This window comes from Alphaproteobacteria bacterium (assembly GCA_020638555.1).
Lineage (GTDB): Bacteria > Pseudomonadota > Alphaproteobacteria > Bin95 > Bin95 > JACKII01.
This window is the reverse complement of record JACKII010000006.1, coordinates 1-230,686: the sequence shown is the minus strand read 5'-3', so window position 1 is coordinate 230,686 and position 230,686 is coordinate 1. Positions and strand designations below refer to the sequence as shown.

Genomic DNA, 230,686 nt, shown 5'->3' with positions numbered 1-230,686 from the left:
GCACCCGGCCGATGTGCTGGTAGTATTCCGGCGAATAGCTGTTCGTCCAACCGTCCGGATGGCGCCAGGCGGCGGGAATGGTGGTGCAGTTCTGGGCCTGGAGGAAGGCCACCTGGGAAATCTGGCGCATGGTCGGGTTCGTTCCTCGGACGGGCGGTGGGATCTCGTTGGCCCAAAGTCTAACCCGCAAACCGGGGGAGAGGGAAGGGCGTGTGGTTCGGCGGGGCGGCCATTATGCCGCCGCATAGCGCCCGACCGGCCTCGCGACCGGCCCCGCCGATATTGCCAAAGGCGGGTGGGCGTGGGACGATGCGCGCCAAACCCCGATCAAGCGAAATCCTCACGATTACAGGAACCGCCCCATGCCCCGCGCTCCTTCCACCCAAGGCGTCGAGATCGAATACGTCACCTACGGCCCGGACGACGGCCCGCCGCTGCTGCTGGTCGGCGGCCTGGGCGTGCAAATTCCTCCTGGTCGGAAAAGCTGGTGCAGGAACTGGCGGGCCGCGGCTTCCGCGTCATCGCCTACGACAACCGCGATTGCGGCCTCTCGACCGCGTTCGACGACTGGGGCCGGCGGATATCGGCAAGGCCTTCAAGCAGGCCCGCGCCAAGGAGACGGTGGAGGCCCCGTACAAGCTGGAGGACATGGCCGACGACGGTGCGGCGGTGCTGGATCATCTCGGCATCAAACAGGCGCATATCGTCGGCAGTTCCAACGGCGGCGCCATCGCCCAGATCTTCGCCTACCGCCATCGCGACAAGACGGCGACGCTGACCTCGATCATGGCGACCAGCGGCCGGCGCGGCCTCGCCGCGGCCGAGCGAGAAGGCGAACGAATGGCTCGGCCGGCCGAAAACCCCGCCGGCACGCGCGAAGGCGCCATGGACGACGCGATCGCGTCGGCCGAGGTGCTGGGCTCGCCCGGCTTCCCGCGCAACGAGGCAGCGCTGCGGGACAAGGCCGCGATGCTCTACGACCGCTCGTTCAACCCGGCCGGCGCCTCGCGCCACCTGCTGGCCAGCATCGCCAGCGCCGACGGCCGGGTCGAGCATCTGGACAGCATCAGCGCGCCGACCCTGGTGATCCACGGCAAGGAGGACCCTGCTGGTGCCGGTGGCCGCCGGTCAGGACCTCGCCGATACGGTCGCCGGCGCCGACATGCTGGTGATCGCCGGCATGGCCCATGACTATCCGGATGCCGCCTGCGCCCGCATCGCCAGCGCCATCGCCGCCAACGCGGCGCGGGCGGGTAGGAGCCGGTTGTCCAGGCGAGGCGCGGGCGGCGACCCTGCCTCGCCTGCCGAGACGCAACAGGAGGTGTGCCCATGACCCAACTCCCCGACACCGGCTGGGTCGCGGTCGTCAAGCGCGACTGTCCGACCTGCGAGCCTGACCGAGCCCGTGCTCGCCGCGCTCGCAAAGGCCGGCGATCTCACCGTCTTCACCCAGGACGATCCGGCCTTTCCGGCCTCCGTGCCGCACGCCTACGACTCCACCCTCGACGTCTCGCACGGGCTGAGGATCGAGATCGTGCCGACCCTGCTGCGCCGCGAGAACGGCCAGAAGTCGCCCGCACCTATGGCTGGGACAAGGCGGAGTGGCGCAGGCTCACCGGCCTGGCCGGCCTGGGCGAGGACCTGCCGGACCTCCGGCCCGGCTGCGGCGCCAAGAATATCGAGCCGGGCGTGATCGAGGACCTGCTGGTGCGCCATGGCGAGACCGGCCTCACGTCGCGCAAGGTGGAACTCGGCAGCGCCGAGGACGAGATCGAGGCCATGTTCGACCGCGGCTGGTCCGACGGCCTGCCGGTCGTGCCGCCGACGGAGCAACGGGTGCTGCGCATGCTCGCCGGCACCGCGCGCGACCCGCAGGAGGTGATCGGCAATGTGCCGCCGGACCTCGCCCGCTGCACGGTGGAGAAGGTGGCGATCAACGCCGTCATGGCCGGTTGCAAGCCCGAATACCTGCCGGTGGTCCTCGCCGCGGTCGAGGCGGTGCTGGAAGAGCCCTTCGCCATGCACGGCGTGCTGGCGACGACCATGTATGTGGGGCCGGTGGTGGTGGTGAACGGCCCGATCCGCCGCGCCATCGGCATGAATTCGAAGGGCAACGCGCTCGGCCAGGGCTTCCGCGCCAACAGCACCATCGGCCGGGCGCTGCAACTGGTGATCCGCAATGTCGGCGGCGGCCGGCCGCAGGAGGTGGACCGGGCCACCCTCGGCAATCCCGGCAAGCTCTCCTACTGCATCGCCGAGGATGAAGAAGGCTCGTGCTGGGAATCGCTGGCGGCCGAGCGCGGCGTGCCGGAGGGCAAGAGCGCCGTCACGGTGTTTGCCGGCTATGGGCTGCAAGGCATTGTCGACCAGAAATCGCGCACGCCGGAAAGCCTCGCCCAGACCTTTGCCGAATGCCTGAAGGCGTTGCAGCATCCGAAGCTTTATCCCGGCGCCGACGCGCTGCTGGTGGTCTGCCCGGAGCACGAGCGCACCTTCCGCGAGGCCGGGTGGAGCAAGCAGCGGCTCTATGACGAACTCTACCGGCGCGCGCAACGGCCGGCCGACGAGATCCGCCCCGGTGCCGGCGGCATCGCGGAGGGGACAACCGCCTTTGCCGATGGTAGCATGGCGCGCAAGATCCGCGACGGCGGCCTGATGATCGTGCGCGCCGGCGGCGGCGCCGGCATGTTCTCCGGCATTATCGGCGGCTGGTCCGCCAGCGGCGAGAAAGGGTCCTCGCCGGTGACCCGGGTGATCGGCTCCTGAGGAGCCGGCTCGAAGTGAGAGAAGGAGGTGCTTTCGTGACAACCATCCTCGACCCCACCGCCGAACGCGCGGTCGCGGCCCGTCCGCGCCTGGCGCGTCCGGCCAGCCTGGAGGGGCTGCGCGTCGGCCTGCTCGACATCGCCAAGGCCAAGGGAGACATCTTCCTCGACCGGGTGGAACAGCGCCTGACCGAGCGCGGGCTGGAGGTGAAGCGCTACGCCAAGCCGACCAACACGCGGCCCGCGCCGACGCCGCTCTACCAGCGGATCGCGACCGAGGTCGACGTCGTCATCGAAGCCCTGAGCGATTGAGGCTCCTGCACGTCGTGCTGTACGCATGACATGGCGGACCTCGAAAGCCGCGGCATTCCGGTGGTCGGCATCGCCACGACCGAGTTCATCCAGGCCAAGGAGGCCCAGGCCAAGGCATTGGGCACCGACCCGGCCTACGTCTTCGTCCCCCACCCGATCCAGGACCGCACCGACGCGGAACTGCACGCCATGGCGGACGCCTATCTGGACGAGATGCTGAAAGGGCTGGTTGCGGAAGGCGTGTAGCACCTACGGCGGTGGTGCTAGCCCCCTGTTCCTGCTTCCACCACACCCCGCCCCGTGCTTGACACGGGGGCCATGCCTGAGCGTCGCCGGTAAAGTCCGGTCTTTGTGCGGAACGCTCAGGCAAGGGTTCCCGCCTCCGCGGAAACGGTTTCTATCGGAAGGACCGCTGAGACACCGCCCGCCCATGCAGCCATCAGGGCGCAAGGTCACCTGGAATTGACAAACTTTGCCATCCGCTCCACTCTTCCCGCCATAAGGAGAGTTCGATGGCGACGATGAACGTGTCTCTGCCCGACCGGATGAAGGAATGGGTGGAAGCCCAGGCGAAGAGCGGGCGCTATAGCAACGCCAGCGACTATGTCCGTGACCTGATCCGCCGCGACCAGGAGCGGCGGCAGGCAATTGCCGAGCTTCAGCAGGCGGTCGACGAAGCCATCGCCAGCGGCGACCCGCAGCCCTTCGACTTCGATACGTTCAAGGCCCGTATGCGGGAGCGCCATGGCGCGGACTAGGCTCTCCAGCTACCGCCTGCGGCCGGCGGCGCAAGCCGATCTTGAAGGAATCTGGCGCTACACAGCCGAACAGTGGTCCGCCGATCAGGCGGACCGCTATGTCGATGGCTTGCAGGCCACAATCGCACTGCTCGTCTCCATGCCGGAGATCGCGCGGGAACGGCGAGAGTTCGTTCCGCCCGTCCGCATTCACCCCAGTGCCCGTCATCTGATCATCTATCGAATTGAAGACGATATTCTGGCGGTCCTTCGGATTGTGGCCCAGCGCCAGAACTGGCGGGCCCTGCTGGACTCGTCTGAGTGACAAGCGCCTTGCCCCTTCGGGCGTGACAGCAGGGCTTCCGCGGCGCAGACTGACGGCAAGCACCAAAGTCCAAGGTGAGGAACACGCCATGCCCCAGACCTCCGCATCCTCGGCGGCGAGCGTCCCGGCCAATGCCGCCGGACTGCCGACCGTCACGCCGTTCGCCAACGGCATCGGCGCCGAAATTGGCCGGATCGACCTCACCCGGCCGCTCACCGATGCCGCGTTCGAGCTGATCCACGACGCGTTCCTCTCCCACAAGGTGCTGGTGTTCCGCAACCAGCCCCTGGACGACGATGCGCACCAGGCCTTCGCCCTGCGCTTCGGGCCGCTGGAAGGGCATATCAACGTCTCGACCCGGCACGCGCGGCTGCCGCAGGTGCAGGTGTTCTCGAACGTGAAGGCGGACGGCAGCACCACCGGCGTGCATCCGGAAAAGGGCACGCTGGTCTGGCATACCGACAAATCCTATGTGGCCGAGCCCTCGCTCACCACCATCCTGCGCTCGCCAGCGATTGCCCGCCAGGGCGGCGACACCCTGTTCGCCGACACGGCCCGTGCCTATGCGGACCTGCCGGAAGAGACCAAACGCAAGCTGGACGGCCTGCTCTGCGTGCACGACTGGAAGCGCAGCCGCGAGAAATCGCACGAACGCCCGGCGACCGAAGACGAGAGGCGCGCCGCGCCACCGGTGGTGCACCCGCTGGTGCGCACCCATCCGGAGACGGGAGCGAAGGCGCTCTATATCGGCAACCACACGGCCTGCATTGTCGGCTGGACCTGGGCCGACAGCGACGCCTTCATCGCCGAACTGGAAGCACACGCGACCCAGCCCCGCTATGTCTATCGCCACAAATGGCAGGTGAACGACGTGCTGATGTGGGACAATCGCTGCACGCTGCACTGCGTCGAGCCCTATGATGCGGCCAGGGAAAAGCGGGCGGTGCATCGGGTGGTGGTCAAGGGCGACCGGCCCTTCTGACGCCGCGCGCCGGCAATGTCCGGCGGTCCCTTGCGCCGGCGGGCGATTGGGTGTGTCCTGCGGGGCGAACCATCCAAACCCAATCGAGGAACGCCCCCGCATGTCTGACCAACCGATCGGCTTTATCGGCCTTGGCGCCATGGGCCGCCCCATGGCCATCAACCTCGCCAATGCCGGCCAGGCGCTGGTGGTGCGTGACGTGAACCCGACCGCAACCGACATCCTGGCCCAGCGCGGCGCCGCGGTGGCCGAAAGCGTCAAGGCCGCAGCCGACCGCGCGGCGACCGTGCTGGCCTGCATGCCGTCGGTCGCCATTGCCGAGGAGGTGGTGGAGCAGGCGGCGGAGGGCTCCGCCATCAAGCATTTCGTCAATCTGGGCACCACCGGCAGCCGGTTCTCCCAGGCCGCGGCGAGCCTCATGGCCGAAAAGGGCATTGCCTATCTGGACGCGCCGATCTCCGGCGGCCCGCCGGGGGCGGAGGCGGCGACGCTCTCCATCATGTGCTCCGGCGACAAGGCCGCCTACGACGCGGCCCGCCCGGCGCTGGAAGTCATGAGCGCCAAGCTCACCTATCTGGGCGAGAAGGTGGGCGCGGCCCAGACCATGAAACTGGTCAACAATATCATGAGCTTCTGCAATCTGGTCGCCGCGTCCGAAGCCTTCACCCTCGGCGCCAAGGCCGGGCTCGACCCGGAGCAGATGCTGGAGGTGGTGAACGTCTCCAGCGGCCGCAACAGCGCCAGCATGGACAAGATCCCGAAAGCGATTCTGACCCGCAGCTTCGACTATGGCGGCGCCAACTACATCATCCTGAAAGACCTGGAACTCTGGCGCCAGGAGGCGGAGGCCTACGGCATCCCCGCCTATATGGGCAATCTGGTCCGCACCCTGTTCCGCCAGATGGTGCAGGAGGAAGGCCAGGACAAGGATTTCACGCGCATCTTTCGGTTGATGGAGCGTATGGCCGATGTGGAAATGCAGAAAACCCGGTAAATCTTCCCTGTTTGCCCGCCTCTGTCCGCACTGGCCTTGCCGCGGCGATACAAGGCGATAAAAGAGCGGAAAACTTTTCTCCCTGCCGAAAGGAAGCGTTTCATGAGTTCAGACCCGAATGTCCGCACCACCAACGGCCGCGGCCGTCTTTTCGACAGCGTGATCGATGCGGTCGGCGAGACGCCGTGCATCCGCCTGAACCATCTGGCGCCCGATGGCGTGCGCGTGTACGTCAAGGCCGAGTTCTTCAACCCCGCCTCGTCGGTCAAGGACCGGCTGGCGGTCAACATCATCGAGGCGGCCGAGCGCAGCGGCGCGCTCAAGCCCGGCCAGACCGTGGTGGAGGCGACCAGCGGCAACACCGGCATCGGCCTTGCCATGGTGTGTGCGCAGAAGGGCTATCCGCTGGTCATCACCATGGCGGAGAGCTTCTCGGTCGAGCGGCGCAAGCTGATGCGCATGCTGGGAGCCAAGGTCGTGCTGACTCCCCGGGCCGAAAAGGGCTATGGCATGTACATGAAGGCGGTGGAACTGGCGCAGAAGAACGGCTGGTTCCTGGCACGCCAGTTCGAGACCGACGCCAATGCCGACATTCACGAGGCGACCACCGGGCGCGAGATCATGGCGGATTTCGCCGGCGACCGGCTCGACTATTTCGTCAGCGGCTACGGCACCGGCGGCACGGTCACCGGCGTCGGCCGCGTGCTGCGACGCGAGCGGCCGGACACCAAGATCATCCTGAGCGAGCCGGCGAACGCCGCCATTGTCGGCAGCGGCCAGGCCCAGCAGCGGTTGGACGACCACTCGCCCGCCGTCAGCCATCCGGCGTTCGAGCCGCATCCGATCCAGGGCTGGACGCCGGACTTCATCCCCTACGTGCTCCAGGAAGCCATCGACAAAAACCTCTATGACGAGCTGATCCCGGTGGCCGGGACCGACGGCATCCAGTGGGCGCAGAAGCTGGCGCAGAAGGAAGGCATTCTGACCGGCATTTCCGGCGGCTCCACCGTCGCGGTGGCGATGCAAATCGCCCAGAAGGCGCCGGCCGGCTCGGTGATCCTGGCCATGCTGCCGGACACCGGCGAGCGCTATCTCTCGACGCCGCTGTTCGACGGCATCGAAGAGGTGATGAGCGACGAGGAAATCGCCATTTCCCACTCCACCCCGGGCTTCCAGATGGGTTGAGCCGGCGGCGAATTGCAAAAGGGGCGAGGGAAGGCGGCCTTCCCTCGTTCCCGATCTCGACTGGCCCCAGGTATTCCGACCCACGCAACCGTGCGCATTCAGCGGCGCAGGGGATGCGCTTTTGCCCAAGCCGCAATGGCCGTTTCCGTTTCGGGCGAGGCGGCGAGACCGGGCCAGAAGGAAGCGAGCCGCCCGAGGAACGCGTCAGGCTCTCCGTTCACCTCGCTCCAGACCGTTGCGACATAGTATTCGGCAATGGCGATCTGCCCGGAGCGGTCGAACCGACGGTGCTGCCATTCAGGCCGCCCGTCTTTTCTTGTCGTCGCTTCCAGATGCAGGCGCCGTAGCCCAAAGCCGCCGGCTTGGACCGCCTGGTCCTCCGGATATTGCTCGTGGATTGCCGTCAATAGCTGCTCGACGGTCAACAGCGTGACCGCTGGTCCCGAAAGCGGCGGCTCGCAGTGATCCCAGTCATAGGGCGACACGAGATGCGTGATCAGGTCCAGCAACCGGTCTTCGACCGGCTTGGAACGGCCGGGGCCGGTCCCCTGACGGCTTTGGCCCGCGGCATCGGTTGCCGTAGGCGCTTGCGATCGGTGGACGTAGAGCGTGAACGATTTGATCCGTCCACGCGGGTCCGAAGCGGCCTCCTCCTCGATACGCACGTCCGGATGCTCCCGTTGCCAGATGCGCCGTTCCCTTTCCGCCGCTTCTCGGGTGGCAAACCCGGCGATTTTCAGAATGTCGTCCGCCAAATGTCCCTCCCGGTTCATCGCCCGACGCTATGGCGAATGGTCAAATGCGCCTTCTCGGGGATAGGGCCACGGGTCTACCCGGCCCGGGGCGGGAATCCGAGGGCCCGGTCGCCCGGTCCGTCCAGCGGGGTCAGCACCACGCACTGGGACGCCGCTCCGAAGGCGCCGTGCCGGTCAAACAGTTCGGTTTCAGTGGTGCCGAGGCCGTTCTGGCGCCAGTGCTGGCGGTTGCGGAAACCGATCCAGGGGCCTTGCGGCGGCCGGGCGAGGCGCACGCCCAACTCCACGTTCGGAAACCACTTCGCCTTGGGTTCGCGCCAGCCGTCCGGGCGCCAGGTGCCGCTGGACCAGTCGGCGACGCTGGCGGCCAATGCCATCGGCGTCTCGCCCGGAAACAACGGCCGGTCGTAGCGATACCAGCAGAGGCTGTCCTCGGTGAAGCGCATCTCCGCCACATCGCCGAGCCAGGGGTGGCCGGGGGAGGTGAGGCGGCCCGGCTTTCCGGTCTCGGGGGCGAGAGGCGCGAAGTCCGGCTCCGGCATGCCCGGGGTGGGTTCGGCGCGGGCAAAGGCTGCCTGGGCACTGGCCTGCAGCTTGCCGTCGGTCCGGGCCTCCGCGCGCAGGAACAGGCCGCGGCCGCCCAGGCGCAGCACCTCGACCGTCACCTGGTTGGCCCGTCGCGGCACCGGGCGCAGCAGGAAGACGGAGACAGAGAGCGGCAGGAACGGGTTGGCCGGGTTCGGGTCCAACTCACGGGCCTTCAACTCGCAGGCGCCGGTCAGCATCGCGCCGACCGCGCCGCCGTGCATGCCGGGGCCGTTGAAGCCGCCGGCGGCGAGTTCCGGCGTCCAGATGTCGCCCTCGATGGAGAATACAGTGGTTTGGCTCACAACAAATCCCGCAGCATCGCCACCAGCGGCTTGTCGGCCGGCGGCATCGGATAATCGGTCATGCGGTTGGGCCGCACCCAGACGAGGCGCTGGCCTTCCTGCGGCGTCGGATTGCCCTTCCAGACGCGGCAGACATAAAGCGGCATCAGCAGGTGGAAGTCCGCATAGGTGTGGCTGGCAAAGGTGAAGGGCGAGAGGCAGCTTTCCGCCGTATCCACCGCCAGTTCCTCTTTCAACTCGCGGATCAGGGCGGCTTCCGGCGTTTCGCCAGGGTCGACCTTGCCGCCGGGAAACTCCCAGAGGCCGGCCAGGCTCTTGCCCTCCGGCCGCTGCGCCAGCAGCACGCGCCCGTCCCGGTCGATCAGGGCAACGGCGGTGACGAGGAGAATGGGCAGGGTCATGACCTCACACCCCCAACCGCTCGTGTTTCCCGGCCTTGTGCCGGGACCAGGCGGAGAGCCGGCCTGCCGTAGCGGCCCCGGATCGCTCTGCGAGCGTCCGGGGTGCAGGCGCTGTCGAAGCAGCCGTGGTGCGGGGCGCGCACGGGCATCCTAGCTGCGATAGTCGCCGTTGATGGTGATGTAGCCGTGGGTCAGGTCGCAGGTCCAGACCGTCGCCTGCCCTCGGCCCAGGCCGATGTCGATGGCGATGTCGATCTCCTGGCCCTTCATGTGCTGGGCCACCGGCCCCTCGTCATAGCCGGGGACGACCTTGCCCTGGTCGGTGATCTTCACGCCGCCGATATGGATTTGCAGCCGGTCGCGGTCCGCCTTCTCGCCGGACTTGCCGACGGCCATGACGATGCGGCCCCAGTTGGCGTCCTCGCCGGCAATGGCGGTCTTGACCAGGGGCGAGTTGGCGACCGAGAGGCCGATGCGCTTCGCCGCCGCGTCGCTGTCCGCGCCCGTCACCCGGATGGCGACGAACTTGGTCGCGCCCTCGCCGTCGCGGACGATCTGCTGGGCGAGGTCGAGGCAGACCGCCTCCACCGCCTCCGCGAATTCGGCCAGGCCCGGGTCGAAGGCGTGGGCCGGCGCCGGGTTGCCGGCCTTGCCCGTCGCGCAAAGAATCACCGTGTCGCTGGTGGAGGTGTCGCTGTCGACGGTGATGCAGTTGAACGAGCGCTCGACGGCCCGGCTCAGCACGCCTTGCAGCACGTCCGCCGGCACGTTCGCATCGGTGCAGAGAAAGCCCAGCATGGTCGCCATGTCCGGCGCGATCATGCCGGAGCCCTTGGCGACGCCGTTGATCCGCACCGGGACGCCGCCGATCTTCGCGGTCGCGGTCGCGCCCTTGGGGAAGGTGTCGGTGGTCATGATGGCGCCGCCGGCGAACGCCCATTGGTCCTCGGTCACCTTGGCGAACAGGTCCGGGAGCTTGGCGGGGATGTGGTCGGCCGGGATCGGCTCGCCGATGACGCCGGTGGAGGCGATGAACACTTCCGACGGCTGGCAGCCGGCCAGCTTCGCCGCGGCCTCGCCGGTGGCGCGCACGGTGTCGCGGCCGGCCTGGCCGGTGAAGGCGTTGGAGTTGCCGGAGTTCACCACGATCGCCCGGGCCGAGCCGCCCTTCAGCGCCTCCTGGCACCACTGCACCGGCGCGCCGGCGGTCAGCGACTTGGTAAAGCAGCCGGCGACGGTCGTGCCCGCATCCAGCAGCCAGAGCGCCAGGTCGTGGCGGCCCTTGTACTTGATCCCGGCCTCCATGGCGCCGAGGCGGACGCCGGCGATGGGCGGCAGAGTGGGGAAGGACGCGGGCGCGAGCGGCGATTGGGGCAGGGAGGCCATGGCACGTAAGACCGTCTTGGAGGTGATGTTGCGGGCGCGACCATGCCGCGCCCGCGCGGTTTCGGCAAGGGGTCAGGCGGCCTCGCTGTAGGGCTCCAGATAATCGTCGAGCTGCACCGCCAGCGTGTTCAGCGCGCAACTCACCATGCGGTACTGGCCGCAGATGAAGATCAGGTCCAGGATTTGTTGCAGCGAATAGGCGTCCGAGAGCCGCGCCCAGAGGGCGTCGTCGATCATGCTGGTGCGGTGCAACTGGTTCACGGCCTCGACCAGCAGTCCCTCGCGGCCGCCGAGCGTGCCGTCGGCGATGGCGGCGATCTCCGCCGCGGAGAGGCCGCGCTCCAGGGCAATGGGCCGGTGCTGCGCCCACTCGTAGCCGGAGCCGCAGAGCCGGCCGATGCGCAACATCACCGTCTCGCGCTCGCGCAGCGACAACTCGCACTTGTGCAGGCAGTGGCCGAAAAACGGCATCCAGCGGCGCAGCAGGTCCGGGTGGTGCATCATGGTCTGGATGACGTTGATCCGGTCCAGATGGCCGCGGGCCTTGTCGTAGAGTTCGCGCGACTTCTCGCCCAGCAATTCCAGCGGCTCCGGCTCCAGGCGCGGCTTGGCGCGCTTGATCGCCATGGAGGGGAGGGCGGCCGACGGCTGGGCGGAGTTGCCCGGCAGGTCCGGGTCCGGCGGCGCCCAGCCTGCGTCCAGCTGCACGCCCAGCACGTTCAGCGCCCAGGCGAGAGTCGTGTAGTTGCAGGCGGTGAACACCGCGTCCAGGATCTGGCGGGCGGAGTAGCGGTCGATCAGTTCGTTCCAGACCGCGTCGTCGACGAATTGCTTTGTGTAGAGCTGCTCGGCCATGGCCAGCAGCGCCCGCTCACCCCGGTTCCAGAGCGGGTCCGCCGAGCCCTCGGCGATGGCCTGGAACTCGACTTGCGTGAACTGGCAGTCCTTCTCGGCGATGGGGACGTGCTGGCCCCACTCATAGGCGCAACCCGCCATCCAGCCGGCGCGCATGATGACCATTTCCCGCTCGTGGGGCGGCAGGGTGGACTTGAACAGCAGGTGATTGGCGAGCGGGCTCCAGCGGCGGAGCAGTTGCGGGTGATGCGCCAGGGTCGCGAACACGTTCAGCACCTGGCCATGCTCGAACCCGCCGGGCCGCTGGAGCATTTCCTGGATCTGCGGGTCCATCTGGCCGAGCGCCAGCGGCTGCACGCGGGGGGTGGAGAGGCGGTAGGGTTGGGTCATGGGCGGGGACTTTCTGGGATCTGATTCTCGGAGTCTGGGTTCAATCTTCCCAATCTTCATCAAAATCTATCGAATGAATTTCTGGATAATCAAAGAATGCTTGTCGATGCAGATGAATATTGACGCGCGCAGCAACATTTTTTGGCGCAGTATCGATTCCGATTTCCTCGTTAATTGTTGTTTGAAATATCATTTCCTCACCCCATATATTGAGATTTCCATCCCAAATATCGTCTCTTTCAACCAGCTTTTTTGCTGCGGTTTCAAAATCCCATTCTTCATTTTTATTGCGTACAATATACCAAGCGCTAGAGGTAGGGTAATCGATCCGGTCCCAGGGCCGGTTCGCAAATCCACTATGCTCCCGAGGGCGGGTACTGCCCCAATCCCCATAAATGATAGTAGTTCGGTTAGAAGATCGAGAAATCTGCTCAACAAGTTGGCGATTATTAAAGGGGACCGGTGTGATACCTTCATACCGAGTAAAAATTTTTGGCATCGAAGTGCATGATAATATTATAGGAACGCTTGCGTCAATCGCCTGTAAACTTTCCGATAGTATCCCTTGAAACCATACAGATAAGCTTAGTGGATCAGTAGTCCAGCCACCCTCCAAAATAATGGCAAAATCCGCTGTGCCGCCTGCTGAGAATGCTGAGATAATTTCATCAATATTCCCAGGGAAGCGATCCCTAACAATCCGCATAAAGTAAGGGCGTTCCAACTCTTGGAACGCCGCAATCTGCTGCCGAAGATCGGCTTCGTTCTGGTCTCTTGTTTGAACGCAAGGCCACACCCAGACATGCTGCTCTACAAAGTCAACCCAATTGGCAAACCCGTTGGCTGGATCCATTAGGTGGGTGAGTTCTTGCTGAGGAGCGCTTTCTAGGTTGGTGAACCGATAATCCCTGTCAATGTCTAGAAAGTAGTTTCTGTTTGGGAAGGCCCGCTCGACGCGATCAATCGCGCGCTCGAGTGTGTTAGAATTGGCCCACGGCGCGAGCAATATACAGGGTGTCATCCTGTCCTTGGTTGCTCCCGGTAAAAACTCCAGCGCATTCATTTCGCTGGGACGAATAGCGAGCGTTGGAACGTATTTCCTATCCCCAAAATTCATTTCTAATCACTATGCTGCATCAGCGAAAGTGGAGAGGCGGATTTCCATTGCTGCTTTGGAAACTTGAAATCGTGCAGCAAGCCCTTCAATTGTAGCGTCCATTACAACCCCGCTAAATTCATCCCTCAGTGCTTTTTCTACAAGTTCCATCGGCATAACAATATCTGCCGCCAGTCTATTGGCTTCAAATTCAATGCGCTCGGGCGCACCTGATCGGTAAAGCACATTGTCTTTAATACCTTCTGGCGTGCTATCGATAATGTGGCGGTGTAGTAGAAAATGAGAAAGCTCGTGAGCGATAGTAAACCGTTGTCTTTCTCGGGCTCATAGCGATTGACACGAATCACATATCCGTTTCCTTCGCGTTTAATCTGACCAGAAACCCCCTGTGCAGGCTCGACACCTTCATCGACACCCCGAATTCCTTCGCGATTTGCCCAAGCTTTACAGGATACTGGAGAGGTGCCTTTCAAGAATTGCCTTTTTCGTCGGCTCGCAAGCGCTTTATTTCCGTGAAGCCATGGTGATTCTCCCATCTATCGTTCGATTGCATTATCTGGATCGTAATCTTCATCCAACTCATCAATTTTCTTTTACAGCATCTTCTTTCTGAGTGTACGATATTCGGTCCTGTTGCATATGCAACCTCGTCAATGCGAGACTTAATTTCTTATCTGACAATTTTTCTTTCAACTAGTGATCTGATTTTCTGTAAGGGCGCTGCTCGTTCTGCATGTCTCCTAATTTCTCGGAACGTATATGCTGCGACAAGTCCGACCCCTATCGCACAGCTAGCCGCCAACACAACTGTAACCGCGGTCATCATGGCGGAAACAAAGCTAAGGTACGTTGGAAGCGCAAAGACCGGCTCTTCTTGAGTTCCCGGTATTCCGTCGATCCGATCAACCACACCTAACGAAAGCAAAATGTAACAGAGGACCACTCCGCCGATTAGTCCCGCTAAGGCTGCGATGATCTTCATCTTATAAACCGGATAAGGACGTGTTGCTCATTGTACCCATATATATTCTTACTATGTTCCTTGCAAGCTACCGTCTGTACCGGATAGTCAATCAGGAGATTCGCTTGGAGGAAATGTGGGACATCCATCACGCCACCATCGCCTCAATCAGCGTCGGCCCGTCGGTCTTGGCAATCGCCTTCGCGAACGCCGCCTCGAACGCCGCGCCGTCCGAGACGCGCACGCTCTCCATGCCGTAGCCCTCGGCGATTTTGGCGGCGTCGATGCTGGGGTTGGAGAAGTTCATGCCGATATACTGCTCGTTGCCGTGGAACAGTTTCAGGCGCTGGCGGATGATGCGGTAGCCGTCGTTGTTGCAGATGACGAACACCACCGGCGCCTTCATGTTCGCCGCCGTCCAGAGCGCCTGGATCGAGTACTGGGCCGAGCCGTCGCCGATCACCGCCACCACGCGCCGCTCCGGCTGGGCCATCTGCACCCCGACCGCCGCCGCGATGCCCCAGCCGATGCCGCCGGAGACGTTGCCGAAATAGCTGTAGCGATCGACGAACGGGAAGTGCGCGTTCAAGGTCGCGGCACTGGTCACGCCCTCGTCGACCACGATCACGTCGCGGGGGGCGAGGTCGCTCATGCGCATCATCAGCCATTCGGCGTTGACCGGCTCGCCGGCACCCTTGGCCTCCGCGTCGGCGCGGCGCTTGGCGCGGACGCTGGTCCAGTTCTGAGGCTCGACCGCGGCGATGCGCTTCGCCGCCGTTGCGGCCTGGGCGGCCCCGCCCTTGGCCTTTAGCAGTGGCGTGAGGGCGGCGAGGGTCTCGCTGAGGTCGGCGCGGAGTGCCATCTCGGCCGGGTAGTTCTTGCCCATCTCCCAGTCGTTCAGGCCGATCTGGATCACCGGCAGGGCCTCCGGCAGCGGGTCGACCTCGGAATAGACCGACATGCGCAGCACGTCCGCGCCCAGGCAGACCAGCAGGTCATAGGGCTCCAGCGCCTTGCGCACGTCCGGCTGCGAGCGGCCGAGGCAGCGGATGAAGGCCGGGTGCTCGCTGGGGAAATGGGCGCCGCTCGCCACCGTCTGCTGGAACACCGGCGCGCCCAGGGCGTCGACGAAGGCCACGGCCTCGGCAAAGGCGTCGGAATTCACGATCTCGGTGCCGGCAATCACCACCGGGTTCTTCGCCGCCAGCAGCCGGTCGGCGAGGGCGTCCAGGGCGGCGTCGCTGGGGCGGACGCTCGTGTCGACGCGGGTGCGGCGGCCGAGGTCGATGGCGGCGTCGCTGTTCAGAATGTCGCCCGGCAGGGAGATGAACACCGGCCCGGTCGGCGCGGTCATCGCCACCTTGGCGGCGCGGCGCAGGACGCGGGGCAGGTCTTCGAGCTGGGTGATCTCGGTCGACCATTTGACCACCGGGGCCGCCATCTCCACCAGCGGGCCATAGAGCAGGGGCTCTTGCAGGCCGTGGCCCTGCTCCTGCTGGCCGGCGGTCAGGATCATCGGCGTGCCGGAATTGGCGGCGGTGAACAGCGTGCCCATGGCGTTGCCGAGGCCGGGTGCGACGTGGACGTTGCAGGCCACCAGCTCGCCGGAGGCGCGGGCATAGCCGTCGGCCATGGCGACGACGACGCTCTCCTGCAGCGCCATGGTGTACTGGATGTCCGGCTCGTCGGTGAGTGCGTGCATGATCGGCAGTTCGGTGGTGCCGGGATTGCCGAACATGCGCTTCACCCCCTCGTCCTTCATGACGGAGAGGAAAGCGGCGCGGCCGGTGATGGTGTTGGTGGGGGCGGACATGGGCGGGCGATCCTCGGACGGGGCAGGGGGTGCGGTCATCGTTGCCGCCCAGCATAGCCGGAGCGCGCGCGCTGGCAACTTGCGCGGTGGCGATGGCCGGGGCAGTACTACGGAAACTTTTCCCCACAGGACCGGACCGCCCCATGGATTTCACCTTCGCCCCCGAACACGTGCAATTGCGAGAGACCGTCCGCCGCTTCGCAGGGGACGAGATGATGCCGCTCGCCGCCGAATCCGACGACGCGGAACGCTTCCCGAAGCATCTGTTCCGGCGCTGGGGCGAGCTCGGCCTGCTGGGCGCGCGCTATCCGGAGGAGGACGGCGGCGTCGGCATGGACAAGGTTTCCGACTGCATCATCCGCGAGGAGCTGGCGCGCGTCAGCCAGGCCTTCTGCGCGGCCTATTCCGCCCACTCCCACCTGGGCATCTGGCCGATCTGGCGGGCCGGGACCGAGATGCAGAAGGCCCAGTATTTCCGCCCGGCGCTGGCCGGCGAGAAGGTGGCGTGCTTCGGCCTGTCGGAGCCGGACGGCGGCTCGAACATCCGGGCGATGAAGACAAGGGCGGAGAAGGTGGAGGGCGGCTATCGCGTCAACGGCGCGAAGCTCTACATCACCAACTCGCCGCTGGCGGATTTCATGCTGCTGGCCGCGCGCACGGCGCCGGACCTGAAGCCCTGGGCCATCAGCCTGTTCATCGTGCCGCTGCCGAACCCGGCCGTGCACATCAGCCACCTGAAGAAAGAGGGGCTGAAGGGCTCGGAGACCGGGCTGCTGGCGATCGAGGACCTGTTCGTGCCGGACGATCACGTTCTGGGCGAGCGCGAGGGCACCTATCCGGTCATTCTCGACTCGCTGACCGAGAACCGGGTCGGGGTCGCGGCCTCGGTGCTGGGTCTCGCCAAGGGCGCCTATGAAGAGGCGCTGGACTATGCTCGCACCCGTATCGTCGCCGGGCGGCCGATCCTGCAATACCAGGCGGTGGCCCATCGCCTCGCCGACATGGTGACGGATATCGAGGCGGCGCACTGGATGGTCTATCACGGCGCCTGGCGGGTGGATCAGGGCACGATCGACCATGCCGCGGCGGCCAAGATCAAGCTATTCGCCAGCGAGGCGGCGCTGCGCGTGACCGAGGGCGCCATGCGGGTGCTGGGCGGGGCCAGCATCATGCGCGAATATTCGGTGGGCCGGCACCATCGCGACGCGCTGGTCTATCTGTTCGGCGAGGGCACCAGCGACGTGCAGCGCAACCTGATCTCCCGCAGCATGGGGGAGTTCGACCTGCTGCCGGAGTAGGGGGTTGGGCGCCCGCCGCTTCGAGGCCCGCTGCGCTCGCACCTCAGCGTGAAGACCGGGGATCGGGAGCCACCTTAGCATTCGCTGGGACGAGATGTTCCCCTGCCGCCGCGGAGCGGGGGTCGGGCCGTCGCTCTCGCGAACACGGGCGGCAACGGTGTTCGCGCACCGAGAGCGGTCCCGGATGTCCGCTCCGCGGGCTCCGGGATACAAGCCTATCCTTCTTCATGCTTCACCCCGAGTAGCCCTGGGCGCAGTCCGGGGCGTATCGAGGGGGCAGGGTGGGCGTCCCTCGTCCCTCGATACGGCGCTTCGCACCTACTCGGGATGAAGCTTGATGGAGGGCGAGGGATGAAGCGCGAAGGCGGGGCGAAGCGGTGGCCTACCGCCGGGCAAAGCCTTTGTAGCCTTCGCGGACGACCGCGTCGCATTTGGCGATATAGGCCGGCAGGCCGCCGATATAGGGCATGAACACGCTGGGCTTGCCCTCGATATTGGCGCCGATATACCAGCTCTTCACCCGCGAACGCAGGGACTGGCCCGCAACGTCGTTGACGTGGGCCACCCACTCGGCTTCCGCCTCCGCCTCAGGCTCGATCACGTGCTTTTGGGCGTCGCGCATGGCGCCGATGGCGTCGGTGATCCATTCGACGTTCTGCTCGATGGAGGGCAGCATGTTGGTCAGCACCGAGGGGCTGCCCGGTCCCGTCACCATGAACATGTTCGGGAAGCCGGCGACCGAGACGCCCAGATAGGTGCGCGGGCCCGCATCCCAGTGGTCCTTCAACTCCAGGCCGTCGCGGCCGCGAATGTCGATGCGCAGATAGCTGCCGGTCATGGCGTCGAAGCCGGTGGCGTAGACGATGCTGTCGACCTCGTATTCCTTGCCATCGTGCAGAACGCCCTTGGCCGTGATGCGCTCGACCGGGGTTTCGCTGACATCCACCAGATGGACGTTCGGCCGGTTGTACATGGCGTAATAGTCGGTATCGACGCAGAGACGCTTGCCGCCGATGATGTTCTTGGGGCAGAGCAGTTCCGCGGTCTCCGGGTCCTTGACGATGGCGCGGATCTTGTTGCGCACGAATTCCTGCGCATATTCGTTGGCCCGCTCGTCCATCAGCATGTCGGTGAAGCCGCCGAGGAAGGTGAGGCCGCCGGTCTGCCAGCGGGTTTCCAACTCCCGCTCGACCTCCTCCTTCGGCGTTTCCACCGCCTTGCGGCTGCCGAAATCGCCCAGCAGGCCGGAGACCATGGTCTTCGCTTCCGCCCGGAACTCGCGGTATTTGGCCTTGACGCCGGAAACATAGTCCGGGTCCTGCGCGCCGTTATGGGCCGGGATCGAATAGTTCGGCGTGCGCTGGAAGATGGTGAGGTCGCTCGCCTGCCGGGCGATCACCGGGCAGGACTGGATCGACGAGGAACCGGTGCCGATCACCGCGACCCGCTGGCCGGTGAAGTCCACCGGCTCGTGCGGCCACTGGCCGGTGTGGTAGCTGTTGCCCTGGAAATCGTCGATGCCGGTGATCTTCGGCATGTTGAAGGACGAGAGGCAGCCGACCGCCAGCACGAAATACTGGGCGCGGGTGGTTTTGCCGTCGCCGGTGGTCACCAACCAGTCCTCGTTCGCGTCGTCGAAATGCGCGGCGGTCACCTTGGTGTTGAAGCGGATATCCCGGCGCAGGTCATAGCGGTCGGCCACGTGCTGCGCGTATTTCAGGATCTCCGGCTGCGGCGAGTATTTCTCCGACCACTCCCATTCCTGCTCCAGCTCCGGGTCGAACTGGTAGGAATACTGCATGCTTTCCACGTCGACGCGCGCGCCCGGGTAGCGGTTCCAGTACCAGGTGCCACCGACATCGGAGCCGGTCTCGAAAGCGATGGCGCTCAGGCCCATCTGGCGGAAACGGTGCAGCAGATACATGCCGCCGAAACCGGCACCGACAACGATCACGTCAAAGTCACGGGTGGCCATCCGGACAGGCTCCTCATTCGAAAATTCACAGGACAGGGCGGGGGAGTGGGGCCGTCAGAGCCCCAGCACCCGCTTGGCGATGATATCGCGCTGCACCTCGTTGGTGCCGCCATAGATCGTGGCGGCGCGCCGCAGCAGGTGCTCCGTCATCACGCCGCGACCATGGTCCGGGCCGATGGTCTCGACATTGGTGTCGATGCGCAGGGCTTCCAGATCATACGGTTGGGCGTAGTTGCCGAGCGCCTCCACGAAGGTCTCGTTCAGCGCCTGCTCGATCTCCGAACCGTTGATCTTCAGCAGCGAGGCCTCCGGCCCGACCGTGCCGCCGCCGGCCTCCTGCGCCAGCACGCGCAGATTGCTCATGCCGAGCGCGGCCAGCTTGGCGTTGATGGTGGCGATGCGGGCGCGGAAGGCCGGATCGTCCCAGAGCGTGCCGCCCTGGCCGTCGCTTTCCTGCTTCGCCGCCGCGATGATCGCTTCCAGCTTCTTGGCCGACTTGCCGACCTGGGCGACGCCCGTGCGCTCGTTGCCGAGCAGGAATTTGGCGTAGGTCCAGCCCTTGTTTTCCTCGCCGATACGGTTGCTGGCCGGAACCCGCACGTCGGTAAAGAACACCTCGTTCAGATAATGGCCGCCATCCATGGAGATGATCGGGCGGATTTCGATGCCGGGCGTTTTCAGGTCGATCAGCAGGAAGCTGATGCCTTCCTGCTTTTTCGGCGCGTTCGGGTCGGTGCGGACCAGGGCGAAAATCCAGTCGGCGTGATGGGCGTGGCTGGTCCAGATCTTCTGGCCGTTGACCACATAGTCGTCGCCATCGCGCACCGCGCGGGTCTTCAGGCTGGCAAGGTCCGAGCCGGAGCCGGGCTCGGAATAGCCCTGGCACCAGAAGGTGTCGCCGGAAAGGATGCCCGGCAGGTGTTGCGCCTTCTGCGCCTCGGTACCGAAGGTGTAGATCACCGGACCGACCATGGTCAGGCCGAAGGGCGAGAGGCGCGGCGCGCCGGTTGCCTGCACCTCCTCGTCGAAAATGTGCTTCTGCACGGCCGTCCAGCCGGTGCCGCCGAACTCCACCGGCCAGTTCGGCGCGATCCAGCCCTTGTTGTAGAGGATTTTGTGCCAGTCCCGCGTCATCTCCTTGGAAACATAGGAGGGCGCAAGCTGCGTCTGCCGGCGGATATGGTCCGGCATGGCGGTTTTCAGGAAGGCGCGAACCTCGTCGCGGAAGGCCAAGTCTTCGGGTTTGTAAGCGGCGTCCATGGGAATCCGAACTCTGATGGGCAATGGATGCCCCCGCGGGCTGGCGGGGGCCAAGTGAGGGGCAGTCTAGTCCAAAGACGGTTCCATCGAAACCGCCACGGCGCGGGTCACGGTGACATCGACCTTGTCGCCCTTTTTCAGGCTCGCCGCAAATTGGGCCATATCGGGGTTGACGAACACGCTGTCGGGCTTGCCGTCCGGGTTGATGTAGGTCGCGATCTGGCTGTCGGGGTCATAGTGGATGAACTCGACCACCATGTTGACCGCCTCTGCCGTGACCATGGCCGGCATCTCGCCCTTGCCGGCCCGTTCGACCACCGTGGCGCCGGCCGGCGCGTCGGCACTGCCCGCATCCGCGAGATGGGCGGCCACCGATTCGTAATAGGCGACCGTGAGGTGGTCGCCGACCTTGACCCGTTCGAAATTGCGAACATCCGGGCTGGCAACCACCGTCACGTAATTCCCGTTTTCGTCGCGCAGCACGACTTCGCGGGTCTTCTGGTCGATGGCACGGACTTCCGCGGTCATCGTCGCGGTGTGTTCGTGCGTGGCAACCGGGTTTTCGGCCGCGGCAGGACGGGTTGCCGCCGCCATCATCGCGGCGGCGACAAGAACCAAGGACAGGCGTTTCATGGGCTTGCTCCCAATGGCAGTCAGACGCTCGGTGATCGGATCGACCCCGAGGTTCGACACTATCGGGATAGCGTCCGCCTTGTCATTGCTATCCGACGCGCCTGTGCCGTATCGCCCTAGCGCCCGGTGAAGACCGGCTTGCGCTTTTCGACAAAGGCGAGGGCGGCTTCCTCATGGTCCTTGGTGGACTGGGCCAGCGCCTGGAAGCCGGCCGCCATTTCCAGCGACGTGGCGAGCGACTGGCTCTCGCTCTCTTTCAGCAGCCGCTTGGTCATGCGCAGCGCCTCCGGCGGCTTGGCGGCGATCTTCTTCGCCATGTCCATGCACGCGCCCATCAGGCCGTCATGGGGCACGACCTTGTGCACCAGGCCCACTTCCAGGCATTCGTCCGCCTTCAGCACGTCGCCGGTAAAGGCCATCTCGAACGCCTTGGCGCGGCCGACGATCCGGGGCAGATACCAGGCGCCGCCGTCGCCGGGGATGATGCCCAGATTGACGAACACCTCGCCCATCAGCGCCTTGTCGCTGGCAATGCGGATGTCGCACATCATGGCCAGGTCGCAGCCGGCGCCGATGGCCGGGCCGTTGACCGCGGCGATGATCGGGATTTCCACCTTGTCGAGGCAGAGCGGGATGCGCTGGATGCCCTCGCGGTACCAGTGGCGGGTGCCGTTGGGGAAAGCCTGGTTCTCGGCCGCCGTCTCGGCAAAGCCCTTCACGTCGCCGCCGGACGAAAACGCCGAGCCGGCGCCGGTCAGAATGATGCACGAGACCTCGTGATCCTTGGCGGCTTTCTCGAACGCCGCCTCGAACGCGTCCAGCATGTCATAGGCGGAGATGGAGTTGCGGATTTCCGGACGGTTGATCGTGATCGTGACGATCCGACCTTGCTTCTCGTAGAGCATCAGGTCTTGAGCCATGGGAGACGCCTTTGGTTGTGTTTGAGAGGGTGTTTGTTAACGGATGGCCCTACATACACAAACACCCGCCACCATTGCGAGTCCCGGGGCAGGGGCCGGGGTATCCGCAAGGGTGGCGGGTGCGGAAGGGCGCCCGTCAGGAAAGGCGCCCGTCGGGAAAGGCGCCCGTCAGGAAAGGCGCCCGTCGGGAAAGGCGCCCGTCGGGGCAGGCGGTCAGGGCAGGCGGTAGAGGCTGTCCGGACCGGGCGGGTCGTCGGGGCTGACGACGCGGCCTTCCTCCACCATGTGCAGCAGATGGCTCAGCACGCTGCGGCCGGCGGCCCGGTGCAGTTGCTCCGGCGTGTTGATGTAGATTTCCTTCACCATTTCCGGGATGTGCTGCGGGTGATGCGCCAGGCAGTCGATAATCTGCTGCTCGCGCTCGCCCCGGTGTTCGATGAAGCTCTCGACAAAGGCCTTGGGGTCGGTGATCGGCCCGCCATGGCCCGGATAATAGGTGTGCTCCGGCCGGGCCAGCATCTTGCGCAGGCTGGCCATGTAGTGGCTCATATCGCCGTCCGGCGGCGAGACGATGCTGGTGGACCAGCCCATCAGGTGGTCGCCGGTCAGGATGACGTCATCTTCCTTCACGACATAGCAGAGATGGTTGGAAATATGGCCCGGCGTGAAGATCGCCTCGACCGTCCAGCCGTCGCCCTTCAGGATTTCGCCGTCGGCGAGCCGGATGTCCGGAACGAACGAGGTGTCGCCGCCCTCCGGCCCGGCAAACGGCCAGTTGCGCCGCGCGCCGACGCCGTGCGGGCCATAGCCATAGGTGGGCGCGTCCGTCCATTCCTTCATCAGCGCCACGCCCGGCGAGTGATCGCGGTGGGTGTGCGTCACCAGGATGTGCGAGACGGTCTCGCCGTTTTCCGCCAGCACCTCGCGCAGCCGGTCGGTGTGCGCCTTCTCGGCCGGGCCGGGATCGACGATGCCCACCTTGCCGTGGCCCAGGATATAGGTGTTGGTGCCATGGAAGGTGAACGAGCTGGGGTTGGGGCAGGTGACCCGGCGGATGCGCGGGGTCAGGGTTACGACCTCCCCGGTCTCGTAGGGGAAGTCTTTGTTGAAAGGGATGACGGCCATGCGGCGTGTCTCCTGAGGATCATTCGCAATTTCATTCCAAAAAGCGGCACGGCCCGCTGCCGAAGTCAAGGCCCTCGCTCCGGGCGGACGCGACACGGGCGGGACGGCGGGGCCGACGGAGCGGGCAGGGGATTGATTTAGGTCATCGCCCTGCCGACCTTTCCGGCTAGGCTGCCCCCCGCTAGGCTGCCCCCCGCTAGGCTGCCCCCCGCTAGGCTGCCCGTCGTCCCGAACCGGGCAGGGGAGATTCCCGTTCATGTCGCAGTTCTTCGACGATTTGCACGCCAAGTGCGCCGACCTGCCACCCATGCCAACGGCTGTTGCCCATCCCTGCGACGCGGTTTCGCTGTCGGGCGCGGTCGACGCCGCAGAGGCAGGGCTGCTGCGGCCGATCCTGGTCGGCCCGGAGCACAAAATCCGCGCGGTGGCGGAGGCGGAGGGCCTCGACCTCTCGCCCTACGAACTGATCCCGACCAAGCACAGCCACGCCGCGGCGGAGAAAGCCGTCGCCCTGGTGCGGGAGGGAACGGCGAGCGTGCTGATGAAGGGCTCGCTGCACACCGACGAACTCATGCACGAGGTGACGCAAAAGGCAACCGGCCTGCGCACCGACCGGCGCCTGAGCCATGTCTATGTCATGCATGTCCCGACCTATCCGAAGCTGCTGATGGTCACGGACGCGGCGATCAACATCTACCCGACGCTGGAAGACAAGCGCGACATCTGCCAGAACGCGATCGAGCTGGCCCAGGCGCTGGGCATCGCCACGCCCAAGGTCGGCATTCTGTCCGCGGTGGAGACGGTGACCCCCAAGCTGCCATCCACCGTGGAGGCGGCGGCGCTCTGCAAGATGGCGGATCGGGGCCAGATCACCGGCGGCCTGCTGGACGGACCGTTGGCCTTCGACAATGCCATCAGCAAGGAAGCGGCGGAAATCAAGCACATCCGCTCGGAGGTTGCGGGAGACGTCGATATCCTGCTGGCCCCGGACCTGGAAGCCGGCAACATGCTGGCGAAACAATTGACCTTCCTCGCCAATGCCGACGCGGCCGGCCTGGTCGTGGGTGCGCGGGTGCCGATCATCCTGACCAGCCGGGCGGATAGCGTGCCGGCGCGGCTGGCCTCCTGCGCCGTGGCCGCGATCTTCGCTGCCGCCCGCCAGGGCCTGCGCGACGCCGCGGCGGAGGATTGAGCCATGCCTGATGATGCCATTTTGGTTTTGAATGCAGGCTCTTCCAGCATAAAGCTCGCGCTCTACCGCATATCGGGCCAGGACCTGGTTCTGGCGTGGCACGGGCTGCTGGAAGAGGTGCGGACGGCGCCGCACTTTCACGCCACCGCCCCGGACGGCAGCGCCATCGCCGACGAGCGCCCGGACATCCATCCCGACGGGGCCACCGCCTGGGTGCTGGACTGGATCGACCATCATCTGGGCAGCGCCCGCTTGCTGGCCTGCGGCCACCGCGTCGTCCATGGCGGCCCGCTCTATGCCGAGCCGGTGCGGATCGACGATGCGATGCTGGAGACGCTCGCCACCTTCATCCCGCTGGCGCCGCTGCACCAGCCGGTGAATCTGGCGCCGATCCGGGCGATCCGCGCGGCGCGCCCGAACCTGCCCCAGGTCGCCTGTTTCGACACGGCGTTCCACCGCGGCCACTCAGCGGTGGTGAACACCTTCGCCTTGCCCTACCGCTATTACGAGGCGGGCGTGCGCCGCTATGGCTTTCACGGGCTCAGCTACGACTTTATTGCGAGCCAGTTGCCGAGGCACTCGCCGCGCCTGGCCGCCGGCAAGGTGGTGGTGGCCCATCTCGGCAACGGCTCCAGCATGTGCGCGATGGACGGGTGCCGCAGCGTCGACACGACCATGGGCTTCACCGCCCTGGACGGCCTGCCCATGGGGACCCGCACCGGCCAGATCGACCCCGGCGTGCTGCTCTACCTGATGGAGCATGACGGCCTGTCCGTCCCACAGGTCACCGACCTGATTTACAAGGACAGCGGGCTGAAGGGCCTTTCCGGCGTCAGCAGCGACATGCGCACGCTGATGGAAAGCCCGGAGCCGCGGGCGAAATACGCCATCGACGTCTACATTCACCAGATCGCCAAACAGACCTGCGCGCTGGCCGGCACCCTGGGCGGGCTCGACGGCATGGTGTTCACGGCCGGCATCGGCGAGCACCAACCGGCGATCCGCGCCGGCGTTTTGGCCAAGCTCGCCTGGCTGGGCTTCTCCCTGGACGCGGCCGCGAACGCGCAGGGCGGGCCCCGATTGACGACCGCCGACAGCCGGGCCGAGGCCTTTGCCATTGCGACCGACGAGGAACGCGTGATCGCGGGACAGACGCTGGCATTGCTCTGAAGGCCCGGCATAGCTGTGGGTTGCGGCCCGGGCGCGCGGTCTATTCCAGGGATTTCAGGTAAACGATCAACCGGTCCACTTCCTCGTCGGAGAACTGGAACTCCGGCATGTCCTCGTGGCCGACCATGATGCCTTCGGACAGGGCCTCGCTGAGCTGTTCCGGCGGGTATTGTTTCACGATCTCCGCAAACGGCGGCGCCTTGCCGTGCGGGCTGACGGCGGTTTCCTTGTCCACCGCATGACAAGCGCCGCACCGTTCCCGGGCCAGCATCCGGCCGGCGCCCAGTTCCCGCGTTCCCCCGTCGTCCGCCCGGGCTTCCTCCCGGCTTTCGCAGGCGCACGTGACAAGCGCCAGCGCCAGGAGGCCGGCCTTCATGGCCGAACCGCGGCCATTCCAGATTTTGCGATTTGCGTGGGTCATCTTCTCCACCGAGAGATCGCGGTTGCGAGTGATGCGATCGGCATCGCAATTTGCCTACACGGTTCCGACACCTGCCGCCAGCGGAACCTCCCAATGGCGCAGCGTTTTGCCGTGCCAGGAACCCTCGATCCCGGGCCCCCCCGAACATCGGCCTGCCAATGGGGGGCCGATCCGATGGGAATTCTCTCTTTGACAATCGCTACCCAATTAGCGCATTCTCGATCCTGTGGCTCGAACGGACGCGGTCCGGCGGATCCCGAACGGTTGCCTGCCACCCATGACGGTCATTCCGGCCATGACACGAGGGCATTCCGATGCGGAAGACAACGGCTCCGCAACAATGCAAACCGCAATCCGGCGGCTGTTCGACAGTGGCCAGGCACGCGGTGCCGTTCGCTCTTTTGCCGCTGCTGAGCGGGTGTTCGCTCGCCCCCATCCCCTTGCTCAACCCGGTCGGCGCGGTTGGCGAGGCGGAAGCCAACCTGTTCTTCCTGTCGGTCACCGTGATGTTGATCATCATCGTACCGGTCATGATCGCAACACTGTGGTTCGCGTGGCGCTATCGCGCGGCAAACAACGGGCGCGACTACGATCCCAACTTCGTCGAACACCCGGTCATCAACAAGATCACCGTGTTTGTCCCGCTGTTCACGATTGCGATTCTGGGCGGCTTGACATGGGTTTACACCCACCGGCTCGACCCGTATCGACCCGTCGTGGCGGGAGCGCCGTACGAGATCCAGGCCATCAGCCTCGATTACAAATGGCTGTTCGTTTATCCGGACGAGGGCGTGGCAACCGTCAACGAATTGGTGGCCCCGGCGGGCCGGCCCGTGACACTGCGGATGACGGCGGACCCGATGATGACGTCGATTTTCGTCCCGGGCTTGATCAGCCAGATCTACACCATGCCCGGCATGGAATCGCGCGCGAACTTTTACTCGAAGACCGCTGCGGAATTGCAAGGCTCGAATGCGATGTATTCCGGCCCCGGGTTCGAGTATCAGCGCTTCACAACCAGAATCATGCCGGCAAATGCGTTTCGGTCCTGGATCGACGACGTCAAAAGCGGGAAGGGCGCTGCCGGCAAGAAGGAGGCGCTGCTCGACCGCGCCGCCTATGACCGCCTGGTGCAGCGGTCCACGAACAATCCCGTCACGCATTTTGCGGCCGTCCGGCCCGGATTGTTCGCGCGTGTGGTGCAAAAATACACACCGCAATACATCATGCGCGAACTGCCGACCAAGGCGCAGTTCGATGCCGGCCACCTGTCCGGCCCGGCGGCAGTGGCTGCCGACGGTGGCAGACCATCCCCGCAAGGCGGGGGGCAATGACCATGTCTCACAGGCGGATGGCAAGGAGGCGGTAAGATGTTGGGGCGATTGGATTACAACGCGCTTCCGTTTTATAGCCCGGTCGCGTTCGGCGGCGCGGCGGTAACGGTTCTGGCCGGTGCGATCGTCTTGGCGTTGATCACCTATTTCCGTCTCTGGGGTTGGCTCTGGAAGAACTACCTGACGACCGTGGATCATAAGAAAATCGGCATCATGTACGTGGTCCTGGCGATCGTGTTGCTGCTGCGCGGCTTCGCGGACGCGATCATGATGCGACTGCAACAAATGCTGTCGGTCACGGGAAACGGCTATCTGGAGGGGGACCATTTCCAGCAGGTCTTCAGCGCCCATGGCACGATCATGATTTTCTTTGTGGCCATGCCGTTCATGTCGGGCCTGGCGAATATCATTATTCCGCAGCAGATCGGCGCGCGCGACGTCGCCTTTCCCTTTTTGAACGCGCTCAGCTTTTGGCTGACCGCGGCCGGGGCAGGGCTGGTGTTGATTTCCCTGGTGCTGGGCGAATTCTCGGCGGCCGGCTGGACGGGCTACCCGCCCTTCGCCGGGATCGAACGGAGTCCGGGCACCGGCGTCGACTATTGGCTGTGGGCCGTGTTCATTTCCGGCTGGGGTTCGACCCTGACCGGCATCAACTTCCTCGTCACCATCATCCGTCGACGAGCGCCGGGCATGACATTGATGCGATTGCCGATGTTCATCTGGACCATGGCCTGCACCAGCGCCGTCATTCTGCTGTCATTTCCGCCCCTGACCGTGGTCACCGCACTGCTGATGCTCGACCGAATTTTCGGCATGCATTTCTTCACGGCGGACATGGGCGGCAATTTCATGAACTATGCCAACCTGTTGTGGATGTGGGGTCATCCAGAGGTTTATATTCTGGTCTTGCCGGCCTTCGGCATTTTCTCCGAAGTGGCGTCGACGTTTTCGCGCAAGGCGCTCTATGGCTATCGCGACATGGTCTACGCGACGGCCGTTATCACCGTGCTGTCGATGCTGGTGTGGTTGCATCACTTCTTCACCATGGGCTCAAGCGCGACGGTGAATGCGGCGTTCGGCATCGCGACCATGATCATCGGCATCCCGACCGGTTTGAAAGTCTTCAACTGGCTTTTCACCATGTACAAGGGCCGGATCGAATTCGAGGTGCCGATATACTGGTTGCTGGGATTCATGATCCTGTTTGTCATCGGCGGCGCCACCGGGGTGATGCATGCCATCGTTCCGCTGGACTACAACCTGCACAACACGACCTTTCTGGTGGCCCATTTCCACAACATGATCATTCCGGGCGTGCTGTTCGGATATCTGGCCGGCTATTACTACTGGTTCCCGAAGGCCATGGGCTTCCGGCTACATGCCGGCTGGGGCAAGGCCTCGTTCTGGGGCTGGTTCATCGGCTTCATCCTGGCCTTCATGCCGCTCTATGTGCTGGGCATGATGGGGTTGCCGCGGCGGGTCGCCAACATTCCGGATCCCCGCTTCGAGCCGTTGCTGATCGTTGCCTTCATCGGCGCATGCTGCATCGCATTCGGAATCTTCTCGATCGTGATGCAATTGCTGGTCAGCATCCGCCAGCGCGAGGCGTTGCGCGATCAAGACGGCGATCCGTGGGATGGCCGCACGCTGGAATGGTCTATCCCATCGCCGCCGCCGGAGTTCAATTTTGCCCGGATCCCGATTGTCCACTCCCTGGATGCGCTGACGCATGCCAAGGCGAATGGTGGGCTGGACTACGGCCCGGTGGAGTCCATCCAGTTGCCTCGCCAGACGCCGACCGGCCTGTTCATCGGCGGGCTGGCGTTTCTCATCGGATTCGGCGCGGTGTGGCACATGTGGTGGCTGCTCGCTCTGGGGTTTGTCGGCATCCTCGTCCTGGTCGTGCAGCGCAGTTTCATCGACCACGACGAATTCGAGGTTTCGGGGAGCGAAGTGCGCGAAATCATGAGCCGGAGCGGCCAACCGCTGCCGTCGGAGGCGGGGCCATGACGACCTACAGCGCCCAACGCGACCACCCGGTGCCGCCCGAACCGCATCGCGAGCGCGCCCTGGGGTTCTGGCTCTACCTGATCACCGATGCGGTGCTGTTCGCCGTCCTGTTTGCGAACTACGCGGTATTGCTGCCGGGAACGGCAGGCGGTCCAGCGCCCGGGGAAATTTTCACCCTGTGGCGCGTTGCGGCCGAAACCGGCTTGCTGCTCTGTTCGAGCCTCACATTCGGCTTTCTGGCCATATCGGCCTTGTCCGGAGCCCACGGGCGGGCGAATCTGTGGCTCCTGGTGACCTTCCTGCTGGGCGCCGGCTTCGTTGCGCTGGAGATCGGTGAGTTCGCGGAAATGGCCGCCAACGGCGCAACACCGCAGCGTAGCGGCTTCCTCTCCGGCTTCGTCGCCCTGGTCGGCACCCACGGCCTGCATGTAAGCTTTGGCCTGCTCATGCTTGCGGTGATGTTCGTTCAAATTCAGGTCAAGGGCCTGACCCATCCGGTTCTGTCGCGACTGTATCGGCTGGGCCTGTTCTGGCACTTCCTCGACCTGATCTGGATTGGCATCTTCTCCTTTGTTTACCTGCCGGGATTGGTCAAATGAGCGACCGCGACGAAGACCTGCCATTCTTTCTGCACAAGCCCCCAATAGCGGACTATCTCACGGGTTTCCTGTTGGCCATCGCCCTGACCGGCGTCCCGTTCTATGTCGTGGCCGCCGGCGATGTGGGCAAATCCGGCACCTTTCTCATCGTCACGGTCTTCGCGCTGGCACAGATCCTGGTGCATCTGCGGTATTTTCTGCACTATTCGACCAAGCGCGTGCCGCTGGAGGCCACGATCGCCCTGACATTGGCGGTGGTGATTGGCGCGATCATCATCGCCGGCGCGATATGGGTAATGTTCGACCTGAACTACCGGATGATGGGATAACAGCGACCGAGATTGGCGGATGGGGTGTCCGCCATCGTCGAATCCGGCGATGTTCGCGAATGTTCACAAATCCCATTGAAAATAAGCGGTTATTTGACTTCTCTTGTCCATTGTCGTCCGCTCTGATACGCTCAAATCCGCGTCATTGAGGGGGAAGAAATGGAGGAAGAATGGCCAGGGCGATGGAACGACGGGCAGCCAAGACGCTTACCGCCGCGAGGGTGAAATCCGCAGGGCCGGGGAAGCATCATGACGGCGGCGGGTTCGGCCTTTACCTGCGGGTCGAACCGAACGGCTCGCGGTTCTGGGTGCAGCGGCTCACCATTCATGGGAAGCGGCGGGAACTTGGCCTTGGCAGCCCGCCTCTGGTGTCGCTGGCCGATGCGCGCGAAGCGGCGTTCGAGAATAAGCGGATCGTTCGAGGCGGCGGAAACCCGCTGGCGGAAAAGCAGAGGCAGCGGGATGCCCTGACCTTTCAGCAGGCGGTGGAAAAGTATCTGGCCTCGAAGCTGGATGAATTCCGCAACGAGAAACACCAGAAGCAATGGCGCTCCACCTTGGACACCTACGCCCGGCCGGCGCTAGGGGAATTGCCCGTCCGGTCGATCACCATGAGCGATATTCTGCGTGTCCTTGAGCCGATCTGGTCGACCAAGACCGAGACGGCCTCGCGGCTTCGAGGGCGCATCGAGGCGGTGCTATCCTGGGCAACCGTTGCCGGCTATCGGGAGGGCGACAACCCGGCGCGATGGAAGGGCAACCTTTCGGAAGTCCTGCCCAAGCCCGCCAGGGTAGCACGAGCGGGAAACCACCCGGCCGTCGCTTTGGCCGACATGCCGCGCTGGTGGGAAGACCTACAGGGCAGGGCAGGGATGGCAGCACAGGCGCTGCAATTCCTGACGCTGACCGCATGCCGATCCGGCGAAGTGCGGGGCATGGTATGGGGTGAGGTCGATCTTGGATCGCCAGGCCCCAGCCCAAGCGCCGCAGTTTGGACCATCCCAGCGGAACGCATGAAGGCGGGCCGCGAGCATCGAGTCCCCCTGACACAAGAGGCCGTCGCATTGCTGTCCCGGCTGCCGCGACTGGAGGGTTCGGAGGTCGTGTTCTTTGCCCCGCGCGGTGGACCCCTCTCGGATATGAGCCTGTCGGCCGTCACGCGCCGCATTCACAAGGCAGAGGCCGACGCGGGGAGGGAAGGGTATCTTGACCCCCGAAGCAAACGGCCCGCTGTACCTCACGGAATACGCTCGACATTCCGCGATTGGGCGGATGAGCGGGGATACCCGCGCGACATGGCGGAAATCGCTCTCGCGCACACGGTCGGCACGGAAGTCGAAAGAGCCTACCGCCGATCTGACATGCTGGAGCGGCGGCGCGGGATGCTAGAAGCCTGGGGCCGATTCCTGGAGGGGAAGGGGGCCGAGAAACTTGTTCAACTGAGGGCCTCTATATGACTGATAAAAAACGAGAATGGATCGACAAGGGGGGCGATGAATTAACCCGCTTGGGCCATTGGCAAGAGCCCGATTGGGACGACATGCCAATTCAACAGAAGGTGGGGATCGTAAAAGAGTCGTTCGAGGCGAGAGAATTGGCCCTAGCAACAATCTGGAGCGAGATCGACGCGCTTTGGGCTGAGTGCCACTCGGTATTGAAGGCGGCGGGCCTCCCGCACGGGCAAGAGCGTGTGGTATACAAGGACCGCAACACTTGGTGGCAAACCAGCGATCCAAACTGCCCGCCCATTCAGAAGATCAAAGAAGGTGGGTTCGGTTTCGCCCATGTGACCGAATTTGCGAGGAACTTCTCGGAACCGTTCTCCGATCCGTGGTATGCGGCAAGGGCAATCGAAACAATCGAGGACCTGCGAAGGAATGCAGGGGGCGCGGGCCAGATGCATTTCGCTATTGCTTTAGGCGCTCTTACAGAGGAATGGCATTGGCGAACGAAATACAAGCCGTCAATTCTATTGGGAATGAAAAGATACGGATGGAGCGATTCCGGCAGAAGTGAAAGCGTCAGTTCACGAAGAAAACAGTCAGAAAAACGGAGAGACTATATTAAAGAAATTATGCACCAAGAAAAACATGCGACAGACAATGCTTTGCAGAAGTGGTTAGTGCTCAAAGTAACTGAATGGTACGAAAAATCAGATGCCGACAAAAAAAATCCATATCACAGAGGACGATCCGAGAAGACCTTAGGATAATTCGCGGTCGGCGCTAAATTTTCCGGAAATTTGCCTTAGTCGCTGCCATTGGTGGCTTTCTACCTTTCGCATGTCCACTAACACGCGAGAGGCATTAACAATGCACAATGAAGTTTGGCGCTTTCCCCGGGTGCTAGCCGCCATCGGCATGGGGCGCTCTTGGGTTTACGACCAAGTAAAGGCTGGGCAGTTCCCTGCGCCCATCAAGCTCGGTGCGCGCGCCATTGGGTGGCGGCGCGAAGACATTGAAGCGTGGATCGCCAGCCGCGAAGCCGACAAGGCAGCCTGATCATGGGAGGCGGACAAAGAAACGCCCCGGCCGGTGGTCAGACCGGCGCGGGGCTACGCAATCATGAGGGGGCGATTGCTGCGGAAGCCCTGAATGTAGCGGCCGTGGTGACAAATGCAAGCCACGAGACGATGGCGCTAGAGACGGGCTGCGGCACCACATCCGCGACGGATCGGGAGGGCGGCCGATGACCACCGCCATTCTCGAACGAGCCGACGCCCAATCCCTGACCAAGGCGCTGGGCGGCCGCTGGTACGGCCACTACGGCACCTGCCCTTGCCCCGTCTGCCAGCCGGAGCGGCGCCGCGATCAAAACGCCCTGACCTTGGCCGATAGCCGTGGCCGGCTGTTGTTGCACTGCAAGAAAAGCCAGTGCACCTTCCGCGATGTCCTGGCGGCGGCTGGCGTCGCGCCGGGCTCGCATGCAGCACCCGACCCGGTGGCGGTCGCCCAACTCAACGCCGAGCGCCAGGCCGTCCGGGCAGAGAGTTCACGCTTCGCCGAACGCATCTGGCGTGAGGCCAGGCCGATCCATGGCACGTTGGGCGAGCGATATCTGCGAACTCGCGGCATCGACTGCGAATTGCCCGGCACGCTTCGATACCTGTCGGCCTGCTGGCACACGCCGTCGAAAATGTGCTGGCCCGCCGTCGTCGCGCTGGTCCAGGGCGGCGATGGCTTTGCGGTCCACCGCATCTATCTGGACCGCGACGGCACCGGCAAAGCGCCTGTGGGCAGCAATGACCAGAAGCGAGCGCTTGGCCCGGTCCGCGGAGGCGCCGTGCGCCTGACCGTTGGGCGCGGACCGTTGGTCATCGCCGAAGGCATCGAAACCGCCCTGTCTGCTATTCCCGGCGGCTTCGTCGAGCCCGACGCTCGGATTTGGGCAGCGATCAGCAGCTCCAACATGAAGCAGGTGAAACTGCCGAGGACTCCTGGTCGCCTGGTCGTCGCGTTGGATCGCGATCAGGCCGGCCGGCGCGCGGCCTACGCCCTGGCGGACCGTGCGCACGGCTGGGCCTGGGAGGTGACGCTGCTGCAACCGCCTGCCGGATCGGACTTCAACGACCTGCTCCGCCGCGAGGTGGCGGCATGACGGCATCCAACGTGACCAGGATCAATTTTTCGCCACTGCCCACTGGCTTCGAGGCGCGACCGAACGGCGACATTCATCGTATCGTCGAAGATGATGAAGGCAACCGCCGCGCCCCCCTTGTTTGCTCGGAACTTCACGTTCTGGCCCTGACCCGCGACCGATCCGGCGCGGGATGGGGCCGGCTGGTGGAAGTCATCGACTCGGACGGCAATGCCCATGTTTGGGCGATCCCCGCACGCATGTTCGCGGGCGACGGCGCCGAACTGCGCGCCAAGCTGCTGGACCTTGGGCTTTACATCGCGCCTGGCCCGGCCGCCCGATATGCGCTCGCCGACCTGCTACAGCGCTGGCGGCCCAAGGACCGCGCCCTATCGGTCGACCGGCTGGGATGGTCCGACGAGACCTGCCGCAGCTTCGTTCTCGGCAGTGGCGAGGTGATCGGCGACGAGCGCGCCGTGTTTCAGGCCGAGACGATCAGCAGCGCCGCGACGGCTATGGTGGCGGCCGGTGATCTCGCGGACTGGCGCGGCCAGGTCGCGGCGCTCTGCGTCGGCAATCCGCTGATGGTCGCCGCCGTCTCGCTCGCCCTCGCCGGGCCGCTGCTCGAACCGCTTGGCCTCGATGGCGGCGGCCTGCATCTTCGCGGCGCATCGAGCAGCGGCAAGAGCACGATCCAGCGGGCGGCGGCGTCGGTCTGGGGCGGCCCCGCTTTCCTGCAAAGCTGGCGGGCGACCGCCAACGGCCTGGAGGCCCTGGCGACGGCCTGCAACGGCTCGGTGCTGGCCCTGGACGAAATGGGCGAAGTCTCCGGCCGAGAGGCGGCACAAGCGGCCTATATGATCGCCAACGGCATCGGCAAAGCGCGGGCGGATCGAACGGGCGCAGCCCGGCCGCAAAAGCGATGGCGCACGATGATCTTGTCCAGTGGCGAAATTTGTCTGGCAGACAAGATCGCGGAGGCCGGCGGCCGCACCCATGCCGGGCAGCATGTGCGCCTTCTCGATGTGTCGGCCGACGCCGGCCAACATGGCGCATTCGACCATCTGCATGGCTCGGAGAGCGCTGCAGCATTTGCCGACCGCGTTCGGGCGACAACCGCCACTGCCCACGGCACGGCCGGGCCGGCATTCGTCGCGAAATTTCTCGACGACCCCGAGGCGGCGAAAGCGACGGCCCGCGAGGCGATGGAGACGTTTCGCCGTGACGCGGTGGAATTGCATGGCGTCGAGGCAGATGGTCAGACACAGCGGGCCGCCGCTCGCCTGGGCCTGATCGCCGCCGCCGGAGAACTGGCGACCATCTTCGATCTCACGGGGTGGCCACGAGGGGCGGCGCATGACGCTGCAATGCATATTCTCGGCCTGTGGATCGACGGCCGCGGCGGTGCCGGGCCGGCCGAAGCCCGCGAGGCCATCGAGCGCGTGCGCGCGTTCCTGGTCACCCATGGCGATGCGCGCTTTGAGCGACTGGACCCCGGCGGCGACCCGCGGCCCGCGATCCCGAACCGGGCCGGGTGGCGCGAGGGAGAAACCTATTACGTCGCCGCCGACGCCTGGCGCGAGGTTCACCGCGGCGCCGATCCACAGCGGGCGGCGCGATATCTTCATGACGCCGGCTACCTCGAAGGAGGCGATGGGCGACACCTCACCCGTCGCATGAGCCTCAAGCATGGCCGGCCCCGCGCCTATGCGGTCACGGCCTCGATCATGGGTGCGGGTGATGACTGACACTGCCACCCGCGAATATCGGTGGGACAGGTGGGACAGGTGGGACCACGTTGATATTGCGTGGTTTTCTCGGTCCCACAGTGGTCCATGGCGGTGGGACATGTGGGACCACATGCCCTCGACCGGTCCCACCTGTCCCACACGGGCCGCACATAGTGGGACTGGAATCTACCAGCAAAAACAACCCGGTCCCACCTGTCCCACTGGTCCCACAGGAAATCACATGGACCAAACCCAGCCGGGCCGGCACGCGATGGCGGGCAACCCCGCGATCAAGCGGAAATGGCAGCGCTGGCGATGTGCCGGACGCCAGCCCGAGCGTCGGCGGCAGAGGCGCGCATGCACGCCGCCGGCCGACTGACCACCGATGCCGGCGCAACACACCACCACGTCATAGGAATACGAGCAAAGCTCATGTATAATGCAGATCATGAACAAATTCGGATTGCACGCGAACTTTGGGCGGATGCCGTGAAGGCAGCAGACGCAGCCGGCGGAGATGCCGAAGTCTTCGTCACCGCCTGGCTTGTCTCCGGCTTGCAGCTTTACGCGAAGGTCAAAGGCCCCGCGGCAGCCAAGGCGCTGGTGGCGATGGCCGCGGCGATCGATGAAACACCCGCCGGCCGCTGCTGACCGGCACATGGAATGCCCCTCGGGGCATAGCGTGACACCCCGACACGCCGAATTTCGGGAGGTAGGCCGAAGGCGAAAGCCGGAAGCTGATCAACTCCGAACGCCGCCAAAGGGGCGGCATGGAGCACATCACATGACCGACGAAAAAAAAATCGTCGACCATATCCAGGCGCTCGACACCGAATGCCGAGCCCTGACCGATGAAATGGGCCAGGCCGCGACGACCAAGGAACGCGCGGCCGAAATCGAGGCCCGGTTTGATGCCGCGATGGCCGAGCGCGACCGGCTCTCGGCCGATCTGTCGAAAATGCGCCGGCCGCCCTATGCCGACGTGACCGGCGGCGAGGATGACGGCGGCAGCGCCGGCGGCGGCGTGTGGGAGCGCGGTGCTGCGCCGCCCTTCGGCCTGGCGCCGGAACAGCGCATGCTCGACTGGGCGGCGAAGCACCAGCCCGACCCCTATCGCGGCCTGAGCGCCGGCGCCTATTTGCGGTCGATGATCCTCGGAGGAAAAACCGAGACCGAGCGGCGCGCGCTTGCCGAGGGCAGCGATTCCGCCGGCGGCTACAGCGTTCCGGCGGTTGTTTCGGCGGAACTGCTCGACAATCTTCGGGCGGCGAGCGTGACCGTCCAGGCCGGCGCCCGCACCGTGCCGCTGACCAGCGCCACGAACTCCATCGCGGCGGTGGCCAGCGATCCGGCGCCGGCCTGGCGCTCTGAAAATGCCGCGGTTGCGGAGAGCGACCCGACGTTTCGCGCTGTCGTCTTCACCCCGCGCAGCCTGGCGGTTCTGGTCAAGGTCAGCCGCGAGCTGATCGAGGACTCGTTGAACCTCGAAACCGCACTGCCGCAGCTTCTGGCCGCGGCCCTGGCGACGGAACTCGACCGGGTGGCGCTGCTGGGCTCCGGCACCGCGCCCGAGCCGAGAGGCATCGCCAATACCTCGGGCATCGGCACGGCGGCGCTGGGCGCCGACCTGGCCAACTATGGGCCGCTGCTGGCCGGTCGCACGGCCATCCTGACCGCGAATGCGGGACCGGTAACAGCCGCGATCCTGCACCCGCGCGATGAGGGCACCCTGGCCGGCCTCACGGACTCGACCGGCCAGCCGCTCATGGCCCCGGCAGCGCTGAGCGCGATCCCACAGTTGACCACCACGGCCGTTCCGACCGATGGCGGCACCAGCTCAGACAGATCCACGATCTTCGCCGGCAATTTCCAGCACTTGATGATCGGCATGCGGACAGGGCTTCAGGTCGAACTGTTGCGAGACCTATGCAGCCAATCATCAATACGCTTTCGTTGCGTCCCTGCGGGCCGATGTGGCCGTGGCGCATCCGGCGCGTTCTACACCGTGACCGCCGTCACGGATAACCCAGGCGAGCGGGCGGGGCTCCGGCCCCGCCAGCACGTCAAAGCAAGGCCCGCCGGTACGAAAATTGCCGGCGGGTTTTTTTGCAGCTTCGTTTTCTTACGCTTTTGCATAATGTCGGGACCCGCCGGTCCTTGAAGGGTGGTCGAGAGATCAGATACCCCCCTCCCACCGGCTCACACGGGCGCCCCGATTTCAGGCGCGTGCCCGCCAGGATCACGCCCGGCGGCGGTGGGGGGTGGTCGAAAGTCTACCGCGATCCGCGCCAGGACCGGCGGGGGGCAAAACTTTTGCGCATGCCAAAATTGGAATGGTTTTCCCGGCAGTGGTCCAAGGGTGTCGCCCGGCTCACCGCCGACGCGGCACGCCAAAGGGGAAGACCGTCGTTCAGCGCCTCAGCGCCACGCCCGGCCAAGCAGCTTGCCGAGGATGCGGCGCCAGATCCTGCGCTGGACCGCGCCGGGGCGCTTGCTGGTCAGGGCCTGCATGTCTCCGCTGTATTTCGCGATACGGTACAGCAGGCCGCGGAATTGGTTGATCGTCATCGGCTGCGGTCCTCTCTGTCGAACTGGTTGATGGTGCACCCGTCCGGGGCTGGCTCAGCGCCTCAGCGCCACGCCGGGGCCGTTCCCGTTCGCGTCCAGAAACACCACGCCGCCGGCCTCAAGCGCGGCTCGGATCGAGGCGAGGGCATGGCCTGGCGACGTGGCCTCCGTCTCGATGCGTGTCACCGTGTTCCGGTGCACCCCCGCCTTTTCGGCAAGGTCGCGGACAGTCCAGGCTAGGAGCCCGCGTGCGGCTCGAATTTGTGCACTTGTCACCATGTCTCGATTGCGGCTATTGTTCATATGTCACCTTGAGAGTGACGGAAGCATATCCATAACAGGAGTCCGAGACAATGCCCTACACAAACACCAACATGGGGACCGCATCGCAGCCCAGTGATTGGGGACCGGCCGTCGACCGCCTCAAGATACGTTCTGGCGAGGCCAGAGTAGAAGCCGCACTTGGCGTGCTCATACTGGGGCATATCATGGACGCACCCGGCCGCATCGACCGGGCGACGGACCTACAGTTGAGCGCCGCAAGCGAAGCCTTTAAGCGGATCGGGACCGAGGCCAGCAACACTCTTGCAGCCGACGCAGAGTCCAAAGCCAATGCGTTCAACCGATTGACCGAATTCGAGAACGCCATGGCGTCCATATCGGAAGACGCAGAGGTCGCAGCGGTCCTCTTGGCTCCGATGTGTGACCGCCTCAAAGGCTCCATCCGCAACGATCACTTTTTGATCCTGCGGAGCGCCGCCAATGCGGCGGTGCGGCTCCAGGCGTTGGCGGATTATTCGGCCGACGTGGCACCCGATGCAGAAGCCGCACCCAACCAAGCCGTTACCAACTAGCCGTCGCGACCGATAAGCAACGGGGCGCCTGATCGGGCGCAATTCTGGGGGAAGAAATGGCGGACAGACCTAAGCCAAATCGCGTTATTTCAATGAGATACATGCGAAATCTGGCGGATGGGGTGGGATTCGAACCCACGGTACGCTTGCACGCACGCCGGTTTTCAAGACCGGTGCAATCAACCACTCTGCCACCCATCCGTGGTACGCCGGCGGCGGGGGATTGGTACTGCCGCCGGCCGCGTCGCGTCAATCGTCTCAACCCCTAAATGTGAACAGATATATTATGGGAAATTATGTTAGAAACCGGAACAGGCTCACAGAACCGTTCTGTCGATCTTGGCAAACAGCCGGAAAAAGTTGTCCGTCGTCGTCTCGGCCATCGCGGCGGCCGTCACGCCGTGAACCTCGGCCAGGCAGGCCGCGGTGTGGATGGTAAAGGCGGGTTCGTTGGTCTTGCCGCGTTTCGGCACCGGCGCCAGGAACGGCGCGTCGGTCTCGACCAACAGACGGTCCGACGGCAGCACCTTGGCGGTCGCCCGGATGTCGTCAGCGTTCCGGAATGTCAGCATGCCCGAGAACGATACATAGAGCCCGTGCCGCACCGCGTGCTCCGCCAACGGGCGGCCGGAGCTGAAACAGTGCAACAGGCCCGGTACCGGGCCTTTGGCCATGGCCTCGTCCAGAATGGCGGCCGTGTCGGCGTCGGCGTTGCGCGTGTGGACGATGAACGGCAGCCCGGTCCGACGCGAAGCCTCGATGTGGTTGACGAAGCTCTGGCGCTGCATCTCGCGCGGGCTCTTGTCGTAATAGTAGTCGAGGCCGGTTTCGCCGATGCCCACCACCTTCGGGTGCTCGGTCCAGGAGACGATCTCATCGACAGACCGCACACCATGGCCCTCGACGCTGTGCGGGTGTATGCCAATGGCGGCATAGACCTCCGGATAGCGCTCGGCAATCGCCAGGACCGTCGGAATGGCTTCGACGCGGGTGCAGATCGTCAGCATGCAGCCGATCCCGGCATTGCGCGCCCGTGCCACCACCGCATCGAGATCGACGTGGAGTTCCGGAAAATCCAGGTGGCAGTGGCTGTCGACCAGCATCAGGCGGGCTCCTCCACATAGCGGGGAAACACGCCCTGGGGCTTCGGCAGCGCGGTTCCGGGTTGCAGGGCGCCGATCTCTCCCATGCGAGAGAAAACGCGATCCGATGCGGCAATTTCCAACTGATCCAGAATCTTATCCGAAGCTTCTGGCATATAAGGTGAGGTCGCAAGACCCAGATGCCGGAGGGTTTCCGCCAGCACGTAGAGCACCGTGGCCATCCGCGCGGGGTCGGTCTTGCGCAGAGCCCAGGGCGCCTGGTGGTCCACATAGGCGTTGGCGGCCCGCACCACCTGCCAGATCGCTTCCAGGGCTTCGTGGAAGGCCTGCCGGTCCATCAGAGGCCGCATGGTCTCGACCAGTTGTCGGGCCGGCTGCAACAGGGCGCGGTCATCGTCGGTGAAGTTGCCGGGTTCCGGCACCCGCGCATCGCAGTTCTTGTTGATCATGCTGAGCACGCGCTGGACCAGATTGCCGTAATCATTCGCCAGTTCGTGGTTCATGCGGCTGACCATGCTCGCATGGGAGAAATCGCCGTCATTGCCGAACGGCACCTCGCGCAGCAGGAAATAGCGCACCTGGTCGAGACCATATCTCTCAATCAAGTCATAGGGTTTGATCACATTCCCAAGGCTCTTGCTGATCTTCTGCCCCTCGTTGGTCCACCAACCATGGGCATAGATCCGCTGCGGCGGCGCGATGTCGGCGGCCATGAGGAAAGCCGGCCAATAGACGGCATGGAAGCGCAGAATGTCCTTCCCCACCATGTGAAGATTGCACGGCCAGAAGGTTGAAAATGCCTCGGACTTCATGTCCGGATAGCCAACGGCGGTTGCGTAGTTCGTGAGCGCGTCGAGCCACACATACATGATGTGATCGGCGTCGTTCGGCACCGGCACACCCCATTTGAACGACACGCGACTGACCGAGAGATCCTGCAAACCGCCTTTGACGAAGCTGATCACCTCGTTGCGGCGCGAGGCCGGGCCGATGCAATCCGGGTTCGCGTCGTACCAGGCCAGCAGACGGTCGCCCCAGGCGGACAGCCGGAAGAAATAGCTCGGCTCCTCGACCCACTCCACCGGCGCGCCCGACGGGGCCAGCTTTTCCCCATTGGCACCGGCGGTCAGTTCGCTTTCCGCATAAAAGGCTTCGTCGCGAACCGCGTACCAGCCGGCATAGGAACCCAGATAGATGTCACCCGCGTCCAGCAGTTTCTGCCAGAGCGCCTGGCAGGCGCGGGTGTGCCGGTCCTCGGTGGTGCGGATGAAATCGTCGTTGGAGAAGTTCATCCGTGCGGCCAGATCGCGGAAATTCTGGCTGACCCGGTCGGTGAAGGTCTGCGGGTCGACGCCGGCCGCCTCCGCCGCCTTTTCCACTTTCTGGCCGTGCTCGTCGGTACCGGTCAGGAAATGCACGCGGTAGCCGTCCATGCGCTTGAACCGGGCCAGAACATCGCAGGCCAGCGTCGTGTAGGCGTGGCCGATGTGCGGGTCGTCGTTCACGTAATAGATGGGCGTGGTGATGTAGTATGGCTCGGCCATAGCACCCTCGCATGGGCGGATTGCAGATGGTGGCGGTATAACGCCCGGAGGCGGTGGGTCCAACCCCGGACCTAGGTGCGGGCCAGCGTCTCGTGGAAGCGGAGCGGTCGGCCCTGGGGCTCGCCCAGCAAGTCGCCCTCGCGCATGACCACGCGGCCGCGGATGATGGTACCGACCGGCCAGCCCTTGCAGCGCACGCCCTCATAGGGCGACCACCCTGCCCGGCTTGCCAGCCAATCGCGGGTGATCTCGCGCTCAGCCGCAAGGTCGACCAACGTGAAGTCCGCGTCGTAACCCACGGCAATCCGGCCCTTATTCGCGATGCCGAACACCCGGTTCGGGCCGTGCGCCATCAGGTCGACCAGCCGTTGCAGGCTGAGGCGCCCCTCCGCCACATGGGTCAGCATCAGCGGCAAGGTGGTCTGCACCCCGGGCATGCCGGAGGGGCTCGCCGGATAGGCACGGGCCTTCTCCTCGGCCGTGTGTGGGGCGTGGTCGGAGCCGATAATGTCGACGGTGCCGTCGGCAACGGCCTGCCAGATGCGGGCCTTGTGCGCCGCATCGCGCACCGGCGGGTTCATCTGCGCATGCGTGCCGAGTCGGTCGTAACAGTCCGGCGCCTCCAGCGTCAGATGGTTCGGCGTCACCTCGACCGTAGCGATATCCTTGTGATCGACCAGAAAGTCCATCTCGTCGCCGGTGGAAATGTGAAGCACGTGAATGCGGCGACCGGTTTGCCGCGCCAGTTCAACGAGTTGCCGTGTGGCATTCAGAGCGGTTGTCGGGTCGCGCCAGTCCGGATGGGCCCGGGGATGCGCCGCGGCCTCGGCCACGCCCTTGCGCTCGCGCAGGCGCGCCTCGTCTTCCGCGTGCACGGCCACCCGGCGGCTGCCGTTCCGCAACACGGCCGCGATGGCGCCCGGCTCCTCGACCAGCAGCGAGCCGGTGGACGAGCCCATGAACAGCTTGACGCCGCAGGCGCCGGGCAGGCGTTCCAGTTCCGGCAGTTCGGCCAGATTGTCCGGCGTGGCCCCCACATAGAAGGCGTGCTCGCACCACATACGGCCGGCCGCGCGGGCGAGTTTGTCGGCGAGCGCTGCCGGCGTGCTGGTCGAGGGGTTGGTGTTCGGCATCTCGAACACGCCGGTGATGCCGCCCAGGACCGCGGCCTTGGAGCCGGTGGCGAGGTCTTCCTTCTGCTCACCGCCGGGCTCGCGGAAGTGCACCTGGGTGTCGATCATGCCGGGCAGCACGGTGAGGCCGGTGGCGTCGATTTCGTCCGCCCCCTGCCCCGCCGGAATGGTGCCGAGCGTCGCAATCCGCCCGCCACGCACGCCGATATCGCACGGCACCACGCCCGCTGGCAGCACCGCCATGCCGCCCCGGATCACAAGATCGTACATGAAAAACCCTCGCTAAAGCGCTTGGTTCAATACACTTTCGACGCCGCACCGGCCTGAACGGTGTTGCCGTCGCCAAACTTCTCCGCCAGCCGCTTGGCCACGCGCGGCGAGACGAAGTCGTCGATCTTGCCGCCGAGCGAGCCGATTTCCTTGACGAAGCGGCTGGAAATGAACTGGTGGCGGTCGCTCGCCATCAGGAACACGGTCTCGATGCCGGAATCTAGGGATTTGTTCAGGCTGGCCATCTGGATTTCGTATTCGAAATCGGTCACCGCCCGGAGCCCGCGGATCAACACGGTCACGTCCAGCTTGCGGGCGCTGTGCACCAGCAGGCCATCCACGACGGTGACCGAGATATTGGCCGCCAGCTTGCGGTCGGTCATGGCGTCGATCTCGTCCTGCACCATGGCGACGCGCTCGTCGACGCTGAACAACGGCCCCTTGCCCGCATTGCCGGCGACGCCGACATAGAGCTTATCCACCACCGCGGCTGCGCGCATGATGATGTCGGTGTGGCCACGGGTGGCCGGGTCGAACGTGCCTGGGTAAAGCGCGATATGCCCATCCGGCATGGAAAATCTCTCAATAGCCTCGTAGCGATGCGGTACCGGGCGGGGCGACGCCCGGCACCCTATTCCTCTGCGATCCGCGAGACCGAGACAACGCGTTCGCCCTCGCCAACCGAGAACAACCGCACGCCGCGGGTGGATCGCCTTGCTATACGGATATCCTGCACGGGCACGCGAATCAATTGCCCGCCGTTCGTCACGAGAACGAGGCCATCGCTATCGCTGACGGGGAAGGCCGCCACGACGCCCGCACCGGGCATCAGATCCATCAGGTCGATGCCCTTCCCGCCGCGCCGCGTCACCCGGTAGTCATACGCGCTGGTGCGCTTGCCATAGCCGTCGTCGGCCACCGACAGAATCAGTTCTTCCGCCGCGTGCAATTCCTCGAACCGCGCTTCGTCCAGGGCCTGCTCTTCGCCCACCTCGCCCGTGTCTTCCCGGCGGCGGGCCGCGGCCATGCGCAGATAGGCATCGCGCGTTTCCGTGTCGATTTCCGCGCCCTTCAGAATGGTCATGGAGATGACGCGGTCGCCCTCGGCGAGCGCGATGCCGCGAATGCCGGTGGATGCCCGGCCGGCGAACACGCGCACGTCTTCAACCGGGAAGCGAATCGCCTTGCCGTGCCAGGTGGCCAGCAGGAAGTGATCGGTCGGCTCCGCCAGCGCCACGCCGATCAGGCTGTCGCCCTCTTCCAGCTTCATGGCGATCTTGCCGTTGGCCATGACATTGGTGAAGTCCGACAGCTTGTTGCGGCGCACATTGCCGCTGGCGGTGGCGAAGACGATGTCCATCTCGTCCAGGCCCGGCGTATCCTCCTCCGGTAGCGGCAGGACGGTGGAGATGGTCTCGCCCTCGGAGAGCGGCAGCAGGTTCACCATGGCCTTGCCGCGAGCCTGTGGCGTGCCGATCGGCAGGCGGTAGACCTTCAGCTTGTAGACCATGCCGCGGGACGAGAAGAACAGCACCGGCGCGTGGGTGTTGGCGACGAAGACGTCGGCGACGAAATCCTCGTCGCGGGTCGACATGCCCGCCCTGCCCTTGCCGCCGCGGCGCTGCTCGCGATAGCTGGCGAGCGGCACGCGCTTGATATAGCCCTGGCGGCTGACGGTGATGACCATGTCCTCGCGCTGGATCAGGTCTTCGTCGTCCTGGTCGGCCTCCGCGTCGAGAATTTCCGTGCGCCTGGGCGTGTCGAACTTCTCGCGAACCTCGGCCAGTTCGTCGCGCATGATGGTCAGCACGCGCTCGCGATTGCCGAGAATGTCGAGATAGTCCTCGATCAGGCGCACGGTCTCGCGCAGGTCGGTGTCGATCTTTTCGCGCTCCAGCCCGGTCAGGCGGTGCAGGCGCAGGTCGAGAATGGCCTGGGCCTGAGCCTGGCTGAGCCGGTAGTTGCCGTCGCCGCGGGCGTCGGCGCCGTCGTCGACCAGGGCGATCAGCGGCGCGATGTCGCCGGCGGGCCAGGGCCGCGCCATCAACCGCTCGCGGGCGGTCGCCGGGTCCGGCGCCTCGCGGATCAGCCGGATCACGTCGTCCAGGTTGGCAACGGCAACGGCGAGCGCCAGCAAGGTGTTCGCCCGCTCGCGCGCCCGGCCGAGTTCGTAGGCGGTGCGCCGGGTGATGACCTGTTCGCGGAAACGGCAGAAGGCCTGCAACACCGCCTTCAGCGGCATCACCTGCGGCCGGCCGCCGTTCAGGGCCAGCATGTTGTAGCCGAACGAGGTCTGCATCGGCGTGAAGCGGAACAACTGGTTCAGCACCACGTCGGTGACCGCATCGCGCTTCAGTTCGATGACGACGCGGATGCCGTGGCGGTCGCTCTCGTCGCGCAGGTCGGAAATGCCCTCGATCAGCTTGAGGTTCACCACCTCCGCGATCCGCTCCACCATCTTGGCCTTGTTGCACTGGTAGGGCACGTCGGTGACGATGATCGCCTCGCGGCCGCCCGGGCGCTCCTCGATCTGGTGGCGGGCGCGCATGATGACGGAGCCCCGGCCGGTGGCGAACGCCTGGCGGATGCCGCCCCGGCCCATGACCAGCGCGCCGGTCGGGAAATCCGGCCCCGGCATGATCTCCATCAGTTCGTCGAGGCCGATTTCTGGATCATCCAGATAGGCGAGCGTCGCCGCTACCACCTCGCCCAGATTGTGGGGCGGGATGTTGGTGGCCATGCCGACGGCGATGCCCCCTGCCCCGTTGACCAGCAGGTTCGGGAAGCGGGCCGGCAGAACCGTCGGTTCGCGCTCGCTTTCATCGTAGTTGAGCTGGAAATCGACCGTGTCCTTGTCGATGTCCTCCAGCAATGGCTGGGCGGCCTGGGCCAGACGCGCCTCGGTGTAACGCATGGCCGCCGGCGGATCGGCGTCCAGCGAGCCGAAATTGCCCTGGCCGGAAATCAACGGCAGGCGCATGGAGAACCACTGCGCCATGCGCACCAGCGCATCGTAAATGGCGGAGTCGCCGTGGGGGTGGAACTGGCCCATGACGTCGCCGACGATGCGGGCCGACTTGCGATAGGGCCGCGACCAGTCATAGCCGCCGACGCGCATGGCATAGAGGATGCGGCGGTGCACCGGCTTCAGGCCGTCGCGCACGTCCGGAATGGCGCGCGACACGATCACGCTCATGGCGTAATCGAGGTACGAACGCTGCATTTCCTCTTCAATGGAGACGGGCGCAATATCGCGGCGCTCGCTCCGGATTTCGTCGACCAAGAGTCCTGTCCCTTTGCCCAAACGCAACTATGCAAGATATGGGGGTGGGGGACGGTCGCAATCCGCTATGAATAGTGGAAAAACCGCCCCGATCACCCGTGTGCAAATTAGCAGGCAAGACAGGGAAAAGCCAGAGATTAGCCCGCAAACGCAGCACCGGAAGCAAGCGTGGCAGGGTCTTCCGGGTGCGTGTGATCCCAGGCGGTTATTCGGCCGGTACGGCCGCTATACTCCGAGGCAGGTGGCCATATTTGCAATGCCCCAGTCGTCAGGGAGTGGGCATCTTGGTTCTGCTTGGATTTCCACCATAAAGCGCTGCCGGGAGCCTGTGTCAGAAAGGCGTCGCCGGCCCGACTGCAAATCCCGCCAAATTTCAGCCATGGCGGGCGGCGAAGGCGTCGAAAATCGCCAGCGATTCCGCCCGGGATTCGCGATGGGCCGGCAGGTGCCGTCGGGCATCCGCCGGCAGGCCGACCTGGTCGCGCAACTCCTCCATGGAGAAGCGACGGCGCACCGCAGGGTTCTTCCCCACAAGCTTCGCCATGAAGGCCGCACTGTCCCGGGCATCGGCCGCGTAAACCAACTGCGTAATGCCGGCGAGCAGCATGGTCGCAACACACATGGCGCAGGGCTCCGCCGTCGTGACCATGATGGCCCCGGCGAGGCTGGTGGTGCCGAGCCGCTTGCAGGCATCGCGGATCGCCTCGGTCTCGCCGTGGGAGGTCGGATCGGACAGGGCTTGCGCGCGGTTCAGCCCCTCGCCGACGATCCGGCCGTCCAGGACCACCACGGCGGCATAGGGCAGCGCGCCGGCCTGGTCGGCGGCGGTCGCCGCGATTTCGAGCGCACGGGCCATGGCAGCGGCCTGGGAGATGGATGCGTCGGCGGGCATGGCGTGTCCTTCGCGGCATGGGGCAGGCAGAAGGCAGGTCTTGCCAGCGGCTCTCCCCATCCTCCGGCGGGTTCAAGGCGCAAGAGGGGCGGTTGCGATGGCCGGCCACTCGCCACCGCCCCGGTCTTGCCGCCCGCGCTCAGTCTTCGGTCTTGGGCGCGATGTTCGGAATGCCTGCCATCAGCGAACCCGGCACGCTGTCGGCCAGTTCGTCGACGCTGAACATGCCGCCGTCCTCGAACTTGTAGAGCGCACGGGCTTCCTCGCCGTAATAATAGGTGTGGATCAGGCCTTTTTCGGCGTGGAAGATCTGGCCGTTGATGTCGGCGGCCTCTTCGGTGCAGAGATAGGCGACCATCGGGGCCACGAATTCCGGCCCCGGCATGGCCATGCGCGACTCGTACTGGGCCTGGGTCAGCAGGCCGCTGTCCAGGCGCCGCTTCCAGCCCGCAATCACCGCATCGTTGACGGTCATGCGGGTGGCGGCCATCGGGCACATGGCGTTGGCGGTGATGCCGTATCGGCCACACTCGCGGGTGATGGTGCGGGTCAGGCCGATGATCCCGGCCTTGGCCGCCGCATAGTTGCACTGGCCGACCGAGCCCTTGAATGCATCGGACGAGAAGTTGACGATCCGGCCATAGCGCTGCCCGCGCATCAGCTTGATGGCGTGGTGGCACATGTTCCAGTGCCCCTTCAGGTGCACGTTGATGACCTGGTCGAAGTCTTCTTCGGTCATGTTCCAGATCATGCGCTCGCGCAGCATGCCGGCCACGTTGACGACAAAGTCGACCTTGCCGAACGTGTCGGCGCACTCCTTCACCATGCGCCCGGCGGTGTCGTATTCCGCGACCGAGCCGTAGTTCGCGATGGCGGTGCCGCCCGCGGCCTTGATTTCGGCGACCACCTCGTCCGCCGGGCGTTCTTCCGTCGCCTCGCCGCCGCGGCCGACGCCGGGGTCATTGACGACGACGCTGGCGCCTTCCTTGGCCATCAGCAGGGCCACCGCACGGCCGATGCCGCGCCCGGAGCCGGTGACGATCCCGGCCTTGCCTTCCAATCGCATGACTTGTTTCCTCCTGTGCCCGGTTGAGTGGGCGATTAGCGAATGCAAGCATGCTAGACTCCGGCTCCGCGCCCCGGCAAGGCGAACCGCGACTGGGGAATCCATGCGCAAGAAGAAGGGGGCCGAAGCCCCCTTCCCGTCAGTTCAGCATGTAGTTCGGCAATGTCAGCGAGATTTCCGGGAAGGCGATCAGAAGCACCATGATCACCGCCTCGGCCGCCAGGAACCAGGCCAACCCCCGGAATATGGTGGTGAGCGGTATGGCGTCGCCCACCACGCTTTTCACAACATAGGCGTTGAGGCCCACGGGCGGGGTCAACAAACCGATCTCGATGTATTTGACGACGATCACGCCGACCCAGATCAGGTCCAGCTTCAGCGCCTCGAACATCGGCAGGAACACCGGCAGGGTCAGCAGCATCAGACCCAGCGGGTCCAGGAACATGCCTAGGATCAGATAGACGATGGACAGGCCGATAATCAGCAGCAACGGGTCGATGGCCCAGTCGCCGATCATCTCCGCCATCAGCATCGGCACGCCGCTGAACGCCAGCAGGCGGGTCAGCAACAGGGCGCCGATGGCGACGAAGAAGATGCCGGCGGTGCTCTCCAGCGCTTCCATCACGCTGGTCCGGAAAATCTGCCAGGTCATGCGCCCCTGGAAGAAGGCGATGATAATCGCGATCAACGCCCCCAGCGCACCCGCTTCCGTCGGCGTGGCGATGCCGCCATAGATGCTGCCGACCACGCCCAGGATCAACAACGGCACCGGCCAGATTTCGATGAGCGCGCTCCAGCGCTGGCCCCAGGTGACGGTCTCGCTCACCGCCGGCGCCAGTTCGGGGTTCAACCAGCACCGGATGATGATCATGCCGGCATAGATGAAAGCCGTCAGCAGCCCCGGCAGAATGCCGGCGATCAACAACGCGCCGATCGAGGTCTCGGTGAACCAGCCATAGAGCACGAAGGCGATGGAGGGCGGGATCAGGGCGCCGAGCGTGCCGGACGCGGCGACGACGCCGGCGGCCAGCGCCTTGTCATAGCCGAGGCGCAGCATCTCCGGGATGGCCAACCGGCCCATGGCGGCCGAGGTCGCCAGCGATGAGCCGCTGGCGGCGGCAAATCCGGCGGAGGCGAAATTGGTCGCGACCGCCAGGCCGCCCGGCAAGGCCGACAGCCACAGCCGGGCCGCATTGTAGAGGCTGGAGGTCAGCCCGGAATGATAGGCGACGGAGCCCATCAGCAGGAACATCGGCACCGCCGACAGCGACCAGCTGGCGCCGAACTCGAACGGCAGGTCGCCGAAAATGCCGAAGGCCGACTCGGTCGAGCGGGCGAACATCAGCCCGACCAGGGACACCGAGCCGAGGGCGATGCCGATGGGAACGCGCAGGCCGATCAGCACCAGCAGCGCGACGATGGCAATGATGCCGATCCAAATCGGATCCATTGCTCAGTTCTCCTCGATGATGATGCCGTCTTGGGTCTGCTTGGTCGGTTCACCGCGGCCGGTGAAGCCGTATCGCAGGTCGCGGATGGCTTGCAGGATCATGATCAACGTCATCGCCCCGACGGCGATGGGCAGGAACCAGCGCGACGGCCAGACCGGCAGGTCGAAGAAGGTCACGTCCTGCACTTCGTTCGAGGCGGTGGACGCAATCGCCTGCTCCAGGGTCAGCCAGAACAGAATGCCCACATAGACCGCCCCCAGGACGGCGATCAGGCCTTCCAGGCGCGCCATGGCCCGCGGCTCCATGGTGCGGGTGAACAATTCCACCATCAGATGCTTCTTCTGCACCTGGATATAGGCGACCGGCAGAAACACCGTCGCGACCATGTAGTACCAGGCAACGATTTCCAGGGTGGCGGTCATGGGCTGGTGAAAGATCGTCTTGCCGACCACGTCGGCGGCGACATGGATCATCATCAGCGTGATGGCGACGCCGGCGATCCAGAGAAGCCCCACGCTGAACCGCTCCAACAGGCGCTCCAAGGCAGCCATGACGGAGATCCTCACAGGTAGAAGGGAAAGGGGTGTGCGGCGCTGGCCGCAGCAACGGGGCCGGCGACGGACCAATCGCCGTCGCCGGCCGCGCGCATCAGGGATAGGACACCTTGCTGTAAATTTCGGTGTTCAGCGCTTCGGCGTATTTCGCCCACTCGGCATCGCCCCAGAAACCCGGATTGATGTCGTTCACGATCTTGGTCCACTTGGCGATGTTCTCCTTGAACTTCGCCACGATCGGTTCCGGGTCCTTCACGCCGCGCGACTTGGCCAACTCGATCACCCGAGCGGTGTCGTTCTGGCGCATGTGCTCGACCGCGTCCTCGAAGCTTTTGTCCACGGTGAGCCACTTGATGCCCTTGGCTTCCGCTTCCTTGCGGATGCTCGCGTCGTCATCCTCGTATGCCCGCGCGATGCCGACGACCGCCTGGACGAGATTGTCGACGAAGGCCTGCTTTTCCTTCTTCGACAGTTTCTGCCAGGTGTTGGTGCGCAAATTGATAAAATTGGTACCGTGATACGTGCCGAGCCCGGAGTCGGAGACCGTCGTCACCATGTCCCACAGCGCCATGGTTTTGAGCCAGGGCAACGGCCCCATGGCACAGTCCACCTGGCCGCGCTGCAACGCCTCGTAGATTTCGGCGCTGGTGACATTCACCGGCGTCGCACCCATATTCGCCGCCAACACGCCCATGGCACCGGTGCCGCGCACCTTCTTGCCCTTCCAGTCGTCGGCGGTGACGATGCTACCGCTGACGCACATCAGGTGATAGGGCGTCAGCGAGTAGGAGGCGAACGGCAGCACCTTGTCTTCCGTATAGTCCTTCTTGCAGGCGGGACAATCCAGTTGCAGCATCTGGTTGACCGCACCGGTCATCACCCGCGCATCCCGACCCAGCACCGCCAGGTCGCTGATCAGGGCGCTGGTCGGCAATTCGTTCGGCGTATAGACGTCGGCCAGCAGGCCCATGTCGGCGGTGCCGTTGCGGATGGCGTTCAACGTGGTCTTGCCGCTGGCGAGCGAGCCGCCGGCAAACAGCTTGATGGTCAGCTTGCCGTCGGTCGCCTTGGACAGACGCTCGCCGAACGGCTCGACGCCGTGGGTGTGGACCGGGTGCTTCGCCGGAACGGAACTGGCATAGACCAATTCCCTGGCCTGTCCGGCGCCGGCTGCCAAGACCAGACCGACGGCCGCCATACCGGCCAAGATTGCTCGTTTCATGAGGCTTCCTCGTTTCTTCCTGTAGACCACGCGGGATACACTCCCGTCATCAAGAGTGAGGAAACGATGGCAGTTTGCCGAACGCTCCGCAAGGGTCGAGCAGACCTAGCCGGCGATTGGTCCACCTCCGACATCTGCGCATGCAGGGATGGCTCCGGCCGGACACCCCCTTATACTGAAGCGCCCATCGCCCCGAAGCCCGCAGAGGAACCGCGCGCATGAAATTCAGCATCTGCGTCATGGCGAATATCGACGAAATCGGCTTTTTCAATCATGTAGAAGCGCTCGGCTATCACGCGGTCTGGGTGACCGACAGCCAGATGCTGTTTTCGGACTGCTATGCCGTCCTCGCCCTGGCGGCACGGCAGACCTCGCGCCTGCAACTCGGCACCGGCACGGCCATCACCGGCACCCGTATTGCGCCCGTGCATGCCGCCGCCGCGGCGACACTCAACCGCATCGCGCCGGGCCGCATCCATATCGGCATCGGCACCGGCAACACCGCCATGCGCACCATGGGCCAGCGCCCCATGCGGATTGCCGCCTATCGCGAGTATCTGCGTGCGCTCTCGGGCCTGCTGCGGGGCGAGACGCTGGACTACACCCACAATGGCGTCACCAAGCCGGTGAAACTGCTGATGCACGACGAGACCGGCTTTATGAATCTGGAGCCGAAAATCCCGCTCTATGTCTCGGGCTTCGGGCCGCGGGCCATGGGGCTGGCGGGCGAGTTCGGCGACGGTCTGGTCTTCGCCATTCCGCCCCGCGGCGTCGCCGTGCCGGAAGCGCTGGGCCATGTGCGGCAGGGGGCGGCCAGCGTCGGCCGCAGCATCGGCGCGGACTTCCGCAACTGCGCCCTCACCAACATCGCTTTGCTACAGCCCGGCGAGGCCGTGGACAGCGACCGCATCAAGGCGCTGATCGGCCCGAACGTGATGGCCAGCGTCTATTATTTCTATGACGAGGTGCACGAGCGCGGCGTCGAGGTGCTGGATTTCCTGAAGCCGATCTGGAAGCCCTATTGCGCCCTGGTCGAGGACACCGCCCCGGAACTGCGTCATCTGCGCACGCACGAATTCCACTACACCTATCTGCATCCCGGCGAGGCGGAGTTGATCACCGCCGACCTGATCCGCGCCACCTGCCTGGTCGGCGTGGCCGATGACCTGGTGGAGCAGGTGCAGGACTTGGAGCGCCAGGGCCTGCAGGAGATCATGTGGGCCGCCGGCACCCAAGGCAAGTGGCGCTTCGCCGAGGATTTCGCCCGCCAGGTGATGAGCCGGGTCTGAGGCCGCCGGGCTTCGGCCTCTGCCCTCTCCCTTTTCCCGCGAAGGCGGGAGGCCGCGGAGCGTTGTTGGCCCTCCGCCATCTCGTCACCCCCTTCTCCCGCGAAGGCGGGAGGCCATGCCTGAGCGCATCCCGCAGAGCCGGGAGTTTGTGAGGGATTCTCAGGCATGGACCCTGTGTCAAGCACGGGGCGGGGTGGAACGGGTGGCGCGGGCGGCGCCTGGACCGCTGGCGCCGCGGGTCCAAGGCCCTCCGCCCTCTACCCCAGGCGATAGGCGCGCGTTGCGGCGCCGGCGAACAGGTCGGCCTTTTCGGCGGCAGAGGCATCGGCCGCCATGCGCTTGAAGGCATTCCAGGTGGTCTGGTAGCTGGACCAGCGCTTCTGCACTGGGAAATTGCTCTCGAACATGCAACGGGCCGGGCCGAAGGCGTCGATGCAGGCGCGCATCCACGGCCCCCACGCCGCCGCAATCTCCTCCGATCCCGGCGGCAAAGAGCGATCAGCGGTCGAGCCGGGCATGCGGATCGGCAGCGCCCCCAGCTTGCAATAGACGTTCGCCCTCTGGCCCAGATCGGCAATGCCCTGCTGCCAGTCGCGAAACACTTCCTCGCCCTTGTCGCGATAGGGGCCGCCCAGGATCGGGCTGCCGACATGGTTCAGCACGATGGCGAGATTGGGCAGCTTGTCCGCCAGGGCCGCGACATCCGCCAATTGCGGATGATAGAGCCAGACATCCAGGGTAAGGTTCATGTCCGCCAGCACACCGGCCGCCTCCACCACCGCCGGGTCGATCAGCATGTGCCGGGCCGGGGCGACATTGGGGATGCGCTCGTTCGCATCCCAGCCGGTGGAATAGCGCACGCCCTTGAACCGGCCGGCGGAGCGTTCGAGGTGGCGCTCCAGCAGCGGCCGCACCGCGGCGCCCAGGGTCATCTCCACCCGGCCGAACATGGCGGCACAGGCGCGTGCCGGACCGAAGGCGCCACTGGCCGCCATCGCCGCACAACCGACGATGAACTCGGTCTCGCCCAGCGGCCTTTCCGCCTCCGGCCCGTCCGGCCGGTACATGGAATGGCACTCGGCGAACACGGTCGAGACGATGTTGTGGCCGCTGGCGGCGTCCTCCATGAATTCGGGGATCAGGTAGCGGTAGCCGTTGCGCATCCACAAATGGTGGTGCGGGTCGATGATCGGCAGGTCGGGCTCCAGAATATCTTCCTGAAGCTTGGCAAGCCAGGCATCGTCCGGTGCGGTGTGGCCCATATTGGCGCCGGATGTCTTCTCGGCCATGGCGGGGCGGCTCCTCATATGTCGGTTTGGTCGCATGATGTGCGCCGCCACACCGGACGGCAAGACCCACCGTTCGGCGTCGCATTCCACGCTGCATTCCGCGACCGCCGCGATTTCCCGCCGCAGCGGGCCGACCGGCATGGAATCCCCTCGGATTTAATCCATATGTTACATTCCACTTTAACAACGCAAGCTGCCCGCCATTCCCAGACCCATCGGAGGAACGAGCGATGTCCGAAACCCGATTGGCAGACGCCATTTCCCAGTATGGCCGCGAGGCCTATCTGCTGACCGTCAGCGAAACCGGCCCGCACACCAGCAGCGTCCGCGTCGACCTGGACGGCGAGACCGTCACCTGCGTGCTGGGGCGGAGCGCCGGCCGGAATATCGCGACCCAGCCCAATGTCTCGCTGTTCTGGCCGCCGCGGGAGCCGGGCGGCTATGCGCTGATCCTCAATGGCACGGCCCGGCCGGCGCCGCCGCGGGGCGATGATGCGATGGCGCAAATCACCCTGACCAAGTCGGTGTTCCACCGCGCCGGCCCGCGGGACGAGGAGCGGGAAGGCCCCTGCACCGCCGATTGCAAGCCGATCCGCCGCGCCGGCTGACGAGCCGACCGGGCGAGCAGCCCGGGCGAGACGCGTGCGCGGTGCGGGCGCGGCTGCTAGGGTGACGGGGTCTCAGCCAAGGAGGCCCCGATGACCCAGGAAACCGCCCGCTCCCGCGCCGCCCTGCAACGCCCCCGCCGCCTGCATCATGCGGCCTGGGTGACCAAGGACCAGGAAGCCACCCGTCAGTTTTACGAGGAAATCATCGGCCTGCCGATGACCGCCTGCTGGAAGGAAAAATCGCCCGACGGCCGCGAATACTGCCACACCTTCTTCGAAATCGGCGATGGCGGTGCCGTCGTCTTTTTCCAGTGGGACGACCAGGACGAACACCCGCCGGAGCTGAAATCGCCCGGCCATCTGGCGCTGGAATGCGATGCGGAGACCCAGGCCGCGATCAAGGCCCGGCTGGACGCCGCCGGCTATGCGACCCGGCTGACCGACCACGGCTATTGCGTCTCGCTCTATTGCAACGACCCGAACAATCTGCGCCTGGAATTCACGGTCGATCACCCGGATTTCCAGCGCATCTATGCGGAGCACTCGCCCAACGCCCATCGCTATCTGCGCGAATGGCTGTCGGGCGAGCGCAGCGTCAACAACGATATCCGACCGCACTGAGTGGCCCTTCCCTGCCCTCTTCCGGGCGTCGCCATCGGCGTGATACGCTTTGGCGACAAAGCACGGTGCAGGGATGTCAGCCACTTATGACCGAATTCGACTATGTCATTGTCGGCGGCGGGTCCGCCGGCTCGGTGCTCGCGCATCGGCTGTCGGCCAAAGGCGCCAACAAGGTGCTGCTGCTGGAAGCCGGGATCGATACGCCGCACGGCAACATCCCGCCGGAGGTGCACAACAGCTATCCCGGCACGGTTTATTTCGACCCGCGCTTTCACTGGAACCAGTTGCAGGTCACCACCCGCGCCCGCGAGCACAACCGGCCGGAGGCGCCGCGGCCGCCGCTGCGCAAATACGAGCAGGCGCGCGTCATGGGCGGCGGTTCCTCGATCAACGGCCAGTTGCTGAACCGCGGCTCGCCGAACGACTATGACGACTGGGGCCGCCAGGGCGCCGCGGGCTGGAGTTGGGAGCGATGCTTCCCTTACTTCAAGAAGCTGGAACGCGACATGGATTTCGGCGGCGAGTATCACGGCCAGACCGGCCGCATCCCCGTCCGCCGGCTGTTCCAGGAGGACTGGCCCGGCCACGCGCACGCGGTTGCCGAGGCCTTCAAGCAACTGGGGTTCGAATACCGCGCCGACCAGAACGGCGAATGGAAAGACGGCTATTTCCCCATCACCATCTCCAACATCTATGACCGTCGCGTCTCTGCCGCCATCGGCTATCTGGACCCGGCGACGCGGCAGCGCCCGAACCTGACCATCCAGTCGGAGACCATGGTCGCGGAAATCCTGTTCGACGGCCTGAAGGCCACCGGCGTGCGGGCCGTGCACAAGGGCCAGAGCCAGACCTTCAACGCCAGAGAGGTCATTCTCTGCTGCGGCGCCATCCATTCCCCCGCCCACCTGATGCGGAACGGCATCGGGCCGGAGGGCCATCTGCGCGAGATGGGCATTGCGGTGCGCCATGCCCTGCCGGGCGTCGGCCAGCACCTGATGGAACACCCGGCCCTCGGCCTGGCCGGCTTCCTGCACGACCGGTACCGGCAGCCGGAACGGATCAAGCGTCACATTCATGTCGGCTTGCGCTATTCCTCCGGCATCGGCGAGGCGCCGCCCGGCGACATGTTCCTGATCCAGATCGCCAAGAGCACCTGGCACCAGGTCGGCTGGCGCCTCGGCTCGCTGCTGATGAGCGTCTACAAGTCCTATTCCACCGGCGAGGTGAAACTGGCGACCCGCGACTATCGCGACGAGCCGGTCGTCGACTTCGACCTGTGCAGCGACCGCCGCGACCTCGAGCGGATGATGGACGCCTACCGAAGAGCCATCACCATCTATCGCCATCCGGCATTGCACGGCGTGATCGAAACCCCGTTTCCGGCCGCCTATTCCGACCGTGTGCGCGCCTTCGCCCAGGTGACGACCAAAAACAAGGTGCTCACCCGGATGGCCGGTTGGGCCATGGACTCGAACAAGAGCGTGCGCGACTACCTGATCCGGAACGTGATTGCCGAAGGACCGACCGTCGACGACCTGATGAACAGCGAGGATGTGCTGGAAGGGTTCATTCGCGACAACGTCCACGGCATCTGGCACGCCTCCTGCACCAACCGGATGGGCGCCGACGACGACCCGATGGCGGTGACCACCGGCACCGGCCGGGTGCGGGGCGTGGCCGGCCTCAGGGTCTGCGACGCCTCGATCATGCCGAGCGTGCCCTGCGCCAACACCAACGGCCCCACACTGATGACCGCCGAGAAAATCGCCGATCACATCCTGGCGGGCGAGTGAACCGGCACCGCGGCGACGCTACCCGTCCGGGAAGGCCGATGCAGAAGTCCTTTGCGGCCGGGCCGATTGCGATCATCCTGGGGAACCCTATCTGAGGGGCAGTCCATCGCCTTGACCCAGCCGAAGGAAACCACGCGATGTCCATCGCCATCAAAGGCCTGCACCACAACGCCTATCGTTGCCGGGATTCCGAGGAAACCCGCCGCTTCTACGAGGATTTCCTTGGCCTGAAACTGGCGGAGGCACTGCCGATCAGGACCACCCAGACCGGCCGCAAGACCGACGTGCTGCACACTTTCTACGAGATGGGCGACGGCTCGTTCCTGGCCTTTTTCGAAGCGCCGGACCGGCCGTTCGAGTTCAGGCAGCAGCACGATTTCGACCTGCACATCGCCCTGGAGGTGGAGCCCGATCACCTGAAGGCCATGTTCGAAAAGGGCAAGGCCGCCGGCATCGAAACGCGCGGCATCTCCGACCATCACTTCATCGACTCGATCTATTTTCGCGACCCGAACGGCTATGTCATCGAGCTGTCGGCCAAGAAGGGCGAGAGCCCGCGCGACTACGCCCGTGCCCATGACATTCTGAAGGACTGGCAGGCTGCCAAATCCGCCTGATTCCGCGCCCATGCCGCGGCCGATCGCTCCCCTGTTTCCGATTGAGGATGGGCCGTGGCGCATGGCCATGGCCCTGCGTCCGCTCGATCCTGCCGACTGGATCGCGCCGGACGACGACCTGGAGGCCCATCTGGCCGAAAAGGAACGCCTGCTGGCGGAGCGCCGGGACGAGGTATTTGCCGCCCTGCCCGGCAGCGAAGCGGCGCAGGCGGAGGTGCTGGCCCGCCTGGTCGAGCACCTGCCCCGCCGGTTTCCCGCCCTCTATGGCCGCGATGGCGACTCGCTGCGCATCGGCCCCGACCGCAGCGTCCGCCTGGATGGCGACGCCCCGCCCCTGCTGACCGCCGGCCGGCTGGTGCAGGAGGATTTGTGCCTGATGCAATCGCCGGCGCCGGGCGAGCCCTATTGTCTGACGGCCGCCAGCCTCTGCTTTCCCAGCCGCTGGCGTCTGGCCGACAAGCTGGGCCGGCCCATGGCGGCGATCCACGCGCCGGTGCCGCTCTATGCCGAGCGCATGGCGCGGCAGGTCGATCGCTTTCTCCAGCATTTAAAAGCCGACAAGCCGGTCTGGCGGATCAACTGGTCGCTGCTGGACGACGGCGCGCTGTTCCAACCCACCGGTCATGGCCGCACCGAATCCGATCCGCGGTTCACCGTCGAAAACCTGCCGCAGAGCGTCTGGTTCCGCTCCGAGCGTCAGACCCTGGTGCGCCTGCCGGAGAGCCAGGCAATCTGTTTCGGCATCCGGATCTACCAGGCGCCGCTCGGCACCCTTGCCGCCGACCCGGTACGTGCCCGGCGCCTGCTGACGGCGATCCAGACCATGGCGCCGGAGATGGACGCTTACAAATCCTTCGCCGTTTTCCGCCGGCCGCTGGTCGCGTATCTGTGTACGCGTGCATCTTAATATAGTATCGACAATTTATGCTATATGTGTAAAATTCTCCTTTTACAGTGTCAGCTTTCTTTACACTATCACTCCATAAAACATTAATATAATACATTTTTTAGCAGGATATGTTGGTATTTGATCTGGCATAGGCAATGCATACAAATCGGTGGTGTTATATATTGGAGGCATCACCATGAAACTCATCCTTGCCCCTCTGGCGGCCATCGCCCTCATGGCGGTTCCCGTCGCGGCCAGTGCCGTTGCCCTCACCAGCATCGGCGGGCCGAACGATTACAGCATGGTCGACGTCAGCACCAATGCGGCTCCGGTGGCGTTGCCGGCGTTCGCCTCTTGGTCCGCCGCGCCGACCATCCGCTCGGGCAATATTTCGGGCATTGCCCGCTCGCCGTTCGACGAGACGGTGAGCGATACGTTCACCAGCTCCCTGGCCGGCGCCATAGATCTCATGTATTTCGCCGTTGGCCCGGACAATCCGGCCAATCCGGCCATCCTGAGCTTCTCGCGCCAAATGTCCTCCCTCAGCTTCCTCTGGGGGTCGCCGGACGACTATAACGGCCTGACCTTTTACCTGAACGGCATGCAGGTCGGTGGCCCGTTCGATCAGACGGACGTCAACCCGCCGCTGGCGCCGACGAACCCGCCGACCTCGAACGTCTATGTCACGTTCACGGGTCCGTTCGACGAGGTGCGCTTCGCTTCTTCCTCGAACGCGTTCGAGTTCACCGGCCTCTCCGCACGGGTCCCGGCTCCGGCCACGCTCGCCCTGCTGGGCGGCGGCCTGGTCGTGCTCGGTCTGGTGCGTCGCCAGCGCTGAGCCGAACAGCCAAATCAACGCACGAGGCGGCTTCTTCGGGAGCCGCCTTTTTTGCGTCCGGTATGCCCGGCATTATCGAAGGGAGAGTGGGCCTGCGTCGTGATCGCGTCGGTGACTAGGGGCTAGGCGCGCCCGCTTCGGTCGGCCTAGACTGCGGCCTTAGTCTTATGCACCGCCTTCCCGACCGACCTGGAGCCCTGCGCCCATGCCAGCCATCGCCACCACCGCCACCCCGGAATCCGTCGGCCTTTCGACCGACCGGCTCGCCCGCGTCGACGCCTGGCGCGAGAAATGGGTCAATTCCGGCAAACTGCCCTGCGCCCTGACCGCGGTCCTGCGCCGGGGCGAGATCGTCCATGCCGGCGTCACCGGCCAGGCGGATATCGAGCGCAGCAAGCCGGCCGCGCTCGACACGATTTTCCGTATCTATTCGATGACCAAGCCGCTGACCTCGACGGCGATCATGATGCTGTACGAGGACGGCCACTTCCAGCTGGACGACCCGATCAGCCATTATGCGCCGGGCTTCAAACACATGCGGGTGATGACCGGCGGCAGCCGCGGCACCATCGCGACCGAGCCCGCGCACCGCGAAATCACCTATCGCGACCTGCTCTCGCACACCTCCGGCCTGACCTATGGCTTCATGGAGTCGAACCCGGTCGATGCGCTCTACCGGTCGAACGGCATCGACTTCAACTGGGGCGAGAACAAGTCGCTGGACGAGGTGATCGACAAGCTGGTGCAGGCGCCGCTGATCGCCCAGCCCGGCACGGAATGGAACTATTCGGTCGCCACCGACGTGCTCGGCTATCTGGTGCAGCAAATCAGCGGCCAGCCGTTCGACGTGTTCCTGCGCGAAAGGGTGATCCGGCCCCTGGGCATGGTCGATACCGATTTCTGGGTGCCGGCCGACAAGCTGGACCGGTTTGCCGGCAACTACACCCGCAAGCCGGATGGCGGCCTGGCCCTGATCGACGATCCCCAGGACAGCCCGCGCTACAACGCCATGCCGCCGGTGGCGAGCGGCGGCGGCGGTCTGGTCTCGACCGCCCACGACTATCTGCGCTTCTGCCAGTTCCTGCTGAACAAGGGCGAGTTGGAGGGCGTGCGCCTGCTGGGCCGCAAGACCGTGGAGCTGATGACCAGCAACCATCTGGGCGGCGACATGGCGGAGATGGGTCAGCCGACTTTCTCCGAAAGCCCGTATTATGGCATCGGCTTCGGCCTGGGATTCTCGGTCATGCTGGACCCGGCCAAGGCGCACATTCTGGGCACCCCCGGCGAATATGCCTGGGGCGGCGCCGCCAGCACCGCCTTCTGGTGCGATCCGGCCGAGGACATGGCCGTGGTCTTCCTGACCCAGTTGATGCCGAGCAGCACCTATCCGGTGCGCCGCGAATTGCGGGTACTGACCTACCAGGCCATCGTCGACTGAGACGCACGCCACCCCGAACTTTCCCGGACGGCGCAAAGCGGCGATCCGGGACCTCCGGCCGGGCCTGCCTCCCGCATGAGGTCCCGGCTCTCGCCTGGGGCTCGGCCGGGAAAGCCGCCCGGTGACGCATTCCCCCTATCGCCAGGCCCATTTCGGCTGTTCCAGGTGGGCGACCGGCGTGTGCCGGCCGGCGAGCGCCACCTCGCGGAACTGGTAAATCAAGGCCGCGGTCGGCGCGTGAACATGGCTTTCGGCGATGTGCACGCGGACCAGCGGGTGCTCGCTGTCGGGGATGGGTGCCAGTTCCACCACATCGTCCGGCGCCAGATGCGCCAGCGGGATGCGGTGCAGGCGGGCCACCTCGTCCGGATTCGGCACGGCCTCGACGCCGGGACCGGCCCAGACCACCACCGGCGTGATGCAATAGCCGGAGCGGGTCGGGTAGTCGTCCAACAGGCCCAGCACGGCCGAAGCCTCGAGCCGCACGCCGATTTCCTCGTCCATTTCGCGCAAGGCCGCCGTGATCGCATCCTCGCCCGGGTCGAGGCGGCCGCCCGGCAGCGCCCACTGCCCGGAATGGCGATTCAGGCGCGGCGCCCGCTTCGTCAGAAAGAAGGCGGGCGCCCCCGTCTCGTCGGCCGTCACGGTGATGGCGACGGCGGCCCGTTTCAGCCCGTCAGCCGTTGCCGCCGACGGCGTGAAACCGCGCATATTGCGGTCGATCCCGGCCCGCAGCCGGTCGAAATCCGTTTCGTGAAACACCGGAAGCTCTCAATCCTTCAGTCGTGGCCCAAGACTATATCCCGCGCCCTTCAAACCGGCGACCCTTTGGCGTGGATAAAAATTTCTGGCGTCCGACCTCTGGCTTGTGTCTTAATCCCGCGTGTCAAACTGTCCAACGGCGCCAAACGTTACGCGGCAGTGGCACTGGAGGAAATTGCGCCATGACTGCGGACGCTTACCGCCATAACCGTGTGTATCCCAAGAACCCGCGTATCGGGACAATGGCCGAGAGTATCGACGGCTTCCAACCGCCAACACCGGCGCTCGCGCGGCGTTGCCGAGGGCAGCATGCGCCGGAAGCCGCCCGCCCCCCATCGCCCTGACGGCCGAATAGCCGTCGGCTACCCGCCAAGCCAACCAAAACCGAAGAACAGGGAGTTCCCCACCCATGCCCCTTTCCCGCCGGGATTTTCTCCGCATCACCAAGGACTACGGCACCAAGACGGCAATGTTTGCCGCGATCACCGGCACCACCGCCGGCACGGTGCTGGGCCAGTTCGCCGCCAGGGACGCGCACGCCGCCAAAAGGGCGAAATACAAATTCCGGTACGGGCCGTCGGTGATGACGCCCAAAAGCGACGGCTATCTGCAAATCCGGGTCTACGACTTCGCCAACTGGATCGAGGAACTGTCCGATGGCGAGATCGCCGTGCAGATCATCGACAAGGGCCAGGCCTGCGCCGAAAACCAGTGCGTTGAGCGGGTCGGCGCCGGCGTGCTCGACATTGGCGGTTCGTCGGCGCAGAACGCCGCCGCCGTCGTCTATCACGCCCAGGCATTGGACTGGCCGTTTCTGTGGCGCGACCGCACCTCGCTGGTGAACCTCCTGCACGATCCCAGCATGAACGCGGTCTACCGCGATGTCTGGAAGAAGAAATACGGCATCGAATTCCTGTACTGCTCGAACGAGATGCGCGACGTGTTCATGGGGCTGAAATACAGCGACCTGCCAGAGGTGCGGCACCCGGACCAACTCAAGGGCCGCAAGCTGCGCATCACCAATTCCGCCATGATCCAGAATTTCGCCGCCTCGCTCGGCATGAGCCCGGTGCCGCTGGCCTGGACCGAGACGCTGGAGGGCATGAAATCCGGCGTGGTCGACGGCATGGAGACCTGGGGCTCCAGCGCCGCCGGTTTCGGCATGACGCGGGTGACCGCCCAGGCGGTGGAGCTGGACTTCTGCCCCGGCATGGGCTCGACCTTCATCAACAGCCGCAGCATGGAACGCCTGCCGGAACGGTTGCAGGAGGTGGTGCGCGAGGCGGCGCGGCGCGCCAGCGAGTTGTCGGAAGAGAAGGTCGGGTGGGGGCTGGACGCCATCACCGGCTGCGGCCCGAACCCGGCGCCCGACAGCGATTATGTGAAGATGAGCGCCACCATGCGCCATGTCCGCCTCACCGAAGACGAGATGGACACGTTCCGCGAGCGCGGCTCCGTCGAGCGCAACGGCCAAATCTATAGCGAAATCCGCAAGGAACTGGATGCCTTGGCCGGTCTCGACGTGTTTGGCGCGGTCTCGGAATACGAGAAGAAAGTGCGCGGCAAGCCGCTGAATGCCCAGAAATGGTGGGCCTGACCCGATTGCTTTCCCCCGGACGGCATTCGTAACCGGCCGGGATTCCCCCTTTGATTCGTATGAACGCAAGCTCCCTGGCCGCGGCAGCACCCCGGTCGGGGATGGGAGTGACTGCGCATGGGTCGGTTCCTGGACGATCTGATATCCGGCATTGAAAAGGCGGTCATGCTCGCCGCCTATCTCACCATCATTCTGGTGGTCGGGCTGGAGACCATCCGACGGATGATCACCGGCGAGCAGGCGGCCTGGGGGCCGGAGATCGCCATGGGGGCGTTCGTCTGGCTCTCCTGGTTCGCCATGGCGAGCGGTGTCCGCACCGGCGCCCACCTCTCCTTCACCACCCTGCGCGACCGGATGGGCCCGCGCCTGCGCCAGGGCATGGAAGTGTTCGACTGCCTGCTGTGGTTCGCCCTCGGCCTGATCGTGATTGCGGTTTCCTGGGACGTGGTCGAGTTGAACGAGCGCTTCAACCAGAAGATTTTCGGCACCGACATCCCCATGGCGGCCATCTCCATCGCCGTGCCGCTGGGCTGGGCCTTCACCATGATGCGCGTCGCCCAGCAACTGGTCCGGGTGCTGCGGGGCGAGACCGGCCCCCATGTTACCGCGGAGGACATCCGATGAGCGGGGACGATCTCACCACGCTGCAAATGCTGGTGGACTGGCTGCGCGACGTGCTGGACGTCTGGACCATCACCGGCATTTCGGTCGCGCTGTTCTTCCTGGGAACGCCGGTGGTCCTGGTGCTGGCGACCTGGGTGATGGCCTCGTCCTATTTCATCGTCGACTTTCCGCTGATGAATGTGGGCATTGCCGCGAACGACTCAATCAAGAGCTTCATCTTCCTGGCCGTGCCGCTGTTCGTCATCACCGGCGACTTCCTGACAGAGGGCGGCATCAGCCGCAAGCTGATCGCGTTCTCGCGCTCGTGCGTCGGCTTCATGGCGGGAGCAACGGCAGCGACGGCCATGTTCTCGTGCGGCCTGTTCGCGGCGATTTCGGGCTCGAACGCGGCGACGGCGGCGACCATGGGCCGGTTGCTGGGGCCGGAGATGATCGAACGCGGCGTCAAGCCGGGGCTGGCGGGCGCGATCATCGCCGCTGGCGGCACGGTCGGCGTCATCATCCCGCCCAGCGTCATCTTCCTGATCTACGGCGTCACCATGGAAGTGCCGAGCGTCGACCTGTTCGTCGGCGGCATGATTCCGGGCGTCCTGATGGTCCTCGCCCTGATGGGCGCGGCGGTCTGGCTCACCGGCAAGATCGAGCCGGGCACGGGTATTCGCGCGTTTCGGCCACGGCAGATCCTGTGCACCGGCGCCCATGCCTGGGCCGGCTTCATCGCCATCGGCGTGATCTTTCTCGGCATCTACTGGGGCTATTTCAGCCCGACCGAGGCCGCGGGCGTCGTCGCCATCTATTGCTTCATCGTCGGCACGGTGCCGTTCCTCGGCGGTCAGTTGAAGCTGCGACAAGTGCCGGGAATCCTGCTGAACAGCGCCCGCCTCGCCGGCCTGCTGGTGCCGCTGGTGGTATTTTCGATCCAGTTCCAGCAGGTTTCCAGCGTTATGGGCTTGCCCGAAGCGATCCAGGATTTTCTGGGTGAGCTGGGCGCTCATTACGGTTACGCCGTGCTGGTCATCGTCATGATGCTGCTGATCCTCGCCGTCGGTGCCATCACCGAGTCGGTGGCCGTGGTGCTGATCCTGGGGCCGATCCTGGGGCCGGTCGCAGAGAGTATCGGCATCGATCCCGTGCACTGGGGCGTGGTGTTCGTCGTCGGCACCACCATCGGCTTCATCACCCCGCCCTATGGCCTGAACCTGTTCGTGGTCTCGGGCGTGCTGGGCATCAACTACGACCAGATCATCCGCCATGTGTTCAAGCTGCTGCTGCCGCTGATGGTGGTCTGGGGCCTGGTCACGGCCTTCCCCTGGCTGAGCATGGTCCTGTTGGCAAAATAGCGACCGCCGCGCCGCCCTCCCACGCAAGAAGGCCCCCGGTGACGCAACCGGGGGCCTTTGCATTGGGGACGCGGTGTCGGCGACCGGCGATCAGTCGAGCCGCACGAGATCGTTGGTGGGCTTGCCCTCCGGCCCGATGGCACGGACCTCGACAATGCGGCCGGCGTCGTCACGCCGGCCGACAATGGCGAGGCCGTCGTCCCAGTGCACCGGGCGCAACATGCGCACATGCACCTTGAACGCGTCCAGCAACCCGTCCGTCTGCGCCACCTGAACCAGGTTCTGCACCATGGCATTGCCGGCGAAAATCGGCATGCGATAGCCGAAATTCTGCGCATAGGCCGGGTCGGTGTGGATGATGTTGCGGGTGTTGCCGCTGTAGCCGAGGCATTTGGCCGGCGTCACCTGCCGGTTGCACAGCAACTCCCAGCCCGGCTCCAGATCCACGGGCGGCGGCGGGCGCAGGGCGGTGGAATAGCCATCCTCCGCCGCCACTGCCGGCCGTGGCCGCATCTTGGTCTGGTCGGCCATCAGCGCCTTCGGCTTGACTTCCAGCAAAAGCCGGCCGTCCGGGCCGTGATAGGTGAAGGCACCGTGCATCATCCAGCCGCGCGGGTGGTCGTCCACCGCCGTGAATCGCCCGGCAAAGGCGATCGGCGCTTCCAGCGGGATCGGCGCGAATTGCTCGATCGTGCTTTCGGTGTGGACATAGCCGCGGTCGTCGTAATTGGCGAACAGCGCCTCGCCGATCACCTTGATCGGCCGGGTGGCCAGGATGGTCGGGTCGGCGCGGTCGCCATAAAAGCCGTGCGGGATGTCGCAGCAGGCATGGCGCCAGCGCTGCTCGCCCTCGGTCACGGTCAGGATTTCGCTCGGAAACTCATAGCCCGCTTCGACGCGGTAGGCGATGGCGTCCATCGTCTCTGCCCTCCCCGGTTCAGGCGGCCTGTTCGGCGGCAGCGTCGTAGTTCAGCTCGATCAGCAGCCCGTTCGGGTCGCGCACGAAAATCTGCCAGAGCTTGCCGCCCGGCACGATGCGCGCCTCGTATTCGTAGCCGGTCGACTCCAGATGCGTTTTCATCGCCTCGAAGCCATTGCTGACAAAGGCGATATGATCGATGCAGCCGGTACCGTCCTTCTGCCCTTCGCCGCTGCCGGAAATGTCGATCAGATGCAGCACCGGGCGGCCTTCGCTGTAGAGCCAGGCGCCGGGGAAGGCAAAATTCGGCCGGTCGCCGTCCTTCAGGCCCAGGACCTTCTCATAAAAGCCCACCGTTTCGGCCAGTTTGGCCGTGCGAATATTGTAGTGGTCGAGCAAGCCGACGGACATGGCGTCCTCCCGCGTTTTGGCGTGTGTGGTCGCCCGGATACTACCGCCGCGGGGCACCTCGTGTGAAGTCGCTCATAGCCGGGGCCACCGACACGGGTTAGGCTTTCCCGCGGTGGGGCGCCAGCGCAGGATCGAAAGGAAGCCGGCAATGCAGACGGGTTATGACCAGATCCAGATGGAACGCGCGGCCGAACGCTACCGCAAGGCCCGAGCCGCGATCGCCGCGGTCCAGCAAGCCCTGAAGGACGGCAAGACGCCCCTGGAACTGGACCGGCACGAGCGGGTCGGCAAGCGCCTGCGCCGGCTGGGCTTCCGCGAGCTGGCGGCCGAACTGAAGCCCGAAGAGGCGATGCAGCCCGCGCGCGCCGCCATTGCCCTGGCGGACCACGACGAAACCGCCCGCGTCGGGCTGGAGCGGGTGCTGGGCCAGAACAATCTGACCGGCGTCCGCTATCTCTCGCACGGCAACCGGGCCTCGCGGGCGGTGGGGCGTATCCGCATTCGCGACGCCTCCCAACGCATTGTCGGCTACGGCACCGGCTTCCTCGTCTCGCCGCAACTGGTGCTGACGAACCATCACGTGCTGCAAACCGCCATCGACGCGCAGAACAGCCAGCTTGAAATGGACTATGAGGAAGGCCCGCTGGGGGCGATGCGGCAGAGCGTGCTGTTCCCGCTGGAGCCTTCGCGCTTTTTCGTGTCCGATTTCAACCTGGACTTTGCGCTGGTCGCCGTCGGGCGGACCGCTGGCGGAACCGAGCCGCGGTCCTATGGCTGGCACAGGCTGATCGGCGAAGAGGGCAAGGTGCTGGTCGGCGAACCGCTCAACATCATCCAGCACCCGAATGGCGGCCCGAAGCAGATCGCGTTCCGCGACAACCGGCTGTTGCACCTGACCGACGACCCGGACCTGTTCCTGCACTACTCCACCGACACCGAGCCCGGCTCCAGCGGCTCGCCGGTGTTCAACGACGCCTGGGAGGTGGTGGCCCTGCACCATTCCGGCGTTCCGGAGACCGATGCCAGCGGGCAGATCGTGCGCCCGATCAAATGGGTCGCGAACGAGGGCGTCCGCGCATCGCGCATCGTCCGCCATTTGCGCTCGCTGACCCTGGCACCCGACCGCCAGCGGCTGATCGACGAGGCGCTGACCCTGCATCCGCGGCGGCTGGAGACCGACACGCCGACCGCGAGCGGTTCGACCGGCGCCGCCACCGTGGGCGGTCAGGTCGCCTTCACCTTGCCGCTCCAGGTCAGTTTCGGCGCGAATGGGGCCAAGATCGACGTCGGCGCGCCGACGGTTCGGGTCGGCCCCGCCCCGCCGGAGACGGGCACGGGTACCGGAACGGGAGTCGGTACGCCGCCAACCCCGGTGCCACCAACCCCGGTACCGCCCACCCCGCCGGAGCCGCCATTGCCCGGTGTCGATACCGAATATTATGACGCAGCGGCGGATCGGGAAGCCGCGCGCCGGTATTACGCGGACATCGACGACACCGCGGACCCGGCCGGGCTCTATCAGCAATTGTCGGACCTGTTGCGCCAAAGCCACGAGCGCGTGTTCAGCTACTCCGAAGCGCGGCTCGATCACCTCTATCCCGTCATCGACCGCTATCCGGACGGCCTGCTGCGCAGCGTCTATTCCGGCGAGGCGTTTCCGGCAGAAATGATCATCGCCCAGGAGCGCGCGCTGGAGGCCCTGCTCGACCAACGCCGCACGGAATTGCTGGCCATCGAGTCCACTCGCAGCGACGAGGACATCGCCGACGAACTGGCCGAGTTCGAGGCCGCCCTGCCCTTCAATTGCGAGCACGTGGTGCCGCAATCCTGGTTCGACAAGAAGAACCCGATGCGGACCGACCTGCACCACCTGTTCACCTGCGAATCGCGCTGCAACAGCTTCCGCTCGAACCACCCCTACACCGACTTCCCGGATTTCGGCGAGGCCGTCCGCGGCGATTGCGGCAAGATCGACGGCCACAATTTCGAGCCGGGCTTCAACAAAGGGGCGGTGGCGCGCGCCACCCTGTATTTCCTGCTGCGCTATCCCGGCTTCGTCAACGACACCAGCAACGAGTTCAGCGCCGACCGCATCCCCATCCTCCTGGACTGGCACCGGCAATCGCCGCCCGCCGACTCTCCCTGGGAGTTGCATCGCAACGCAACGGTTGCGACCGCGCAGGGCAACCGCAATCCCCTGATCGACCGCCCGGACTGGGCCGACACGATCGCCTTCGCTCGCGGCCTCGGCTGAGGGATTTCAGGCGGGTGTGTCCCGGCCGCCGCGGAGCGGTGCGCCGGGACCGGTCGCTCTCGCGAACACCCGCGGCGGCGGTGTTCGAAGGATGACGCCGGCCCCGGATGGCGGCTCAGCCACCTCCGGGGAACAGGGAGTCCCGGCCGCCCCGGAGCGGCGCTCCGCCACCTCCGGGGCACGCCGGTGGCCGGCGCTTTTCGCCGGATTACCCTACCAGATACGCCTCCGAGGCCTTTTTGGCGGCCAGGTTTTCCTGGATCGCCGCGGCGCGCATCGCCCGTTGCAGCTTCTCGAACGCCCGCACCTCGATCTGGCGCACGCGCTCGCGGCTGATGCCGTATTCGTGACTCAGATCTTCCAGGGTCGCCGGATCGTCCTTCAGGCGCCGCTCGGTCAGGATGTGCCGCTCGCGCGCGTTCAGGCACTCCATCGCCTCGCCCAGCATGCGGCGACGATGGTCGAGTTCCTCCTCCTCGCCGATCAGCACTTCCTGGCTGTCGGACTCGTCCTCCAGCCAATCCTGCCATTCGCCGTCGCCATCGATGCGCAGCGGCGCGTTCAGCGACTGGTCGCCGCCGGACAGGCGCCGGTTCATCGAGATCACGTCGTCCTGGCTCACCTGGAGCCGGGTCGCGATCTTCTCGACGTTTTCCGGGCTGAGGTCGCCGTCGTCCAGCGCCTTCAACTGGCCCTTGATCTTGCGCAGGTTGAAAAACAGCTTCTTTTGCGCCGCCGTGGTGCCCATTTTCACCAGCGACCAGGAATGCAGAATGTATTCCTGGATCGAGGCGCGGATCCACCACATGGCATAGGTCGCCAGACGGAAGCCACGGTCGGGGTCGAAGCGTTTCACCGCCTGCATCATCCCGACATTGCCTTCCGAGATCAGCTCGCCAACCGGCAGGCCGTAGCCGCGATAGCCCATGGCAATCTTCGCCACCAGCCGCAAATGGCTGGTCACCATTTTGTGGACGGCTTCCACGTCCTCGTGCTCCTGCCAGCGCTTGGCCAGCATGAATTCCTCGTCGGGATCCAACATCGGGAATTTGCGGATTTCCTGCAGATACCGGGTCAGGTTCCCCTCGGCGGAAATTGCAGGAATCGTTGCCGGAACAGCCATAGTCACATCCCTCTCTACTCGTAATGGCCCGTCACGGAGCCATTCACCGGACCATATGTAAGGCCGCCTCGCCGCTATGCGAAATACACAATTCGCACAGGCAGCAAATTGGCGCTTTTAGGGGCCGGGTGCTTGATATGGTTCTAACACTGATACGGATTAAGCGTAGGATTGGATCAAACATTTTTGCAGTGAACGCAAATCTGAGGGCAGATCGCTCTCGAAACGGACGGTTTCACCGCTTAATGGATGGGCAAAGCCCAGAACCGCCGCATGCAGCGCCTGCCGCCCTAGGGATTTGAGCGTAGCCTCCACCGGCTTCAGGGCGGCACGGCGCGCGCTCGACATATTGAGGTAGACCGGATCCCCCAGCACCGGCAGGCCGGAATGCGACAGGTGCACCCGGATCTGATGGGTGCGCCCGGTCTCCAGCCGGCAGCGCACCTGCGCCGCCACCTGTCCGAAATAGCGTTCGACCGTATAATGGGTCCGGGCGGGCCGGCCGCGGGCGACGACGCTCATGCGCTTGCGGTCGCCCGGATGGCGGCCGATGGGCAGGTCGATCAGGGCCTGCGGCGGATTGGGCGTTCCGGAAACGAAGGCGATGTAGGCGCGTTCGATCGAATGCACCTGGAATTGCGCCACCAGGTTCGCATGCGCGGCCTGGCTCTTGGCGACCACCATGACGCCGCTGGTGTCCTTGTCGAGACGGTGGACAATCCCGGGGCGCCGCTCGCCGCCGACACCCGCCAGGCTGTCGCCGCAATGGGCCAGAACGGCGTTGACCAGGGTTCCGTCCGGGTGCCCGGGCGCCGGATGCACCACCAGGCCCGGCGGCTTGTCGATCACCAGCACGGCCTCGTCTTCATAGAGAATCGCAAGCGGAATGGCCTGCGGTTCCAACCGCGACGCCACGGGCGGCGGCAGGCGCAGGCTCAGCGCCTCTCCTTCCCGCACCGTCGCCGACGGGGAAAGCGCCCGGTCCGTCCGCAGGTCGCCGCTCTCGATCAGGACGCGCAGCCGCGTGCGCGACAAATCGGGCCACAACGCTGCCGCGGCACGGTCCAGCCGTTCGCCGGCCAGTGCTGGCGGAATCGTCGCATGGCGGAGTTCGTCGTCGTCGCGCATGCCCTCTTCCTACAATGTTCCAAGCGCAAAGGAAGTCAAATCGATGGGCGCGATCAAGGCGGTGGTCATCGGGATGGGGGTGCTGATCCTGGTCGGGTTCGTCGTGGTGGCGGTGACGCTGGTGATGCGGACGCAAGACATGGGGACGCCGACCGCCGCCTTCCAGGGGCTGGTGACGCTTCCGCCCGGCACCCGCATCGCCGAGACCCGGGTGGGCGATGGCCGCATCGTCCTGCGCCTGGACGGGGCCGATGGCAGCCAATCCCTGCTCATCCTGAACGCCACCGACGGCAGCGAGCAGGGTCGTGTCAACCTGGCGGTGACGCCCCATTGAGCGCCATGGTCGCGGGTTGGGAAAACAGCAAAATCTCCGCTTGATCTGACCGGTCGCCGATGGCATATACCGGCTTCTTCTCTGTGTGGCCCCTTCGTCTAGCGGTTAGGACGTCAGCCTCTCACGTTGAAAACAGGGGTTCGATTCCCCTAGGGGTCACCACTCTTCATTACCGCGCGCAATCAACGGCTTACGGTCGCATTCCGGCCCGGGCTGACCACGCTATTCCGACCATATGAACCGGGCGCTTGAAGCCCGGTCACGTTGCCTCCCGATCAATGCGGACGCGGCCGGCTCGGAAGTTTCCATTCACCACAGACAGAATTTCGAAGCGCAGCACGGCGTTCCGCCTGGCCCGGTCGCGCCGCATGGCCGGTTCGGTCGACCATTGGCCGTATGGTTGGCGCATACCATCTTCCGCTCGAACCATCCGTGCGGGTACATCGTTGGCGATTCCGCGGTCCGGAACCGGATCGCCCCGGGCGCGGACAGGCCTTAGCGCAAAACTTTTGAACTATACCAATTATCATCTGGGCCTTTCAGTAACAAGGGGATAGCCGATAGACAACCGGGATATCTGGGTATTATCCCTTTATCTCTAAAGAAAATCACTTTGCCTATACGTAAAATTATCCATATCATTATATGCATTCAACTATGCAGACAACTCTGCGCATTCGTTGCGTTAGTATACGGACCAATGGTCCGACGCCCACGCTTTCGCCCAATGCGCTGTATGTAGTGGGAAACCCGATATGGCCGACAACACCCAAGAGCTTTCGAGCACTTCCGCCTCCTCCCTCGGTGTGATCCAGGGGCGCCTGTTTTTGGATCTCGACGGCAGCAACGGCGAATGGAACGCAGACCTGGGCCGTTGGGACTCCGGGATTTCCGGCCAGCTCGTGCAATTGCTGGACGAGTGGGGCAATGTTGTCGCCGAGACCTATACCACGGCCGGTGGCACTTACCGTTTTGAAATGCCGCCCGGCGACTATTTCGTCCGGTTCGCCGAAATCGACACCTATACCTTCTCCGAGAAGGATAGCGTTGCGAACCTCCTGGTGGATTCCGACGCGTATTCGAGCGGCCTGACCGACGTCATTCACCTGGAAGCCGGCCAGGTCTACGGCCATATCGACGTCGGCTATGTGCCAACGGCCGAGGTCGGGGCGATTTCCGGCCGGTTCTTCTATGACGCCAATGGCAACGCCCGCGACGACGGCGATGCCGGGGTCGCCGGCGCCACCGTCCAGGCCTACGCGAATTTCGGGTCCGGCTGGGTGGTCGCCGCGGAGACAATCACCGACGCCGACGGCAACTACACGCTGGAAGGTCTGGTCGCGCATCAGGACTACCGCGTGCGTTTTCACAACCAAACCGGCGAGACGTTCGTGGCGACGAGTGTCGGTGACGACCTCAACGACAGCGATGTCAACCAGACGTTCGGCGAATTCGGCCAAGTGAACTCTATCAGCCTGGGGGCCGGCGAACATGTCACCAATGTCGATGCGGGCGTAAACTCGGCCCTCCACGGCACGATCCAGGGTCGCGTCTTCGTCGACGCCGACGGCAACAATATCGACAACGGCGACGCCGGAATCGCCGGAGCCACCGTGCAACTCTACGCCTATTCCGCCGGCTACTGGTTCGTGCTTCGGGAAACGACGACGGATGCGGACGGCGGCTACCGGTTCGGCGGCCTGCACGCCAGCAACGATTACCGGGTGCGGGTCACGGATCACACTGGCGAGGGCTTCGTCGCCGCCAATGTCGGCGGCAACGACGCCATCGACAGCGATGCGGCCCAGCTCTTCGGCCGCTTCGGGCAGAGCGGTGCGGTGGCCGTCGGCACGGGCCAGACCGTCAGCGATGTCGATTTCGGCCTGCGGGCCAATGCCGACGGCTTCGAATACCGGGTGTTGCAGGCCGGCGACCATGTCGACCAGGAGGTCCGCAGCCTCGGCGGCGAATTGATCGTCAATGGCGGCTTTGAAAACCATGCCCATGCCGGCGCGATCGGCTGGTGGAATTATGGCGGCGTGACCGGCACGGCGCTGCCGGGCTGGCAAGTCGCCAACGACGCCAAATGGATCGAGTTGCAAACCGGCAACTACAACACCGGCAATACGGTCGGCAACGCGATCGTCGAGCTGGATGCGACCTCTGGTGCCGTGGAAGGCATTCAGCAAACCTTCATGGTCGTCGAGACCGGCACCTATCAGGTCGCCTACGACTACGGGGTTCGCGCCTACAATTCCGTCGACGAGCCCTGGTGGCTCGATGCCGAGAGCAATTCCTTCCTGGTTTACGTCGACGACGAGATCGTGCAGGTCACCGGCACCGGTACCGACAGCAATTTCGACCGCGGCTTCCAGCATCGCAGTTTCGACCTTCACCTGACCGCCGGCACCCACACGATCCGCTTCACCGAAAGCGGCTATGACTCCGGCAAGTCCGACAACGGCCTCGGCGCCATGCTGGACAATGTGTCCGTGCGCCAGGTCAACATGACCTATGACACCGGCGTTCTGACCGGCACCTATTATTACGATGGCGACCAGGATGGGCAGCGGGACGACGGCGAGGCCGGCCTGGGCGGTCGCACCGTTTCCTTGCTGCACGCCGACAACAGCCAGGTGCTCGACGCCGACGGCCACGCCGTCACCGCAACCACTCGCGCCGATGGCGGCTATTCGTTCCACGACCTGGCTGCCGGCGATTATCGCGTTGCCTCGGATGGCGGCCTCAGCGCCACCGCCCGGGTGACGGCCGGGGTGGAAACCTCGGGCGTGGATACCGGCACGATCGGCGCGACGACCGATGTGACGATCACGGTCTGCGAAAACGAAACCTTCGTGCGGGATTTCGACACCAACTGCGAGTTGGTCAGCGAAGACGTCTATTTCATGGTCGACCAGCCGATCTGCGCCCGGGTGGGCCAGACCGGCTTCGACGAAGACCAAGTGAACCACTGGAACAATGCGACGACGACCGCCGTTCCCTATTACGTTTTTCTGGAACAACCCGCCGAGACCGATCTGACATTCACGGTCCGCCTGACCGTCGATCCGAACGACCTGCCCAGCGGCCCCACCACCTATGACGGCGCGGCCTATCTGACCGACCAGGCGAACGAAATCAATGCGCCTCGCTATGAGGAGATGCAAGTCACGGTAAAGGCCGGGCAAACCCAGTCCGACGCCTTCTTCATCGGCACCGAGTCTTCGGCCCTGAACTTCGTGTTCGGGGTGGTGATCGACGAGATCTACAATCACGATCTGGACCAGGCTTGCGAGCGCGTCAGCGTGGTCGCGACGACGCCGGTGGCAATCGATCTGAACCATGACGGCCAGATCGGCGTGACCGGCGCGACGTCATCGGCCGACAAGACCGGCCTGACCATCGGCCAGACCGTTCTGTTCGACATGAACGCCGACGGCGTGGCCGAGCGGATCGAATGGTTCGACGGCTCCGGCGACGGCATCCTGATCGACAACCGCGACGGCAACGCGCTTGCCCACATGGACGGCTCGCGCCTGTTCGGCGACGACAACGGCGCCTACACGGACGGCTATGCCAAGCTCCGGGCCCAGTTCGACGCCAATCATGACGGCGTGGTCTCCGGGGCGGAACTGAACGGGCTGGCGCTCTGGGTCGACGATGGCGACGCGGTGGTCGAGGTCGGCGAACTGCAAAGCCTGCAATCCTACAGAATTACCGAGATTTCCGGCCAGGTCAGCTACGAGACCGACGCGGGCGGACGCGAGATCGTGCGCTCCACCGTCTCCCAGGATTTCGAGGCGACCGGCAGCGTGACCTACCAGCTGGAAGGCCCGGATGCGGCGCTGTTCACGGTCGACGAAAACGGCGTGGTGAATTTCAAGACCGCGCCGGACTACGAGAATCCGCAGGATCAGGGCAAGGACAATGTCTACGAGGTCACGCTGGTCCGCCTGACCGACGATCCAACCTGCGAACCCGCCCGGGAAAACCTGCGGATCGAGATCTGCGACAAGCCCTCGCTGGGCGACACGGTCTGGTACGATACCAATCAGAACGGCCTGCAGGACATCGGCGAGCACGGCGCCGCCGGCGTGACCGTCAAGCTGCTGGACGCGGCTTCGGGTGCGGTCTTGGCGACCAAGGTGACGGACGCGAACGGCCATTACCTGTTCGAGGATCTGGACCCCGGCGCCTATAAGGTGATGTTCGTTGCGCCCGGCGGCTATGCGTTCACCACCAAGGCGCCGTACGGACCGGAACTCGCGAACACCGACTCGGATGCTCATGCGAACGGCATGACCGACACGATTTACCTGACCGAAGGCGAGGTCCAACTGAACATCGACGCGGGCCTGGTCGATCCGGGCACGGCCTCGCTGGGCGATACCGTCTGGTACGACACGAACAAGGATGGCCTGCTGAACAATGGCGAACAGGGCGCCGGGGGCGTCACCGTCGAACTGATCAACTCGGCGAACGGTTCGCTGGTCGCGACGACGATCACCGACGCCGCCGGCCATTATCTGTTCGATAACCTCAAAGCCGGCATCTATCAGGTCGAATTCGTCACTCCCAACGGCTATGCGTTGACGACGCAGAGCCCCCTGGCGCCGGATGCCGCCAACAACGACAGCGACGCGGCCGCCAGCAACCTGACCGGCGTGGTGTCCCTGTCGATCGGCGAGGCCCAACGCAATATCGACGCGGGCCTGGTCGACACCGGCACGGCCTCGCTGGGCGACACGGTCTGGTTCGATGCCAACAAGGACGGCGTGCGGAACGCTGGCGAGCAAGGCGCCGCCGGCCTGACCGTCAGCCTGATCGATGCGGGCACCGGCGCGGCGCTGGCGACGACCGTCACCAACGCCAACGGCCAGTATCTGTTCGACCATCTCGACGCCGGCAACTACCAGGTGCGGTTCACGACGGCGGACGGTTATGCCTTCACGACGGCGAGCGCGACGGCGCCGGATGCGGTCAACAATGACAGCGACGCCCGCGCGGGCGGCCTGACCGGCGTGATCAGTCTCGCCGCAGGCGAGGCCGAACGCGATGTGGATGCGGGCCTGGTCGACACCGGCACGGCCTCGCTGGGCGACACGGTCTGGTTCGACGCCAACAAGGACGGCGTGCGGAACGCTGGCGAGCAAGGCGCCGCGGGCCTGACCGTCAGCCTGATCGACGCGGGCACCGGCGCGGTGCTGGCGTCGACCGCCACCGACGCCGCCGGCCAGTATCTGTTCGACCATCTCGACGCCGGCAACTACCAGGTGCGGTTCACGACGGCGGACGGTTATGCCTTCACGACGGCGAGCGCGGCGGCGCCGGATGCGGTCAACAATGACAGCGACGCCCGCGCGGCGGCGGATGCTCGCCGCAGGCAGCTGCGATGGCGACGCACGGCCTCGCTGGGCGACACGGTCTGCCTGCCACCAACGAGCGCCGGCCTGACCGATCGGCGCGTGCTGCGGACCGTCAAACGCCGGCCAGTATCGCGACCATCTCGACGCCGGCAACTACGCGCGGCCTGGTCCTTCACGACGGCGAGGCGGCGCCGGATGCGGTCAACAATGACAGCGACGCCTGCGCGGGGCGGCCTGACTGGCGTGATCAGTCTCGGCCGAACGCGATGTGGATGCCACCGGCACGCCTCGCTGGGCGACACGGTCTGGTTCGACGCCAACAAGGACGGCGTGCGGAACGCTGGCGAGCAAGGCGCCGCGGGCCTGACCGTCAGCCTGATCGACGCGGGCACCGGCGCGGTGCTGGCGTCGACCGCCACCGACGCCGCCGGCCAGTATCTGTTCGACCATCTCGACGCCGGCAACTACCAGGTGCGGTTCACGACGGCGGACGGTTATGCCTTCACGACGGCGAGCGCGGCGGCGCCGGATGCGGTCAACAATGACAGCGACGCCCGCGCGGGCGGCCTGACCGGCGTGATCAGTCTCGCCGCAGGCCAGGCCGAGCGCGATGTGGATGCGGGCCTGGTGCAGTTGAATGCCGCGCCGGTCGCGATGGACGATGCGGACCAGACCTGCGCGGACACCCCTGTGACGGTCGACGTGCTGGCCAACGACACGGATGCCGATGGGAACAGCCTGACCATCACCTCGGTCGACGGCCAGTCGATTGCCGATGGGCAGACCGTCACCGCGTCGGACGGCGTGCAAATCACCTTGTCCGGCGGAGAGTTGGTTTTCGATGCGACCGGCACGGCCTATGAGGACGCGCTGGTCGGGACCGACACGGGCGCCAGCTATGCCTATACCGTCAGCGACGGCCTTGGCGGCGTCGACAGCGCCACTGTCGACATCACCTTCCACGGCACCACCAACACACTGGGGACCATCGAAACCAGCCTGCCGACCAGCGGCACGCTGGTCCTGAGCGAGGACAGGACCTATGGCGGCAGTCTGTTCGACGTGACGCTGTCGAACACCGGCGACGCCCGTTTCGACGGCGTCACCTTCGAAAGCGCCGACTGCCTCGCCTTGTTCGAGCCGATCGATGTCGGGGTCGACGTCCCCTACGACTTCTACCTCGCTGCCGAGGGTTCGGTCCCGACGGGTATTCTCGGGCATCCCGAGAATCTGGATCTGATCAACTGGATCCTGAATCAGGATTTCGCCTCGATGGACAACGGCGACGGCACCGGCCAGACCTATACCGAGGCCGAGGTACAAGGCGCGATCTGGGGCCTGACCGACGACTTCGTGTTTGTCAGCAGCGGCCTGGGCACCCAAGCCAACGCGCAGGAGATCCACGACCTGGCCGTGGCGAACGGCGAAGGCTACGCAGCCGGTGCCGGCGATCTTGTCGGACTGGTGCTCGACCCGACCCCGGAGGCCGAAGCCAATGGCAATGTCCAACCCTTGATCATCGGCGTACCCTTCGACGATCTGGCGCAGGACTGCCATACCGTATAGGCCCAATGCCGTGCCTCCGGGAAACCGGGTGGCGCGGCCAAGCTTCAGAAAATTGCCCGGCGTTTCGTATCTTGGGCTAGGTTGGCCGCGAGGCAGCCTGTCCTTGCGCGCGAGGCTGGCCGCCCGGCAGCTCGGTCAGAAGACCCGGCGACGGAGTCTTCGGGTCAGCGGCGGGTCACCACGTATAGCCGGCGCCCACGCCGAAAATGAACTGGTTGGCATCGCCGCGGTCGTCCACCACCGGGCTGTCGGCGGCGTCGCCCAGAAAGCGCGAATACATCGCACCGGCGCCGACGATCCACGATTGCGAAATCGGTTGGACATAAAGGGCCGTCAACCGCGCGTCGCGCATGCCGCCATCGGCCTGGAACATGTGCAGGCCGCTGGCCGCCGCGCCGCGGCTCGTCACCGAAAAATACTTGTCGGTATAGTCGTCGGACCCGTAGGAGGTGGCGAGGCCAATCCCCAATGCCCCGGTCGAGCCGATGGCAAACCACTTGCGCAGCGACGCGCTGACGACGAAGCCGTTATGCACGCCGCCGACATCGTGCAGGAAGTCGGCTCCGATCCGCCAGCGATTGCGGGAATCGTCCTCGTCCCACCACTCATAGCCGACGAATGCGCCCAACTCGACGGTGTTGTCGATGTCCGGCAGCTTGTCCACCAACCGGTCGTCCACATTGTCCCGCCCGAAGCGATACAGCCCGGACGGCCCGGCCTGGAAGTGCGGATCGTTGATCAGATTCACACTCAGATAGTTCGCCTCCAGGCTCACATAGCGGTGCTCGCCAATCGCCACCCGACCGGCGGGAGCGCCGCCGGCCATGTAGTTGTCTGAGCCCAGATAGTCCGGTGCGGCGCCAATGCCGATGGCGAAAAAATTGGGGATATTCCCCGGCGCAATGGTGATGAAACCATCGGCCGCCACGGCCGCCCCGCCCATTGCACAGGCGATGGCCGAAAACACAGCGGAAATAGCGGTTGTACGCATTGCTTGGACCTGCCTTCTCAGAGCGGAAGCACATATGCATCTCCGCGAACAGGGTACCACATACAACTGCCACCGCAATTGCAATCCGCAACAACCGGATAGGACCAAGGTGCCGGTTCAGCCGGCCGAACGCGCGGCCTGGATCGCCCGCCACACGGCTTCCGGCGTTGCCGGCATGTCCAGGTCCCGCACACCGAGCGGGCGCAGCGCATCCATCACCGCCAGCATGAAGCTGGGCAGTGCTCCGACCGTACCCGCCTCCCCGGCCCCCTTTGCGCCCAGCAGGTTGCGGGCGGTGGGAATCGGGTTGCTCTCGACCGCGACCGAGGACAGGTCGCCGGCCCGCGGCATGGCGTAGTCCATGAAGCTGGCGCTCAGCAACTGGCCGCTGTCGGGGTCGTAGACCACGCGCTCCATCAGCGCCTGGCCGATGCCCTGGGCGATGCCGCCGTGGATCTGGCCTTTCAACGTCAGCGGATTGATGACCGTGCCCACATCGTCCACCACCCAATAGCCCAGCGCCTGGGTGCGGCCGGTTTCCGGGTCCACCTCCACCTCGCAGACATGGCAGCTGTTCGGATAGGTCGGCTCGCTCGCGCTGAAGGTGGCGTTCTCATAGAAGCCCGGCTCCATCCCTTGCGGCAGACGCGCCGGCTGGAAGGCCGCACGGGCGACGTCCTTCAGGGCGAGCTTTCGGTCCGTGCCGACGACGCTGAACGCGCCGTCCGCGAATTCCACGTCGCCTTCCCCCGCCTCCAGCAGGTGCGCGGCCAGCCGTTTGCCCTTGGCGATGATCTTGTCCGCCGCCAGCACCAGCGCCGACCCGCCAATGGCCATGGACCGCGATCCGTTCGAGCCCATGCCGAAGGCGACGCGGTCGGTGTCGCCGTCGATAAAGCGCACGTCCGCCGGGTCGATGCCCAGCTTTTCGTGCAGGATTTGCTTGAACACCGTCTCGTGGCCCTGGCCGTGGCTCTTGGTGCCCAGCATCAGCAGTGCCGTGCCGGAAGGGTTGAAGCGCACCTCCGCATATTCCGGCTGCGGGCCGGCCGCCTGCTCGATGGCGTTGGCGATGCCGAGCCCGCGCAGCTTGCCGCGCGCCGCCGATTCGGCCCGGCGCGCGGCAAAACCGGCGACATCGGCGAGCGTCAAAGCCCGGTCCAGATTGTCGGGAAAGGCGCCCACATCATAGTGCGGCCCCAACGGCGTCTTGTAGGGTAGTTGCGCGGGCTGGATCATGTTGCGCCGGCGCAATTCCAGCCGGTCGATGCCCAGTTCGTCGGCGGCGGCATCCATCGCGCGCTCGATCAGATAGATGGCTTCCGGCCGGCCGGCGCCGCGATAGGGGGCGGTCGGGTTGGTGTTGGTCAGCACCGCGTCGATGCAGACATAGGCCGCCGGAATGTCATAGACGCCGGTCACGGTGCCGATCTGGCCGAAGGGCGTCAGCAATTGCCGGTCGCTGGCGACATAGGCGCCGATATTGGCGATCATGTCGAGGTGCAGGCCCAGGAGTTTGCCCCCGGCATCGAAGGCCAGGGAAATCTCGCCGATATTGTCGCGCCCGTGCTCGTCAGCCATGACGGCCTCCGAGCGCTCGCAGGTCCAGCGCACCGGCCGGCCGAGCTTCCGGGCCGCCCACAGCACCAGCCGGTGGTCGACATACTGCCAGCCCTTGGTGCCGAAGCCGCCGCCCACATCCTGCACCACGACGCGGACCGCGCTTTCCGGCACGCGAAACACCTGGTTGGCCAGCATGTTGCGCACCCGGTGCGGGTAGTTCACGTCGGCATAGAGCACATAGCGCTCGTCGCCCGCATCCCAGACCCCCAGCGAGCCGCGCGGCTCCATATACTGGGCGTGGACGCGGGTGATGACATAGCGGCGCTTGACGATGTGGGCCGCCCCGGCGAAAGCCGCCTCGGTCTTGGCCCTGTCGCCGCGCTCGTGGCGGTGCGAGATGTTGTCGGGGTTGCCCTCCCAGATCGGCGGCGAGGCCGGATCGGCGGCGAAGGCCGTGTCGGTGACCGACGGCAGCGGTTCGTAGTCGACGTCCACCAGTTCGGCGGCGTCCTTGGCCTGGTTCAGGGTCTCGGCGATGACCATGGCCACGGTGTCGCCGACATAGCGCACCCGGTCGACCATCATGGCCGGGCGCTGCGGCGCGAACATGGGCGAGCCGTCGGCGCGCTTGCGCGGCTGCGTCGCCTTCGGCATGCCGAGGCCGTCGGCGGCATAGTCCGCCCCGGTATAGACCGCCAGCACGCCCGGCGCGGCCCTGGCAGCGGCGGTCGCGACGCCGTTGATCTTCGCATGGGCGTGGGGCGAGCGGACGAACACCGTATAGACCTGACCCGGCAGTTGCCGGTCGTCCTGGAAATGGCCCTGGCCCTGGACCAGACGAATATCCTCCAGCCGGGTGGCCGGCTGGCCGACACCGAATTTCATGTCAAATGCTCTCCATTCCGGTCGGGACGTCAGTCCAGCACCGCCACGAACTCGCACGAGACCAGACCGGGACCGCTGCCGGGCACGGCGATGGTGTGCCGGGCGGGGCGGGACTCGGGGTCTGGGAACATCTTCTCCCACTCGCCGTTCAGCGCTGCCCGGCCCTCCGCCGCATCCCGCACATAAAACGTGATGCGCAGGATATTGTCCGGCGAGCCGCCCGCCGCCGCCATGGCGCTGCGGATATGGGTGAAGACGTTGGCGATCTGCCCGCCAAGATCCGGCGGCATGGTGCTTGCGCCCGGGTCCCGGCCGCCGATGACGCTCGACATCATCAGATTGCCGATGCGGCTCGCGCCCGGAATCGGGTTGGCGTGGCTGAAGCCGGGGATTTCGATGCTCTGGCGCTTGGGCATGGACGCCTCGTCAGGCCTTGCCGAACACGGGCAGGTCGTCGGTCGCGTCTTCGAGCGCCTCCTTGCCCTCGGTCGGCAGGGCGCGGGCCCAGTTCAGGGCGCCGTCGATATCGCCGCCCCAGACATCCCGCGGCAGCTCGTAGAGCAGTTCGACGCCATAGCCGTTGGGGTCGTTGATATACAAGCTGTGGGTCATGCCATGATCGACGCGACGGTTGAATTTCACCCCTTTTTCCTGAAGATATTCCAGGTGCTTCATCCAAGACTCGCGGTCGGGAAAGGTGATGGCGATGTGGTTGACCGCCGACGGCATGCCGAACATGCTCCATTCTTCCGGCGGTTCCGGCAGGTTCGGATTCTCGACCAGCGCGAGATCGTGGTGGTTCTCCCGGCCCTGACGCAGGCCGCTATAGAAGCGCATGTTCGGCGGATTGGGGCGGTCCGGGCGCGGCTTCAACTGGCCCACCTGGTGCATGCCGACCACTTCGGTCCAAAAGCGGTGCGACTCTTCCATGTTCCGCACGTTGAGAACCACGTGGTTGATCCCCACCGGCGTCGCCTTGGATGCTCGTGACATGGCTGTTTCCTCCGTTATTCGGGGAAATCTTACGCCGAGCGGACCGAGATACGCCAGCGACAATTGCCCCGGCACCCGCGCCCCTCCCCACAGACCTGCCGGCGCGTGGCATATAGACAAATTTGATCAGCACTGCCGACAAAACCCCGGTCGCATCCCGCTTCGGTGTCGATGGTGTTTAGAAGACTTTCACCAATGGTTGCTCACCGTCACCGTTGCTACTATACTGCCGCAAAAGACAAAGTGCGACAACGTGTTATTGTTGTGCACATACCCGAGTCCGGGTAATAGGGAAGCTCGCTGATTTGGGTAAGCAGTTTCGCTGACGCTACCGCACCGTTTTACCGATATGGCAAACCGAGGAAGTTTGGTTCATGGAGAGAGCGAGAATGCGCTTTGCCGTCCCGGCAGTTTTGATGTTACTCGCCGCAGGGTTGCTCTCGGGCTGCGATGAGAAGCAGGCGCAGAGTCAGACAGCGCCGCCGCCTCCGCCGTCGGTGGTCGTGGCGCCGGCCGAATTGAAGGACCTGACCAACACCCGCACATTCTCCGGTCGCGTCGAAGCCATCGACAAGGTGGAAGTCCGGGCGCGCGTGCAAGGGTTCTTGAAGGCGCGGCTGTTCGAGGAAGGCGCGGACGTCAAAAAAGACGAATTGCTGTACCAAATCGAACCCGACACGTTTCAACTGGCGGAGCAACAGGCCGAAGCCAATGTCGTCAGCGCCGAAGCCGCGGTGACACTGGCCAACCAAACCTTCGACCGGATGAGAGCGCTGGCGAGCCGCAACAACGTCGCCCGGGCCAGCCTGGACGAAGCCGCCGCGAACCTGGCGCAATCGCAGGCGAACCTTCAGGCCCGCAAGGCGGACCTGGGCACTGCGCGCCTGAATCTCAGTTACACCAAGATCAGCGCGCCCATGGACGGCCGCATCGGCCGTTCGGCCTATTCCGTGGGCAATCTGGTGGGGCCGTCCAGCGGACCCCTGGTGATGCTGGTGGCGCAAGACCCGATCTTCGTACGCTTCCCGGTGCCGCAATGGCTGCTGTTGCAGGTGCAGAAAATCGGCGAGGGTGCCGACAGCGTCTATGTGCAACTCCATCTGGGGGATGGCTCGCTCTACCCCCACAAGGGCCATATCCAGTTCGCGGATGTCCAGGCGTCGGCGGCCACCGACTCGGTCGAGGTCCGCGCCAGCATCCCCAATCCGGACCAGTTGCTGGTCGACCAGCAACTGGTCAATGTCGAGGTTGTCCGCAAGGCGCCGGAGGAGAAACTGGTGATGCAACAGGCCGGCCTGTTGCTGGACCAGCAGGGCGCCTATGCGCTGGTCGTCGACAAGGATGACACGGTGCGCATCAAACGCCTGATCGTGGGCGAGCAACGCGGATCGGTGATCGTCGTCAAATCCGGCCTCGAAAAGGGTGATCGCGTGATCGTCAGCGGCCACCAGAATGCCCGTCCCGGCGGCAAGGTTGCGCCGCAAATGGCGACGGACCCTGACGGCAATCCCTCTAAAGACGGCTAGGTCCGACCCCCATGATTTCGGATACCTTTATCAAACGTCCGCGCATGGCGATGGTCGTGTCGCTGGTCATCACCCTGGCCGGCGCCATCGCGATCGCCGTCATGCCGACCGCGCAATACCCGGATATCGCCCCGCCAACGGTACAGGTGACGGCCACCTATTCCGGCGCCGATGCGCCAACGGTGGAAGAAAGCGTGGCACAGCAGCTCGAAAACGCGATCAACGGCGTTTCGGGCATGCGGTATATGAAGTCGACGTCGGGAAGCGACGGCTCCTACCGCCTGAATGTCAGTTTCGACCTGAGCCAGGACCCGGACATCGCCACCGTCAACGTGCAAAACCGGGCCAGCCTGGTTGAAACCAAGTTGCCGGAAGAAGTTCGATCAACAGGTTTGTCGATCAAAAAGGTTTCGACCAGCCTGTTGCAGGTGTTCATGTTCTATTCGAACAACCCCGAGCACGATAACCTGTTTCTTTCCAACTTCGTCACCATCTCGATCCTGGACGAGTTGAAGCGCGTTCCCGGCGTTGGCGATGTTACCATTTTTGGCGCGCAGGATTATTCCATGCGCATTTGGCTCGATCCGCAAAAGCTCGCCAATTATGAGCTCTCCAGTGCGGAAATCATCGCCGCGATCAAGTCTCAGAACCTCCAGGCCGCGGCCGGCCGGATCGGTGCGGCGCCGCTCAGCAAGGACCAGCGGCTGCAGTTGACGGTCACCACCAAGGGCCGCCTGACCTCCGCCGAGGAATTCGAGAACATCGTGCTTCGCAGCGACAGCAACGGCGCGCTGGTCCGGATCAAAGACATCGGGCGCGTCGAGTTGGACGCGGCCAACTACGATACCACGGCCCGGTTCGAGGGCCGCCCCGTCGCCGCCATCGGCATCTATCTGTCGCCTGGCGCCAATGCGGTTGCGGTCGCCAAAGCGGTGGCCCAGCGCCTGGAGGATCTGAAACCCCGCTTCCCCGAAGGCGTAACCTACGCCTATATCTACAACACGGCCGAGTTCGTCTCGGCGATGATGGACAAGGTCGTTCACACCCTGGTGGAAGCGTTCATCCTGGTCGCCATCGTCGTGTTTGTCTTCCTCGGCCGCCTGCGCCCGACCGTGATTCCGCTGCTGGCGGTGCCGGTTGCCGTGATCGGCACCTTTGCGGTGCTGCTGGCGTTTGGCTACTCGGCCAACACCATATCCCTCCTCGCCTTGGTCCTGGCCATCGGCATCGTCGTCGACGACGCCATCATCGTGGTCGAGAATGTCGAACGGGTGATGGAGGAAGAACCGCACCTTTCGCCCGCCGAAGCGACCCACAAGGCCATGGCCGAAATCACCGGCCCGGTGATCGCCATCACCTTGGTGTTGCTGTCGGTGTTCGTGCCGATCGCCTTCCTGCCCGGCTCCAGCGGCGTGTTGTTCCGCCAGTTCGCCATCACGATTTCTGCGGCGATGGTGATTTCGGCCATCAACGCGCTGACGCTATCCCCTGCCCTCTGCACCCTCATCCTGCGGCCTGGCCATCCTGGCCGCATCATGCGCGTCGTCACCAACGGCATCAATCGGGTCGGCGACGGCTATGGCTGGGTCGTGGCCCGCCTGGTGCGCGTCGCCGTGATGAGCATCGTGCTGGTCGCTGCCCTGGCAGGCGGCACCTTGTATATGTTCTCCACGACGCCGTCCGGCTTCCTGCCGGAAGAAGACCAGGGCTATATCATGGCGGTGTTCGGGCTGACGCCCGGCGCGTCGCTCAACCGGACGGAAGCCGCAGCAGCAAAGGCGCAGAAAATCGTCAGCGCCGATCCGGCAGTGCAGACCGTGGTCTCGGTGGCCGGCTTCGATTTCCTGGGCGGCGGCGCATCGTCAAGTTCCGGCATCCTGTTCATCCGGTTGAAGCCCTATGAGGAGCGGGTCACGCCGGACCTGCACGCCACGGCCGTGGTGAACCGCCTGACCCGGTCTCTCGCCCCCCTGACGGAAGGCTATTTCCTGCCGCTGAACCCACCTGCCATCTCCGGCATCGGCCAGACCGGCGGGTTCGAGTACATCCTCGAAGGGTTGACCGGCCAATCGCCCAGCGAAATGGCGGCGACCATGCGCAACATCATCGTTCAGGCGAACCAACGGCCGGAACTGCAACGGGTGTTCTCCACCTTCGACGCGTCGACCCCCCAGGTCCGGCTGGATATCGACCGGGACAAGGTGCAGGTGCTGGGCCTGAAGCTGTCCGATGTGTTCCAGGCGCTGCAAACCACGCTGGGCGGGTTCTACGTCAACGACTTCAACCTGTTCGGCAGAACCTGGACCGTGCGGCTGCTGGGCGAGAAGCAGTTCCGCAACACCATCGACTCGATCTACGACATCAAGGTCAAGAGCAACACCGGCGCCATGGTCCCCATGTCGGCGGTGGCGCGGGCCACGTTGGAGGTCGGCGCCCGGTCGATCGTGCGCTACAACAACTATCGTGCGATCTCCATCAATGGCAGTGCCGGCCCCGGCTATGGCGACGGCGATGCCATCGCGGCGATGGAGGACCTGTCGAATAAGGACCTTCCGCGCGGCTATGCCTACGAATGGACCGGCCAGGCCCTGGAGCAGGTCGAGTCGGCGGGGCAAACGCCGATCGTGATCGGGTTTGCGATCGTGTTCGCCTTCCTCTTTCTGGTGGCGCTGTACGAAAGCTGGAACGTGCCGATCCCGGTGCTGCTATCGGTCGTGGTCGCGGTGCTGGGGGCGATGATCGGCGTTCAGTTGGCCGATATGAGCTTCGTGCTCTACGCCCAGATCGGCATCGTCGTGCTGATCGCCCTGGCCGCCAAGAACTCGATCCTGATGACCGAGTTCTCGCTGGCGCGACGGGCCGAAGGACAAAGCATCCAGCAATCCGCGGTCACCGGCGCCCACCAGCGCTTCCGCCCGGTGATGATGACCAGCTTCGCCTTCATCGCCGGCCTGATCCCGTTGGTGGTCGCACAAGGCCCCGGTGCGGACAGCATGTTCGCCGTGGGCATGCCGGTGTTGTTCGGCATGTTGGCCTCGGCGATGTTCGGCATCTTCATGATCCCGATGCTCTATGCGGTGTTCGAATGGATTCGGGAGCGGAAAATCTTCGGCGGCCACAAGCTCTTCCCGAACGCCGACCAGGACGGGGAGCCGGGGCCGCGCTCCGGGACCGAGCCTTCTCACGGCGCGGGAGGGACCGCCACTTAGGCGCCCTCTCCCACCGTCTTGCCGGGCCGTGAGCGGCCCTGCAAACCGAAAACGCCAGCCCCGAAGGGCTGGCGTTTTTTGTTGGCGGCAGGCCGATCCGGAACCGGCATGCGGCCCGAGCGGCTTTGCTCAGCCGCCGAAGGACACCGTCATCTCGGCACACAAATGCCCGTGCCGGTCGGCGATCCAGCAAGCCTCGTTGGTCCCCTCGTGCCGGCCGAGAATGGTCACGGTATCGCCGACATTGATCGGCTTGGTCAGGCGGGCGTCGAGACCGTCGATCACGCCGCCATTGTGCCGGCACGCCGCATCGGTGACCGTCTGCATGGTGAGGCCGCCATTCTGCACCGTGTGCGGATAGCCCTCCACGTCGCGGGTATAGTCCGCGTCATAGTGAATGCGATGGGCGTTCCACGTCACCGCGGAATAGCGGAAGTTCAGCGCTTCGCTGAAATGGTGCGTTTCCTGCCAATCGCTCTCGGTGGGCGCCTCGCGGAACGCCGTCGTGGACGATTTTTGCCCTGGCGGCACCGCCTCGCGATAAATGGCATCGAATTCGTCGACGGCGATGGTCTTGCCGCCGCTCTCGAAGGTCAGCTTCATGGTCAGGATGACGATATTGCCGGACCGGCCACTTTTCGGGATGATCGCCGCCACCTCGGCAATCTTGCGCGCCGGTTGCCCGACCACGAGATTGCCCATGATCCTGACCCGGCGCCCGGCGCCCATGCGGCGCGGCAACGGAATCGGCGGCAGGAAGACGCCTTTGTTCGGGTGGCCGTCCGGGCCGATATCGTCCTGGCGGCAGATATCCGGAAAGAACATGTTGAACCATTGCCGGGGCACCGCATCCCCATTCCGGAAGCTGCCGGGATCGACATTCATGGTCGCGGCCGCGCGTTGCACCGATGTCAGTCCCATCTCGTCCTCGACGATGCGCTGACGTCCGACCCATTTTTCCAGTTCCGGCATGGCGGCTTGAACGTCGGGATTCATTGGCTCTGTATCTCCTTGTGCGTGGGGGTGGGGATTATCGGTGAATCCCAGAGCGATGGAAAGCGCCGCCCATGCGGGCAGGACGCGAGGCATCGACGGCACCGGGATCAATCTTGCCAACCCAAAGATTGATTCAGATCAAAGTATAAACATAATGTATTATGGATATAATCGTCATATCTGTAATATATTATTGCCGCCTTTTGAATTATCCCAATTTGTCGCATGTGAATATTACTGCATCATTTTCGCCATTTGTTGCCGTCAAACGGGCCGAAAGTTTGACATGCCTGGCGATGTGCGTTTTCCGTTTGTCCCAAAAATACTCCTCGATTGACATAAAAATAACGTAATATGTATACCAATATATGTGTAAGTTTGTGAAAATTATCTTGAAAGTATTAGGGTAATCTAAGTAAATTCTTTATCTGAATCCTTTGCGTTTTACAAAGACCCATGCCATATCGCTAAAAGCCAACAAACAAGAAAATCTTGGCAGGAGTATCATGGGTCAAATCATTACAGTTTCGTCGTACGACGAATTGCGCAGTGCTGCCCTGAACGCAGTGGATGGCGACACGATCGTCATCGCCGAGGGCAACTACACCCCCGACCGCGGCTATTACCTGGATCCGGTCACTGGGGAGCCAACCAGCCGGATACCGGTGGATATCAGGATCTCCGCGAGCATCACCATCAAGGGCGATGGCGCCGGCGCGGTCTTCGATACCGGTCTGGAACGCAATGCCGACGGCACAGTATCCGGTCAGACGAGTGTCTCGAAAGGTCTGTTCGTTATTTCCGGCGATGCGTCCCAGTCGGTCACGATCGAGAATATCACCTTCCGCAACTTCCATTCGACCAGTCGCAATGGCGCCGGCGTCCGGATCGAAAGCGGCGATGTCACCGTCGTCAACTCCGTCTTCGAGGGCAATGACGACGGCGTGCTCGGAACCCAGGTCGAAGGCCGGGAGGGCACCGTTCGCATCATCGGGTCGGAGTTTTCGGAAAACGGCTATATCAACGGCAAATCGCACGCCATCTACGTCCACGCCAATGCCCTCTTCGTCGAGAATTCCACCATTCACGACACGGTCGGCGGGCACGCCGTCAAAAGCACGGCCTACTACACCGAAGTCACCGGCTCCAACATCTCCGACGGAACCAATAGCACTGGCCTGGAGCCCGGAAATCTTTTGATCGACATCACCGCCGGCGGCGATGTTCTGATCGCGAACAACACCATCACCCGCGAACAGTCCGGCATCGGCCCGGGGATCATCAACTACACGGCGGCTCGCTACGGTAACGAGCCCGGCGATTCCGTCGTGATCCGCGATAATGTGCTGGTCAACAACCGGTTGGACCTCGATCCGACCGACAATGCCGACAATGCGCCGTACATCATCATGAACCGGACGGATACGTTGGCTGTTGTCGAGAACAATACGATCTCCGGGTTCAACAATACTCACCTGATATTCGGCCTCGCCCAATTGTCCGGCAATACGGAACTGGTCGATGGCGCAACCGGCACACTCCCCATCGCCGATTTCCGGTTCGGCCAGGATGCCGTGTTGGGAACCAGCGCCGACGACACCTACGAGTTGCCAGTCAGCTACCTGGAGGAAACCACCCCCTATAACGGTATGGGCGGCGACGACACGATTACCGGTCAGAACGGCCGCGACACCATTTTCGGCGGCGACGGCAACGACACCATCCGCGGGGGCTTCGGCTCGGATTTTCTGTTCGGTGACGCCGGCGACGACTGGATCGAACCCGGCAGGGCGCAGAGTGGTGGCACCGATTATGCGTTCGGCGGCGACGGCAACGACGTGATTATCGGAGACTGGGTCGGCCTCATGTTCGCGCTGGGCGGCACCGGCAATGACATTCTGATCAGCGGAAGCTATCGGGATATGCTGGGTGGGAATGCCGGCGACGACGTCCTGATCGGCAACAGCGGCACCGACCGCCTGTCCGGCGGCGCTGGCAACGACATCCTCTATGGCGGTGGCGGCAACGACGAGTTGCAGGGCGGAGACGGGATCGATGTCTCGATCTACGCGTCCGTGGCCGCCGACTATCAGATCGGGCAATATGGCTGGGGCACCTACTACGTCAACGCCCCCGACAGCGGCGAGGCCGGAAACGAGCAGGTTCACAACGTTGAAATCCTCCAGTTCGCCGACTCGTATTATTCGATCGAAGACGGACAGTACCACGACGGTTTCTACCAAGCGGCGCTCTCGGCCTTCTACGGGCCGGACGCGGTCAATCTCGCCACCGACACCATCACCCCAGAGGACGTGGCCCGCCTGCGCGCCATTGTCGGCTACGACACCGTCACCACGGGCGATCCCCTGATCACCCCCACGATCGCCCCACCCGAATTGACCGACGCCTTGCCGAGATGGACTGCGATCGGCGGTACGATGCGCGCGGACGAGCTGGTCGGCACGGATGAAAACAATATTTTCCGCCACGCCCAGCATCTCAACGAAACCAAGCAGGACATCCTCTCGGGCGGCAACGGTCACGACATCTATCTGACCGGAGAAAACGACACGGTCATCGAACAGGGCGACGCCGGTGTCGACACGATTATCAGCGATGTCTCGGTCACCATGGCCGAGAACACCGAAATTCTGATTCTCACCGACAGGTATACCAAGGCTCCGGTATCCCAGGGGGACGGCAATGCCGCCGACAACCTGATGCTGGGCAGTGACGTCTTCGACATCATCAATGGCAATGACGGAAACGACGTCCTGTACGGTGCAAGCGGAGACGACTGGCTCGATGGCGGCAACGGACACGATACGGCGATGTTCGGCGGGGCATTCGCAACCTATGCCATCATGCCGACGGACCAGGCATCCGCGGTCCAGGTCACGGATCTGTTCGGCTCCGACGGGATGGACCAGGTCAGCAATGTCGAGACCCTGAAGTTCAGCGACGGTGCCTTCGATGTCGCGACGGGCACGTTTACGGCGCTGGCGATGGAGCAAGCCAGCCACGTCGACATGACCAACGGTGCGGCCGACAATCAGGCGCTGGATGTGCTGGAGCAGCTCGATTTCAGCGCGGCCTCGATCACGATGATCACCGGCGATATCGGCGACACGCTCACCCTGAACATGGTGCCGTTGGTGGAGATGAACGACACCTACACCGACGCGGACGCAACCTACGCGCATTACAGCTATGGTCTGGCGGACGTGTTTGTCGACACCGATATCGCGGTGGAGGCTCAGTCGATCTGGTATCTGTCTTGATAGACCCTCTATGACCGGCTGCCATCCGCGCCTCTGCGCGGCGGCCGCCGGTCACCGTGGTACCGACCCGGCGCGGCACAGCCTCCGCGCCGGGTTTGCGTGTGGGGCAAACGCGCTTGTCCCTCGGCACGAGCCCTGTCCCCGTCTCGCCGCCGGCCTGCGTCCCGCTCTTGGCAAATGCCGTCGGCTGCCGGACTCCGACCGTGTTGCAGGGAGCCTTTGACAGTTGCCGGCAGAATGCTAGAAGAGCGCCAACTGTGACACGAAGGTGCTATTCGCCTTCGAGGGAGGAAATTCGCATGGCAGACGCAGCCCCCCCGCCGGGGTTAAGTGAACGCGACCGGGTGCACGGCTGGGTCCGCACGCTCACGATCATCATGGGCGTGATCGGCATCTACCTGGCAATGAACCAAGTGTTCAACTGGCAGTTCTTCGGACTGCTGTTGATCATCGACACCTCGTTCTTCTATGTCATGCTCGGCATCTTCATGAGCATGGTCTATCTCGTCTATGGCTTCAAGGGCGAGACAACAGGACGAATATCCATCATCGATTGGATACTCTTCGCCCTGACGCTCTTCTGTGCGGGCTTCATGGCCTACAATGGCGAGCGGATCATCCAGGAAGGCTGGGACCTGTTGGCCCCGCCCGACGCGACGATCATTGCCGGCGTGATCTGCGTCCTGGCGCTGGAGGCGGTGCGGCGCGCCGGCGGCTGGATCCTGTTCGGCGTCTGCCTGTTCTTCTTCCTCTACCCTCTGTTCGCCGAATACATGCCGGGCTTCCTCTGGGGACCGGAAAGCGCGGTCGAGGAATTCGTGCGCCAGCACGCGCTCGGCACCGAGTCAATCATCGGCCTTCCCATGCGCGTGGTCACCAACCTGCTGATCGGCTTCCTGATCTTCGGTTCGGCCCTGGTCGTGACCGGCGGCGGCGAGTTCTTCATGGCCTTTGCCACGGCTTTGCTGGGCAAAAGCCGTGGCGGCCCGGCCAAGGTGGCCATTCTGTCGTCCGGCTTCTTTGGCTCGCTGTCGGGCTCGGTGATCTCCAACGTGGTCACCACCGGCCAGATCACCATCCCGACCATGAAGCGCATCGGCTATCCCGCCACCTATGCGGGCGCGGTCGAGGCCTGCGCCTCGACCGGTGGTGCGCTGATGCCGCCGGTGATGGGCGCCGTCGCCTTCATCATGGCGGAGTTCCTGAACGTCTCGTACTCGACAGTGGTCATTGCGGCCCTGGTGCCGGCGGTGCTGTTCTATCTGGCGCTGCTGTTGCAGGCCGACAACTATGCCGCCCGCAACGGCCTGAAGGGCCAGCCGGCCGAGGAGATTCCGCGCCTGCGGGACGTCGTCAAGGACGGCTGGTACTATCTCTTCAGCCTGATCATGCTGGTCTACATGCTGATTTTCATGCGGATCGAGGCGTTCGCCCCGTATTTCGCGACCGGCGTGCTGATCGTCACCTGCGCGATCTTCAAGAAGGGCGAGCACCGCTTCGGCTTCCGTCACCTGATCGAACTGGTCCTCGACGCCACCAAGAACATCGTCAACATCGTTGGCATCCTGGTCGGCATCGGCATGATCGTCGGCTCGCTCAGCTATACCGGCGTCGGCCCGGCCTTCTCGGGCGAGTTGCTGCAATTCGCCGGCGACAATGTCATCCTGCTGCTGGTGCTGGGCGCGATCACCAGCTTCATCCTGGGCATGGGCATGACCGTCAGCGCCTGCTACATCTTCCTCGCCCTGGTCATGGGCCAGGCCGTGGTGGATGCGGGCCTCGACCGGGTGGCCGGCCACCTGTTCATCCTCTACTGGGGCATGATGAGCTATATCACGCCGCCGGTGGCGGTGGCGGCCGTGGCGGCCTCGACCATTGCCGGCTCGCACCCGATGAAAACCGGCGTGATGGCGATGCGCCTGGGCATCATCCTGTTCATCCTGCCCTTCCTGTTCGTGCTGAACCCGACGCTGATCCTGCACGGCGAGACCCTGGCCATCATCCACGACGTGACGACGGCGGTGATCGCGGTCTGGCTGATTTCGTCCGCCCTGGAAGGCTGGCTGTACTGGGTCGGTCGGATCGATTGGCTGGTACGGGCACCGCTGTTGGTCGCCGGCGCGGTCCTGCTCTATCCGGGCACGTACAGCGACCTGATCGGGGCGGCCATCCTCGCGGCCATCTACGCCTATGGCCTGATGATCGTGAAGCCCAGGGCCAAGGCCGAGGCCGCGTGATCCTGGCAATGCCCGTGGGGGGCTGGTAGGTTGGGTCCGAACCCTTTCGTTCGGGAAACGTCCATGCCTACCAGAACCCTTGCGGGCTTGTTGGCCGCCGCGGCGGAGAGCGCGCCCGCCGTTCCGGCACTGATCGAGGCGGGCCGCACCACCTCCTACGCGGCGCTGGACGACCTGAGCCGGCGCTTCGCCACCGGCCTCTCCGCCCTGGGCCTGGGCCAGGGCGACCGCATCGCCCTCTGGCTGCCGAATACGCCCGCGCACTATGCCCTCACCTTCGCCGTCTGGCGGATGGGCGCGACCGTGGTCGGCGTCAACACCCGCTTCCGGGCCAAGGAGGTGGAGGACATTGTCGGCCGCACCGGTGCCCGCGCGCTGGTGTTCTGGCCCGGCTTCAAGGACATCGACTTCGAGGCCATCCTGGCCGCCATCGACCCGGCCGCCCTTCGCGGCCTGGAAATGGTCATCGCCCATGATGTCGACGGCGCGCCGAACGTACCGGCGAGCGTGCTGGGGCGTCCGGTGCATCGCCTCTCCGCCCTGGCGGACGCGGCCCCCATGGCCGAAGACCATGGCGGCCCGGACGTGCCCGCCCAGATCTTCACCACCTCCGGCACCACGTCGGCGCCGAAATTCGTCCTGCACGCCCATGCCTCGCTGGAAGAGCATGCGCAGCGTGTCTCGGCCCACTGGCGGATGCAGGCGCCGGACGCGGTGTTCTTCCAGACCGCGCCGCTGTGCGGCACCGTCGGCCTGGTCAACCTGACCCTCTCCGCCGCGGCCCGAACGCCCCAGGTCATCCAGGCCCTGTTCGATCCGGCCGAGGCAGGGGAGTTGATCAAACGCCACAAGGTCACCCATCTCGTCATCACCGACGAGGTGCTGGTGCGTATGCTGGAAGGCGAGGCGGAACAACGCCCCTACCCGTCCCTGCGCCTCGTCATCGCCTTCGGCGTGAACCCGCCGCTGCCATCGCACCGGGAGGCGTTCGAGCGCGCCGGCATCTATGCCAATAACGCCTTCGGCATGAGCGAGTGCCTGGCCTATATGGCGCTTCGCCCGCGCGACGTGCCGCTGGCCGAAGCGATGTTCGGCGGCGGCTTTCCGGTGAACCCGGCGAGCGGCATCCGCGTGCGCGACCAGGAAACCGGCGACCTCTGCCCGCCCGGCGTTCCGGGGGAGATCGAGGTGTCGGGCCCGACCCTGATGCTGGAGTATGCGGACAATCCGGAGGCCAACGCCAGGGCCTGGACCGAGGATGGCTGGCTGCGCACCGGCGATCTCGGCCAGATGCGCGAGGACGGATGCCTGGTTTATCTCAGCCGCATCAACGACATGCTGCGCCTCTCCGGTTTTCTGGTCAGCCCGGCGGAAATCGAAGCGGAGCTGGAAAAGGAGCCGGGCATCGCCAAGGCGCAGGTGATCTCCATCAACACCGCGCGGGGTGTGCGTGCCTTCGGCTTCGTCGAACTGAAACCGGACGCCGACTTCGACGAACAGGCGCTGATCGCCCGTTGCCGCCGCAATCTCGCCAATTACAAATGCCCGGTGCGGGTTGTCGCCGTGGAGGAATGGCCGCTCGCGATCAGCCCGAACACCATCAAGATCCAGCGGGTCAAGCTGCGTGAGTGGGCGGAAGCGCACCAGGCCAGCGCCCACGAAACCGCCGCCGAATAGGCGCAGTCCAAACCGCCGCTCCGGCGGGAACCGAGGAACCCTGTCATGATCCAAGGCCAGCATCGCTTCACCCGCATGGACAATGTCTGGTTCGGCACTCCGGCCGCCGAGGCGATTGCCAAGGAATCCGCCAGCCGCGGCGCGAAGCGGGTGTTCATCGTCGGCTCCCGCTCCCTCTATGAGCGCACCGAGGAGATCGCTCGCGCGGAATTCGATCTCGGCAACCGCCACGCCGGCACATTCGTCGGCATCCCGGCACACTCGCCGCGCGACGCCGTGATCGAGTGCGCGAAACAGGCCGAGGCCGCCGGCGCCGACCTGCTGGTCACCTTCGGCGGCGGCAGCGTCACCGACGCGACCAAGGTCGTGCAGATCTGCCTGAAGCACAAAGTGTTCACCGTGGAGGGCCTGGACGACTACCACGTGCGCACCTCCACCGACGGCAAGAACATCGCCCCGGAGTTCGACGGCCCGGACGTCCGCCAGATCAGCGTGCCGACCACGCTATCGGGAGGCGAATTCAACCCGCTGGGCGGCTGCACCGACCAGCGCACCAAGGTGAAGCAGGGCTATACCCACCCGGATCTGGTCCCGGTCTCGGTGATCCTCGACCCGGCGCCGACGGTTCACACGCCGGAATGGCTCTGGCTCTCCACCGGCGTCCGCGCCGTCGACCATTGCGTCGAGGGACTGTGCTCGCCCTTCCTGAACCCCTATGCCGAGGGCGCCTTGCTGCATGGCCTGCGGCTGCTGGCGAACGGCCTGCCGGCGGTGAAGGCGGACGCCAGCAATCTCGACGCCCGGCTGCAATGCCTGATGGGGGCCTGGATGTCGATGACCGGTAACATTCCCAAGGGCATCAGCCACGCCATCGGCCATATCCTGGGCGGAACCTGCGACGTGCCGCACGGCTACACCTCGTGTGTGATGCTGCCGGCCGCCCTGAAATGGAACGAGGGCGTGACCGCGCCCCGCCAGGCGCTGGTCAGCGAGGCCATGGGCCGTCCGGGCGAGCCGGCGTCGGAGGTGGTCGGCGACTTCATCGCCGGCCTGGGCATGCCCCGCTCGCTGTCGGCCGTGGACGTCTCGCCGGAGCAATACGACCTGATCGCCCAGAACACCATGCACGACCGCTGGACCCACACCAACCCGCGCCGGGTCCATGGCGAGGCCGACATTCTCGAAGTCCTGCGCCTCGCGGAGTGAGGGCGCGGAGCCGCGCTTCCCGGCGCGCTCCGGCCTTCCCTGTGCGCGGCTTCTTCTTCTCCCGCCTGCGCGGAAGAGGCGGGAGAAGAAAAAGCCCGGCCGCGTATCCCTCCCGGCACGGGGTCCCGGGTCAGGCCCGGGAAAGCGGTGTGCGAGAGCCGCCCCGGCGGCCCTAGCGGCCCTACTCCGCCGCCTTGAGCCCATCCTCGTGCACACGGCCGAGCGGGTCCTGGAAGCGCTCCATCATCACGTCTTCCACGGTCTTGTTCGCATCGGTGAGCCAGCTTCCGGGCCGCGCGCGATAGGCCTGGTGCAGGGTCGGCGCCACGGGCTCCTGCCCGTCCAGCAATTCCCGCGCGCCGCGCAGCATCTTGGTGCGGAAGCGCACCACGGCGGAATCCGTGCCGGTCAGGATCTCCCTGGTGCGGTCGACGATCGGTCCCTGGCTGTGCTGGATCATCGAGTCCTGCTCCGCCAGACCCTTCACGCCGGTATAGGTGCGGTGCTTCTGCTCGTCCCGGTCGATCATGAAGTCGTTGTGGACATTGCGCACCGGCACGTAATTCTCGTCCTTCTCGCACACCAGCGCCCAGCCGGCGGCCAGCTTGGTGCGTTCCTCGTTGGTCAGCGGACGGTCCGGATTCCAGGCATAGGCATAAGCCCAGCAGGCCGTGTCCGAGATCGGCACCACCGTAAAGCCGTGATAGGTCTCGCCCGGCAGGGTCGAGGGGCCGGTGCCGTGGGTCGGCAGCAGGAACTGGGTCATGCGCCAGTATTTCTTGTCGTCGGCCTTGCGCGCGCCGGCGACGACGAAGCCGCATTCGTGCTCCAGCACGTCGAACTGCGGCATCGGATCGTCGCGCATCCAGCGCAGCCGCTTCTCGTCCGCCTGGCTGTGCGCGTGGGTGGTCTCGGCCACCGTCGGCGCCGGCATGTGCAGGAAGCTGAAATGCGCCGTATCCAGGTCGCCTTCCATGATCTGCGCCCAGTTGCACTCGAACAACTGCTTGGTCACATAGCGCTGCGACGGCGGCAGCATGGCAAATTCCAGGAGCGGCAATTCCGGCAACTGCCCGCCGGGCAGCTTGCCGGCCGCCGGCCCCAGATAGGCCCAAACGATCTCGCCGAATTCCCGCACCGGATAGGCCTTGGTGCGCACGGTCTTGTGCAGGTTGCTGTCGGCCGGCACGTTCGGCAGGTCCATGGCCTTGCCGTGGCGGTCGAACTTCCAACCGTGATAAACGCAGCGCAGGCCGCATTCCTCGTTGCGCCCGAAGAACATGTGGGCGCCGCGGTGCGGGCAGCGGGCGTCGATCAACCCCAGTTCGCCCTCGCTGTCGCGGAAGGCGACCAGTTCCTCGCCCATGATATTGACGCGGACCGGCGGGCCATCGGCCTCCCGCACTTCCTCGACCAGCGCCACCGGCAACCAGAACCGCCGGAAATACTCGCCCATCGGCGTGCCGGGGTCGGTCTGGGTCAGCATGTCGTTCTGTTCGCGACTGAGCATGGGCGGCGGTCCTCCAGGGCGGGTTTTTTCGATTGGCCCGAGTATACCCACCTCACACACGGGTTTGGAGTCGGGATTGCGCCGGATCCGCCGCCGGTTAGTGCGGGCGATGCGACGGTCGATGTTCCCTGGCACGTCCGTTAAACAAATCGATATAGACATCCACGGCGGCCGAAATCCGTTGCCGGGCGGCCGAGACCGCCTGCCCGTCGGCCGGGAATCCGAGATTCGGATCGGCACCGCCGAGCAACAGCGCCTTGACCGACCCGGTCCGACCGCTGGCGGCGGCAAGATGGAGCGGCGTCACCCCGCGGGCATCGCGGGCGTTCGGGTCCGCGCCGGCGCCGATCAGAAGGGGAATGGCATCCGCCTTGCCCAGCGCAGCGGCGTAATGAAGCGGCGTCAGGCCGGCGATATCCGCCGTGTCCGCCCGCGCCCCCGCGCGCAACAGCATGCGGACCATGTCCGCATCGCCGGCGATCACCGCGTCGTGCAACGGCTCCGCCCGCACCGGCCACGCCGGGACGGCCACGGTTAGCAGCACTGCCAGGGCGAGTCCGAAGCGGCGGGAGAGACCAAAGGGCATGGCGGGCGGGCCTCCCGGAACGGCGGGCAAAGCGCGATCCTACCGCCCGGGCCTTGCCGGCCCGTAAATGTCCACCATAAAAACCCCGGCGTGCGGGTCGCGCGCCGGGGGTATGGAAACCCACGCGGGAGGTCCCGGATCGGCGCTGACGCGCCGTCCGGGAAAGCTTTGCGGATGAAGTGGTTAGCCCGCTTTCATCATGTTGCGCAGCACATACTGCAAAATGCCGCCATTCTTGTAATAGTCGACCTCGTCCAGCGTATCGATCCGGCAAAGCAGCTTGATCTGCTCGCTGGAGCCGTCGGCGCGGTGGATGGTGCAGTCCATTTCCATGCGCGGCTTCAACTCGGTCACGCCCGAAATGTCGAACGTCTCGGAGCCGTCCAGCTTCAGGCTTTCGCGGCTCTGGCCGTTCTGGAACACCAGCGGCAGCACGCCCATGCCCACCAGGTTCGAGCGGTGAATGCGCTCGAAGCTCTCCGTGATCACCGCGCGGATGCCCAGCAGGTAGGTGCCCTTCGCCGCCCAGTCGCGGCTGGAGCCGGTGCCGTACTCCTTGCCGCCGATGACGACCAGCGGCACGCCTTCCGCCTGATAGCGCTGCGAGGCGTCGTACATGCTCATCACCTCGCCCGACGGCAGGTGCTTGGTCACGCCGCCTTCGGTGCCCGGCGCCATCTGGTTGCGGATGCGGATATTGGCAAAGGTGCCGCGCATCATCACCTGGTGGTTGCCGCGGCGCGCACCGTAACTGTTGAAGTCGACCGGACGCACCTGATGCTCGGTCAGATACTCACCGGCCGGGCCGTTGCGGGCAATGGAGCCGGCGGGCGAGATGTGATCGGTGGTGATCGAGTCGCCCAGCACCGCCAGCGGCCGCGCGCCAACGATGTTGGACACCGCGCCCGGCTCCGCCGTCATGCCCTCGAAATAGGGTGGGTTCTGGACATAGGTGGAGCCGCTGTTCCACTGATAGGTCTCGCCACCGGACACCTTGATCGCCTGCCATTCCTTCGGGCCCTGCAGCACGTTGGCATAGCGCTCCTCGAACATCTGCTGGGTCAGGTGCTCGCGCAGCGCCGCCTGCACCTCCGCATTGGAGGGCCAGATGTCCTTCAGATAAACGTCGTTGCCGTCCTGGTCCTTGCCCAGCGAATCCGTCGCCACGTTGACCTTGAGCGAGCCGGCGATGGCATAGGCGACCACCAGCGGCGGGCTCGCCAGATAGTTCGCCTTCACCTGCGGGTGCACGCGGCCTTCGAAATTGCGGTTGCCGGACAGCACCGAACCGACGGTGATGTTGCCCTTGTCGATGGCCTCGGCGATCGGCTCCAGCAGCGGGCCGGAATTGCCGATGCAGGTGGTGCAGCCAAAGGCGACGATGTTGAAGCCGAGGGCATCCAGATCGTCCTGCAGGCCGGAATGCTCCAGATAGTCCTGGACCACCTGCGATCCGGGCGCGAGCGAGGTCTTGACCCACGGCTTGACGGTCAGCCCCTTCGCCCGCGCCTTGCGCGCCACCAGGCCGGCGGCCATCAGCACCGACGGGTTCGAGGTGTTGGTGCACGACGTGATCGCCGCAATCACCACATCGCCGGGGTCGATCTGGTAGTCGCTGCCCTCGACCGGGGTCGAGTTGCCGGTGCCCAGTTCTTCCATGGCCTTGACGATGGAGGCCGGAATGTCCGGCAGGTCGACACGGTCCTGGGGCCGCTTCGGCCCGGCCAGCGCCGGCACCACCTCGGAGAGGTTCAGGGACAGCGTGTCGGTGAACACCGGCTCGGCGGCACCGGCGGTGCGCCACATGCCCTGCGCCTTGGCATAGGCCTCGACCAGCGCGCACTGCTCGGCCGAACGGCCGGTGAAGCGCAGATAGTTGATGGTCTCGCCGTCGATCGGGAAGAAGCCGCAGGTGGCACCGTATTCCGGCGCCATGTTGGCGATGGTGGCCCGGTCGGCGAGGCTCAGATGGTCCAGGCCCTCGCCATAGAATTCGACGAACTTGCCGACCACGCCCTTGGCCCGCAGCATCTGCACGATGCGCAGCACCAGATCGGTGGCGGTGATGCCCTCGGCCATTTCACCGGTCAGCTTGAAGCCGATGACCTCCGGGATCAGCATGGAGACCGGCTGGCCCAGCATGGCCGCCTCGGCCTCGATGCCGCCGACGCCCCAGCCCAGAACGGCCAGGCCGTTCACCATGGTGGTGTGGCTGTCGGTGCCGACCAGCGTGTCCGGATAGGCGACGGTCTTGCCGTCGTCGTCCTCGGCGGTCCAGACCGTCTGGGCCAGGTATTCCAGGTTCACCTGGTGGCAGATGCCGGTGCCCGGCGGCACGACGCGGAAATTGCGGAAGGCGCTGGCGCCCCAGCGCAGGAACTCATAGCGCTCGCGGTTGCGCTCGAACTCCAGGTCGACATTCTGCTTGAACGAGTTCGCGCTGCCGTAGGAATCGATCATCACCGAGTGGTCGATGACCAGGTCAACCGGCGACAGCGGGTTGATCTTCTGCGCGTCGCCACCCAGCGAGGTGATCGCGTCGCGCATCGCCGCCAGATCGACCACCGCCGGCACGCCGGTGAAATCCTGCATCAGCACGCGCGCCGGCCGATAGGCAATTTCCGCCGTGGACTTGCGGGTGTTCAGCCAGGCCGCAAACTGCTTCACGTCGTCGACGCTGACGCTGCGGCCGTCCTCGTAGCGCAGCAGGTTTTCCGCCAGGATCTTCAGCGAGACCGGCAGACGCGACAGGTCGCCGACCTTGGCCGACGCCGCCTCCAGCGAGAAGTAGTCATACGTCTTGCCGCCAGCGTTCAACTGGCGGCGGGTGCCGAGCGTGTCTTGGCCGGTGATCGCCATCGGGCGTGTCTCCTATGGGAAATAAGGACAATTCGTCAGCGGGGGTTTTACCCTGCTTGCCGCGCACGCGCTAGCGATGCAATCGTATCAGGTCCGTGGAGGCGACGCGCCGTCGCAGCGGCGACAGGCATCGCTCCGCCAATCGGACCAGCCATCCGAACCCGCGCCGCCAGAGGGCCACTTGGCGCTCGGTGCCATAGCTGATCGCCACCACCGCGGCCAGCAAGCCGACCAGCAACAGCAGCGCATGGCCGACACTGTCACCGGTCTTGCCGAAATGGATGCCGAACAGGGTCAGAATCGGGCCGTGCGCCAGATACAGCGTGAAGGTGCAACCCGCCAGCCAGCGGATCGCCGGCGCGCTCCATCGCGGCAAGCCGACTTCCGCGTATCGGAACGCGTAGAGATGCGCCACCGCCAGCACCGCCACCGCATAGTCCGACGCGAAAAACCGGGCATCGCCCAGCGGAGACGCCGCCAAGCCGCCGAACGGCGCGCTGGATACCGCCCAAAGCCAGTGGTCCGCGCCGGTCACCTCCATGGCCGCATAGACGATGACGGTCAGCGCCATCACCGCCCGCGCCACGCCCCGAGGCATCGGCCATCGGTCCCGATAGCGGTAGAGCCAGACCCCCGCCAGCCAGACCGGCCAGAGCAGCCACAATTTGAAGCCGACAATCGCAAGCGCTGCCAGGAACAGCACCGCCCGCCAGACGCCTCGCAAATAGACGAGGAGCCCGAACAAAATATAGTACCACACCTCGAAATTCAACGACCAATAGGGAATGATGCCGAACGGCGGTTCCTGCAAAAACCAGGCATTGCCGAGGAATGCAAAATACAATCCCAAATAGCCAACAATCTGGCCCGACTGATAAAATCGCGCATAGCCCACCGTGCCGGCATGGACGTCCGCCAGCGCAATGCCCGTGGTCGCCAGCACCACCGGCAAGGCGACCGAATAGATGCGCGCCGCGCGGTCGACCAGATAGGTGCGTCCGTCCTTGCGCTCGCAGGTGTAGGCAATGACAAAGCCCGACAGCACGAAAAACAGCACCACGGCGTCCCGTCCGCTTTCGGGAAGCCAGGCCCCCAGCGACGCCGGCGCGAACCCCCATGCGTGGAAATGCGCCAGGACGACCCAGAGCGCCGCCAGGAAACGCATCGCATCCAGATAAAGAGACAACCGCGGCGTCAATCGTCCGACCTTACGCGTTCAGCACCGCCCCTGCCATGCACGCATCATGCCAAGGGCCGAAGTCTTTCCGAACAGACATTTGCCGCCCACCACACTCTATGGAACTGTAAATGCTGATTTACACCCCGACCGATTGTGTCAACAATTGACCGGCTGCTGGTGGCGAGTCTGGCCGCGAGCCTCACACCGGCTCGGCCACCACATACCAATGCCAGGTGCCCGGGCCTTTCTGTTCCCGGTCCTCCAGGGCCAGCACCTCGAACCCCTCGAACAGGGCGACCAGTTCGGCGGCATTGCAGTAAAAGTGCGGATGGTCCTTGTCGCCGCCCGCGCCCTGGCGGATGTAGGTGTCGGGCGCGATCTCCGTTCCCTCGCCATAGCGAGCATTGCGCTTCGAGAGCATGGTGCCCTGATAGACGCCGCCGGGTTTCAGCACCCGCCGCACCTCTTGCAGCGTCTTGCGCACCACGTCGGCATCGCCGTGATAGATCACGTTCAGCGCCAGCACATAATCGAAGCTGGCGTCCGGGAAGGGCAGCGCCGTCATCTCACCCCGTTCGAAGATGATGGCCAGCCCCTCCTCTTCCGCCGCCTCGCGCGCATATTCCAGGCCGGCCAGACTGGCGTCGAAGGCGGTGGTGACGAAGCCCAGGCGCGCCAGCGCCAGGCTGTGCCGGCCGATGCCGCAGCCCAGGTCCAGCGCGGTCTCGGCCCCGTCCTCGCGCCGGGCCTGGCCCCAATGCAGCACGACCGGGTCCGGGTTGAGCCATTCCTCGCGGCCTTCGCCGCTTCTCCAGCGTTCGTCCCAGGAATGGTGAGCGGTGGCGGTGTCGTGCATGGTCTTTGTCCTCGCATCCCCGCGGCCGGCCGCAGCCCTTGCCGTTTCTTTGGGCAAGCTTAGCCCTTCCCGCACCGCCGCGCCATCACCACCGGACAACGGGTGGAGGGGAGTTGCGCGGCTAGACCCATCCGGCCAGTTCGCGCCGCACCAGATCGGCCAGCAGGTCCAGATGCGCCGGCGCATCGTTCAGGCCGGGCACAAAGGTGAACCGTTCACCGCCCGCCGCCCTGAATTGCTCGGCGCCGGTCATGGCGATCTCCTCCAGCGTCTCCAGGCAATCGGCGCTGAAGCCGGGGGTCACCACGGCCAGCCGCTTCACCCCCTCACGGCCGAGGCGCGCGAATTCCTGGTCGGTGTAGGGTTGCAGCCATTCCTCGCGGCCGAACCGGGACTGGAAGCTGAGCACGAAGCGGTCTTCCGGCCAGTCGAGCGCCTCGCGCAGCAGGCGGGCGGTCTTGGCGCAGTGGCAATGATAGGGGTCGCCCAGGTCCAGATAGCGTTTCGGCACGCCGTGGAACGAGGCCAGCAGCACCTCCGGCTCCCAGTCCAGCCCCGCCAGATGCCGACGGATCGAGCCGGCCAGCGCCGCAATATAGGCCGGATCGTCGTGCCAGGGCGGCGCGGTGCGGAAGGCCGGCTGCCAGCGCATCCGCATCAGCGCGGCGAACGCCGCGTCGCAGGCGGTGGCGGTGGTGGCGGCGGCGTATTGGGGATAGAGCGGCACCAGCAGCACGCGCGTGCAGCCGGCCTGCTGCATCGCCTCCAGCCGCGAGGCGATCGAGGGGTTGCCATAGCGCATGCCCCAATCGACCAGGACCCGCCCCCCCAGATCGCCGAGGCGCGCCGCCACGCCTTCGGCCTGGGCGCGGGTGATGGTGCGCAGCGGCGACTCGTCCCGCTCCTCGTTCCAGATCCTGGCATAGGCCTCGCCCGATTTCTTGGGGCGGGTGTTCAGGATGATGCCGTTCAGGATCGCCCACCACAGCACGCGGTTGACGTCAATCACTCGCCGGTCCGAGAGGAATTCCTTCAGATAGCGCCGCATCGAGGCCGGGTCGTGCCCGTCCGGCGTGCCGAGCGCCGTCAGCAGCACGCCGACCTTCGGCTGCGGCAGCGGCGGATGGTCGGGCGGCAGGCGATAGGCGGTCATCCGTCGGGCTCTCTCTCGCGGTGGGGCTCAACCGGGCGATATGGTGGCCGGCTCTTAGAAAGGCCAGGGGTGCCGACGACGCGGCCGTCGCCAGAGCAACGCCCCGGGAATGCCCCGGGGCGTCTCAAACCGTAGCGATAGCGGCCGCACGCATCCGGACGCATCCGCGCCGTCAGTCGATGCGCTTGCCCTTGGCCACCATCCGCCGCCAGTTCTCCTGGTAATGAAAGGCGGTGCGGTTGATGCCGGCGATCTGCTCCGGTCCCAGCTGGCGTACCACCTTGCCGGGAATGCCCAGCACCATGGAGCCCTCGGCCACCTCCATCCCCTCGCGGACAAAGGCCTTGGCGCCGACCAGGCAGTTCTTGCCGATCTTCGCCCCGTTCAGCACCACGGCGCCAATGCCCACCAGCGAGCCCTCGCCGACGGTGCAACCGTGCAGCATGGCCATGTGGCCGACGCTGGAGTTTTTCTCCAGCGTCAGCGGGAAGCCGGGGTCGGTGTGCAGCACGCTGCCGTCCTGCACCTGCGCCCCCTCGCCGATGGTGATCAGCTCGTTGTCGCCGCGGATGGTGCAGCCCCACCAGACCGAGGCACCCTTGCAGATGCGCACATTGCCGATCACCGTGGCCGTCGGCGCGATCCAGCAATCGTCCGGATCGTCCAGAACGGGGCGCATGCCGTCCAGTTCGTAGAGCGGCATCAACGCGGCCCCATGCGGATGGCGCCGTCGACGCGGATGGTCTCGCCGTTCATATAGTCGTTGCGGATCAGCTCCATGGCCATGCTGGCATATTCGTGGTCATGGCCGGTGCGCTTCGGGAACGGCACCTGCTTGCCCAGCATGTCCAACGTCTCGTCCGGCAGGCCCTTCAGCAGCGGCGTCAGCATGATGCCCGGCGCAATGGTGTTGACGCGAATGCCATAGCTGGAGAGATCGCGCGCCGCGCAGATGGTCAGGCCGATCACGCCGCCCTTCGACGAGGCATAGGCCGACTGGCCGATCTGCCCTTCATAGCCGGCGACCGAGGCGGTGTTGACGATGGCGCCGCGGGCGCCCTCTTCGTTCAGCGGCTCTTCCGCCGCCATCTGCGCGGCGGCGAGGCGGAGCGTGTTGAACGTGCCGATCAGGTTGACCTCGATGATGCGGCGATAATGGTCCAGCTCCATCGGCTTGCCCTGGCGGTCGACGATCCGGACCGAGCCGCCGATGCCGGCGCAGTTGACGCAGACGCGGGTCGGGCCGTTCTTGGCCTTGGCCTCGGCAAACGCGGCCTCGGCGCTTTCGGCGTTGGACACGTCCACCTCGACCGCGATGGTGCTGCCGCCCAGTTCCGCCGCCGTCTGGCGGGCCAGTTCGATATTGCGGTCGAACAGCGCCACCTTGGCGCCCGCCTCCACCAGCTTCGTCGCGGTGGCCCGGCCAAGCCCGGATGCGCCACCGGTCACGACGGCCGCAAGCCCTTTCACATCCATCTCTGGATCTCCTCGTCAACGTCCATTGATCGCCTCCGGTGGTAGCACCGCGCTGCACCGGACGCCAGTGCCTAGGCGGTCGGCGAGGAGGTCGCAGGCGCGTGCAACGGCAAGGCAATGGCGAAGGTCGATCCGCGCTCGGACGAGCGCAACAGCTCCAGCCGCCCGTCGAACTGCTTCATGATTTCCCAGCTGATCGCCAGCCCCAGGCCGGCCCCGGCGCGGCCCTGCTCCACCCGCTGCCAGCCGCGGGCGAATTTGGTGAACAGTTTCGGCCGGTCGGCCTCGGCGATACCCGGGCCGTTGTCCTCCACCAGCACCCGGTATTCCGTCCCTTCGATCTGGCTGGAGACGACCACCAGCGGGTTCGGGTTGGTGTTGTACTTGATGGCATTGGCGATCAGGTTGACCAGAACCTGTTCCAGCCGGTCGATATGGGCGCGCACCTGGACGTCGCCCGCCCCCGGCAGATGGTCGACATTCACGCGCAACTGCCGTGCCAGGCCCTCGCAGGCGGCAAGCGCCCGGCCCACCGCATCCTCCGGGTTCAGCGCCTCCAGTTCCAGCGCGCGCTCGCCCTTCTCCAGGTGGCTGAGGTCCAGGATTTCGTCCAGCAGCCGCGTCAGCCGCAGGCTTTCCTCCTGGATGATGGTCAGAAAGCGCTTGGCCTGGGCGGGCGGGATATCGTCCGCGTTGATCAGCACGTCGCTGAACGACCGGATCGAGGTCATGGGCGTGCGCAATTCGTGGCTGACCTGGCTCAGAAAGTCGTCCTTCTCGTGGTCGAGCTGGCGCAACCGCAGATTGGCGGCGCGCAGTTGCGCCGCGGTCCGCTCCAACTCGCGCGATTTCACTTCCAGCTCGTGGCTGTATTCGATCACCTGCTGGGTTTCGTCGATCATGCGCACGATCTCGTTCATGCTGATGGTCTCGCCCGAGGCCACCTGCCCGATCATCACCCGCGCCGACGCGGCACCGATGGAGCCCGCCAGCTGCCGCTCCAGCGCCCCGATGAAGGCCGCATCCGGCCGCGGCAGGTTGCCGGGCACGCCCTGGCGCCGCGCCGCCGCCTGGAACAGCCGCAACGCCTCGTCGGCCCCCAGAATGCGCTGGGTCAGCACGAACAGGTCGTCGATGGCGGCGGTCCGCACCAGTGCCCGGCTTTCGTGCTGGGCCGGATTGCGGAACACGTCGACGAACAGCGCGCTCTGCAACCGCTCCAGCGGCGCGCGCTGGGAAAACAGCGAGACGCCGACCAGCAGGGCGACATTGGCCGACAGGCTCCAATAGACCGCATGCACCAGCGGATCGAGATGGCTGAGGCCCAGCAACGCATTCGGCCGCAACCAGACCAGACCGAACGGCCCGTCGGCGACGAGGTCGGCGACCCAGTTGCCGTGAACCGCGAAATTCGGCAGCAGCAGGGTATAGGCCCAGACCAGAAACCCGGCGGAGAGGCCGGCGACCGCGCCCTTTGCCGTCGCCCCCCGCCAATAAAGGCCGATGACGATGGCCGGCAGGAACTGCGCCACCCCCGCGAATGCGATCAGGCCCATCGCCGCCAGCGCCGGCTGGTTCGCCGTGACCTGGTAGTACAGAAAGCCCAGCAGCATGACCATGCCGATGGCGACCCGCCGCGCGTTCAGCAACAGGCTGCGCACGTCGCCGCTTTCGTCGACCCGGTGACGGGGCAAGCGCAGCGCCAGCGGCATGACGATATGATTGGAAATCATGATCGAAAGCGCGATGGAGGCGACGATCACCATGCTGGTCGCCGACGAAAACCCGCCGATAAAGGTCAGCAGCGCCAGCCAGTCCGCCCCCGCCGCCATGGGCAGGGTGAGGACGAACATGTCCGGGTTGGCGCCGTCCGGCAGATGGCCCAGGCCGACAATGGCGATCGGCAGGGTGAACAGGCACATCAGCACCAGATAGGCCGGAAACAGCCAGGAGGCGGTCGCCAGATGCCGCTCGTTCGCGTTTTCCACCACGGTGATCTGGAACTGGCGCGGCAGGCAGATGATGGCTGCGGCGGCCAGAAAGGTCAGTGTCAGCCAGCGGCTGCCGAACGGGTCCTCCCGCGCCAGCACCGCCCGCGCCTCCGGGCTGGAAAAGACCTCGGGCAGGCCGCCGCCAATGGCAAACACGACGAACACGCCAACGGCCAGCAGCGCCACCAGCTTCACCAGCGCCTCGAACGCGATGGCCGCGACCACGCCCGGATGGCGCTCGTTCGCGTCGATATTGCGGGTGCCGAACAGGATGGTGAACACCGCCAGCCCGACCGCCAGCCAGAAGGCCGGCACCGCCTCCCCCTCTCCGGCGGAAATGCCCAGCAGCGCCTCGGGATGGGCGTTGGAGACGATCTGGAAACTGCTGGTCACCGCCTTCAGTTGCAGGGCGATATAGGGGGTGGTGCCCAGCACGGCCAGCAAGGTCACGAGCACGGCCAGCGTGTTGCTTTTGCCGAAGCGCGACGAAATCAGGTCGGCAATCGAGGAAATGCGGTGCGTCCGGCCGATCCGCACCATTTTGCGCAGCAGATACCACCAGCCGATGAAGACCAGGGTCGGCCCCAGATAGATCGTCACGAACTCCAGGCCGCCGCGCGCGGCCGAGCCGACGGCGCCATAGAAGGTCCACGACGTGCAATAGACCGAAATCGACAGCGTGTAGATCACCGGCCCCTGCACCAGGCCCAGCCGCCCGGCCTTCGCCAGCCGATCCGCCAGAAACGCCAGGCCGAACAGCAATGCCACATAGGCCAGCGCGAAGATCAGGACGCGGTCGGCACTCAGCATCGCCGGTGGGTCCTCACGGCCCCGGCTCGTCGGCGGGCGGTGCGTCCAGCGGCTCGGCGCGGATCAGGGCACGGGCCAGCAAAAACGCCAGCACGATCAGGCCGATCCAGGTGCCGAACACATAAAGCATCGCCCGAGCGCCGCCATCGGCCTCGGCCCCGCTCTCGACCAGGCGGATGATCGGCGACAGCAGCAGGAACACGCCCAGCAGCGGCAACACCAGGGCGGCGGCGTGCAGTTTCTGGCGGTTCATGGCCTCGCATTCTCCTTTGCCGCGACGGGCGGCCGCGCTAGCCCCGGCCGCGATAGGGCGCCACGCCCTGATCCGGCAGCCACAGGCCGGCCGGCGGCTCGCCGGTCTGCCAGAACACGTCGATGGGCATGCCGCCGCGCGGATACCAATAGCCGCCGATCCGCAGCCAGCGCGGCGCCAGCGTCGCCACCAGCTTCTTGCCGATATCCAGCGTGCAGGCCTCGTGAAAGGCGCCGTGATTGCGAAACGCGCCCAGATAGAGCTTCAGCGACTTGCTCTCCACCAACCAGCCGTCCGGCGCGTAGTCCAGCACCAGATGCGCAAAATCCGGCTGGCCGGTCACCGGGCAGAGCGATGTGAATTCCGGCTGCACGAAGCGAACCGTGTAGAGCGTGTCCGGGTGCGGGTTGGGAATTCGCTCCAAAACCGCCGTCTCGGGGCTTGCCGGCGTTTCGGTCTGGCGACCCAGTTGGGTCAGGTGCTCGGTGGGCATGGGCCTACACCTCTCCGGTGGCCAGTTCCGCCACCCGCGACAAGACGTCGATATTCGAGAAGGGCTTGGTGATGAAGGCGTTGGCGCCCAGTTCCTGCGCCAGCCGCCGGTCCTTTTCCTGGCCTTTCGCGGTCAGCATCAGCACGGGCAATCCGGCAATGGCCGGGTCCGCCCGCACCGCCTTCAACACCTCATAGCCCGAAAGGGTCGGCAACATCACATCCAGCACCAGCACATCCGGCCGATAGCTGCGCGCCGTCGTCACCGCCGCTTGCCCATCGGCGACCCAGCGGGTCTCGTGGCCGGCGCGCTCCAGCAGGAATCGCAGCAATTCGGCGATATTCGCCTCATCCTCTGCGATCAGAACTTTCGTGGTCAACGGGCTATCCTCCAACGCGCCGACCCAAGGCCAACGCTAGACGGGAACGATAGCAGCTTCGGCGCGATGCAGGCAGTCCTTGCGTGGACACATGCGGCAGGTGGGCCCAACCGGCGTCTCGATCCCACGGGCCGACAGGTTCAGACCGTCGGCATAAACGGTGCGGTCGGCGTGGATGGTATCACAGGCGAGCATGACGGCACGCAAAAACGGCGGTTCCGGAAAGCGCGCCGGGTCCTTGGCGACCGTGCGGGCGATGAACAGGAAGCGGGCGCGGTTCGGAAACTGCACCACCTGGCGCACGATCCGGTCCGGCGCCTGGAACGCCCGGTAGATCGCCCAGAGCGGACACCCGGTCCCGCTGCGCGGAATCCCCAGGCCCGGCAGCGGAAACCGTTTGGAGAGGCTGCCGGCCGGATCGGCCCGCAGGAAGCCGAACGGCACCCCTTCGGCCCCCGGTCGCCGCAACGTCACCAGACGGTGCGCCACCTGCTCGAAGCTGGCGGCATAGCGCTGGCGCAGCAATTCGATGTCATAGCGCAACCGTTCGGCCTGCTCCAGGAACGGCTCATAGGGAAACAGGCAGGCACCGGCCACATAGGCCCCCAGCGCCCGTGCCGCCCGGCGCCGTGCGGCGGCGCTGCTCACCGCCGCCCCGGCAAGCTCGACCGCGACCGCATCGGCCGCAAACAGGTCGGCCGCCATGTGCGCCATGTGAAAGCGGCGCGTCGAGGGGCTGGCATTGTCGAGGAAGACCAGTTCCTGCCCCTCCGCGTTCACGCGGGCCTGATTGTGAAACTGGGCCAGATCGGCCTCGGTCGGGGCCACGGAGCGGACGGAAATTCCCCGGCGCCGTTCCAGATAATCGATCAGGGCCGCGTCCATGGTGCTGCCATGGGCGGCCAGAGCCCGGCGCATGGCGTCCGCAGCCTGCTCCAGCCGGGGAAAATGGTTGCCGTGGGATATGAAGTGATCGTCCACCTCCTCGTGCGGAATGCCGCTGCCGCCGCTGGCCGTCGGCCGGTCGAAATACCGGACGATTGCCTGGGCCGCCGCCGCCAGGTTGGCGCTCTCCTCGCCGACGATGGCATCGAAGCGCGCACGCGTTTCCGGCGGCAACGCCTCGCCGCCCTCGATGATTTCGGCGGTGGCGCGGATCGCGGTCACATGCGAGATCACCTGGTGCAGCGCATCGGCCAGCACCGGGTCCTGCGCCAGCCGGTCCGACAGCGCCGCAACCGTCAGTTCCTGGGCGCGGGTGTAGCGCAGGGCCGCCAGCAAGGCCGCGGCCCAGGTCGGATGCCGGCCGACGAAATCCGCGACGCTGGCCGGGTCGACACCGGCTTGCCGCACCACCGGCGCGCCGGCGGCTTCGGTCAGGTCGGCGATCAGGCGCCGCTCGGTCTCGCCGGTCAGTTGGTCCAGGTCGAGGTCCAGATGGCGGGCGATCTGTTGCAGCAGGCGGCCGCCGATCGTGCGCTTGTTCGCTTCGATCAGGTTCAGATAGCTCGCGGAAATGCCGAGCGATTTCGCCAATCCGACCTGGGTCATCCCCAAGGCGCGGCGACGCTCGCGAATGCGGAACCCGATAGGGGCGGCAGCAACCATGGTCTGGCTCCCGGATGCGCGCGTCAGTCACAAATTGACACTGCGCTGCACATAATCGTGCGCATTTTGACAAATTTTTTCTTATAATTCAATGTGATATTGCATTGCATTTCGCCGCCTCTTTACACTGTCCCCCTGCAAATGGCGCCAGGCGCCATCCGGCGGGCCACGTCGGCCCGGCCTGATTTCGTCCACGGGAGGACATACCAGATGGTTGATTTCACCAAAGGATTTGGGCGCCGCAGCGTGCTGAAAGGCCTGGGCGCCAGCAGCGTCGCCCTGGCCACCCCGGCCTTCTTCACCCGCCATGCCTTCGGCGCGGAATTCCGCAACAATCCCGGCAATGCCGCCAACGTGATGTTCGGTTTCAACGTGCCGCAGACCGGCGCCTATGCCGACGAGGGTGCGGACGAGTTGCGCGCCTACCAGCTCGCCGTGAAGCACATCAATGGCGAGGGCGATGGCGGCATGCTCAACACCATGCAGCCGCTGGCGCTGAAGGGCGACGGCGTCAACGGCAAGAAGGTGACCTATGTCACCGGCGACACCCAGACCAAGTCCGACGCCGCCCGCGCCAGCGCCAAGCGCATGATCGAGAAGGACGGTGTCATCATGTTCTCCGGCGGCTCGTCCTCCGGCGTCGCCGTCGCGGTGCAATCGCTGGCGCAGGAGATGGGCGTGGTCTTCATGGCCGGCCTGACCCACTCCAACGACACCACGGGCAAGGACAAGCGTCGGTACGGCTTCCGGCATTTCTTCAACGCCTACATGACCGGTCGGGCATTGGGTCCGATCCTGCAAAAGGAGATGGGCAGCGACCGCCGCGCCTATCACCTGACCGCCGACTATACCTGGGGCTGGACCCAGGAAGAGTCGATCAAGAACACCACCGAGGAACTCGGCTGGCAGACCGTCGCCGCCGTGCGCACGCCGCTCGGCGCCGGCGATTTCAGCCAGTATATCACGCCGGTGCTGAATTCCGGCGCCGACGTTCTGATCCTGAACCACTACGGCAAGGACATGATCAATTCCTTGACCCAGGCGGTGCAGTTCGGCCTGCGGGACAAAATGGTTAACGGCAAGAAGTTCGAGATCGTGGTGCCGCTGTTCTCGCGCCTGATGGCCCGCGGCGCCGGCGATGCGATCAAGGGCATTCTGGGTACCACCAACTGGAACTGGAAGCTTCAGGACGCGGCCAGCCAGGCCTTCGTCAAATCCTTCGGCCAGGAATACGGCTTCCCGCCGTCGCAGGCGGCGCAGACCTGTTACGTCCAGGCCATCCTTTATGCCGATGCCTGCCAGCGCGCCGGCACCTTCTATCCGCCGGAGGTCATCAAGGCCCTGGAAGGCTTCAAGTTCGACGGCATGGGCAATGGCCCGACCGAGTATCGCGCCGCCGACCACCAGTGCTTCAAGGACGTGCTGGTCGTGCGCGGCAACGAGAACCCGACCAGCCAGTTCGACCTGCTGAACGTCGTGGAAATCGTGCCCCGCAAGCAGGTGGAGTACGACCCGGCAATCTTCGGCGGCGAACTCGGGCCCTACGAAGTCAAGATGTAAGCGTCTGCCCACCGGGAAGGGTGCCCGCACCCTTCCCGCCATGGCGTCGGCAGCGGCCTGCAAGGAGAACACGGTGGACGCCGTCATTCTGCAAATTCTGAACGGGCTCGACAAAGGCGGCGCCTATGCGTTGATCGCCTTGGGGCTCACCCTGATCTTCGGCACGCTCGGCGTGGTCAACTTCGCCCACGGCGCGCTGTTCATGCTGGGCGCATTCTGCGCGGTCACCTTCAACAAGCTGCTGACGCTCCAGCAAGTCACCCTCGACCCGACCCAGAAAACGCCCTGGGGCACCGCGCTGGAAGTGCACACGCCCTATGCGCAACTCTGGTTCGGCGATTTCGGCTCGTTCCTGATCGACTATTCGGTGCCGTTTTCCATTCTGTTGGCCATCCCGGTCATGATGGTGATCGGGTTGGTGATGGAACGGGGCCTGATCCGCTTTTTCTACAACCGTCCCCACGCCGAACAGATCCTGGTGACGTTCGGGCTCGCCATCGTGTTGCAGGAAATCGTCAAGAGCTTCTTCGGCGCCAACCCCCTGCCCCAGCCCGCGCCGGACATCGTCTCCGGCAGCGCCGATCTCGGCGCCTGGCTCGGGCTTGCCGGCTCGATCGTCTATCCGTGGTGGCGCATCGTCTATCTGCTGTTTTCGCTGGCAATCGTCGGCGCGGTGTTCGCCTTCCTGAACCTGACCACCTACGGCATGGTCGTGCGTGCCGGCATGGCGGACCGCGAGACCGTCGGTCTGCTGGGCATCCCGATCCAGCGGCGCTTCACCGTCGTCTTCGCCATCGCCGCCGTGGTCGCGGGGCTGGCGGGCGTGATGTACACGCCGATCCTGCCGCCGGACTACCATATGGGCATGGATTTCCTGGTCCTGTCCTTCGTCGTGGTCGTGGTCGGCGGCATGGGCTCGCTGCCAGGCGCGGTGGCGGCCGGCTTCCTGCTCGGCATCCTGCAAAGCTTCGCCTCCATGACCGAGGTGAAGGCGCTGCTGCCCGGCATCGACCAGATCATCATCTATCTGGTGGCCGTGATCATTCTGCTGATCCGCCCGCGCGGGCTGATGGGCCGCAAGGGTGTGATGGAGAGCTAAATTGATATTCCGAGACCTCTCCCGCAACGATCTGCTGCTGCTCGCCGGCTTCGCCGCCGTCGTGCTGACCATGCCGCTCTGGCTGGCACCGCTCGGCGCCGGCTATCCGGACCTGATGCAGAAATTCGCGATCTACGGCATATTCGCCATCGGCTTCAACATCCTGTTCGGCATGACCGGCTATCTCTCGTTCGGCCACGCCGCCTTTCTGGGCGTCGGCAGCTATGCCGCGGTCTGGGTGTTCAAGGGGCTGACCATGAACGTGGTCCCCGCCATCGCCTTCGCCGTGCTGATCGCCGCCGCCTTTGCCTGGCTGATCGGCTATGTCAGCCTGCGCCGCACCGGCATCTATTTCTCGATCCTGACGCTGGCCTTCGCGCAGATGAGCTACAACCTGGCCTATTCCGTGCTGACGCCGATCACCAATGGCGAGACCGGCCTGCAACTGGCCCGCACCGACCCGCGCATTCTCGACAACCTGTTCTTCCAGCAGGGCGACGGCCTGCCGCTCACCAACCTGTTCGGGATCTCGATGCTGGGCTATTCCGGCTTCTATGTCTGTGCCGTGCTGTTGATCGTCTGCTTCCTGATCGCCATGCGCATCAACCGCTCGCCCTTCGGCATGATGCTCCGGGCGATCAAGTCGAACCAGAACCGCATGGGCTATACCGGCTTCAACACCCGCCCCTACACGCTGAGCGCCTTCGTCATTTCCGGTGCCTATGCCGGCCTTGCCGGCGCGCTGCTCGCCTGCACCGACCCGCTGGCCGGCGCCGAGCGCATGCAGTGGACCGCCTCCGGCGAGGTGGTGCTGATGACCATTCTCGGCGGCGCCGGCACCTTGGTCGGCCCGGTGCTGGGCGCGGGCCTGATCAAGTATTTCGAGAACATTTTCTCCGCCATCAACGAGGGCGTGCTGCACCGCACCTTCGACGCCCTGCCCGGCCCGCTGGCCGACGCGGTCACCTGGCTCGTCAACCCGTTCGTCGGCGAGGGCTGGCACCTGATGCTGGGCGTCGCCTTCATGCTGGTGGTGATCTTCCTGCCCGGCGGCGTGATGGAGGGCTTCCGCCGTTTGGCCCGATTGTTCCGGCGCTCCGGCGGCGACGGCGGCGCCAAGGCGCCCGCCCGCCCGCTCGCGCAGCCGGCCGAATAAGGGAGGTCCGAACCCATGACCGCCATTCTCGACGTCCAGGGCGTCAACAAGACCTTCGGCGGCCTGAAGGCGCTGGACAATGTCAACCTTCAGGTGGAGGAAGGCAGCGTCCACGCCATCATCGGCCCGAACGGCGCCGGCAAGTCGACCCTGCTCAACTGCTTCATCGGCCGCCTGCGTCCGGACACCGGCACGGTGCTGTTCTCCGGCCAGTCGCTGCTGGGCCTGCAACCGCACGAGATCAACCAGGCCGGCGTCTCGCGCGTGTTCCAGACGCCGGAGATTTTCGCCGACCTCTCGCTGCACGAGAACGTGATGATCCCGTCCTTCGCCAAGTCGGACGGCGCCTTCCGCATCAATGCGTGGGAGGCCGTGGGCTCGCGCCGGGCGGTGATCGCCAGGGCCGACGACATGCTGCGGGAGGTCGGGCTCTGGGAGAAGCGCGACGTCATCGCCGGCTCGCTCAGCCGCGGCGACAAGCGCCGGCTGGAACTGGCCATGTGCCTGGTGCAGGACCCGAAACTGCTGCTGCTGGACGAGCCAACCGCCGGCATGAGCCGGGCCGACACCAACAACACCATCGACCTGCTGAAGAAGATCGGCGAGCGCGGCATCACCAAGATCATCATCGAGCACGACATGCACGTGGTGTTTTCGCTGGCGCACAAGATCAGCGTGCTGGCCCGCGGCCACGTCATCGCCGAGGGCTCGCCCGACCAGATCAAGGGTGACCCGCGGGTCCAGGAAGCCTATCTGGGAGGGGCCCACGTATGACCGTGCAAACCGCCACCGCCCCCGTCATTCGGAACAGCGACGCCATGAGCCCAGCCGCGCCCTTCCTCGCCGTCCGCGACGTGCATGCCTATTATGGTGAGAGCTATATCGTGCAGGGCGTGTCGTTCGACCTTGCGGAGAAGCAAATCCTGGCGCTGCTGGGCCGCAACGGCGCCGGCAAGACCTCGACGCTTCGCACCATCGCCCGCACGGAAACCCCGGCGCTGCGCCGAGGCGAGATCACGCTCGGCAGCGACAAACTGCACCGCATGCAGGCCTATCAGGCGGCGCAGAAGGGCGTGCAGCTCGTGCCCGAAGACCGCCGCATCATCCCCGGCCTGACGGTGGAGGAAAACCTGACGCTCGCCCAGGTCGCGGAGCCGAAGGGCTGGGAGCTGGAGCGGATTTACGATCATTTTCCGCGCCTTGCCGAACGCCGCCGCCAGGAGGCGATCACCATGTCCGGCGGCGAGCAGCAAATGCTGGCCGTCGCGCGCGCACTCGCCCGCGACATCCGGCTGTTGCTTCTCGACGAACCCTATGAAGGGCTGGCGCCGACCATCGTGCGGGAAATCGAAAGCATATTGATCGAAATCAAGGAAATCGGAATCACAACGATTATTGTCGAACAGAACGCGGTGGCCGCCCTTCAGCTTGCAGATCGGGCGGTTATCCTCGAAATGGGCGAAGTGGTCTATGACGGCACCGCACGCGAAGTGCTTGATAACGAAGACCTCCGCCATGAATACCTTGCCATTTGAGGCACGGAGGGCGGGGCGTCGGTCGTAGGGCACGCGACCGACGCCATTCCAGACCCGGGCAGCAGGTCCCGGCGAGCCAACGGTTGGCCGGGACCTGTCGTTGCCGACGGCCTCCGGGGTCTTTCCCCACGGCGCGAACCCTACGGCGCGTTGCCGATTGCCGCCTCGCGCCCGGCGTGCTTTCCTGTCGGACGATAACCAAAGCACGTTAGTCCCGGAGGACGCCTGTCCATGGCGCAAGAAACCGTCGACGTACTCATCATCGGTGCCGGGGCCTCCGGCGCGGCCATGGCCTGGAGTCTGGCCGAGACCAAGATGCACATCGTCTGTCTGGAACAGGGCGGACTGATGAACCCGCTCGCCTATCCCTCGACCGGGCGGGATTGGGAGGCGCGGGCGCTCAGCGACTTCGCCACCAACCCGAATGTGCGCGGCCTGGTGACCGACTATCCGATCAACGAGGCGGACTCGCCGATCAAGGTGGCCAATTTCAACGGCGTCGGCGGCGGCACCGTGCTCTATGCCGGCCACTTTCCCCGCTTCCACCCGAGCGATTTCCGGGTCAAGAGCCTGGACGGCGTCGCCGACGACTGGCCGATCGACTACAACCAGCTTGCCCCTTATTACGCCGAGAACGAGAAAATGACCGGCGTCGCCGGCATGAACGGCGACCCTGCATATCCCTCCGACAACGCGCAACGCCTGCCGCCGCTGCCGCTGGGCGAGTCGGGCAAGGTGTTGGCCAAGGGCTTCAACAATCTGGGCTGGCACTGGTGGCCGAGCGACACCGCCATCATCACCGAGGACTATGACGGCCGCGCCGGCTGCATCAATCTGGGCGCGTGCGGCGCCGGCTGCGCTCAGGGCGCCAAGGGCTCGGCCGACGTCACCTACTGGCCGCACGCCCAGCGCGCCGGTGTCGAACTGCGCACCCGCTGCCGCGTGCGCGAGATCACGGTCGGGCCGGACGGCATGGCCACCGGTGCGCGCTATGTCACCGGCCAGGGCGAGGAGCGGGAAATCAACGCCCACGTGGTCGTGGTCGCCTGCAACGGCATCGGCACGCCGCGCCTGCTGCTGAACTCCAAGTCGCCGCAGCACCCGGATGGCCTCGCGAACTCTTCGGGCCTGGTGGGCAAGAACCTGATGTTCCACCCCTATGCCTGGATCCAGGGCATGTTCGATGAGCCGACCGACGGCTTTGCCGGCCCGCATAAGCTGATGCGCAGCCAGGAATTCTACGAGACCGACGCGGATCGCGGCTATGTGCGCGGCTACACGCTGGAAATCCAGCGCGGCATGCCGCCGGTGCGCACCGCCCACACCGGCCTGCGCCACGGCCGCATCCCCTGGGGCGAGGGCCATCACGACGCCTTCCGCACGATGTTCGGCCACTGCACCGGCATGGTTGCGGTCTGCGAGGACCTGCCGGAGGAGCACAACACCGTCACCATCGACCCCGACCTGACCGACTCCGACGGCATCCCGGCGCCGAAGATCAGCTACACGCTGTCGGAAAACTCCAAGCGCATGCTGCAACACGGCGTCGACCGGGCCACCGACATTCTGAAGGCGGGCGGCGCGTTCGATGTCTATTCCGAATGGCCGATCCCCTATGGCGGCTGGCACCTGATGGGCACGGCGCGCATGGGCAAGGACCCGGCGCGCTCGGTGGTGAACGAGTGGGGCCGGGCGCACGACTGCAAGAACCTGTTCGTCATCGACGGCAGCATTTTCGTGACATCGGCCGGCGTGAACCCGACCAACACCATCCAGGCGCTGGCGCTTTATGTGGCGGACCAGATGAAGCAGCGCCTCGCCAGCGCCACCCTGTTCGACTGAGGGCTTTCGACCATGACCCGAGAAACACCGCCGGACGGCCATCTGCTGAACGAGACCGAGTGGCTGACGCTCCGGGCGCTGGCCGACGTGATCGTCCCTCCCAGCGAGAAATACGGCGTGCCGGGCGCCGGCGACGAGGCGATTGCGAAGACCATCGTCAAGGATGCCAACTACGGCGACAAGCTCGCCCGGCTGATCGCCGCGCTCGATACCCTGAATACGATGGCCCAGGCCGCACACCGCGCCGACTTCGTGCTGCTGCATCCGGGCCAGCGCGAGGCGGTGGCCCAGGCTTTCCGCGAGGAAGAACCGGCCGCCGCAACCCTGGCGGAGCAGTTGGTGACGCAGTGCTATTACCGCGACGACCGCGTGGTGGCATCGCTCGGCCTGGAACTGCGCCCGCCCATGCCGGAGGGCTACAAGGTGGAGCAAGGCGACTGGTCGCTGCTGGACAAGGTCCGCCAGCGCCAACCCTTCCACCGACCGGCGGGCTGATCTTCTCCGCCCCTCCCGGAGGTCCCGGATCGCCGCGCCGCGCCGTCCGGGAAAGCTCGGTGGCGAGCGGTCAGACCTGCCTTCTGAGCTTTCCCCGCCCCCTTTCCGAGCTTTCCCGGCCGCGCCAAAGGCGCGAGCCGGGACCTCGGGCCGTTTGAATCTCCCCCAAAGTCGGAGCCAGCTTCCGGAGGTCCCGGATCAACGCTCCGCGCCGTCCGGGAAAGCTCGGTGGCGGGCGTGGGGCGGCGATCCTTCCCTCCAAACGCCCGCCCCCTTGCGTCCCGCCGGTGGCCGCGCAACACTCCCCTTCAAACTCAGAGCAAAATCCCGGAGGAAACGCGCCCATGGAATTCGGCGTCACCATGTTCCCCACCGATTTCTCGATGGGACCGGCGGACCTCGCCATGGCGGTGGAGGAGCGGGGCCTTGACGCCCTGTTCATCCCCGACCACACCCACATCCCGGCCGGCAGCGACGAGGCGTTCCGCATCGCCGACAAGATGCCGCCGGACTACTCGCACAATATCGACATGTTCATCGGCCTCGCCGCCGCGGCCGCGGTCACCAAGCGTATCCGCCTCGGCACGGGCATCTGCCTGGTGGTGGAGCGCGACCCGATCATCACCGCCAAGGAAGTGGCGAGCATCGACCATATTTCCGGCGGGCGCGTCGATTTCGGCGTCGGCGGCGGCTGGAACCAGCCGGAAATGGAGAACCATGGCGGCCAATGGGCCAAGCGCTTCAAGCTCATGCGCGAGCGCTGCGAGGCCATGCGCGCGATCTGGACCCAGGAAAAAGCCAGCTATCACGGCGAGTTCGTCCATTTCGACGACATCTGGTCCTGGCCGAAGCCGGCACAGCAACCGCACCCGCGCATCTTCGTCGGCGGCGACGCGCCCCGCACGCTCGACCGGGTGATGCGCTATGGCGACGGCTGGATTCCGATGCTGGCGGATCATCCCGACCACGACCGCTGGGACGAACGCCTCGCCATGATGCGCGAGTTGCGCCGCCGCACCGACGCCGCCGGCCGCGCGCCGATGCCGATCACCACCTTCGGCACCCCGCGCGACCCGGGCCGGGTGGAGCAACTGCGCGAGGCCGGCGTCACCCGCTGCATTTTCGGCCTCAAATCGGCCCCGGCCGACGACGTGCTGCGCCGGCTCGACCGGCTCGTGCAATTCCTGGAGAGTGTGCGATGATCGAAGCGATTTTCGACCTGCCAACCCCGGACGGCGGCATGGAGACCTTCCTCTGTCGTCCGGAACGCGGCGAGCCTGCCCCCGCCGTGCTCATGCTGATGGATGCTCCCGGCATCCGCGAGGAACTCTATGGCATGGCCCGGCGGCTGGCGACCGTCGGCTATGCGGTGCTGCTGCCGAACCTCTATTACCGTGCCGGCCGCGACACCAAATACGACCCGGCGACCGTGCTGGAGAAGGGCCATCCGGAGCAGGCTCGCATGCGCGCCGTCCGCACCAAGATGACCATTCCGCCGGTGATGCGCGATGTCGGCGCCATGCTGGACTGGATCGACGCCCAACCGGAAATCTCCAGCGGCCCGGTCGGCACCCACGGCTATTGCATGAGCGGCCCCTATGCGCTCGCCGCCGCCGCACGCTATCCCGACCGCATCGCCGCCGCGGCCAGCTTCTACGGCACCTGGCTGGTGAACGAAGAGGCCGAGGAAAGCCCGCACCGGACGTTGGGACAGGCCAAGGGCGAACTCTACATCTCCTGCGCCGAGCACGACGACCTGGCGCCGCTCGACATGGTGGCGAAGCTGAAAGAGTTGTTCGACGCGTCCGGCAATCCGGGCGAGTTGGAAATCCACCCGGGCGTGCATCACGGCTTCGCCTTCCCCGGCCGCTGGTGCTACGACGTCCCCGCCGCCGAACGCCATTGGGAACGCCTGATTTCCCTCTATCGGCGCCGGCTGGGCTAGATCTCCCAGCTTTCCCGGAAGCGGCAGAGCCTCTCGCGCTTTCCCGGAAGCGGCGGAGCCGCTATCCGGGACCTCCCGCCGCCGGCGCCCCACCCGGCCAGAGATCCCGGCCCTCCGTTCGCTGCGCTCGCTTCGGCCGGGACAGCGCGCGGATTGCGCCCGCTACGCTCGGGCGCTCGGCAACGCACCGGTTTGCCGGCGCCGAAAACTGTGCTTCACTCCTCCGGTCGACCAGAGGAGCCCAGCCCATGCAGCACCCCACCTCCCCCCTGAACGGCGATTTCGGCGTGATGATCGAGGGCGTGACCCGCCGCGACCTGCTCGACCCCACCTTCCAGCAAGAGGCCTTCGCCCTCTGGACGAAACACGGCGGCCTGCTGGCGCTGCGCGGCTCCGACCTCGCCGACACGACGCCGGACGAGCTGATGGCCTGGACGGAGGTGTTCGGTGCCGTGGAATACGGCAACTTCGTCGCCCGCGAAGACAAGATGGTGCAGGGCTTTCCCATCCTGCGCATCGGCAATATCCGCGACGAGGCCGGCAAGCTGAAAGCCTCGCTGGCGCGGGTGCCGCAATTGCGGTCCGACGCGGATATCCGCTACGATCCCGCGACGCGTCGGCCGGTCTGGCACACGGATTCGACCTTCCGGCAGAGCCCGCCCATCGGCTCCGTCTTTCATTGCAAGATCGCGCCGGAGTCCGGAGGCGAGACCCTGTTCGCCGACATGCGCGCCGCCTATGCCGACCTCGATGCCGAGACGAAAGCCCGGCTGGACGGGCTGGAGGCGGTCTGCTCGCTGGCCCACCACGACAAGAAGATCAACAAATACTCGCCGGACTACCCGATCCTGACGCCGGAACAACGCGCCGCCAACCCGCCAAACCGGGTGCCCGTCGTGCTGAACCACCCGGTCAGCGGCGAGCCGGCGCTCTATGGCCTGAACAGTTCCACCTGCGCCATCCTGCCGAAGGGTGAGCCGATCGCGCCGGACGTGCTCGATGTCTGCGACCTGGAGGGGGAGGAGCATGAGAGCGTGCAGATTCTGCGCGGCCTGCTGCCGACCATCACCGGGCCGGCCTACACGGTGAAATGGGCCTGGCAGCCGGGCGACATCGTCACCTGGGACAATCGCTGCACCATCCACTCCGCCACCGGCTATGACTACGAGCGCTACAGCCGCGAAATGTGGCGCCTGACCCTGCTGGTGCCCGAGCGCAAGGCCCTGGCCGCAGAATAGCCCGGCTCCGGGCACTGCCGTAATGTTTCCCGGAGCCTGCCGGGCAGGCATCCAGGATCTCCTGCCGGCCGATCCTCCCCAGAGATCCCGGATCGCCGCTCCGCGCCGTCCGGGAAAGCCGGGATTTGGGGCACACGCCGCCGCGCTTCCCGCCATTTCCCAGCTCTCCCGGCCAAGCCGAAGGCGCGAGCCGCGATCTCCACCCGTCTGAACCTCCGCCACTGGGAACACACCAGTCTCTATGCAGGGCCGCCACTGCCGCCTAGGCTAGGTGCAAACGCCAAACGTCCCCAAGCTTTCGAGACTGTCCCCCATGCCCATCGCCCGCCTGCTCATCGCCAACCGCGGCGAGATCGCCATCCGCATTGCCCGCGCCGCCACCGACCTCGGCATCGGCACCGTGGCCGTTTACGCCGGCGACGACGCTGCCAGCCTGCACACCCGCGTTGCCGACGAGGCCGTCGCCCTGCCCGGCAATGGCGCCGCCGCCTATCTCGACATCGAGGCGGTCATCGCCGCCGCCAGGGAAGCCGGCTGCGACGCCATCCACCCCGGCTATGGCTTCCTGGCCGAGCGCGCGGATTTCGCCCGCGCCTGCACCAAGGCCGGCCTGACCTTTGTCGGCCCCTCCACCGATCATCTCGCCCTGTTCGGCGACAAGGCCCGCGCCCGCGAGGCGGCAATCGCCGCCGACGTGCCGGTGACCAAGGGCCTCGACCATGCCGTGACCCTGGCGGAGGCCAAGGCGTTTTTCGCGACCCTCGGCGCCGACGGCGCCATGATCATCAAGGCGGTGGCCGGCGGCGGCGGCCGCGGCACGCGGGCGGTGCTGGCGGCGGCAGACATCGAAGAGGCCTTCGCCCGCTGCCAGTCCGAAGCCAAGGCCGCGTTCGGCAATCCCGATGTCTATGTCGAGGAATTCATCCCCCGCGCCCGCCATGTGGAGGTGCAGATCCTGGGCGACCGCACCGGCCAGGTCGCGCATCTGGGCGAGCGCGAATGCAGCGTGCAGCGCCGCTATCAGAAAGTGGTGGAGATCGCCCCCGCCCCGGCCCTGCACGAGGAAGTCCGCCAGGCGGTGATCGCCGCCGCCGTGCGCTTCGCCCGTTCGGTCGGCTACGGCAATCTGGGCACGTTCGAGTTCCTGGTGGACACGACGGGCCGGCCCGATGCCCCGCCCTTCGTCTTCATCGAGGCCAACGCCCGCCTTCAGGTCGAGCACACCGTGACCGAGCAGGTGACCGGCGTCGATATCGTCCAATCCCAGCTCCGCCTCGCCGCGGGCGAGACCCTCGCCGATCTGGGCCTGGACGATCCGGCGCTGGCCCGGCCCCGCGGCTATGCCATCCAGTGCCGGGTCAACATGGAAACGATCCAGCCCGACGGCACGGTCAAGCCCGGCGGCGGCACACTCGCCGTCTACGAACCGCCGAGCGGTCCGGGCGTGCGCGTCGACGGCTTCGGCTATGCCGGCTACCAAACCAGCGGCCTTTACGACTCGTTGCTGGCCAAGGTCATCTGCCACTCGCCGTCGCCCCGGTTCGCCGACGCCATCGCCCGCACCAGCCGCGCCTTGTCGGAGTTCCGCCTGGAGGGTGTCACCACCAATACTCCGTTCTTGAAGAATGTCTTGAACGCGGAAGCATTTGCATCGGGTGAAGTGCATACCCGCTGGGTCGACGACCATTTGGGCGCGCTCGCCCAGCCGCCGGCCGACACCCGGCTGCGCTATGTGGCCAACGAACCGAAAGCCACGGCCGATGCCGCCGACGGCTTTGCCGGCGCGCGGGTGAAGAGCAGCGACCCCCTCGCCCTGTTCGCACACGACCAGGCGGTGAAATCGCAACAGGCCGCCCAGCAACAGGCGCAGTCCCCCGCCCTGCCCGCCGGTCCGGACGGCTCCATCGGCATGGTTGCGCCGATCCAGGGCACCATTGTCTCGATCGGCGTCGCCGAGGGCGATACCGTGCTCAAGGGCCAGCCGGTCGCCGTCATCGAAGCCATGAAAATGGAGCACGACGTCAAGGCCGACCGCTCCGGCCGCGTCCGCCAGGTGACCATGACCGCCGGCGACGTGGTGCGCGAAGGCTATCCGCTGGTGTTCATCGAGGAAGCGCACGTGGATGGCGCCTATGCCGGCGGCGATACCGGGCTCAACCCGGATCACATCCGCGGCGACCTACAGGAGGTGATCGACCGCCACGCCCTGACCCTGGACGAAAATCGGCCCGGTCCCACCAGCAAGCGGCACAATATGGGCTATCGCATGCCGCGGGAGAATATCGCCGAACTGGTCGACGAGGGCTCGTTCGAGGAATACTGGCCGCTGGCCGTCACCAAGCAGCACCAGCGCTACGACCTGCCGACCCTGCGCGAGAAATACCCCGGCGACGGCGTTGTGGCGGGCACGGCCAGCATCAACGGCGACCTGTTCTCGCCGGAGAAGTCGCGGGCGGCCATCGTGCACTACGACTACACCGTGCTGGCCGGAACCCAGGGGCGGCGGAACCACTACAAGCAGGACCGCATGTTCCATCTTTGCGAGCGGTTCAAGCTGCCGATCATCATGTTTTCCGAAGGCGGCGGCGGCCGCCCCGGCGAGGATGACGACGGCCCCCGCGTTGCGTTCGACACGCCGACTTTTACCCAATTTTCAAAGCTTTCGGGCCTGGTCCCGATGGTGGGTGTGAACAACGGGCGCTGCTTTGCCGGCAACACCGCCCTGCTGGCGTGCTGCGACGTGATCATCGCCACCGAACGCTCGACCATCGCCATGGGCGGGCCGGCGATGATCGAGGGCGGCGGCCTCGGCATCTATACGCCGGAGGAAGTCGGCCCGATGTCGTTCCAGGTGCCGAACGGCGTCGTCGACATCCTGGTGAAGGACGAGTCGGAAGCCGTTGCAACGGCAAAGAAATATCTTTCCTACTTCCAGGGCCCGATCGCCGATTGGGAGGCCAGCGACCAGCGCACCCTGCGCCATGTCGTGCCGGAAAGCCGGGTGCGCCTCTACGATATGCGGGATGTATTGCACACCTTAGCCGACAAGGGCAGTGTGTTGGAATTGCGGGAGAAATTCGGCATTGGTATCATCACGGCCTTCATCCGCATCGAGGGCCGTCCGATGGGTGTCATCGCCAACAACCCGCACCATCTGGCCGGTGCCATCGATAGCGACGGTTCGGACAAGGCCGCCCGCTTCCTGCAACTCTGCGACGCCTTCGATATTCCGGTCCTCAGCCTGATCGACTGCCCCGGCATCATGGTCGGCCCGGAGCATGAAAAGACCGCTCTGGTAAGGCATTGTACACGGTTGTTCAACACGGGCGCGAATATGACGACGCCGCTGTTCACCGTGGTCGTGCGCAAGTCCTACGGGCTGGGCGCGCAGGCCATGTGCGGCGGCAGCGCCCTGGTCGGCTTCATGACCGTCGCCTGGCCGACGGCCGAGTTCGCCGGCATGAATATCGAGGGCGCGGTGAAACTCGGCTTCCGCCCGGTGCTCGCCGCCATGGAAGACCCGGAGGAGCGGCTGGCCGAATTCACCCGTCGTGTCGACGCGGCTTACGAGACCGCCCGTGCCGTCAATGCGGGCAGCGGTGGCGGCATCGACGACGTCATCGACCCGGCCGACACCCGCCGCTGGATCGCCAACACCCTGAAACGCCTGCCGCCGCAGCCGCCGCGCGAGGGCAAGAAATACCCTTATATCGACACCTGGTGAGCGATCTTCCTCCACACGAAAGCTGTGTTCCCCGGAGGTGGCGGAGCCACCATCCGGGGCCGGTGTCCTTCATCGAACACGGGCCCCGTCGGTGTTCGCACGCACAAAGCGATCCCGGATCGGCGCTCCGCACCGTCCGGGACACAGGGGACGTTGGTGTTTTGAACAGACTGCGGCGGCGGCGCGATCGCGCTCAGTCGCGCTTGCCATACCCGCCGGCGCCGGGGCTCTCGACAATGGCGGCCTGATCCTCGCAGAGGGTGCGGTTGCCGGTCTTGGGCGGCAGCGGCTCCTCGCCGCCATCGCCGAGCCTGAACGCGAACCGTCCGGGCTTGCCGGCCTCGCCGCCGAACACCCCCCACGGCGGCAAAAGGAACCGCTCGCCGACGCCGTTGAAGACGCAGGTGTGCCCCACGGGCCGCACCACCCGGCGAATGCCGCGGCCACCGGAAAACCGCCCGGCCCCGCCGGACTCCGGCACCAAACCGTATTCCTCCACCAGCAGCGGGTATTCTTGCTCGATCGCCTCCACCGGCAGGTTCGAGGTGTTGGTGATGCCGGTCTGCACCCCGTCCTTGCCGGCCTTGGTCGCCCGCGCGCCGCCGCCGCCGCCCACGGTCTCCAGGTAGACATAGCCCTGGCCGGTGCGCGGGTCGGTGCCGCTGAACACGGCCATGGTGTTGGCCCCGTTCGGCGCCGCCGTCACCTGCTCCGGCAGGGCCGGGGCGAGCGCGCCCATGACCACGTCGATGATGCGCTGGCAGGTGTGCGCCCGGCCCGCCACGGGCGCCGGGAAGACGCAGTTGATCAGGCAGCCCTCCGGTGCGTCGACCCGAACCGATTCGATCACCGCCTGGGTGTTCGGCGCTTCCGGGTCCAGCAGCGCCTTGATGGCATAGGTGACGCTCGCCACCGTCGCATTGTGGGTGCAATTGACATTGCCGGGCGTCTGCGGGCACGTGCCGGCGAAGTCGAAACGCACGTCACCGGCCCGGGCCGTCACCGTCACGGCGATGGTCAGGTCCTCGTTGCCGACGCCGTCGTCGTCCATGGCGTCTTCGAAGCGATAAACGCCGTCGGGGATGCGCGCCAGCGCCTGCCGCATGCGCTCGGCCGAGCGCTCGATGATCTGGTCCATGCCGGCGGCGGTGGCGGCGGCCCCATAGCGCCGGATCACCTCGCCCAGCCGGCGCTCGCCCAGGCGGCAGGCGGCGATCTGGGCGTAATAGTCGCCGCGCCGCTCCACCGGCAGGCGCACGTTCAGCAGGATGAAGTCCAGCAGTTCCTGGTTCAGCCGGCCGCGCTCGAACAGGCGCATGACCGGAATGCGCAGCCCTTCCTGATAGATCTCGGTCATGCCGCCGCTCATGGAGCCGGGCGCCATGCCGCCGACATCGGCGTGGTGGGCGATGTTGGCGACGAAGCCCACCAGCCGCCCCTCGGCGAACACCGGCACCGCCAGGTTGATGTCCGGCAGGTGGGTGCCGCCGGCGGTGTGCGGGTCGTTCGCCAGGAACAGGTCGCCCGCATGGATGTCGTCGCCGTATTTCGCCAGCAGCGAGCGCATCAGCCCTTCCATGCTGGCGACATGGATCGGCAACGAATGCTCCGCCTGCGCCACCAGCCGGCCCCGCGCGTCCATGATCGCGGTGGAGTGGTCGTGCCGCTCCTTGATGTTGGTGGAATAGGACGACTTCATCAGCGCGATAAAGGTCTCGTCCGTGATCGAGCGCAGCGCGTTGGAGAAGATCTCCAGCGTGATCGGGTCGAGGCGTGGGGTCATCGGAAGTCTCTCATTTTCGCGTTTCCCCTGGCGTCATTGCGAGGTGGCGGAGCCGCCGCGGCAATCCAGGAACGACACCGGCAGGAGGCGGCAAACTGGATTGCTTCGTCGCCTACGGCTTCTCGCAATGACGCCAGGATGAAAGCACGGTGGCCAGGATCACACGTCATCGAAACGCTCCTCCCAGGGTCACGATCAGACTGCCGTCGGCGGCCACAATGGCGCTGTCGGCCGGGTCGAGCGGTGTGGTCGCATCCAGTTGCTCCACCATGGCCGGCCCCGCGAGGCGCATGCCGGGGAGAAGCTCGGCCCGGTCGTAGACCGGCGTCGCCAGTGCCGCCTCGGGTTGAGAGTCGAACCAGACCGGCCGGCGCTCGCGTGGCTGCGGCAGCGGCGGCGGCTTGGCCGGAAGCGGCGGCAATACCGCCTCCCGGTGCATGGGCGCGCGGGCGGTCAGGCGGAAAGCCACCGCCTCCACCGTGTCGTGCGGGTTGTGGAAGCCATAGGCCTGGTCGTGCGCGGCAAAGAAGGCACGGCGGATGCTCGCGGCGTCCGGCAGAGCCACCGCCTCGCCCGCCGCGGCATCGGCCAGCGGCACGGTCAGCTCGAAATTCTGGCCCTGATAGCGCATGTCCGCCGCCAGGTTGAGCCGCCCCGCCCCGGCCTGCTGCCCGGCGAGCCAATCCGCCGCCTGCTCCGCCAGCCCGGCCACCAGCGCCGCCGCGCCGGCAAGGCCGGCCTCGTCCACGCTCAGGCGTTCGGCGGCGACGAAGTCCTCCTTCAGGTCGGCGACGATCAACCCTTCGGCGCAGAGAATTCCCGGCGCGGGCGGCACCACCATGCGGGTGATGCCCAGGTCCACGGCGACCGCGCGGGCGTGCAAGGCGCCGGCGCCACCGAACGGCATCAGCGCGAAGTCGCGCGGGTCATGCCCCTTCTCGACCGAAATCGTGCGGATCGAGCGCACCATGGTCGCCACCGCAATGTCGAGCACGCCCAGCGCCACCCGTTCCAACCCCAGGCCCAGCCGCTCGGCCACGGGGGCCAGGGCGGCGCGGGCCAGGGCCGGGTCCAATGCCATCTCGCCGTTCAACAGGCCGCGCGGCGACAACCGGCCGAGGATCAGGTTGGCGTCGGTTACGGTGGGCTCCGTTCCGCCCAGACCATAACAGGCCGGGCCCGGCACGGCGCCCGCGCTCTGCGGGCCAACCTTCATCAACCCATCCCGGTCGAACCAGGCGATGGAGCCGCCGCCGGCGCCAACCGTATCGATATCCACCATGGGCAGCCGGATCGGGAAGTCCGCCACCGTGCGCTGATAGGCGAGCGCCGGCTCCGCGTTGCGGATCAGGGCCACGTCAGCGCTGGTGCCGCCCATGTCCAGCGTGATCACGTCCGGAATACCGACCCGCCGCGCCACCGCCACCGCGCCCATGGCCCCCGCGGCCGGGCCGGAGAGTGCGGTGCGCACCGGCAGGTCGCGCGCGGTTGCGGGCGTCATCAGCCCACCCGACGACTGGTTGATGCCCAGCACCGCCCTGGGCGCGAGCCGGGCGATGCCGTCCGCCAGCCGCTCGACATAGCCGGCCATGACCGGTTGCAGATAGGCGTTGATGACCGTGGTCGAAAAGCGCTCGAACTCGCGGAATTCCGGCTGCACCGCGCTGGAGAGCGACAGGTGCAGGTCCGGCATCGCCTCGGCGAGGGCCTGGCCCAGCGCCTGTTCGTGCTGCGGCGACTCGAAGGCAAACAGCAGGCAAACCGCGCAGGCGTCGGCGTCCGTCGCCCGCACCGCCTCGACAACACGGGCGATTTCGTACGGCTCCAGCGGCTGCACCACCCGGCCGCCGGCGGAGATGCGCTCGGCCACTTCCAGCCGCCGTTCCTCGGGCACCAGCGGCGCGGGGGCATCCCGTTGCAGGTCGTACATGTGTGGCCGCACCTGGCGGCCGATCTCCAGCAGGTCGCGGAACCCCTTGGTCGTCACCAGCGCGACCTTGCCGCCCTTGCGCTGGATCAGCGCGTTGGTGGCGACCGTGGTGCCGTGCGCCACCCGTTCGGCCCCGGCAAGGTCGAGCGCCGTCGCCGCGGCCATCTCCTCCAGGCCTGCCAGGATGGCCCGACCGGGATCGTCCGGCGTGGAGGGGCGTTTGAACAAGGCCTGTCCGCCTGTCTCGGGATCGACCGCAAAAAAATCCGTGAAGGTGCCGCCGACATCGACACCGACCACCCAAACCATCGGGTTACCTCTCCTGTTTCTTCTGGGTTGGTTGTGCGTCTCAGGCCGCCGAGGCCCGGGCGCTTTCCTCAATTTCCAGTTGCAGAACGTCATTGAAGCGGTTGAAGGCACCGCAAAGCGCAATCCGCCAGGTGAGTTCGACGATCTGGGCGTCGGAAAAATGCCGGCGCAGCCGCGCGAAGATTTCGTCGCGGGTGCGGTTTGGCTCCAGCGTCACCTGATGGGCATACGCGACCACCAGCTTGTCGACATCGTCCAGTTCCGGGTGGGTCTCATAGGCCAGCAGACCCTGCACGCCTTCCGGCGAGACCCCTTCCACAGAGAGCATCGGGCCGTGATGGGCAACGCAATAATCGCACTGGTTCAGCAGCGAGACCGCCACCAGCGCCAGTTCCAGATAGCGCCGCGGCAGCACGCCCTCCTCGCGCAATTCCGCCAGCATGCGCGCGGTGTTGCGCAGAATGGGCGCGCGGTGGCCCATGGCGCCGGCCAGGTGCGCGAACGGACCATAGCCGGTGAGCGCGTCGAACTCGGCCAGGGCGTCCGGCGCGACGGCCTCACGGGTGATATAGGGAATGCGGGCCATGGGCGCGCTCCTCTGCCGGTGGGCGGATCGGAAGCGCCCCATTCTCGCCAAGTTTGCGGCCAAGTCCAGAGAACCGAGACGGACCGCAGCGGTCTCCGGCTAGGAGCGAACCTCCAGGCGGCGCCAGTGCCGGCTGTCGCCGGGCACCTGCCGCGCAATCCAGTGCAGTGCGGCCTGATGCCAGAGCAGGACCCGGTCCAACCGGTTGTCCAGCACGAGATCGCCCCGGTCGGTACGCAGCACCAGAACCACATGGGCGGTGCCTTCCCCGTCGCGTCCGATCGCCAGCCACAGCGCCGCCGCCGGCCAGCCGCCGGCCACCAGCGCCGCCCGTTTGGCCAGCGCGATATCTTCACAATCTCCGGTTGTGGCCGCCGCCACCCAGTAATCGCTCTGTCCATAGGCCTGCCCGTCCGGCCGGTAGCGAATTCGTGAATTCCACTTTTGATTGTATTTCTCAAGCTGGCGGATAGCGGCATCGCTCATGCGCACCACACCCGGCGAACCGGTCGGATCGGCACAGGCCGCCGGCGTTCGCCGGCAATAGCTTTGAAAGCCGGAAGGGGCCGGAACCAGCCCGCTTTCCCCCAACCATTGCGGCAGCGCAAGCGCCCGCTCGCCGGGCCACAGCCCGATGAGAATCGCACCGATCAGCAACAAAACCCGCATGGAGCCAGCATCTCCGCCCGCCATTGCCAAAGCCTTAAAACATCTTATGGTTGTTTTCTGTCTGGCGGTCAACGGGATTTTCAGGTTCCGTTCTCAAAAACCCCCATATCAGGGGACGGAGCGGCAAGCCTGCCCTTGCAAAACACAATCCGTGATGAAAGATTGCGGTCCATGTTTACCGAAATTTGGCGAGAGTGCGTGATGCGTCGGGTATTGATTCTGGGCACGGTCATCCTGCTGACCGTAACGTCGGCCTTCGCCAAGGCCACGAATCCCTCCGATCTGATCAAGGGGGTCACCGAACAGGCGATCACCATCCTCCAGAACACGCAGCCGTATTCGGACGAGCGGAAACAGCAACTGCAACAGTTGTTCCGCACGTCCATGGACCTGCCGTTCGTCGGCCGCTTCGTCATGGGCCGCTACTGGCGCACCATGAGCCCGGAGCAGAAAGCGGCCTACACAGAGGCGTTCGACCGCTATGTGCTGACCGTCTATGCCGGGCGGCTGAACGAGTATTCGGGCGAGTCGATCCAGGTCACCGAAAGCCGCAAGGTGGACGAGCAGGACACCATTGTCGGCTCGCAACTGATGCGCCAGAACAAGGCGCCCGTCAGCCTGGAATGGCGCGTGCGCCAGAATGGCGGCGAGGCCAAGGTGATCGACGTGGCGGTCGAGGGCGTGAGCATGGCGCTGACCCAGCGCCAGGAATTCGCCTCGATCCTTCAGCGTGAGGGCGTGGACGGGCTGATCAAACAGCTCAAGAATCCCAACCCGCCCCGTTAAGCCGCCGTCCGCCGGCTCCCCGGGAGGCTTCGCGATAAACACCTGTTAAGGTTGATGCATTCCAGGCGTCAGCGCCCTGAAATCGTGAGCCATATCTGGCCAAACCCTTAACAATTCCGGCCTTCCGGCGGGATTGCGCGCCACCGCCATCGCCCGTCCGCCGGGCTTGTCACCGGCGGCGGCAGCGGCCATCCTGGCCTGGCGATTCCCCCTCTCCAGCAACGAGGCCCCATCCATGCCAGAGCTTGGCGACACCGCCCCGGATTTTACCCTGCCCACCGACAATGGCGGCAGTTTCACGCTCTCCGGCCAGAAGGGCTCGCCCGTGGTCGTCTATTTCTACCCGAAGGACGACACCAGCGGCTGCACCAAGGAGGCCATCGCCTTCACCGAGGCGTTGCCGGCCTTCGAGGCCGCGGGAGCCAGGATCATCGGCATTTCGCCGGACAGCCCGACCAAGCACGACAAGTTCATCGCCAAGCACGAGCTGAAAATCACCCTCGGCGCCGACGAGGACAAGGCCGTCTGCACCGCCTATGGCGTCTGGGTCGAGAAGTCGATGTACGGGCGCAAATACATGGGCGTCGAGCGCTCCACCTTCCTGGTCGACTCCGACGGCAGGATCGCGCAGGTCTGGCGCAAGGTGAAGGTTCCGGGCCACGCCGAAAAGGTGCTCGACGCGGTCAAGGCGCTCTAGCCGCCATGACCGCCGCGTTCGGCTCCAGCGACCGGGAATTGCTCGCCTATCCGACGGTCTATCGCCCGGACCTGTTCGCCGGTCAGGTGGTGCTGGTCTCCGGCGGCGGCAGCGGCCTCGGCAAGACCGCAGCGACGTTGTTCGGCCGGCTCGGCGCCACCGTCGCCATTTGCGGCCGCGACGCGGCCAAGCTGGAGGCCGCGGAGGCCTTTTTCGCCTCGGCCGGCATCAAGAGCTGGTCCCGCGCCATGACCATCCGCGATCCGCAAGCGGTGGAGGCGCTGTTCGACGCCCTCTGGCGCGATCTCGGCCGGCTCGACGTGGTGGTGAACAATGCCGGCGGTCAGTTCCCGCAAGCCGCCCTGGAGATGTCGCCCAAGGGCTGGAACGCGGTCGTCGACACCAACCTGAACGGCACCTGGTACATGATGCAGGCGGCGGCCCGTCGCTGGCGCGAGCGCGGGGCAGCCGGCAATATCGTCAACATCGTCGCCGACATCTGGCGCGGCCTGCCGCAGATGGCGCACACCACCGCGGCGCGGGCCGGCGTGATCTATGCCAGCAAGACCGTGGCGGTGGAGTGGGCGCCCCACGGCATCCGCGTCAATTGCATGGCGCCCGGTTGCTGCGAATCCAGCGCCTTCGGCCGCTACCCGCCCGCAGGCGCCGAGACCTTCACCCAATCCAACCCGATGATGCGCGCCGGCGACGAGTTCGACGTGGCCGAGGCGGTGCTCTATCTCGCCTCGCCCGCCGCCAAATTCGTCACTGGCGAGGTGCTGACGGTGGATGGCGGCCAGCAGATGTGGGGTGACCCCTGGCCCAATGGCCGGCCCGGCGCCTTCGAGATCGACTACAGCAAGGGCCGCCTGCCCCAGGAGGACTGACCCCATGACCCGCCGCCTGATCTCGTCCGGCTCCGCCCTGGAACGGACCGCCGGTTATTCCCGCGCCGTCGTCGACGGCGACCTGGTGTTCGTCGCCGGCTGCACCGGCCTCGACTACGCCACCAATACCCTGGCCGAAGACGCCGAGGCGCAGACCCGCCAGGCCTTCCGCAACATAGAATGGGCGCTGCAACAGGCGCGCTGCTCGCTCAGCCAGGTGGTGCGGGCCACCTACTATGTCACGGACCGCGCCGACGTCCCCGCCATCCTCAAGGTCTGCGGCGAGCATTTCCGCGACATCCGCCCGGCTAGTACCTTGCTGGTCTGCGGCTTGGTGCGCCCGGAAATGAAGATTGAGATCGAAGTCACGGCCCGTATCCCCAGCACCGATGAGGATCGCAACTAGCCGGCCTCACTGTCCCATTCGGAGCCCCCATGCCCACGATCCTGATTACCGGCGCCAATCGCGGCATCGGCCTGAACCTGGCGCGCCTCTATGCCGCCGAAGGCTGGCGGGTCATCGCCACCGCACGCAACCCGGAAAAGGCCCATGACCTGGCCGCGCTGCCCGGCACTGTCGCCGTCGAGCCGCTGGAGGTGACCGACCACGCCGCGGTGGAGGCGCTGGCCGCGAAGTACCGGGGCCAGCCGGTCGACATTCTCTGGAACAATGCCGGCGTCATCGGCAGCGGGGCCGCCGCGCTCGGCTCCATCGACGCGGAGGAACTGCGGCGGACGCTGCTGATCAACACCTATGCGCCGATCCTGATCGCCGACGCCTTCCTGCCGCACGTGCTGGCGAGCGACCGCAAGGTCATGGCCTTCACCTCCTCCCGGCTGGGCTCGATCGCGGAGGCGGGTGGCGGGCGCTATGGCTACGGCCCGTCCAAGGCCGGCCTCAACATGGCCTGCAAGGCGCTGGCGGGCGATCTGCGCGGCCGCGGCGTCATCGTCCTGCCGCTGCATCCCGGCCATGTGGCCACCGACATGGGCGGCGCCGGTGCGCCGGTCTCACCGGACCAGAGCGCCCGCGGCCTGAAGGCCATCGCCGACCGCGCCACCCTCGCGGACAGCGGCAAGTTCGTGGATTATCGCGGCCAGCCGATTCCCGGGTAGGCGCGCTTCCGGGGGCGCCTTGCGCTTCCGCGCAAACCCCGCCAAGAATGCATCTGTCGTTAGTGGAGGTTTCGCCAATCATGCCAGTGATCGAGAGCGGCCTGCGTCCGCGCTCCAAAGAGTTTCGCGCCAACGCCGCCGCCATGCGCGCGCTGGTGGATGATTTGCAGGCCAAGGTCGGGCAGGTGAAGCTCGGCGGCGGCGAGCGGGCGCGGGCGCGCCATCTGGAGCGGGGCAAGCTGCTGCCGCGCGACCGGGTGCACGGCCTGATCGACCCCGGCGCGCCCTTTCTGGAATTCTCGCAACTGGCCGCCTTCGGCATGTATGGCGACGAGGCGCCGGGCGCCGGTATCGTCACCGGCATCGGCCGCGTTTCCGGCGTCGAATGCGTCATCGTCGCCAACGACGCGACGGTGAAGGGCGGCACCTATTACGCCATGACGGTGAAAAAGCATCTGCGGGCGCAGGAAATCGCCATGCAGAACCGTCTGCCCTGCATCTATCTGGTCGATTCCGGCGGCGCCAACCTGCCGGAGCAGGACGAGGTGTTCCCCGACCGCGACCATTTCGGCCGCATCTTCAACAACCAGGCCAATATGAGCGCGGCCCGCATCCCGCAGATCGCCGCCGTGCTGGGCTCCTGCACCGCCGGCGGCGCCTATGTGCCGGCCATGTCGGACGAAGCGGTGATCGTGAAGGGCCAGGGCACGATTTTCCTCGGCGGGCCGCCGCTGGTGAAGGCCGCGACCGGCGAGGAGGTCTCGGCCGAGGATCTGGGCGGCGCCGACGTGCACAGCCGCATTTCCGGCGTGACCGACCATTATGCCCTGAACGATGCGCACGCGCTGGCCATCGTCCGCCGGATCGTCGCCAACCTGAACTGGCAGAAAGCGCCCGGCGTCTCCATCGAGCCGCCGCGGGCGCCGATCTACGACCCGGAGGAACTCTACGGCGTCGTCCCCGCCGACCTGAAACAACCCTATGACGTGCGCGAGTTGATCGCCCGCGTCGTCGACGGCTCGGAGCTGGACGAGTTCAAGCAGCTTTACGGCACCACCCTGGTCTGCGGCTTCGCCCGGCTGTTCGGCTATCCGGTCGGCGTGATCGCCAACAACGGCATCCTGTTCTCGGAGAGCGCGCAGAAGGGCGCGCACTTCATCGAGCTTTGCGCCCAGCGCAGCATCCCGCTGATCTTCCTCCAGAACATCACCGGCTTCATGGTCGGCCGCAAATACGAGGCGGGCGGCATCGCCAAGGACGGCGCCAAGATGGTGATGGCCGTCGCCAATGCGCGCGTGCCAAAGCTGACGGTGATCGTCGGCGGCTCGTTCGGGGCCGGCAATTATGCCATGTGCGGCCGGGCTTACGCGCCGCGCTTCCTCTGGATGTGGCCGAACGCCCGCATCAGCGTGATGGGCGGCGAACAGGCCGCCAACGTGCTGGCCACCGTGCGCGACGATGTGATGAAGCGTGCCGGTAAGACCTGGGGGCCGAACGAGCGCGAGACCTTCATGCAGCCGATCCGGGAGCAGTACGAACACCAGGGCCACCCCTATTACGCCTCGGCCCGGCTCTGGGACGACGGCATCATCGACCCCGCGGAAACCCGCATGGTGCTGGGCCTCTCGCTCTCCGCCGCCCTGAACGCCCCGGTCGAGAGCACGCCCTTCGGCGTGTTCCGGATGTAGGAGGAAGCCCCGATGTTCCGCACCCTCCTCATCGCCAATCGCGGCGAGATCGCCTGCCGCATCGCCCGCACCGCCCATCGCCTGGGCATGCGCACCATCGCCGTCTATTCCGAGGCCGACCGCGACGCGCTGCACGTGCAGTCCTGCGACGAGGCCATCTGCATCGGCCCGGCGAGCGTCCGCGACAGCTATCTCAACATCAAGGCCATCATCGCCGCTGCCCAGCGCACCGGCGCCGAGGCGATCCACCCCGGCTACGGCTTTCTCTCGGAGAACGCCGCCTTCGCCCAGGCCGTGCTGGACGCCGGCCTGATCTGGGTCGGGCCGCCGCCGGAAGCCATCGCCGCCATGGGCTCGAAGAGCGGCGCCAAGGCGCTGCTGGAGCCGGCGGGCGTGCCGATGGTGCCCGGTTATCACGGCGACAACCAGGACCCGGACTTCCTGCTGGCCAAGGCCGAGGAGATCGGCTTCCCGGTCCTGATCAAGGCCGTGTCGGGTGGCGGCGGCCGCGGCATGCGCATCGTCGAGAAAGCCGACGACTTCACCAAACTGCTGGAAACCGCGCAGCGCGAGGCGCTCGGCGCGTTCGGCGACCCCTCGGTGCTGCTGGAGAAATACCTGCAACGCCCGCGCCATATCGAGGTGCAGGTGTTTGCGGACCGGCACGGCCAGGTCGTCCACCTGTTCGAGCGCGATTGCTCGATCCAGCGCCGCCACCAGAAAGTGGTGGAGGAAGCCCCCGCCCCCGGCATCAGCAGCGCGACCTCGGCCGCGCTGGGGCAGGCAGCGGTCAACGCGGCCAGCGCCATCGACTATGAGGGCGCCGGCACCTGCGAATTCCTGATGGATGCGGACGAGTCGTTCTACTTCATCGAGATGAACACCCGCCTGCAGGTGGAACATCCCGTCACCGAGTGGATCACCGATACGGACCTGGTCGAATGGCAGTTGCGCGTCGCCGCCGGCGAGCCGCTGCCGCTCAGCCAGGACGATATCCGGGTCCAGGGCCACGCCATCGAGGTGCGCCTCTATGCGGAAGACCCGGCGCGGGGCTTCCTGCCCCAGACCGGCACGCTGGAAGTGCTGAAATTCCCGGTGCATGACGGCTTTGTCCGCGTCGACAGCGGCGTGGCCGAAGGCGACCAGGTCTCGCCCCACTACGACCCGATGATCGCCAAGCTGATCGTGCGCGGCGAGAATCGAGCCCGGGCGGTGGCGCGGCTGCGCTCGGCCCTGGCGGACACCCAGATTGCCGGCGTCACCACCAACCGCGCCTTTCTGCACGCCATCGCCCGGCATCCGGCCTTCGCCGACGGCGACGTGCACACCCATTTCATCGACCAGCATGGCGAGGAACTGCACGTCACTCCGCCGCCGCCCACGGACGAGGTGGTGGCCGCGGCCGTGCTCACCCTGCTGGACCGGCGTCGGGCCGCGGCGGAGTCCCGCGCCGACGCCACCGCCGACCCGCACTCGCCCTGGAACTCCACCCATGGCTGGCGCCTGAACGAGCAGATCCACGAGACCGTGGAACTCGATTGGGAGGAAGAGCGTTACGCCATCGACGTGGCCTATGTCGGCAGCGAATACCACATGACCCTGCCCCACTCCCCCGCCCACACCCGCGTCGTCCACCGCGCGGCCGGACGCCTGGGGGTGGAGATCGCCGGGCGCCGCTTCAATGTCGGCGTCCATGCGGAGGGCGGCCATGTGACGGTCATGGCGCGCCGCGCCACCTACCAGTTCGCGGTGCACGATCCCGGCACGGCCGCGCTCGGCCAGGACACCAGCGGCGGCCGCCTGACCGCGCCGATGCCGGGCAAGGTGACGAAGGTGCACGTGCAGGCCGGCGCCACGGTCAAGAAGGGCGCCCCGCTGCTGACCCTGGAAGCCATGAAGATGGAACACACGCTCTCGGCCCCCGCCGACGGCACCGTCACCGCCATGCGCTGCGGCGAGGGCGACCAGGTCGACGAGGGCGTGGAACTGGTGGCGTTCGAGGCGGGTTAGCGGCTCGCCCCGCCCGCCCGCCGGCCCTGGCGCGCCTGTACCGCATCCGCTAAACCGGCGGCCAACGCCGATCAACGCGTGAGAGTTGCATGAAGACCGCCCTCGTCACCGGCGCCGCCCGCGGCATTGGCCTCGCCACCGCGAAGACCCTGATCGGCCAGGGCTGGCGCGTCGCCATGCTCGACGTCGATGGCGAGGAGTTGGAACGCGCCGCCGGCGGGTTGAACAGCGCCGTGCCGCTGCATGGCGACGTCTCCGACCCGGCCTCGGTCGAGCGGGTGCGGGCGGAACTGGCGCACACGTTCGAGGGTCGGCTGAATGCCCTGGTCAACAACGCGGGCGTCGCCGATTTTGGCCCGATCCGCGAGGCCACGTATGAGCGCTGGCGCACGGTCATGGCCACCAATCTGGACGGCCCGTTCCTGATGACCCAGGCCTTCACCGCCATGCTGGCCGCCGCCCACGGCAGCGTCGTCAACATCACCTCGATTTCCGGCCAGCGGGCCAGCACGCTGCGGGTCGCCTATGGCACGTCCAAGGCCGCGCTGGCGCATCTGACCCTGCAACAGGCGGTGGAACTGGGCGAGTTGGGCATTCGCGTCAACGCCGTCGCGCCCGGCCCGGTCAACACCAAGCTGGCGCTGGCGGTGCACACGCCGGAAATCCGCGCCGCCTATCACGACGCCATCCCGCTGAACCGCTATGGCCGCGAGGAGGAAATCGCCGGCGCCATCGCGTTTCTGGTGAGCGACGCCGCCAGCTATGTCACCGGCCAGATCCTGGCCGCGGACGGCGGTTTCAGCGCCGCGGGCGTCGGCCTGCCGGCCTTGCGCGCCGCCCCGCCAACCGACGCGACCGACTGACACCGGCAGCCCTGGCATTTGCCCCGCTCCGTGGCCCGAAACATCCGCCTCTACCCCTGGTTCCAGGCCTGCAAGAGCCTGCTGTTCTGGCAGGCGATCTGGTTCCTCTACTTCCAGACCGAACTCTCGGCGGCGGAGGCGGTGCTGCTGGCCGCGGTCTACGACCTCAGCACCACCGCGCTGGAGGTGCCGTCCGGCTATCTGGCCGACCGGGTGGGGCGGCGGGCGACGCTGATCGCCGCGAGCCTGGCCACGGCCTGCGGCTGCCTCGTGCTGGGCGTCGGGGGGGCGTTCTGGGTGTTTGCGCTGGGGCAGGTGCTGCTCGGCACCGGCTCCGCCTTTGTCTCCGGCGCGGACAGCGCGCTGCTTTACGACTCGCTGAAGGCCACGGGCCGCGAGGAGGAGGTCGCCGCCCAGGAGGTGAGGGCCTGGCGGTTCGGTTTCGGCGGTCTGGCGGTTTCGGCGGTCACCGGCGGGCTGATCGCGCTGCATGCGCCCGCCCTCACCTATTTCGGCGCGGCCGGCGGCATGATGGGCGCGCTCTGGATCGCGACCCGCTTCCGCGAGCCCCCGGTTTCGCCGGGCGAGACCGCCGGCCTTTCCGTCGGTGGGCAGTCCCGCGTGGTCCTGGCGCGGCTCAGCGAGCATTCGCTGGCCTGGTTCTTTGCCGTGGCCGTGGCGATGTACGTGTTCTCGCACGTGCCGTTCGTCTTCGGCCAACCCTTCATCGAACAGGCGCTGGCCCGGTTCGGCCTCTCGGCCGATGCGCCGGCGGTGAGCGGCGCCATCGTCTCGGCCATGATGCTGGTATCGGTGGCGTCAAGCTGGTTTGCGCTGCCATTGACCCGGGCGCTGGGCGCGCGCCATGTGATCCTCTGCGCGCTGGGCCTCCAGGTGGCTCTGGTCGCCATGCTGGCCGCGACGGCGCATGTTGCCGCCGTGGCCGTGCTGCTGCTGCGCATGGTCCCCAACGCCTTTGCCCGTCCGCTGATCCTGGCGGGCGTGCAACCGCAATTGGAGCGCGCCTATCGCGCCACATTCCTGTCGCTGCAAAGCCTGCTGGGGCGAGTGATCCTGGCGGGAACCCTGCTGCTGGTCTCGGAAACCCTGCCGAGCGAGGGTGTGCTCACGCATGCGGCCCTGCGCCAGGTGCTGCCCTGGTATGTGGCGGTGGGCGCGGCCGTCCTGGCCGTGCTGGCCTGGCTGGGCCGTCGCGCCAAGCCGCCGGCGCACTGACACGCCGCCAGCGGACTGACACGCGACGCTTAAGGTGCCAGCCGCAGCAGGCGGATGGAAACGCGCTTGCCCTTGGAATAGTTGAGGCCGTCGATGGTCGCGAGCGTCTCCAGCGCGACCGCCTGGGTCTGCTCCTGGAAGGCCGGCCACCGCCGCTCCTCGACCGCGACGAGCGTGCAGTCGGGATTGGCGATCAGCAGAGGCAATGCCTCCTCGGTCCGCACCAGGGCCGTGTCGGTGCCGGCCAGGAAGACCAGGCTCGGCTCGCCATAGCCGACCGACACCAGACGCGCCGGCTTCCCGCACGCAGCCGGCGTGTGATCGGCCACCGCCGCCGCCAGCCGCGACGACACCCAAAGCTGGGATAACCCCGGAATGACCTGACTGTAGGACGACCAGTAGGCCAGGCCGGCCGCCAGCACGACCACGCCCAGCGGGAACGGCGCCGCATAGGCGCGCCGCGCAAAGCGGTAAAGCGCATAGGCGAGGATGCCGAACCCGGCCGCTGCCGCGATGCTCGCCAGGTTGAAATCGCCGCCGATGAAGGGCGGCCCGGCGAACATGGCGATGCCCAGCCCGGCCGCAACGGCGACGGCAATCCAGACCGGCGCCCGCACCAGCTCCGCCACCCAGCGCCGCTTGGGTTTCTGCCCGGCCCGCACCAGCATATAGCCCGCCAGCAAGGCCAGCGCCGGGTAGAGCGGCAGCACATAATGGGGCAGCTTGGTCGCCACCGCCTCGAACACCAGCCAGCTTGGCACGATCCAGGCGAGGCAGAAGCGCACCGCCGGCGCCATCCGCCCGCGCCAGGCGCCGAGCCCGGCAAAGCCCAGCAGCGCCGCGGCCGGCCAGAACGTCACCCAAACCAGCAGCAGATACAGCCCCGGCGGGCCGCCATGCCGTTCCTGCCCCGCGTCGATCTTGGCGAGAAAGTCGCGCCCGACCGCCTCGTCCCAGAAGGCGCCGTGGGTGGCGAAGTGAATGGCGACGAACCAGGGCACGATCACCGCCAGCGCCAGCGGCAGGCCCCAGAGCGGCCGCAGCGCCTTCAGCCAGGCGAAGCGCCAGTGCCAGAGCGCCAGGGTCAGGGCCGTCAGCCCGGCAATCATCACCACCACCGGCCCCTTGACCAGCACGCCGGCGCCGATGGCCAACCAGAAGGCCGCCGCGGTCCACGGGCCGGTGGTCACCGGCCCTCGCGCCGTCGCCGGATGGTCCGCCATCCAGGCTTTCGCCAACCCCCATTGCGCCGCCAGAATGCAGGCGAGCAAGACCGCGTCGGTCTTGGCCAGATGCGCCTCCACCCCCGGCAGGATGGCGAGGGAGAAAAGGGCGGCGCCGATGGCGCCCACCGGCCCCTTGAACAGGGTTCGGCCGATGCCGGCGGTCAGCAGCACGCTCAGCACCACGCCGATCAGGCTCGGCAGGCGGTAGGCCCAGAGCGCCGTCGGCTCGTTCGGCGCCAGCAGGCCGGCGGAGGCGGCTTGCAGCCAGTAGATGCCGATGGGCTTTTTCAGCCGCGGCTCGTCCTGGAAGGCGATCTGGACGAAATCGCCGGTCTCCAGCATCTGCTTGGAGGCCTGGGCGAAGCGCGGCTCGTCGCGGTCGAGCGGCGGCACCTGCATCTGGCCGGGCCAGTACAGCAGCACCGCCAGCACGGCCAGCAGCGGATAGAAGGCGAGCGGACGCTCCGCCAGCCAGACCGCCCAGGCCGGCACCCAGGACGGGGCCGGCGCGGCGCCGGTCGGCTCAGGGCTTGCCGGCGTCGGCGCGTCCGGCAAGCTTTTCGTGCCAGATGAAATAGATGTTCCGGGCATAGATGATCAGACCCAGCGCCTGGCCGGCGATGAACACCGGGTCGGCGCGATGAATGGCGTAGGCCAGCAGGGTAACCCCGCCGAGAATGCTAAAATACCAGAAAACCTCCGGCACGATGGAACGGCGCGCCCGCTCGGAATAGATCCACTGCATGATGAAGCGCATCATGAACAGGAACTGCGCCACGAATCCCAGCACGATCCAGAACAGTTCATAGCCCGACAGCGAGTCGTACCAGGCTTGGAAAGCGGCGATGGTGGAGTCCAGCATCTCAGGAATCGTCCGCCTCATAGGGGAAAGGCGCCGCCGCGCGGGCGCGCAGCCAGAGCACGCCCAGCAGGTCGCGCAGCGACACCAGCGCCCGACCCCAGTTGGTGTATTTCGAGACCCCGGCGGCCCGCGCCCGGTGGTTCACGTCGACGAAGCGGGTGGCATAGCCATAAGCCGGCGCCAGCGCGGGCAGATAGCGGTGCAGGCCGCGGAAATTCGGCAGGTCGATCAGCAATTCCCGCCGGATCGCCTTCAGCGAGCAGCCGGTGTCGCGGCAATTGTCCTGCAACACCGCCTGGCGGATGGCGTTGGCGGTGCGCGAAACCAGCCGGCGCGCGAACACGTCCTGGCGCTTCAGCCGCAACCCGCCCAGCAGGCCCAGCGGCGGCTCGGCCGGGGCACCCTCCAGCAGGGCAAACAGTTTCGGGATGTCGGCCGGGTCGTTCTGCCCGTCCCCATCCATGGTCACGACCCAGTCGTAGAGCGCCACCTTGGCGCCATTGCGGATCGCGGCGGACTGGCCGGCATTGCGGCGATGGCGCACCAGACGGACGCGCGGATCTTCCGCCCGCATCGCCAGAACGGCGTCGGCGGTGCCGTCCGTACTGGCGTCGTCGATGAAAATCACCTCGAACACCGCATCGGCGGGCAGGACGCTCAGAATCTCCCGCGCCAGCGGGCCGACATTCTCGGACTCGTTGTAGGCGGGGATGACGATGGAAAAGGGCGGCAGCAAAGGCGGCACGGGCTCCGGGCGGCTGGCAGAGCATGGCCGTAGCCCAGCAAAGGGTGCGGGTCAACTGCGGCGCGGCCGCCCGGTGCGGGTCGTGCGGGGTTGGCGGCGGCGGTCATGGGCGCTACATGCGGGTTCGACCCTACGATCCGAGCCTGGACCGCATGAACCTGAAATTCTGGAAACGGACGCCGCGCGTGCCTCTGGTGCGGCTCAGCGGCATGATTTCTCCCGATGGCAATGCGCTGCGTCGCGGCCTGAGCCTGGAGGCGGTGGCGCCGCTGTTGCACCAGGCGTTTTCCATGCCGCGGGCGAAGGCGGTGGCGCTGGCGATCAATTCGCCCGGCGGTTCGCCGGTGCAGTCGGCGCTGATCGCCGCGCGGATTCGGGCGCTGGCGAACGAAAAATCGCTGCCGGTGCTGGGCTTCGTCGAGGACATGGCGGCATCCGGCGGCTATTGGCTGGCCACCGCCGCAGACGAGATTTTCGCCGACGAGGCCAGCGTGGTCGGCTCCATCGGCGTGATCTCCGCCGGCTTCGGCTTTGCCGACGCCATCGCCAAGCTGGGCATCGAGCGCCGCGTGCACACCGCCGGCGAAAACAAGAGCATTCTCGATCCCTTCCGGCCGGAAAAGGCCGAGGACGTGGCCCGGCTCGACGCCATCCTGGAGGATTTGCACGGGGTTTTTCGCAAGCAGGTGGAGAGCCGGCGCGGCGCCAGGCTGAAGACCGACGACCCGGAGATTTTCTCCGGCGCCTTCTGGACCGCCCAGGGTGCGTTGGAGCGGGGACTGATCGACGGCATCGGCCATTTCCGTCCGGTGCTGCGCGAGCGCTTTGGCGAGAAGGTGGAGATCGTGCCGATCAAGGCGAAACAACCGCTGATCCGGCGCCTGACCGGCGGCGGCTTGGGCGCGGACGGGCTGAGCGCGGACCTGGCCGCCCTGGTGGACGAGCGCCTCGCGCGGCAGCGGTACGGAGGCTAGCGCATGTTCGGACTGAGCCTGACCAAGCTGATCGTCCTGGGGCTGGCGATTTACGGCGCCTGGCAGCTGTTCCGCTGGATCGAGAACCGCGGCTCGGGCACGCCCCCTGCCCCGCCCCCGCAGCAGCAGCCGGACGCCCGGTCCGACGACGGCGCGGTCGAGATGGAGCAGGACCCGAAAACCGGCGTCTGGCGCCCCAGAGACCGCGGCTGAGGGGTTGGTCGGGCCGGTCGGTCCCTTAACCCAGCGAAAATATGCTCCCCGGAGGCGGCGGAGCTGCGCTTGTTCCCCGGAGGTGGCGGAGCCGCCATCCGGGGCCGGTCGATCTCGCGAACACGGGCAGCGGCGGTGTTCGCACGCCCAAAGCGATCCCGGCCCGCCGCTCCGCAACGGCCGGGAAACACCAGACCCGACACGCAGCCATGGGCCCCGGAGGTCGCGGAGCCGCCCTTGATTCCCCGGGGGCGGCGGAGCGCCGGTCTACCCCGGGGGCGGCGGAACTGCACTTGTTCCCCGGAGGCGGCGGAACTGCCCTTGTTCCCCGGAGGTGGCGGAGCCGCCATCCGGGGCCGGTCGATCTCGCGAACAGAGGCAGCGGCGGTGTTCGCACGCCCAAAGCGATCCCGGCCCGCCGCTCCGCAACGGCCGGGACGCAGATCCCTAGCGCGCCAGCACCTTCTCCAGCCACGCGGCGTGGGCCAGCGCCTCGTGGGCACGGCCGGAGGCGCCGACGCATTGCAGGCCGACCGGCATGCCCTCCGGCCCTTTCAGTCCAGGCAGGGTCACGCACGGCACACCCAGCATGGTCCAGATGCGGTTGAAATTCGGCGAGCCGGTGAAGGCCAGATTCTTCGGCGCCTCGCCCGGCGCCGCCGGCGTCAACACGGCACCGAAGCGCTGGAACACCTGCCAGAACATCGCCTTGCACGTCGCCTGGACATTGCGCGCCCAGTCGTAATGCTCGCGCGTGTGGGTGCCGCCGTCGGCGATATAGTCCTTCAGCGCCACCGACAGCTTGTTGCCATGCACGCAGCGCTCATAGGCCAGGCCGCGCCAGGCCTCGTAGGTCATGATCACCTCCTGCGCCTCCAGCGCGTCCTTGAACGCGTGCGGCAGTTCGATCTCGACGACCGTACCGCCGGCGGCCACGACGCGGTCGATTGCGGCCTTCATCGCATCGCGAGTGCCGCGCTCGGCATCGCCCCAAGCGGGGGACTTGGTGAAGGCGAAGGACGGCGTCGGCCCGACATCCGCCAACACCTGGATCGGCGACGCCTCCATGATCGAGGCAAAGGCATTGGCGTCGGCCACGGACCGGGCCATACAGCCTATCGTATCAAGGCTTTCCGCCAGAACCTTCATGCCGTTTCGCATGATCCGACCATGGGTGGGCTTGTAGCCAACGACGCCGCAATAACTCGCCGGCCGGATGATCGAGCCGGCGGTCTGGGTGCCGATGCCGAGCGGGACCTGAAAATCCCCGACCCCCGCGGCCGAGCCGCTGGACGACCCGCCCGGCGTGCGGCCCGGATCGTGCGGGTTGCGGGTCGGCCCCGGATTGCGCATGGCGAATTCGGTGGTCACCGTCTTGCCCATCACCACCATGCCGGCATCGCGCAGCAGCGCGACACAGGCCGCGTCGTGGGCCGGTCGGTTGTCCGGATAGATCGGCGAGCCGTGCGTGGTCGGCATGTCGTGGGTGTCGAGAATGTCCTTCACCCCCACCGGCACCCCGTGCAACGGCGAGCGCGGCCGCTCGCCGTCGCGGGCGCGCGCCTCGGCCAGCGCCTGTTCCGGGTCGAGATGGGCCCAGGCCCTGACGGCGTCGTCGCGCGCCTCGATCCGTTCCAGACAGGCCCGAACCAGGTCCTCCGACGTCAGGCGCCCGTTGGCGATGTCGCGGGCGGCTTCGAGGGCGGTCAGTTCGGTTGGATGCGGCATCGGCGGCGCTCTCATGCTTGGCGGCGGGCTTTGGCTGGGCCATAGTCTGCGGCCAGACGGGTCCGACCGCCAAGCCGTTTCCCTGCGACCGAGAGTGCCACCATGTCCGACGCCACCGCCATCCGCCACATTCCCGGCGACGCCATTCGCGACCAGATTGAGGCGGTGCTGACGGCCTGGGGCGTGGCGGCGGAGCCCGCGGCCACCGCGGCGGAAGCGCTGGCGGATGCGGACTTGCACGGCGTCGACTCCCATGGCGTCGGCCTGGTGCCGATGTACGACCAGCGCCGCGGCCAGGGCCGGATCAATGTCAGCGCCCAACCGAAAGTTGTGCGAGAGAAAGCCGCAGTCGCCCTGATCGACGCCGACCGGTCGCTGGGCCATCCGGTCTCGGTCCAGGCCATGCAACTGGCCTGCGACAAGGCACGGGACGCGGGCGTCGGGCTGGTGGGCGTGCGCAATTCCAACCATTTCGGCGCCGCCGGCTATTACTCGCGGCAGGCGGCAAAGGCGGGCATGATCGGCCTCGCCATGACCCATGCGCCCGGTTCCGCCATCGTGCCGACCTTCGGCCGCGATGCGGCGCTCGGCACCAATCCGATTGCGTTCGCCGCCCCGGCCAGGGCGAACCCGCCGTTCGCGCTCGACATGGCGACATCGACCGTGGCGCTGAACAAGGTCCGCAACTATTACCGCCGCGGCAACGAAATCCCGCTCGGCTGGGCCATGGACGCGGAGGGCCGGCCGACGACCGATCCCAAGGTCGGCTACGAGGCGCGCCGGGTCGCGCCGGTCGGCGGCACTCGCGATCTCGGCAGCCACAAGGGCTATGGCCTGGCGATGATGGTGGAAATCCTCTGCGCCGTGCTGACCGGCGCCTGGGCCGAGCCGGGCGAAAGCGATGCGGAGGGCCGTCCGGTGAAGAGCGCCACCCAGACCGGCCACTTTTTCCTGGCCATCGACCCCAACCGCCTGCGCGGCGGCGAAGCGTTCGGCGAGGATCTGGACCGGATGATCGACATGCTGCACGCCACGCCGCCGGTCGACCCGGCCCGGCCGGTGCTGGTCGCGGGCGATCCCGAATACGCCACCTATGCCGAACGCTCCGCGACCGGGGTGCCGCTGCCGGAGACCCTGCTCGGCGAGTTGCGGGACGTGGTGAGCCGCTGCAACGCGCCCTGGTTGCTGGGCTGACGTCCCCTGCGCCTCAGCGCTTCCGGGCTGCCTGCTCGCTCATCTGCTGGTGCCGACGCCGGATTTCGAGCGGCCAGGTGCTCTTGATATAGGCGAGCGACGCCGCGATCTCACGATCGCTGAGGGTGCCTTCGAAGGCCGGCATATCGGTTGTGACCGGCCGGCCGGCGACCGCGGAAAGCCCGTACTTGGTCAGCGCGAACAGCACAGAGTCGGGATGGTGCCAGGTGTGGCCGGTCTCGTTGTGCGGCGGTGCCGGCAGGCGCCCGTTCGGCTTGCGCTGCTGCCAGTTCGGCTCGCCGCGCATATCCAGGCCGTGACAGGACGCACACTGCGCCCGGTACACGTCGCGACCGAGCGCGACCAGTTCCGCATCGTTGGCATCGATTGCCGGAACGGCGGCGGCGGACGGTTGCGTCGATTGCCAGTACCGCCAGCCTCCCACGCCAACCACAGCCACGATCACCACGGCCAGAGCCCAAACCACCGGCTTTTTCATCTCGCACCAATCCCAACGGCACTACCCGGAACACGGTCCGGCCATCAGGGCCGCGACGCCCTTTGCTTGCCCCAATTCCGGATTGGTTTCAACCGCATGGCCAGCGGCGCTGAAGCAGCCGAAACACGGCATAGCTCGCCGCCGTCAGGACATAGAGCGCGATGGCAACCGCCAGGGGCGCCTCCACGGCACCGATGCGGTCGTACAACCAGCCGCCCAGAATGGGCGCCGCGGCGGTGATCGGATACATGGCGCTGTAGAACACCGCCATCCCGAACGCGCGGCGCTCCGGCGCCATGGCCTGGCCGGTCAGCGCCATGATGACGCCGGCGGGCGCCATGGCGATCAGGCCGTAGACGACGATGGCCGGCAGGGTCCAGCCCGGCTCCGGAAAGGCGAGCAATGCGCCGATGCCGGCCGCCATGCCCAGATAGAGCACCGTGTCCGGACGGCCCGTGCGGTCGGCCAGGATGCCGCCGAAGGGCAGGCTCAACACCATCAGCCAGCTGACAAGGCTCACCTGCGCCGTCGCCGCGACCGGGTCGGCCCCCTCGACGATCAGCACCTGCGCGCCGAAACTCAGATAGACCGCATAGGCCGCGTTGAAGCCGGACCACGCCAGGGCCGCCGCGCCCGTCAGCCACCATTCGCGCCGGGTGAGCCGCATCTGGCCGCGCATGGCCCTGCCGTGGATCTCGCCATAGGGCGAGCGGTAGGTGAGCCAGACCAACAGGGTCGCCACAACCCCATAGACCGTGGCGGACCCGATGGCGGCCTGCCAGCCGAATGTCTGGCCGACCCATCCATGGGTCAGCTGGCTAAGCGCGATGCCGGCCGGCCAGCTCATGGTGAGGATGCCCATGGCGGCGGCGATCTCGCGCCCGGCAAACCAGTCCGCGACCATCTTGGTGAAATACAGCGAGCAGACGACGAAGCCGACGCCGGTCAGCAGGCGGCCCGCGGCGATGCCGTCGAAGCCGCTGGCCTGGCTCGCCACCGCCCCGCCGGCGGCCACGAAGGCCAGCCCCAGGCTGAGGGCGGCGCGGTCGCTCATCCAGCGGGCCAGCAGGCCGGTCGGGAAGGCCAGCGCCACGCCCGGCAGAAACATGAAGCCGATCAGCGTGCCGAGTTGGGCGTAGGAGAGCGACAGTTCCGTCGTCACCTGCTCGCCCACGGACACGAGCGACTGAAACTGCACGCCCAACGCCGTGCGCCCCAGGAACAGGCACAGCAGGATCGTCCAGCGGCGGGGCATGGCAGACACCACGGGTTTCTCGGAGAATGGCAGGCCGGACGCAAGACAAGCCGGCAAGAGGAAGCTAAACTCTGGCGCAAATCCCGCCTCGGAGCCAGTCCCTTGCCGCAGATTGCCGTCGACACCATCAAAGCCCAGATCGCGAGCGTGCTGACCGCCTGGGGCATGCCGGCCGGGCATGTCGCCACCACCGCCGACCTGATGGTCGAGGCCGACATTCGCGGCATCGACAGCCACGGCATCGGCATGCTGCCGCAATACCACGACCGGCGCAAAGACGGCCGCATCATCGTGCCGGGCGACATTCGCGTGGTCGAGGACCTGCCGGCCATGACCTTCATCGACGCCGGCCACGCCCTGGGCCATGTGCCGGCGAAAATGGCAATGCAGAGCGCGATCGCGAAGGCCAAGGACATGGGGGTCGCCGTCGCCGTGGTGCGGAACTCGAACCATTTCGGTGCGGCCGGCGTTTATTCCACCATGGCGCTGGACGCGGGCCTGATCGGCATCTGCATGACCGGCACCAGCCAGCGCTCCATCGTGCCGCCCAGGGCGCGGGAGCCGATGTTCTCGACCAACCCGATCGCCATGGCGGCACCGGCCCAGCGCAACCCGGCCTTCAGCCTCGACATGGCGACCAGCACGGTGGCGGTGGGCAAGCTCAACATCTACCGCCGCGCCGGCAAGGCCATGCCGGTCGGCTGGGCGCTGAAAGAGGACGGCTCGTCGGAGACCGACGGGGAGGCCGCGTTCTACGCCACGCCGAAGCGGATGACGCCGCTCGGCGGCACCGAGGACGGCGGCAGCCACAAGGGCTATGGCCTGGCCATCATGGTCGACATTCTCTGCAGCGTGCTCTCGGGCTCGTATTTCGGCGGGCGCGACCTGGCCACCGGCGAGCCGGGAGACTTCATCAATGTCGGCAGCTTCTTCCTGGCCATCGACCCGATGTTCTTCCGCGGCGAGCCGGGGGCGTTCGAGGCCGACATGGACGCACTGATCGACCAGATGCACGGCATCGCCCCGCTCGACCCGGCCCAGCCCGTGCTGGTGGCGGGCGAGCCGGAGGAAGCCGCCCGCGCCCTGCGCCTGGCCGAGGGCGTGCCGATGACCGACACACTCTATGGCGAGGTCCGGCGCGTGGCGGAGGAAAGCGGGGTGCCGTTCCTGTTCGGCTAGACCAATTTCAAGCACAATGGAATCACTGTGCGGCTCGGATAATTGCGTAAAATCCAACGACTATATCGAGTTCTTTCCCTTTTGGCTCACCACCGCATCTCCCCTGTCCCCGCTTCCGCGGGAGATGGGGCAGGAGAGTGGGTCAACCAGTGCCGAAACCGCTCCGGGCGGCTGGGTTACGGCCACGACAGGACTTCGCCCCGGCGTCATTGCGAGGCTGAGCCGAAGCAATCCAGGGCAGCGTCGTGCCGCGTCGGGGCAGTGCCTGGATTGCTTCGTCGCCTCCGGCTTCTCGCAATGACGGCAGGGGTGTGGTTCTTCGCAATGACGCCGAGCGGGCACCGGCGCACCCGCCCGCCTCAACGGTACTTGTACGTCCCCTGCCCCGAGGCCAGCACCGCGCCGGTCTCCGGGTCGATGACCTTGGCGTCGGCGAAATACAGCGAGCGGCCGGCGCGGGTGAGTTCGCCCACGGCCTCCACCGCTGCGCCCTTGGTCGCGCCGATATACTGGCAGGCGGTGGAGACGGTCACCGCCGCCTTGCCGCGGCCGGTGTCGGCGTCATAGGTGCCGGCGAACATGCCGGCGGAATCCAGCAACGCCCCGATCACGCCGCCATGAATAAAACCCTGGCGGTTGCGGTGCTGCGGACCGAGGGCAACACGAATGCGCACAAAGCCCTCGCGCCATTCCACCCGCTCGAACGCCATAAAGCTCTCGAAATGCTGGCCGTCCTCGCCTTCCGGCATAAAGGCTTGGGTCATGGGCGCGCCATCGCCTCCAGCAGCGCCTGCACCGGCGTCTCGCCCGGACCGTCCAGCACCAGGGCTTTCAACCGCTGGCCGCGCTCGCCCAGCAGCGCGTCGTACTTGGCGAGCAGCCCTGCGGTATAGTCCGGCGAATCGTGTGCGCCCGAAGGATTGTCGCGATCCTCCCGCACCACTCCATCGGCGGTGTGAACCTCGACCCAGCCCGGATATTGCGCCGGATAGAGCGCGTCCAGACGCTCGTCGCCGACGATCTCGATGCGTTGGGCCAGGTCCACCACGTCCGGCGAGCGCATGCGCTCGTCCGTGAACTGGTCGGGCAGGACAGCGCCGTCCAGCAAGGCGACGGCGATGCAATACCGCGCCGACATCTGCGCGAACAGCGCCGTGCCGGGCGCGTAAGGGTAGCCGCACTGCACATCCACCACCTTCGGCAGGCCGGTCACCACCCGCTCGCCCGGCAGCGGCGCGCGACCCAGCCGGTTGCGGATGGCAATGGCGCAGTCGTTGTAGGCATGCACCGAGCCGCAGCAGGAATAGGGCTTGAAATTGTTGGTCAGCAACTCCCAGCGCTGGCCGAGGCCGTCCAGCAGCCGCGAACCGTCGGCATGGTCGCTGAACGCGGTCAGGAACGAGCCATCGTCGGTCTCCAGCACCTTGGTCGGGCCGGAGAAGCCGCGGGCGGCCAGTTCCGCCGCCATGACGCCGCTCTGCGCCGCGCGGCCGGGATGGAAGCGCTTGCTCATGGCGCCGTCGGCGTTGAACGCGAACAGGCCCGAACCCTGGGTGGCGCCGAGGCCGATGGCCCAGGCAGTCTCCTCGCCGCCGAGCCAAAGCAGCCAGCTTGCCGCCGCCGCGGCACCCACCGGGCCGCAGACGCCGGTCAGGTGCCAGCCGCGCAGGCGGGCCTGGTTCGGGTCCAGCGCCATGGACAGCCGGATCATGGTCTCATAGCCGACGGCGATGCCGCCCAGAAGCTGGCCAAGATTGCAGGTGTTCGCCTGCGCCACCGCCATGGCGGCCGGGATCACCACGGCGCCGGGGTGCAGCTTCTGGCAGAAATCGTCGAGTTCGAACGCGTGGGCGGCGATGCCGTTGACGAAAGCGGCATCGGAGGTGCGCAGCAACGCCTCCTCCTCGCCCCAGATGGTGGCGGCATCGTCGCTGTCGGGCGCCGTGGCGCCATAGGCCCATTCGCGCGCGATCCCGGCCCATTCCTCGCCCTGGCCGTGCAGGCCGACGCCGAGCGTATCGAGCAGCGCCCGGCGCATGGCGCCCTGCACCGCGGCCGGCAGTTCGCCGCGGTCGAAGCCGCTGATCCAGCCGGCCAGGTCGCGGGTCAGATTGGCCGGCAATTTGCCGGTGCTGGCGAGAGAGTCGGGCATGGCATCGTGCTTCTGTCGAGACGGCGGATATGGAAGAGAAAGGCGCGTATACAGGCAGCACAGACCTGTATACGCGCATCCCGCGACGCGGCGAAAGCAAATTCCGCCGCGCATTTAGTGGCCAGCGGCACCAATCGCTAGGACGGAAGCACTTTGCGGCGGCACACGATCACACCGAGCCCGGCAAAGCCTGCCGCCATCATCGGCAGCACTGCCGGCGCGGAAACCGTGGGTCCCGGTACGGCGATGGACAGGGAATAGTCGAGATCTTGCGAGGGCACCATTTGACCGAAGTCGTTCATGACCTCCGAAATGGTCGAGGCCGCGTGCAAGTTCATCGTGCCGGCAACGGTGTCGAAAAAGCCGGCCGCATCCGAGACGGCAATATCGAAAAGCATATCGAGCGTCGTCGCCCCGTTGCTCATGCCGAACGTGACATCGGTCGTCTCGGTAATCGTGAAAACGAACCCGCCGGTTTCCGTCCCGGGCGCGCTGGCCGGATCCGTCACCACGGACCGGTCATAGGCCTGCTGGAAAAACTGGCCGTTGTTGGCGCTGCCGGTGGACATGACCAGTTCCAGGACAACCCCCGTTATCTGCTGAAAGAGAATGCCCGCCAGTTCCTGGGTTGCGGATGTCCCGATCGGAACGAACACGCCCCCTTCATAGGCAGCCACCCGCAGCGACCCGCCCGATACAAGGGGCTGAACCGACGGTCCCGAAACCATCGCGGTCGGATCATACCCCTTCACATCGAAGAAGCCGTAGTCGACCGTTGCGCTGGTGTTCGGGTCGGCGTACGGCGCCGCGTGCACAGCCGTCGCCCAAACCCCAACCGCGAGACCGACGGCACAACCAAAACGCTGTAATATTGAAATGCTCATCTAGTCACCCCTCATTTTCCGATAAATTTCAGAAATTTGGTCAGAAACAAGGGGAAACTATACAATCACTCCTTACCCCCAATATTTCCAACCACAGGAAGCTTAGGAGGCCGTATCACTTTGGTCAATTGCCGCCCGACCGAAATTTTTCCTTACGAATGATCCGGACTTATTCCGCGGCTCGCGCGGCGGACACGGTGCGCAGCCCCGGAGTCTTTGCGGCCGAGACATAGACAAAGCCGTCCATCAGCCGGCGCTGGGTGCGGAGGACGCTGGCGGTTTCCGCGTGCCACGCGCCGTCGGCCTGGCGCTGCACGTCGGCGTCGACCACCGTGGTGCCCGAGGCCTGGCCCACGCGCACGAGCTTGCCGGGGCGCGTCACCTCGTGCACCAGCGTGCCCTCGATCTTGGCGGCGCAGGCGGTGCAGAGCGCGCCCGTCAGCGGGATCGCCCGGTGCGGTGCGCCGACCGAGATCATGCGGGCCAGCAGGTCGACCTCGCCCGCCGCCATGGTCTTGCCGTCCAGCGTCGTCGAGTCCAGCGGCGGCGCGACGAACGCCACTTTCGGGGCCGCGGGCATCCGTTCCGCCTCCGCCAGGCTGCCGCCGATGCCCATGGCGACGCTGGCCGCCTGGCGGATCGCCTCCAGTTTGGCGAGCAGCGCGGCGTCATTGTCCATGGCCAGCGGCGACTCGTTGCCGAGCGCGCCGACATCGCCCGCGCGGACGAAGACGCAGGGGTTCGCCGCGTCGACCATGGAGGCCTCGATGGTCGAGCCGTCCGCCAGGGTCAGCCAATCGCGGACGTTTCCGGTCGGCAGGATTTTGCCGGTACGGGCGCCGCCGGGGCGGAGGAAGTCCAGCGACACCGGCGAACCCAGGCCGGCCACGCCCGGCAGTTCGAAATCGCCGTCCACCGCGGCCCTGCCGTCGTCCATGGCGAAGCGGCTGATGATGATCTTGTCGGTGTTGGTGTTATAGATGCGCACCCGCGCCGCCTCGCCCGTGACGGCCACCAACCCCTCGTCCACCGCGAACGGCCCCATGGCGCTCGACATGTTGCCGCAATTCGAACTCTCGTCGACCGTATCGGCGGTGGGGGACAGTTGGAAAAAGCTGTAGTCGATATCGGCGTCCGCACGGGCGCTGGGCGCGATCACGCAGACCTTGCTCAGCGAGGAAATGCCGCCGCCCATACCGTCGAGTTGGCGGCCATAGGGATCGTTGGCGCCGATGGCGGCGCGGAAGATGTCCGGCCAGAGCGTGCGGTCCGCCGGCAGGTCGCGGGCGTGGAACACCAGGGCCTTGCTGGTGCCGCCGCGCATGAAGGTGGCGGGGATCCGGAATTGACGCATGAAGGGCTTCCCTTGCGGCCATGTTGGCGTCACTGTCGCGCCAAACGCTGTCAAACGCAACGGAGCCCCTTCGCCCCATGACCTGGCTTGAAGCATCCGACTGGCCGACCGAGGCCCCCGGCGACCGCTTTGCCGCCCTCGTCGCCCGCCCCGGCATCCTGCGCATTCCGGGCGCCCACAACGCCATGGCCGGCCTGCTGGCAAAGAAGCAGGGCTTCGAGGCGCTCTATGTCAGCGGCGCGGCGGTGACCGCCTCGCTCGGCATACCGGACGTGGGCATTCTGAGCCTGGAGGAACTCTGCTTCTTCACCCGCAGCATTTATCGCGCGACGCGGCTGCCGCTGCTGGTGGATGCCGACACGGGCTATGGCGAGGTGATGAACGTCATGCGCACCGTGCGCGAACTGGAGGCCGCCGGCGCCGCCGCCATGCAGATGGAGGACCAGGTGCTGCCGAAGAAATGCGGCCACCTGAACGGCAAGCAACTCGTGACCACCGCGGAGATGTGCGAGAAGATCGCCGCCGCGCGCAAGGCCCGCACCCATCTGCGCATCGTCGCCCGCACCGACTCGGTCGCGAACGAGGGCCTGGACGGCGGCATCGCCCGCGCCAGGGCCTATGTCGCGGCGGGCGCCGACTATGCCTTTGCCGACGGTGTCACCGACGCGGAGGGCTTCCGCCGGTTTGCGAACGAATGCGGCGCGCCGTTCATGGCCAACATGACCGAATTCGGCAAGACTCCGTACTTCACCGCCAGCGAGTTCGAGGAAATGGGCTGCAAGCTGGTGATCTGGCCGGTCTCCTCCATGCGGGTTGCGGCCAAGGCGATGGAGCGCTGCTACGCCGAACTGGCCGCGAAGGACACGCTGTTCGACCATCTGGACCAGATGCAGACGCGGGCCGAGTTGTACGACACCATCGGCTACCACGACTTCGAGGCGCTGGATGCCTCCGTTGCCAAGACCGTGGTGCCGGAAGACCGGCGCAAGCGGAGTTAAGCCCCGCCCCTCTCCCCGGTGGGAGCATTGCAGGCCTTCTCCCCCGCGTCATTGCTTCGGCTCCGCCTCGCAATGACGCCGGGCGAAAGGGAGAAAGCCCCCACCCTCACTCCCAGCGCCGCGGCGGGCCCATGAGCAGCACCAGTACGGTCGCGACCAGGCCGCTCGCCGCGCCGATCAGGATCGGCAGGTCGTAGCTCTGATAGAGGTCGAAGGCGCGCCCGGCCAACGGCGGGCCGGCGAGCGTGCCGAAGGCGACGCTCGTATAGAGCCAGCCGATAATGCTGGAGAGCTTCTTCACCCCGAAATAGTCGGCGCTGACCGCCGGCGCCGTGCCGACAAAGCCGCCATAGCAAAGCCCATAGACCACAGCGAACACGTATAGCGCCCAGATATTGCCGCCCCAGTACCAGACCAGGTCCATGGCGCCGACGCCGGCATACATCAGCGCCAGCGCGTTGCGGCGCCCGATGCTGTCGGCCAGGCTCGCCAGCACGAACCGACCGAGCGTCGAGCCGACGCCGATCAGCATCAGCAGAAACACGCCGGTCCCCTCGCCCAGCCCCTTGTCGATGGCATAGGGCTCCAGGTGGACGAACGGCACGAACAGGCCCAGCGACAGCGCCAGCGACGAGAGATACAGCAGGATGAAGCCGCGCGAGGCCAGCGCCTGCCGCACGCTCGCCCCCGTCAGGCCGGTGCCGGAGCGGCGGGCGGCGCGATGCACCGGCGGGTCGTCGATCTGAAGCGCCGCCAGAAAGCCCAGCACCAACACGCAAATGCCGATCACGCCATAGGCATAGCGCCAGCCGCCGGGCCGGTCGATCAGCAGTTCGGCAATGCCCGGCATCAGCATGGTGCCCGCGCCGATGCCGGCAGCCGCAAAGCCGGCCGCCATGGCCCGGCGCACCGTAAACCAGCGCTGCACCGCGCCGATGGCCGGGACGTAGAAAAAGCCGATGCCGACGCCGATGCCGAGCCCAAAGGCCCAATAGGCTTCCCAAAGGCTCTGGGCGAACGCGCCCCAGACAATGCCGCCACCGCACAGCACCACGCCCAGCAGCACCACCGGCCTGGTGCCGATCGCGTCGGCTATGGCACCGCTCAGCGCGCCCAACATGAAGTAGAGAAAGCCCGAAATGCCGAAGATCAGGGCCACGTCCTGGCGGCTCGCCTGGAATTCGACTTCCAGCGAAGGGAAGAAGGCCGTGAACGCATAGGCGGCGCCAAACCCTAGAAACAACAGGAAAAAGACTGCGGCCACCATCGACCAGCCGCGCGCGCTGTCTATCATTGCCGGGAGGCTCCTGCACTCGGTTCGTGGGCGAGCATAGCCGGCGGCAGACGCACCCGCTATAACGGGATCGCTCGTCCCTCCCCCGGATCATCGTCGGAAACCATGGCCCATGCTCCCGCAAACGGCACGCTGTTCCTGGTCGTCGGGCCGAGCGGCGCGGGCAAGGACACGCTGATCGACGGCGCCCGCGCGGCCCTGGCGGATCATCCGGGCTACCGCTTCGCCCGCCGCACCATCACCCGGCCGGCCGACGCCGGCGGTGAGGCCCATCGCGCCGCGACTCCGGCGGCGTTCGAGGCCATGACGGCTGCGGAGGCGTTTGCGCTCGCATGGGGCGCACACGACCTGCGCTATGGCATCCCGCATGCGGAACTGGCTCCCCGCAACGAGGGCGTTCACGTGATTGCCAATGTCTCGCGCGGCATTCTGGACGCGGCCCGCGCCACGCTCCAACCGGTGCGCGTGGTCTCGGTCATCGTGCCGCCGGCGGTCTTGCGGGCGCGGCTGCTGGCCCGCGGCCGCGAGACGGAGGCCGATGTCGAGCGCCGTCTCGCGCGCGCCGCCGCGTTGGAGGTCGCTGGCCCGGATGTCCGCCCTGTGGTCAACGACCGTTCGGTGGCCGAGGGCGTGGCCCTGTTCCTGGACGCCATCGGGGCCGGCGCGCCATAATCCCCCGAACCGTCACCCAACCGCATTTGCGAGGATCGCGCCCATGTCCTGGTTTCCCCCGCCCGAAGTCATCACCGCCGAAGTGTTCTGCGAAGTGCCGGAAGCCTATCGCCGGCATGGCCAGCGCTCGGTCTGGGCGGATATCAACCGCCAGGGCCTGCCCAAGGACTGTTTCGTCGAGGGGCCGAGCTTCGACCGCGCCGGCAATCTCTATTTCGTCGACATCCCCTGGGGCCGGATTTTCCGCGCCAAGCCGGACGGCACGGTCGATCTGGTGGCCGAATACGACGGCGAACCGAACGGCCTGCGCATTCACAAGGACGGCCGCATTTTCATCGCCGATTACAAGAACGGCATCATGGAGCTGAACCCCGACACCGGCGCCGTCACCGAGCATTGCACCCGCTTCCGGCTGGAAGCGTTCAAGGGCTGCAACGACCTCGCCTTTGCCAGCGACGGCACGCTCGCCTGGACCGACCAGGGCCAGACCGGCCTGCAGGACCCGACCGGCCGGGTGTTCCGCCTGACCCCGGACGGCAGGCTCGACTGCCTGCTATCCGGCATTCCAAGCCCGAACGGGCTGGTCTGGAGCCTGGACGACAAGATTCTCTACGTGGCGGTGACGCGGGCGAACGCGGTCTGGCGCGTGCCGATCATGCTGGACGGCGCGGCCAGCAAGGTCGGCAATTTCATTCAGATGTCGGGCGGCACCGGGCCGGACGGGATTTCGATCACCGCTGACGGCGGGCTGGTGATTTCCCATGTGGGTCTGGGCGCCATCTGGGTGCTCGACAAGCTGGGCCAGCCGATCTATCGGGTGAACTCGCCGAAGGGCCGCTCCACCACCAATGTCGCGTTCGGCGGGCCGGAGAACAAAGACCTCTACATCACCGAGAGCGACACCGGCACCATCCTGAAAGCCACCCTGCCCGTAGCCGGCGCCACGCTCTACTCGCACCAGTAGGCAGAAGGCCAATCGTCTTGTTGGGGGACAATGGCGAGCCCCTTCCCGCCTCCCGGCGTCATTGCGAGCCGAAGGCGAAGCAATCCAGAAACGCCCCGTTGCCAAGCCGTGACTTTCCTGGATTGCCGCGCCCGCCTTGCGGGCTCGCAATGACGCCGAGGGATGGTGAGTGGTAAGAAGCGGGCCGGACGTCAGCCCCAGTAACGGCCGCTGGCGCCAATGACGACGGTGACAAGGCCCAGCAGCAGATTGATGGCGACGATCCAGCGGATCTGGCCGATCTGCTTGGCCGCGGTCGGCGTGTCGCCGGCGGCCACCGCGGCTTTCAGCCGGCGGAAGGGCGCAAAATAGAGGTGGGCGAACAGGGCCATCATGATCAGGCCCAGCAGCATCATATAATGAGCGTGCTTGCCGGCCGAGGCAAACCCGCCCCACCCCACCAGGATGATCCAGAAACCGCTCGCCAGCAGCACGGCAACGGCGACCCAAACCCACGGAAAAAAGCGCCCGAACACGCGCGCCCACAATGCCACGCGCTCCGGCGGCGCCAGCGGGCCGACGCTCGGCCGCAACGCCATATAGGCAAAGAACATGCCGCCGACCCAAATGACGGCGGCCAGCGCATGCAGCGCTGTCATGACGGCAATCATCGCGATCTATCCTTGTTTCGCGGAGTTCGGGCGGCGCTCAGGCCGTGATCACGCGGACCGGCTCGCCCTTCAACCAGGCGAGGATGTTTTCCACGGTCTCGCCATAGAAGATCTCGTAGGTGTCCTCGGTGACATAGCCCAGATGCGGGGTCAGCACCGTGTTCGGCAGGTCGAGGAACGGGCAATCCTTCGGCACCGGCTCGACGCCATAGGTATCGAGCCCCGCGCCGGCAATCCGGCGCTGCTGCAAGGCCTCGGCCAGGGCGGCCTCGTCGATGATCGGCCCGCGGGAGGTGTTGACGATATAGGCCGTAGGCTTCATCAGCCCCAGTTCGCGCGCACCGACCAGGCCGCGCGAGCGCTCGCTCAGCACCAGATGCACCGAGAGGAAATCGGACTGCCGGAACAACTCGTCCTTTTCCACCCGCTGCACGCCCTTGGCCGCAGCGGCCTCCGCGGTCAGGTTCTGGCTCCAGGCGATGAGGTTCATTTCGAACGCCTGCGCGTATTGCGCCACCCGGCTGCCGAGCTTGCCCAGCCCCAAAAGGCCGAGCGTCCGGCCTTTCAGGCCAAGACCAACCTTGGTCTGCCAGTGGCCGTGGCGCATGGCGGCGTTTTCGTTCGGAATGTTGCGGGCGAGGCTGAGGATCAGGCCGAAGGCCAGCTCCGGCGTCGGATGACCGCTGCCGGACGTGCCGCAAACCGTCACGCCGTGATCGGCAGCCGCCTGCATATCCACCGACGCGTTGCGCATGCCCGTGGTGATCAGCAGTTTCAGGTCCGGCAGTTTCGTGAAGACCTCGCGCGTGAACGGCGTGCGCTCGCGCATGATGCACACGATCTCGTATCCGCTGAGGCGCTCGGCCAGCACATCCGGAGCCGGTTGGTGGTCGGTGAAGCAGGTCACGATCACGTCGCCCGGCAACTGCGTCCAGTCGGCCATGGTCATCGCCACATGCTGATAATCGTCCAGGACGGCGACACGCATCGCTTGGGTCTCCCTTGATCGCGGTCTGGTAGTTTTGCGTACTATCCCCTATCGTGTCCCGGTAACGATGAACAGGGATAATGCGATGCATCGCAAGCGGATTTGGAGAGCGTTGGCCGCCATCGGGCTGGCCCTGACCGTCGCGGCCTGCGGTGGCGTGGCCGTTCAGTCACCGCGCGCCCCCGCGACATCCTCCACGGCCAGCCGCCCGCCGCCGCCGACGACCGGTCCCATGCGCGTGGCGGTGCTGGCGCCATTGACCGGCGACTATGCGCCCATCGGTCAACAACTCGTGAACGCGGCGGCCATCGCTCTTTTCGAAGGCCAGCAGGCCGCGTTCGAACTGGTGCCGATGGATACGGGCGGCACGGTTTCCGGCGCCGCCGCCGCCGCCGCCAACGCGCAGCAACAACGGGTGGACATGGTCATCGGCCCGCTGTTCAGCCAGAACGTGCCGCCGGTCCGGAACGCGCTGGCCGCCTCCAATACGGCGATCCTGACCTTCACCAACGACACGGCCATGGCCGGCGGCAACGTGTTTGTCATGGGCGTCAGCGTCGATAGCCAGGTCGAAGCGCTGGCGCAATCGCTGGGCCAAACCGGCAAACGGCGGCTGCTGATTTTCGGGCCGGATAACGAGTACACCCACCGCACCATCAATGCGGTGCAGCGACTGGCGGTGCTGGGGCAGGTCACGCTGGTCCGGTCGGCGGTGTTCGATCCGAACGCGGATTTCAACACCATCTCGCAGCAAGTGAAGCAAGTGACGGACTATGACCGCCGTCGCGGCGACTGGCGGGCCTACGAATCGCGCCTGGTGCCGCAGGTGCGCCGGTCGGACAACCCGGCCGCCCTGTTGCGCTCGGAAGCCAGCCGGTTCCCCGACGGCAGCATTCGCCAGCGCATGCTGCTGGGCATGGCGTCGGTCTACAACCAGCACATCAGCCGCGGCCGCAACCAGGCGATATCCGAGGTGGTCGGACGGATCGAGGGCGTGGACGCAATGCCCGCCGACGACTTCGACGCGGTGCTGTTGCCCTTCGGCGACAACAATCTGGTCGCGGTCGGCTCGATGCTCGATCTCTACAATGCCGGCCTGCCCTTCGCCCAACTGGTGGGAACCAATGTCTGGGAGCAGGACGCGCTGGCCCGCGAGCCATCCTTCCACAACGCCTGGTACACGGCCATGGACCGCCAGGCGTTGGAACCGTTCCTGCTGTCCTATCGCTCCCACTACCAGGAGGACCCGGACCCGATTGCCGTGCTGGGCTACTACGCCGCCCGCGTCGCCGCCACGGCGGCAAGCAATGGGGTTCGCCCGGTTGACGGGCGGTTCGTGCAGTCGCCGCAAGGCTTTACCGGCCTCGGTGGAACCGTGCGGTTCGGCACGGACAACCGCATGCAGGCGCCCCTCACCATCTATCAGATCACGCCGGAAGGGGCGAAGCCGTTGACGGGCCCGGCGACCCTGCCCGCCTCGTAACCGCGAGGGCGCGAGCGCCGTCTCAGGCGGACGGCCTTCGATCCCCGGAGGTGGCGGAGCCGCCATCCGGGGCCGGTCTCAGCGTGCGAACACCGGCGCGGGCGGTGTTCGCGAGAGCGACGGATCCCGGCTCGCCGCTCCGCGACGGCCGGGGCACGCCGACGTCCGGCGTCAGGCCGACTCCTCCAGCGAGCGCAGGCCGGGGCGCTTTGCCTGCACCAGCACGGCCATATTGCCCGGCTTGTGCTTGTTCTGCAGCATCTGCATGTGCGCGCGCGGGATGTCGTCCCAGCCGAACACCTCGCTCATGCAAGGGTCGAGACGGCCTTCGACCATCAGCCGGTTCGCCTCACTCGCCTGCTTCAGGTTGGCGAAGTGGCTGCCCTGAATGCGCTTCTGGCGCATCCAGACAAAGCGTGCGTCGAAGGTCAGGTTGTAGCCGGTGGTGCCGGCACAGAACACGACCATGCCGCCGCGCTTCACCACGAAGCACGAGACCGGGAAAGTCTGCTCGCCCGGGTGTTCGAACACGAAGTCGACGTCGACACCGCCGGTGACGTCCCAGATCGCCCGGCCGAAGGCGCGGACCTTTTTGGCATAGGCGGCATAGGTCTCCGCATCGTCGACGTCGGGCAACTGGCCCCAGCAGTCGAAGTCGTTGCGGTTGACGACGCCCTTGGCGCCCAGGCTCATGACGAAATTGCGCTTGGATGGGTCGCTGATCACGCCGATGGCGTTGGCGCCCGCCGTCGCGATCAACTGCACCGCCATGGAGCCAATGCCGCCGGCGGCACCCCAGACCAGCACATTGTCGCCCGGCCGCAGAATGTGCGGACGGTGGCCGAACAACATGCGATAGCTGGTGGCGAGCGTCAGCGTGTAGCAGCCGCTTTCCTCCCAGGTCAGGTGCTTCGGCCGCGGCATGAGCTGGCGCGCCTGCACGCAGCAGAACTGGGCAAAGCTGCCGTCCGGCGTCTCATAACCCCAGATGCGCTGCGAGGGCGACAGCATCGGGTCGCCGCCATTGCATTCCTCGTCGTCGCCATCGTCCTGGTTGCAGTGGATCACGACCTCGTCGCCCACCTTCCAACGCGACACGCGCGCACCGACGGCCCAGACCACGCCGGCCGCGTCGGAACCGGCAATGTGATACGGCGCCTTGTGGATCGCGAACGGCGTGATCGGCTTGCCGAGCGCGGCCCAGATGCCGTTGTAGTTCACGCCGGCGGCCATCACCATGACCAGCACTTCGTCATCGCGGATCGACGGGGTCTCGACGACCTCCTGCTGCATGGCCGTATCCGGCGGGCCGTGGCGGTCCTGTCGGATGGCCCACGCATACATCTGGCGCGGCACGTGGCCCAGCGGAGGAATTTCCCCGACTTCGTAAAGATCCTTGCGGGGAGCGTTCCCTTCCGGATGCAGCGGAACGACGGTGGCGGGTTCGGCCATAGCGGTCCGGTCTCCTGCGACTGCTCAGTACGGTTGTTGCGATGCATATACCCAGCCACCCTAACCGGCGCAATCCATTTTTGAAAGAAAATTTCGAAAAATTTTTCTTGAGAGTAATTTTCCAACTGTGTTATCCGCCCTCTCGCAATGAAATTGAATTGACGGTATTATCCGTCCGTGCGCCGCCATGATGCATAAGGAGCGACATTTTGCACCGCGAAAGCCAAACCCGCGATAAGCCCTGGCTGTTCCGCACCTATGCCGGCCATTCCACGGCCACGGCCAGCAATGCGCTCTACAAGACCAATCTGGCCAAGGGGCAGACCGGCCTCTCGGTCGCCTTCGACCTGCCGACGCAGACGGGCTATGACGCCGACCATCTGATGGCGCGCGGCGAGGTCGGCAAGCTGGGCGTGCCGGTCGGGCATCTGGGCGACATGCGCACCCTGTTCGACGGCATCCCGCTGGCCGAGATGAACACGTCGATGACCATCAACGCCACCGCCGCCTGGCTGCTGGCGCTGTATGTGGTCGCGGCGGAGGAACAGGGCGCGGACCGGGCCAGGCTCAACGGCACCACCCAGAACGACATCGTCAAAGAGTATCTCTCGCGCGGCACGTATATCTTCCCGCCCGGCGCCTCGCTGCAACTGACCACCGACACGATCGTCTGGTGCGCGAACGAGGTGCCGCGCTGGAACCCGCTGAACATTTGCAGCTACCATCTCCAGGAAGCCGGCGCGACACCGGTGCAGGAACTGGCATTCGCGCTCGCCAATGCCTGCGCCGTGCTGGACGGGGTCAAGGCCAGCGGCCAGGTGCCGCCAGCCGACTTCCCCCGCATTGTCGGCCGCATCAGCTTTTTCGTGAACGCCGGCATCCGTTTCCTGACGGAAATCTGCAAGATGCGGGCGTTTACGGAGATGTGGGATGAGATCTGCCGCAGCCGTTATGGCGTCGAAGACCCGAAAATGCGCCGGTTCCGCTATGGCGTGCAGGTCAACTCGCTCGGCCTGACCGAAAGCCAGCCGGAAAACAACGTCTATCGCATCCTGCTGGAGACGCTCGCCGTCACGCTGTCGAAGGACGCCCGCGCCCGCGCGGTGCAGTTGCCGGCCTGGAACGAGGCCATGGGCCTGCCGCGTCCCTGGGACCAGCAATGGAGCCTGCGCCTGCAACAGGTGCTGGCCTTCGAGACCGACCTGCTGGAGTTCCGCGACATTTTCGCGGGCAACCCCGCCATCGACGCCAAGGTGCGCGAACTGACCGCGGCGGCGAACGCGGAAATCGCCCTTGTGGCTGCCGAAGGCGGCGTCGTCGCCGCGCTCGAGTCCGGCTATCTGAAGCGCGAACTGGTGGCGGCCCATGCCGCACGCCGCCGCGCCATCGAGGCCGGCGACCTGACCGTGGTCGGCGTCAACCGCTATACCGAAACCGCGGAGTCGCCGCTCACCTCCGGCGAGGACGGCGCGGTGCTGAGCGTCGATCCCGCGGTCGAGGCCGAGGAAATCGCCAAGATGCGGGCCTGGAAGGCCGCCCGCGACGGCGCCTCGGTGACCGCCGCGCTGGCCGATCTGGACAGCGCCGCCCGCGAGCGCCGCAACATCATGCCGGCATCCGTGGCGGCCGCCCGCGCCGGTGTCACCACCGGCGAATGGGGCGAGGCGCTGCGCCAGGTGTTCGGCCAGTACCGACCGCCGACGGGCATCGGCAGCAGCGACCTGGTGCAGCCGGAAGGCCCCCTCGCCGCCCGTGTCGCCGCACTGGCCGAGGTGCTGGGGCACACGCCCCGCTTCCTGGTCGGCAAGCCCGGCCTGGACGGCCACTCGAACGGTGCCGAGCAGATTGCGCTACGCGCTCAGAGCGCCGGGTTCGCCATCATTTACAAGGGTATCCGCCAGACTCCGGACGAGATCGCCGAACTGGCCCTGTCGGAAGGCGCGGACCTGATCGGCCTTTCCATCCTCTCCGGCAGCCACATGGTGCTGGCCGAGGCGGTGCGCGATGCGCTGGCGGAGCGCGGCCTGGGCCATTTGCCCATCATCATCGGCGGCATCGTCCCGCCGAAGGACGCCGCGACATTAGAGGCCAACGGCATTGCCGCGGTGTTCACGCCGAAAGACTTCGACATCGCCGCCATTCTCGACGACGTCACCGGCATCGCCGAGGCCCGCTACCTCCGCCGCAACACCTCCGCCGCGGAGTAACCCCCTTCCGCTTCCCGCCGGAGCTTTCCCGGACGCGCGTCCGCGCGATCCGGGATCTCCGGCCGGGGCAGGGCTCCGGCAGCGGCGCTTCGCACGGCAAGGGATCCCGGCTCTTCCCCGCCCAAGGGCGGGCGCGGCCGGGAAAGCTTAGGAGCGGGTTGCGACGCCTCCCTGACGAACTTTCCCGGACGCGTGATCCGGGACCTCGGACCGGGGCGAGCGTCCGGCAGCGGCGCTTCGCACGGACAGGGGTCCCGGCTCTCTCCCGCCCAAGGGCGGGCGGCGGCCGGGAAAGCCGGGGCGGTCGGTTGCGGCGGCTTATTCCGCCGCTTGCGCGTGTCCCCGCGTTGCGTCGATGGCGGCGGCGCCTTCGCGGATGCGGGGGATCAGTTCGCGGCCGAACTCCAGCGCATCGGCGAGCGGGTCGAAGCCGCGGAGCAGAATGCCGTCAATCCCCAGCTTGTAGTATTCCAGGACGCCCTCGGCCACCTGCTCCGGCGTGCCGACCAGGCAGGCGGTGTTGCCGCGCGCACCCATGGCCTCGGCAATGCCCATGAACAGGCGCTCGTCGTGCACCTCGCCCTGGGCGGCGATGGCGAGCATGCGCTCGGCAGAGGCGCTCTCGGCCGGCAGGTTGCGGCCGCCCAACTGCTCGCGCACGCCGGTCAGGATGCGATGGGCCTTGTCCCAGGCCTCGCCCTCCGTCTCGGCAATGATTGGGCGGAGCGACATGTTGAAGCCCGGCTCCTTGCCGAACGGGCGGTCGTATTTGGCAGAGCGGGCACGGAAGTCGGCCATGCGCTCGGCCGCCTGGGCGCGGGGCTCGCCGAAAATCGCGAAGATATCGCAATGCTCCGCCCCCATCTCCAACGCCTCCTCGGAGGAGCCGCCGAACAGCACCGGCGGCGCCGGGCGCTGATGCGGCAGCACGTCGGAACCGCCGTCGCGAACCTGGTAGAACTCGCCGTCGAAGTCGAACGGCCCGCCGGCCCACTCGTTACGCATGATCGCCACATACTCGCCGGAGCGGCGGTAGCGCGTCGCCTTGTCGGACCAGTCGCCGTCGCGCGCCATCTCCGCATCGGCGGCGCCGGTGATGATGTGCAAGCCCATGCGCGGCAGACCGTCGTCGGTCGCCCAGAGCGTGTCGAAGGTCGCGAACTTGCGCGCCGCCAGCGTCGGCGCGACAAAGCCCGGCCGGTGCGCGATCAGATACCCCAGGCGCTCGGTGTGTGCCGCGCAGAAATGCGCCACGCCGAAGCCATCGGCCGAGCGCGAGGAATAGCCGACCAGGGTCCAGTCGAACCCGGCGGTGTCGTGGGCGCGGGCGAAATCGCGGGTGTAGTCGCGGCTGATACCGCCGGTGATAATATGAACGGTGTTCTCGTCCGACGGCGGTGCAACGCCGATCATGCCGGTGAGGCGGATGGGCATGGGCTGGTCCTCCAGAGTGTTCGTGCTAGGATGGCGCAAATGCCGCCCGAAGCGCAATGGAAACGCCCCATGACCCCGGAAGACATCCTTTCCCACGCGCCGCTTGCCCTCACCCCGGCCCAGCGCGAGGCCTATTTCCGCGACGGCTTCGTCGCCGTTCCCGGCGCGGTGCCGCCCGACCTGCTGGCCGCCATTCGCGCCAAATCCGATGAGTTCCTGGACAAGAGCCGCAGCGTCAGCGGGCCGAACGAGTTTTTCGACCTGGGGGCCAACCACTCGCCGGAGCAGCCGCATGTGCGCCGGCTGCGCAAGCCCGTCGACGCCGACCCGCTGTTCTGGGACGTCGCCGCCGGCGATGTCATGACCCGCATTGCCGCCGATCTCGTCGGCCCGGACGTGACGTTCCACAGCTGCAAGCTGAACTACAAATGGCCGGGAACGGGCGAGCTGGTGAAATGGCACCAGGACATCAACGCCTGGCCGCACACCAATTACAGCCCCGTTACGCTCGGCATTCATTTGGACGATGTCGGCGAGGACGAAGGCCCGCTCGCCTGCGTGCCGGGCAGCCATGACGGGCCGCTCTACACCCAGTTCGGCCCGGATGGCCGGTGGACCGGCCACCTCTCCGCCGCGGACGAGGCGCAGGCGCATCTGGAGACAGCGGTGAACCTGACCGGGCCGGCCGGCACCGTGATCGCGATCAACTGCCGGACCATCCACGCCTCGTTCGCGAACAAGACCGCGCGCGTGCGGCCGCTGCTGCTGAATGTCTACAGTTCGGCCGATGCCTTCCCCTGGACCGTCTCGCCGACGCCGACGAGCCGGTCCGGCGAGATCGTCCGCGGCCAGCGCGCCCGCTTCGTCCACCTGGACCCGCGCCCGTGCGAGGTGCCGCCGGAATGGGACAAGATCGGCTACACCTCGATCTTTGCCGCGCAGAAAACCGCCGCGGAGTGAGGCCGGCGCGGACGCGCGCTATTTTCCGTCCATAAGCTTCAAGCCGACGGTGCCGACGGCGATCATGGCCAGGAAGACCAGTTTCAGCGCCGTCATCGGCTCGCGGAACCAGAACACGCCGATCAGCACGATCAGCGCCATGCCGGCGCCGGCCCAGATCGCATAGGCGATGGTGAACGGAATGGTGCGGAAGGCCAGCGACAGCGCCCAGAAGCAAATGCCGTAGCTGAGCATCGAGCCCGCGAACACCAGCGGCCGTTCGGACGGGCCGCCGGAGAGTTTGAGCAGGGTGGTGGCGAGCACTTCCAGCGCCACGGTGACGGCGAGCAGCAGCCAGGCCACGCCGCCCCCTTACCAGCGCAGCCCGAACAGGCGTCGCTTGCGGGGCGCGGGCTTTTCCTCCGCTTCCGGCTCGGGCGCCTCGGATTCAAGCGCGGGTTCAGGCTCGGGTTCGGGTTCCGTGGCTTCCACCGTCAGGTCGAGGATTTCCGGTTCGGGTTCCTCGGCGTCCGGCTCCAGGACGAGCGCTTCCGGTTCGGATTCCTCGGCCTCCGGCCCCAGGACGAGCGCTTCCGGCTCGGGTTCCTCGGCGTCCGGCTCCAGGGCGAGCGCTTCCGGTTCGGGTTCCTCGGCCTCGGGTTCCGGATCGGCAAGCTCCGGCTCCAGCTCAGGCGCGGCCACCGGTTCGGCGAACTCCGCCACCGGCTCCATGATCGGCGCGGCCTCATCGCGGTTCAGGCCCATGAGGGAGCGGGCATAATCCTCGGGCCGGAAGGGGCGCATGTCTTCGGCGCTCTCGCCGACGCCGATGGCGTGCACGGGCAGGCCGAACTTGTCGGCCAGCGCCACCAGCACGCCGCCGCGGGCGGTGCCGTCCAGCTTGGTCACGATCAGGCCGGAAATGTTGACCATGGCCTGGAAGGTCTCGACCTGGGAGTGGGCGTTCTGGCCGGTGGTGGCGTCCAGGATCAGCACGGTGTCGTGCGGCGCCTCCGGATCGAGTTTCTTGATGACGCGGGCGATTTTCTGCAACTCGGCCATCAGGTTGTCTTTGTTGTGCAGCCGGCCGGCGGTATCGATCAGCAGCACGTCGGCCCCCGCCGCCTGCGCCTGCTCCAGCGCGCCGAACGCCAGGCCTGCGGCATCCGCCCCGTGCTTGCCGGAGACGAATTGGGCCCCGGTGCGGTCCGCCCAGATCTGCAATTGCTCGACCGCGGCGGCGCGGAAGGTGTCGCCTGCGGCCATGAACACGCTCTTGCCCTCGGCCCGGAACTGCTGCGCCAGCTTGCCGATGGTCGTGGTCTTGCCGACGCCGTTGACGCCGACCACCAGCACCACGTGCGGCTTGCGCGCCGGGTCGATTTCCAGCGGATGGGCCACCGGCTCCAGCAGGCCCGCAATGTCCTCGGCAAAGGCCTCGCGCACCTCCTGGTCGGTCACCTCCTTGTCGAACTTCTCGCGCGCCAGATTGGCGGTCAGCTTGGCGGCGGTGGCGGGGCCGAGGTCCGCCATGATCAGGACCTCTTCCAACTCCTCCAGCGCCTCGTCGTCCAGGCGGCGTTTGGCGGAGAAAATGCCGCCGATGCCACCGGTCAGCCGCTCGGTCGAGCGGGCAAGGCCGGCGCGGAGGCGGCCGAAAAAGCCGCGGCGTTTCGATTCGTCAGCCATTGCAAAGGGCCTTTGGATGGAGTCGTGCGCAAGAGGCCACCGAGACGGAGAGGCCCACCCCCGGCTTCATCCCGAGTAGCCGCGGACGCAGTCCGAGGCGTATCGAGGGGGCGTGACGGCGTCCCTCGATACGGCGCTTTGCGCCTACTCGGGATGAAGCGCCGTAGGGCGTATGCTGCCCTGCCCAAGAAGAAACGGCGCGGAGAATGGAATGGCGAGGCATGGACCGGATTATGCGGCGTCGGCCAGCAAATGGCCATCGGCAACGCCGGTGATGGTGCGGGCGACGATGGCGCCTTCCGGCAGGGCGGGGTCGAGCCGAACCTCGGCAAAGCCCTCGGTGCGGCCACGACCCGGCGTCTCGATCAGCACGCGCTCCTCGCGGCCGATGCGCGAGGCGAGATAGGCGGCCACGGCCCGGTCGCCCGCGGTGCGCAGGCGGGCGGCGCGCTCCTTGCGCACCGGCCCCGGCAGTTGGGGCATGCGCGCGGCGGGCGTGCCCTGGCGCGCGGAATAGGGGAAGACGTGCAGCCAGGTCAGGCCGCATTCCTCCACCAAGTCGAGGCTTTGGCGGAAATGCGCGTCGGTTTCGGTCGGGAAGCCGGCGATCAGGTCGGCGCCGAAGGTCAGGTCCGGGCGCAGTGCGCGCGCCTCGCGGCAGAAGGCGATGGCCTGGTCACGCAAATGGCGGCGCTTCATGCGCTTCAGGATCAGGTCGGCGCCCGCTTGCAGCGAGAGATGCAGGTGCGGCATCAGCCGCTCTTCCTCGGCGATCAGGCGCCAGAGATCCGCATCGACCTCGGCCACGTCCAGGGAGGACAGGCGCAGGCGCGGCAGTTCCGGCACGCAGGCCAGCAGGCGGCGGATCATCTGGCCGAGGCGCGGCGCACCCGGCAGGTCCGCGCCATAGGCGGTGACGTCGACGCCGGTCAGCACGATTTCCCGGAACCCCTTGGCCACAAGGCCGCGCACCTGCTCCACCAGCACGCCGAGCGGCACGGATCGGTTCGGGCCACGGCCATAGGGGATGATGCAGAAGGTGCAGCGATGGTCGCAGCCTTGCTGCACCTCGACAAAGGCGCGGGTGCGGCCGTCGAAGCCGTCGATCAGGTGGGCCGCGGTCTCACGCGCCATCTGGATGTCGTTGACCTGGAGGGCAGCGCCCTCGGGCTTCAGGGCTTCCTTCAGGGCGCCGGCGTCGAGCTTTTCCTGGTTGCCCAGGACGGAGTCGACCTCCGGCATGTTCAGCCAGTTTGCCGGCGCGATCTGGGCGGCGCAGCCGGTCACGACGATCCGGGCCGAGGGGTGTTCGCGCCGGGCGCGGCGGATGGCCTGGCGGGCCTGCCGTTCCGCTTCCGACGTGACGGCGCAGGTGTTGACGATGATGGCGCCGCTCGCGTCCGGCGCCAGGGTGCGCATCACCTCCGCCTCATAGGCGTTGAGACGGCAGCCGAAATTCAGCACCTCCGGCCCGCTCACGGCGCCGGCTCCGCCAGCAGCGAGGGCAGGATCACCCCTTCATAGACCTCGCTCGCGCCGCCGGTCATCAACACATGGCCGTTGTCGAGCCATTCCAGGAACAGCGGGCCGCCATCCATGTCGATGCGGATGCGCCGGCCGGTCAGGCCGCGGCGGGCGCTGGCCACCACGGCGGCGCAGGCGGCCGAGCCGCAGGCGAGCGTGATGCCGACGCCCCGCTCCCAGACCCGCAGCCGCAGCGTGTCCGGCGCGGTGAGGCTGGCAAAGCCGATATTGGCGCGGGCCGGAAACATCGGATGATGCTCCAGACCGCGGCCGATGGCGGCGAGGTCCACCGCCTCCGCATCCTCCACAAAGAAGGTGGCGTGCGGATTGCCGATATTGGTGGCGACCGGCGCCGGCACATCTTCCCGGTCGAGCGGCACATGCAGCGTGTCGCACTCGCGCGCCAGCGGGATGTCGCGCCAGCCGGTGCGCGCCTCGCCCATGTCGACGGTGTAGCCGCGGCCGGTCTTCGTACCGAGCAGCAGGCCGGCGACGGTCTCGATGGTGACGCGGTCGCGCCCGGTCTCCGCCGTCAGCAGCTTGGCGATGCAGCGGGTGGCGTTGCCGCAGGCCTCGACCTCGGCGCCGTCGGCGTTGCGGATTTCCATGAAGGCATCGGCCGCGGCGGCCTTCGGCGGGCGGACAATGATGAACTGGTCGCAGCCGACGCCGGTGTGCCGGTCGGAGATGCGGCGCACCTGGGCCTCGCTCAGGTCGAGCGCACGGCCGCGCGCATCCAGCACGACAAAGTCGTTGCCGAGACCGTGCATCTTGCGGAAAGGGAGAGGCGCCATCGTCATGACGGTGGGATATAGGCGCGAGGCGGCGGAATGTCTATCGCCAGCGCCACCGCTAGGCGCGGTGATGCCGGGCCAGTTCCATCAACTCGTCCAGCACCAGATCGACCATGCGCCGGTGATCGGCGAGCGGTTCGGACCGGCCTTTGCCGGCGGCGGAAACGCCCATCTCCTCCAGGTCGAGCCATTTCGACCGCAGCTCGTACTTATAGGGCGCATCCGCGTCGATGCGGAGCGTGCAGGCGTCCAGGTCGCTCACCAGGGCGGTGAACGATCCCTTGCCGTTGCGATAGCGCAGAATGCTGAATTCGATCTTGGCCAGGATGGCCGGGTCGGACGCCACCGGTTCGCCTCTCAGGCTTGGCGCTTGGCGACCAGGAGTGTCACCCCGTCCGGGCCGACATTTTCCGCGTGCACGGTGCCCTGTGGCACCTCGCAGCTATCGCCGGCCTGAAAGGTCGTGGTCGCCCCGTTCATGGTCAGCGTGATCGAGCCGCCGGTGACCAGCAGGCGCGCGTCGAAGTCGTGGGTGTGCGGCTCCGGACCCAGCGCCTGGGTCAGATCGCGCTCGTAAAACTCGGTGTAGCCAGCGGCCTTGGCGTCGGCCATGAAGGCATCGGTGTTCATGGCAAATCTCCTTCAGTCACTCGGCGGCCACGGCTTCGGCGCCGTGGCGACGATAGGGCAGAATGGCCGCCGCGACCAGGACCACCGCCGCGCACCCGGTCAGCATCAGGAACAGGTCGTGGAAGCCGCCGGCCTGTTCGTGCATGTACCAGATGCTGGGCACCGCCAGCGAGCCGACGCCCAGGTTCAGAATATACTTGATCGAGAACACCCGCCCGCGCACCGCATCCGGCGTGTAGCGGGTGATGAGCGCGTCGGTGATCGGGATCTGCCCGAACACCGCCAGCATCATGACGAAACTGGCAGCGAACAGCGGCCAGTCCGTCTGGGTGGCGACGATGGGCATCATGATGACTTGCAGGGCCACGGTGGTCAGCAGCACCGGCTTGACCGCATAACGGTCGATGGCCATGCCGCTGGCGAGCTGCGCGAAGCTGGCGCCGGCATAGACCACGGCCGCCATGGCAGTGAAGCCCACCAGATTGTCGGCAATGCCCGAGAGGCGCTCGTCGAACAGCTTCGGCAAGGCGACGGTGGTGGAGTTGAACACCAGGCCGCCCACCAGCGTCATCACCGCGACCACGGCCAGCACGCGCTGCCAGCCAAAGGTGAAGCCCACCGGCTCCTTGCGGGTCTTGCCGCCGGTCGGGACGACGGCATAGCCCTGCCCCGCAAACCACCAGAAGGCGAGCCCCAGGCCGATGGCGACCACGCCCGGAACGATAAAGGCCATGCGCCAGTCGAACGCCGCCACCAGGGCGCCGGTGACGAGTGGGGCGAAGGCAACTCCCATATTGCCGAAAATGCCGTTCACCCCCAGGCGCAGGCCCAGCTTCGGCGCGCCCTGCACCAGCATGGCGATGCCGACCGGGTGGTAGATCGCCGCGAACAGGCCCAGCAGGGCCAAACCGATACCGATCTGGGTGACGCTGTTCGCCATACCGACGACGACGGCCGCAAAGCCGGTGCCGCAAAAGAACACCACCAGCATATGACTGCGGCTCCAGCGGTCGCCGAGCCAGCCGGCGCCCAGCGCGGCGGCGCCGAACAGCACGAATCCCGGCGTCGCGACGGCCAGAAGCGCGCCATAGCTCATATGGAATTCGCCGGCCATGGTGATGACGGCGGTGGCGAAGATCAGCATGCAGAAATGATCGGTGAAATGACCGAGGTTCAAAAACAGCACGCGCAGGCGTTCGGTGCTCATGGGGCGCCATCCTCGTACGATGTTCCGTCCGATTGTGGCTGGAGTTCGCCCGACTGTCACGCCAAACTGTGAGCGGATTCGTCTTCCTGCGGGTGGTGCCCCATGTTTTGCCGACTGTTCGGTCCCCTGATGATTGTTCCCCTGACAATTGTTCTGGCATTCACGCTCGCTTCCGCCGGTGCGTCGGCGGGGCGGTTCATGATCGTGACCGCGCACCCGCTGGCGAGCGAGGCCGGCTATGAGGTGCTGAAGGCCGGCGGCAGCGCAGTCGATGCGGCGGTGGCCGCGCAGATGGTGCTGACCCTGGTCGAGCCCCAATCCTCCGGTATCGGCGGCGGCGCGTTCCTGGTCCATTATCGCGCCGGCGACGCCGGGCCGGTCGCCTATGACGGCCGCGAGACCGCGCCGGCGGCGGCGACGCCGGACCTGTTCCTCGCAGCCGACGGTCAGCCGATGAAGTGGTCGGTGGCTCGCATCGGCGGCCGCCCGGTCGGCGTGCCGGGCACGGTGCGCATGCTGGCGCTCGCCCATCGCGACCACGGGAAACTGCCCTGGGCCGAGTTGTTCCGGCCGGCGATCCGCCTGGCGCGGGAGGGCTTTGCCGTGACGCCGCGCTTTCACGAGTCGGTGGCGAGCCAGAAGGGCTGGGACAAGACGCCGGCCGCGGCCGCCTATTTTCTGGACTCCGACGGCGAGCCCTGGCCGGTGGGTCATGTTCTGAAAAACCCCGCCCTGGCGGAGACGCTGGCGGCGCTGGCTGCGAACCCGGACGCGCTCTACACCGGCCCGATCGCGGCGGACATCGTCGCGGCGATTCAGGGCTATGCGGCCAATCCGGGCGGCATGGCTCTGGCGGATCTGGCCGGCTATGCGGCGAAGCGGCGGCCGGCGGTGTGCGGCGCCTTCCTCGCCTATCGGGTTTGCGGCATGCCGCCCCCCTCCTCCGGCCCGCTGACAGTGCTGATGATCCTGGGCTTTGCCGAGCGCCTGGGCCTGCCGGCGCTGGACCCGGACTCGGTGGAGTGGGCGCACGGTTTCGCCGAGGCGAGCAGGGTCGCCTTCGCCGACCGCAACCGCTACATGGCCGACCCGGATTTCGTGCCGCAACCGACCGCCGGTCTGCTCGACCCCGGCTATCTGGATCGCCGCGCCGCCCTGATCGCGCCGGACCATACCTTGACTGACGTCGCCGCCGGCGAACCGCCGGCATCCCAGGGCCTGCTCGACGCCGCACCGCATCCGGGCCTGAAGGAGGCAGGCACCTCGCACCTTTCGGTGGTGGATGGCGAGGGCAATGTCGTCTCGATGACGACGACGGTCGAGGCCGCCTATGGCTCGCACCTGATGGTGCGGGGCTTTCTGCTGAACAACGAGCTGACCGATTTTGCGTTCGCGCCGGAGAAAGACAGCCTGCCGGTCGCCAACCGGGTCGAGCCCGGCAAGCGGCCGCGTTCCTCCATGGCACCGGTGATCGCATTCGACGACGAGGGCCGGCCGGTTCTGGCCGCGGGCTCACCGGGCGGCAGCCGGATCATTGGCTACACCGCCGGGGCGGTGTTGCGCGTTCTGGGGCATGGCCAGCACCCGCAACAGGCGGTGGAGGCCGGCCATGTGATCGACCGCAACAGCGGCGTCACCGAACTGGAGGCGGACACGACCGCCGCCGAACTGGCACCGGGCTTGGAAGCGCTGGGCCACACGGTTAAGCTCCGCGAGTTGACCAGCGGCCTGCACCTGATCCTGTTGACGCCGAATGGCCTGGTCGCCGGCGTCGATCCGCGCCGGGAAGGCGTCGCGCTCGGAGACTGATTTCCCATGAAATTCGGCTGGCTCACCCTGTCGCTCTCGCCCTCGCCGGAGGAAGACGCGCAGCGCATCGACGACCAGATCGCCCAGGTGCAGGCGGCGGAGGCCCTCGGCTTTCACGACGTCTGGCTGACCGAGCACTATTTCACCGGCGAGAGCGTCTACAACGACGCCATCCTGTTCGCGAGCGCGCTCGCCATGAAGACCGAGCGCATCCGCATCGGCTTTGCGGTGGTGCAGATGCCGTTTCACCACCCGGTGCGTCTGGCGACGCAACTGGCGCTGCTGGACAACCTCTCCAAGGGTCGGATCGATGTCGGCATCGGCAAGGGCACGGTCTACAACGAGTACGAGTTCGTCGGCCACGGCCTGCGCTCCGACGACAGCCGCGAGCGCATGACCGAAGGCCTGGACCTGATGCAACGGGCCTGGCGCGAGGCGCCGTTGTCGTTTCAGGGCCGGTTCTACCAGGTCGAGGTGCCGGAAATCCGGCCGAAGCCGGTGCAACAGCCGCACCCGCCGCTCTGGCGCAGCGTGATTTCGCCCGGCTCGTTCGTGGAGTGCGGGCGCCTGGGCGTGCCGGTGCTGACCGCCCGCCTGCCGGTCGACAAGATTGCCGAGCGCTGGGCGCTCTACGACCGGGGGCTGGAGGAAGGCGGCCACGCCGCCGCCACGCGCGAGCGCCTCAGGGCGCAGAACGCGCTCTGGCGCAACGTCTATGTGGCGGAAAGCGATGCCCAGGCGGAGGACGAACTCTCGGCGCTGCTGGCGGAAACGCGCCATCACATGATGCACGTGCGCGACGCCTTCAACCCTGCGGACTTCCAGCCGGCGCCGGAGACCATGAACGCCTGGGCCGACCCGCATATAGGCGACGCGGCGGCGATTCCCTATGTGCTGGAGACCGGCTCCATCTACGGTTCACCGAAACGGGTGCGCGAACAGGTGGCGGAACTGAGGGAAGCCGGCGTGCGGCACCTGCTTTGCCAGACCGGCTTCGGCGCCATGAGCCAGGAGCAGAACCTGGCCAGCATGCGCCGCTTCGGCGAGGAGGTCATGCCGGCCTTCCGGTAAGGCGCCTCGGAGCCTGGCATGCGTGAACATTGCCGACCGAATATGCGCGTCGTCGGAATCCCTTTCAGCCCGCCATGATGTAGGGTAGTGTTCAAAAATACCCTTTGATTTGAACAGTTACCGGACTGCGGCTCGACAAGCGGTCGCACCCGACGCGCTGGCGGCCGCCGGGACGCGGGTCTAGGGTGCCGGCTGCGGGACTTATCGCATGTCAGTCTGAAAGGATGTTCCTGTGAAGCTCTACATGCATCCTGTTTCCACGGTCTCCCGTCCGGTGACGCTGTTTGCCGCCGACGAAGGAATCGACCTCGAACCTGTCTTGGTCGACATTTTCACCGGCGCGCAATACGGCGAGGATTTTCTGAAGATCAATCCTTCGCACGCCGTTCCCGTCCTGGAAGACGGCGACCTCTGCATTGGCGAGTCCTCGGCCATTCTGAAATATCTGGCCGACAAGACCGGATCGGCGGCCTACCCAAAGGATTTGAAGCAGCGGGCGCGGGTGAATGCGCTCATGGACTGGTTCAACACCGGCTTCTATCGCTCCTTCGGCTACAATCTCTGCTATTCGCAATTGCTGGACCATTGCAAGCTGCCGGACGAGAATGCGCAGCGTCTGGTGGCGGCGGCCGGCGAGACCGAGGCGCGGCAGTTTCTCGACATTCTCGACCGACACACGCTGGGCCGGGGCAACCCGTACCTTGCGGGGAACGACATCACGATTGCGGACTATTTCGCTTCCGGCATCGTCTCGCTGGGCGACGTGATCGGCTGCACTTTCGCCGACTGGCCGAACGTGCAGCGCTGGTACCGGGCCATGCAGGCCCGGCCGAACTGGGAGGCCGCAAACGGTGCGCTCGCCCAGTGGGCCGATATGGCCAAGGGGCCGGACTTCGTGCGGGTTTAGGGGGCACTCCGCGTCCCTCGATACGCCCCGGACTGCGTCCGCGGCTACTCGGAATGAGGCCCCGGTTTAGGCAAGGACATGGCTCCTAGGTTCACCGCCATTCCATTCCTCCCCGCCGCCAAGGGTCCATTGCAAGCCGAGGATAAAGCCCCCACTTTCATCCCGAGTAGACGGCGAAGCCGGCGTATCGAGGGGCGTGGGCCTTACCCCTCAAGAGTCGACTGCGTGGGATGAAACCGGAAGAGAGCGTAAACCTCCCTCCCCGCGTCACCCCGGCAGGCGCGTCGACTGCCAGCAATAGAGCTGCCAGCGCCCGTCGCGGCGAACATAGGTGGCGGTGAAGCGCACGGCGAATTCCTCACGGCGGCTGTTGGCGAAGATCGCGATGGCGGTCTTCCCTGTCAGCAGCACCCAGTCGCCCATGTCCCGCGCCTCCACCTCCGACGGCTCGATCTCGCGGTAGAGCAGCGCGCCGGACAGCAGGGCCGAAAGATAGCTCTGCCTGTTGTCCTTGGCCGACGAGGAGTGAATGTAGATCAGGTCGTCCGCCAGCAGCGGCAGCAGCGCATCGGCGTCCTGGTTCAGCATGGCGCGGATGCGGCGGCGGTCGGCTTCCAGCACTTCGGCTACGGCGTCCATGGGCTTGGCCCCCTCTCCCCTTGTCACGCTTCGGCGACTGGCAGCAGGCGGCGCACCACGGCCTCCGGGTCGCCGTCCAGGCGGTCGCCGGCGGCGATCGCACCGCGCAGGGCCGCCATCAGGTCCTGGTAGAATTGCAGATTGTGCCAGGTCAGCAACATCATGCCGAGGATTTCCTCCGCCTTCACCAGATGGCGCAGATAGGCGCGGGAATAGCCGGTGCAGGCCGGGCAGGAACAGCCGGCATCCAGCGGCGCCGGGTCATCGGCAAACCGGGCATTGCGCAGATTCATCTCCCCCGCCCGCGTGAACGCCTGGGCGGTGCGGCCGGAGCGGGTGGGCATGACGCAGTCGAACATGTCGACGCCGCGCGCCACCGCGCCGACGATATCCGCCGGCCGGCCGACGCCCATCAGATAGCGCGGTTTTTCCGCCGGCAGGTGGTGGGTGGTGAAGTCCAGGGTGGCGAACATCTGCTCCCGCCCCTCGCCCACCGCGAGGCCGCCAATGGCATAACCCTCGAAGCCGATCTCCTGCAGGGCCGCCGCCGACTCCGCCCGCAGGTCCTCGAACACGCTGCCCTGGACGATGCCGAACAGGCCATAGCCCTGCCGCGCCCCAAACGCGTCGCGCGACCGCTTCGCCCAGCGCATCGAGAGGCGCATGCTGTCCGCCGCCTGTTCGTGGGTCGCCGGGTAGGGCGTGCATTCGTCGAAGGCCATGGTAATGGTCGCGTCCAGCAAGTGCTGGATTTCGATGGAGCGCTCCGGCGTCAGCATGTGATAGCTGCCGTCGATATGGGAGCGGAAGCGCACCCCGTCCTCGCTCATCTTGCGCAGGCCTGCCAGGCTCATGACCTGGAAGCCGCCGGAATCGGTCAGGATCGGCCCCGGCCAGTTCATGAACCGGTGCAGCCCGCCATGGCGCGCGATCAGTTCCGCCGTCGGCCGCAGCATCAGGTGATAGGTGTTGCCGAGAATGATGTCGGCGCCGGTCGCGCGCACATCCTCGGGCCGCATCGCCTTGACCGTGGCCGCGGTGCCGACCGGCATGAAGGCCGGGGTCTCGATCGGCCCGTGCGCGGTGTCGATGCGCCCGCGCCGCGCGTCGCCGGCCGTCGCGAGAAGGGTGAAGGACAGGGTCATGATTGCCTGCGGGCCATCTCAACCAGACGTGCGCCGCACCGCCAGCCCGCTTCATTCCGAGTAGCCGCGCCAGCGGCATATCGAGGGGCGTTTTCTGCGGCCCTTCGCGTCGCCCCTCGATACGCGCCTCTGGCGCTACTCGGGATGAAGCGGAGTTGGGTGGGCGCGAAGTGGTGGTGGCCATTCATGCAGTTATAAGGGAGGAAACTTCCCGAACTCATTCTACCCGCTCCAGAAAGCTGGCATCGCCATAGGAAAAAAACCGATATTCTGCCGCAATGGCGTGGTCGTAGGCCGCGCGCATCCGCTCCACCCCGGCAAAGGCGCTCACCAGCATGAACAGGGTGGAGCACGGCAGGTGAAAGTTGGTGAGCAGCGCATCCACCAGCTTGAAGCGGTAGCCGGGCAGGATGAACAGGTCGGTGTCGCCGGCCCAGGCAGCCAGCCGACCGTCCGCGGCCGCGGCACTTTCCAGCAGGCGCAGCGCCGTCGTGCCCGCCGCCACCACCCGGCCGCGGCGGCCATTGATCCGCGCGGCCGCCTCGGCGCTGACCTGGCCCCATTCGGCGTGCATGACGTGCCGGGACAGGTCCTCGACCTTCACCGGCAGAAAGGTGCCGGCGCCCACATGCAGCGTGACGGTCACGATTTCCACGCCCCGCTCCTGGATCGCCTGCACCAGCCGTGGCGTGAAATGCAGCGAGGCGGTGGGGGCCGCCACGGCCCCCTCGCGCGCGGCGAACACGGTCTGGTAGCTGTCGCGGTCCTCCGTCGCGCCTTCCGCCGGGCGCTTGATATAGGGCGGCAGCGGCATGACCCCATGGCGCTCCAGGCCCGCGGCCAGATCGGCGTCGTCGCCGGCAAAGCGGAGCACCACCTCGCCGCCGTCACGGGCCTCCACCGTGGCGGCGAAATCGTCGGCGAAGCGCACCTCGTCGCCGGGCCGCAGCCGGCGCGCCGGACGGGCGAAGGCGGCCCAGCGGCTTGGCCCCAGATGCTTGTGCAGCGTCACCTCGATCCTGGCCTCGCCGCGCCGGCCGGTGAGGCGGGCCGGGATCACGCGGGTGTCGTTCACCACCAGCACGTCGCCCCGCTCCAGCAACGCCGGCAGGTCGCACACGCCCCGGTCGGCGAACGGCCCCTGTTTCGGCACGTGCAGCAGCCGCGCCGCATCGCGCGGGCTGACGGGATGCTGGGCGATCAGACGCTCGGGCAGGGCGAAATCGAAATCGGAGAGCTTCATTGTTCCCGCTGTTTGCGGCAGACTGGCCGCAATCGCAAGTCCGCAGGAGTGCCGCACCATGGCCGCTTCCACCCTCCGCCCCGAAATCCATGCGAGCCGCCATGCGGTCTCGGCCGGGCACTATCTCGCCAGTGCGGCGGCGCTGGCGGTGTTGGAGGCGGGCGGCAACGCCATCGATGCGGGCGTTTGCGGCGGCATTGCCCTCGGCGTGTTGCAAAGCGACCTGGTCGGCGTCGCCGGCGTCGCCCCCATCATGGTCTGGCTGGAGGCGGAACAGCGCGTCGTCACCGTCTCGGGTCTCGGCTGGTGGCCGAAAGCGGCCTCGTCCGCCTGGTTCCGCGAGCACCATGGCGGCAAGCAGCCGAAAGGCGTCATGTCCATGGTGGTGCCGGCCGCACCCGATGCCTGGATCACCGCGCTGGAGCTGTGGGGCACGATGAGTTTCGGCCAGTGCGCCGAGGCCGCCATCCGCTTCGCGCGCGAGGGCTTTGCCATGAACACGCTGCTGCACCAGACCATCGCCAACAATGTCGAGACCTATCGCAGCTTCCCGGCCTCCGCCGCCATCTATCTGCGGGATGGCGAGGCACCGGCGGTCGGCGCCCGCTTCGTGCAGGAGGATCTGGGCCGCACCCTGCAACACATGGCCGACGAGGAACGGGGTGCCGCGGCCAAGGGCGGCCGGGCCGCCGGGCTGAAGGCGGCGCGGGACGCGTTCTACAAGGGCGACATCGCCCGCACCATGGTCGATTTCGTGCAGGCCCAAGGCGGCTGGATGACCATGGACGACATGGCCGGCTTCCGCGTCGGCATCGAGCCCGCCTGCTCCACCCGCTTCGGCGATACCGAGGTCTTCACCTGCGGGCCGTGGTGCCAGGGGCCGGCGCTGCTGGAAATCGTCAACATCGTCGAGCGCTTCGACCTCTCGACCCTGGACCACAACAGCCCGCGCTACCTGCATCTGCTGACCGAGGCGACCAAGCTGGCCATGGCCGACCGCGAGGCCTGGATCGGCGATCCGCGCCATTTCGATGTGCCGATCCAGGCCCTCACCTCCAAGGACTTCGCCGCCCGGCGCGCGACCCGGTTCGAGTGGGACAAGGCCTGGCCCGGACGCCCGCCCGCGGCCTCCGGCAAGGACCTGGGCGTCGATGGCGACGCGCCGCGTCTGAAACAGCCGCCGCCGGCCCTGCCGGACGAGGTCGAGACGCTGTCGAGCCTGGACACGTCTTATCTCTGCGTCGTGGACCGGCACGGCAACGTGTTTTCGGCGACGCCCAGCGACGGCTCCTATCACGGCCCGGTCGTGCCGGGGCTGGGTTTCGTGCCGTCCTGCCGCGGCGTGCAGAACTGGGCCGAGGCCGGCCATGCCTCCGAGATCGGCCCGTATCGTCGCCCGCGCCTGACGCCGAACCCGGCCATGGCCATCCGCGGCCGCCAGTTCATCCCGTTCGGCACGCCCGGCGGCGACGTCCAGACCCAGGCCATGCTGCAAACGCTGCTGAACCTGGTGGTCTGGGAGAAAGGCGCGCAGGAAGCCGTGGAGGCGCCGCGCTTTGCCAGCTACAGCTTCCCCTCCAGCTTCGAGCCGCACGCCGAGCATCCGGGCCTGTTGCGCCTGGAAGGCCGGGTGGAGCGCGCCACCGGCGACGCGCTGGCGGGCCTCGGCCACAAGGTGGAGTGGTGGCCGGACATGACCTGGCTTGCCGGCTCCATGGGCCTGATCGTCGACGACCGCGACACCGGCTTCAAGACCGCCGCCGCCGACCCGCGCCGCATGGCCTTTGCGGTCGGCGTGTAGTAGGACGGCGCCCCAACCCCTTTACCCGCAAGGCGCACCGCCCATGACCGATAGCCCCAAAACCCCCGGCATGCGCCAGGGCCTCGCGCAATACGGCGACAACGCATTCTCGCTGTTCATGCGCAAGGCCTTCATCAAGGCCATGGGCTATACCGACGATGCGCTGGAGCGGCCGATTGTCGGCATCACCAACACGTTCAGCGGCTATAACGCCTGCCACCGCTCCGTTCCGGACCTGGTGGAGGCGATCAAGCGCGGCGTCATGCTGGCGGGCGGCCTGCCGGTGGAATTTCCGACCATCAGCGTGCACGAAAGCTTCTCACACCCGACCTCGATGTTTCTGCGCAATCTGATGAGCATGGACGCGGAGGAGATGATCCGCGCCCAGCCCATGGACTCGGTGGTGCTGATCGGCGGCTGCGACAAGACCGTTCCGGCCCTGCTGATGGGGGCGGCCAGCGCCGGCAAGCCGGCGATCCTGGAAGTCACCGGCCCGATGATGACAGGGCATTTCCGCGGCGAGCGCCTGGGCGCCTGCACCGACTGCCGGCGGCTCTGGGGCCTGCACCGGGCGGGGGAGATCTCGGCGGAGGATATCGACGCGGTCGGCAACCGGCTGATGCCGACCGCCGGCACCTGCATGGTCATGGGCACGGCCTCCACCATGGCGCTGATGGCCGAGGCGCTGGGCATGATGCTGCCGGGCGGTGCCGCCATTCCCGCCGTCATGGCCGACCGCCTGCGCCATGCCGAGGACACCGGCGCCCGCGCCGTCGGTCTGGCGCTGGAGGGCACCAAGCCCTCGCAGATCATGACGAAGGAGGCGTTCGACAACGCGCTCCGCACCCTGCTGGCGGTGGGCGGCTCCACCAACGGTCTGGTGCATATCGCGGCGGTGGCCGGCCGGCTCGGCATCGACATCGACCTGGAGGCGTTCGACGCCATGGGCGCGGAGACGCCGGTGCTGGTCGACCTCAAGCCCTCGGGCCAGCACTATATGGAGGACCTGTACCGCGCCGGCGGGCTGGCGCCGATCCTGCGCGAGTTGGGCGAGAGCCTGAACCTCGATTGCCTGACCGTCTCCGGCCGGACGCTCGGCGAGGATATCGCCGCGGCCGAGCCGGACTGGGGCCAGCAGGTGGTCAAGACCAAGGCCGACCCGGTCTACAAGGAAGGCGGCATCGCCGTGCTGCGCGGCAATCTCGCGCCCGGCGGCGCCATCATCAAACAGTCCGCCGCCGCCATCCTGCAACACGAGGGCCGGGCCGTCGTGTTCTCCTCGCTGGAGGATATGGCCGAGCGGCTGGATTCTCCCGATCTCGACGTGCAGGCCGACGACGTGCTGGTGCTGCAAAACGCCGGGCCGAAGGGCGCGCCGGGCATGCCGGAGTCGGGCTATATCCCGATCCCGAAAAAGCTGGCCGCCGCCGGCGTCAAGGACATGGTCCGCATCTCGGATGCGCGCATGAGCGGCACGGCCTTCGGCTCCATCGTGCTGCACTGCACGCCGGAAGCGGCGGTGGGTGGGCCGCTGGGCCTGGTGCGTACCGGCGACCGCATCCGCCTGGACGTGCCGGCGCGCACCCTGGAACTGCTGGTGGACGCGGCCGAGTTGGAGCAGCGCAAGGCGGACTTCCGCGCGCCCTATCACGAGGGCCAGGAGCGCGGCTATCTCAAGCTCTATCTGGACGAGGTCACCCAGGCCGACACCGGCGCCGACTTCGAGTTCCTGCGCGGCGTGAAGGAAGGGTAGCGAACCGCCCTGCCCGCCCCCTCGATACGCCGCTGCGCGGCTACTCGGGATAAAGCCGGTGGAGCGGGTGACACGGTCCCAACCGCCGCCCGTCTCCCCTCGATACGCCGGCAGCGCCGGCCACTCGGGATGAAGCGGGGGAGAGGGTGACACGGCCCCAACCGTCGCCCGTCGCCCCTCGATACGCCGGCAGCGCCGGCCACTCGGGATGAAGCGGGGGCGAGGGCGACACGGTCCCAACCGTCTCCGTCTCCCCTCGATACGCCGGCAGCGCCGGCCACTCGGGATGAAGCGGGGGAGAGGCCGACACGGTCCCAACCGTCGCCCGTTGTCCGTCGCTTCATCCCGAGTAGGGCCGCAGGCCCGTATCGAGGGACGCACCCGACTCGGGCGATAAAAGGCCGAGGGCCCTATTCGGAATGACGCGACCGGCGTTATCCTGCTCGGGACGAAGCGACGAACGTTACAAGGAGGCGCACCATGCCCGCTCCCAGCACACCCGTCCGCACCCCGCCCTTCCGCGCCGACCATGTCGGCAGCCTGCTGCGTCCCGCCGGCGTCGCCGCCGCGCGCAAGGCGCATTTCGAGGATAAGACCCTCGATGCCGCCGGCCTGAAAGCCGCCGAGGATGCGGCCATCCCGGACCTGATCCGCATGCAGGAAGACGTGGGCCTGCCGGTCGTCACCGACGGCGAGGCGCGACGGTCCTGGTGGCATTACGACTTCATGGGCATGCTGGACGGCCTCGACCTGGTGGAGCGCGGCGAGGGCGTGCAGTTCGCCGGCACGCAATTGCGCCCGATCTTTCCCGTCGTCACCGCGCCGCTGGATTTCCCCGACGATCATCCGATGCTGGCGCATTTCCGGTTCCTGGCGGCCAACACCAGGGTTTGCCCGAAAATCTCTATTCCCGGCCCCAGCTGCTGCGATTTCCGCATCGGCTCCGATGACCTGGGCGTGCCGGAATACAAGGAAGACCGCCGCGCCTTCTTCGCCGCCATCGCCCGCACCTACAAGAAGGCCGTGCACGCCTTCTACGATGCCGGCTGCCGCTATCTGCAGATGGACGATATTTTCTTCGCCTATCTCTGCGACCCCAAGCACCGGGCGGCGAAAGTGGCGGAGGGCCGCGACCCGGACGAACTGATCGGTCATTATGCGTGGATGATGCACGAGGCGATCAAGGACCGGCCGGCCGACATGACCATCGGCATGCATATGTGCCGCGGCAACTACAAGAGCACCTATGCCGCCGAAGGCGCCTACGACCCCGCCGCGGACGCGGTGTTCAACCGGACCGGCGTCGACATCTTCTTCATGGAATACGACACCGAGCGCGCCGGCGGCCTGGAGCCGCTGCGCCTGCTGGCGAAGGGCAAGCAACGGGTCATGCCCGGCTTCATCACCACGAAGGTCGGCGCCATGGAAAGCGTGGACAACCTGCGCCGCAAGTTCGACGAGGCCGCCCAATACGCCGACCTCGACCAGTTGGGCATCGCGCCGCAATGCGGCTTCGCCTCCACCGAGGAAGGCAACGCCATCACCGCCGACGACCAGCGCCGCAAGCTGGAACGGGTGGTGGAGACGGCCGAAGCGATCTGGGGCTCGGTCTGAGCCACAGCCCATGACAGCATTCCCCCTATCCCCTGCCTGAAAGACCACCATGCGCGCTTACGAAATCGTTTCCGACGGCGGCATCGACGCCCTGGCCCTCGCCGACCGGCCGACCCCCGCCCCCGGTCACGGCGAGGTGCTGGTGAAAATGCACGCCTCGTCGCTGAACTATCGCGACCTCCTGACCGTGCTGGACCCGCGCGGCCGCAACCTGCCCTATCCCCGCATCCCCAACTCCGACGGCGCGGGCGAGGTGCTGGCGGTCGGCGAAGGCGTGCGGCGCTTCAAGCCCGGCGACCGCGTCGCCGGCTGCTTTTTCCAGCGCTGGGAGGATGGCGACATCACCGCCGACGGCATGGCCAGCGCCCTGGGCGGCACCATGGATGGCGTGCTGGCGGAAGAGGTGGTGCTGAGCGAGCGTGGCCTGGTGCGGATTCCGGCGCATCTGTCCTATGCCGAGGCCGCCACCCTGCCCTGCGCCGCGCTGACCGCCTGGAATGCGCTCGTCGAGAAAGGCCGCCTGATGGCGGGAGAGACCGTGCTGCTGATCGGCACCGGCGGCGTCTCGATTTTCGGCCTCCAGATCGCGGCCATGCATGGCGCACGCAGCGTCATCATCTCCTCCAGCGACGAGAAGCTGGAGCGGGCCAGGGCGATGGGTGCCTGGGGCACGGTGAACTATCGCGCGACGCCGGACTGGCAGCATGCCGTGCTCGACCTGACGGACGGGCGCGGCGTCGACCATGTGCTGGAGGTGGGCGGCGCCGGCACGCTGCCCCGCTCGATCGCCAGCACCCGGGTCGCCGGGCATATCGCCCTGATCGGCGTCCTCACCGGCGGCGAAATCAATCCGGCGCTGATCTTTCGGAACTCGCTCCGGGTCAGCGGCATTTATGTCGGCAGCCGCGCCATGTTCGAACGCATGAACCGGGCCTTCGAGGCCGCGGAGTTGCGTCCGGTCTTGGACCGGACCTTCGCGTTCGAGGACGCCCGCGCGGCGTTCCACCACCTGCAGGCGGCCGGGCATTTCGGCAAGGTTGTCATTGCCGGCTAGAACGCCCGCCCCACCTGGACCCGGCGCAATCTGCGTCTATACTCGCAGCCGGCCATTCCATTCCGAGCCCTGAAGGATCGTTTCCCATGCGTATGAAAGCCGCCGTGCTGCGCCAGTTCAATGCACCGCAGCCCTTTGCCCAGTCCCAGCCCCTGTCCATCGAGGAGGTCGAACTGCTGCCGCCGCAGCATGGCGAGGTGCTGGTGAAGATGGGCGGCGGCGGCATCTGCCATTCCGACCTCTCGGTCATCAATGCCGACCGCCCGCGCGAAACCCCGGTGGTCATGGGCCATGAGGGCGCCGGCGAGATCGTCGAATGCGGCCCCGGCATCACCGACCTGAAGCCGGGCGACCATGTGGTGTTCCAGTTCTCGCCCTCCTGCGGCCGTTGCCGCCGCTGCCTGGAAGGCCGGCCGCAGGTCTGCGAACTGGGCGCTGCGACCAAGGCGCAGGGCCATCTGATGGGCGGCGGCTCGCGCCTGCGCGACCTGGACGGCAACGAGCTGGCGCACCACACGGGCGTCTCCTGCTTTGCGGAATACGGCGTGCTCGACCGCGGTTCGGTCGTGAAGGTGGACAACGACCTGCCCCTGCACGAGGCGGCGCTGTTCGGCTGCGCGGTCATGACCGGCGCCGGCGCGGTCATCAACACCGCGCGCATCCGCTCCGGCGACGCGGTTGCCATTGTCGGCCTGGGCGGCGTCGGCCTCTCCGGCCTGCTGGGCGCGGTGGTCGGCGGCGCCGACAAGATCGTCGCCATCGACCTGTCGGACGAGAAGCTGGGCCTCGCGCGCCAGCTGGGCGCAACCCACACGGTCAACGCCACCGACCCGAACCATGTGGAGCAGGTGCGCGACATCACCAATGGCGGCGTCGACTTCGCCTTCGACCTGGCCGGCACGATCAAGGCGATGGAGACGGCGTATAACGTCACCCGCTATGGCGGCAGCGTCGTCACCGCCGGCCTCTCGCCGTCGGCCGCGAATTTCTCGTTCAACCAGAGCAATCTGGTGAGCCAGGAGAAGTCGATCCGCGGTTCCTACATGGGCAGTTGCGTGCCGGTGCGCGACATCCCACGCTTCATCAGCCTCTATCGCCAGGGCCGCCTGCCGGTGGACCGGCTGGTCGACCGCACCATCGGCTTCGAGGAGCTGAATCTGGCCTTCGACAAGCTTCAGGCCAACGCCACCGTGCGCCAGGTGCTGACGCCGCACGGGGTGGCCTGACGCCATCCCCTGCCCGTCCCGGGCGGGCCGCGACGGCCCCTCGGGATGCGGCGGGTTTTTGGGTCTACAGGTTTTTGGGCCTACAAGGCGGAACACCCGTCATGACTGACACGCTGGAAGCCGGTTACGAAATCCGCTGGGCGGCCGAGCAGTTCCGCGACCGCCCGGCCGTGGTCTTCCGCCAGCGCACCTACACATTCCGCGAGGTGAACGCGCGCGCCAACCGGCTGGCCAACGGCCTGCGCTCGCTGGGGCTGGAGACGGGCGACCGGGTCGGCGTGCTGGTCAACAACTCGATCCACTCGGTCGATGCGGTGTTCGGCCTGCTGAAGGGCGCGTTTTGCATCGTCGCGCTGAACAGCCGCCATGCCGGGCCGGAGCATCTGGGCATCCTGACCGATGCCGGCTGCCGCGCGGTGATCGTCGCCGGTTTCTATCGCGACATCATCGAGCCGGTGCTCGCCCATGCGCCGGACCTGAAGCACGTCATCGGCATCGACTGGCAGCCGCCACAGGGGCTGGCCTATGACGCCTTCCTCGAAGGCGCGTCCGACGCCGAGCCCCGGCTGGAAGTGCCGGCCGACACGATCTGCCGCCTGACCTACACCAGCGGCTCGACCGGCAAGCCCAAGGGCGTGGTCGGCACCCACCGCCGCCATCTGGCCCGCCTCGCCAATTTCTTCCAGTCCTGCGAGTACGCGCTGGGGCCGGACCAGACCATGGGCCAGGTCGGCCCGCTGAGCCATGTCGCCGGCAACTATCTGCAACCCTGTTTCGTGCGCGGCGCCAAGACCATCATTTTCGAGCGCTTCGACCCGCTGGAACTGCAATCCGCGATCGAACGGCACCGCATCAACCATCTGCTGCTGGTGCCGACCATGATCGTCCGCTTCGTGGCGGCGCTGGAGCCGGAAACCTATAACCTGTCGTCGCTCACCCGCATCAACTACGGCACGGCGCCGATCCCGGTGGACGTGCTGCGCCGCGGGCTGGAGGTGCTGGGGCCGGTGTTCCGCCAGCACTACGGCATGAGCGAGGCGAACTCTCCGCTGACCCTGCTCTATCCGGGCGAGCATGTGACGAACGGATCGGAAGCCGAAGCCGCCCGCCTCGCCTCCTGCGGCCGGCCGATCCTGGCCCATCGCATCGTCGTGCGCTCGGCGGACGGCGCGGACCTGCCGGCCGGCGAGGTCGGCGAGATCTGCATCCGGGCGGAGGGCGCGGCCAGCTTCGAATACTGGCAGCGGCCCGACCTGACCGCGGCGGCGATCCGCGACGGCTGGTTCCACACCGGCGATCTGGGCCGGTTCGACGCCGACGGCTATCTGTTCATCGTCGGCCGCACCAAGGACATGATCATCACCGGCGGCTTCAACGTCTATGCCCGCGAGGTGGAGGACGCCCTGTTCGCCCACCCGGACGTGCTGGAAGCCGCCGTAGTCGGCCTGCCCGACCCGGACCTGGGCGAGCGGATCGCCGCCATGGTGGTGCCGAAGCCCGGCCAGACCCTGGACGAGGCCGCGCTGACCGCCCACTGCCGCCGCCTGATCGCCGGCTACAAGGTGCCGAGGCACTGGGCGTTCGCCGACGAACTGCCGAAAACCGCCAGCGCCAAGGTCGCCAAGCAGACGATCCGCGACGACCTGCTGGCGCGTTTCGGGGCGGAAGGTGCCGTGACCGGCGTGCAGGCCAGCTACGACTGATCCCAGCAGCGCAGAAAGCCGGTGTTTCCCGGACGGTGCGGAGCGCCGATCCGGGACCGGTGTCTACATCCGAACATCGCCACCGTCCGTGTTCGCGAGTGAGCGGTCCCGGATCGGCGCTCCGCACCGTCCGGAGAAACGGGCGCGGCTCGCGCTGGACGCCCTCGCCGAAATGGCGCAAGCTGCCCGCAAACTCAAGATTGCGAGGAGACCCCGCCATGCCAACCGTCACCCCTCTGGACTCCAGCTTCGGCGCCGTCATCACCGATATCAAGCTCGGTGCCATGTCCGACGCGGACTGGAAGGTGGTGGAAGACGCGTTCCACGAATACGCCGCCCTGGTCTTTCCCGGCCAGCACCTGACCAACGAGGAACACGTCGCCTTCGGCGAACGGTTCGGCGCCATCGAGATCCTGCGCAATGACGGCAACAAGTTCGCCATGATCTCGAACAAGGCCGCCGACGGTCATGTGCTGACGGCGGAAGAGAAGCGGTTTCAGACGCTGCGCGGCAATGAGGGCTGGCACACGGATTCCAGCTATATGCCGCTGGCGGCCAAGGCCTCGATCCTGACCGCGATCACCGTGCCCAAGGCCGGCGGCCAGACCGAACTGGCCGACATGCGCGACGCCTATGACAAGCTCTCGGACGCCATGAAGGCGAAGATCGAGAACCTGGTCGCCTATCACTCGCTCTATGCCAGCCAGGCCAAGGCCGGCTATGTCTTCAAGACCGGCGAGAGCTATGGTTTCCACAATCACGGTGCGCCGATCCGGCCGCTGGTGAAGGTGCATCCGGTGACCGGGCGCAAGTCGCTGTTCATCGGCCGCCACGCCTACCGCATCCCCGGCATGGACGACGCCGCGGCGCAGAAACTTCTGGACGAGTTGCTGGCATTCGCGGTGCAGCCGTCGCGCACCTACTCGCACCAATGGCAGCCGGGCGACGTGATGATGTGGGACAATCGCTGCGTCCTGCACCGGGCCTGTCCCTATGACTACAGCGAACCGCGCGTCATGCGCCATGTCCGCATCGCCGGCGAACCGGTGCACGACCGGGTCGAGACCGCTCCCGACGAACGCGCCGACGCGTTCGAGCCGGTGGCCGCGGAATAGCCGGCCTCGCCCCTCTATCCGGCGAACAGGCGCTCGTCCCACCAGACGGGCGTCTCCAGGCCCGGAATCACCGCAGAAAATTCCGGGTGGCCAGCGTGGAACAGGATATTCTGTTCCATGCGCGCGACCACCGACGGCACGATGAGAAGGGCGGACCGCCGTTCCGCATACCACGCGGCCCCGAAGCGCCGCGCCGCCTCGCACGACGGGTGTGCCCACCCATCCAGCCGATCGGGGTTGACGACCTCGTAGGACGTGCCGGCCGGAATGGTGATGGCGATGAAATGCTGGTTGGGTGGCAGCGCGCCCTGATAATGGACCAGCTTTTCCAGCATCGCCGTGGAATAGTGACGCGAGGCGTAGATCACGCCGGCTCCGGCTTCGTGCCAGCGACCGGATGCCTGGCGGGCGCCGCCCGCATCCCAGATCGGAAACTCACCCGCCGGATCGCCGATGCGATAGACGGTCCATTGCTCCGGCAATGTCCGGTGCGTCATACGGCGAAGCCGTATTCGGCCCGGCGCAACAGTTTCAGCACCGCCTCGGTCCCGGCGGAACTCAGCCGCGCCATCTCCAGCGGCGTCCGGCCGCCCAGCAGTGCGTGCGGTTGGTGCAGGAACCGGGAAATCGCCACCTTGTCGCCGTGATAGGCCCGGCTGACCGCATCGACGACCCGGCCGACCTCGTACAGGCGTTCGCTCATCTCGCGCGACAACGCCCGGCGGTTCTTGCGCGCCCGGCGCAACGTCGCCTCGGGAATGATCTTGTCGATCACGGTCGAACGGCCCAGCACCCGGACCAGCGCCATGGCCGCCGCCGGGGCCAGCCCCTCGGCGATCCGTTCGGCCAGTCCGACATCGTCGACCGTGCGTCCCTGCTCCAGCCCCAACAGCAGGCCGATGCGCCCGGCCTCCGACCGTGGCAGCGCATCCGGCTCGGCATAGGCTTCGAGGGTTGTCATGATGGCCTCCGCGCTTGGCGTTGTATGACGAAATATAGTCGTCACCTGACGGAACCGCAACCGGGATCCGGCAGTGGCGGACGCCGGGCAAATGCGTTAGACTAAAGGCCAACTCTCCCCGGGGAGACACTGCCCTCAGGCGCAAGGAGACACGCTCATGCCGCCGAAACCGAACCTTCCCCTGCTCGACCTGCCGCCCGTCGATTACGGCGATCAGGAAGACGCCATGCGCCAGTATCGCGCCGAAGGCACCGCCCGCGCGCTGGCCATGGACAATCGGGGGCCGTTCAAGTTCACCGCCGACGGCAAGCTCGATCCGGCCATCCTGGAAGCCTATGACCGCGAAGGCTTTTATGTGTTCGAGAACTTCGTCGGCGCCGACGAACTGGCCGAGCTCGAACGCGACCTGGCCGGCCTGCTGGACCGGGCGCCGGTCGGCAAGGATGAGACACTCGACAAGCACGGCAACCCCGCCTTCTGCGCCAACCAGACCTCGCGCTCGATCTCCTGGGTGCGGCCGCTGAGCGATCCGCTGGGCGGCACCGATGCCAGCTATGGCCGCCACCCCTCGAAAATGTACGAGCCGAAGGCCGGGGCCGAGGCGCCGGAATGGGTGTTGCAACTCATCCACGGCTCGCTGATGCATTCGGAGGCCGCACTGCGCCTCTATGGCCACCCGCACCTGCTGAAATTCGCGGAGGCGGTGAACGGGGCGGACTTCACGCCGTTCAACGAGGCGATCTGGATCAAGCAGCCGCGGCTCGGCGGCTCGGTCGCGTGGCACCAGGACGGCTGGACCCACTGGAACAGCCCGGACCTGGACGGCGACACCCACGGCTTCAACACCATGATGCAGCTTTATGGCTGCGACGCGGCCAACGGCCTTTGGGTCGTGCCAGGCTCGCACAAGGGCGGCAAGAAGGACATCAAGGCGATGGTCGCCGCCGCCGGCTCCGACCGGCTGCCGGAAGCGGTGCCGCTGATCTGCGGCCCCGGCGACCTGGCGGTGACCAACCGGCAGGCCATTCACGGCTCGTTCGCCAACACCAGCCAGAACATCCGCGTTACCTACAATATGGGCTTCCACCGGCGCAAAAGCGTGCTGGGCGTGAAGAGCGGCGGCGTGCACAACCCCGTCAGCGAATATACGCCGGAGTATATCCGCAACCGCTCGCGCCTGATCATGCTGGCCATCGACGCGCGCCGCCAACGCCATCCCGGCGAGGAATCCTACGTCTACACGCCACTGGCGGCCGAAGCGGACCGCTACCGCTGGAGCCCGGACAAAAAGGCGGAGATCTGGGACTACAACCTGCAGGATATCGGCATCTAGCGGCGTGTTCCTTTCCCGCAGGCTCACCACGCCATCTTCCCTGTCCTCGCGGAAGCGGGGACCATGCCTGAGAGGCAAATACAGAGGCCGTGTCCTGTGAGAAGCTCTCAGGCATGGGCTCCCGCTTGCGCGGGAGAGGGAGCTGGAGTGTGAGTCAACCAGGATCGAAAACGCTCTGGCGGCGGAGACCTCCCCGTCGCCCTGGCGATGCCCCTGGTGATGCCCCGCGGTCTCAGTGCACCGCCAGGATCATATTGCGGACGACGGGGTAGATTTCGTTCTGCCAGCGCTTGCCGTTGAACACGCCGTAATGGCCGACATTCGCCTGAAGATGATGGCGCTTCAGGTGCGGGCGTAGCGACGAGCACAGATCGTGCGCCGCCGCGGTCTGCCCCAGGGCGCAGATATCGTCGCGCCCGCCCTCGACGGTCAGCAATGCCGTGCGCCGAATGGCGGACGGCTCGACCAGCCGGCCGCGGTGCCGGTAGGTGCCGCAGGCCAACTCCGCCTTCTGGAAGATGCGGTCGACGGTTTCGAGATAGAATTCCTCCGGCAGGTCGAGCACGGCGAAATATTCGTCGTAGAAATCCTTGATCCGCTGGGCCTCTGCCGTCTCTCCGTTGATCAGATGCTCGTGCATCTTGCGGTGCGCCTCCTGATGGCGCTCCATGTTCATGGTCATGAACGCGACCAGTTGCACGAACCCCGGATAGACCCGGCGCCACCGCCCCGGATAGCGGAACGGCACGATGCCGATCAGCGCGTTCTTGAACCAATCCAGCGGCTTGTCGCTTGCCAGATCGTTAACGACGGTCGGGCTTTCGCGCGTATCGATCGGGCCGGCCATCAGGGTCATGGACAGCGGCGTGGCCGGATTCCGGTCTTGCGACATCAGCGACACGGCCACCAGCGCCTGCACGCAAGGCTGGCAGACGGACAGGATGTGCCCGCCCGGTCCGATCTCCTCCATGAAGCGGATCAGATAGTCCACATAGTCGTCGACGCCGAACACGCCGGCACTGAGCGGAACCTGTCGCGCATTGGCCCAATCGGTCAGATAGACGTCATGGTCGGACAGCATGGTCTCGACCGTGCCGCGGAGCAGGGTCGAGAAATGGCCGGACAACGGCGCCACGATCAGCACCTTGGGCTGCTCGACATCCGTGTCCTTGGCGAAATGCAACAGATTGCCGAACGGCAGGTCCAGGGCCACCTCCTCGCGAACCGCGACGTCACGATGGCCGACCGTGACGGTCGGAATGTTGAAGTCCGGCCGGCTGTGGGTCAGGCGAAAGCGCGAGATCATCTCCAAGGCGGCCGCCGACCGCTTGCGGAGCGGATTGGGCAAGCCCCAGCCGAACCTTCCAAACTGATCGCGGGAAAGCGCGGCGACCGATCGCATCGGGGCGAGCAGATCGTCCTGTAGCTGATAGCTTTGGTAAAGCAATGCGATGGGCCTCCGGGTGGCGGGTTGAAGAAAGTTGGTGCATTTCATGCTGCACTGCGAGATAGTTATTGTGCACCGCACTTGTTCCCACGCAAGAGAAAGATCGCCCATGGCACCGGCAGAGTTGACCCTTTCGTCGAAAAACTACTCGTCCTGGTCGTTGCGCGGCTGGTTGCTGTGCCGCATGGCCGGGCTTTCCTTTGCGGAAACGATCGTCGCCATCGATTCGCCGGAGATGCGGCGGGAATTGCTGCTGCTGTCGCCCTCCGTTCGGGTGCCCAGGCTGACGCACGGCGAGGTGGTTGTCTGGGACACGCTGGCCATCGCCGAGTATCTGGCGGAAACCTTCCCGGACGCCGGCCTGTTGCCGACCGCGCCGGCGCCGCGGGCGCACTGCCGTGCCATTTCCGGCGAAATGCATTCCGGCTTCTATAACCTGCGCTCGGCCCTGCCGATGAACATCAAGGCGCGGCACAAGGCGTTCAAAATCTTCTCCGGCGCCCGTCCGGATGTCGAGCGCATCCGCACCATCTGGACCGAATGCCTGGACCGGTATGGCGGACCCTTCCTGTTCGGCGACCATCCCACCCTCGCCGACGCCATGTTCGCACCGGTCTGCACCCGCTTCCGCACCTATGCCGTGGACCTCTCGCCGGCATTGCAGGCGTATAGCGAGCACATTTTCGCCTGGCAGCCGATGGCCGAATGGTGCGATGCCGCATTGGCCGAGCCGGACGAGATCATCGAACTGGAAGTGGAGTTCTAGGGGCCGGGCCCCCTACTCCCCCCAGCGCGGTTTGCGCTTTTCCAGGAAGGCCTGCAATCCTTCGCGCCCGTCGGCGGTGTTGAAGATATTGCAGAGCGTCTCGATCTGATTTTCGACATTGCGGCGATAGTCCAGGTCGTTCGCCCGCATGAAGGACTGGCGGCCCAGCGCCATGATCGTCGGCGACTTTTCCGCAAACATCCGGGCCATGGCAAAGGCCCGGTCCATCAGGTCCGTCCGCGGCACGGCGTGGTTGACGATGCCGAGCGAAACCGCCTCCGCCGCCGGGATCGGTTGGCCGCCGAACAGCAGTTCGAACGCCTTGTGGCGGCTGATCTGGCGCGGCAGGTGGACATAGTGGATGGCCGGGATCACGCCCACGTCGATTTCCGGATAGCCAAGATCAATGTCATCGGCGGCCAGGACCACATCGCTGGTGATCGCGAGCGTCATGCCCGTGCCTCGCGCCGGGCCGTTGACCGCAACCACGGTCGGCTTGGTCATCTCGTATTGGATGTTCATGGTGCCGATATAGAATTTGGTCACGAACCGCCGCAGGTCGAGCGCATCGCCCGCCGCCACCATTTTCAGGTCCATGCCACCGCAGAACATGCCGTCCAGCGCGCTGGTCAGGATGACGGCGCGGACATCCCGGTCCGCTTCCGCCCGGCGCATGGCAGCGTGAATGGCGTCGATCATGGCGTGGTCAATGGCGTTGACCGGCGCCCGGTTCATCGCAATCGTCGCGACCCGGTCCCGCACGTCATAGAGGATGCGGTCACTGACAGGCATGGCAGAAACTCCGAAATGCGTGGGCACCGCAAAGGCTACCGGATCGTTGCGGGCCGGGGAAGTTGGCGTGTTCTCTCACGAGAGCGTGCGGCGCACCGCGTCCCGCCAGCCGGCATAGCGGCGGTCGCGCTCGGCTGCGGCCATGGCCGGCGCGAACCGGCGCTCCAACGCCCAGGCCCGCGCAAAGGCATCGGGCGGCGGGTAGAAGCCCACCTGCAGCCCGGCCAGATAGGCCGCGCCCAACGCCGTCGTCTCCAGCACCTGCGGCCGGTCGATGGGGGCGCCCAGCAGGTCGGCGAGGCGCTGCATGGTCCAGTCGCTGGCGACCATGCCGCCGTCGACCCGCAGCACCGTCTCCCCCGCCCGGCCCCAGTCGGCCTGCATCGCCTCCAGCAGGTCGCGGGTCTGGAAACAGACGCTTTCCAGGGCGGCACGGGCCAGTTCCTTCGGGCCGGTGGAGCGGGTCAGGCCATAGAGGGCGCCGCGGCAGTCCGAATCCCAGTAGGGCGCGCCCAGGCCGACAAAGGCCGGCACCAGATACACCGCCTGCTCCGGGTCGGCGGCATCGGCGAGCGGCCCGGATTCGCATGCCTCCCGGATCAGGCCCAGCCCGTCGCGCAGCCACTGCACCGCGGCGCCGGCGACGAAAATCGAGCCCTCCAGGGCATAGGTGGGCCGGCCCTCCAAGCGATAGGCGATGGTGGTCAACAGGCGATTCTGCGAGGCGACCGGCATGGCGCCGGTGTTCAGCAGGGCAAAACAACCGGTGCCATAGGTGCTTTTCAGCATGCCGGGCGCGAAACACGCCTGGCCGACGGTCGCGGCCTGCTGGTCGCCGGCCATTCCGGTGACAGGGATCGCGGCCCCGAACAGCGACGGCTCGGTTGCGCCGAACGCCGCCGCGCTGTCCCGGACTTCCGGCAACAGCGCGCGGGGCACGCCGAACAGCGCCAGCAATTCGTCCGACCAGGCGCCGCGGTGGATGTCGTAGAGCAGGGTGCGGCTGGCATTGGTCGCATCGGTCGCGTGCACCCGGCCGCCGGTCAGGCGCCAGAGCAGATAGGTGTCGACCGTGCCGAAGGCGAGCCGGCCCGCCTCCGCCCGGGCACGCGCGTCCGGCACGTGATCCAGCAGCCACGCGATCTTCGTGGCGCTGAAATACGGGTCGAGCAGCAGGCCGGTGCGGGCGTTGACCATGGCCTCGTGCCCCCCGGCCTTGAGGGCGGCACAGGCATCGGCGGTGCGGCGGTCCTGCCAGACAATGGCGTTGTGGATCGGCTCGCCCGTGGCGCGGTCCCAGATCAGGGCGGTTTCGCGCTGGTTGGCGATGCCGATGGCGACGATCGCACCCGCCTGGGCCCCGGCTTGGGCCATGGCGGCGCGGGCGGAGGCGAGCACGGTCCGCCACAGATCCTCGGGCGCATGCTCGACCCAGCCGGAGCGCGGATAATGCTGGGCAAATTCCCCTTGCGCTTGCCCGGCCACCCGGCAATTGCGGTCGAACAAAATGGCGCGGCTCGACGTGGTGCCCTGGTCGATGGCGAGGACATACTGGCTCACGGGGCGGCGGGTTCCTGGCGGACGGGAAAGACACAGTGCAGAAGCTAGAGCGCCCGGCCGTTGGCGTCAAAGCGCGGATACCCGGCGGTTCCGCCGCAGCCTTGCGTTCTTGTAATTCTTCGCCAAATCCTTTTATAAGCCGGAGTTCTCCGCGCGTAGACCGTGACGCTGATATTTGCAAGAGCCGCTGCCGAACCCGGCCCATGGCTCAAATGCATTTCAAGACCGCGCATCGGATCCACGGACGACCCCGGGTGCCGGGCTACGCAAGCACCCGATTCCAAGACCAGGGCCCGCCGTCCATTTCGACCGGCCGCCCCTCGAAAGACTGATTTTTGACCACTTTTGACGATCTCGGCCTTGCCGAGCCGATCCTTCGTGCGGTTGCTGCCGAAGGCTATTCCCACCCGACTCCGATCCAGGCCCAGGGCATTCCGGCGGTTCTCACCGGCCGCGACCTCGTGGGCATCGCCCAGACCGGCACCGGCAAGACCGCGGCCTTTGTGCTGCCGATCCTGCATCGCCTCGCCGAAGAAAACCGGCGCCCGGCGGAAAAGACCGCCCACGCCCTCATCGTCGTGCCCACCCGCGAACTGGCGGAGCAGATCGGCGACAGCATTCGCAACTACAGCCGCCATATGCGCGTGACCCATGCGGTGGTGATCGGCGGCGCCAACCCGCGCACCCAGGCGGCGAAGCTCGCCCGCGGCGTCGACATCATCGTCGCCACGCCGGGCCGGCTGCTGGACCACATGAACGCCCGCGTCGTCAGCCTGACCATGGTACGCCAGGTGGTGCTGGACGAGGCCGACCAGATGCTGGACATGGGCTTCATCCCCGCCATCCGTCAGATCATGGCCAAGGTAAGCGCCGAGCGGCAGACGCTGCTGTTCTCCGCCACCATGCCCAAGGAAATCCGCACGCTCGCCAACGACTTCATGCGCGATCCGCTGGAAGTCTCGGTCGCCCCGGCCTCGAAGCCGATCGACACCATCGACCAGCGGGTGATGCACCTGGACGGCGGCGCCAAGCGCGGCGTGCTGGTCAGCCTGCTGCGCGAGGGCGACGTGGAACGCGCCATCGTCTTCACCCGCACCAAGCGGGGCGCGGACCGGGTGGCCAAGACCGTCGCCGGCGCCGGCATCTCCGCGGATGCGCTGCACGGCAACAAGAGCCAGGGCCAGCGCCAGCGCACGCTCGACGCCTTCCGCAAGGGCAGGACCCAGGTGCTGATCGCGACCGACATCGCCGCCCGCGGCATCGATATCGACGACATCTCGCATGTGGTGAATTTCGACCTGCCGATGGTGCCGGAAGCCTATGTGCACCGCATCGGCCGCACCGCGCGCGCCGGCAAGAGCGGCCAGGCGATCTCGCTCTGCGCCCATGACGAGCGCCGCCTGCTGCGCGATATCGAGAAGCTGACCGGCAAGAGTCTCCGGGTCGTCGACGCCCCGGAGGCGGCGGACGTGCCCGACCAGCCGAAGCGGTTCGAGCCGGCCAATGCGGAGGCAAACACCACCCGCCGCTTTGCCGACGACGATGGCGAGGCCCGGCGTGCGCCGCGGCGCCCCCGGCGCAAGCCAAATGGCGCGGCCAAGCCGTCGGCCAAACCGGCCGGACGGCCGGGCAAGGCGGCCGCATCCGAACGGCCCGAGGGCCAGGCGGACGGCCGCAAGCCCAAGCGCTTTTCGGGTGAAAATGCCGGCCAGCGCCCGCGCTCCGGCAAGCCCGGCGGCAAGCCCAACGGCAAGCCGGGCGGACGGAAGCAGCGCAGCGGCGACCGCCGGCAGGACCAGGACCGCAGCGGCCTGACGCGCATGCTGGGCGGCTCGAACGCCGCCTGATCGGCGCGACGTTCGGCGGGCGGTCCCGAATGGGCCGCCTCCACCGTCCTCTGCCTCACAGCACAAAAAAACCCCGGGAGTTCGAACTCCCGGGGTTTTGTTTTCGGCGGGCCGCCAGCCCTAATGGCCGAACACGTTCTGAACCGCCAGATCGGGCAGCCAGAGCGCCAGATCCGGGTAGAACAGGATCAGGATCAGCACGAAACCGTCCGTGATCAGGAACGGAATCGCGCCCTTCATCACCTGTGTGAGCGGAACGCCGGTCGTGCCGCTGACCGCAAACAGGTTCAGACCCACCGGCGGGATCACGCCCCCCATCTCCACCGCCAGCGCGAACAGAATGCCGAGGTGGATCGGATCGATCCCCAGCGACAGCGCGATTGGCAGGATGATCGGCACGGTCAGCACCAGCATGGCCACACCGGTCAGGAACATGGACAGGAACAGCAGCACCGCCAGCAGCAGCACCAGGAACATGAACGGCGACAGGCCGAAACTGCCGACCCAGGCGGCCATATCCTGCGGCCAGCCCTTGTTCGCCAGCAGGAATTGGAACACGCCGACGCAGCCGACCAGGAAGAACACGACCGCGGTCAGGTTCACCGCCCGTTGCGTGCAGGGCAACAGCTCCTTCAGGAAGGCGCCGCGCTTGGCGATCAGGCCATAGAGCAGGGCATAGCCGCAGGCCGCCGCACCGGCCTCGGTCGGCGTGAAGACGCCGCCATAGAGACCGCCGAGGATCACCACCGGCATCATCAGGGCCGGCCAGGCGCCCCAGGCCGCGCGCACCAACTCCCGAACGCTGAACGTGCCCGACGGCAGTTTCAGATACCAGGCCACGCCGACGATGATGATCGCGTCGCTGATCGCCAGCATGATCCCGGGTGTCACGCCCGCGAAGAACAGGGCGACGATGTTCTCCTCGGTCAGGACGCCATAGAGGATCAGCGTGATCGATGGGGGAATCAGCAACGCGATACCGCCGCCGCAGGCGATAACGCCGGCCGACATCCATTTCGGATAGCCGCGGCGGATCATCTCCGGATAGGCGATCACGCCCATGGCCGCCGACATGGCGGTGGACGAGCCGCTGATGGCGCCGAACAGCACCGCCGCCAGCAGCGTGGCATAGGCAAAGCCGCCCGGCAGCCAGCCCACCGCCGCATCGGCAAAGCGGAACAGGCCGGAAATCAGGCCGGTCTTCTCCATCAGGAAGCCGGCATAGATGAAAAACGGGATCGCCATCAGCGTATAGCTGTTGGTGAAGTCGAAAAAGGCGCGGAACACCGTGCCCATCGACATCATCTGATCGTTCATGATGACCAGCACGGCCGCGCCCATCAGGGCGACGCCGATCGGCGCGCCCAGCGCCAGCAATGCGGTCATCGAAAGCCCAAGGAAGCCCATAGTGCGCTCGATCCTTCCGGAAATGGGGCCCGCGTGCGGGCCGTCCGCCGCAGCGGATTAGATTTCAAGGCCTTCTTCGGCCGGGGCCCAGGCAAAGACCGTCTTGCCGCGCACCGCTTGCAGGTCCTGGTAGAACTGGAACAGGCAGGTGACCGCCAGCAACACGAAGCCGGCGATCAGGATCGCCTGGAACGGCCAGATCTGCAGCACCATGCTTTGGGTCGTGCGCTCCAGCATCATGTTGCGGCCGACGGTCGACCAGCCCCAATAAAAGATGGCGGTGTACAGCGTCATCGAGGCCGTGGTCACGAACAGCCGCACCCACAGCACCACGGTCTGCAACCCCTTGGTCTTGCAGACATCCATGAGCGCACTGACGGCCAGATGCGACCGCCGGGCCTGGGTGACCGCGAAGTACAGATAGATGGACCCGACCGTGAAATAGGTCACGGCATCCTGTCCCCAATCGAACACCATTCCGAAAATGTATCGCCGGATGATCTCGAAAATCGCCAGCAGAACGCTGGCCAGCATAATGATGGCCGCGCCGTATCCGACGAAATTGTCGAGAAAGAAGCGATAGACGCGATAGGTGCGGTCTAGAGCCGTCTCCATAGCCGATCACGCTTATCCAATATAGCCGCGCGCAGCCCTTGCGGTAGACAAGGACTGCGGCAGACGTTGATGGGAAAATGCCAAAAGGGCCAGCGCCCCGAAAGGCACTGGCCGGTAAGCCCGATGAAACCGGGTGCTTACTTCTTCTTGGTGTACTTGTCGAACCACGGCTGCAACTCGGCGCAGTCCGTTTTTTCCAGCCAGTCCGAGCCCATCGGGTTGGCCTTGGTCAGGGCCTTGGCTTCCCGGACGAACGTGTCGACCCACTCGTGCGCACCCGACGGCGTGTTCGACTTGATCCACTTCTGCGTGGCGTCGCCCAGCTTGTCGGCCAGAACCGCGGACTCTTCCGCCTTCATGACATAGATGCCGGGCTTGGACGGATCGTCGGTGCCGTACTGGTCAAGCAGCAGCTTGTCGTTGCACCAGTTGGCCTTGCGCTGGAACGGCAGCACCTCGTCGACGATGATCTTTTGCAGCATATCGCGCTGATCCTGGTTCAGCGACTTCCACCAGATCTCGGACGCGCCGATCCAGTAATAGTCGCCGACAATGCCGTTGATGCCGGCCACCGTGAAATACGGCGCCTGATCGCGGGTGGAGCGGAAACCGCCCAGGCTGGTCAGCAGGCCGTCGATGACGCCGGTTTGCAGCGCCGGCGGCACGTCGCCGAACGCCATCGTCGTCGGGCTCGCGCCCCAGGCCGACAGGGCCGCGTTCTCGGCCGGGCCCATGGACCGGATCTTCTTGCCGGCGAAGTCGGCCGGCTTCAGCAGACGCGAGCCGGAGCCGGCGCCCATATAATAGCTGAGGTCACCGGAACCGAAAATCTTCACGCCGTGCAGCTTCTCGAACCGGCCTTGAAGCATTTTGAAGGTTTCGGTCGTGTCGAACTTGCCGATCGCACCGGGGGTGGTCAGCAGCATCGGGCCGACGACGACGCTCATATAGGGGTCGACCTGGGCGGTCTTGCCGAACTGACCCCAGGTCATTTCCAGGTCGCCATTGGTCATAGCTTCGACGGCCGCCGGCACCTTGTACAGCGACGAGGCGAAATAGAGGCGCACGGTGCTGCCCGGAATCGCTTCCTCGACCCGCTGCTTGAAGAATTCCTCGGCCAGGGCGGCCGGGTGCGGCGGGCCGTTATGGTCGGACGCCAGGCGAATATTCACCGGGTCGACCGCGTTGGCCGGTTGCACCGCAAAGGCGGATAATGCTGCAAAGCCCGCAGCCGCCATCAGGCGGGCGGAGCGTGCGAAAACGTCTCGCATAGTCACATCTCCCAAGTTTCTCGTTACAGATGCTTCCGCGTCGAGGCGGAGGCAGGCCGTACCGCGCGCTATCAACGACAGACGCCGCCGGATGTCAAACGGGATGACGTTCCACGAGGCGGAAAAGGCCGACCGGAACTCGCCGCATTCTCGTCACAACCCCGCCATAGCCAAACGGTCGCAGGCCCCGTATCGTACCGGTGTGGACTGGGACGACGCATCAATCATCAAAACATTTTGGAGGAACCCCATGAAATCCTTGCAACTTGCCAAATGGGCGGCGATTGCCGCCACCGGCGCGTTTCTGACGGCCCTGCCGGCGCACGCAGACAAATGCATGCATTCTCCCTATGGGGCCGACGACGAAATCGGCGCCGCCAATCTGATCACGCCCGAGCGGGTGCTGGCCGCCAGCAGGCTGGTCAAGGAGGGCAAGACCCATCCGCTCGGCATCGTCATCGACCCGAACATGCCCGCCTTTCCGCCGCGCGGGATGATGCTGCAAGTGGTGCAGCCCGGCCAACAGTTCGGCCGCGAACTGACCAAGGATTTCGGCTGGAATTCGAGCTACAACGACGACCTGGTGGAAGCCTGGCTCGGCATCGGTCCGCAGATTGACGGTCTGGGCCATCTGGGCGAAGCCGGCATGTTCTACAATTGCAATTCCGGCAAGGATATTTCCGCCATCACCGGGCTGAAAAAGCTGGGCATTCATACGGTCCCGCCAATCGTCGGCCGCGGCGTGCTGGTCGACATGGCCAAGCATTTCAGCGTCGACACGCTCAAATCCGGCCAGCCGATCGAGGCCGAGGACATCGAGGCCGCCGCCAAGGAGCAGGGCGTCGCATTCCACGAGGGCGACATTATCCTGCTGCACACCGGCTGGACCGACGCCAAGCTGAACGCCGAACCGAAGGCGTGGGCGTCGGGCGAGCCCGGTCTCAGCAATGCCGCCGCGGCCTATCTCGCCAAGTTCAAGCCGGTCGCGGTCGGTGCGGACACCTGGGGTGTCGAAGCCGTTCCGCCGAAAGAGGGCGACAAGATCTTCTATGGCCACGTCACCTTCCTGAAGGAAAACGGCATCTTCATCCTGGAGACGATGAACACCGGCCCGCTCGCGAAAATGGGCGTGAACGAGTTCATGTTCGTCCTGGGCCAGGCCCGGCTGAAAGGGGCCGTGCAGATGCTCATCAACCCGGTCGCCATGTGGTAACCATTCCAACGGTATGCTACGGACTTCGGGGAGCGGTTCGCCGCTCCCCTTTTGCGTTCTCCCCCTCCATTGCTGGAGTTCCGCGTGAGCAACTGGCCACCGGTCCTGCGCGTCGGCTTCTGGATGACCGTCACCGCCATCGGCTTTGCGGTGATGCTGAACACGGTTCGCCACCTCTCCGACCAGGGCATGGACGTGTTCGTCATAGCGTTCTGGCGCAATGCCATGACCGTCCTGATCTTCGTGCCGCTGATCCCCCGCTATTGGCGCACACGCCTGGGCGCGGCGCGCTGGCGCGCCTACAGCCTGCGCGCCGTGATCATGGCCCTGTCGTCGGTCACCCTGTTTGCCGGCGCCATCCTGCTGCCGGTGGCCGAGGCGACCGCGCTCAGCTTCACGACGCCGCTGTTCACGACCGTGGGCGCCATCCTGTTCCTGGGCGAAACGGTCGGCTGGCGCCGTTGGAGCGCGATCGTCATCGGGTTCTGCGGCACCCTCATCATGCTGCGCCCCGGCGAGGACGCCTTCCAGTTGGGCGCCCTGGTGGTGCTGGTGGCGGCCATCACCTTCGCCGCCGTCACGTTGATGGGCAAGGTATTGGTCCGGCACGATTCGCCCGGGCTGGTGACCCTGAACCTGTCGCTCTACTCCCTGCCCTTCTCGCTGGTCCCGGCCCTGTTCTTCTGGCAATGGCCCAGTGGCGAGCAATGGCTGTGGCTGGCGCTGCTGGGGGTGTCGGCCATCGCCAACATTTTCGGCATCACCCAGGCGCTCAAGGCCGGCGACGCCTCGCTGTTGCAGCCCTTCGATTTTCTGCGCCTTCCCTTCACCGCGTTCGGCGCCTATCTACTGTTTGCGCAGGTTCCGACCGTCTGGGTGTGGGTCGGCGCCGGGATCATCGCGGGTAGCAGCGTCTACATCGCCCATCGGGAAGCAAGGCTGCATTGAGAATGACCGCCCGAGCCTATGGCCTGCTCGCATTGGCCGTAACCGCCGTCGCGCTGACGGCGCCGTCCGCGTCGCGCGCCGGCTCCGGGGATTCGGTCCATTGCTACGATCCGGCCCGCCAGATGGTGCGCCCAACCGCGGCCGCGGACTGCCGGGGCCGGGTTGTCGGCCCGGCCGAAGCCGCAGCATTGCGCGCGCAGCGGGCGCGCTATGTCCGCCGTGCGGTCACGGCGCCGCCGCAACCGCACCCCGCCATTATCGGTTCCGGCATCTTCGTTTCGGACCGGGGCGACGTGCTCACCAATCGCCATGTGATCGATTCGTGTCGGGCGATTTCGGTGCTGCAACCGGATGGACGCACCGTGCCCGCCCGAGTGATCGCCCGGTCCCGGATGTACGATCTGGGGCTGCTGCGCACCGGCAAGCGGCCGACGGAAACCGCCGCCTTCGCGCCCCAGGGGCTGACGAACGGCCATCCGGTCGCCATCACCGGCTTTCCGGTTTACCGGCTGCCGCCGGTCCGCCCCCAAACCATCGAGGGCCGCTATCTCAACCAACGCCAGGGCGGAACGGACGGGATCATGGTGCTTGCGGCCGCGGTCATGCCCGGCGCGAGCGGCAGCCCGGTGGTGAACCGCTCCGGCGCTGTTGCCGGCCTGGTGTTTGCGCGCAACGACACGACCCGTATGCCAACGGCGTTCGGGAACGGCTCCCACGATACGCCACCCGACCGAACCTATGCGATCCCGACAAGCGCGCTGCAACGCTTTCTCTCCGCACACGGCGTCCCGTTTCGCATGGCCAAGGCCGATGACGCCGAGGCCCGGTCCTATACCGTTCGCGTCAATTGCTACCGCAACAGCCCCCGGTCGCAATGACCCGACAGAGCTTCCCGACGGAGCCCCCATGCGCATCGCCCAAATCGAACGTCTGATCCGAGAAGCGCTGGCGCCCGATTCGGTCTCGGTCACCGACCTCAGCCATCTGCACAAGGGCCATGCCGGCGACCGGCCCTATGGCCAGAGCCACTACCACGCCGTCATCACCGCCGCCGCCTTCGCCGGGCAAAACCGGGTCGCGCGGCAGCGTCTGGTGTTCGCCGCGCTCGGCACCATGGTCGGGAACGAGGTGCACGCCCTCAGCCTCGACCTGCGCGCACCGGGCGAGACGCGGTAGCGCCGCCGCAGCGTTACGCGCCCGCCGGCGCCTTGGCCACCGCCACCATGGCCGGGCGCAACAGGCGCTCGTGCAGGGTGTAGCCGATCTGGAGCACCTGGGCGACATGCCCCGCCGGCACCTCGTCGGACTCGATTTCGACCACGGCCTGGTGGACATTGTGGTCAAACGGCTCGCCCACGCCCGCGACTAGGCGCACATGGTGCTTTTCCAGCGCGCCGACGAGGTCTTTTTCCACCATCGCCACGCCGTCGATCAGTGCCTTGGTCGCATCGTCCGCCCCGGCCTCCGGCGCCGCCGCCAGCGCCCGGCCCAGATTGTCGGCCACGCTCAGCAGGTCGCGCGCCAGGCTGACGGCACCGTATTTCAACGCCTCCTCGCGCTCGCGCTGTGCGCGCCGACGCATATTCTCCACCTCGGCCAGCGCCCGCAATTGCTGGTCCTTGGCATTGGCCAGTTCGGCTTCGAGTTCGGCAATGCGCTGGTCGCGCGGGTCCAGGCCCTCGGCCTCGTCCGCCGGCGCCGCGTTGTTCTCCGCCTCCGGCAGCTTCGCTTCGTCGCTTGCCGGTTGGGTCTTGTCGTTGTCTTGCATGGGATCAGCCTAAAATGCGTCGGATGACTTGAGCGGTATAATCTACCATCGGAACGATGCGAGCGTAGTTGAGGCGCATTGGCCCAATCACGCCAACGGCACCCAGAACCCGCTCCTCGCCCTTGGCGTCCTTCTTGGTGCCGAAGGGGGCCAGCACCATCGACCAGCCGGCCAGGGCGAACAGGTCGTGCTCGGCGCCGATGAAGATCTGGACGCCTTCGCCGCGCTGCGTCGCTTCCAGCAACTGCAACAGGGCTTCCTTGCGCTCCAGAATTTCGAAAATCGCCTGCAACCGCTCCAGATCCTCGACCCCGCCGACGGAGTTGACCAGTTGCGAATGCCCCTTGACCACGAAGGTCGCGGGCGCCGGATCGTCGAGCCGCACCGCCAGCCCCGACTTCACCACCCGCTGGGTGAGGTCGTCCAGCTCGTTGCGGTGCAGTTCCAACTCGTCCAGGATCACCGCCCGCTCCTCCTGGATCGTGCGGCCCTGCAAACGGTTCTGCAGATAGTTGCTGGCCTGGATCAGGGCCGAGACCGGCATGCCCGGCGGCACCTCGATGATCCGGTTTTCCACCTGGCCGCGGTCGTCGACGATCACCACCAGCGCCCGCGCCTCCGACAGGCGCACGAATTCGATATGGGCGATGGAGCGCTCGTGCTTCGGTGCGATGACGAAGCTGGCATGGGTCGAGAGGCCGGAAAGCAGCGTGCTCGCCTGCTCCATCATCGCCGGCACGTGATGGCCGACGGCGGCGCAGCGCGCCTCGATGTCGGCGCGCTCTTCCTCGGTCAGGTTGCCGGCTTCCAGCAGGCCGGAGACGAACAGTTTCAGCCCGGCCCCCGTCGGCAGACGCCCGGCCGAGGTGTGCGGCGAGTACAGCAGCCCCAGATCCTGCAAATCCGCCATGACATTGCGGATCGTGGCCGGAGACAATTGCTGCTCCAGCCGGCGCGCAAGCGTGCGCGAGCCGACGGGACCGCCGGTCTCGACATAGCTGTCAACGATCAGGCGCAGAATTTCGCGAGACCGCTCGTTCAGATCCGCGAGTGTGGGGCCAGCCATGGCTTGACTTCGTTACCTGCGTTTCCAGATAGGCAAATAGGATGTCTGGCTAGGTAGGTATAGTGCGCCTCGCCGTCAACCTGCCTGGACTTTACCGGCTCATGCGGCTAGCGTCCGCCCCCATTTCAGAACCAAGAAAGGTCTCCCATGAGCGCGCGCCCCTCCGGCAGAGCCGCCGATCAATTGCGCCCGGTTTCGCTGGAGCCCGGCTTCAGCCTGCATGCCGAGGGCTCGTGCCTGGTGCGCTTCGGCAACACCCATGTGCTTTGCACCGCGTCCGTCGAGGACCGGGTGCCGCCCTTCATGCGGGGCCAGGGCCGCGGCTGGGTGACGGCGGAATACGGCATGCTGCCCCGCTCCACCCACACCCGCACCGACCGCGAGGCCTCCCGCGGCAAGCAGTCGGGCCGCACCCAGGAAATCCAGCGCCTGATCGGCCGCTCGCTGCGCTCGGTGGTCGACCTTCAGGCGCTGGGCGAGCGCCAGGTCAAGATCGACTGCGACGTGATCCAGGCCGATGGCGGCACCCGCACGGCGTCCATCACCGGCGCCTATGTCGCGCTCTATCAGGCATTCAGCCTGATGCAGAGCCGCAAGATGATCAAGCAGGTACCCCTTTCCAGCGAGGTCGTGGCGGTGTCCTGTGGCGTCTACAAGGATCAGCCGGTGCTGGACCTGGACTATGCCGAGGACAGCAGCGCCCAGGCGGACTCGAACTTCGTCATGACCGGCCGCGGCGAGATCATCGAAATCCAGGCGACCGGCGAGGACGCGCCGCTTTCCAAGGACCGCTTCAACGCGCTCATGACCCTGGCGGAAAAGGGCTGTTCCGAACTGGTGCGCCTGCAACGCAAGGCGATCATGGGCATGTCCGGGCTGGGCCGCTGACATGACCTCGCCGCGCCGGTTCACGGAGCCCAAGCTGGTGCTCGCCAGCCACAACAAGGGCAAGCTGGTGGAATTCCAGCGCCTGTTCGCACCGTTCGGCGTGGCATTGATCGGCGCCGGCGACCTCGGCCTGGCAGAGCCGGCGGAAACCGGCACAACCTTTATCGAAAACGCCCTGATCAAGGCGCGCGCGGCCGTCGCCGCCAGCGGTCTGCCGGCCCTGGCGGACGATTCCGGCCTTGCGGTGACGGCGCTCGGCGGCGCGCCCGGCGTCTATTCCGCCGACTGGGCCGGCCCCGGCAAGGACTTTGCGGCGGCGATGCAGCGGGTGCAGGATGAACTGGGCAGCGCCGCCGACCGTTCCGCAGCCTTTGTCGCCGTGCTGGTGCTGGCCTGGCCGGACGGGCATTACGAGACGGCGGAAGGCCAGGTGCCCGGCCGCATCGTCTGGCCGCCACGCGGCAGCGGCGGCTTCGGCTACGACCCGATGTTCCAGCCGGACGGCGAGGCCGAGACCTTCGGCGAAATGGCCGTCGGCGAGGCCGGGTTGGCCCGCAAGGCGGCGCTCAGCCATCGCGGCCGCGCCTTCCGCGCCCTTGCCGCCCGTTGCTTCGGAGGAGAGCCTGTTCGGGAATGAGCCCTCTCGCCCCGCTCTCGCTCTATCTGCACTGGCCGTTCTGCGGCTCGAAATGCCCCTATTGCGACTTCAACAGCCATGTGCGCCCCAGCGTCGAAGAAAACCGCTGGGTGGAGGCGTTGCTCCGCAACCTGAGCCTCTGGCGCGAGCGCGAGCCGGACCGACGCATCGCCACCATTTTCTGGGGTGGCGGCACCCCGTCCCTGGTCTCCCCGGCCGCCGTGGAACGGGTTCTGGCGCATATCCAAGGCCTCTGGCCGCTCGCCGATGACTGCGAGATCACGCTGGAGGCCAACCCGACCACGCACGAGACCGACCGGTTCGCCGCTCTGCGCGCGGCCGGCGTCAACCGCCTGTCGCTGGGCGTGCAGTCGTTCGAACAGGCCGACCTGGACTATCTGGGCCGCACCTACACGGTGGCGGAGGCGGAGCGCGCGCTGGCGCACATCGCCGAAACCTTCCCCCGCTTCACGTTCGACATGATCTACGCCCTGCCGGATCACAGCCTGGCGCGGTGGCAAGAGCAGTTGGAGCGGGCGCTGGCCCATGCCGGCGCACACCTGTCCCTGTACCAACTGACCTTCGAGCCGGGCACGCGCTTCTATCAGGCGCTCCAAACCGGGCGCATGCGGCCGCTGGACGACGACATTGCCGCCGACCTCTATGCCTGGACCGTGGAGCGGATGGCGGCGGCCGGCCTGCCGCAATACGAAATCTCCAACTACGCGCGGCCCGGCGAGGAGTCCCGCCACAACCTGGTCTACTGGCACGGCGGCGAGTGGATCGGCGTCGGACCCGGCGCCCATGGCCGCCTCGGCCGCGGCCCGGATCGCCGGGCACTGGCCAATATCCGCTCGCCGGAAAAATGGCGCGACGACATCGAGGCGGGACGGCAGGGGCTCACCGACGACGAGCCGGTCGCCGGTGCCGAAGTGGGGGAAGAACTGGTGATGACCGGCCTGCGCCTTGCCAGCGGCATCGACCGTCGGCGATTCGCAAATATCGCGGGCTACCCGCTGGAACGGACCGTCCCCCTCCCCAAACAGGAGCGGTTGGTGGCGGAAAAGCTCGCCTGGTCCGATCCATCGGGCTTCGGTCTGACGGTCGGGGGGCGCATGCTGCTGGATTCCGCGATCCGCTTTTTGCTGGCGGACCGCACCGACGGGTAAGCGGCGCATCGATCACTGTGATTTGTCTATCAAATATTAGACATTAACGCCATGTGACATGCTATTTTATGCAAATGTGGCTGATGACTTGCATATATACGTTTTATTCTACGATTTTATCTCTATTTTTGGCTTGTCATAACGGCAGGGGTGTATAGCATTGAAGTGCGCACTCCAACAGGGTTTGCCCCCAAGGTCGAAGGCGCCAATCAGAGACAAAAGCCAAGCGCGGCGTTGTCCCGTCCTCCCACAGTTTCAACTTACGCAACCTCCCTCAGGGAGGTTTTTTCTTGGGCCGGCTCCGGCATTTGTCGCGGCGCGATGGTGGCGCCATGCCATGTCAGCGCCTCGCCACGCACCCGGCTCAGACGGCCCAGCCGGTCCACCGCGAACTTGCGGAGGACAACGGCGGTCTTGATTCCCACCTTCATGATCTCGGACGCCGATTGCGGCCGTGTCAGGTAAAGCTGGCACTGGTAGGTGTCGAAAGAGCGGATGAAGCCGGCCTTGGTGACCCCGCTGCGGTTGACGATCTCGACATAGCTGCCGCGGTACAGGCTGAACCGGAACACGTTGTCGGCCGCAATCGACACCCAGTCCCGCCGCAGGGCGGCCGGCACAATCGCGCGGCGGGGCGGATCGGCACGGAGCGCCAACTCGCTCCGATTGACGGGAACGGGCAGATAACCGTTCGGGCCATGATAGATATCGATCCGCGCAATTTCGCCGAACGCGGCCACGCCGCCGCTCACGGCCAGGCCCTCGCGAGGGATGCCGTTGGAGCCGATGACCAGCAGGCGCACCCGCCGGATCGGCGCACCCGACGGCGCGATGGGCGGTCGGTCGGCGGGGCGGCCGTCCGCGATCCACGCCCGCAACGCGGCGATCAGGCCCTGGTTCATTTGCGGGTCCGGGATGCGGTCCAAATCGCCCGGGCGCAGCTTCCAGACCGGCCGGCGTTCGAACACCCGCTGTTCGCCATTCGCGCCGGCTCTGACCCGCCGCACCGTCATTCCATGCCCCTGGCCGCGACCGCGGCGCAGTTCGGAGCGGCTGGGCATGACATTCGCCAATGCCGCCAATGCATCGGTGGCAAAGTCCGGCCAGGGCAAGGCTGCCGCTGTCTCTTCCCTGTCGGCCAGCCGGCCATTGGCCGCGGTCAGGGCCGCCATCGCCTTGGGACCGGCCGCGGCCACGACCAGCGCGTCCAGCGCATGATGGCGCGGGTCGTCCCGGTCCTTGGTCAACCCCCAGGCCCCGCGCAACGCCGCCGTTGCCCGACCCGGGCGGGCGAACAGATGGCGCTGATGCTGTCCGCCGGGATAGAGCGCCTGCAACGCCTTCAGAACGCAGCGGGCCGCGTAGCGGGTATCGTTCAGATTGCGCCGCAACACGCGGGCTTCGCGCTCGGCAAAATAGCGTTGCAACAGGTTGCCCTGCTTCCGGGCCGACAGGCGCGATGCCCGGACCCGTGCCTCGAAGGCCTCCCAAAGGGCCGTGTTGCCGCCAAACCACTCCCAAGGCGTGCGCTCGCCCTTGTCCTGGTTCCGGTCGGCGAAGCAGACAACGCGGTTGTGGCGGGAATTGTCGCCGCTGCGCGCGCGCGGCAGGATATGATCCACCTGCACCGCCGAGCGATCCAGCAATTGCCGCATCGTCATCGGCTGGCCGGAATAGAGGCATGTCCCGCCCTGTTCCTGCCAAAGCAGGTATCGCTCGACCAGCGCGTCGGTGATCGTGCTGACGGGGATCAACCCCGCCAGGGCGACACGGGCGCTCTCGCGCAGACGTCGCGTCGCGGTGCGACCGGCCGCCATCTGCACGCGCCCGGCCCGGCCCATCGCCACATCCTCCGCCACCTCGACATGCAGCCTGGCCGGGCGGTAGCCCACTTCCCGCAACAGCGCCTGCACCTGGCGCAGGGTTTCCAGAACCGCCCGCTGGACACCGGGATTCTGGATCGTGCGCAGAATGGCCCGTTCCCTGGCGAGCGGGTCCAGCCCCGCAGCCAGCGCCGCATCGTGGAACAGGTCGCCGCGGGCCAGATGCGGCACCATCCTTGCCGCCGCGGCGGCCGAAAGCCCACCGGCACCGCGCATGATCGCGAGAACGCCATCGTAGCGGGCCGCGACAAGCCGCTCGATCATCCCGGGATCCAGGTTCAGATCCTGCAAGCCTTCGCGCCAGCGCGCCTCCGTATTGCGGAAGGTCAGGACCGCGGCCACCGCATCCGACAAACCGGGCACCGTCGCCATCGCGGCGAAGCCCTGCTCCCCCAGCACGCTCCAAAGCGCAAAGGTGCCGGCCGCCGCGCCCGCCGGGGTCACCAGGTCCGCATGATCGTTCGCCCCGCTGACAGCGCAAACGGCCGCGGGCCACCCGCACCAGGCCCGCAGATTCGCAAAAGTGACCCGTGGCGCCCGTCCGAACCGTTCGGCCGACCGGGCCAGTTCCGCTGGCGTCAGCCGGCGAATTTCCGTGCCATCGTCAATCCGCAGCTTGGTCAGGGTGTCCAGGAACAGGTACCGCTCCAGCGAAGGCGCATGGCGCGCCCCGCGGCGGCGCGCCGGCAAGAAAGGGCATGGGCCCACCCTTCCTTCGCCGTCTTCCGGGCCGCGCACCGCGAAGGCCAGGGCGAGAAATTCGGCCTCGAAGCATTCGGCAACAGCGGGGTTGCCGTGTCTGCGCTGTGCCGCAAACAGACACTCAACCTCCGCTTGCAGAAGCGAGGTGGAAAACACCGTGTGATACGATCCGGCCCGGTTGCGTTTCGATCGGGCATAGCGCGGGTCTTTGGCCAGATATTCCCCGACGCTGCGGTAGTCGGCAGCGCGGGCGCTGTTGGCCTGCAACTCGGCCGCAAAGGTTGCGTCGTCCGGATCCTCGTCCGCCCCGCCGCCAAGGCTCGGAAAACCGCGTCGCTTGGCGATGTGATAAAGGGCTGCGCTCCATTCCACGGGGTCGAGCCGGCGGTCCAGCCCCTCGGCCCGGCAGGTATAGGGATCGGCCTCGCCGGCGTGTGCGACCGGGTCCGGCAGGCCCACCGCCGCCATCAGCCGGCGGAGCGCCTGCCGCCGCTTGCGATGGCGGCGCAGGCGCACGCGGGTTGCCCGTGCGTCGCGGCGCACTTTCTGTTTGGATTCCCCTTTGGGATTGCGCCCGGCCGCTTCGAACAGGCGAACCCCGCACAGCGCGACCCGCCCATCCTCCAACAGCGCATAGCCGCACGATCCCGCGCCGATGTCGAGCCCAAGGACGCTGCGCTTGCGGATCGGCAGGTCCGCCACCGCGGCCGCCAGGCGCTGCACCATTGCCTCGACCGGACCCGGGTACGATTTTGAGTTGACGTACTCGGGTGTTTTATTCAACTTAAAATCGTGGAAATGACGGGAGGACGCCTCGTCAAGAAGGTTTCCTTCGAAGGGTAACCCCTCCGCTTCGGCATCGGAACGGGGGGGGATCCCTCCTTCCGGCCGGCGCTGCGGAGACAGTGTGTCCCCCGCCCTCTCATCGTCCAAGCGGTCTCGAAGGACACTCCCGGCAGCCGAATTCTCCACAGGCTTGTTCCATTCCGTAACGAATCCGAAATACAATTTATAGTTTTCTTAAATTCATAAACAAGACCAAAACTTGTCGTAATTGCCCCATTTTCGCCCTTATCGCCCCGGCATCGGGTTGGGCCACCACCCTGGCGTCAACCGCCCCGCCAAAGAAAAGCGCCCCGGAACCGAAGTTCCGGAGCGCGCTCGCCCATTCGAAAAAGGGGCGAAGCCGTTCTATGCAATCGCCTTTTGCGAGCGCAGCCGGGCAAGCACGGATGCACCGGACGAGGCCCCCTCGGTGATGCCGGCGGCCTGCAATCGCGATTTCAGATCGCCGCTCGGCCCCTGCTCCAGTTCCTTGGCCGCCTCGAAGCGCGCCGCCTGCTCGGTCTGGCGCGCCTTGATCCGCTCCAATGAGCTCAGCGCGGTGTTCATTTTCGACTCGGCGCCGGAATGGCGTTCGGCAATGGTGGCCTGGGCGCGCTGCACCCGGTCCGTCACCTTCACGGTATCGACCTGTTGCTTCAGGCGGCGCAGATTGCCCTCGGCGGCCTGGATGGCCCGCTTGGCCTGGGTTTCCGACGCCGCGTATTGCTGCACCAGCTCCTTTTCGCCGGCCAGTTCCGACTCGATTTCGGCCACCTTGTTGGCGATGTCCATCGCCAGCGCCTCGTCATTCTTGTTGAGCGCCTGCAAGGCATAGCCCTCGTACTCGTTCTTCTGGCGCTCGAGTGCCGTGACCTTCTGGTCAAGCACCTTCTTCTTTGCCATCAGGTCGACCAGCGCGTTCTTGGACTGCACCAGTTCGCTGTCGGCATCGCGGATTTCCTGGTCGAGGATGCGCAGCGCCTGGCTGTCGACGATCGCTTCGCCCATTTCGGTGGCGCCACCGCGTACGGCCGTGACGAGTTTGCTCAGAATGCCCATGGGGTAGGTCCTTCGGTTGGGGCGCGCTTAGCGGCGGTAATCGGCATAGGCCTCGACGGCCTCGATGGCGTTGGCGGCCAGGGTCTCCAGTTCCAGGACGACATTTTCCAGTTTGGAACTGGCGGACAGAGCCCCAAACAACTCGTAATAGTCGTGGCCGTCCGGGCCCTTGGTGATGCCGAAGGTCGAAAGCGGCATCAGCTTGTGCGTCCGCAGCGCCGCAATGGCAAAGGCGGCCGGATCCTTCAGATCGCTGATCTTCCACAACAGCACCTGGGCCAGGATCTGCTCGGCACCGGTGCTCATGACGACGGCGAGATCGCCGAAATCCGCCATGGTTGCGGCAATGCTGTCTTCGGAACCGCTGATCAACTCCAGCCGGATCGCCCCCTGTTTGGCGGCATCGGTGGTCTGAAGAGCCTGAAACAAACTCTCCGTCGTCCAGATATCACTGGGCATGACAATCTCCGGTTGTCTGGGCGGGAGCGGATGCTTCCGGCCCGCGGGCTGGCCACCCCACCCGTGGGCGGCCCTTCACAAAAGCGACAATTGCTGCAACGAATGCAAGCTGGCATTAGATGATAGCATCTTTTGCTATTCGCAACTCTTATGATACCGCCCGACAGAAGGTTGAGTATGGCCGCACACCCGACTTCCTCCTGGAGCGGCGCCGCATCCCGGTATGTCACCGTTCTGGGGCGGGTGCTTTATCGGCACATTGCCGAGCTCACCTGGCCGGCCATCGGCGTTATCGCCTTGGTTCACTACACGACATCGTGGGCGTTGATGTCCCTGACCGAGGCGGATGATATCGCAGCGCCTTCGGTGTATTGGTATTTCTACATCGTGACATCGACCACGGTCGGCTATGGCGATCTTTCGCCGGCGACGACATTCGGCCGGCTGGTGGCCGTGTTCTGGGTGATGCCGGGCGGGATCGCCCTTTTCACCAGTGTCATCGCAAAAGTGGTGCAATCGGCCTCGGGCTATTGGAGACGGCGCATGCGTGGGCTCGGCGATTATCGGGACCTGATGAACCACACCCTGATTCTGGGATGGGCGGGCGACGCCACCCGGCGCATGGTCAGCTATATGCGCGGCGATTCCCGCGACCGGGAAATCGTGCTGGTGGCGGACCAGGCCATGGAAAACCCCATGCCCGACCAGGTCCATTTCGTGCGGGGCCAGACCATGACCCACGCGGAGGTGCTGGACCGCGCCGGCATCGTCACGGCCGGGCGGGCCATTATCCTGGGCCGCGACGACAACGAGACCCTGGCCGCCGGCCTTGCCGTGGCGGCCCGCAACCCCAATCTGCACATTGCCGCCTTCTTCCATGACGAGGTGGTGGCCGACCTGCTGAAATCCCACTGTCCCCGGGCCGAATGCCTGTTGCCCATGTCGATCGAACTGCTGGTGCGGACCGCGGACGACCCCGGGTCCTCCCGCGTGCCGAAAACCATGCTCTCGACCCTGGTCGATCCGACGCTCTACAGCATGCCGGTGCCGGAGAGCTGCAACGACTTGCGCTTCGGCGCTGTCTTCCGGTCCATGAAGGAACGCCATCACGCCACGGTTCTGGGGGTTGCGGAGGACCGCACCAACGAGTCGCTGGCGCTCAACCCGCCGGATGACCGGGTCGTCAAAGGGGGGCATACGATCTATTATATTGCCGCAAGGCGGCTGGACCCGGCGTCCCTGGACTGGGCCTCGATGCAGAAAGAAAGCGGCGGATGATTCTCAACCTGTTGAAGAGCCTGTTCGGCACCAGCGAGCCGGCAGCCCCTCAGACCGGCCCGCTGGGGCTGCGCATCGGCGCGGCGGTGGAGGTCGACACGCTGCGCTTCCGCATGATGGCCGACCAGTTGAAATTCGAACTGCCGGGCGACACCCTGTTCATCAGCGCCAAGGGCCGGGTCGACCTGGGCGACGGCTCTTTCGTGCACCGCTACTACACCGACGCCAACACCATGTTCCAGATCCTGTGCGTGGGCGGCGAGAGCGATACGCATGTCAAGGAAGTGACGCTGTACGTCCCCTACACCTCCTATTACCCGGAAGGCGGGGCCTGGCAGGAGTGGGAGGGGCGCGGCGGGCGCCTGGGCCTGCCTTCGTTCAAGGCGGACGACGACGGCACCTTCTACGAACGCATCTGGTTTGCCGAGGAGCCGGGATGGACCGCGCCGGTGCGCTTTCAGGAACGGGTGCTGGACGGCGACGGCAGCGTGACCGTCATCGGCCAGGACGTCATGCTCTACGGCCGCCAGATCCCCAACGGCCCCGGCTTCGGCGAGTATCTGCTGCTGGCCATCGAAGAGCGTGACGACGGCCGCAGCGTCGAAGTCATGCTGGGGGTCGACCTGGACCCCGGCATGTTCAAGATCATCTGACCCGCGTTTTCCCCAAGCCGGTTGCCGGCCATCCGAACCGCAAGGCAAAGGAGCCTTTCCGATGCATTTTTCCATAGCCGCTTCGATCGGCGGTTTGCCGAACTTCCTGATGTATCTGGGCGCCGCCCTGATCCTCACGCTGATCTATGCGGTGATCTACAGCTTCGTGACGGCCCATAACGAGTTGCGGTTGATCCGTGCCGACAATCCGGCCGCCGCCATCGCCTTCAGCGGCAGCCTTTTGGGCTTTGTCATTCCGTTGGCCAGCGCCATCACCAATTCGGTGAGCCTGGGCGATTGCGTCATCTGGGGCCTGGTCGCGCTGGTGGTGCAGGTGCTGGCCTATTTCGTGCTGCGCTTGGGCGTGGACCGGCTGTCGGCCCGCATCGCCGGCGGCGAGGTCAGCGCCGGTGTCTGGCTCGGCGCCGGTTCGCTGGCCGCGGGCGTGCTGAACGCCGCCTGCATGACGTATTGATGCCCCGTTGATATCCCTGTTGATGCCCCGGTTCCCGGCTCGTCTGTCAGCCCATAAGGAGGGCTTCCGCCGATGAAACGCTCGAAAGCCGTTGCGCTCAGCCTGATGGGCGCCAGCGCCCTGTTGTTGCAAGCGTGCGATGACCCGGAGGTCGAAGCGAAGGTCTATCGCGACGTCAAGAACTGCATCGACACCGGCGACCTGACGCCCGAACAGTGCATCGATATGCACAAGGAGGCGCTGAAGGAGCATCTGCAGAATGCACCGCGGTTCGCCTCGCGCGACGACTGTTACGCCCAGTTCGGCGCCAATGACTGCCAGGGCTACAGCAACTCGTCCGGTGGCAGCGTTTGGTTGCCGCTGATGATGGGCTTTCTCGCCTCGCGCGCATTGGACAGCTACAGCCAGGGCAGCGCGCCGCTCTACCGCACGCGCCAGGCGCCGGGCTCGCTGACCACCGGTACCGGCTATTCGGTCGGCGACCGCTATGGCTCCACGGCGCGGCTGCCGGAATGGGCGACGCAGCCCACCCGTTCGCGTACCCAGACCATCAGCCGCGGCGGGTTCGGCGCCCGGTCCTCGGGCTGGGGCGGCTAGGAGCCCCCCTTCCCGCCCGTTACGGTTTCCGCCTGCCATCGCCCATCGGCCTGCGCTATAACGGTCGCCGATTTCCGATACCCGTTTGCGCGAGGAACACCCCCATGGATGGCGGACAGGCCCTGGTCCGGACTTTGATCGAATACGGTGTCGACACGGCGTTTTCCGTGCCCGGCGAGAGCTATCTGCCGATCCTCCGCGCGATCCAGAATTCCGGCAACGCGATCAAGCTGGTCACGCCGCGGCACGAGTCCGGCGTGACCTTCGCGGCCGAGGCGTTCGGCAAGCTTGCCGGCCGGCCGGCGGCGGGCTTTGTCAGCCGCGGACCGGGGGCGACCAACGCCTCCATCGGCGTGCACACCGCCTCGCAGGATTCGACGCCGCTGTTGCTGTTCGTCGGCCATGTCCCCACCGCCACCAAGGGGCGGGAGGCGTTTCAGGAAATCGACTACCACCAGATGTTCGGCAAGATCGCCAAGGCGGTGCTGGAGCCCGAAACCAGCGCCCAGATACCGGAGGTCGTCGCCCGCGCCGTCACCCTCACCACCGCCGGCCGGCCCGGTCCGGTGATCGTGGTCATGCCCAAGGACATCACCGAGGGCGATGCCGGCGACACCCTGCCGCCGACGCTCCGTCCGCGTGCGCGCGCCGGCATGGCGCCGGACGATGTGACCGCGGCCGCGGCGCTCATCAACCAGGCGAGGAAGCCGGTCCTGATCGCCGGCGAGATGATCTCGATCGACGATGCCACCCCGGCCCTGGTCGCATTCGCCGAGGCGAGCGGCGTCGCCGTGGCCGCTGCCTATCGCCGGCAGGATACCTTCCCCAACGAGCACGCGGCCTATTTCGGCCATCTGGAGATCAACCGCGTTGCGTTCCAGCGCGAGGCGTTCGAGGACGCCGACCTGATCATCGCCATGGGCTGCCGGCTCGACGGCATCTCCACCCAGGAATTCACCATTCCGCGCGCCGACCAGACGCTGATCCATGTCTTCCCCGACCGTGAGGTGCTGGCCCGCGGCGCGGCAGAGGTTGCGGCCGCCGCCGACGTGATCCCGGCGCTACAGGCGCTGACGGAGGCGGTCGCCGCTCCCTCGCCCGAGCGGCTGGCCTGGCGCAATGGCTTGCACGCGGCGTTCGATGCGTTCGCGCGGCCCGGCACGATCCACATTCACGGCCAGGTCGACCTGGCCGCCTGTGTCGCCGAGATGCAGAGCCAGGTTCCGGACGATGCGGTGATCCTGACCGATTCCGGCACCTTTGCCCGCTGGGTCCACCGCTATTACCGCTTCAACCGCCCCCACACCCAGGCCGGGCCGATGTCCGGCGCCATGGGCTATGCCACGCCGGGCGGCATCGGCGCCGCCCTGGCCAAGCCGAACGCGCCGGCGGTGGCCTTTGTCGGCGACGGCGGCTTCCTCATGAGCGGCCAGGAACTGGTGGCGGCGGTGCAACACCGCCTCAAGCTGATCTGCATCCTCTGCGACAACGGCGCCTGGGGCTCGATCATGGTTTCGCAGCAGCGCCGCTATGGCGAGGAAGGCGTGCACGGCACCCGCCTGCAAAGCCCGGACTTCGCCAAGGTGGCCGAGGGCTATGGCATGCCGTCGTTCCGCGTCGAGCGCACCCGGGATTTTGCGCCGGCCTTCGCCAAGGCCCTGGCCACCGAAGGGCCGGCCCTGCTGCACCTATTGCTGGACGAGCGCGACATCAGCCCGTTCACCGACGAGGTGAGCGTCTGAGCCGGACCGGCAGGCCGCGCCGAGGCCGCGGGGTCAGCGGGGTTGCGGGTAGCAGGAGTAGCGCCAGCCGAGCCAGGCGGGCAACTCCCTGCTCCGGCAGGCGCCATAGACATGAAAGCCGCTCAGGCCGCTGACCATGGCAAAGCCGCCGGGTACCAGTTCGGTCTCGCATCCCTCGGTGCAATTGCTGCGATTGCGCCAGACAAAGCGCAAAAATTCATCACAGCGATTGTAGACAATCGTGCCGGAAGCATTCAGCTCCAGGCACGCAACCGGGTTGGAAACGATCTTTACCTCGCCCTCGCGCGGCGCCGCCATGACGGCATTCAGCCAGACCAGAGCCGCCACGCCCCCCAGGACCCATGCTTTTCCAACCATGTCAGCCGCCCTTTCCCAAGGCAAAGGGGCCAGCCGACCTCCTCCGCCCGCCAACATGACGGGCGTCGGTTAAGATCCGTTTAGCGTCGCGGAGCCCCCACCCGGTCCTCGGCTGGGGTCGGTCAGTCGTCGGTGACCACAACCGCCCGATAGGCGTGCCAGGTGGCGTGGCCGATCAGGGGAAAGGCAATGATGAAGCCGACGAACACGGTCGCCATGCCGAGAACCATCAGGGCCGCGATCAGGCCGGCCCAAAGCAGCAGGGCGCGCGGGTTCACGGTCAGGGCCTTGATGCTGGTGGCGATCGCGGTGAAAAAGTCGGTCCGCTTGTGCATCAGCAGCGGCACGCTCATGGCCGACAGCGCAAACGCGGCGACCGCGAGAGCCGCCCCCAGCGCCGTGCCGACCACCAGCAAGCCGACGCCATCGACCGTCAGCAACAGCATCGCCGGCAACTGCGTCAGCGGCGGAAACGCCTGCTGGCCCAGGAACAGGGCGAACAGCAGCATGGCGAACTTCACCCAGAACAGAAACAACAGGGTCAGAACCACGCCCAGATAGGCCAACTGCAAGGGCGAGGCCGTGCGCACGAAGGCGACGGCGCCAAACGTCACCGGTTCGTTCGCCAGCAACCGCCGGCTGGCCTCATAGAGGCCGACCGCCAGAATCGGACCCAGCAGGAGAAATCCCGCCGCCAACGCCACGATCACCGCCTGGCCGTCCTGGACGAACAATCCGACCAGCAGGGCCAGCGCGACCACGGCGAACACGGCCCCATAGGCCAGCGATATCGGCCAGACCCGCCAAAGGTCTCGCCAGCCCGCCCCCAGCCATTCCCAGGGGGCATCGAAGGAAACATTCCGCACCGGATATCCGGCGCTCCCGGCTGCGGGGGTCGACATGGGCGCTTGGACTCGTTCTTGCATGGCGTTGCCTCCTGGCATGGCGGCTGATCCCCGCCTAGACTAACACCATAGCGAGCAGGAGACACTGATGATTGACAAGGATCAAATGAAAGCCTGGCTGGTGGATGGCCAAGGCTATCCGGGCGGGGCGGAAAGTGCGGACCGTGCCGTCCGCATGCTGGAGCGGGCGAAAGCCAGTTTCGAACGCCTGGCACCCGGCTCGATGTTCGACACCGAGCCGTCGCAAGTGCTCGTGGTGATGGAAGCCGAAAGCCATGACTAAAGCCATGACCAAGGCCAGCGATCCCACCCTCTGGAGCCTGACCCAGGCCGCCGACGCCATCGCCGCGGGCGAGATCTCGTCCCACGAGCTGACCCGGGCCTGCCTGGACCGAATCGCTCTCTGGCAGTCGGTCACCAACGCCTTCATCCACCTGGAGGCCGACCTGGCCCTGGACATGGCCGACGCGACGGACGCCGCCCGCGCCCGCGGCGAGACGCTGGGGCCGCTGGCCGGCGTGCCGCTGGCGCACAAGGACATGTTTTACCGCGCCGGCATGCTGGCCACCTGCGGCTCGAAGATTCGCAAGGATTTCCGCCCGGACATCACCGCCACGGTGATGCAGCGCCTGGACTCCGCCGGCGCGGTCTATCTGGGCGGGCTCAACATGTCGGAGTTCGCGCTGGGACCGACCGGCCATAACGAGCACTGGGGCCATTGCCGCAACCCCTGGAACCCGGACCACATCACCGGCGGCTCGTCCAGCGGCTCCGGCTCGGCGACCGGCGCGCGCATGGCCTTCGGCGCGCTCGGCTCCGACACCGGCGGCAGCGTGCGCCTGCCGGCCGGCGCCAACGGCGTGGTCGGGATCAAGCCGACCAGCGGCCGGGTCAGCCGCTATGGCGCGATGGGCCTGTCCTTCACCCATGACACCATCGGCCCGCTCACCCGCACCGTCCGCGACAACGCCCGCATGTTTGCCGTGGTCGCCGGCGCGGACCCGAACGACGCCACCTGCAGCACCCGCCCCCTGCCCGACTACGAGGCCGCCTGCCGCAACCCGGAGGTCAAGGGGCTGCGCATCGGCGTGCCGGATACCTATTACCGCGCCTCGCTCGACCCGTCGGTCGCGGAGGCCATGGAGCGGTCGCTGGCGGTCTTCGCCGATCTGGGCGCCGTGATCGTGCCCGTGGACATCCCGAGCCCGGAGCCCAACACCGACCTCGCCAACCTGATCACCGGCAGCGAAAGCGCCACCCTGCACGCCCACTGGCTGCGCACCCGCCCGCAGGACTACAGCCCCCAGCCTCGCGCCCGTCTGGAGTCCGGCTTTGCGGTCAGCGCCACCGACTACCTGACCGCCCTGCAAGTGCGCCCCCGTATCGTGCGGGAATTCTGCGAGGCGGCATTCGCGGATTGCGACGTGCTGCACGTGCCCACGTTCGACATGGAAATCCCCACGATCATGGAGACCAATATGGGCGACCGGCAGGGCTTTGCCGCCGTGATCGCCCGCATCAGCCGCTGCACACGGCCGTTCAACTATCTCTCCCTGCCGGGGTTGAGCGTGCCGGCGGGCTTCACCGCCAACGGCCTGCCGGCCTCGTTCCAACTGGTGGGCCGTCCGTATGCGGAGGCGACGCTCTACCGCGCCGCCGCCGCCTATGAGGACGCCACCGACTTTGCCGCCAAAGCACCGGAGTTGCCCGCATGAGCGATGCCGTCCGGGTGGAGATGCAGGGCGATATCGCCCTGCTGATCTTCAACCGTCCCGCCAGCCTGAACGCCCTGAACACGCCGCTCGCCCGCGGCATTGCCGAAACGCTGGTCGAACTGGATGCCGACCCATCCGTGAAAGGCATCGTGCTGACCGGCGCCGGTGACCGGGCCTTCTGCGCCGGGGCCGATCTGGTCGAGGCGCGGGGCGTGCAGGTGCACCAGATCGAGGAGTGGTTCGGCACCGTCTGCAACGTCTACAGGCAGATCGTGATGACCGAAAAGCCGGTGATCGCCGCCTTGAACGGCATTGCCAGCGGCGGCGGCTTCCAGATCGCACTGGTCAGCGACCTGCGCGTCGGCCATCCCGGCACCAGGCTCGGCCAGCCGGAGGTCAATGCCGGCATTCCGAGCGTGATGGGCAGCTATTGGATCAGCCTGAACCTGCCCTGGTCGCTGAACCAGGAACTCTCCATGACCGGGCGCATGATGGAAGCGGACGAGGCGCAGCGCTTCGGCCTGCTGAACCGGGTGGTCGCCAGGGAGCAGGTGATCCCGACTGCCTGCGAGCTGGCCGAACTGCTGGCCGGCAAGTTGCCCACCGCCTTCGCCCGCACCAAGAAGCGCTTCCGCGAGGTGGCGCTCCGCGGCTTCGAGGAGGCGTTCCGCGCCGGCGTTCTGGGCCAGCAGGAGGCCTTCGCCAGGGGCGAGCCGCAGCGCTTCATCGACGACTTCCTGGCGAAGAAAAAAGGGTAAGGCCGGGCGCGCGGTCGCTCGGTGGCGGCCCCTCTCCCGTCATCGCGAGCGGCAAAGCCGCGTGGCGATCCAGGGCAGCGGCACGAGCCATACAGAGGTTGGACCTGGATTGCCACGCCCACTTCGCGGGCTCGCAATGACGGCGGGAGGCAATTGCGAGGCTGCGGCTCCCCCTACTCCAGCCCCAGCAGCCCCGCCGCATTCCCCCAGAGGATCGCCCGCTTGTCGGCATCGGAGAGGTCCGGCGTCTCCAGGATCAGGTCGACCGCGGTTTCGGTCCAGGGATAGGGGTAGTCGGTGCCGACCATCAACTGGCTCACCCCCACCTCCGCCGCCAGATGGCGTACGCCTTCGGGCCGGAACAGCATGGTGTCGTAGTAGATTTGTTTCAGATAGTCGCTCGGCGCCTTCTCGATGCAGCCGTGCTCGCCGCCGGGGCAGAGGTCGGGCCGGGTCGGGCAGCCACGGTCGAAGCGCCCGGCATAGCTGGGCAGGAAACCGCCCGCATGGGCCGCGCAGAGTTTCAGGCCGGGGAAGCGATCCAGCGTGCCCTCGAAAATCAGATGGGCCAGCGCAATCGTCGTCTCCAGCGGGTTGCCGATGACGTTGGAAAGATAGCCGTTGCCCCCGAAGCGGTGGCCGAGCTGCGTCGGCGCGCCGTCCGCCTGCGGGTGGATGAACACCAGCACGCCCAGCTCCTCCGCCTTCTGCCAGAAGGGGTGAAATTTCGGATCGGCCAGTTCCGCGCCGACGACATTGCCGCCCACCGCCGCGCCTTTCAGCCCGTATTTCCGCACCCCCTCTTCCAGTTGCGCCGCGGCCAGGTCCGGGAATTGCAGGGCGACGGAGGCAAACGCCACGAACCGGTCCGGCGTGGTGGCGCAGGCCTCGGCCAAGGCCTCGTTCTGGACGCGGATCACTTGGGCAGCCAAATCCCGGTCGTCGATGCGATACCAGTTCGGATTGATGCTGAGCGCCTCGATGTCGATGCCCTGCCGGTCCATGACCGAGAGGCGCAGGTCAAGCGCCGCCTTCATGTCCAGATCCTCGCGCAGGCCGGGCCCGCCGAGCGGCTTCAGCCCCATCAGCGCCAAGGCTGCCGGCACGGCGCAATGGGCGTGAATGTCGATGGTCCGCACCTTCGCGCCGCCGACGATCACCTCCCGCCGTTTCGGATGCGCGTGGGTGTGAGCGCGTCCGCCGCCGCTGCCGGTTTCCACTCCGCAAGCGACGGGGATCAGGCCGCCGCGGGCCGGCTTGGTGGTGCTGGACATGGCGCATAGTCCTCCCGTGATCGGTTCCGGCGCCAGTATCCGCCAGCCTAGCAACGGCGGCAATCCCGCCACTCTCCCAGCCCGTGGCACCGGACGGCGGCACCGGGCGGCGGCACCGGGCGGCGGACGGTCAGTCCCTCAACACCCAGTCGCCGCGCCGGGCCTGGGTCGGGAAGCGTCGCTCCAGACCCAGGTCCGCAATCCGCCGCACCGAGGCCTCGAACAGCGGGCGGGCGACCGGCACGCTCTCGGGTTCAAAGGCGACGGCGCGCAGCCCGGCCTCCTGGTCGCCATAGGCCGCGAGCAGGTCCCGGAGCGCCGCCACCGCCTCCCCGGCCCGGTCGACCCGCAGATTGCAACGGTCCATCCCATCCGGTCCGGAGACCACCAGCGCCGCCGAGCGCAGCGGCTCCAGCACCTCGCCGCCGGCGTCGCGGCCCGCCTCCATGGCACGGACCAGACGCCATTCCAGCGGTTCCGCCGCCGCGCCCGCAAACGCCGCAACCATCGCGTCGGTGATGCGCTCGTTAGCCAGGATATTGCCGATGGCCACGCAGCGCTCACCGACGGCATGGGTGGTGATCGAGTAAATCCGGTCGCCATGATGCACGGCGATCCCGCCGGCCGCATCCAGCGCCGCCAGCTGGCGCCAGCCAATGTCAGGCGCCCGCCTCACCTCCGCCATGGCCGCCGCCGCGCTGTGCCCGCCCGCCAGCAAGGCCGCGCCCCGCTCGCCCAGCCGCGGATCGGTGCGGTGCTGGCTGAGAAAGGCGCCGGCGCCATGGCGCACATGCAGGCAGCGATTGCCCACCGCCAGCGAAGACGTCCCCACCGCCCCGCCAAAGGCGCCGGTGTGCGGGCATTGGGCGATGATGGAAAAGGTCATGGCGGGCCTCCCCGTCTGGCGGTGTTGCCCGCCAGCCTACCGGGAGGCATTCAAGGGGCCAATGTCAAACCCGACGGGTGTTACGCCTCGTCGTCGGCCATCACGTCGGCGGCCCGGCGGCCCTCCCCGCCCAACCGCGTGGCGATCCCGCCGATGATCGCCCCGACGATGGCCCCTTCCAGCGCAAACCAGAACGGCGACAGGCCGATCCCCAACATGGCGACAATGGCGGCTTTCATCTGGTCGTAGGCGAAGAAGGTCAGCACGAAATTCATCCACGCGCCGATAATCGGCGCCCGCACCCACCAGGGCATGGGCAGCCGCAGCACCGGGTTGTAGCTCAGCACCCCGAACACGCCGACGACCGCACCCAGCGTCGCATACCAGAGCAGGATACCCCAACGCAGCAGCGGGTCCGCATCCGGCCACAACCAAGGCAAGACAATGAACCCGGCAAGGCCGATCAGAAACCCGACCCCCTTGCCGACCGCAATCCGCGTCAGGATTGACGGCTTATCGTAAGCCGTTCGGTCCATACCGCCGCTCTCCTCAGCCCGTATCGTCACCCTATTCCCGGTTCCGCTCGCCCCCGTTTCGGCGTTAGTATGCCGACAGGCAACCCAGCGAACCGTTCAGAGGATACGCCATGCTATACGAATTGCGCACATATTATACCCATCCCGGCCGCATGCCCAACCTGCTCGCCCGCTTCCGCGACCACACCTGCACCCTGTTCGAGAAGAACGGCATCGGCAATGTCGGCTATTGGGTGGCCGAAAATGACCCGAATTGCCTTATTTATATCGTTCGCCACCCGGATGCCGCGGCGATGAAGGCCAACTGGGACAAGTTCCGCAACGATCCCGCCTGGGTGAAAGCCAAGGGCGACAGCGAGGCCGACGCGCCGATTGTCGAGCGGCTGACGAGCGTCACCATGACGCCCACCGACTTCACCATGCCCGGCACGGACTGACGCCCGATGCGCGCTGCCTGGTACGAGCGCCTGGGTCCCGCGGCCCGGGTGTTGCAGGTGGGCGAGCAGCCCACGCCCACCGCCGGCCCGGGAGAGGTGCGGGTCAGGCTCGCCGCCTCCGGCGTCAACCCGGCCGACGTGAAACGCCGGCTGGGGCAAGGCCGCTACACCGCCATGGACGGGCCGCTGGTCATTCCGAACAGCGACGGCGCCGGCGTGGTCGACCAGGTCGGCGCCGGCGTCGGCGAGCACTGGCTCGGCCGGCGCGTCTGGCTCTACAACGGCCAGCGCGGCGGCCGCACCCATGGCACCGCGGCGGAGTATATCGCCCTGGATGTCGGGCTGGTGACGCCGCTGGCGGACGAGGTCAGCTTTGCCGCCGGTGCCTGCCTCGGCATTCCGTGCATGACCGCCCACTATGGCGTGTTCTCGGATGGGCCAGTGCGGGGCAAGACCGTGCTGGTCACGGGCGGTGCCGGCGCGGTCGGCCATTACGCGGTGCAACTGGCGGCCTGGGGTGGCGCGCGCGTGATCGCCACCGTCAGCGGCCCGGAAAAGGCCGCCGAGGCGGAGGCCGGCGGTGCGGATGCCACGGTCAACTACCGCGTGCAGGATGTGGGCCGGGCCGTGCTCGACCTCACCGATGGCGAGGGCGTGGACCGGGTGGTCGACGTGGATTTCGGCGGCAACCTGCCAGCGACGCTCGCCTGCCTGAAGCTGAACGGCGTGGTGACCGCCTATGCCTCCGACGGCAACCTCAACCCGGAAATCCCGTTCGGCCTGCTGATGGGCCGGAACGCGACGCTGCGGCCGTTCGTGCTGAACGTGCTGCCGCTGGCCGCGCGCCAGGCGGCCCAGCGCGACATCACCCGCTGGCTGGCCGAGGGCGAGCGCATCCATCGCGTCGCCGACGCCTTCCCGCTCGACCGGATCGTGGCGGCGCACGAGGCGGTGGAGGCCGGCACCAAGCTCGGCACGGTCATCGTCGAACCGGAGCGCAAGGCCTAGGACGCGCTTTCCAACGCGTGCAGGCGGCGGCTCGCCAGTGCGGCGAAGGTGATGAGCAGGGCTTTGCGCCGCGCCGCCGAGAGCTTGTGCACCGGTGCCGGTCGGATCAACGCGCCGCCATAGGGGTCCACCACGAACAGGCCGCTATCGGCGGGCAACAGGTCCTGCGGGAAGTCGGTCGGGACGGCGAAAAAAAAGCGGTCGCAGAAGTCGCGGTATTCGTGCCATTTGCCATCCGACTGGAAGTCGGCGACCGACGATTTCACCTCGACCACGGTGATCTCGCCCTTGCCGTCGATGGCCATGGCGTCGACCCGGCGGCCGGTGGCCAGCGTCACCTCGCTGATCGCGGCCCAGCCCTGCTGGTGCAGGGCGCGGAGCAGGCCGCGGGTCAGGATCTGTCCGGGGCGGGGATCGGCCATGGTTGCGCACATTTGTTCCCTGTTCGTTTCAATTCGCACCTTGCCGCCCGCCGCTGGCGCTGTCAACCGGCGCTGTCCGGCTCGGGGCCAAGGCCGCTGGACGGATCGGAGCCTCGGGCGTTAGGCTGATTTCGGGATTTGTCCACCCGACCGAAAAGGAAACCCCCGACATGGCCAATCAACCCAGCCCGCGCGACGCGGTCCGCAATTTCACGCCCAAGCTGATCGAACTCACCGAAGACGTGCTGTTCGGCGACGTCTGGGAACGGCCGCAGCTCTCGAAGCGCGACCGCTCGCTGATCGTCGTCGCCACGCTGATCGCCCTTGGCAAGGAGCGGCAGATGGTCGGCCACCTGAACCGCGCCCTCGACAACGGCCTGACCGTGGACGAGATCAAGGAGGTCATCACCCATCTCGCCTTCTATAGCGGCTGGCCGACGGCGATGACGGCGGCGACGATCTTCAAAGAGGTTCTGGAAAAGCGCGAAGCCGGCTGACCGCCGGGGCATTCGCCCTCTCCATCCGGCACCCGCCGCCCCGCAACCGCCCGGCGGCGGGTGGTCCGTTTCAAGGACAGGGCGCCCTCACGCCGGCAGCCGCTGCCCCGCCTGCTCCATCAGCGGCAGCACCCGGTCGATCCACTGGCGGCATTCGCCCAGATAATCCAGCCACGAGATCAGCAGCCCGTCCACGCCCATGGCCGACAGGCGCTCGATCCGGTCGACGATCTGTTCCGGCGTGCCGACCAGCGGATAGCCGCCAAGGCCGGCCTTGAAATGGAATTGAAACGCCTCCATCACCGCCGGCTCCAATGTCTCCGACTCCATGCCGAAGGTGGAAAGCATGTTCGCCACCGCCACATTGTCTCCATAGTCGATGACATAGCGGTGCAGCGCCTCCCGCGCCTCCGTCTCGGTCTCGCGGCAGACGACATAGACATGGATCCAGCATTGCGAGGCGCGGCCGTTCTCCGCCGCCATGCCCTTCAGGTGGGCGATCTGGGCGCGGTCGCTCGCCTCGTCCTTCTGGCGCAGCATGACGAAATTCATATCGCAATGGGTGGCGGAAAACCGCTGGCCGACGGGCGAGGAGCCGGCATTCATTACCACGGGGCCGCCCGTTTGCACCGGCTTCGGCTCGCTCCAGAGGCCCTTGCCCTGGAAGAATTCCCCCTGCCAGTCGAACTCCTCCGTCGCGGTCCAGAGCTTGCGGCAAAGGGCGAGCCATTCGGCGGCATACTCATAGCGCCGGTCGTGCTCGCGCCATTCGGCCCCGAACATCTCGAACTCGTCGCGGAACCAACCGCAGACGATGTTGAGGACGAAGCGACCATTGGTGATGTGGTCGATGGTGGCCGCCTGCTTGGCCACCGCCACCGGGTGCATCAGCGGCACGTGCACGGTGGACAACACCGCGATCCGCTCGGTCACCGCGCCCAGGCCCGCCGCCCAGGTCAGGGTTTCGAACGTGCGGTGGTTGAAATTGCTGTCGCCGCCATAGCCCTTCCACCGGCCGACCGGGAACAGCGCCTCGAAGGCCGCCCGGTCGCACAATTGCGCGAGCGCGACATTGTCCTTCCAGGTCATCGGCCAGGCTTCCGGCGCGGTCGTGACAGTGGAACCGCCGGAGCAATTAAAGGCCATCACGCCGAGCTTTACTCGGTTAGCACTAAAAAGCG

Annotated in this window: 201 protein-coding genes, 2 tRNA genes and 4 pseudogenes (1 of these 207 cut by a window edge); 106 read left to right on the top strand and 101 right to left on the bottom strand. The window is 66.4% G+C overall.

From position 1 onward, the window contains the following. A pseudogene (locus tag H6844_18845) lies at window positions 1-130 on the bottom strand (LLM class flavin-dependent oxidoreductase) (it extends 1,228 nt beyond the left edge of the window). A 410-nt stretch (window positions 131-540) separates the two neighbouring features. On the opposite strand from H6844_18845, the gene H6844_18840 reads away from it, so the two are divergent. From H6844_18840 to cysK, 9 genes and pseudogenes are all read left to right on the top strand, one after another. Further along, entirely contained in the window at window positions 541-1,191 is a 651-nt protein-coding gene (locus H6844_18840) for an alpha/beta fold hydrolase (protein ID MCB9931464.1), read from the top strand. A 138-nt stretch (window positions 1,192-1,329) separates the two neighbouring features. Beyond that, window positions 1,330-2,766, top strand: a pseudogene (locus H6844_18835) (thioredoxin). Window positions 2,767-2,801: 35 nt separating this feature from the next. Beyond that, window positions 2,802-3,077: a hypothetical protein gene (locus H6844_18830; GenBank protein ID MCB9931463.1), complete on the top strand. Its 276-nt coding sequence runs from the start codon at window positions 2,802-2,804 to the stop codon at window positions 3,075-3,077. 30 nt (window positions 3,078-3,107) lie between these two features. Next, entirely contained in the window at window positions 3,108-3,323 is a 216-nt protein-coding gene (locus H6844_18825; GenBank protein MCB9931462.1) for a hypothetical protein, read from the top strand. Window positions 3,324-3,589: 266 nt separating this feature from the next. Further along, a complete protein-coding gene (locus H6844_18820) occupies window positions 3,590-3,835 on the top strand; it encodes a type II toxin-antitoxin system ParD family antitoxin (GenBank protein ID MCB9931461.1) in 246 nt (81 codons plus the stop codon). Beyond that, on the top strand, window positions 3,822-4,139 hold the full coding sequence (locus H6844_18815) for a type II toxin-antitoxin system RelE/ParE family toxin (protein MCB9931460.1): 318 nt from the start codon (window positions 3,822-3,824) through the stop codon (window positions 4,137-4,139). The genes H6844_18820 and H6844_18815 overlap by 14 nt, the downstream gene beginning before the upstream one ends. Window positions 4,140-4,227: 88 nt before the next feature. Then, the gene (locus H6844_18810; protein ID MCB9931459.1) at window positions 4,228-5,121 is read left to right on the top strand and encodes a TauD/TfdA family dioxygenase; all 894 of its coding nucleotides are present in this window, start codon (window positions 4,228-4,230) and stop codon (window positions 5,119-5,121) included. Window positions 5,122-5,221: 100 nt separating this feature from the next. After that, window positions 5,222-6,115, top strand: a complete 894-nt coding sequence (locus H6844_18805; GenBank protein ID MCB9931458.1) for an NAD(P)-dependent oxidoreductase — start codon at window positions 5,222-5,224, stop codon at window positions 6,113-6,115. Between the two features lie 102 nt (window positions 6,116-6,217). Then, window positions 6,218-7,300, top strand: a complete 1,083-nt coding sequence (cysK, locus tag H6844_18800; protein ID MCB9931457.1) for a cysteine synthase A — start codon at window positions 6,218-6,220, stop codon at window positions 7,298-7,300. Between the two features lie 98 nt (window positions 7,301-7,398). Here the strand turns inward: cysK and H6844_18795 are convergent, their stop codons facing one another. From H6844_18795 to H6844_18760, 8 genes and pseudogenes are all read right to left on the bottom strand, one after another. Continuing rightward, the gene (locus H6844_18795; protein ID MCB9931456.1) at window positions 7,399-8,055 is read right to left on the bottom strand and encodes a hypothetical protein; all 657 of its coding nucleotides are present in this window, start codon (window positions 8,053-8,055) and stop codon (window positions 7,399-7,401) included. 74 nt (window positions 8,056-8,129) lie between these two features. Further along, entirely contained in the window at window positions 8,130-8,945 is an 816-nt protein-coding gene (locus H6844_18790; GenBank protein ID MCB9931455.1) for a thioesterase family protein, read from the bottom strand. Continuing rightward, window positions 8,942-9,346 (bottom strand): (deoxy)nucleoside triphosphate pyrophosphohydrolase, encoded by a 405-nt coding sequence (locus tag H6844_18785; protein MCB9931454.1) that lies wholly within the window; start codon window positions 9,344-9,346, stop codon window positions 8,942-8,944. Before H6844_18785 ends, H6844_18790 begins: the two co-directional genes overlap by 4 nt. A gap of 150 nt (window positions 9,347-9,496) precedes the next feature. Beyond that, complete coding sequence (gene argJ, locus H6844_18780) at window positions 9,497-10,732, bottom strand: bifunctional glutamate N-acetyltransferase/amino-acid acetyltransferase ArgJ (GenBank protein ID MCB9931453.1); 1,236 nt, start codon at window positions 10,730-10,732, stop codon at window positions 9,497-9,499. Between the two features lie 72 nt (window positions 10,733-10,804). Continuing rightward, window positions 10,805-11,977 carry a carboxymuconolactone decarboxylase family protein gene (locus H6844_18775; protein MCB9931452.1) on the bottom strand — a complete coding sequence of 391 codons (1,173 nt, stop codon included), beginning with the start codon at window positions 11,975-11,977 and terminating at the stop codon, window positions 10,805-10,807. Window positions 11,978-12,017: 40 nt separating this feature from the next. Then, window positions 12,018-13,094, bottom strand: a complete 1,077-nt coding sequence (locus H6844_18770; GenBank protein MCB9931451.1) for a beta family protein — start codon at window positions 13,092-13,094, stop codon at window positions 12,018-12,020. Between the two features lie 9 nt (window positions 13,095-13,103). Next, window positions 13,104-13,630, bottom strand: a pseudogene (locus H6844_18765) (ImmA/IrrE family metallo-endopeptidase). Between the two features lie 573 nt (window positions 13,631-14,203). After that, entirely contained in the window at window positions 14,204-15,868 is a 1,665-nt protein-coding gene (locus tag H6844_18760) for a thiamine pyrophosphate-binding protein (GenBank protein MCB9931450.1), read from the bottom strand. Between the two features lie 143 nt (window positions 15,869-16,011). Here H6844_18760 and H6844_18755 point away from each other — a divergent pair, with 143 nt between their 5' ends. After that, a complete protein-coding gene (locus H6844_18755) occupies window positions 16,012-17,166 on the top strand; it encodes an acyl-CoA dehydrogenase family protein (GenBank protein MCB9931449.1) in 1,155 nt (384 codons plus the stop codon). Between the two features lie 382 nt (window positions 17,167-17,548). On the opposite strand, the gene H6844_18750 is transcribed toward H6844_18755, so the two are convergent. From H6844_18750 to H6844_18730, 5 genes are all read right to left on the bottom strand, one after another. Further along, window positions 17,549-19,141 (bottom strand): NAD(P)/FAD-dependent oxidoreductase, encoded by a 1,593-nt coding sequence (locus tag H6844_18750; protein ID MCB9931448.1) that lies wholly within the window; start codon window positions 19,139-19,141, stop codon window positions 17,549-17,551. Window positions 19,142-19,195: 54 nt separating this feature from the next. After that, window positions 19,196-20,401, bottom strand: a complete 1,206-nt coding sequence (locus H6844_18745) for an acyl-CoA dehydrogenase family protein (GenBank protein MCB9931447.1) — start codon at window positions 20,399-20,401, stop codon at window positions 19,196-19,198. Window positions 20,402-20,467: 66 nt separating this feature from the next. Then, on the bottom strand, window positions 20,468-21,034 hold the full coding sequence (locus H6844_18740; protein ID MCB9931446.1) for a hypothetical protein: 567 nt from the start codon (window positions 21,032-21,034) through the stop codon (window positions 20,468-20,470). 116 nt (window positions 21,035-21,150) lie between these two features. Further along, window positions 21,151-21,954, bottom strand: coding sequence for a crotonase/enoyl-CoA hydratase family protein (locus H6844_18735; GenBank protein ID MCB9931445.1), 804 nt, complete (start codon window positions 21,952-21,954; stop codon window positions 21,151-21,153). A gap of 213 nt (window positions 21,955-22,167) precedes the next feature. Continuing rightward, window positions 22,168-23,079, bottom strand: a complete 912-nt coding sequence (locus H6844_18730; protein MCB9931444.1) for an MBL fold metallo-hydrolase — start codon at window positions 23,077-23,079, stop codon at window positions 22,168-22,170. A gap of 256 nt (window positions 23,080-23,335) precedes the next feature. Here H6844_18730 and H6844_18725 point away from each other — a divergent pair, with 256 nt between their 5' ends. Together H6844_18725 and H6844_18720 are read left to right on the top strand one after the other, a co-directional pair. Next, on the top strand, window positions 23,336-24,271 hold the full coding sequence (locus H6844_18725) for a bifunctional enoyl-CoA hydratase/phosphate acetyltransferase (GenBank protein ID MCB9931443.1): 936 nt from the start codon (window positions 23,336-23,338) through the stop codon (window positions 24,269-24,271). Between the two features lie 3 nt (window positions 24,272-24,274). Next, window positions 24,275-25,441, top strand: a complete 1,167-nt coding sequence (locus H6844_18720) for an acetate/propionate family kinase (protein MCB9931442.1) — start codon at window positions 24,275-24,277, stop codon at window positions 25,439-25,441. Window positions 25,442-25,481: 40 nt separating this feature from the next. Here the strand turns inward: H6844_18720 and H6844_18715 are convergent, their stop codons facing one another. Beyond that, a complete protein-coding gene (locus tag H6844_18715) occupies window positions 25,482-25,862 on the bottom strand; it encodes a cytochrome c (GenBank protein MCB9931441.1) in 381 nt (126 codons plus the stop codon). A 314-nt stretch (window positions 25,863-26,176) separates the two neighbouring features. Here H6844_18715 and H6844_18710 point away from each other — a divergent pair, with 314 nt between their 5' ends. The 11 genes from H6844_18710 to H6844_18660 all read left to right on the top strand — a co-directional run bounded on the left by H6844_18710 (window position 26,177) and on the right by H6844_18660 (window position 37,601). Next, window positions 26,177-27,196, top strand: coding sequence for a COX aromatic rich motif-containing protein (locus H6844_18710; protein ID MCB9931440.1), 1,020 nt, complete (start codon window positions 26,177-26,179; stop codon window positions 27,194-27,196). A 36-nt stretch (window positions 27,197-27,232) separates the two neighbouring features. Next, window positions 27,233-29,206, top strand: coding sequence for a cbb3-type cytochrome c oxidase subunit I (locus H6844_18705; GenBank protein MCB9931439.1), 1,974 nt, complete (start codon window positions 27,233-27,235; stop codon window positions 29,204-29,206). After that, window positions 29,203-29,805: a cytochrome c oxidase subunit 3 gene (locus H6844_18700; protein MCB9931438.1), complete on the top strand. Its 603-nt coding sequence runs from the start codon at window positions 29,203-29,205 to the stop codon at window positions 29,803-29,805. The genes H6844_18705 and H6844_18700 overlap by 4 nt, the downstream gene beginning before the upstream one ends. Further along, window positions 29,802-30,134, top strand: coding sequence for a cytochrome o ubiquinol oxidase subunit IV (cyoD, locus tag H6844_18695; GenBank protein MCB9931437.1), 333 nt, complete (start codon window positions 29,802-29,804; stop codon window positions 30,132-30,134). Before H6844_18700 ends, cyoD begins: the two co-directional genes overlap by 4 nt. Window positions 30,135-30,316: 182 nt before the next feature. Next, a complete protein-coding gene (locus tag H6844_18690; protein MCB9931436.1) occupies window positions 30,317-31,591 on the top strand; it encodes an integrase arm-type DNA-binding domain-containing protein in 1,275 nt (424 codons plus the stop codon). Then, window positions 31,588-32,346, top strand: coding sequence for a hypothetical protein (locus H6844_18685; GenBank protein ID MCB9931435.1), 759 nt, complete (start codon window positions 31,588-31,590; stop codon window positions 32,344-32,346). The genes H6844_18690 and H6844_18685 overlap by 4 nt, the downstream gene beginning before the upstream one ends. Before the next feature lie 70 nt (window positions 32,347-32,416). After that, window positions 32,417-32,635: an AlpA family phage regulatory protein gene (locus H6844_18680; protein ID MCB9931434.1), complete on the top strand. Its 219-nt coding sequence runs from the start codon at window positions 32,417-32,419 to the stop codon at window positions 32,633-32,635. Window positions 32,636-32,822: 187 nt separating this feature from the next. Next, on the top strand, window positions 32,823-33,731 hold the full coding sequence (locus H6844_18675) for a toprim domain-containing protein (protein MCB9931433.1): 909 nt from the start codon (window positions 32,823-32,825) through the stop codon (window positions 33,729-33,731). Then, a complete protein-coding gene (locus H6844_18670) occupies window positions 33,728-35,458 on the top strand; it encodes a DUF927 domain-containing protein (GenBank protein ID MCB9931432.1) in 1,731 nt (576 codons plus the stop codon). The genes H6844_18675 and H6844_18670 overlap by 4 nt, the downstream gene beginning before the upstream one ends. A gap of 339 nt (window positions 35,459-35,797) precedes the next feature. Next, complete coding sequence (locus H6844_18665) at window positions 35,798-36,091, top strand: hypothetical protein (protein ID MCB9931431.1); 294 nt, start codon at window positions 35,798-35,800, stop codon at window positions 36,089-36,091. After that, on the top strand, window positions 36,066-37,601 hold the full coding sequence (locus H6844_18660) for a phage major capsid protein (protein ID MCB9931430.1): 1,536 nt from the start codon (window positions 36,066-36,068) through the stop codon (window positions 37,599-37,601). Before H6844_18665 ends, H6844_18660 begins: the two co-directional genes overlap by 26 nt. A 257-nt stretch (window positions 37,602-37,858) precedes the next feature. Here the strand turns inward: H6844_18660 and H6844_18655 are convergent, their stop codons facing one another. Next, window positions 37,859-38,008, bottom strand: a complete 150-nt coding sequence (locus H6844_18655; protein MCB9931429.1) for a hypothetical protein — start codon at window positions 38,006-38,008, stop codon at window positions 37,859-37,861. A 54-nt stretch (window positions 38,009-38,062) separates the two neighbouring features. Beyond that, the gene (locus H6844_18650) at window positions 38,063-38,287 is read right to left on the bottom strand and encodes a helix-turn-helix transcriptional regulator (protein ID MCB9931428.1); all 225 of its coding nucleotides are present in this window, start codon (window positions 38,285-38,287) and stop codon (window positions 38,063-38,065) included. Between the two features lie 74 nt (window positions 38,288-38,361). Here H6844_18650 and H6844_18645 point away from each other — a divergent pair, with 74 nt between their 5' ends. Beyond that, a complete protein-coding gene (locus H6844_18645; GenBank protein MCB9931427.1) occupies window positions 38,362-38,862 on the top strand; it encodes a hypothetical protein in 501 nt (166 codons plus the stop codon). 111 nt (window positions 38,863-38,973) lie between these two features. On the opposite strand, the gene H6844_18640 is transcribed toward H6844_18645, so the two are convergent. The 11 genes from H6844_18640 to H6844_18590 form a co-directional block, all read right to left on the bottom strand. Continuing rightward, a tRNA-Ser gene (locus tag H6844_18640) sits at window positions 38,974-39,063 on the bottom strand. 116 nt (window positions 39,064-39,179) lie between these two features. Beyond that, complete coding sequence (locus tag H6844_18635; protein ID MCB9931426.1) at window positions 39,180-39,965, bottom strand: TatD family hydrolase; 786 nt, start codon at window positions 39,963-39,965, stop codon at window positions 39,180-39,182. After that, window positions 39,965-41,509, bottom strand: coding sequence for a methionine--tRNA ligase (locus H6844_18630; GenBank protein ID MCB9931425.1), 1,545 nt, complete (start codon window positions 41,507-41,509; stop codon window positions 39,965-39,967). Before H6844_18630 ends, H6844_18635 begins: the two co-directional genes overlap by 1 nt. A 71-nt stretch (window positions 41,510-41,580) precedes the next feature. After that, the gene (locus tag H6844_18625) at window positions 41,581-42,912 is read right to left on the bottom strand and encodes a dihydroorotase (GenBank protein ID MCB9931424.1); all 1,332 of its coding nucleotides are present in this window, start codon (window positions 42,910-42,912) and stop codon (window positions 41,581-41,583) included. A gap of 26 nt (window positions 42,913-42,938) precedes the next feature. Then, on the bottom strand, window positions 42,939-43,484 hold the full coding sequence (gene coaD / locus H6844_18620; protein MCB9931423.1) for a pantetheine-phosphate adenylyltransferase: 546 nt from the start codon (window positions 43,482-43,484) through the stop codon (window positions 42,939-42,941). Between the two features lie 59 nt (window positions 43,485-43,543). Beyond that, window positions 43,544-46,135, bottom strand: coding sequence for a DNA gyrase subunit A (gyrA, locus tag H6844_18615; GenBank protein MCB9931422.1), 2,592 nt, complete (start codon window positions 46,133-46,135; stop codon window positions 43,544-43,546). 433 nt (window positions 46,136-46,568) lie between these two features. After that, window positions 46,569-47,087 (bottom strand): nucleoside deaminase, encoded by a 519-nt coding sequence (locus tag H6844_18610; protein MCB9931421.1) that lies wholly within the window; start codon window positions 47,085-47,087, stop codon window positions 46,569-46,571. A gap of 139 nt (window positions 47,088-47,226) precedes the next feature. Next, window positions 47,227-48,153: an SDR family oxidoreductase gene (locus H6844_18605; protein ID MCB9931420.1), complete on the bottom strand. Its 927-nt coding sequence runs from the start codon at window positions 48,151-48,153 to the stop codon at window positions 47,227-47,229. 139 nt (window positions 48,154-48,292) lie between these two features. Further along, on the bottom strand, window positions 48,293-49,603 hold the full coding sequence (locus H6844_18600) for a TRAP transporter large permease subunit (GenBank protein MCB9931419.1): 1,311 nt from the start codon (window positions 49,601-49,603) through the stop codon (window positions 48,293-48,295). A gap of 3 nt (window positions 49,604-49,606) precedes the next feature. Next, entirely contained in the window at window positions 49,607-50,155 is a 549-nt protein-coding gene (locus H6844_18595) for a TRAP transporter small permease (protein ID MCB9931418.1), read from the bottom strand. 97 nt (window positions 50,156-50,252) lie between these two features. Then, window positions 50,253-51,380, bottom strand: a complete 1,128-nt coding sequence (locus tag H6844_18590; protein MCB9931417.1) for a C4-dicarboxylate TRAP transporter substrate-binding protein — start codon at window positions 51,378-51,380, stop codon at window positions 50,253-50,255. A gap of 218 nt (window positions 51,381-51,598) precedes the next feature. Here H6844_18590 and H6844_18585 point away from each other — a divergent pair, with 218 nt between their 5' ends. Then, window positions 51,599-52,669 carry an LLM class flavin-dependent oxidoreductase gene (locus H6844_18585; protein MCB9931416.1) on the top strand — a complete coding sequence of 357 codons (1,071 nt, stop codon included), beginning with the start codon at window positions 51,599-51,601 and terminating at the stop codon, window positions 52,667-52,669. Window positions 52,670-52,926: 257 nt separating this feature from the next. Here H6844_18585 and H6844_18580 read toward each other — a convergent pair whose 3' ends face one another. Then, complete coding sequence (locus tag H6844_18580; GenBank protein MCB9931415.1) at window positions 52,927-53,958, bottom strand: amidohydrolase family protein; 1,032 nt, start codon at window positions 53,956-53,958, stop codon at window positions 52,927-52,929. 230 nt (window positions 53,959-54,188) lie between these two features. Here H6844_18580 and H6844_18575 point away from each other — a divergent pair, with 230 nt between their 5' ends. The 7 genes from H6844_18575 to H6844_18545 all read left to right on the top strand — a co-directional run bounded on the left by H6844_18575 (window position 54,189) and on the right by H6844_18545 (window position 60,762). After that, window positions 54,189-54,566 carry a pyridoxamine 5'-phosphate oxidase family protein gene (locus H6844_18575; protein MCB9931414.1) on the top strand — a complete coding sequence of 126 codons (378 nt, stop codon included), beginning with the start codon at window positions 54,189-54,191 and terminating at the stop codon, window positions 54,564-54,566. Window positions 54,567-54,656: 90 nt separating this feature from the next. Further along, window positions 54,657-55,187, top strand: coding sequence for a VOC family protein (locus tag H6844_18570; GenBank protein MCB9931413.1), 531 nt, complete (start codon window positions 54,657-54,659; stop codon window positions 55,185-55,187). Window positions 55,188-55,273: 86 nt separating this feature from the next. Continuing rightward, window positions 55,274-56,980 (top strand): GMC family oxidoreductase N-terminal domain-containing protein, encoded by a 1,707-nt coding sequence (locus H6844_18565; GenBank protein MCB9931412.1) that lies wholly within the window; start codon window positions 55,274-55,276, stop codon window positions 56,978-56,980. 137 nt (window positions 56,981-57,117) lie between these two features. Continuing rightward, window positions 57,118-57,597, top strand: coding sequence for a VOC family protein (locus H6844_18560; GenBank protein ID MCB9931411.1), 480 nt, complete (start codon window positions 57,118-57,120; stop codon window positions 57,595-57,597). 61 nt (window positions 57,598-57,658) lie between these two features. Then, a complete protein-coding gene (locus H6844_18555) occupies window positions 57,659-58,504 on the top strand; it encodes a DUF3445 domain-containing protein (protein MCB9931410.1) in 846 nt (281 codons plus the stop codon). Window positions 58,505-58,682: 178 nt separating this feature from the next. Then, window positions 58,683-59,324 carry a PEP-CTERM sorting domain-containing protein gene (locus tag H6844_18550; GenBank protein MCB9931409.1) on the top strand — a complete coding sequence of 214 codons (642 nt, stop codon included), beginning with the start codon at window positions 58,683-58,685 and terminating at the stop codon, window positions 59,322-59,324. Window positions 59,325-59,529: 205 nt separating this feature from the next. Continuing rightward, complete coding sequence (locus tag H6844_18545) at window positions 59,530-60,762, top strand: beta-lactamase family protein (GenBank protein MCB9931408.1); 1,233 nt, start codon at window positions 59,530-59,532, stop codon at window positions 60,760-60,762. Window positions 60,763-60,897: 135 nt separating this feature from the next. Here the strand turns inward: H6844_18545 and H6844_18540 are convergent, their stop codons facing one another. Next, complete coding sequence (locus H6844_18540) at window positions 60,898-61,473, bottom strand: CoA pyrophosphatase (protein ID MCB9931407.1); 576 nt, start codon at window positions 61,471-61,473, stop codon at window positions 60,898-60,900. Between the two features lie 460 nt (window positions 61,474-61,933). Between H6844_18540 and H6844_18535 the strand changes: the two genes are divergently transcribed. The 3 genes from H6844_18535 (at window position 61,934) to H6844_18525 (ending at window position 65,085) form a co-directional block, all read left to right on the top strand. After that, complete coding sequence (locus H6844_18535; GenBank protein MCB9931406.1) at window positions 61,934-63,121, top strand: TRAP transporter substrate-binding protein; 1,188 nt, start codon at window positions 61,934-61,936, stop codon at window positions 63,119-63,121. A gap of 117 nt (window positions 63,122-63,238) precedes the next feature. Then, window positions 63,239-63,745 carry a TRAP transporter small permease subunit gene (locus H6844_18530; GenBank protein ID MCB9931405.1) on the top strand — a complete coding sequence of 169 codons (507 nt, stop codon included), beginning with the start codon at window positions 63,239-63,241 and terminating at the stop codon, window positions 63,743-63,745. Between the two features lie 53 nt (window positions 63,746-63,798). Further along, complete coding sequence (locus H6844_18525; GenBank protein MCB9931404.1) at window positions 63,799-65,085, top strand: TRAP transporter large permease; 1,287 nt, start codon at window positions 63,799-63,801, stop codon at window positions 65,083-65,085. A gap of 90 nt (window positions 65,086-65,175) precedes the next feature. Here the strand turns inward: H6844_18525 and H6844_18520 are convergent, their stop codons facing one another. Together H6844_18520 and H6844_18515 are read right to left on the bottom strand one after the other, a co-directional pair. Then, complete coding sequence (locus H6844_18520) at window positions 65,176-66,003, bottom strand: hypothetical protein (GenBank protein MCB9931403.1); 828 nt, start codon at window positions 66,001-66,003, stop codon at window positions 65,176-65,178. 19 nt (window positions 66,004-66,022) lie between these two features. Further along, entirely contained in the window at window positions 66,023-66,415 is a 393-nt protein-coding gene (locus H6844_18515) for a VOC family protein (GenBank protein ID MCB9931402.1), read from the bottom strand. Window positions 66,416-66,563: 148 nt separating this feature from the next. On the opposite strand from H6844_18515, the gene H6844_18510 reads away from it, so the two are divergent. Next, entirely contained in the window at window positions 66,564-68,669 is a 2,106-nt protein-coding gene (locus H6844_18510; protein MCB9931401.1) for an endonuclease, read from the top strand. Between the two features lie 208 nt (window positions 68,670-68,877). Here the strand turns inward: H6844_18510 and rpoH are convergent, their stop codons facing one another. Both rpoH and H6844_18500 read right to left on the bottom strand, forming a co-directional pair. Next, window positions 68,878-69,792 (bottom strand): RNA polymerase sigma factor RpoH, encoded by a 915-nt coding sequence (gene rpoH / locus H6844_18505; GenBank protein ID MCB9931400.1) that lies wholly within the window; start codon window positions 69,790-69,792, stop codon window positions 68,878-68,880. Window positions 69,793-69,951: 159 nt separating this feature from the next. Beyond that, complete coding sequence (locus H6844_18500) at window positions 69,952-70,920, bottom strand: RluA family pseudouridine synthase (GenBank protein ID MCB9931399.1); 969 nt, start codon at window positions 70,918-70,920, stop codon at window positions 69,952-69,954. Window positions 70,921-70,963: 43 nt separating this feature from the next. Here H6844_18500 and H6844_18495 point away from each other — a divergent pair, with 43 nt between their 5' ends. The 3 genes from H6844_18495 to H6844_18485 all read left to right on the top strand — a co-directional run bounded on the left by H6844_18495 (window position 70,964) and on the right by H6844_18485 (window position 78,186). Further along, window positions 70,964-71,254: a hypothetical protein gene (locus tag H6844_18495; GenBank protein ID MCB9931398.1), complete on the top strand. Its 291-nt coding sequence runs from the start codon at window positions 70,964-70,966 to the stop codon at window positions 71,252-71,254. Between the two features lie 87 nt (window positions 71,255-71,341). Continuing rightward, window positions 71,342-71,416, top strand: a tRNA-Glu gene (locus H6844_18490). A 593-nt stretch (window positions 71,417-72,009) separates the two neighbouring features. Continuing rightward, window positions 72,010-78,186 carry a carboxypeptidase regulatory-like domain-containing protein gene (locus H6844_18485; GenBank protein ID MCB9931397.1) on the top strand — a complete coding sequence of 2,059 codons (6,177 nt, stop codon included), beginning with the start codon at window positions 72,010-72,012 and terminating at the stop codon, window positions 78,184-78,186. A gap of 175 nt (window positions 78,187-78,361) precedes the next feature. Here H6844_18485 and H6844_18480 read toward each other — a convergent pair whose 3' ends face one another. The 4 genes from H6844_18480 to H6844_18465 form a co-directional block, all read right to left on the bottom strand. Continuing rightward, window positions 78,362-79,177 carry a MipA/OmpV family protein gene (locus H6844_18480; protein MCB9931396.1) on the bottom strand — a complete coding sequence of 272 codons (816 nt, stop codon included), beginning with the start codon at window positions 79,175-79,177 and terminating at the stop codon, window positions 78,362-78,364. Window positions 79,178-79,294: 117 nt separating this feature from the next. After that, window positions 79,295-81,625, bottom strand: coding sequence for a xanthine dehydrogenase family protein molybdopterin-binding subunit (locus tag H6844_18475; protein MCB9931395.1), 2,331 nt, complete (start codon window positions 81,623-81,625; stop codon window positions 79,295-79,297). Window positions 81,626-81,654: 29 nt separating this feature from the next. Beyond that, window positions 81,655-82,041 carry a RidA family protein gene (locus tag H6844_18470; protein ID MCB9931394.1) on the bottom strand — a complete coding sequence of 129 codons (387 nt, stop codon included), beginning with the start codon at window positions 82,039-82,041 and terminating at the stop codon, window positions 81,655-81,657. Between the two features lie 10 nt (window positions 82,042-82,051). Next, on the bottom strand, window positions 82,052-82,618 hold the full coding sequence (locus tag H6844_18465) for a VOC family protein (protein ID MCB9931393.1): 567 nt from the start codon (window positions 82,616-82,618) through the stop codon (window positions 82,052-82,054). 503 nt (window positions 82,619-83,121) lie between these two features. On the opposite strand from H6844_18465, the gene H6844_18460 reads away from it, so the two are divergent. Together H6844_18460 and H6844_18455 are read left to right on the top strand one after the other, a co-directional pair. Continuing rightward, window positions 83,122-84,144 carry an efflux RND transporter periplasmic adaptor subunit gene (locus H6844_18460; protein MCB9931392.1) on the top strand — a complete coding sequence of 341 codons (1,023 nt, stop codon included), beginning with the start codon at window positions 83,122-83,124 and terminating at the stop codon, window positions 84,142-84,144. An 11-nt stretch (window positions 84,145-84,155) separates the two neighbouring features. After that, window positions 84,156-87,353, top strand: coding sequence for an efflux RND transporter permease subunit (locus H6844_18455; GenBank protein ID MCB9931391.1), 3,198 nt, complete (start codon window positions 84,156-84,158; stop codon window positions 87,351-87,353). A gap of 129 nt (window positions 87,354-87,482) precedes the next feature. Here H6844_18455 and H6844_18450 read toward each other — a convergent pair whose 3' ends face one another. Beyond that, a complete protein-coding gene (locus H6844_18450) occupies window positions 87,483-88,349 on the bottom strand; it encodes a hypothetical protein (protein ID MCB9931390.1) in 867 nt (288 codons plus the stop codon). 506 nt (window positions 88,350-88,855) lie between these two features. On the opposite strand from H6844_18450, the gene H6844_18445 reads away from it, so the two are divergent. From H6844_18445 to H6844_18430, 4 genes are all read left to right on the top strand, one after another. Beyond that, window positions 88,856-91,630, top strand: a complete 2,775-nt coding sequence (locus H6844_18445; GenBank protein MCB9931389.1) for a hypothetical protein — start codon at window positions 88,856-88,858, stop codon at window positions 91,628-91,630. 371 nt (window positions 91,631-92,001) lie between these two features. Then, on the top strand, window positions 92,002-93,867 hold the full coding sequence (locus H6844_18440) for a TRAP transporter fused permease subunit (GenBank protein ID MCB9931388.1): 1,866 nt from the start codon (window positions 92,002-92,004) through the stop codon (window positions 93,865-93,867). 63 nt (window positions 93,868-93,930) lie between these two features. After that, the gene (locus tag H6844_18435; GenBank protein MCB9931387.1) at window positions 93,931-95,544 is read left to right on the top strand and encodes an AMP-binding protein; all 1,614 of its coding nucleotides are present in this window, start codon (window positions 93,931-93,933) and stop codon (window positions 95,542-95,544) included. A 45-nt stretch (window positions 95,545-95,589) separates the two neighbouring features. Beyond that, window positions 95,590-96,750: an iron-containing alcohol dehydrogenase gene (locus tag H6844_18430; protein ID MCB9931386.1), complete on the top strand. Its 1,161-nt coding sequence runs from the start codon at window positions 95,590-95,592 to the stop codon at window positions 96,748-96,750. Between the two features lie 181 nt (window positions 96,751-96,931). Here the strand turns inward: H6844_18430 and H6844_18425 are convergent, their stop codons facing one another. From H6844_18425 to H6844_18365, 13 genes are all read right to left on the bottom strand, one after another. Further along, window positions 96,932-98,260: a Rieske 2Fe-2S domain-containing protein gene (locus H6844_18425; protein MCB9931385.1), complete on the bottom strand. Its 1,329-nt coding sequence runs from the start codon at window positions 98,258-98,260 to the stop codon at window positions 96,932-96,934. 97 nt (window positions 98,261-98,357) lie between these two features. Beyond that, the gene (locus H6844_18420) at window positions 98,358-98,846 is read right to left on the bottom strand and encodes an ankyrin repeat domain-containing protein (protein ID MCB9931384.1); all 489 of its coding nucleotides are present in this window, start codon (window positions 98,844-98,846) and stop codon (window positions 98,358-98,360) included. 183 nt (window positions 98,847-99,029) lie between these two features. Continuing rightward, complete coding sequence (gene acnA, locus H6844_18415; protein ID MCB9931383.1) at window positions 99,030-101,705, bottom strand: aconitate hydratase AcnA; 2,676 nt, start codon at window positions 101,703-101,705, stop codon at window positions 99,030-99,032. 70 nt (window positions 101,706-101,775) lie between these two features. Then, window positions 101,776-102,891 (bottom strand): acyltransferase, encoded by a 1,116-nt coding sequence (locus H6844_18410; GenBank protein MCB9931382.1) that lies wholly within the window; start codon window positions 102,889-102,891, stop codon window positions 101,776-101,778. Window positions 102,892-103,084: 193 nt separating this feature from the next. Next, window positions 103,085-103,741: a class I SAM-dependent methyltransferase gene (locus H6844_18405; GenBank protein ID MCB9931381.1), complete on the bottom strand. Its 657-nt coding sequence runs from the start codon at window positions 103,739-103,741 to the stop codon at window positions 103,085-103,087. A gap of 121 nt (window positions 103,742-103,862) precedes the next feature. After that, window positions 103,863-104,894 (bottom strand): ferrochelatase, encoded by a 1,032-nt coding sequence (locus H6844_18400; protein ID MCB9931380.1) that lies wholly within the window; start codon window positions 104,892-104,894, stop codon window positions 103,863-103,865. Window positions 104,895-105,066: 172 nt separating this feature from the next. Beyond that, complete coding sequence (locus tag H6844_18395) at window positions 105,067-105,597, bottom strand: gamma carbonic anhydrase family protein (GenBank protein ID MCB9931379.1); 531 nt, start codon at window positions 105,595-105,597, stop codon at window positions 105,067-105,069. Further along, window positions 105,597-106,370 (bottom strand): SDR family NAD(P)-dependent oxidoreductase, encoded by a 774-nt coding sequence (locus tag H6844_18390; protein MCB9931378.1) that lies wholly within the window; start codon window positions 106,368-106,370, stop codon window positions 105,597-105,599. The genes H6844_18395 and H6844_18390 overlap by 1 nt, the downstream gene beginning before the upstream one ends. Window positions 106,371-106,441: 71 nt before the next feature. Further along, on the bottom strand, window positions 106,442-109,171 hold the full coding sequence (locus tag H6844_18385; GenBank protein ID MCB9931377.1) for a sodium:solute symporter: 2,730 nt from the start codon (window positions 109,169-109,171) through the stop codon (window positions 106,442-106,444). A gap of 13 nt (window positions 109,172-109,184) precedes the next feature. Further along, window positions 109,185-109,424, bottom strand: a complete 240-nt coding sequence (locus H6844_18380; GenBank protein MCB9931376.1) for a hypothetical protein — start codon at window positions 109,422-109,424, stop codon at window positions 109,185-109,187. A 37-nt stretch (window positions 109,425-109,461) separates the two neighbouring features. Continuing rightward, window positions 109,462-109,917, bottom strand: coding sequence for an NADPH-dependent 7-cyano-7-deazaguanine reductase QueF (gene queF, locus H6844_18375; GenBank protein ID MCB9931375.1), 456 nt, complete (start codon window positions 109,915-109,917; stop codon window positions 109,462-109,464). Window positions 109,918-109,921: 4 nt separating this feature from the next. Next, on the bottom strand, window positions 109,922-110,296 hold the full coding sequence (locus H6844_18370; protein MCB9931374.1) for a response regulator: 375 nt from the start codon (window positions 110,294-110,296) through the stop codon (window positions 109,922-109,924). 36 nt (window positions 110,297-110,332) lie between these two features. Further along, window positions 110,333-111,904: a DUF2083 domain-containing protein gene (locus H6844_18365; protein MCB9931373.1), complete on the bottom strand. Its 1,572-nt coding sequence runs from the start codon at window positions 111,902-111,904 to the stop codon at window positions 110,333-110,335. A gap of 210 nt (window positions 111,905-112,114) precedes the next feature. On the opposite strand from H6844_18365, the gene H6844_18360 reads away from it, so the two are divergent. The 11 genes from H6844_18360 (at window position 112,115) to H6844_18310 (ending at window position 126,498) form a co-directional block, all read left to right on the top strand. Next, a complete protein-coding gene (locus H6844_18360; GenBank protein MCB9931372.1) occupies window positions 112,115-113,464 on the top strand; it encodes a substrate-binding protein in 1,350 nt (449 codons plus the stop codon). Window positions 113,465-113,537: 73 nt separating this feature from the next. Next, window positions 113,538-114,563 (top strand): branched-chain amino acid ABC transporter permease, encoded by a 1,026-nt coding sequence (locus H6844_18355; protein MCB9931371.1) that lies wholly within the window; start codon window positions 113,538-113,540, stop codon window positions 114,561-114,563. 70 nt (window positions 114,564-114,633) lie between these two features. Then, window positions 114,634-115,719 carry a branched-chain amino acid ABC transporter permease gene (locus H6844_18350; GenBank protein MCB9931370.1) on the top strand — a complete coding sequence of 362 codons (1,086 nt, stop codon included), beginning with the start codon at window positions 114,634-114,636 and terminating at the stop codon, window positions 115,717-115,719. A 15-nt stretch (window positions 115,720-115,734) separates the two neighbouring features. Next, on the top strand, window positions 115,735-116,493 hold the full coding sequence (locus H6844_18345) for an ABC transporter ATP-binding protein (GenBank protein ID MCB9931369.1): 759 nt from the start codon (window positions 115,735-115,737) through the stop codon (window positions 116,491-116,493). After that, complete coding sequence (locus H6844_18340) at window positions 116,490-117,254, top strand: ABC transporter ATP-binding protein (GenBank protein MCB9931368.1); 765 nt, start codon at window positions 116,490-116,492, stop codon at window positions 117,252-117,254. The genes H6844_18345 and H6844_18340 overlap by 4 nt, the downstream gene beginning before the upstream one ends. A 231-nt stretch (window positions 117,255-117,485) precedes the next feature. Continuing rightward, entirely contained in the window at window positions 117,486-119,096 is a 1,611-nt protein-coding gene (locus tag H6844_18335; GenBank protein MCB9931367.1) for a GMC family oxidoreductase, read from the top strand. Window positions 119,097-119,108: 12 nt separating this feature from the next. Then, window positions 119,109-119,591, top strand: a complete 483-nt coding sequence (locus H6844_18330) for a gluconate 2-dehydrogenase subunit 3 family protein (GenBank protein MCB9931366.1) — start codon at window positions 119,109-119,111, stop codon at window positions 119,589-119,591. Window positions 119,592-119,935: 344 nt separating this feature from the next. Continuing rightward, window positions 119,936-120,793 carry an LLM class F420-dependent oxidoreductase gene (locus H6844_18325; GenBank protein MCB9931365.1) on the top strand — a complete coding sequence of 286 codons (858 nt, stop codon included), beginning with the start codon at window positions 119,936-119,938 and terminating at the stop codon, window positions 120,791-120,793. Next, the gene (locus H6844_18320; protein MCB9931364.1) at window positions 120,790-121,536 is read left to right on the top strand and encodes a dienelactone hydrolase family protein; all 747 of its coding nucleotides are present in this window, start codon (window positions 120,790-120,792) and stop codon (window positions 121,534-121,536) included. Before H6844_18325 ends, H6844_18320 begins: the two co-directional genes overlap by 4 nt. Before the next feature lie 248 nt (window positions 121,537-121,784). Beyond that, window positions 121,785-122,774: a TauD/TfdA family dioxygenase gene (locus H6844_18315; protein ID MCB9931363.1), complete on the top strand. Its 990-nt coding sequence runs from the start codon at window positions 121,785-121,787 to the stop codon at window positions 122,772-122,774. A 313-nt stretch (window positions 122,775-123,087) separates the two neighbouring features. Continuing rightward, window positions 123,088-126,498, top strand: coding sequence for an ATP-grasp domain-containing protein (locus H6844_18310; protein ID MCB9931362.1), 3,411 nt, complete (start codon window positions 123,088-123,090; stop codon window positions 126,496-126,498). Window positions 126,499-126,691: 193 nt separating this feature from the next. Here the strand turns inward: H6844_18310 and H6844_18305 are convergent, their stop codons facing one another. The 4 genes from H6844_18305 to H6844_18290 all read right to left on the bottom strand — a co-directional run bounded on the left by H6844_18305 (window position 126,692) and on the right by H6844_18290 (window position 131,775). Beyond that, complete coding sequence (locus H6844_18305) at window positions 126,692-128,281, bottom strand: hydantoinase B/oxoprolinase family protein (protein MCB9931361.1); 1,590 nt, start codon at window positions 128,279-128,281, stop codon at window positions 126,692-126,694. Window positions 128,282-128,447: 166 nt separating this feature from the next. After that, on the bottom strand, window positions 128,448-130,520 hold the full coding sequence (locus tag H6844_18300; protein ID MCB9931360.1) for a hydantoinase/oxoprolinase family protein: 2,073 nt from the start codon (window positions 130,518-130,520) through the stop codon (window positions 128,448-128,450). A gap of 40 nt (window positions 130,521-130,560) precedes the next feature. Beyond that, complete coding sequence (locus tag H6844_18295; GenBank protein MCB9931359.1) at window positions 130,561-131,106, bottom strand: carboxymuconolactone decarboxylase family protein; 546 nt, start codon at window positions 131,104-131,106, stop codon at window positions 130,561-130,563. 99 nt (window positions 131,107-131,205) lie between these two features. Continuing rightward, complete coding sequence (locus H6844_18290) at window positions 131,206-131,775, bottom strand: transglutaminase-like cysteine peptidase (protein ID MCB9931358.1); 570 nt, start codon at window positions 131,773-131,775, stop codon at window positions 131,206-131,208. 201 nt (window positions 131,776-131,976) lie between these two features. Here H6844_18290 and H6844_18285 point away from each other — a divergent pair, with 201 nt between their 5' ends. From H6844_18285 to H6844_18245, 9 genes are all read left to right on the top strand, one after another. Then, on the top strand, window positions 131,977-132,561 hold the full coding sequence (locus tag H6844_18285) for an ABC transporter substrate-binding protein (protein ID MCB9931357.1): 585 nt from the start codon (window positions 131,977-131,979) through the stop codon (window positions 132,559-132,561). A gap of 235 nt (window positions 132,562-132,796) precedes the next feature. Next, the gene (gene bcp, locus H6844_18280) at window positions 132,797-133,258 is read left to right on the top strand and encodes a thioredoxin-dependent thiol peroxidase (GenBank protein ID MCB9931356.1); all 462 of its coding nucleotides are present in this window, start codon (window positions 132,797-132,799) and stop codon (window positions 133,256-133,258) included. Window positions 133,259-133,263: 5 nt separating this feature from the next. Next, window positions 133,264-134,145, top strand: coding sequence for an SDR family oxidoreductase (locus H6844_18275; GenBank protein MCB9931355.1), 882 nt, complete (start codon window positions 133,264-133,266; stop codon window positions 134,143-134,145). Between the two features lie 4 nt (window positions 134,146-134,149). Then, on the top strand, window positions 134,150-134,551 hold the full coding sequence (locus tag H6844_18270; protein ID MCB9931354.1) for a RidA family protein: 402 nt from the start codon (window positions 134,150-134,152) through the stop codon (window positions 134,549-134,551). Between the two features lie 29 nt (window positions 134,552-134,580). Next, on the top strand, window positions 134,581-135,261 hold the full coding sequence (locus tag H6844_18265; GenBank protein MCB9931353.1) for an SDR family oxidoreductase: 681 nt from the start codon (window positions 134,581-134,583) through the stop codon (window positions 135,259-135,261). An 80-nt stretch (window positions 135,262-135,341) separates the two neighbouring features. After that, complete coding sequence (locus H6844_18260) at window positions 135,342-136,949, top strand: methylcrotonoyl-CoA carboxylase (GenBank protein MCB9931352.1); 1,608 nt, start codon at window positions 135,342-135,344, stop codon at window positions 136,947-136,949. Window positions 136,950-136,961: 12 nt separating this feature from the next. Further along, on the top strand, window positions 136,962-138,959 hold the full coding sequence (locus H6844_18255; protein MCB9931351.1) for an acetyl/propionyl/methylcrotonyl-CoA carboxylase subunit alpha: 1,998 nt from the start codon (window positions 136,962-136,964) through the stop codon (window positions 138,957-138,959). Between the two features lie 89 nt (window positions 138,960-139,048). Continuing rightward, the gene (locus tag H6844_18250) at window positions 139,049-139,822 is read left to right on the top strand and encodes an SDR family oxidoreductase (GenBank protein MCB9931350.1); all 774 of its coding nucleotides are present in this window, start codon (window positions 139,049-139,051) and stop codon (window positions 139,820-139,822) included. A gap of 30 nt (window positions 139,823-139,852) precedes the next feature. Continuing rightward, a complete protein-coding gene (locus H6844_18245) occupies window positions 139,853-141,058 on the top strand; it encodes an MFS transporter (GenBank protein MCB9931349.1) in 1,206 nt (401 codons plus the stop codon). Between the two features lie 29 nt (window positions 141,059-141,087). Here the strand turns inward: H6844_18245 and H6844_18240 are convergent, their stop codons facing one another. The 3 genes from H6844_18240 to H6844_18230 form a co-directional block, all read right to left on the bottom strand. Beyond that, the gene (locus H6844_18240; protein MCB9931348.1) at window positions 141,088-142,683 is read right to left on the bottom strand and encodes a glycosyltransferase family 39 protein; all 1,596 of its coding nucleotides are present in this window, start codon (window positions 142,681-142,683) and stop codon (window positions 141,088-141,090) included. A 124-nt stretch (window positions 142,684-142,807) separates the two neighbouring features. Then, a complete protein-coding gene (locus tag H6844_18235; GenBank protein MCB9931347.1) occupies window positions 142,808-143,146 on the bottom strand; it encodes a lipid-A-disaccharide synthase N-terminal domain-containing protein in 339 nt (112 codons plus the stop codon). Window position 143,147: 1 nt separating this feature from the next. Beyond that, window positions 143,148-143,879: a glycosyltransferase family 2 protein gene (locus tag H6844_18230; protein MCB9931346.1), complete on the bottom strand. Its 732-nt coding sequence runs from the start codon at window positions 143,877-143,879 to the stop codon at window positions 143,148-143,150. 128 nt (window positions 143,880-144,007) lie between these two features. Between H6844_18230 and H6844_18225 the strand changes: the two genes are divergently transcribed. After that, window positions 144,008-144,865, top strand: a complete 858-nt coding sequence (locus H6844_18225; GenBank protein ID MCB9931345.1) for a S49 family peptidase — start codon at window positions 144,008-144,010, stop codon at window positions 144,863-144,865. Between the two features lie 3 nt (window positions 144,866-144,868). After that, entirely contained in the window at window positions 144,869-145,078 is a 210-nt protein-coding gene (locus tag H6844_18220) for a hypothetical protein (GenBank protein ID MCB9931344.1), read from the top strand. 447 nt (window positions 145,079-145,525) lie between these two features. On the opposite strand, the gene H6844_18215 is transcribed toward H6844_18220, so the two are convergent. Then, a complete protein-coding gene (locus tag H6844_18215; protein MCB9931343.1) occupies window positions 145,526-146,806 on the bottom strand; it encodes an amidase in 1,281 nt (426 codons plus the stop codon). A gap of 102 nt (window positions 146,807-146,908) precedes the next feature. Between H6844_18215 and H6844_18210 the strand changes: the two genes are divergently transcribed. Then, window positions 146,909-148,000: an Ldh family oxidoreductase gene (locus H6844_18210; protein ID MCB9931342.1), complete on the top strand. Its 1,092-nt coding sequence runs from the start codon at window positions 146,909-146,911 to the stop codon at window positions 147,998-148,000. A 13-nt stretch (window positions 148,001-148,013) separates the two neighbouring features. Here the strand turns inward: H6844_18210 and H6844_18205 are convergent, their stop codons facing one another. Further along, window positions 148,014-148,499, bottom strand: a complete 486-nt coding sequence (locus H6844_18205; protein ID MCB9931341.1) for a cytochrome c — start codon at window positions 148,497-148,499, stop codon at window positions 148,014-148,016. Window positions 148,500-148,587: 88 nt separating this feature from the next. After that, window positions 148,588-149,763: an MFS transporter gene (locus H6844_18200; protein MCB9931340.1), complete on the bottom strand. Its 1,176-nt coding sequence runs from the start codon at window positions 149,761-149,763 to the stop codon at window positions 148,588-148,590. A gap of 93 nt (window positions 149,764-149,856) precedes the next feature. Between H6844_18200 and H6844_18195 the strand changes: the two genes are divergently transcribed. Next, on the top strand, window positions 149,857-150,933 hold the full coding sequence (locus H6844_18195; GenBank protein ID MCB9931339.1) for an Ldh family oxidoreductase: 1,077 nt from the start codon (window positions 149,857-149,859) through the stop codon (window positions 150,931-150,933). A 359-nt stretch (window positions 150,934-151,292) separates the two neighbouring features. On the opposite strand, the gene H6844_18190 is transcribed toward H6844_18195, so the two are convergent. The 4 genes from H6844_18190 to H6844_18175 all read right to left on the bottom strand — a co-directional run bounded on the left by H6844_18190 (window position 151,293) and on the right by H6844_18175 (window position 155,323). Continuing rightward, complete coding sequence (locus H6844_18190; GenBank protein MCB9931338.1) at window positions 151,293-151,697, bottom strand: PaaI family thioesterase; 405 nt, start codon at window positions 151,695-151,697, stop codon at window positions 151,293-151,295. Beyond that, window positions 151,694-153,085 (bottom strand): MmgE/PrpD family protein, encoded by a 1,392-nt coding sequence (locus H6844_18185; GenBank protein MCB9931337.1) that lies wholly within the window; start codon window positions 153,083-153,085, stop codon window positions 151,694-151,696. The genes H6844_18190 and H6844_18185 overlap by 4 nt, the downstream gene beginning before the upstream one ends. 137 nt (window positions 153,086-153,222) lie before the next feature. Next, on the bottom strand, window positions 153,223-153,969 hold the full coding sequence (locus H6844_18180) for a hypothetical protein (protein ID MCB9931336.1): 747 nt from the start codon (window positions 153,967-153,969) through the stop codon (window positions 153,223-153,225). 169 nt (window positions 153,970-154,138) lie between these two features. After that, on the bottom strand, window positions 154,139-155,323 hold the full coding sequence (locus tag H6844_18175; GenBank protein MCB9931335.1) for a PrpF family protein: 1,185 nt from the start codon (window positions 155,321-155,323) through the stop codon (window positions 154,139-154,141). 77 nt (window positions 155,324-155,400) lie between these two features. On the opposite strand from H6844_18175, the gene prpB reads away from it, so the two are divergent. Further along, window positions 155,401-156,321, top strand: a complete 921-nt coding sequence (gene prpB, locus H6844_18170) for a methylisocitrate lyase (GenBank protein MCB9931334.1) — start codon at window positions 155,401-155,403, stop codon at window positions 156,319-156,321. 106 nt (window positions 156,322-156,427) lie between these two features. On the opposite strand, the gene H6844_18165 is transcribed toward prpB, so the two are convergent. Beyond that, window positions 156,428-157,615 (bottom strand): MFS transporter, encoded by a 1,188-nt coding sequence (locus H6844_18165; GenBank protein ID MCB9931333.1) that lies wholly within the window; start codon window positions 157,613-157,615, stop codon window positions 156,428-156,430. A gap of 105 nt (window positions 157,616-157,720) precedes the next feature. Here H6844_18165 and phnN point away from each other — a divergent pair, with 105 nt between their 5' ends. Both phnN and H6844_18155 read left to right on the top strand, forming a co-directional pair. Continuing rightward, window positions 157,721-158,287, top strand: coding sequence for a phosphonate metabolism protein/1,5-bisphosphokinase (PRPP-forming) PhnN (gene phnN, locus H6844_18160; GenBank protein ID MCB9931332.1), 567 nt, complete (start codon window positions 157,721-157,723; stop codon window positions 158,285-158,287). Between the two features lie 43 nt (window positions 158,288-158,330). Next, complete coding sequence (locus tag H6844_18155; protein MCB9931331.1) at window positions 158,331-159,251, top strand: SMP-30/gluconolactonase/LRE family protein; 921 nt, start codon at window positions 158,331-158,333, stop codon at window positions 159,249-159,251. Window positions 159,252-159,442: 191 nt separating this feature from the next. Here H6844_18155 and H6844_18150 read toward each other — a convergent pair whose 3' ends face one another. Together H6844_18150 and H6844_18145 are read right to left on the bottom strand one after the other, a co-directional pair. Beyond that, on the bottom strand, window positions 159,443-159,898 hold the full coding sequence (locus H6844_18150) for a CopD family protein (GenBank protein ID MCB9931330.1): 456 nt from the start codon (window positions 159,896-159,898) through the stop codon (window positions 159,443-159,445). 40 nt (window positions 159,899-159,938) lie between these two features. Continuing rightward, window positions 159,939-160,889: a D-2-hydroxyacid dehydrogenase family protein gene (locus H6844_18145; protein MCB9931329.1), complete on the bottom strand. Its 951-nt coding sequence runs from the start codon at window positions 160,887-160,889 to the stop codon at window positions 159,939-159,941. A gap of 232 nt (window positions 160,890-161,121) precedes the next feature. Between H6844_18145 and H6844_18140 the strand changes: the two genes are divergently transcribed. Continuing rightward, window positions 161,122-162,372 carry a penicillin-binding protein activator gene (locus H6844_18140; protein ID MCB9931328.1) on the top strand — a complete coding sequence of 417 codons (1,251 nt, stop codon included), beginning with the start codon at window positions 161,122-161,124 and terminating at the stop codon, window positions 162,370-162,372. Window positions 162,373-162,543: 171 nt separating this feature from the next. Here H6844_18140 and ccrA read toward each other — a convergent pair whose 3' ends face one another. Next, on the bottom strand, window positions 162,544-163,824 hold the full coding sequence (gene ccrA, locus H6844_18135; protein ID MCB9931327.1) for a crotonyl-CoA carboxylase/reductase: 1,281 nt from the start codon (window positions 163,822-163,824) through the stop codon (window positions 162,544-162,546). 209 nt (window positions 163,825-164,033) lie between these two features. On the opposite strand from ccrA, the gene H6844_18130 reads away from it, so the two are divergent. Further along, window positions 164,034-166,031 carry a protein meaA gene (locus H6844_18130; protein MCB9931326.1) on the top strand — a complete coding sequence of 666 codons (1,998 nt, stop codon included), beginning with the start codon at window positions 164,034-164,036 and terminating at the stop codon, window positions 166,029-166,031. 318 nt (window positions 166,032-166,349) lie between these two features. On the opposite strand, the gene H6844_18125 is transcribed toward H6844_18130, so the two are convergent. Beyond that, complete coding sequence (locus H6844_18125) at window positions 166,350-167,465, bottom strand: LLM class flavin-dependent oxidoreductase (GenBank protein ID MCB9931325.1); 1,116 nt, start codon at window positions 167,463-167,465, stop codon at window positions 166,350-166,352. A 69-nt stretch (window positions 167,466-167,534) separates the two neighbouring features. Between H6844_18125 and H6844_18120 the strand changes: the two genes are divergently transcribed. Further along, window positions 167,535-168,425, top strand: coding sequence for a phytanoyl-CoA dioxygenase family protein (locus tag H6844_18120; protein MCB9931324.1), 891 nt, complete (start codon window positions 167,535-167,537; stop codon window positions 168,423-168,425). Between the two features lie 18 nt (window positions 168,426-168,443). Here H6844_18120 and H6844_18115 read toward each other — a convergent pair whose 3' ends face one another. The 7 genes and pseudogenes from H6844_18115 to H6844_18085 all read right to left on the bottom strand — a co-directional run bounded on the left by H6844_18115 (window position 168,444) and on the right by H6844_18085 (window position 174,248). Then, window positions 168,444-168,767, bottom strand: coding sequence for a multidrug efflux SMR transporter (locus H6844_18115; GenBank protein MCB9931323.1), 324 nt, complete (start codon window positions 168,765-168,767; stop codon window positions 168,444-168,446). A 390-nt stretch (window positions 168,768-169,157) separates the two neighbouring features. After that, a pseudogene (ftsY, locus tag H6844_18110) lies at window positions 169,158-170,093 on the bottom strand (signal recognition particle-docking protein FtsY). A 231-nt stretch (window positions 170,094-170,324) separates the two neighbouring features. After that, on the bottom strand, window positions 170,325-171,572 hold the full coding sequence (gene mtaB / locus H6844_18105; protein MCB9931322.1) for a tRNA (N(6)-L-threonylcarbamoyladenosine(37)-C(2))-methylthiotransferase MtaB: 1,248 nt from the start codon (window positions 171,570-171,572) through the stop codon (window positions 170,325-170,327). After that, the gene (locus H6844_18100) at window positions 171,569-172,411 is read right to left on the bottom strand and encodes a diaminopimelate epimerase (GenBank protein ID MCB9931321.1); all 843 of its coding nucleotides are present in this window, start codon (window positions 172,409-172,411) and stop codon (window positions 171,569-171,571) included. The genes mtaB and H6844_18100 overlap by 4 nt, the downstream gene beginning before the upstream one ends. A 58-nt stretch (window positions 172,412-172,469) precedes the next feature. Beyond that, the gene (locus tag H6844_18095) at window positions 172,470-172,757 is read right to left on the bottom strand and encodes a hypothetical protein (protein MCB9931320.1); all 288 of its coding nucleotides are present in this window, start codon (window positions 172,755-172,757) and stop codon (window positions 172,470-172,472) included. 11 nt (window positions 172,758-172,768) lie between these two features. Further along, window positions 172,769-173,041 carry a cupin domain-containing protein gene (locus H6844_18090; protein ID MCB9931319.1) on the bottom strand — a complete coding sequence of 91 codons (273 nt, stop codon included), beginning with the start codon at window positions 173,039-173,041 and terminating at the stop codon, window positions 172,769-172,771. Window positions 173,042-173,057: 16 nt separating this feature from the next. After that, on the bottom strand, window positions 173,058-174,248 hold the full coding sequence (locus tag H6844_18085) for an MFS transporter (GenBank protein MCB9931318.1): 1,191 nt from the start codon (window positions 174,246-174,248) through the stop codon (window positions 173,058-173,060). 198 nt (window positions 174,249-174,446) lie between these two features. On the opposite strand from H6844_18085, the gene H6844_18080 reads away from it, so the two are divergent. From H6844_18080 to H6844_18070, 3 genes are all read left to right on the top strand, one after another. After that, complete coding sequence (locus H6844_18080; GenBank protein ID MCB9931317.1) at window positions 174,447-176,057, top strand: gamma-glutamyltransferase family protein; 1,611 nt, start codon at window positions 174,447-174,449, stop codon at window positions 176,055-176,057. 6 nt (window positions 176,058-176,063) lie between these two features. Further along, entirely contained in the window at window positions 176,064-177,128 is a 1,065-nt protein-coding gene (locus tag H6844_18075) for an LLM class flavin-dependent oxidoreductase (protein ID MCB9931316.1), read from the top strand. 232 nt (window positions 177,129-177,360) lie between these two features. Then, window positions 177,361-178,035, top strand: coding sequence for a glutathione S-transferase family protein (locus tag H6844_18070; protein MCB9931315.1), 675 nt, complete (start codon window positions 177,361-177,363; stop codon window positions 178,033-178,035). 267 nt (window positions 178,036-178,302) lie between these two features. On the opposite strand, the gene H6844_18065 is transcribed toward H6844_18070, so the two are convergent. The 3 genes from H6844_18065 to queA all read right to left on the bottom strand — a co-directional run bounded on the left by H6844_18065 (window position 178,303) and on the right by queA (window position 181,062). Then, a complete protein-coding gene (locus H6844_18065) occupies window positions 178,303-178,674 on the bottom strand; it encodes a nuclear transport factor 2 family protein (GenBank protein ID MCB9931314.1) in 372 nt (123 codons plus the stop codon). 23 nt (window positions 178,675-178,697) lie between these two features. Beyond that, window positions 178,698-179,822: a tRNA guanosine(34) transglycosylase Tgt gene (gene tgt / locus H6844_18060; protein MCB9931313.1), complete on the bottom strand. Its 1,125-nt coding sequence runs from the start codon at window positions 179,820-179,822 to the stop codon at window positions 178,698-178,700. A gap of 214 nt (window positions 179,823-180,036) precedes the next feature. Beyond that, complete coding sequence (gene queA / locus H6844_18055) at window positions 180,037-181,062, bottom strand: tRNA preQ1(34) S-adenosylmethionine ribosyltransferase-isomerase QueA (protein MCB9931312.1); 1,026 nt, start codon at window positions 181,060-181,062, stop codon at window positions 180,037-180,039. Between the two features lie 58 nt (window positions 181,063-181,120). Between queA and H6844_18050 the strand changes: the two genes are divergently transcribed. From H6844_18050 to H6844_18020, 7 genes are all read left to right on the top strand, one after another. After that, complete coding sequence (locus H6844_18050; GenBank protein MCB9931311.1) at window positions 181,121-182,863, top strand: gamma-glutamyltransferase; 1,743 nt, start codon at window positions 181,121-181,123, stop codon at window positions 182,861-182,863. 43 nt (window positions 182,864-182,906) lie between these two features. After that, a complete protein-coding gene (locus tag H6844_18045) occupies window positions 182,907-184,616 on the top strand; it encodes a dihydroxy-acid dehydratase (GenBank protein MCB9931310.1) in 1,710 nt (569 codons plus the stop codon). A gap of 480 nt (window positions 184,617-185,096) precedes the next feature. Continuing rightward, window positions 185,097-186,230, top strand: coding sequence for a 5-methyltetrahydropteroyltriglutamate--homocysteine S-methyltransferase (locus H6844_18040; protein MCB9931309.1), 1,134 nt, complete (start codon window positions 185,097-185,099; stop codon window positions 186,228-186,230). A 49-nt stretch (window positions 186,231-186,279) separates the two neighbouring features. Next, a complete protein-coding gene (locus H6844_18035; protein ID MCB9931308.1) occupies window positions 186,280-187,284 on the top strand; it encodes an NAD(P)-dependent alcohol dehydrogenase in 1,005 nt (334 codons plus the stop codon). 86 nt (window positions 187,285-187,370) lie between these two features. Beyond that, window positions 187,371-188,510 carry a zinc-binding dehydrogenase gene (locus tag H6844_18030; protein MCB9931307.1) on the top strand — a complete coding sequence of 380 codons (1,140 nt, stop codon included), beginning with the start codon at window positions 187,371-187,373 and terminating at the stop codon, window positions 188,508-188,510. Between the two features lie 101 nt (window positions 188,511-188,611). Next, window positions 188,612-190,213: an AMP-binding protein gene (locus tag H6844_18025; protein ID MCB9931306.1), complete on the top strand. Its 1,602-nt coding sequence runs from the start codon at window positions 188,612-188,614 to the stop codon at window positions 190,211-190,213. 218 nt (window positions 190,214-190,431) lie between these two features. Beyond that, entirely contained in the window at window positions 190,432-191,328 is an 897-nt protein-coding gene (locus H6844_18020; GenBank protein ID MCB9931305.1) for a TauD/TfdA family dioxygenase, read from the top strand. Window positions 191,329-191,342: 14 nt separating this feature from the next. Here H6844_18020 and H6844_18015 read toward each other — a convergent pair whose 3' ends face one another. Both H6844_18015 and H6844_18010 read right to left on the bottom strand, forming a co-directional pair. Next, the gene (locus H6844_18015) at window positions 191,343-191,825 is read right to left on the bottom strand and encodes an RES domain-containing protein (GenBank protein MCB9931304.1); all 483 of its coding nucleotides are present in this window, start codon (window positions 191,823-191,825) and stop codon (window positions 191,343-191,345) included. Beyond that, window positions 191,822-192,289, bottom strand: a complete 468-nt coding sequence (locus H6844_18010; protein ID MCB9931303.1) for a DUF2384 domain-containing protein — start codon at window positions 192,287-192,289, stop codon at window positions 191,822-191,824. Before H6844_18010 ends, H6844_18015 begins: the two co-directional genes overlap by 4 nt. Before the next feature lie 157 nt (window positions 192,290-192,446). Between H6844_18010 and H6844_18005 the strand changes: the two genes are divergently transcribed. Beyond that, window positions 192,447-193,622 carry a phytanoyl-CoA dioxygenase family protein gene (locus H6844_18005; GenBank protein ID MCB9931302.1) on the top strand — a complete coding sequence of 392 codons (1,176 nt, stop codon included), beginning with the start codon at window positions 192,447-192,449 and terminating at the stop codon, window positions 193,620-193,622. Between the two features lie 232 nt (window positions 193,623-193,854). On the opposite strand, the gene phaZ is transcribed toward H6844_18005, so the two are convergent. Next, entirely contained in the window at window positions 193,855-195,069 is a 1,215-nt protein-coding gene (gene phaZ, locus H6844_18000) for a polyhydroxyalkanoate depolymerase (protein MCB9931301.1), read from the bottom strand. 109 nt (window positions 195,070-195,178) lie between these two features. Between phaZ and H6844_17995 the strand changes: the two genes are divergently transcribed. Continuing rightward, on the top strand, window positions 195,179-195,835 hold the full coding sequence (locus tag H6844_17995; protein MCB9931300.1) for a glutathione S-transferase family protein: 657 nt from the start codon (window positions 195,179-195,181) through the stop codon (window positions 195,833-195,835). A gap of 12 nt (window positions 195,836-195,847) precedes the next feature. On the opposite strand, the gene H6844_17990 is transcribed toward H6844_17995, so the two are convergent. Together H6844_17990 and glpK are read right to left on the bottom strand one after the other, a co-directional pair. Continuing rightward, window positions 195,848-196,627, bottom strand: coding sequence for an enoyl-CoA hydratase/isomerase family protein (locus H6844_17990; protein MCB9931299.1), 780 nt, complete (start codon window positions 196,625-196,627; stop codon window positions 195,848-195,850). A 75-nt stretch (window positions 196,628-196,702) separates the two neighbouring features. Continuing rightward, the gene (glpK, locus tag H6844_17985; protein MCB9931298.1) at window positions 196,703-198,187 is read right to left on the bottom strand and encodes a glycerol kinase GlpK; all 1,485 of its coding nucleotides are present in this window, start codon (window positions 198,185-198,187) and stop codon (window positions 196,703-196,705) included. 335 nt (window positions 198,188-198,522) lie between these two features. Here glpK and H6844_17980 point away from each other — a divergent pair, with 335 nt between their 5' ends. Next, entirely contained in the window at window positions 198,523-200,034 is a 1,512-nt protein-coding gene (locus tag H6844_17980) for a DEAD/DEAH box helicase (protein MCB9931297.1), read from the top strand. Window positions 200,035-200,154: 120 nt separating this feature from the next. On the opposite strand, the gene H6844_17975 is transcribed toward H6844_17980, so the two are convergent. From H6844_17975 to dctP, 3 genes are all read right to left on the bottom strand, one after another. Then, entirely contained in the window at window positions 200,155-201,441 is a 1,287-nt protein-coding gene (locus H6844_17975; protein MCB9931296.1) for a TRAP transporter large permease, read from the bottom strand. Window positions 201,442-201,498: 57 nt separating this feature from the next. Beyond that, the gene (locus tag H6844_17970; GenBank protein ID MCB9931295.1) at window positions 201,499-202,056 is read right to left on the bottom strand and encodes a TRAP transporter small permease; all 558 of its coding nucleotides are present in this window, start codon (window positions 202,054-202,056) and stop codon (window positions 201,499-201,501) included. 137 nt (window positions 202,057-202,193) lie between these two features. Further along, entirely contained in the window at window positions 202,194-203,327 is a 1,134-nt protein-coding gene (gene dctP, locus H6844_17965) for a TRAP transporter substrate-binding protein DctP (GenBank protein ID MCB9931294.1), read from the bottom strand. A gap of 250 nt (window positions 203,328-203,577) precedes the next feature. Here dctP and H6844_17960 point away from each other — a divergent pair, with 250 nt between their 5' ends. From H6844_17960 to H6844_17945, 4 genes are all read left to right on the top strand, one after another. Beyond that, complete coding sequence (locus H6844_17960; protein ID MCB9931293.1) at window positions 203,578-204,540, top strand: cyclase family protein; 963 nt, start codon at window positions 203,578-203,580, stop codon at window positions 204,538-204,540. 84 nt (window positions 204,541-204,624) lie between these two features. Next, window positions 204,625-205,488: a DMT family transporter gene (locus tag H6844_17955; protein MCB9931292.1), complete on the top strand. Its 864-nt coding sequence runs from the start codon at window positions 204,625-204,627 to the stop codon at window positions 205,486-205,488. Between the two features lie 2 nt (window positions 205,489-205,490). Further along, complete coding sequence (locus H6844_17950; GenBank protein MCB9931291.1) at window positions 205,491-206,366, top strand: trypsin-like peptidase domain-containing protein; 876 nt, start codon at window positions 205,491-205,493, stop codon at window positions 206,364-206,366. Between the two features lie 28 nt (window positions 206,367-206,394). Next, window positions 206,395-206,664, top strand: coding sequence for a BolA family transcriptional regulator (locus H6844_17945; GenBank protein ID MCB9931290.1), 270 nt, complete (start codon window positions 206,395-206,397; stop codon window positions 206,662-206,664). A gap of 13 nt (window positions 206,665-206,677) precedes the next feature. On the opposite strand, the gene grpE is transcribed toward H6844_17945, so the two are convergent. Together grpE and hrcA are read right to left on the bottom strand one after the other, a co-directional pair. Further along, on the bottom strand, window positions 206,678-207,256 hold the full coding sequence (grpE, locus tag H6844_17940) for a nucleotide exchange factor GrpE (protein MCB9931289.1): 579 nt from the start codon (window positions 207,254-207,256) through the stop codon (window positions 206,678-206,680). A 4-nt stretch (window positions 207,257-207,260) separates the two neighbouring features. Then, complete coding sequence (gene hrcA, locus H6844_17935) at window positions 207,261-208,322, bottom strand: heat-inducible transcriptional repressor HrcA (protein MCB9931288.1); 1,062 nt, start codon at window positions 208,320-208,322, stop codon at window positions 207,261-207,263. 147 nt (window positions 208,323-208,469) lie between these two features. On the opposite strand from hrcA, the gene rph reads away from it, so the two are divergent. From rph to H6844_17920, 3 genes are read left to right on the top strand one after another with little or no spacing between them, the layout of a single operon-like run. Beyond that, window positions 208,470-209,210, top strand: coding sequence for a ribonuclease PH (gene rph, locus H6844_17930; protein MCB9931287.1), 741 nt, complete (start codon window positions 208,470-208,472; stop codon window positions 209,208-209,210). Window position 209,211: 1 nt separating this feature from the next. Further along, complete coding sequence (gene rdgB / locus H6844_17925; GenBank protein MCB9931286.1) at window positions 209,212-209,847, top strand: RdgB/HAM1 family non-canonical purine NTP pyrophosphatase; 636 nt, start codon at window positions 209,212-209,214, stop codon at window positions 209,845-209,847. Then, window positions 209,844-211,016, top strand: coding sequence for a coproporphyrinogen III oxidase (locus H6844_17920; GenBank protein MCB9931285.1), 1,173 nt, complete (start codon window positions 209,844-209,846; stop codon window positions 211,014-211,016). Before rdgB ends, H6844_17920 begins: the two co-directional genes overlap by 4 nt. A gap of 260 nt (window positions 211,017-211,276) precedes the next feature. On the opposite strand, the gene cas9 is transcribed toward H6844_17920, so the two are convergent. The 3 genes from cas9 to H6844_17905 form a co-directional block, all read right to left on the bottom strand. Continuing rightward, window positions 211,277-214,609: a type II CRISPR RNA-guided endonuclease Cas9 gene (cas9, locus tag H6844_17915; GenBank protein MCB9931284.1), complete on the bottom strand. Its 3,333-nt coding sequence runs from the start codon at window positions 214,607-214,609 to the stop codon at window positions 211,277-211,279. 183 nt (window positions 214,610-214,792) lie between these two features. Next, on the bottom strand, window positions 214,793-215,485 hold the full coding sequence (locus H6844_17910) for a PspA/IM30 family protein (protein ID MCB9931283.1): 693 nt from the start codon (window positions 215,483-215,485) through the stop codon (window positions 214,793-214,795). Window positions 215,486-215,512: 27 nt separating this feature from the next. Further along, entirely contained in the window at window positions 215,513-215,944 is a 432-nt protein-coding gene (locus tag H6844_17905) for a YjfI family protein (protein ID MCB9931282.1), read from the bottom strand. A 177-nt stretch (window positions 215,945-216,121) separates the two neighbouring features. Between H6844_17905 and H6844_17900 the strand changes: the two genes are divergently transcribed. From H6844_17900 to H6844_17880, 5 genes are all read left to right on the top strand, one after another. Next, window positions 216,122-217,222 carry an NAD-binding protein gene (locus tag H6844_17900; GenBank protein MCB9931281.1) on the top strand — a complete coding sequence of 367 codons (1,101 nt, stop codon included), beginning with the start codon at window positions 216,122-216,124 and terminating at the stop codon, window positions 217,220-217,222. Beyond that, complete coding sequence (locus H6844_17895; GenBank protein ID MCB9931280.1) at window positions 217,219-217,875, top strand: DUF2491 family protein; 657 nt, start codon at window positions 217,219-217,221, stop codon at window positions 217,873-217,875. The genes H6844_17900 and H6844_17895 overlap by 4 nt, the downstream gene beginning before the upstream one ends. A 61-nt stretch (window positions 217,876-217,936) precedes the next feature. Continuing rightward, entirely contained in the window at window positions 217,937-218,350 is a 414-nt protein-coding gene (locus H6844_17890; GenBank protein MCB9931279.1) for a DUF350 domain-containing protein, read from the top strand. Between the two features lie 72 nt (window positions 218,351-218,422). After that, window positions 218,423-218,947: a DUF1190 domain-containing protein gene (locus H6844_17885; protein ID MCB9931278.1), complete on the top strand. Its 525-nt coding sequence runs from the start codon at window positions 218,423-218,425 to the stop codon at window positions 218,945-218,947. Between the two features lie 104 nt (window positions 218,948-219,051). Continuing rightward, window positions 219,052-220,689 carry a thiamine pyrophosphate-binding protein gene (locus H6844_17880; protein MCB9931277.1) on the top strand — a complete coding sequence of 546 codons (1,638 nt, stop codon included), beginning with the start codon at window positions 219,052-219,054 and terminating at the stop codon, window positions 220,687-220,689. A gap of 33 nt (window positions 220,690-220,722) precedes the next feature. Here the strand turns inward: H6844_17880 and H6844_17875 are convergent, their stop codons facing one another. Both H6844_17875 and H6844_17870 read right to left on the bottom strand, forming a co-directional pair. After that, the gene (locus H6844_17875; protein MCB9931276.1) at window positions 220,723-221,037 is read right to left on the bottom strand and encodes a hypothetical protein; all 315 of its coding nucleotides are present in this window, start codon (window positions 221,035-221,037) and stop codon (window positions 220,723-220,725) included. A 152-nt stretch (window positions 221,038-221,189) separates the two neighbouring features. Then, window positions 221,190-221,969 carry a DUF2189 domain-containing protein gene (locus tag H6844_17870; protein MCB9931275.1) on the bottom strand — a complete coding sequence of 260 codons (780 nt, stop codon included), beginning with the start codon at window positions 221,967-221,969 and terminating at the stop codon, window positions 221,190-221,192. A gap of 91 nt (window positions 221,970-222,060) precedes the next feature. Here H6844_17870 and H6844_17865 point away from each other — a divergent pair, with 91 nt between their 5' ends. The 3 genes from H6844_17865 to H6844_17855 are packed head-to-tail and all read left to right on the top strand — an operon-like array spanning window position 222,061 to window position 224,445. Further along, window positions 222,061-222,255, top strand: coding sequence for a hypothetical protein (locus H6844_17865; GenBank protein ID MCB9931274.1), 195 nt, complete (start codon window positions 222,061-222,063; stop codon window positions 222,253-222,255). A 4-nt stretch (window positions 222,256-222,259) separates the two neighbouring features. Continuing rightward, window positions 222,260-223,687 (top strand): amidase, encoded by a 1,428-nt coding sequence (locus tag H6844_17860; protein ID MCB9931273.1) that lies wholly within the window; start codon window positions 222,260-222,262, stop codon window positions 223,685-223,687. Next, on the top strand, window positions 223,684-224,445 hold the full coding sequence (locus H6844_17855; GenBank protein ID MCB9931272.1) for an enoyl-CoA hydratase/isomerase family protein: 762 nt from the start codon (window positions 223,684-223,686) through the stop codon (window positions 224,443-224,445). Before H6844_17860 ends, H6844_17855 begins: the two co-directional genes overlap by 4 nt. Before the next feature lie 173 nt (window positions 224,446-224,618). Here H6844_17855 and H6844_17850 read toward each other — a convergent pair whose 3' ends face one another. The 3 genes from H6844_17850 to H6844_17840 form a co-directional block, all read right to left on the bottom strand. Next, window positions 224,619-225,719: an amidohydrolase family protein gene (locus H6844_17850; protein ID MCB9931271.1), complete on the bottom strand. Its 1,101-nt coding sequence runs from the start codon at window positions 225,717-225,719 to the stop codon at window positions 224,619-224,621. A 130-nt stretch (window positions 225,720-225,849) separates the two neighbouring features. Next, on the bottom strand, window positions 225,850-226,605 hold the full coding sequence (locus H6844_17845; protein ID MCB9931270.1) for a DUF1028 domain-containing protein: 756 nt from the start codon (window positions 226,603-226,605) through the stop codon (window positions 225,850-225,852). An 80-nt stretch (window positions 226,606-226,685) separates the two neighbouring features. Next, window positions 226,686-227,141 (bottom strand): hypothetical protein, encoded by a 456-nt coding sequence (locus H6844_17840; GenBank protein ID MCB9931269.1) that lies wholly within the window; start codon window positions 227,139-227,141, stop codon window positions 226,686-226,688. A 110-nt stretch (window positions 227,142-227,251) separates the two neighbouring features. Here H6844_17840 and H6844_17835 point away from each other — a divergent pair, with 110 nt between their 5' ends. Together H6844_17835 and H6844_17830 are read left to right on the top strand one after the other, a co-directional pair. Continuing rightward, entirely contained in the window at window positions 227,252-227,578 is a 327-nt protein-coding gene (locus H6844_17835) for an NIPSNAP family protein (GenBank protein MCB9931268.1), read from the top strand. 6 nt (window positions 227,579-227,584) lie between these two features. Beyond that, the gene (locus H6844_17830) at window positions 227,585-228,586 is read left to right on the top strand and encodes an NADPH:quinone reductase (GenBank protein MCB9931267.1); all 1,002 of its coding nucleotides are present in this window, start codon (window positions 227,585-227,587) and stop codon (window positions 228,584-228,586) included. Here the strand turns inward: H6844_17830 and H6844_17825 are convergent. Further along, window positions 228,583-229,020, bottom strand: a complete 438-nt coding sequence (locus H6844_17825) for an MmcB family DNA repair protein (GenBank protein MCB9931266.1) — start codon at window positions 229,018-229,020, stop codon at window positions 228,583-228,585. The genes H6844_17830 and H6844_17825 overlap by 4 nt on opposite strands. 158 nt (window positions 229,021-229,178) lie before the next feature. Between H6844_17825 and H6844_17820 the strand changes: the two genes are divergently transcribed. Further along, complete coding sequence (locus H6844_17820; GenBank protein MCB9931265.1) at window positions 229,179-229,505, top strand: carboxymuconolactone decarboxylase family protein; 327 nt, start codon at window positions 229,179-229,181, stop codon at window positions 229,503-229,505. Window positions 229,506-229,592: 87 nt separating this feature from the next. Here the strand turns inward: H6844_17820 and H6844_17815 are convergent. Further along, window positions 229,593-230,686 (bottom strand): LLM class flavin-dependent oxidoreductase (locus tag H6844_17815; GenBank protein ID MCB9931264.1); only part of this gene is annotated, 1,094 nt, incomplete at its 5' end.

Excerpts from the sequence above, each read along its gene's own strand:
- H6844_18825 (MCB9931462.1), top strand. The coding sequence starts at position 3,108 with ATGGCGGACCTCGAAAGCCGCGGCATTCCGGTGGTCGGCATCGCCACG.
- H6844_18820 (MCB9931461.1), top strand. The coding sequence starts at position 3,590 with ATGGCGACGATGAACGTGTCTCTGCCCGACCGGATGAAGGAATGGGTG.
- H6844_18815 (MCB9931460.1), top strand. The coding sequence starts at position 3,822 with ATGGCGCGGACTAGGCTCTCCAGCTACCGCCTGCGGCCGGCGGCGCAA.
- H6844_18810 (MCB9931459.1), top strand. The coding sequence starts at position 4,228 with ATGCCCCAGACCTCCGCATCCTCGGCGGCGAGCGTCCCGGCCAATGCC.
- H6844_18805 (MCB9931458.1), top strand. The coding sequence starts at position 5,222 with ATGTCTGACCAACCGATCGGCTTTATCGGCCTTGGCGCCATGGGCCGC.
- cysK (MCB9931457.1), top strand. The coding sequence starts at position 6,218 with ATGAGTTCAGACCCGAATGTCCGCACCACCAACGGCCGCGGCCGTCTT.
- H6844_18785 (MCB9931454.1), bottom strand. The coding sequence starts at position 9,346 with ATGACCCTGCCCATTCTCCTCGTCACCGCCGTTGCCCTGATCGACCGG.
- argJ (MCB9931453.1), bottom strand. The coding sequence starts at position 10,732 with ATGGCCTCCCTGCCCCAATCGCCGCTCGCGCCCGCGTCCTTCCCCACT.
- H6844_18775 (MCB9931452.1), bottom strand. The coding sequence starts at position 11,977 with ATGACCCAACCCTACCGCCTCTCCACCCCCCGCGTGCAGCCGCTGGCG.
- H6844_18770 (MCB9931451.1), bottom strand. The coding sequence starts at position 13,094 with ATGAATTTTGGGGATAGGAAATACGTTCCAACGCTCGCTATTCGTCCC.
- H6844_18760 (MCB9931450.1), bottom strand. The coding sequence starts at position 15,868 with ATGTCCGCCCCCACCAACACCATCACCGGCCGCGCCGCTTTCCTCTCC.
- H6844_18755 (MCB9931449.1), top strand. The coding sequence starts at position 16,012 with ATGGATTTCACCTTCGCCCCCGAACACGTGCAATTGCGAGAGACCGTC.
- H6844_18750 (MCB9931448.1), bottom strand. The coding sequence starts at position 19,141 with ATGGCCACCCGTGACTTTGACGTGATCGTTGTCGGTGCCGGTTTCGGC.
- H6844_18745 (MCB9931447.1), bottom strand. The coding sequence starts at position 20,401 with ATGGACGCCGCTTACAAACCCGAAGACTTGGCCTTCCGCGACGAGGTT.
- H6844_18740 (MCB9931446.1), bottom strand. The coding sequence starts at position 21,034 with ATGAAACGCCTGTCCTTGGTTCTTGTCGCCGCCGCGATGATGGCGGCG.
- H6844_18735 (MCB9931445.1), bottom strand. The coding sequence starts at position 21,954 with ATGGCTCAAGACCTGATGCTCTACGAGAAGCAAGGTCGGATCGTCACG.
- H6844_18730 (MCB9931444.1), bottom strand. The coding sequence starts at position 23,079 with ATGGCCGTCATCCCTTTCAACAAAGACTTCCCCTACGAGACCGGGGAG.
- H6844_18725 (MCB9931443.1), top strand. The coding sequence starts at position 23,336 with ATGTCGCAGTTCTTCGACGATTTGCACGCCAAGTGCGCCGACCTGCCA.
- H6844_18720 (MCB9931442.1), top strand. The coding sequence starts at position 24,275 with ATGCCTGATGATGCCATTTTGGTTTTGAATGCAGGCTCTTCCAGCATA.
- H6844_18715 (MCB9931441.1), bottom strand. The coding sequence starts at position 25,862 with ATGACCCACGCAAATCGCAAAATCTGGAATGGCCGCGGTTCGGCCATG.
- H6844_18710 (MCB9931440.1), top strand. The coding sequence starts at position 26,177 with ATGCGGAAGACAACGGCTCCGCAACAATGCAAACCGCAATCCGGCGGC.
- H6844_18705 (MCB9931439.1), top strand. The coding sequence starts at position 27,233 with ATGTTGGGGCGATTGGATTACAACGCGCTTCCGTTTTATAGCCCGGTC.
- H6844_18700 (MCB9931438.1), top strand. The coding sequence starts at position 29,203 with ATGACGACCTACAGCGCCCAACGCGACCACCCGGTGCCGCCCGAACCG.
- cyoD (MCB9931437.1), top strand. The coding sequence starts at position 29,802 with ATGAGCGACCGCGACGAAGACCTGCCATTCTTTCTGCACAAGCCCCCA.
- H6844_18690 (MCB9931436.1), top strand. The coding sequence starts at position 30,317 with ATGGAACGACGGGCAGCCAAGACGCTTACCGCCGCGAGGGTGAAATCC.
- H6844_18685 (MCB9931435.1), top strand. The coding sequence starts at position 31,588 with ATGACTGATAAAAAACGAGAATGGATCGACAAGGGGGGCGATGAATTA.
- H6844_18680 (MCB9931434.1), top strand. The coding sequence starts at position 32,417 with ATGTCCACTAACACGCGAGAGGCATTAACAATGCACAATGAAGTTTGG.
- H6844_18675 (MCB9931433.1), top strand. The coding sequence starts at position 32,823 with ATGACCACCGCCATTCTCGAACGAGCCGACGCCCAATCCCTGACCAAG.
- H6844_18670 (MCB9931432.1), top strand. The coding sequence starts at position 33,728 with ATGACGGCATCCAACGTGACCAGGATCAATTTTTCGCCACTGCCCACT.
- H6844_18665 (MCB9931431.1), top strand. The coding sequence starts at position 35,798 with ATGCACGCCGCCGGCCGACTGACCACCGATGCCGGCGCAACACACCAC.
- H6844_18660 (MCB9931430.1), top strand. The coding sequence starts at position 36,066 with ATGAAACACCCGCCGGCCGCTGCTGACCGGCACATGGAATGCCCCTCG.
- H6844_18655 (MCB9931429.1), bottom strand. The coding sequence starts at position 38,008 with ATGACGATCAACCAATTCCGCGGCCTGCTGTACCGTATCGCGAAATAC.
- H6844_18650 (MCB9931428.1), bottom strand. The coding sequence starts at position 38,287 with ATGGTGACAAGTGCACAAATTCGAGCCGCACGCGGGCTCCTAGCCTGG.
- H6844_18645 (MCB9931427.1), top strand. The coding sequence starts at position 38,362 with ATGCCCTACACAAACACCAACATGGGGACCGCATCGCAGCCCAGTGAT.
- H6844_18635 (MCB9931426.1), bottom strand. The coding sequence starts at position 39,965 with ATGCTGGTCGACAGCCACTGCCACCTGGATTTTCCGGAACTCCACGTC.
- H6844_18630 (MCB9931425.1), bottom strand. The coding sequence starts at position 41,509 with ATGGCCGAGCCATACTACATCACCACGCCCATCTATTACGTGAACGAC.
- H6844_18625 (MCB9931424.1), bottom strand. The coding sequence starts at position 42,912 with ATGTACGATCTTGTGATCCGGGGCGGCATGGCGGTGCTGCCAGCGGGC.
- coaD (MCB9931423.1), bottom strand. The coding sequence starts at position 43,484 with ATGCCGGATGGGCATATCGCGCTTTACCCAGGCACGTTCGACCCGGCC.
- gyrA (MCB9931422.1), bottom strand. The coding sequence starts at position 46,135 with ATGCAGCGTTCGTACCTCGATTACGCCATGAGCGTGATCGTGTCGCGC.
- H6844_18610 (MCB9931421.1), bottom strand. The coding sequence starts at position 47,087 with ATGCCCGCCGACGCATCCATCTCCCAGGCCGCTGCCATGGCCCGTGCG.
- H6844_18605 (MCB9931420.1), bottom strand. The coding sequence starts at position 48,153 with ATGCGATTGGAAGGCAAGGCCGGGATCGTCACCGGCTCCGGGCGCGGC.
- H6844_18600 (MCB9931419.1), bottom strand. The coding sequence starts at position 49,603 with ATGGATCCGATTTGGATCGGCATCATTGCCATCGTCGCGCTGCTGGTG.
- H6844_18595 (MCB9931418.1), bottom strand. The coding sequence starts at position 50,155 with ATGGCTGCCTTGGAGCGCCTGTTGGAGCGGTTCAGCGTGGGGCTTCTC.
- H6844_18590 (MCB9931417.1), bottom strand. The coding sequence starts at position 51,380 with ATGAAACGAGCAATCTTGGCCGGTATGGCGGCCGTCGGTCTGGTCTTG.
- H6844_18585 (MCB9931416.1), top strand. The coding sequence starts at position 51,599 with ATGAAATTCAGCATCTGCGTCATGGCGAATATCGACGAAATCGGCTTT.
- H6844_18580 (MCB9931415.1), bottom strand. The coding sequence starts at position 53,958 with ATGGCCGAGAAGACATCCGGCGCCAATATGGGCCACACCGCACCGGAC.
- H6844_18575 (MCB9931414.1), top strand. The coding sequence starts at position 54,189 with ATGTCCGAAACCCGATTGGCAGACGCCATTTCCCAGTATGGCCGCGAG.
- H6844_18570 (MCB9931413.1), top strand. The coding sequence starts at position 54,657 with ATGACCCAGGAAACCGCCCGCTCCCGCGCCGCCCTGCAACGCCCCCGC.
- H6844_18565 (MCB9931412.1), top strand. The coding sequence starts at position 55,274 with ATGACCGAATTCGACTATGTCATTGTCGGCGGCGGGTCCGCCGGCTCG.
- H6844_18560 (MCB9931411.1), top strand. The coding sequence starts at position 57,118 with ATGTCCATCGCCATCAAAGGCCTGCACCACAACGCCTATCGTTGCCGG.
- H6844_18555 (MCB9931410.1), top strand. The coding sequence starts at position 57,659 with ATGGCCATGGCCCTGCGTCCGCTCGATCCTGCCGACTGGATCGCGCCG.
- H6844_18550 (MCB9931409.1), top strand. The coding sequence starts at position 58,683 with ATGAAACTCATCCTTGCCCCTCTGGCGGCCATCGCCCTCATGGCGGTT.
- H6844_18545 (MCB9931408.1), top strand. The coding sequence starts at position 59,530 with ATGCCAGCCATCGCCACCACCGCCACCCCGGAATCCGTCGGCCTTTCG.
- H6844_18540 (MCB9931407.1), bottom strand. The coding sequence starts at position 61,473 with ATGCGCGGTTTCACGCCGTCGGCGGCAACGGCTGACGGGCTGAAACGG.
- H6844_18535 (MCB9931406.1), top strand. The coding sequence starts at position 61,934 with ATGCCCCTTTCCCGCCGGGATTTTCTCCGCATCACCAAGGACTACGGC.
- H6844_18530 (MCB9931405.1), top strand. The coding sequence starts at position 63,239 with ATGGGTCGGTTCCTGGACGATCTGATATCCGGCATTGAAAAGGCGGTC.
- H6844_18520 (MCB9931403.1), bottom strand. The coding sequence starts at position 66,003 with ATGGACGCCATCGCCTACCGCGTCGAAGCGGGCTATGAGTTTCCGAGC.
- H6844_18515 (MCB9931402.1), bottom strand. The coding sequence starts at position 66,415 with ATGTCCGTCGGCTTGCTCGACCACTACAATATTCGCACGGCCAAACTG.
- H6844_18510 (MCB9931401.1), top strand. The coding sequence starts at position 66,564 with ATGCAGACGGGTTATGACCAGATCCAGATGGAACGCGCGGCCGAACGC.
- rpoH (MCB9931400.1), bottom strand. The coding sequence starts at position 69,792 with ATGGCTGTTCCGGCAACGATTCCTGCAATTTCCGCCGAGGGGAACCTG.
- H6844_18500 (MCB9931399.1), bottom strand. The coding sequence starts at position 70,920 with ATGCGCGACGACGACGAACTCCGCCATGCGACGATTCCGCCAGCACTG.
- H6844_18495 (MCB9931398.1), top strand. The coding sequence starts at position 70,964 with ATGGGCGCGATCAAGGCGGTGGTCATCGGGATGGGGGTGCTGATCCTG.
- H6844_18485 (MCB9931397.1), top strand. The coding sequence starts at position 72,010 with ATGGCCGACAACACCCAAGAGCTTTCGAGCACTTCCGCCTCCTCCCTC.
- H6844_18480 (MCB9931396.1), bottom strand. The coding sequence starts at position 79,177 with ATGCGTACAACCGCTATTTCCGCTGTGTTTTCGGCCATCGCCTGTGCA.
- H6844_18475 (MCB9931395.1), bottom strand. The coding sequence starts at position 81,625 with ATGAAATTCGGTGTCGGCCAGCCGGCCACCCGGCTGGAGGATATTCGT.
- H6844_18470 (MCB9931394.1), bottom strand. The coding sequence starts at position 82,041 with ATGCCCAAGCGCCAGAGCATCGAAATCCCCGGCTTCAGCCACGCCAAC.
- H6844_18465 (MCB9931393.1), bottom strand. The coding sequence starts at position 82,618 with ATGTCACGAGCATCCAAGGCGACGCCGGTGGGGATCAACCACGTGGTT.
- H6844_18455 (MCB9931391.1), top strand. The coding sequence starts at position 84,156 with ATGATTTCGGATACCTTTATCAAACGTCCGCGCATGGCGATGGTCGTG.
- H6844_18450 (MCB9931390.1), bottom strand. The coding sequence starts at position 88,349 with ATGAATCCCGACGTTCAAGCCGCCATGCCGGAACTGGAAAAATGGGTC.
- H6844_18445 (MCB9931389.1), top strand. The coding sequence starts at position 88,856 with ATGGGTCAAATCATTACAGTTTCGTCGTACGACGAATTGCGCAGTGCT.
- H6844_18435 (MCB9931387.1), top strand. The coding sequence starts at position 93,931 with ATGCCTACCAGAACCCTTGCGGGCTTGTTGGCCGCCGCGGCGGAGAGC.
- H6844_18430 (MCB9931386.1), top strand. The coding sequence starts at position 95,590 with ATGATCCAAGGCCAGCATCGCTTCACCCGCATGGACAATGTCTGGTTC.
- H6844_18425 (MCB9931385.1), bottom strand. The coding sequence starts at position 98,260 with ATGCTCAGTCGCGAACAGAACGACATGCTGACCCAGACCGACCCCGGC.
- H6844_18420 (MCB9931384.1), bottom strand. The coding sequence starts at position 98,846 with ATGCCCTTTGGTCTCTCCCGCCGCTTCGGACTCGCCCTGGCAGTGCTG.
- acnA (MCB9931383.1), bottom strand. The coding sequence starts at position 101,705 with ATGGCGATCACCGGCCAAGACACGCTCGGCACCCGCCGCCAGTTGAAC.
- H6844_18405 (MCB9931381.1), bottom strand. The coding sequence starts at position 103,741 with ATGCACGACACCGCCACCGCTCACCATTCCTGGGACGAACGCTGGAGA.
- H6844_18400 (MCB9931380.1), bottom strand. The coding sequence starts at position 104,894 with ATGACCGCCTATCGCCTGCCGCCCGACCATCCGCCGCTGCCGCAGCCG.
- H6844_18395 (MCB9931379.1), bottom strand. The coding sequence starts at position 105,597 with ATGCCGCTCTACGAACTGGACGGCATGCGCCCCGTTCTGGACGATCCG.
- H6844_18390 (MCB9931378.1), bottom strand. The coding sequence starts at position 106,370 with ATGGATGTGAAAGGGCTTGCGGCCGTCGTGACCGGTGGCGCATCCGGG.
- H6844_18385 (MCB9931377.1), bottom strand. The coding sequence starts at position 109,171 with ATGCTGAGTGCCGACCGCGTCCTGATCTTCGCGCTGGCCTATGTGGCA.
- H6844_18380 (MCB9931376.1), bottom strand. The coding sequence starts at position 109,424 with ATGAACCGCCAGAAACTGCACGCCGCCGCCCTGGTGTTGCCGCTGCTG.
- queF (MCB9931375.1), bottom strand. The coding sequence starts at position 109,917 with ATGCCCACCGAGCACCTGACCCAACTGGGTCGCCAGACCGAAACGCCG.
- H6844_18365 (MCB9931373.1), bottom strand. The coding sequence starts at position 111,904 with ATGGTTGCTGCCGCCCCTATCGGGTTCCGCATTCGCGAGCGTCGCCGC.
- H6844_18360 (MCB9931372.1), top strand. The coding sequence starts at position 112,115 with ATGGTTGATTTCACCAAAGGATTTGGGCGCCGCAGCGTGCTGAAAGGC.
- H6844_18350 (MCB9931370.1), top strand. The coding sequence starts at position 114,634 with ATGCCGCTCTGGCTGGCACCGCTCGGCGCCGGCTATCCGGACCTGATG.
- H6844_18345 (MCB9931369.1), top strand. The coding sequence starts at position 115,735 with ATGACCGCCATTCTCGACGTCCAGGGCGTCAACAAGACCTTCGGCGGC.
- H6844_18340 (MCB9931368.1), top strand. The coding sequence starts at position 116,490 with ATGACCGTGCAAACCGCCACCGCCCCCGTCATTCGGAACAGCGACGCC.
- H6844_18335 (MCB9931367.1), top strand. The coding sequence starts at position 117,486 with ATGGCGCAAGAAACCGTCGACGTACTCATCATCGGTGCCGGGGCCTCC.
- H6844_18330 (MCB9931366.1), top strand. The coding sequence starts at position 119,109 with ATGACCCGAGAAACACCGCCGGACGGCCATCTGCTGAACGAGACCGAG.
- H6844_18325 (MCB9931365.1), top strand. The coding sequence starts at position 119,936 with ATGGAATTCGGCGTCACCATGTTCCCCACCGATTTCTCGATGGGACCG.
- H6844_18320 (MCB9931364.1), top strand. The coding sequence starts at position 120,790 with ATGATCGAAGCGATTTTCGACCTGCCAACCCCGGACGGCGGCATGGAG.
- H6844_18315 (MCB9931363.1), top strand. The coding sequence starts at position 121,785 with ATGCAGCACCCCACCTCCCCCCTGAACGGCGATTTCGGCGTGATGATC.
- H6844_18310 (MCB9931362.1), top strand. The coding sequence starts at position 123,088 with ATGCCCATCGCCCGCCTGCTCATCGCCAACCGCGGCGAGATCGCCATC.
- H6844_18305 (MCB9931361.1), bottom strand. The coding sequence starts at position 128,281 with ATGACCCCACGCCTCGACCCGATCACGCTGGAGATCTTCTCCAACGCG.
- H6844_18300 (MCB9931360.1), bottom strand. The coding sequence starts at position 130,520 with ATGGTTTGGGTGGTCGGTGTCGATGTCGGCGGCACCTTCACGGATTTT.
- H6844_18295 (MCB9931359.1), bottom strand. The coding sequence starts at position 131,106 with ATGGCCCGCATTCCCTATATCACCCGTGAGGCCGTCGCGCCGGACGCC.
- H6844_18290 (MCB9931358.1), bottom strand. The coding sequence starts at position 131,775 with ATGCGGGTTTTGTTGCTGATCGGTGCGATTCTCATCGGGCTGTGGCCC.
- H6844_18285 (MCB9931357.1), top strand. The coding sequence starts at position 131,977 with ATGCGTCGGGTATTGATTCTGGGCACGGTCATCCTGCTGACCGTAACG.
- bcp (MCB9931356.1), top strand. The coding sequence starts at position 132,797 with ATGCCAGAGCTTGGCGACACCGCCCCGGATTTTACCCTGCCCACCGAC.
- H6844_18275 (MCB9931355.1), top strand. The coding sequence starts at position 133,264 with ATGACCGCCGCGTTCGGCTCCAGCGACCGGGAATTGCTCGCCTATCCG.
- H6844_18270 (MCB9931354.1), top strand. The coding sequence starts at position 134,150 with ATGACCCGCCGCCTGATCTCGTCCGGCTCCGCCCTGGAACGGACCGCC.
- H6844_18265 (MCB9931353.1), top strand. The coding sequence starts at position 134,581 with ATGCCCACGATCCTGATTACCGGCGCCAATCGCGGCATCGGCCTGAAC.
- H6844_18260 (MCB9931352.1), top strand. The coding sequence starts at position 135,342 with ATGCCAGTGATCGAGAGCGGCCTGCGTCCGCGCTCCAAAGAGTTTCGC.
- H6844_18255 (MCB9931351.1), top strand. The coding sequence starts at position 136,962 with ATGTTCCGCACCCTCCTCATCGCCAATCGCGGCGAGATCGCCTGCCGC.
- H6844_18250 (MCB9931350.1), top strand. The coding sequence starts at position 139,049 with ATGAAGACCGCCCTCGTCACCGGCGCCGCCCGCGGCATTGGCCTCGCC.
- H6844_18240 (MCB9931348.1), bottom strand. The coding sequence starts at position 142,683 with ATGCAGGTGCCGCCGCTCGACCGCGACGAGCCGCGCTTCGCCCAGGCC.
- H6844_18235 (MCB9931347.1), bottom strand. The coding sequence starts at position 143,146 with ATGCTGGACTCCACCATCGCCGCTTTCCAAGCCTGGTACGACTCGCTG.
- H6844_18225 (MCB9931345.1), top strand. The coding sequence starts at position 144,008 with ATGCGGGTTCGACCCTACGATCCGAGCCTGGACCGCATGAACCTGAAA.
- H6844_18220 (MCB9931344.1), top strand. The coding sequence starts at position 144,869 with ATGTTCGGACTGAGCCTGACCAAGCTGATCGTCCTGGGGCTGGCGATT.
- H6844_18215 (MCB9931343.1), bottom strand. The coding sequence starts at position 146,806 with ATGCCGCATCCAACCGAACTGACCGCCCTCGAAGCCGCCCGCGACATC.
- H6844_18210 (MCB9931342.1), top strand. The coding sequence starts at position 146,909 with ATGTCCGACGCCACCGCCATCCGCCACATTCCCGGCGACGCCATTCGC.
- H6844_18205 (MCB9931341.1), bottom strand. The coding sequence starts at position 148,499 with ATGAAAAAGCCGGTGGTTTGGGCTCTGGCCGTGGTGATCGTGGCTGTG.
- H6844_18190 (MCB9931338.1), bottom strand. The coding sequence starts at position 151,697 with ATGACCCAAGCCTTTATGCCGGAAGGCGAGGACGGCCAGCATTTCGAG.
- H6844_18185 (MCB9931337.1), bottom strand. The coding sequence starts at position 153,085 with ATGCCCGACTCTCTCGCCAGCACCGGCAAATTGCCGGCCAATCTGACC.
- H6844_18180 (MCB9931336.1), bottom strand. The coding sequence starts at position 153,969 with ATGAGCATTTCAATATTACAGCGTTTTGGTTGTGCCGTCGGTCTCGCG.
- H6844_18175 (MCB9931335.1), bottom strand. The coding sequence starts at position 155,323 with ATGCGTCAATTCCGGATCCCCGCCACCTTCATGCGCGGCGGCACCAGC.
- prpB (MCB9931334.1), top strand. The coding sequence starts at position 155,401 with ATGACCTGGCTTGAAGCATCCGACTGGCCGACCGAGGCCCCCGGCGAC.
- H6844_18165 (MCB9931333.1), bottom strand. The coding sequence starts at position 157,615 with ATGATAGACAGCGCGCGCGGCTGGTCGATGGTGGCCGCAGTCTTTTTC.
- phnN (MCB9931332.1), top strand. The coding sequence starts at position 157,721 with ATGGCCCATGCTCCCGCAAACGGCACGCTGTTCCTGGTCGTCGGGCCG.
- H6844_18155 (MCB9931331.1), top strand. The coding sequence starts at position 158,331 with ATGTCCTGGTTTCCCCCGCCCGAAGTCATCACCGCCGAAGTGTTCTGC.
- H6844_18145 (MCB9931329.1), bottom strand. The coding sequence starts at position 160,889 with ATGCGTGTCGCCGTCCTGGACGATTATCAGCATGTGGCGATGACCATG.
- H6844_18140 (MCB9931328.1), top strand. The coding sequence starts at position 161,122 with ATGCGCGTGGCGGTGCTGGCGCCATTGACCGGCGACTATGCGCCCATC.
- ccrA (MCB9931327.1), bottom strand. The coding sequence starts at position 163,824 with ATGGCCGAACCCGCCACCGTCGTTCCGCTGCATCCGGAAGGGAACGCT.
- H6844_18125 (MCB9931325.1), bottom strand. The coding sequence starts at position 167,465 with ATGCCCATCCGCCTCACCGGCATGATCGGCGTTGCACCGCCGTCGGAC.
- H6844_18120 (MCB9931324.1), top strand. The coding sequence starts at position 167,535 with ATGACCCCGGAAGACATCCTTTCCCACGCGCCGCTTGCCCTCACCCCG.
- H6844_18100 (MCB9931321.1), bottom strand. The coding sequence starts at position 172,411 with ATGGCGCCTCTCCCTTTCCGCAAGATGCACGGTCTCGGCAACGACTTT.
- H6844_18090 (MCB9931319.1), bottom strand. The coding sequence starts at position 173,041 with ATGAACACCGATGCCTTCATGGCCGACGCCAAGGCCGCTGGCTACACC.
- H6844_18085 (MCB9931318.1), bottom strand. The coding sequence starts at position 174,248 with ATGAGCACCGAACGCCTGCGCGTGCTGTTTTTGAACCTCGGTCATTTC.
- H6844_18080 (MCB9931317.1), top strand. The coding sequence starts at position 174,447 with ATGATCGTGACCGCGCACCCGCTGGCGAGCGAGGCCGGCTATGAGGTG.
- H6844_18075 (MCB9931316.1), top strand. The coding sequence starts at position 176,064 with ATGAAATTCGGCTGGCTCACCCTGTCGCTCTCGCCCTCGCCGGAGGAA.
- H6844_18065 (MCB9931314.1), bottom strand. The coding sequence starts at position 178,674 with ATGGACGCCGTAGCCGAAGTGCTGGAAGCCGACCGCCGCCGCATCCGC.
- queA (MCB9931312.1), bottom strand. The coding sequence starts at position 181,062 with ATGAAGCTCTCCGATTTCGATTTCGCCCTGCCCGAGCGTCTGATCGCC.
- H6844_18050 (MCB9931311.1), top strand. The coding sequence starts at position 181,121 with ATGGCCGCTTCCACCCTCCGCCCCGAAATCCATGCGAGCCGCCATGCG.
- H6844_18045 (MCB9931310.1), top strand. The coding sequence starts at position 182,907 with ATGACCGATAGCCCCAAAACCCCCGGCATGCGCCAGGGCCTCGCGCAA.
- H6844_18040 (MCB9931309.1), top strand. The coding sequence starts at position 185,097 with ATGCCCGCTCCCAGCACACCCGTCCGCACCCCGCCCTTCCGCGCCGAC.
- H6844_18035 (MCB9931308.1), top strand. The coding sequence starts at position 186,280 with ATGCGCGCTTACGAAATCGTTTCCGACGGCGGCATCGACGCCCTGGCC.
- H6844_18030 (MCB9931307.1), top strand. The coding sequence starts at position 187,371 with ATGCGTATGAAAGCCGCCGTGCTGCGCCAGTTCAATGCACCGCAGCCC.
- H6844_18025 (MCB9931306.1), top strand. The coding sequence starts at position 188,612 with ATGACTGACACGCTGGAAGCCGGTTACGAAATCCGCTGGGCGGCCGAG.
- H6844_18020 (MCB9931305.1), top strand. The coding sequence starts at position 190,432 with ATGCCAACCGTCACCCCTCTGGACTCCAGCTTCGGCGCCGTCATCACC.
- H6844_18015 (MCB9931304.1), bottom strand. The coding sequence starts at position 191,825 with ATGACGCACCGGACATTGCCGGAGCAATGGACCGTCTATCGCATCGGC.
- H6844_18010 (MCB9931303.1), bottom strand. The coding sequence starts at position 192,289 with ATGACAACCCTCGAAGCCTATGCCGAGCCGGATGCGCTGCCACGGTCG.
- H6844_18005 (MCB9931302.1), top strand. The coding sequence starts at position 192,447 with ATGCCGCCGAAACCGAACCTTCCCCTGCTCGACCTGCCGCCCGTCGAT.
- H6844_17995 (MCB9931300.1), top strand. The coding sequence starts at position 195,179 with ATGGCACCGGCAGAGTTGACCCTTTCGTCGAAAAACTACTCGTCCTGG.
- H6844_17990 (MCB9931299.1), bottom strand. The coding sequence starts at position 196,627 with ATGCCTGTCAGTGACCGCATCCTCTATGACGTGCGGGACCGGGTCGCG.
- H6844_17975 (MCB9931296.1), bottom strand. The coding sequence starts at position 201,441 with ATGGGCTTCCTTGGGCTTTCGATGACCGCATTGCTGGCGCTGGGCGCG.
- H6844_17970 (MCB9931295.1), bottom strand. The coding sequence starts at position 202,056 with ATGGAGACGGCTCTAGACCGCACCTATCGCGTCTATCGCTTCTTTCTC.
- dctP (MCB9931294.1), bottom strand. The coding sequence starts at position 203,327 with ATGCGAGACGTTTTCGCACGCTCCGCCCGCCTGATGGCGGCTGCGGGC.
- H6844_17960 (MCB9931293.1), top strand. The coding sequence starts at position 203,578 with ATGAAATCCTTGCAACTTGCCAAATGGGCGGCGATTGCCGCCACCGGC.
- H6844_17950 (MCB9931291.1), top strand. The coding sequence starts at position 205,491 with ATGACCGCCCGAGCCTATGGCCTGCTCGCATTGGCCGTAACCGCCGTC.
- H6844_17945 (MCB9931290.1), top strand. The coding sequence starts at position 206,395 with ATGCGCATCGCCCAAATCGAACGTCTGATCCGAGAAGCGCTGGCGCCC.
- grpE (MCB9931289.1), bottom strand. The coding sequence starts at position 207,256 with ATGCAAGACAACGACAAGACCCAACCGGCAAGCGACGAAGCGAAGCTG.
- hrcA (MCB9931288.1), bottom strand. The coding sequence starts at position 208,322 with ATGGCTGGCCCCACACTCGCGGATCTGAACGAGCGGTCTCGCGAAATT.
- rph (MCB9931287.1), top strand. The coding sequence starts at position 208,470 with ATGAGCGCGCGCCCCTCCGGCAGAGCCGCCGATCAATTGCGCCCGGTT.
- rdgB (MCB9931286.1), top strand. The coding sequence starts at position 209,212 with ATGACCTCGCCGCGCCGGTTCACGGAGCCCAAGCTGGTGCTCGCCAGC.
- H6844_17920 (MCB9931285.1), top strand. The coding sequence starts at position 209,844 with ATGAGCCCTCTCGCCCCGCTCTCGCTCTATCTGCACTGGCCGTTCTGC.
- H6844_17910 (MCB9931283.1), bottom strand. The coding sequence starts at position 215,485 with ATGGGCATTCTGAGCAAACTCGTCACGGCCGTACGCGGTGGCGCCACC.
- H6844_17905 (MCB9931282.1), bottom strand. The coding sequence starts at position 215,944 with ATGCCCAGTGATATCTGGACGACGGAGAGTTTGTTTCAGGCTCTTCAG.
- H6844_17900 (MCB9931281.1), top strand. The coding sequence starts at position 216,122 with ATGGCCGCACACCCGACTTCCTCCTGGAGCGGCGCCGCATCCCGGTAT.
- H6844_17895 (MCB9931280.1), top strand. The coding sequence starts at position 217,219 with ATGATTCTCAACCTGTTGAAGAGCCTGTTCGGCACCAGCGAGCCGGCA.
- H6844_17890 (MCB9931279.1), top strand. The coding sequence starts at position 217,937 with ATGCATTTTTCCATAGCCGCTTCGATCGGCGGTTTGCCGAACTTCCTG.
- H6844_17885 (MCB9931278.1), top strand. The coding sequence starts at position 218,423 with ATGAAACGCTCGAAAGCCGTTGCGCTCAGCCTGATGGGCGCCAGCGCC.
- H6844_17880 (MCB9931277.1), top strand. The coding sequence starts at position 219,052 with ATGGATGGCGGACAGGCCCTGGTCCGGACTTTGATCGAATACGGTGTC.
- H6844_17870 (MCB9931275.1), bottom strand. The coding sequence starts at position 221,969 with ATGTCGACCCCCGCAGCCGGGAGCGCCGGATATCCGGTGCGGAATGTT.
- H6844_17865 (MCB9931274.1), top strand. The coding sequence starts at position 222,061 with ATGATTGACAAGGATCAAATGAAAGCCTGGCTGGTGGATGGCCAAGGC.
- H6844_17860 (MCB9931273.1), top strand. The coding sequence starts at position 222,260 with ATGACCAAGGCCAGCGATCCCACCCTCTGGAGCCTGACCCAGGCCGCC.
- H6844_17855 (MCB9931272.1), top strand. The coding sequence starts at position 223,684 with ATGAGCGATGCCGTCCGGGTGGAGATGCAGGGCGATATCGCCCTGCTG.
- H6844_17850 (MCB9931271.1), bottom strand. The coding sequence starts at position 225,719 with ATGTCCAGCACCACCAAGCCGGCCCGCGGCGGCCTGATCCCCGTCGCT.
- H6844_17845 (MCB9931270.1), bottom strand. The coding sequence starts at position 226,605 with ATGACCTTTTCCATCATCGCCCAATGCCCGCACACCGGCGCCTTTGGC.
- H6844_17840 (MCB9931269.1), bottom strand. The coding sequence starts at position 227,141 with ATGGACCGAACGGCTTACGATAAGCCGTCAATCCTGACGCGGATTGCG.
- H6844_17835 (MCB9931268.1), top strand. The coding sequence starts at position 227,252 with ATGCTATACGAATTGCGCACATATTATACCCATCCCGGCCGCATGCCC.
- H6844_17830 (MCB9931267.1), top strand. The coding sequence starts at position 227,585 with ATGCGCGCTGCCTGGTACGAGCGCCTGGGTCCCGCGGCCCGGGTGTTG.
- H6844_17825 (MCB9931266.1), bottom strand. The coding sequence starts at position 229,020 with ATGTGCGCAACCATGGCCGATCCCCGCCCCGGACAGATCCTGACCCGC.
- H6844_17820 (MCB9931265.1), top strand. The coding sequence starts at position 229,179 with ATGGCCAATCAACCCAGCCCGCGCGACGCGGTCCGCAATTTCACGCCC.